The following is a 228049-nucleotide window of genomic DNA, read 5'->3' as shown; positions in this document are numbered from 1 at the left end:
AAATAGGACAAAAAGGTGGAGCGGATCTCGTTCAACGTCTTCATAGGTCAGGCCTTCCGGGGCAAAAATCTTCCTTTTCAAATAGCCGCGCAAGAGAGGGCTGTCCACAGGGCCGCCCATGAAAAAAGGGCGCAACTCAATGCTGCGCCCTTCTTGCAAATTATGATGCACGGTCCGGCCCGCGCTTTGCCTCAAGCTTCGAGGATATCGTCGTTTTCGGAGCCCTCGAAATCCAGCCCATGGGCGGCGCGGATTTTATCCTCGATCTCGCGGGCCATTGCCTCATTTTCCTTGAGGAAGGTCTTGGCGTTTTCGCGGCCCTGCCCGATCCGTTCATCCCCGTAAGAGAACCACGAGCCGGATTTATCGACCACGCCTGCCTTAACGCCCAGATCCAGCAGTTCGCCCATCTTGGAGATGCCTTCGCCATACATGATGTCGAATTCGACCTGTTTGAACGGCGGTGCAACCTTGTTTTTCACGACCTTGACGCGGGTGGCGTTGCCGACAACCTCGTCGCGGTCTTTCAATGCGCCAATGCGGCGGATGTCCAGACGGACGGAGGAATAGAACTTCAGCGCGTTGCCACCTGTCGTGGTTTCGGGAGAGCCGAACATCACGCCGATCTTCATCCGGATCTGGTTGATGAAGATCACCATGCAGTTGGAGCGCGAGATAGAACCGGTCAGTTTACGCATGGCCTGGCTCATCAAGCGAGCCTGCACACCAACAGAGCTGTCGCCCATGTCACCCTCAAGTTCGGATTTTGGGGTCAGGGCGGCGACGGAATCCACCACAACCATGTTCACCGCACCGGAGCGCACCAGCGTATCAGTGATCTCAAGCGCCTGTTCACCGGTGTCGGGCTGCGAAATCAACAGCTCGTCAATGTCGACGCCCAGCTTGCGGGCGTATTGCGGATCCAGCGCGTGTTCCGCATCCACAAAAGCACAGACGCCGCCGTTCTTTTGCTGCTCTGCCACGCAGTGCAGGGTCAATGTCGTTTTACCGGAGCTTTCCGGCCCGTAAATTTCAATGATCCGCCCCATCGGCAGACCGCCAATGCCGAGCGCGATGTCGAGACCAAGCGAGCCGGTGGAGCTGGCTGTGATGTCCTGAACGGCGCCCTCAGCGCCCAATTTCATGATTGAGCCTTTGCCAAATTGCCGCTCAATCTGTGCCAGGGCGCTGTCCAGCGCCTTTTGCTTTTCCGCTGATTTCTTATTGTCCATTGTCAAAAGATCTGCCGTTGCCATTTGCCTAGCCCCTTAGTGTCATAGTGGTCTGCCTGCCGCAATCGCTGACCGGCCATCCTGTTTTGTTCTGCTAATGTTCCATATGGGACCAAAAAGAGAACATTTCAATCAATTTCTTTGCTTTGCTATCTTTTCCGACTTTGGTTAAGGAGTAGTTTACATCTGATTGAATGATCTGATTTGCGAAGTGGAGAGCCGAAAGTGCTTGTTTTTGTTAAAGAACGTCTGGCGTTTTTGTCTGTTCCCAAAACCGGGACAACGGCCTATCAGGCGGCTTTGGCGGATCGGGCGGATATGGTGGTCTCGGACCCGCCGATGCTGAAGCATGCGCCGGTTTATCGCTACAACCGGTTCTTTCGGCCGATGTTTGAAAAGGTGTGCGGGGTCGAGCTTGAATTGATGGCGGTCATGCGGGAGCCGGTGTCGTGGCTGGGCAGTTGGTACCGTTATCGCCAGCGTCCCTTTATGGCGGGCAAGCCCAACAGCACGGCGGGAATCAGTTTTGATGACTTCGTTCTGGGCTATCTCAAGGGCAAAAAGCCGGGGTTTGCCGATGTTGGAAGTCAAGCTAACTTTTTGAAATCACAGCCGAATGGCACCGGGATCAGCCATTTGTTCCGCTATGAGGATCAAGACCGGTTGCAGGCCTTTCTGCAAGATCGGCTTGAGGTGCGTATTGATCTGCAGCAGCTCAATGTCTCTCCTCCGATGCAGTTACATCTGTCCACATCGGTCGAAGACCGGCTGCGCCGCAAATGTGCGGAGGAATTTCTGCTTTACGATTCGATATCGTGATTTCTAGCCCTTGGCGTCAGTGCAGTTGCTGCCCCACCGTGTCTGTCAGCTCGCTCAGTGAAAAGGGTTTGGGGAGGAACACGGAGTTGGGGATTTTTGTCTGCGCCTCCGCTAGGCTGTCCTCGGCATAGCCTGACACAAAGACCACCCGCACGTCTGGCCGCACTTTCAACGCTTCGCGCACCCAGCTTGGCCCGTCCATGCCCGGCATCACCACGTCTGTCACAAAGACATCAATGCTCAGGTTCGCATCTTCGAGGGTTTTAAGCGCGGCCTCGGCACAATCGGCCTCAAGCACGGTATAGCCACGCAAACGCAAGGCGCGGCTGGCAAAGGCCCGCACCGGCGCCTCGTCTTCGACCAGCAAGATAACGCCATCTTCGGTCTGGGCCCGCGGAGGCAGAGATTTGGCTGCGGCTGCGGGCTGCACCGTGGCGGGCAGATCCAGAACCGGGAAATAGAGCGCAAAGGTTGTGCCTTTGCCGACAATGGAATCGACAAAGATGAAGCCGCCCGATTGTTTGACGATGCCGTAAGCCGTGGACAGGCCAAGGCCCGTTCCCTCGCCCGTGCGTTTGGTTGTGAAGAACGGTTGAAACACCTTGTCACGTTTGTCGGGCGCAATGCCTGATCCCTCGTCGATGACTTTGACGGTGACATATTGGCCCGGCGGCACGGAAACCTGATCGCGGAGCAGCGGATCTTTGAGGGTGATGGATTCGGTAACAATCCGAATTTCTCCGCCTTCGGGCATGGCATCACGGGCATTGACCACAAGGTTCATAAGCACCTGTTCCAACTGCCTTTTGTCCGCCCGAATGGGTTGCAGAACCGGATCATGGCTGAGCGTGAGCGTGACCTTTTCGCCCACCAGTCGGTTCAACAGATGGGTCAGATCGGCCAAAGTATCGCGCATATCCAACGTCTCGGGTCGCAGGGTCTGTTTGCGCGAGAAGGCCAGCAATTGCCCGACCAATGCGGCGGCACGATTGGCGTTCTGGCTGATCTGGACAAGATCACCATAATCACTGTCGCCCTGATCATGGCGCAACAGCAGCAGGTCACAATGGCCAGAGATCGCGGTCAGAAGGTTATTGAAGTCATGCGCAACGCCGCCCGCAAGTTGTCCGATCGCTTGCATTTTCTGACTTTGTACAAACTTCGCCTCCAATGATTTCAGCTCAGTCGCGTCATGCATGACCGCGATCAATGCGGGGTTGCCGTCTTCGTTGATCGGGTTCAGCACGACTTGCACAAAAACCTCCTTGTCCTCGCGCCGAAGCCGCAAAAATTCGGACTTCTGCACCTTGCGACCGGCCAAAGTGTCGTTCAGCCAATCGGTGATGGAGCGGCCTAACCCTTCCATCAAATCAGACAGATGCACGGTTTCGGACAGATTCACACCGACCAGTGTCTTGGCCATTTTGTTGAAAGATTGGACGGCCCCGTCCGGGGCGACCTTGATCATCGGAACGGGCAGATCGTGGAAAGCCTGCCATCCCTGTTCGCCGGTTTGCAGCACATCGGGCGGCGGCAAAAGATAGATCGCCCGTCGGCCTGCCCCGGCCTGGATCTCAGCAACAAGCGCCTTTTGCGGACCGTCTGCGGTGGTAATCTCGGCCTGTGTGCCGGGCAGCAAAGGCAGCCGCGTGAACATCCGGTCAAGCGATTTGACACGCCCGCCCACCAGCCGCCGCGCGGCATCGTTCATGAACAGGATTGCATCGGTGCGTCCCACCATAACCATCGGCAATTGCTGGCCTTCTTGGGGTTGGCGTGGCGGTGTGCGGTCCGGTATCTGATCAATGCGCCAGACCAGACCGCCCTGCCCGATATCATGGACGCCGATGCGCATATGGCCGGTTTTGGTTACAATATCCTCATGGGCGGTTCCGGTGACGGTTGCACGCGATTGTAGGCGGTACAAAATGGCCTGCGGGCTGGCAAAAGTGCCGGACAAGATATTGGCAAGCGTGACATTATCGTCGTTCTTGAACATGCGCGTTGCGGCAGCGTTTTGGAGCGTGACAGTTCCATCCCGTGTGGTGACAAGACTGGCCACCGTGTCATTGGCGATAAAATCAGCCACGATATTGACCTTGCCAACGTCCTTTTTCATCCGGCGGGCATCCCGATAGGCACGCAGGCAGGCAAAGGCCAATATCGTCGTTGCAGCCGTGAGCAAACACAATGTCGCGATGCGGTGCGGCGCGATCACGGCCAATACAGCCAGCAACACGGACAGCACAACAAACATCCTGATCCGGCCCGCCGTGGGCGGCGGTTCCGTTGGATCCAATTGCGGTTTAGCGGTATTCAAGCCAGTCCCCCCAAACGAGTTCCGCTCGCATTAGGGGCACGAAGAGTTAATCGACGATTAACTATCGCTCATTATGCACCCCTGAGTTGCATGCCGTGTCAGTTAATCTTGCGTCAAGTGTGCTGTGTAGAATCCATCGCCGTCTGGACCAAGGTCAAACCGGCGGGAATAGGTCATGGACCAGCGCGGATGCCGTGCCAAGAACGCCTCGACCCGGTCTTCGTTTTCGGCCCGCAAGACCGAACAGGTGGCATAGGCCAACAGGCCGCCGGAGGATGTCAATGCCGCCGCCTTGTCCAGAATATCGTCCTGGGTTTGGTTGAGCCTCGCCAGTTGGTCCGCCGAAAGGGTCCATTTGCCTTCTGCCGCCCGCCGCCATGCGCCGGAGCCCGAGCAAGGCGCGTCGCACAGGACCACGTCGAACTTTTCGGATTGAACAGTTTGTTCGGTGCTTAAAGTCTTGATTTCAGCGCCCGCACGATCCGCCCGCCCCGGCAAATCGGCCATACGGCGCGGGTCAATATCATGGGCAAAAATCTTGCGATCCGGGTCTGCTGCCATCGCCAGGGCCTTGCCGCCGCCCCCTGCGCAATAATCGAGAACGCGGCCACCTGCGGGAAGTGCTGCCACAACCGCCTGACTGGCGGCGTCTTGCAGTTCGACATGTCCTTGCAGGTAGGCATTGGAATTGCGGATCTTGCGCGCGCCGTCGATGACAGTCAGGGCCGTGTCGCACAGGGGGTTATCAGCGGTATCAACACCTTCAGCGGCCAATGATTCCCGTGCCTGCTCACGGCTGGTCCTGAGGCTGTTCACCCGAAGGAAAACCGGTGCACGGTCTTGCAGGGCAACGGCCACCTGATCTGCCGTTTCGCCAAGCGAGGATACAAAAGCAGGTATCAGCCAATCGGGCAGGTTCCATGCCACAGCCTGATCCGTCGGGGGATCCGGGAACATCCGTTCGTGGTCCGACAGCGGCGCAGCCGCATGGCCATCGCCGGTAAAAAGATCATCCAGTTTTGCACCCTGTTGATGCAGGACGCCGATCATCAAGGCCCGAGGGGTATCGCCTTGGCCGTAGTGCGCCGCAGTGCGCCGGCAGCGCAGCACATCAAACACGTGATCGCGGATCGCGGCACGGTCTTTTGACCCGGCAAAACGGCTGCGCCGTGCCCAGCGGGTCAGCGCCTGTTCGGCCGCCAGCCCATCGGCCATATCCCCCAGTATTTCGATCGCAGCAGCAACCCGTGCACCCGGTGTCATGGCGCAATCACTACCTTTAGTTTGCGTGATAAGCTGCTGTTCATAAGTGTTTATCCAATCCGGTAGTTCGGACTCTCTCGGGTGATCTGAACGTCATGGACATGGCTTTCTTTCAGGCCGGCGCCGGTGATCCGAACAAAGCTGCAATCCTTGCGCATCTCCGCCACGGTCGCACAACCTGTGTAACCCATCGCCGCGCGAAGGCCGCCAACCAACTGGTGCACAACCGCGCCCGCGCTGCCCTTGTAAGGCACCTGCCCTTCGATGCCTTCGGGCACCAGTTTGTCGCTGGCGGCGTCTTTCTGGAAATAACGATCCGCAGATCCACGCGCCATGGCGCCAAGTGATCCCATGCCGCGATAGCTTTTGAAGCTGCGGCCCTGGTAAAGGATCACCTCTCCGGGGCTTTCATCGGTGCCCGCGATCATCGAACCGACCATGGCACAGGACGCGCCCGCCGCAATCGCCTTGGCAAAATCGCCGGAGAACTTGATGCCGCCATCGGCGATCACCGGAATGTCGCCAGCCGCCGCGGCGCAATCCATGATCGCGGTCAACTGGGGCACACCCACACCGGCCACCATACGGGTGGTACAGATCGAGCCGGGCCCGATGCCGACCTTGATCGCATCCGCGCCCGCATCAATCAGCGCCCGTGTTGCGGCACCCGTGGCCACATTGCCCGCCACCACCTGCACTTCGTTGCTCAGGGCCTTGGCGCGGGTCACGGCATGGGCCACCCCTTCGGAATGGCCATGTGCGGTGTCGATCACGATCATATCCACACCCGCCTCGACCAGCGCCTGCGAGCGTTCAAAGCCTGCATCGCCAACAGTGGTTGCCGCCGCCACGCGCAGACGGCCCAGATTGTCCTTGCACGCGGTTGGGTTCAGGACCGCCTGTTCGGTGTCTTTCAAGGTCAGCAAACCGGTGAGCTTGCCATCTTTGTCCGTCACCAACAGTTTTTCGATGCGGCGCGATTTCATCAGGCTGATGGCCTCTTCACGGTCCGCCGGTTCGTGCAAAATGGCAAGGTTGTCCGTGGACATCATGACGCTGACCGGGGTCTTGTCATCGGAGGCAAAGCGCATGTCACGGTTGGTCACGATCCCGACAACCCGGCCAGAGCCATCCACCACCGGAAAACCGGTGACGTTGTAGCGTTCCTGCAAGGCTTTGGCGTCGGCCAATGTCTGATCGGGGGTCAAGGTAATCGGGTTGTAGACGATCCCGCTTTCGAAGCGTTTCACACGGCGCACCTCGCGTGCCTGCTGTTCGATATCGAGATTGCGGTGCAACACGCCCATGCCCCCGGCCTGCGCCATGGCAATGGCCATCCGGCTTTCGGTCACGGTGTCCATCGCGGAGCTGAGCAGCGGGATGTTCAGCGCAATGGATTTGGTCACAAATGTGCGTGTATCCGCCGTGGAAGGCAGAACGGAGGACGCCCCCGGAACAAGCAGCACATCATCAAAGGTCAGGGCCTCACGAATCTCCATCATACACCTCGGGTCATGGGTTCATTTGGCGGTTTGCTATTTCACGGATGGCCACAATTGGAAAGGGGCAATTGCGCCCTTGATCACGTGCAAGGTGCTTGCGTGGTTGGGCGTGCTGGTCAATGATCCGGGCAAAGGGGGCAATATGGCAGAACACGGATATGATGCGGGCAGGTTGAACCTGCCATTTGTGGGCATTTCGACCTTTGGCAAGCGCCCATATGAGCCTGATTGGGACGCGCTGGATGCGGATGTGGCCGTGCTGGGTGCGCCGTTTGATGCGGGCACGCAGTGGCGTTCAGGGGCGCGGTTTGGTCCGCGCGGGGTGCGTGAGGCTTCGACCCTGTTCAGCTTTGGCCATGCCGGCGCCTATGACCATGAGGACGACGTGACCTATCTGCCCGGCGATGTGAACATCGTCGATATCGGTGATGCAGATATCGTGCACACCGACACCGAGGCCAGCCACCGGAACATCGAAATTGGCGTGCGGGCGATATTGGCGGCGGGCGCCCTGCCCGTGGTCATCGGCGGTGATCATTCGGTGAACATCCCCTGTATCCGTGCCTTTGACGATCAGGGAGACATCCACATCCTGCAAATCGATGCGCATCTGGACTTTGTCGATGTGCGCCACGGGGTGCGGCATGGACACGGCAACCCGATGCGGCGGGCAGCGGAAAAGGATTATGTGACGGGTTTGACGCAGGTGGGCATTCGCAATGTCAGTTCCACCTCGAAAGAAGGCTATGACGACGCCCGCGCCATGGGGTCCGATATCATCTCGGTGCGGCAGGCCCGCGAGTTGGGGCCGCGCGGGGTGCTTGGACATGTGCCCGCAGGGGCGCGGCTTTATGTGACCATCGATATTGACGCCTTCTGCCCCTCTATCGCGCCGGGCACGGGCACGCCATCCCACGGTGGGTTTCTATACTATGAGGTACTTGAGCTGCTGCAGGCGGCAGCTCAAAGGCATGAGATTGTCGGCATTGATCTGGTCGAGGTGGCGCCGGATTATGACCAATCGGGCAGCACCACGATCCTCGCGGCGCAGATTTTGCTGAATTTTCTGGGCTTTATCTTTCATGAGCGGAGCCAGTTTTAGCTACTTCCCAAAGCCCCGCCCTTTCGAGATCAGCTTTGATCGGCGCCTATGACCTGATGCACCTCGACCTCAAAACCTTCCTCTGGCCGGGGCGGCTCAAAGAACTTGGCAAACTGATGAAACTGCGCCTCGGTCGCGGCAAAGGCATGATCGCCTTGCGCATTGCGTTTGCGCAGCCTTTTGAGGCACACCGCATCGGGCGGGTCCAACAGGTGCATAACATGAGCTGCGCCAGAGGTCCGGATTATTTCGCGCATCCACGCGCGGGTGCGCACCATATTGGCCGGATAATCCAGCACGACGGACACCCCCGCACTCAGCAGCCCGGTCACATGCGGCCCCATGATGGTTCGCAGATGGCGGCTATGGGCGATGTAATCATCCAACGTGTTGAGCTGACCGGGAAATAACGCCGCCAGCCATTCATCCTCCGAGATCAGAACGGTGCGGGGCGCTTGGCCCAACTGGTTGGCCAGTGTCGATTTGCCAGCGGCGATCTTGCCGCAAAGCATGTGCAGCGTTGGTATATGTGTCATGGTGAGAAAAACCTTGTGGTAGCGCAGCTTGCGCGTTGAAACATCAAAAACAGGAACCGACCCGGCCCGGCAAATCAGGCCGGGATGGTAATTCGCGCCGCACAGCGGGCGCATGGTTTTTGATGCAAGGTTTTCATAGGGCGTGTGATGGCGCATTGGTGGTGAAATGTCCAGATCAGGATCAATCGGAGCAAAACCCAAGCTGACTTGCCATCACACGCAAAACATGTTTTTTGCTAGGTAGTTCGCGTTTTTAGGGAGGGCTTGGCATGGGCTTTCGCATTTGTTTTCTGGGAGCGAAGGCCAGCCCTGCGCAGGTCTTGAATGCCTTCGGATTATCGGCTGAACAGCTGTGCAGCGAAATGCCACAGGAAGAATGGTGGGTGGCTCAGATCAAGTCCTCTGGCTGGACGGTTTTGTGGAGCGAAGAGGAAACTTTCGGTCAAACCAAACTTGCAGAGATTGAGGCTTTTTCCGAAGATCACGACATCTGTCTGTGCGAGATCAACGAGACAACGATGTGGAGTTCGGCCACTTTCTGGAGGGGTGGGACAGAGCTTTGGCGGGTCACGCATGCCGGCGACGGGGACGACATTTTCCAGATCGAAGCGACCGGCGATTTACCTGATACATATGAAATGAGAAGATCTGCTTTGTTCAACGAACAACGCGGAGACACAGGTGTCGATTTTGTTTTTGAGATTCCTGTTGAATTGATCGAAGAGCTAATCGGCTTCCGCTATGATAGTTACTTGGAGGCGAGCGAAGTCGATCAGTTCCATTGCTTGAATGCACCGGTCAAACAAAGTTTGTTGAGGAGACTCTTTGGTTGAATAAATGTTGATGGCCGCGGTACTGCGGGATGCACCCTTGGTTTCGGATTTCTTGGATGACATGTGATGGCGGCCCAAAGATTGTTCTGCATAGTCCGGTATCAGATTCCCTTGTTCTTTCGCGCATGGTAGAGCAGTGGCTTTCGCAGCGGGCCAGCCTCATCGCGATATTTGGCGAAGGATGTGAAGCGCTTGAAGACCATGTGGATGCGTTGATCCTTGGGAGTGGGACCGCGCAAGATCGATTTATTGTGACGTCAAGTCACAAAGACGAAGCCCTTATCGACGTTCTGGAATTCGTGGCGTGTTTCAACGGGCGCGATCAGGGCGAGATCATTCAAGTAAAGATCTAAAATCCCTCTCTAAATGACGGGTCTGGCCTGCTTTTTGCCGCAGGCTGGCTTTCCCTTCCGGTCTGCCTCGCTATGCTGCCCGCAAAGGCAGTCAAAGGTGCAGGCAATGAGCAGTGATCCTCTGGTGATTTTCACCCCATCCGGCAAGCGCGGGCATTTTCCGGTTGGCACCCCCATTCTGACCGCCGCGCGGCAGTTGGGGGTTGATCTCGATTCCGTCTGCGGCGGGCGCGGGATTTGTTCCAAATGCCAGATCACGCCAAGCTATGGCGAGTTTTCCAAACATAAAGTCACAGTGCGCGATGATGCCTTGTCCGAATGGAATGCCGTCGAACAGCGCTACAAGGACAAGCGCGGGCTGATTGACGGGCGGCGGCTGGGCTGTCAGGCGGCGGTTCAGGGCGATGTGGTGATCGACGTGCCCCCCGAAAGCCAGGTGCACAAACAGGTGGTGCGCAAACGCGCCGAGGCGCGGGACATCGTCATCAACCCCACCACCAAGCTTTATTATGTCGAGGTGCAGGAGCCTGACATGCACGACCCTTCCGGCGATCTGGAGCGGCTGCGGGCCGCGCTGAAAGATCAATGGCAGCTGGAGGATGTGACCGCCGATCTGCATATCCTGCAGGTGATGCAACCGGTGCTGCGCAAGGGCAACTGGAAAGTGACCGTTGCCGTGCATCTTGGGGATGCCGAAAACGCCCCACGCATCATGGCGATCTGGCCAGGCTATTACGAAGGCACGGTTTACGGTCTTGCGGTCGATCTTGGCTCCACCACCATTGCGGCGCATCTGTGCGATCTGGCCACAGGCGAGGTGATTGCCTCCTCCGGTGTGATGAACCCGCAGATCCGCTTTGGCGAAGATTTGATGAGCCGGGTCAGCTATTCGATGATGAATGCCTCTGGCGCGGATGAAATGACCCGCGCAGTGCGCGAGGGCATGAATGGTCTGTTTAGCCAGATCGCCACCGAAGGCGGGATCGACAAGGAATTGATCGTCGACGCGGTGTTCGTCTGCAATCCGGTCATGCATCACCTGTTCCTTGGGATTGATCCGTTTGAACTGGGTCAGGCCCCCTTCGCCCTGGCCACCTCTGATGCGATCCGGTTGCGGGCGGCGGATCTGGGGCTGAACATTCACCGATCTGCGCGGGTGTACTTGCTGCCTTGCATTGCAGGCCATGTGGGCGCCGATGCCGCCGCCGTGGCGCTGAGCGAGGCGCCGGATAAATCTGAAGATCTGGTGTTGGTGGTGGATGTGGGCACCAACGCCGAGATCCTGCTGGGCAACAAGGAAAAGGTGCTTGCCTGTTCCTCGCCCACTGGCCCTGCATTTGAGGGGGCGCAGATCTCGTCTGGTCAGCGGGCCGCACCCGGCGCGATTGAACGGGTTGAGATTGACCCCGCCACCAAGGTTGCGCGGTTCAAGGTCATCGGCTGCGATCTATGGTCCGACGAAGCGGGCTTTGACGCGGCCATTGCCACCACGGGTGTCACCGGCATCTGCGGCTCCGGTATCATTGAAATGGTGGCCGAAATGCGCATCCATGGTATCGTCGATGCGCCCGGTCTGATTGGCACGGCTGAACAGACGGGATCCCCGATGGTTTTCGCCGACGGGCGCACCAATTCCTACCTTGTTTATGACGGCACGGCCCAGGGCGGCCCCAAGATCACCGTGACCAACCGCGACATCCGCGAGATCCAGATGGCCAAGGCGGCGCTTTACTCCGGTGCGCGCTTGCTGATGGACAAATTTGGCGTTCAGAATGTGGATCGCATTGTGCTGGCCGGGGCCTTTGGCGCCCATATCAGCACCAAACATGCGATGGTTCTGGGCATGATCCCTGATGCGCCGCTGGACAAGGTGACATCGGCGGGCAACGCGGCGGGCACCGGGGCACGGATTGCCCTGCTGAATCGCGAGGCACGGGCCGAGATCGAACAAACCGTGCGGGCCATTCACAAGATCGAAACCGCAATTGAACCCCGCTTTCAGGAGCATTTTGTGAATGCCTCCGCCATCCCCAATGCGGTGGAGCCCTTCCCGATCCTGAACAGCATCGTCACTCTGCCAAGCGAGACCTTTAACACCGGCGGCGGCGATGGCGGAGAGGCTGGCGGCGGCCGCAGACGGCGGCGGCGCGGATGAAATGAAGCGGCTGGAAATATCGGGCAGGCTGCTGGTCTGCCCTTGACGCCCCTGCCCGCCACGCATATTTCAAACCTGAGCGCGGGTATGGTGAAAAGGTATCACGGCAGCTTCCCAAGCTTTAGTTACGAGTTCGATTCTCGTTACCCGCTCCAAACCCTTCTCAAATTGCGCGATCTGTTCCAGTTGCGATGGCGCAACCGGTTTGTCACGTTCCTGATCATCGATAACACTTGGCGGGCTCAGCCGATTTGCTGAACCATCCACCTGTGAAACACCACGGCTTTTGACCAGACAGCTCGGCTCCGTCAAAAATATTGATATATCCTAGTATCTTATCCCAATGCCTGACCTTAGTCAGACAGGCCGTGCAGGATGTGATATGCTCTTGAGATACGAGGCAGCCATACATCCAAGAGCCGTGCAAAAAGGAGGACGGATGGATGATCATGCGCATATTTCAGGTATTGACCAAACCTGGCAAGGAGGAGGAGTTCGGACGCTTCTTCCACGAAACGGCAATCCCATTGATGAAAGGCACCAAGGGGATCGTGCAGGTGCTCCCCGGTGCGCCCCGGCCTGACTCCCCCAGAGAGTTCAGTTTCGTCATGGTGTGGGAAAGTCTGGACGCCTTGAAGGCATTTGTGGGCGATGATTACCAAAGCCCTCACATCGATCCGGCAGAGGCCGAATTGGTCCAAGCACGAACGATCAAGCATTACGATCTGGTGGAAGGCTGATGGGCCGTTCTCTCAGGTATCCCGATGCCCTTGTCACGACCGGATGGCTCGCGGACCATTTGCATGATCCCGATCTCAGAATATTTGACTGCTCGACTGTTTTGCAGTTCGAGGAAGGCGGAAAACGGCCCTATCGCGTGCTCAATTGCGCGGATGAGCATCGCGCCGGTCACATCCCCGGCGCGCATTATTTCGACCTTCAGCGGGACTTTTCCGAGGATGACAGTCCGTTTGGGATGACCTTGGCTGCCCCCGAAACCGTGGCCGCTGCATTCGAGAGCGCCGGCATAGGCGATGGCACGCGCGTTATTCTTTACAGTCGCAGCAGCCCATCATGGGCAACCCGTTTCTGGTGGATGTTAAGGTGGTTGGGATTTGATAATGCATCCGTGCTTGATGGCGGCTTTGAAAAGTGGGTCGCGGAGGATCGCCCGCAATCCACTGACGCCAGCACTTACCCAAGAGGCAATCTTTCCGTCCGGCTAAGACCGGAGGTTTTTGTCGGCAAAGATGAGGTGCGTGCCTCAATCGGGAACCCGGCGACATGCCTGGTGAACGCGCTTGGGCGCGATGTCTTTTCAGGGGAAAATCCACGTTATGGAAGGCCGGGGCGCATTCCGGGAAGCATAAATGTCCCGCAGGCCGAGCTGGTGGACCCGAAGACCCATGCCTTTTTGCCCCCCGAGGAAATATCGCATGCTTTCGAACGCGCTGCGGGTCATGGGGCGGATCGGTATATCACCTATTGCGGCGGCGGTATTTTCGCCACTGTCGATGCGTTCTGGCTTCATCAATTTGGATATGACGATGTTGCGGTCTATGAAAATTCAATGAGCGAATGGGGCCCGGACGAAAGCCTGCCCATAGAGGCGGATCAAGCGACGGTCTAGCAACCTGAAAAACAGTCTTTCGCGTTGAACACTGCCTTTTTGCCGGGGGCGACCCACGCTATGATCCCCTCACCCAGGACCGCCAATAGAAAGCCCGTGATGCAAGACCTTACAACAGCACCCGTGTTGACCACGGCGCGGCTGATCCTGCGTGGACCGGACCGGGCGGATTTGCAAGCATTCACCCGCTTCATGACCAGCGCCCCGTCTATGGTCGCGCAGGGCGAAACCGGCACTCCGCAGCAGGCTTGGTTCGGTTTCTTGGCCGGTGTTGGCCACTGGCATTGGCACGGCTTTGGCTTTTTCATGGTGGTCGAACAGAAAACAGGGCAGCCCGTTGGCCGCGTGGGATTGATCAAGCATTCCGATTGGCCAGAGATTGAGCTGGCCTGGCATCTGTTTGAAGGTGCTGAGGGCAAAGGTTACGCCACCGAAGCTGCTGTGGCCGTCAAATCATGGGCCCGCGAAAATCTGGGGTTAACGCAGCTTTTCAGCTATATAGACTGCGACAATACAAAGTCGCAGGCGGTGGCGAAAAGACTGGGCGCGCAGACGGACGGAACGCGGGCGCCCCATGAACCAGAGGCCGAGATCTGGGTTCACGCGAGGGAATGACTCTGCTGGCCGGCATGGCATCTCAGCCGATCTTGTCCTATCCTGCGGCAGCAAGTTTCAATGGATCTCGGCAGATGAAACAGATTACCGGCGGATGTGCCTGCGCAAAGGTCAAGTTTGAGGCGGCGGGACCGCCAGTGCGCGTGGGTCTGTGTCACTGTGTGGATTGCCGCAAGCATCACGGGGCGCTGTTTTATGCGGCAGCGGTTTTTCCTGTGACCTCTGTTCAGATCGAGGGGGAGACCCGCGACTACAACGGACGGCATTTTTGTCCTGTGTGCGGCTCGTCCGTTTTTGCCCGCAGCGGTGATGAGGTTGAGCTGCACCTGGGCGCGATGGATGCACCGGATCAGTTCACGCCAACCTATGAGTTGTGGTGCAAGCGCCGCGCGGCGTGGTTGCCGCCCTTTGAACAGATGCAGCAGTTTGCCACGGGCCGTGAAGACGCAGGTTCTTGATCACTCCTTGGCGCGGCTTGTCATTTCATCCAGACCATCTTGCGGCGCGCGGTCCAGTGCGGCTTTGGTCTGTTCGAGCATTTGCAAGAACCGTGCGCCCGCCTCTTGCCGGCTTCGCACTTCGGCAATCTTGGTCTCCAGAAACCCCTGCCCGGCCTCGGTCTCCGGAGCTTGGGCCAGAAACTGCGCCAGAAACATGCTGATGTCGGCAATACTCAACCCTGCGGCCTGGGCATCGCGGATGACATCCAAGGTCAGCACCGCGTCTTCGGGGTAAATCCGGTAGCTGTTGCCAGCCTCCGGGTCGACGTCTGAGCGGATCAAACCGTGGCGTTCATAAAACCGGATCGTATCTCGAGACACTTTTGCCCGTTTGGCCAGTTCACCGATGCGCATTTTTCCCTCAAAACCATTGACAGTGGTCCATGGTTTATAGAATGGTCCCAGCAGTGACGCAAGAGAAGAAGGGAGAAAACCATGTCAGGGAGTTGTCAAAGCTGCGGAATGCCGCTGTCCAAGGATCCGCAGGGCGGCGGATTGGAGGCCGACGGCAGCAAAAGCCAGACATATTGTTCCATTTGCTATGATCAGGGCGCCTTTCGGCACCCCGATGCAACAGTAAAGGAATTTCAGCAGCACTGCGTCGAAGCGCTGATGCGGTCAGGCATGCCGAAAGTGATGGCGTGGATGTTCACGCGCGGCATTCCCCGTCTGGAGCGCTGGAAAGCCTGATCAACCCAGCAGGATCTTGCCAAATTCATCGCGCAGGTTGCGTTTGAGCACCTTGCCCGTGGCGTTGCGCGGCAGAACATCGGTAAAGACAACGCGGTCCGGCACCTGCCATTTGGCAATCTTGCCATCAAAGAACGCCAGAACATCGGCCTCTGCCGGGTCGGCCCCTTCGGCCTTGACGGCGATCAGGATCGGGCGTTCGTCCCATTTTTCATGGGTCGCGCCAATCACCGCCGCATCGGCCAGATCAGGATGGGCAATTGCGATGTTTTCCAGCTCGACCGAGCTGATCCATTCACCGCCCGATTTGATGATGTCCTTGGACCGGTCGCGGATCGTCACATAGCCGTCTGCATCCATCGTCGCCACATCGCCGGTGTGAAACCAGCCGTTCTCAAGTGTTTCTTCGGTGCTGGAACGGAAGTAGCTGTCCACAATCCAATACCCGCGCGTGACCAAATCGCCTTGGGTGACGCCATCATGAGGCAGCGGCGCACCGTTCTCGTCGAGGATCTCCAGCTCCACCCCGTACACAGGACGGCCCTGATTTTCGCGCAGCTTGTGCTGCTCTTCCATTGGCAGATCGCCATGTTTGGCCAGCGGGCGGTTCACCGACCCGACGGGTGACATCTCTGTCATGCCCCAAGCGTGAATGGTGTCGACATTATATTCCTCGCGGAAGGCGGTGATCAGCGATGGCGGACAGGCCGACCCCCCCACAACAGTGCGTTGCAAACTGGCCATCTTGGCGCCGGATTTCTTGGCCTCCCCATAAAGGCCCAGCCAGATCGTCGGCACGCCCAAAGCCACGGTCACTTTGAGATCTTCAATAAGCCCCAAAAGCGAGGGCCCATCCAAACCCGGCCCCGGCATCACCATCCGCGCGCCAACCTGCGCACAGGCATAGGGCGCGCCCCATGCGTTGACATGGAACATCGGCACCACAGGAAGTACGATGTCAGCGGCAGAGAAGGAAATGCTGTCGGCGAAATTCACCGCAAAACTGTGCAAGACGGTGGAGCGGTGGGAATAAAGAACGCCCTTGGGATTTCCCGTTGTTCCCGAAGTATAACAAAGGCTTGAGGCGATGTTTTCATCAAGTTCCGGCCAGGAAAACTCCGGATCGCCAGAGGCCACGAGATCATCATAGAACTTCAGCCCCGGCAGCGTCTTTTCGGCTTCGGCGTCATGGCCTTCCATCAGAACGATGTGGTCAAGATGCTCCAGCTTGTCGCGGATTGCAGCCACCAGAGGCACAAAGGTTTTGTCGATGAACAACACTTTGTCCTCAGCATGGTTGAGGATGTAGACAAGTTGTTCGGGGAACAGGCGCGGATTGATCGTGTGGCAGACAAAGCCGCCGCCCGAGACACCAAAATACAGCTCAAGATGGCGGCGGTTGTTCCATGCGATGGTGCCGCAACGGGCTTGCGGCTCCAACCCCAATGCGGTCAGTGCCGATGCCATGGCGCGGGCGTTTCGAGCCACCTGTCCCCAGCTGGTTTCCTCGATGCCGCCACCGGTGTTGACCGAATGGATTTCCGCTTCGCCGTGATAACGTTCGGCGTGTTCGATCAGGCTGGAAATCAGCAGGGGTTTGGACATCATTTGACCAAGCATTCGGGTTCTCCTCCGTGAACATTCGCGTCAGATTGGACAATCTGCCCCGGTCTTGCAAGCGCGGTCACTCTGCCGGGGGGGAAATGACGTTATGTCGTAAGGCGTTATCGGCTGGCGATCTGCGGGGCATCGGGGGGCAGGTGATGTTGCCCTGAACGTGCATCTGTGTAGAGGTAGCGCAAACCCCTGCCCCCACTGCAACCAAAGGAAATGCCATGAGTGTAACCATTCGCCCCGTAACCGCCCAAGACCGCGCTGATTGGGATCGCCTTTATGCCGGATATGCGAAATTTTATAAGGTGGAGCAAACCGCAGAGATGCGCGATCGCGTGTTCGGCTGGCTGATGGATGATGCCCATGAGGTGAACGGGCTGCTGGCGGTGGATCAGCAGGGCGCGGCCATCGGACTGACCCATTATCGCCCCTTCGCCAGCCCTTTGAGCGCCGCTGTGAAGTGTTTTCTGGATGATTTGTTCGTGGATCCGGCCGCACGCGGCAGCGGTGCGGCGCAGGCCTTGATCAAAGGCGTAGGCGAGATCGCGCAGCAAAACGGCTGGACCGTGGTGCGCTGGATCACGGCGGATGACAATTACCGCGGGCGCGGCGTTTATGATCAACTGGCGACGCGCACCATGTGGATCACATATGACATGGCCACGGGCGCATGAATGTCCTGCAAGTCACCTCGTTGTTGATTGTTCTGGCGGGGTGTTTCGGGGCGATCAATTACCTCTATCTCAAACTGCCTGCGGCGATCGGGATTTTGGTGGTCTCTCTTTTGGCGTCCTTTGGATTGCTGGGCCTTGATTTGATCTGGCCCGCCCTTGGCATCGCGGACACTGTGCGCGGCTTTGTCACCGGCATCGACTTTTCCGAAGCGCTGCTGGAGGGGATGCTGGGTCTGCTGCTGTTTGCCGGGGCGCTGCATGTGAAGCTGAGCGATCTGCGCCGCGAATGGGTGACGGTGTTTTTGATGGCGACACTGGGTGTGGCGCTGTCCACGTTGGTGGTGGGCTTTGCCTTTTCATGGCTGACCGGCATGCCGATCCTGATTGCGCTGGTCTTTGGCTCACTGATCTCTCCCACTGATCCTGTGGCGGTCCTTGGGGTGCTGCGTGAGGCGGATCTGCCCAAGACGCTGGAGACCAAGATCGCCGGAGAAAGCCTTTTTAATGATGGGGTTGGCTATGTTGTGTTCCTGGTGCTGGTGGGGCTGGCATTTCCATCAGGCGCACACCACGGCAGTGACGGCAGCCCCCTGAACGCGGCGGTCTTGCTGTTTGTGCAGGAGGCCTTTGGCGGCGCGGTGCTGGGGCTTGTGCTGGGCTGGATCACCTTTCGGGTGATGCGGCGGATTGATGATTACTCGCTTGAGGTGCTGCTGACGCTTGGGCTGGCCTTTGGCGGCTATGAACTGGCTGTGGCGCTGCATGTCTCGGCGCCGATTATGGCAGTCTGTGCCGGTTTGCTGATCGGTGATGTCGGCGCGGCACGGGGCATGTCCGAGGAAACCCGTCGGTATGTTGATGCCTTCTGGAAGCTGATCGACGAGATCTTGAACGCGGTTCTGTTCCTTTTGATCGGCTTCGAGGTTTTTGCCATCGCTTTTTCCGGCGATATGTTGCTGACCGGCGTGGCCACGATCTTTATCGCGCTTTTGGCGCGTCTGGCTGCTGTGGCCGTGCCGATCAGTATGTTGAAGCCGTTTCGCACGTTCAGTCAGGGCGTGACCCCGATCATGACCTGGGGTGGCCTGAAAGGCGGGATATCAGTGGCGCTGGCCCTGTCCCTGCCGGATGGGGAATGGAAGCCGCTTATCCTGACCTGCACCTATATCGTCGTGGTGTTTTCCATTATTGTGCAGGGGCTTACGGTGGGCAAACTGGCCAACCGCGTCGGCCGCGCCCCGGATCTGATGTAGCAAAAGGCGCGGCTGCGCCGCATTTGATCTATTTGGGAATGAGGGGCGCTGCCCCTCAAACACCCCGGAGGTTTTCCGGCCAAATGAAGAAGGTTAACTGCGCCGGTTGAGGATATAATCCAGCAGCGCGGCGGTTGATCCGTCTTTGCCGGTCGCGGGCGCGCTGCCTTCGACAAGCGGTTGCAGCGAGGTGGCCAGTTCCTTGCCCAGTTCAACGCCCCATTGGTCAAAGGAGTTGATGCCGAGGATCACCCCCTCGACAAAGACGCGGTGTTCATAAAGCGCGATGATCTGGCCAAGGATGAAGGGGTCAAGCCGGTCATAGACCAGCGTTGTGGAGGGGCGATTGCCCGGAAAGACGCGGTGGCGGGCCTGGCGTTCCAGCTCATCCCCTTCATGGCCCTTGGCCTGCATCAATTTGCGCGCCTCCGTCAGGGACCGGCCGCGCATCAGCGCTTCGGATTGGGCAAGGCAATTGGCGATCAGCAGTTGATGGTGGTGGGCCAGATCCGGCTCATGCCCATTGGCGGCGACCATGAATTCGCAAGGAATGACGCGGGTGCCCTGGTGGATCAGCTGGTAAAAGGCGTGTTGGCCATTGGTGCCTGCCGCGCCCCAAACCACGGGGCCACTGTGGCGCCGGGGATCCGAGCCGTCGAGCAAGGTAGATTTGCCGTTTGATTCCATCTCAAGCTGTTGCAGGTAGCTGGGCAGCAATGCCAGTCGTTGATCATAAGGCAGCACTGCGCGGGTTGCATAGCCGCAGATCTGGTTGTGCCAAATGCCGACCAGCGCCAGCATGATCGGCATGTTTTCCAACGGTTCTGCCGCCCGGAAGTGCCGGTCCATCGCCTGTGCACCGCGCAGGAAACTGTCAAACGCTTTGGGACCAATGGCGATCATCAGTGAAAGCCCGATCGGCCCCCAGACGGAATAACGCCCGCCGACCCAGTCCTCAAAACCAAAGACCTGTTTGGGGTCGATACCAAAAGCGCTGGTTTTTTCTTCTGCCGTGCTGAGCGCGGCGAATTGGGTTTTGGGATCGCCGCCATGATCCTGCATCCAGGCCCGTGCGGTGCGGGCGTTGGTCATGGTTTCAATCGTGGTGAAGGTTTTGGAGGCGACAATCACCAGCGTGGTTTTGGCGTCGAGCCCCGCCAGCGTATCGGCGATATGGGCGGCATCGACGTTTGAAACAAAGTGGCAGCGCGGGCCATCGTGATAGGGTTTGAGCGCGGCCGTCGCCATCGCGGGACCAAGGTCAGAACCGCCAATGCCGATATTGACAACATCGGTGATATCGCTGCTGCGGATCTCATTTGCGAAGGCGCGCATCCGGGCCAAAGTGGCATGGATGCCCGGCATCACATCCTGCCCCTCCACATAGACCGGCCCACCATCCAGATTGCGCAGGGCGGTGTGCAATACGGCACGGTTTTCGGTGCTGTTGATCGCCGCGCCGCTAAACATTGCGTCCCGTTTGCCCGGCACATCCGCGGCCTCGGTCAGGGCGATCAGATCGGCGCGGGTGTCCGCATCGATGTTGGTTTTTGCATAATCAAACCGCATGTGTTCGGTTTGCACGGCGTAATGTGCGGCGCGGCCTTCCTCTTCGAAGAGCGCCAGAAGCGGGCGATCCCTGGTGGCGTCAAAGCGGCTTTTCAGGCGGGTCCAATTGTCCATCATGCGGCCCAATGTACAGTTGCATTGCCCAGAACTGCGGCAATGGGCGCGTCTTTCGGGGCGAGATGCTGTGCCTTTTCCAGTGCGTTGCGCTTGAGGGCGCCAAAGATCACCACATGCGTGGACAAGGCCCCTTTGAGGGCATGGGCCGGCAGGGTCACGCGGTCAATGTCCTGATCGGGCGGCGATATCGGGCAGAGCAAGGGGGCGTGGCCATCCAAAGCGGCCTCAAGCCCCGGTGCGCCGGGAAACAGCGATGCGGTGTGCATGTCATCGCCCATCCCCAGCACCAGAACCGAAAGCGGCATATGAGGCGTCAGCGTCTCCGCCACTTCCGGACAGGCGTCTGCCGCCGTCTGACCCGCGCGGTAGAACGGCAGGAAGGTCGCGGCAGCGGCAGGACCGGTCAACAGCCGGTCGCGCACCAGCCGTGTGTTGGACAGATCGTGATCTTCGGGCACCCAGCGTTCATCAGTGAGCATCACATTGACCTTGTCCCACCCCAGATCGGTGCCGCTGAGCATGTCAAAGATCGGCCCCGGTGTGGTGCCGCCGGGCACGGCAAAAGACACGCTGTCATGGGTGAAAAGCGCATTTTCGATTTCGCCTGCCAGTTCGTCAGCAACCCGCATGGTCAAAAGCTCACGGTCTGGATATTCGATAAATTTCATGGTGTTACCTTTCGCCATTCACGTCCGTCGCGGCGCATCATCTCGGTTGAATCGGTGGGCCCGTCGGACCCGATGTCATAGGGTTTCGGAACGTCGTTGCGGGCCTCCCAGCCTTCGATGATCGGATCGGTCCAAGCCCAGGCGGCCTCGACCTCATCGCCGCGCATGAACAGGGTCTGGTTGCCCCGGATCACATCCGTAATCAGCCGTTCATAGGCATCTACGTGGTCAGAGCCATCGACGCCCAGGGTTTCGGCAAAGGTCATGTCCAGCGGCACGTCGATCAAACGCATGCCGCCCGGCCCCGGTTCCTTGATTGTCACACCCAGCGTGATGCCTTCGTTCGGTTGCAGGCGGATGGACAATACATTGCGGTGGCGTCCGGCGTCTTCGGCAAAGATCGAATGCGGGGTGTCCTTGAAAATCACTGTGATCTCGGAGGATCGTGCCGCCATGCGTTTGCCGGTACGCAGATAGAACGGCGTGCCAGCCCACCGCCAATTGCTGATGTGGGTTTTCAGCGCGATAAAGCTTTCGGTGCGGCTGCGCGGATGATCGACCGCCTCGCGATAGCTGGGCATCTCGGCCTCATTGCCGGGCATGGCATCATATTGGCCCCGCGCAATGTGATGCGGAAGCACCGGATCGAGGGAACGGATCACCTTGAGCTTTTCGTCACGCACCGCGTCCGGGTCAAACCGCGCGGGCGGCTCCATCGCGATCAGGCAGAGCAGTTGCATCAGGTGGTTTTGCACCATATCGCGCATCGCACCGGCCTTGTCGTAATATTCGCCGCGCCCACCAACGCCGACGGTTTCGGCCACGGTGATTTGCACATGATCGACGTATTGCGCGTTCCACAAAGGTTCAAACAGCATGTTGCCAAAGCGCACAGCCATCAGGTTTTGCACGGTCTCTTTACCCAGATAGTGATCAATCCGGTAGATCTGCTTTTCGTCAAAATAACGGGCCAGCGTCGCATTCAATGCCTTGGCAGAGGCCAGATCGTGCCCGAAGGGTTTTTCAACCACAATCCGGCTGTCCTCATCGGCCATCCCCCAGTGTTGCAGCCGTTCGGCCAGATCGCCAAACAAGGCCGGAGAAACTGAGAAATAGAAGGCTTCCACCCTGCCCTTGCCGACCATCAGTTCGGCCAGCTCGGCCCATCCGGTCTCGCCGCGGGCATCGATGGCAAGGTATTGGATCATATCAAGAAAACCGCTGAGCGTGCCTTCATCGCAAGCAATGTCACGGCCAAATTCTGCAAGCGCTTCGCGGACCATCTGGCGATAGCCGTCACTGTCCAGTTCGGTACGGGCGGCGCCGACAATACGGGCATCGCCGGGGACCTGACCGGCACAGAAACGGCGGAACAGACCCGGCAAGATTTTGCGCCGCGCCAGATCACCGGTGCCGCCAAAAATCACGAGATCAAAGGGATCCACGGGAATCACTCTCGAAACCATCGCTGTGACCTTTCTTGTTTCAAACGTGCCTGCACCAGGAATGTTATCGCTAACATGCATATTCTACGCGGCATCACAAGGTTGTGCATCACCTCATGCTAGGACTTTCGCGCACTGCCGCTATACCTTAGCAGATAATGGACATCACAACCCATCGCACAAGGACCAAACATGAAAGATCTTGCCGGGGCAAATCTCGACAAATTCAAAGATCCCGCTGTCACGGCCAAGGGCGAGGCGCGTGCGCGGGTGGCGCTGACCCATCCTGAGACGCTTTGGTTCAACACCGGCACCCTGTGCAATATCGAATGTGTGAACTGTTATATTGCCTCAAGCCCCAGCAATGATGCGTTGGTCTATATCACGGCGGACGAGGTGCGTGACTATCTGGACCAGATCAAAGCCCGCGACTGGCCGGTGCGCGAAATCGCCTTTACCGGTGGTGAGCCGTTTATGAACCCCCAAATGATCGAGATGACCGAGGCCGCGCTGGCGGCGGGTTATGAGGTTTTGATTCTGACCAATGCGATGCGTCCGATGATGCGCAAGACCATGCAGGCGGGTTTGTTGCGGCTGAACAAGACCTATCCGGGCAAGCTGACCTTGCGAATCTCCGTCGATCACTACCGCGCGGATCTGCATGACGCAGAGCGCGGTGAAGGGGCGTTTGACAAGACGTTGACCGGCATGAAATGGCTGCGTGACAACGGGTTCCAGATGGCGGTTGCGGGCCGTTCGGTCTTTGCCGACAGCGATGAAGACAGCCGCGCGGGCTATGGCCGGTTCTTTGCCGAGCATGGATTTAAGATCGACGCGCAAGACCCTGCCAAAACAGTACTTTTCCCCGAGATGGACGAAAGCGTCGAAGTGCCTGAAATCACCACGGCCTGCTGGGGCATTTTGGACAAATCACCCGACGCGGTGATGTGTTCGTCCTCGCGCATGGTGGTCAAACGCAAGGGTGCTGCGGCCCCGGCAGTTCTGGCCTGTACCCTGTTGCCCTATGATCCCGAATTCGAGCTGGGCACGACCTTGCAAGAGGCAGAGCGCGACGTGGCGCTGAACCATCCGCATTGTGCAAAGTTCTGCGTGTTGGGCGGGGCAAGCTGTTCGGCCTGAGGGCATTGCGCCCTGCCCGCCCCTGAGATCACAGCCGGATGATATGGCCATCGCGGGGATTGGCACTGCCATCCGCGAGCGATTTGTAAACCGGATCCGAGGCGGCGATGCCGTCATGCACCACCACGTTCATCCAGCCGGATGCATCCGCCGCGATGCGTTTCCAAGCCTGAGTGATCTGCTGTTCAATCTTGCCTGGCCCCCAATCCTCACGGCGTTTGGCGACTTGCGCGGGGGCGAAGAAAAACACCGGCTTCGGCCCGGCAAGCTCTTGCTTTTGCTCAAACTTGTCCCAATGGCTGAGGCCCACGGCGGCGGAATGGCGCAGTTGCTCGGCCAGATGGCTGTGCAGCGCTGCCTTGACCTCAGTGTTGCCGGCCATATCCACATAAACCGACGGCACCTGCGCCAGATCGCCCACTTCATCATAGCTGAGTACTTGATCACAGGCGCCCAAACCTTCGACAAAGGCGCGATTGCGCTCTGACGTGAGGCCGACAATCTTGTAAGGGCGCTGTTCCGGCTCAGCGAGGTATTTGCACAGGCCCAGCCCGGTCTTTGAGGACGCGCTGCCGATGATGATCTGTTCTGCGCCAAACCAATCGTTGTCCAGCAGCCAGTCAAACAGCAGATAGGAGGTTGCCAAAAGCGGCTGTAGAATCGCCCGCAGGTGGTCTTGCTCTGCGGTGCCGCCATGAACGGGCACATATTGGTTGTAGATCAGCGGCAGGTCTTTGCGGTGCGGCGCGGCGTCCAGAATGCTGCCATGGGCGTCGGCCTTGGGGGTGATCACCAGTTCCTCCGCCATGGGGTAATAGCCATAGAGCCGGGTGCCAACCGCCAGATCCTCGCTGGTGCTTTCGGTCACTTCGGCCACGCCCCAGACCGGCACCAAACCCTGTCCGTCCTCGCCCGTCGGGAAGAACTTCCAATATCCGATGGCAAAGCCGGAGGCGGCATAGGTGACATTGTTGGCCGTCAGGGCAAAGCTTTCCAGCTTGAGCCGGGCCTGACCATCATACAGTGGCGCAGGGTCCACGGCTTCCAGCTTGGTCTGCGTGATATTACGGTGGTCCACCAGAAGTCTGTGCATGTCGGCCCTCAAGTTGCTGTTTGTCACAGCCTAGGGCAGCCGCTTTCGCTGTCGCCAGCGATTTTTCCGCGACGTTGCGTGAGAAAATCAATGCAGGGTGAATTCACCCACCTGATTTTGCCATTCACCGGGGCCGATCAGCTTGCGATGGGTAAAGCGCAAGGAATGCAGCTTGCCCTCGATCTCCGATTGCCAAAACTCGACAAATCCAAACAGTTTCTCGTGATCTGGTGCCAGATCGTAATCCTGCCAGATGTAACTGTTCAGCACATGGGTGTAATCGGGCATCCGGTAAAAGATTTCAGCAGTGGTTAATCCATAGCCCTTGAGCATCAATTCGGTTTCGCTCGGGGTCATTTTTCCCTCCTTTTTGGCCTGTTGCCGGACCAGTTTGACCGGAACGAATTACTTTTCAATGAAAACAGTGTGTTGGCACTCAAAGTGGGATGCTGCCAGTGCGTTTGGGCCACAGGCATTGCACCTGATCTTCCGCTTCTGCTATAAATCACCGCAAGATATAGAGCGCCCCAACAGCTGAGCAGTGAACGTGAGCGATACGCCAGAAACCCCTGAAAACGAAGACGAAAATACGCCACAGCGCCCCGTTTATGACGGCCCGTCTGTGACCATCGAAGAAGAGATGCGCAATTCGTATCTCGACTATGCGATGAGCGTGATCGTCAGCCGTGCGATTCCCGACCTGCGGGATGGTCTGAAACCTGTGCACCGGCGCATTCTTTATGCCATGCACGAGACCAACAACACCCACGACAAACCCTACCGCAAGTCCTCGCGGCCGGTGGCCGAGGCGATGGGTAAATACCACCCGCATGGTGACAGCGCGATCTATGATGCGCTGGTCCGGATGGCGCAGGATTTCTCGATGTCGCTGGTGCTTCTGGATGGTCAGGGCAACTTTGGCTCCATGGATGGGGACAAGGCAGCCGCCTACCGTTACACCGAAGTGCGGATGGAAAAAGCCGCGCAATATCTGTTGGAGGATATCGACCGCGACACTGTCGATTTCCAGGACAACTATGACGGCAAGGATAAGGAACCCACGGTTCTGCCCGCCCGCTTCCCCAATATGCTGGTCAATGGCGCTGGCGGTATTGCGGTTGGTATGGCCACCAATATTCCGCCCCACAACCTTGGTGAAGTGATCGATGCCACGCTGGCCCTGATTGAAGAGCCTGACCTGACCTCCGAGCAATTGATCGATTACGTGCCCGGACCCGACTTTCCCACGGGCGGCATCCTCTTGGGCCGCTCCGGTGCGCGCAAAGCCTATCTTGAAGGGCGCGGCAGTGTCATCATCCGCGCCAAAACCCGTGTGGAAGAGATCCGCAAGGACCGCTGGGCCATTATCATCGAAGAGATCCCCTATCAGGTGAACAAATCGGTGATGATCGAGAAAATCGCCGAGCAGGTACGCGAGAAAAAGATCGAAGGCATCGCCCATGTGCAGGACGAATCCGATCGCAACGGCGTGCGGGTTGTGGTGGAGCTAAAGCGTGACGCCACGGCCGAAGTGGTGATGAACCAGCTGTACCGCTTTACCCCGATGCAGACCTATTTCGGTTGCAATATGCTGGCACTCAATGGTGGCCGGCCAGAGACCCTGACACTGCGCAGGTTCCTGACATCCTTCATTGATTTCCGCGAAGATGTTGTTGCACGGCGCACCGCCTATCTGCTGCGCAAGGCCCGTGAGCGGTCTCATGTGTTGTGTGGTCTGGCCGTGGCTGTGACCAACATTGACGAGGTGGTACAGACCATCCGGTCTTCTGCCGATGCCGCAGAGGCGCGTGAAAAACTGATGACGCGCCGTTGGCCTGCCGCCAGCATTCTGGACTATATCAAGCTGATCGATGATCCGACCCATACGGCCAACGAAGACGGCACCTATAATCTGTCCGAGACCCAGGCCCGCGCCATTCTGGAACTGCGGTTGCAGCGTTTGACCCAGATCGGCGTCAAGGAAGTCACCGACGAGTTGGAAGAACTGGCCGCCAAGATCAAGGAATACCTTGAGATTCTCAGCAGCCGGGAGCGGATCATGGGCATAATCGCCGATGAGCTGCGCGAAGTACGCGATCTGTTCGCCGTGCCGCGCCGCACCGAGATTGTCGACTGGTCCGGCGACATGGACGACGAAGACCTGATTGCGCGTGAGGACATGGTCGTGACCGTCACATCGGGCGGCTATATCAAACGGACCCCTCTGATCGATTTCCGCAGCCAACGGCGCGGCGGAAAAGGTGTATCGGGGATGCAAACCAAAGAAGAGGATGTCGTGACGACCCTCTTTGTGGCCAACACCCATACGCAGCTGTTGTTCTTCACCACCGATGGCATGGTTTACAAGCTCAAGACATGGCGTTTGCCGCAGGGCGGACGTACCTCCAAGGGCAAGGCGATTGTGAATATCCTGCCGATCCCAGTGGGCGTTTCCATTGCTGCGATCATGCCGGTCGACCGCGATGAGAAGGAATGGGACGATCTGCAGGTGGTCTTTGCGACCTCCGCAGGCACAGTCCGCCGCAACAAGTTGTCTGATTTCACAAATGTGAAGTCGAACGGCAAGATCGCAATGAAGTTCGAGGATGAACACGCCGAGACCACGCTGATCAACGCGCGGATTGCCTCCAATGATGACGATGTGATGCTGACCACCAATTCAGGCCGGGCAATCCGGTTCCCGGCGACCGATGTGCGGGTGTTCAACAGCCGCGCCTCGGTCGGGGTGCGCGGGATCAAGCTCAGCGGATCTGACAAAGTGGTCTCGATGTCGATCATTCGTCACTTTGATGCGGGCGCAGATGAACGTGCCGCTTATCTGAAAATGCGCCGTGCGGTTGCGGGCTTGGCGGATGATGTTGATGTGTCCGATGAAGACGCGGTCGATGCCAATGCCACCATCAGCCAGGAACGCTATGCGGAAATGTCCGCCCATGAAAACCTGATCCTGACCATCACCGCCAAAGGGTCTGGCAAGCTTAGCTCAAGCCATGATTACCCGGTGCGCGGGCGCGGCGGCATGGGTGTGACAGCCATGGACAAGGCGATGCGCGGCGGTGACATTGTTGCCTCCTTCCCGGTTGAAATGGACGATCAGATCATGCTGGCCACCTCCAAGGGGCAGTCAATCCGCGTGCCTGTTGAGGGCATTTCTTTCCGGTCGCGCTCTGCGGGCGGGGTCAAAGTCTTTGACACCGGCAAGGGCGAGGAAGTTGTCAGTGTCGCGTGGATTGCCGATCAGGGCGACGAAGACGCCGAAGACGGCTCCGGCGGTGAAGAGGCGTAATTCTAAGACCGATCAGATTTCTTGGACTGATCCATCAAAGCGGCCATTTCTCCATCGGGGATGGCCGCTTTTGCGTAGGTAAAGGTGCCCTTGGTCATCACTTCCTCGGCGGCGCGGCGCAATGCGCCCAAAGCGGCACGGGCAAATGACCCACCCACCGAGATCCGGCTGACACCGGCAGCGGAAAGCTGCTCCACGGTATAAGCCGGTCCTGATAGCCCCATCACCACGTTCACCGGCTTATCCACCTCGGCGCAAACTGTTTTTATTGCGTCTAGATCGGGCAATCCGGGCGCGTAAAGCACATCTGCACCTGCCTCTGAATAGGCCTGTAAACGCTTGATCGTGTCAGCCAGATCCGGGCGTCCTGAGATAAAGTTTTCGGCCCGTCCGGTCAGCAGGAAACCCCGGTCCTTTGCCGTTTCCGCCGCCGCCCTGATCCGGTCTGCGGCAAGGTCCATGGGCAAAACAGGCGCGTCCGGATCGCCCGTTGCATCCTCGATGGAGCCGCCCACCAGCCCGATGTCTATGGCCAATGCGATGGTTTCGGCGCAAGTCGCAGGATCTCGGCCAAACCCATCCTCCAGATCGGCCGAAACCGGCAGGTCCGTGGCGTCCACTATGGCCTTCGCATTGATCAGGATTTCATCGCGGGTCAGACTTGAGAAGCTGTCCCGCTTGCCAGCGGCAAAGGCATAGCCCGCGCTGGTGGTGGCAAGCGCGTCGAACCCCGCATGGGTCAGCAGGCGCGCCGTGCCTGCGTCCCATGGGTTTGGCATGACAAAGGCCCGCCCCTGATGGTGCAGGCCTTTGAACCGTTTGTATTTTTCCGCTCTGTTGTCCATCTGATCTCTCCCGTTTTGTGAAGATTATCAGATTTGGAACAAAATGCGAACAAATGTTCGCGCTTCCCCTGTCGGGTCTTAGCCCAACCCGTAAAGGTCCGAGAATTTGGCTTTGAGGTAGCTGACCAAAGGTGCCTCGCTTGGCGCTTTTCCGCAGGCCCGTGTGATGACTTCTTTGGGCTCAAAAAGCCCGCCATGCACCTGCACATTGTCCCTGAGCCAGCTTGTCGCTGCGGTGGTATCCCCTTTGGCCAATTGATCGTCCAGATCCGGCACGGCACTGCGCATCGCTTCGTTCAAACAGCCGGCATAGACATTGCCAAGGCTGTAGGTCGGGAAATATCCGATGAGGCCAACCGACCAATGCACATCCTGCAAAACCCCGTTTGAGGCCTTGTCGACGGCAAAGCCAAAGTCGGCCTCAAAACGGTCATTCCAGGCCGCTTCAAGGTCCGGCACCTGCAGATCATGGCTCACCAGCGCCCGTTCCATGTCAAAGCGCATCAGCACATGCAGATTATATTGCAGCTCGTCCGCTTCGGTGCGGATGAAGCCGTCAGAAACCCTGTTCACGATCTTGTAGAATGTTTCTTCATCCGCCACGCCAAAATCGCCAAAGGCGTCTTTCATCTGGCCGAAGAGATACCCGGTAAATGCGCGGCTGCGGCCCAGCTGGTTTTCATAGATCCGGCTTTGGCTTTCATGCACCCCCATCGACACGCCGCGCCCCAGTGGGGTCAACAGGTAATCGCGGTTGATGTTTTGCTCATAGGCGCCATGACCAGTCTCGTGAATTGTTGAGTAAAAACAATTAAACGGATCGGTGTCATTGGTCCGCGTTGTGATCCGCACATCAAGGCCAGAGCCGGAGGCAAAGGGATGCACCGCCTTGTCAACGCGCCCATGGCTCATGTCGTAACCAAAGCAGCGCGCAAGGTGGCGGGTCAGTTTCATCTGTGCGCCCTCGTCGAATGTGCCTTCCAGTTTCGGCGGCGCCTTGGCATCACGCACCGCGCTGCGCAATTCGGTCAGTTCGGGGCGAAGTGCGCCAAACATCGCCTCAAGTTCCGCACCCGTGGTACCTTGTTCATAATCGGCCAGCATCGCGTCATAGACATCGGCATTGCCGCCAGAGGCCAGCGCCTGCCCTTCCTCGCGTTTCAGGGCGACGACCTCGGTCAGGGTTGGCACGAAAGCTTTGAAATCGTCGTTGGCGCGGGCTTCTGCCCAGGTGCCCTGCGCCTCCGATGTGACGCGGGCGATGCGGGCGGCCAATGCGCCGGGCACCTTGCTGGCTCGCTCATAACTCCGGCGGATGTGGCGCAGATTGGCGCGGCCGACGTCGTCCAGTCTGGTCTCGTCAATGGAGTCCAGCCAGTCCGCCATGCGCGGATCGGTGCGGCGGGCGTGCAGCACCCCTTCCATGGCTGCCATTTCCTCGCCCCTTTGGGGCGCTGCGCCGCGCGGCATCATGGTTTCCTGATCCCAGCCAAGGCGGCCTGCCACTTGCGACAGTGCCTCCGTGTCGCGCTGGAACGCCATCAATTCATCATAGGCAGACATGCTCAATTTCCTCTCAGGGATGTTGCAACGGGATAGGCGGCCAGAAAACGGGCGCGCAGGATCAAGACCCAGAGGATCACGGCAAGTGCCTGATGGACAAGGGCAATATGCACAGGCGCGGCATAAACAACCGTGGTGATGCCAACTGCGATTTGCAGCGCCAGGGCCGCCATCACCGCATTAAAGGCAAAGCGGGTGTTGGGATGCGCCGATTGCCGCCCGCGCAGCCAGACCACAATCCCGAAAACCAACAGCAGATACCCCGCAATCCGGTGCATAAACTGCACCAAACCGGGGTTCTCAAAGAAATTCCGCCATGCGGGCGTGATGTCAAAGGCGTCAGGCGGAAAGAACTGCCCCTGCATCAGCGGCCAATCAACAAAATAGCGACCCGCATCAATGCCCGCGACCAAGGCACCAAGCAGGATTTGCAGGAATGCAAAATGCAGCAGACCCGTTGCCAGCCCAAATTGTTTGCCCTCCTTGGCGCGGCGGGCCTGCATCAGGTCGCGTTCGCTGCGCCCGAGCAACAGCACATACCAGGTGATGAACCCAAGAATCACAAAGGCCAGCCCCAGATGCGTGGCAAGGCGGTAGCTGGCCACATCCGTGATGCCCTCGCCGCTGGTCACGCCGGAGGCAACCATCCACCAGCCGATCGCGCCCTGCACACCACCAAGCGCACCGATGAACACCAATCGTCCGGTCCAGCCGGTTGGAATTTGCCGCCGCACAAGGAACCAGAGAAAGCCGATGCCCCAGACAAGGCCAATCACCCGGCCCAATTGGCGATGCCCCCATTCCCACCAGTATATTGTTTTGAAATCAGATAGTTGCATCCAGGCGTTCTGAACCTTGAATTCGTCGATCTCTTGATACTTGGCAAATTCGCTTTGCCAGTCTGCCTCGCTCAGCGGTGGGATTGCGCCGGTCAGGGGGCGCCATTCGGTGATCGACAATCCGCTGTCGGTCAAACGGGTCAGACCGCCCACAGCGATCATCACAAAAACCAGTGCAAAGAGGATCATGAGCCAGATGCGGATGGCGCCGCGTGCGCCGCCCCTGCCCCGGTCAATCACTCCGGTTTGTGCCACGGGGCGTTCGGCTTCTGCCGCGCCCACCTCTTCGAACAACTTGCGTTTTTCCGCCATGCTGCGCCTCACTTTTCATCTTGCGCAAATAGGTAGGGCAGCGGGCGCGAAAGGTCTAGTCGCGCTCTTTCCAGCGTACCATTTGACGCATCATACCATGCAGCATTTGCACATCCGCCCGCGTCAGCGGCATGCGCGACCACATGTTGCGCAGGTTGATCTTCATCGATTGGGCCTTGTGTTCAGGGAAAAAGAACCCGGCCTCCTCCAGACGGTCCTCAAAATGGCCTGCCAGATGTTCGATGTCCTGACCCTTGGCCCAGTCGGTGCCGGCCATTTCGACGGTCAGATCCGTCACCTCGGCACTGGCACGCATCCATTCATAGCCCATCAGCAACACACATTGCGCGAGGTTGAGCGAGGCAAATTCCGGATTCACCGGCACGGTTACGATGGCATTTGCGCGGGCCACGTCATCGTTTTCCAAGCCCGCCCGTTCCGGCCCGAACAGAACCGCAACACGTTGTCCGTCCCCGATCCGGGCGGCGGCGTCGCGCATCGCGGCTTCGGGGCTGAACACCGGTTTGGTCAGATCACGGCCCCGCGCCGTGGTGGCATAGACATAGTCACAATCGGACAGGGCATCGGGCAGATCAGGGCAAAGTTGCGCCGCATCCAGAACCCGGCCCGCGCCAGAGGCCATCGCAACAGCGGCCGGATTGGGCCAACCGTCACGGGGCGCAACAATGCGCATGTGATCAAGGGTGAAATTCAACATCGCCCGCGCCGCCGCGCCGATGTTTTCACCCATTTGCGGGCGCACCAGCACCACGGCTGGCATCTTCAACTTACCAATTTCATCGCTCATGCCCGCCTCTTACGCGCCGCCGCAGAGCACCGCAAGATGGCGGATACACGGGTGAAAACGTCCATGGCCCCAGATAGGGTTTTGCATTTGCCGCCCCATCCGATAATCAGGCGCTCAAGACTATGAAAAGGACGCGACATGGACCAGCCAGAACAGCCGCAAATCTATCTGATCACGCCGCCAGAAATTGAACTGAGCAGCTTTCCCGATGTTTTGGCCGGTGTTCTGGATACCCATCCCATCGCCTGTGTGCGCCTTGCCCTGTCCACCCGTGACGAGGACCGCCTGTCACGCGCCGCAGATGCCCTGCGCGAAGTGACCCATGCCCGTGATGTAGCCTTGGTGATTTCCGATCACTTGTTGCTGGTTGAACGTCTGGGGCTGGATGGTGTGCATCTGTCAGATGCGGCGCGGTCGGTGCGATACACCCGTAAGGAGCTGGGCGAGGATGCAATCGTCGGCAGTTTCTGCGGCATCTCGCGCCATGATGGTATGGCGGCTGGTGAGGCGGGCGCCGATTACATCAGCTTTGGGCCGGTGCAGGCCTCGCCCTTGGACGACGGCAGCTTTGCCGAGTTGGACGTGTTTCAGTGGTGGTCCGAGATGATCGAAGTGCCGGTTGTTGCCGAAGGCGCGTTGGACGCGGCGATGGTCCGCACGTTGACGCCCTATACCGATTTCTTTGGGGTGGGTGATGAGATCTGGCAGCAGGAAAATCCCGCTGCCGCGCTTGGTGACTTGATCAAGGCAATGGGCTAACCAACGGCCCCTATTACAAAAATACCCGTTCTACGAACCAATAGGCCCCGACGGCTGCGATCACGCAGGAGGCAGGCACCGCTATGCGGCTGCGGTACCATGCGTGATTAGCCGCCCATCCCACGGCGGCAAAGGCCAGTGCGATCACTGTCAACTGTCCCAATTCAACGCCAACGTTAAAGCCGATCAATGCGGGAATAAACTGCGCTTCCGGCAAGCCAAATTCGCCCAGCACGGAGGCAAAGCCAAGCCCGTGTAGCAAACCAAATCCAAAGATCACCAATGGACGCCAGGCATTCAGCTTGGAGGCAAAGACGTTCTCAATCGCCACATAGACAATCGAGGCAGCGATCAGCGGCTCGACAATTTCACCTGGAACGGACACCCATCCCAGCGCCCCCAGTGCCAGGGTCACGGTATGCGCCAGCGTAAAGGCCGAGACCTGCCAGATCAGCGGGCGCAGACGGGTGGAGAGGAAAAACAGCCCCAGAACGAACAGGATATGATCCAGACCCTTGGGCAGAATATGGTCAAAACCAACGGGAATATAGCTCATGAAGGCCTGCATCGGGGTTTGCGCCCCGCCGCCCGCCAGCGCAATTGTGCCAGAGCTTTCGCCGCCACTGAGATATCCCGTAAAGGGCGCCTCCACCCCTTGTTGGCGCAGCACCATCGCGCCAGCGCCGTCAGGCCAGTTCACTATAATACTGCGGGCATCGGCGGGCAGATCGGCGGTGAAAGTCCAAGTGGACAATCGCGGCAGTTCCAAGTCGACACCTTCAGGCACCTGCAAATCGCGTGTTTCAAGCGGCAGTGCCTGGTCCCCCGACATCAGGACCGGCAAAGCGTTCCAACCGGGCAGCAAGACAGGCGCGCGTTCGGCAACCTCAGCCGCGCTCAGCCCGCGCCATGTGTCATAATCGGCCGCGTTCGGCGCATTGTTGGTATCGTCCAGTTCATCGAGATCAATCCCGGCCAGAAAGGCCTCAAGATTGATCTGCAGGGTCAATTCCAACTGGCCGTCCGTCACCGTGAAATCACCGATGGTCGGCTGCACCTCATGGGCGCGGGCGGCGTCTGCGATCCAAAGCAGCAGACTTGACATTAACGCCACCAGCGTCAGCTTGAGTTTGGTCCCATCAAAGGTATGCCACATGTTTCTGTCTCGCCTTCTGCCCTTGCCGTTTCTTGTTGCGCTTGCTGCGCCGGTTGCGTCCCATGAATTCTGGATCGAACCGGATCAATATCAAGTGCCAATTGGCGGCACGCTACAGGCGGATTTTAAGAACGGCCAGAATTTTCGTGGCACAACGCTGGGGTTTTTTGATCGGCGCTCTGAAACCTATGCCTTGATCGCAAATGACAAGCGCACTGAGTTGATGCCGCGTGCCGGGGATCGGCCTGCGCTCAATGTGCCGGCCCCTCTGGCGGATACTTTGGCGGTGGTGATCCACGAAACCGCTCCGTCAACTCTGACCTACAAGGAATGGGCCAAGTTCCTGAAATTTGCAGAGCACAAGGATTTTCAGTCTGCAGCGACGGACCATGCGGCGGCAGGTTGGCCCATGGAAGGTTTCAAGGAACGCTACACCCGGCACGCCAAGTCCTTGATCGCGGTTGGGTCCGGTGAGGGTGCGGACGCAAGCACCGGAATGCAAACGGAATTTGTCGCGCTCAGCAATCCTTACGCGCCGGATTTTGATGGCCAGATGCGGGTCCGGGTTCTTTATCAGGGCGCCGTACGTCCAGATGCGCAGGTCGAGGTGTTCGACCGCGCGCGCAGCGGTGATGTGACTGTCACCCTGTACCGGACCAATGCGCAAGGCGAGGCGGTGATCCCTGTTAGTTCCGGACACAGCTATATCTTTGATGCGGTGGTTCTGCGCCCGGCAGCTGACATGGTGGACCCCAAGACCGATCCGGTCTGGGAAACCCTTTGGGCAGCGCTGACCTTTGCGGTGCCGTAGGGGCAACGGCAATTTACGTTCACAGCTGCCTTGCCCTTAAGTGGCAACAGCGGCTACATCCGGCCCATGTCTGACACAAATTCCAAAACCCCCGATATTCTGTGCATCGGTTCCGTTCTATGGGACGTGATTGGCCGGTCAGAGACCGCGATGCGCCAAGGCTCTGATATGCCGGGGCGGATCACCCGACTGCCCGGCGGTGTGGCGCTGAACATCGGGATGGCGCTGGCGCGGTTCGGCCTAAAGCCGGCCTTGCTGAGCGCCGTGGGCCGCGACATTGAAGGCGATGAACTGATCCGCGCCTGCGCCCTGCGCGGGCTGAACACAGAGCACATCTACCGCTCGGATGATCTGCCAACAGATCAATATATGGCTGTCGAAGGATCAAACGGTCTGATTGCCGCGATTGCCGATGCCCATTCGCTTGAGGCGGCAGGAGACAAGATCTTGCGCCCGTTGTCGGACGGCAGTCTCGCTGCGCCCTATTGCGGGGCGGTCGCGCTGGATGGCAATCTGACGCTGGATTTGCTGGCGCAGGTGGCGCAGAGCCCGTTGTTGGCGCAGGCCGATCTGCGGGTTGCACCCGCCTCCCCCGGCAAGGCGTTGCGGCTCAGCCCGTTTGTGCAATCGGGGCGCGGCACACTTTATGTAAACCTCGAAGAGGCCGGGCTGCTGTGTGAAGCGCCGTTTGAAAACTCTGCCGATGCGGCGGCTGGCCTGCTGGCACGTGGCGCGGCGCGGGCGGTTGTGACCGACGGCGGCAATCCTGCGACCGTAGGGCAATCGGATGCCCTGATCACCATGACGCCGCCGCAGGTGCATGTGGCCCGTGTGACCGGTGCTGGCGATACCTTTATGGCGGCCCATGTCGCTGCAGAATTACGCGGCCGCGATCCGCAATCGGCCTTGTCCGATGCGCTTGAAGCCGCCGCCCTTTATGTGTCCGGAGAGACCAAGATATGACCACCCTGCCCCTGACCTACAGCGCCGAAGTGGCCAAAGCCCGCACATCTGGTGCCCCGATTGTTGCGCTGGAAAGTACGATCATCACCCACGGCATGCCCTATCCGCAAAACCTTGAGGTGGCGCGGCAGGTTGAGGACGACATTCGCGCCGCCGGTGCGGTGCCTGCCACGATTGCGGTGATAGAAGGAACCCTCCACATCGGGCTGGATCCTGAGCAATTGACCAGCTTGGCGCAGGCCAAGGGCGTGGCCAAGCTCAGCCGCGCGGACATGGCCGTTTGCATCGCCACGGGCGGCACGGGTGCCACGACGGTGGCCGCCACGATGATCGCGGCACATCTCGCGGGGATCGGGGTCTTTGCCACGGGCGGCATTGGCGGTGTACACAAAGGCGCCGAAGACAGCTTTGACATCTCGGCGGACCTAATGGAGCTGGCCCAAACTCCCGTGACCGTGGTGGCCGCCGGGGCCAAGGCGATTTTGGACGTGCCAAAAACCCTTGAAGTGCTGGAAACCCAGGGTGTGCCGGTCATTGCCGTCGGCCAGGACAGCTTTCCTGCGTTCTGGAGCGCGACGTCACCCCTGCCCGCGCCCCTGCGGATGGATGAGGCCGCACAGATCGCCCGCGCCCACCGGATGCGCGGCGCGATGGGCCTGCCCGGCGGGCAATTGATCGCCAACCCCATCCCCGCCGCAGATGAAATCCCTGCCGCCGAACTGGTCCCGGTGATCGCGCAGGCACAGGCTGATGCAGATGCCCACGGGATCGCTGGCAAAGGGGTCACGCCCTATCTGCTTCAACGGATTTTCGAGCTGACAGAGGGGCGGTCTTTGATCGCCAATATCGCGCTGGTGCGCAACAATGCCCGTCTGGCGGCAGATATTGCCCGTGAATTGACCGAACTGCCCGTTTGACCTCATAAAAATCAGGTGATCCTCCGCCATTTTCAGGTGCAGCCATTGTCGGACCCCGGCAAAGGAACTAGCTATAGCCAGATCGATTTTGGAACCCTTGAGACATGAACACGCCATTTGACATTGAACCCACGCCCAAGCGCGGCGTGTTGGCCCGTTTGCGGGCCTCGTTCCTGACCGGATTGGTGGTGATCGCGCCCGTTGGGCTGACGATGTGGCTGATCTGGACGGTTGTGGGCTGGATCGACGGATTTGTTCTGCCGCTGGTGCCAGAGGTCTATCACCCCGACCGGATGTTGCAGGACTACCTCGGCCTCGATCCGTCGGTGCAGATCAACGTGCGCGGCCTTGGTGTGGTTATTTTCCTGCTGTTCACGATCATTGTCGGTTGGATGGCCAAGGGGATCATGGGCCGGTCCCTGATCCGCTTTGCCGAAGGTTTGGTGGAACGCACACCGGTTGTGCGGTCGATCTATTCGGGGATCAAACAGATTTCAGAAACCATCTTTGCCCAATCCGAGCGCAGCTTTGAGACGGCCTGTCTGATCGAATATCCGCGCCGGGGCATCTGGGCCTTGGGCTTTATCTCGACCATGGCCAAGGGCGAGGTCGCCGCCAAGACCGATCCATCGGATGACATGGTCTCGGTCTTTCTGCCGACAACGCCGAACCCGACCTCGGGTTTCCTGCTGTTTTTCCCGCGGAAAGACGTGATTGAGCTGGATATGAGCGTCGAGGACGCTGCCAAACTGGTGATCTCGGCAGGGCTGGTTTACCCCTCCGACCGCTCCGAGGGGCAGACAGGCGCGGGCGGATTGACGGATTTGTTGGACAAGATCCCGGCCAAGGACTGATCTCAGCCAAACATCGCTGGCAGATCGACCGAACTGCGTTGGCCCAGATCATCCTTATGATTGGCCAGAAATTGATCGGCGGCGTTGTGCCCCGCATCGTGCAGGGTTTTGATCACGGCTGCATTGGGCACCAGTTTGGTGGCCACCGACAGTTGCGCCATCAATTCATCATCACCAATCATATGCACCCGTACACGGCTCATATGCCCTTCGGACACCGCCCCGTCATCCAGCAAACGTTGTACAAATTCGATGGCGCGCAACTCGCGAAACAGACTAGAATTAAAGCTGATCTCGTTGATCCGGTTCTGGATCTGTTTGGGAGTGACCGGCAGCTCGTCCCGCTCCAACGGGTTGATGTTGATGATCACGATGTCATCAGGCAGATCCCGTTGAAACAGCGGGAACAGCGCTGGATTGCCGGTATAGCCGCCATCCCAAAACGCCTCATCCCGTCCGGTTTCGGGATCGAAAAGCTCCACCGCCTTGAAAATCGTTGGCAGACAGGCCGAGGCCATCAAAGCGTCAGGGCCGATCTCGTCGCCTTCAAAAATCTTGATCTTGCCGTTGCGCACCCGTGTGGCGCAGATGAACAACAGCGGCGCGACGTGATTGCAGACCCTGTCATAGTCGAACCGCTGCACAATATCGGACAGTGGATTGCGATAGAACGGGCCATAGGCGTAGGGCGAGATTTGGCCAGAAACGGCATCTGACAGCGTCACAGGCCAGCTGTATTCAATCGCCTGGCTGAGCGCCCCTATGCCGAAAGGGGCCATCCAATGGGCCAGACGCATGTCGGTGACACCCGCAACCTGTCCCCAAAGCCATGTCAGATTTTCCCGTGCGCCCGCCTTGCCGCCCTGCACCATCCCTGCCTTGAGCGCAGCGCCGTTGAGCGCCCCTGCCGAGGTGCCGGAGATGCCGCAAATCTCGACTTCGTCGTCCTTGAGCAAACGGTCAAGGGCACCCCAGGTGAAGGCGCCATGAGCCCCGCCGCCCTGAAGCGCCAGATTGATGCGTTTCTTTGCCATGAATTACAGCGCGGTCCAGCCGCCATCGACGCTGATGGTGGTGCCGGTGATCTGTGCCGCCGCAGAGGAACACAGAAACGTCGCCGTGCCGCCCATCTGTTCAACAGTGGCAAATTCCTTGCTGGGCTGGCGGGTGAGCATGACGTTCTCGATGACCTCTTCGCGGGTCATGTCGTATTCTTTCATGGTGTCGGGGATCTGCTTTTCCACAATCGGGGTCAGCACGTAACCGGGGCAAATGGCGTTGCAGGTGATGTCTTCCTTGGCGGTTTCCAGCGCGGTGGTCTTGGTCAGGCCGACCACCCCGTGTTTGGCTGCGATATAGGCCGCCTTGTAGGGCGACGCCGTCAACCCATGTGCCGAGGCGATGTTGATCACCCGGCCCCAACCTGCCTTGCGCATCATCGGCAGGGCCACGGCGGTGGTGTGAAAGGCAGATGACATGTTGATCGCGATGATCGCATCCCATTTCTCGACCGGAAAATCGGGAATTGCGGCGACATGTTGAATACCGGCATTGTTAACCAGAATATCGCAGCGCCCTGCCTTGGTGATCAGATCACGGCATTGATCGCCCTTGGACATATCGGCCTGAATGTAGCGTGCGCTTACTCCGGCCTCGTCCGCGATGCTTTGCGCCAGCGCGTGATCTTCGTCATTGTCGGTAAAGGAATTGAGGACAATATCCGCCCCCGCGCGGGCCAGTTCCCAAGCAATCCCCAGGCCAATGCCCGAGTTCGAGCCGGTGATGACGGCGGTTTTGCCGGACAGGTCAATCGTGAATGCCATGGGATGTCTCCTTGAGTATGCTGCGCACGCATCTTGCCGTGCTGCGACTGCAAAGGAAACGCCCTATTTCTGATTTGGTTCCGCCCTGCTTTGTGCAGGGTCCAAACCAGTTTCTGCCAAAAAAAACGCCCGCACGAAGCGGGCGTTAAGTTATTGAGGCAGGTTTCATACAGGCAAGAAACCTATCGAGCAGTGACACCTTTATAAGCAATTCGATGCCTCAGGCCAAGCTAAAAGTTGCAACTCCCCGTTAACCCCCGCTATTCATGGCCTCAATAAAACAAGGGCAGAGCGGGATTGTTGCAGAAATGGCAATGGATTTTTTCCAAAAATTGCGGGGCGTTGCGGGGGCTTCTTCACTGATTCTCTTCGCGGCGATGGCACAGGCTGCGCCAAAACACGGGATATCTATGTATGGAGAACCCGCGCTGCCACCTGATTTTGTGTCGCTGCCTTATGTGAACGCAGATGCGCCCAAGGGCGGGCAGATCACTCTGGGCGACAACGGCGGTTTCGACAGTCTCAATCCGTTTGTCCGAAAGGGCAACAAACCTTGGCAGCTGCCATTTTTGACCCACGAAAGCCTGATGGGGCGCTCTTGGGATGAGCCATTTACGCTTTATGGGCTGCTCGCCGAATCGATTGAAACCCCGGATGACCGCTCCTGGGTCGAGTTTACCCTGCGGCCAGAGGCGCGATTCTCCGATGGCTCGCCTGTCACTGTGGAGGATGTGATCTTCTCCTATGACCTGCTCGGGACCGAAGGGCATCCCAAATATCACGGGCTGCGCAGCCAGATCGAAACGATTAAGGCCACCGGCCCGCTCAAAGTCCGGATGACTTTCAACACCGACAACCGGGAACTGGCCCTGTTGGCCGGGATGCGCCCGATCCTGTCCAAGGCGCAGTGGGAAGGCAAAGACTTTGCCAATGCCCCTTTGCAGGACATCCCGCTGGGCAGCGGTCCCTATGTTGTCACTGATTACAAGGCCGGCGCGCAGGTGGTTCTGACACGCAACCCCGATTACTGGGGCGCGGATGTTCCCGTGGTGCGCGGCACCAACAACTTTGATCAGATTAAGATCGACTTTTACGGCGATGCCAATGTGTTGTTCGAGGCCTTCAAAGGCGGTGAAATTTCCGCGGTGCGTGAGTTCAACGCCGAAACCTGGGCCACACAATACGATTTCCCCGCCATCGATCGGGGTGAGGTGCTAAAATCCACCTTTGCCCATCAAAAACCATCGGGCATGACGGGATTTGTGATGAACACCCGCCGCCCGCCGTTTGACGATTGGCGTCTGCGCGAGGCGATGATCGCGGCGTTTAACTTTGAATATATAAATGATGCCTTAACGGGCGGATCGTTGCCGCGGATTTCCTCCTATTTCTCCAACTCCGAACTGGCGATGCAGCCCGGTCCCGCCAAGGGCGCGGTTCTGGCGGCATTGGCACCCTACTCCGATCACCTGCTGCCCGGCACATTGGAAGGCTATACCCTGCCCGTTGCCGATGGCACGGCCCGCAACCGCAAGGGCATTCGCGCCGCGATGAAACTGTTTGAGGCCGCCGGTTACAGCCCGCAGGATGGCCAGATGCGTGATGCCGACGGCAAACCGCTCAGCTTTCGCATTCTGCTGTCCAAGAACAACGCCGAGCACACCAAGATTGCCGAGCTCTACATTCAGGCGCTCAAGCGTTTGGGCGTGGAGGCCTCAGTCGAGGTTGTCGACAATGCCCAACTGGTGGCACGAACCTCCGAATTCGATTTCGATATGGCTCATTTCCGTCGCGCCCTGTCGCTGAGCCCCGGCAACGAACAGCGCTATTACTGGGGAAGTGCAGCGGCAGATCAGCCGGGATCGCGCAACCTGATGGGGGCCAGGAACCCCGCGATTGACGGATTGATTGACCAGATGCTGTCAGCCCGCGACCGCGAAGGGTTTACCGCTGCCACCCGCGCACTGGACCGGGTGTTAACCGCAGGGCGCTATGTCATCCCGTTCTGGCAATTTAACGAGGGTTTGATCGCCCATGATGCGCGGATGGTCTATCCCGAAACGCTGCCGCTTTATGGGGATGGGTCTTATTACATGCCGCAGGTCTGGTGGTGGCAGGACGCGGGCAACTGACCTGTCTTTGTCATAAAACCGAAACATCGCTCTTGTAGGCGAGGCTCATGAATATACTTGTTTTATGCACCGGCAACTCCGCCCGCTCGATCTTGCTGGAATCGATCCTCAACAATCTGGGCAAAGGCCGCGTGCGGGCCTATTCCGCCGGAAGCCAGCCTGCCGGTCAGGTGCACCCGCAATCCATTGTCCTGCTTGGCGAAAAAGGCATGGATGTTTCTGATGCCCGCTCCAAAAGCTGGGATGAATTTGCCCTGCCGGACGCGCCGGTTATGGATGCAGTGATCACGGTCTGCGGATCGGCGGCAGGCGAGACCTGCCCGATGTGGCCGGGTGCGCCCATCCGCGCCCATTGGGGTGTCGAAGATCCAGCCGCCGCGCAGGGAAAGGCCGTTCCCGGCGCTTTTTCCCAAGCCTATGACATTTTGTACAGGCGCGCCGCTGCCTTCCTTGCCGAACCCGTGGAAAAGATGGACGCCGCAGCGTTGCGGACGCATTTGAACGCCTGCGCCCTGATCCTTTGACCTCAGGCCAGCGACGTCACCCATAGGATCATCGCGTCATCCGCGCTGGTGGAAATGATGTTATGGCCCATGGTCGCGTCATAATAGGCGCTGTCACCCCGGCGCAGTTCAACAGGTTCATAAAACTCTGTGTAAAGCTGCACAACACCGGTCAGCACATAGAGAAACTCTTCGCCGTCATGGCGCACCCAACCGTCAAATTCATCCATGCTGCGGGCGCGGATGCGGGCGCGGTAGGGCAGCATTTGTTTCTTGCGCAAGGTATCGCCCAGCAGCTCATGCTCATAGGTGGTGGTCGCCTTGGCCGCCCCCTCGCCCGATTTGGTCACCGCCATACGGCCATTGATCTTGTCCGCAGCGGGCGGCGTGAACAATTGCGGGACCGAAATTTCCAGCCCCACGGCCAGCTTTTTCAACGCGTCATAGGTCGGAGACATCTGCCCGTTTTCGATCTTGGACAGGGTCGATCGGGCCAGCCCGGCCTGCTTGGCCGCCTGCTCCAATGTCCAACTGCGCCCCTTGCGCAGCTCGCGCACCCGCGCCCCCAGATCGACAGGCGGGGTTTCATCGCTTTCGCCGCTGGCGCGGGCGATCTGGATCAGGCTGACAGGGGCATCTTTGGTCATGGCCATGCTATATCGGCAGGCTGGCCACCTTGCAACGGCGGCGCGGACGCGGTAGCGCGGATATATGGACCTTACAGCCGAAAACGACCGTTTCCCACCCTGCCCCGCGCCCTTTAACATGGCCGAATATGTGCTGACCTCCGGCGATGCTGAGGCAGATAAAACCGCCCTGATGATTGTCTCCGGCACGGACGTGGAGGAATGGAGCTATGGCCGGTTGCGCAGCGCAGTGCGCGGCACGGCGACAGGATTGCTGCAACTGGGGTTGGTGCCCGGGGATCGCGTTCTGATGCGTCTTGGCAATACGCCGGATTTCCCGCTGGCCTATCTGGGCGCACTGGCCGCAGGTCTGGTGCCGGTGCCGACCGCGGCGGCATTGACCGAGGCAGAGGTGGCGAAGATGTTGCCGATGCTCAAGCCCGCCGCGGTTCTGCGCGACCCGGATGTGGCCAGCGCCCCGGCCCCTCTTGAGGTCTCGTTGGAACGCTTGCGGGCCATGCGCGACCTGCCGCCTGCCGCATGGCATCGGGGCGATCCCAACCGGCTGGGATATATCATCTATACCTCTGGCACCTCCGGCAAACCTTCAGCGGTGATGCATGCACACCGGGCGATCTGGGCGCGGCGGATGATGTTCGATGGCTGGTACGGTCTGCGGGCGCAGGACCGGCTGCTGCACGCGGGCGCGTTCAACTGGACCTATACCCTTGGCACCGGGTTGATGGACCCATGGACCTGCGGCGCAACCGCATTGATCCCGGAGGCCGGAACTGCGCCATCCGCGCTGTGGCAGTTATTGCAAGACCACGATGCGACAATTTTTGCAGCCGCTCCGGGGGTTTATCGGCAGATGCTCAAGTCGGACCATGCGCCCGTCCTTCCCCATCTCCGCCATGGTCTCAGCGCCGGTGAGAAGATGGCCGATGGGGTGCGTGGGCATTGGAACGCCGCCACCGGCACCGCGATTTATGAGGCCTTTGGCATGTCGGAATGTTCCACATTCATTTCGGGCTGTCCGGACCATCCGGCAAGCCCCGGCGCTTTGGGCAGGGCGCAACCGGGGCGGCGCGTCTGCCTGATGGGCGATGACGGACCCGTCGAAGCTGGTCAGTCCGGCATTATCGCCATTCACAACACGGACCCCGGATTGATGCTGGGATACCTGGATGCGCCGGACCAAACAGCCTCGCGCTATCGCGGCGATTGGTTCCTGACCGGCGATCAGGCGCAAATGGATGCGAACGGGCAGATCACCTATCTGGGGCGCAATGACGATATGATGAACGCGGGCGGCTTTCGTGTTTCGCCACTTGAGGTTGAGGCCGCGCTGGCCGCTGCGCCGGGGATCACCGGTATTGGTGTGGTCGAGGTGACCATAAAGGAGGGCGTTTCCGTGATCGCCGCCTTCTACACCGCGCCTGCCCCACTGGACCATCAGGCGCTGGACCAGTATGCCAAGGACAATCTGGCGCGGTACAAACAGCCGCGTCTTTATCTACATGTGCCGGAGCTGCCGATGGGCGCGAATGGCAAACTGCTGCGCCGGGCGTTGCGGGCCGATTATGAGGGCAAGAACAATGCGTGATCCGATCAAGCTGGACATTATGTCAGACCCGATTTGCCCGTGGTGCTATATCGGCAAGGCGCATCTGGACAAGGCGCTGGCACAGCGGCCAGACCATCCTTTCGTGATCGAATGGCATCCGTTTCAGCTCAACCCCGACATGCCTGCAGGCGGAATGGACCGGCGCGACTATCTTGAGGGCAAGTTCGGCGGCAAGGAAGCGGCGGTGCGGGCCTATGCCCCGGTGGTGGAACATGCTGAGAAAGCGGGCCTGAACATCAATTTCGAGGCGATGCAGCGCACGCCCAATACGCTCAATGCCCATCGGCTGATCCATTGGTCGGGCATCGAGGGGCGGCAGACTGCGGCGGTTTCGGCCCTGTTCAAAGCCTATTTTGTCGATGCGCGGGACATTGGCGATGCCGAAGTTCTGGCAGATATTGCTGACAGCATCGAAATGGACGCCGCGGTGGTCGCCAAACTGCTTCTGACCGACGAAGACACACAGGCCATCCGTGACCGCGATGCGCACAGCCGCCAGATGGGGATCAGCTCCGTTCCGACGTTCATTGTTGGCAACCAGCATGCCGTGCCGGGCGCACAACCACCTGCGCTTTGGCTCAAGGTGATTGACGAGTTGACCGGCGCTGATCCGTCCTGACTGTGGCGTTTGGGGTACAGTTGCACAGCCCAGCGGCCCGCGCCCTTTTGCCTATCCGCACAAGCTGACGTAGAGTTCTGTTCATAAGGGGCGTTAGACCCCATCGAGAGAGCGGGTAAAATGGCAGACAAACAGGCAAATGTGCCTGCCCCGAACACAGTGGAAGTGTTTGGCAGAGCAGGGCTAATATTCACATCACTGACCACGGTCGATACCAGCGGCATCAAGGCGATCTGGCGCAATGAAAGCGTTGCAGCCTCCGCCCCGCAACTGGAGCGGCCAGCATGATGAAACTGCGCCCTGCCCGCTATCGCTCTGTGCTGACCTATGGCGCATTTGACCTATTTGGCCCCGATCAGATCCGGTTTTTGCAGGAATTAACCCGTTTGGGCAGCGATGTGATTGTCGGCTGCCGCACCGATGGGTTCAGCGCTCTATGCGGCCTGCCTTGCAACAACAGCTTTGGACAACGGCGCAACATGTTGGAGAGGTGCCGGTTTGTGTCAAAGGTGATCACCCAGGATAGCTTTGCCCAAATACGAACCGACATCGTGAACCATGACATCTGCGCCCTTATCGCGGCGCCAAACTGCGCCGGCCCCTTCGATGGGGTGCAGGATATTGCACAAATACTGCACCATGAGGGCGCGGAGATGTCGTATTCCGACAATTCTATGTCGCTGATAGCTTAAACCCCCACCGACCCTTGCACAATCCGGAATACCGATTGCCGCTATTGCAACCTTGAGTTATGCCTTGTGCACATTGAGGGAGCATTTCGTGACAGAGCAATCAGACCGGTTTGCCATGGGCCGCGCCGAATTTGTTGCGCTCATCGCGATGATGTTCGCAACGATCGCCTTTTCGATCGATGCAATGCTGCCGGCCCTGCCGGTTATGGGGGCCGAACTTGCCCCGGATGCCCCTCAAAACGCCGCCCTGATCCTGACCAGTTTTGTGCTCGGCATGGGGCTTGGCACCTTTATAAGCGGTCCGCTGTCTGATGCCTTTGGACGGCGGCGGATTATCTTTATCGGTGCGGGCCTCTATATTGTCTCGGCGGCGGTGGCCTGGGCCAGTTCCACACTTGAGGTGATGCTGGTCGCGCGGCTGTTTCAAGGGCTTGGTGCATCCGGTCCGCGGATTGTTGCGGTGGCCGTTGTGCGTGATCTTTATGCGGGCCGCGAAATGGCGCGGATCGTGTCAATCGTCATGCTGATTTTCACCCTGATCCCTGCCTTTGCCCCGGCCATGGGCGCTGTGATTATCGCCGGTGTTGGATGGCGCGGTATCTTTGTCGCCTTTATTCTTTTCTCAATTATATCCGTGGTTTGGATGGGCCTGCGCCTACCGGAAACGCTGCCTGTGGAAAACCGCAGGCCGCTCAAATTTCATCTGATGCGCAGCGCGGTTAGGGAAATGTTCGCCCACCCCGGCGTGCGGATCTCGATCTTTGTGCAATCGCTTGCCATGGGGATCTTGTTCCTGACCTTGATGCGCGTGCAGTCAATCTATGACGTGACCTATGGCCGTGCCGAAAGCTTTCCCTATTGGTTTGGTGCGATTGCCCTTGTCGCGGGCAGTTCCAGCCTGCTGAATGCCAAGCTTGTGATGCGCTTTGGGATGCGGCGGATGGTGACGATGACCCTTGGCGCACAGATCATCATCTCGGCCGCGCTGCTGGTCAGCGGGGTTGCGGATATGGCAGAACCTTACGGGTTTGCCGCCTTTCTCTTCTGGCAGACCTGTTGTTTCTTTCAGGCCGGGCTGACCTTGGGCAATCTCAATGCCATCGCGATGGAGCCGATGGGCCATATCGCGGGCATGGCCGCCTCTGTTATCGGGTCATTTTCGACCGTGATTGCCGCTGTTGTGGCCTCGCTGATCGACATCTACTTTGATGGCGGGGTGCAGCTTTTGTTTGCGGCCGTGATGGCCATGGCGGTGATCGGCTTTGCCCTGATGCTGCAATTGGGGCGCATAGAGACACAGATGCAGGCGGCGGAGTAAGCCGCCCGCAGCTCAGGCCTTGACCTTTTTGCGCTGTTTTTCCTTGGCAATCACATGTTCGGCCAGATCGCGGGCGATGGCAAAGGCGCCTTTGATCTTATCGCTGTCCTTCTTCCAGTCGCGGCGCACAACGATCTTGTTGTCGCGCACCTTGGCCAACCCACGCTGATCCTCGATGAATTTCACCAGACCTTCGGGCGATGCGTATTTGTCGTTGTGGAACTGGATCGTGGCCCCCTTTGGCCCGCCGTCCAGCTTGGCAATGCCAGCCCGTTTGCACATGGCCTTGATCCGCACGACAAGCATCAGCGTGTTTACCTCACGTGGCAATTTGCCAAAGCGGTCAATGAGTTCGGCGGCAAACCCTTCCAACTCCACCTTGGTGCTAAGGCCCGACAGGCGCCGATAAAGTCCCAGACGCACGTCCAGATCCGGCACATAAGCCTCGGGAATCAGGACAGGCACGCCCAGATTGATTTGGGGCGCCCATTGGTCATCAGCCTCAGAAAGCCCTTCCATCTCACCGGCTTTGATCTTGGCAATCGCCTCTTCCAGCATGGATTGGTAAAGCTCAAAGCCGACATCTCGCATCTGGCCGGATTGCTCTTCGCCCAGCAGGTTCCCTGCCCCGCGAATGTCCAGATCCTGAGAGGCCAGCGTAAAGCCCGCGCCAAGCGTGTCGAGCGATCCAAGCACGCGCAGACGCTTCTCTGCCGTGGCGGTCAGCCGCGCACGCGGTTTGGTGGTCAGATAGGCATAGGCGCGGGTTTTGGACCGGCCGACCCGGCCGCGGATCTGGTAAAGCTGTGCCAGACCAAACATATCGGCGCGGTGCACGATCATGGTATTTGCGGTTGGGATATCGAGACCGGATTCCACGATTGTCGTGGCCAGCAGAATGTCAAATTTGCCATCGTAAAAGGCATTCATCCGGTCATCGAGTTCCCCCGCTGCCATTTGCCCGTGTGCAATCACATAGGTCAGCTCAGGCAGCTGGTTTTTGAGGAATTCTTCGATTTCCGGCAGATCGCTGATGCGCGGCACCACGTAAAAGCTTTGTCCGCCCCGATAATGTTCGCGCAGCAGCGCCTCGCGCAGGGTCACGGCGTCAAATTCGCTGACGTAGGTGCGGATCGCCAGACGATCTACTGGCGGCGTGCCGATGATGCTCAGATCGCGCACGCCAGTGAGGGACAATTGCAAGGTGCGCGGGATGGGTGTCGCGGTCAGGGTCAGAACATGTATGTCAGAGCGCAGCTGCTTGAGCCGCTCTTTGTGACCAACGCCAAAATGCTGCTCTTCGTCAATTACGAGCAGGCCAAGATTTTGAAATCTAATGTTTTTCGCCAAAAGCGCATGGGTGCCGATCACAATGTCGACGGTGCCTTTGGTCATCCCGTCACGGGTCAATGCGGCGTCTTTTGCGGTGACAAAACGGCTGAGCTGCCGAACATTGATTGGAAAGCCGCGAAACCGTTCGGCAAAGCTTTTGTAGTGTTGGCGGGCCAGCAAAGTGGTCGGCGCAATCACTGCCACCTGCGCACCTGACATCGCCGCAACAAAAGCCGCGCGCATCGCCACTTCGGTCTTGCCAAAGCCGACATCGCCGCAGACCAAACGGTCCATCGGGTTTCCAGAGGTCAGATCGTCGATCACATCGCCGATGGCCCGCAATTGATCATCGGTTTCGGTATAGGGAAAACGGGCCGAGAATGCGTCCCACATGCCCGCGGGCGGCTCCAGCACCGGCGCTTTGCGCAGGGCGCGTTCGGCGGCAATCCGGATCAGCTTGTCCGCCATCTCGCGGATGCGTTCCTTGAGCTTGGCCTTCTTGGACTGCCACGCGCCGCCGCCCAGACGGTCCAGCAGCCCTTCTTCATGGCCGTAGCGCGACAGCAGTTCGATGTTCTCGACAGGCAGGTACAGCTTGGCCTGTTCGGCGTATTCCAGCACCAGACATTCATGGGCGGCCCCGGCGGCGGTGACCACCTCCATGCCCAGATAACGCCCTATGCCGTGATCGACATGCACCACCAGATCACCGGGGCTGAGGCTTTGGGCTTCGGTCAGGAAGTTCTCGGCGCGGCGCTTGCGCTTGGGCGCGCGGATCAACCGGTCCCCCAGCACGTCTTGCTCTGAAATCACCGTGAGGCCGGGGGCTTCGAAACCGTGTTCCAGCGCCCAAACGGCCAGATGCAACCCGCGTTTACCGATCCGCGTGGCGTTGGGCACCGGGATCGCCTCGGCCAGACCTTCGTCTTCGATCAGACCGGTGAGCCGCTCGCGTGCGCCTTCGGAATAGCTGGCAATCAACACCGGCCCGTCTTGAAGTTTTGCTTTCACATGGGACGCCAAGGCACCAAAAAGGCTGATAGATTCCTGTTGGCGTTCGGGTGCAAAGTTGCGGCCAATCCGTGCGCCTGCGTCCAGAACATTTGGGCCTGTCGGCTGCGGCAACGGATTGAACTGGATCATCCGGTGTTCCTGCGTGGCCAAAAGCCAAGCCTCATCCGTCAGGTAAAGCCCCTCTGGCGGACTGGGCTTATAGACGCTGTCCATGCGGCTGCGGTTGGCCATGGCCAAACGGCGGGTTTCATATTGATCCGCAATGCTGTCCCAACGGGCGATGCGTGTGGGCGTGACCTGATCATCCAGCGTGATCGTGGCCTGCGGCAGATAGTCAAACAGGGTCTCCAAGCCATCGTGAAAGAACGGCAGCCAATGTTCCGCCCCTTGATGCTTGCGGCCCGCACTGATCGCCTCATACAGCGGATCATCGGTCCCGGCGGCACCAAATTCGATCCGATAGTTTTGCCGAAACCGGGTGATGGCAGGTTCATCGAGAATGACCTCGCTGACCGGGGCAAGTTCCACCAGATCAAGCTTTTCGGTGGTCCGCTGGGTGGCCGCGTCAAACCGGCGCGCGCCGTCCAGCACATCCCCAAAAAGATCAAGCCGCACCGGCCCCAGATCACCGGGCGGGAAGATGTCGATGATCCCGCCGCGCACCGCGTAATCGCCCGGCTCCATCACCGTGGGACTTTGGACAAAACCCATGCGCACCAGAAAATTGCGCAGCGCGGCCTCGTCGATCCGGTCCCCCACACGGGCAGTGAACGCTGCATCGCGCAGGATGGCGCGGGCCGGCACCCGCTGTGTCGCGGCGTTCAGGGTGGTCAGCAGGATAAATTTCTCCGGCATGCCATGCACCAAGGCGGCCAGTGTCGCCATCCGCTGCGCCGAAATATCAGCATTGGGCGACACCCGATCATAGGGCAGGCAATCCCAGCCGGGAAAAGTGACGACGGGCATGTCAGGTGCAAAAAAACTGAGCGCGGCCTTGATCGCGGCCATGCGTTTGTCGTCCCGCGCGACGTGCAATACCGGCGCATCGCTTTTGCCGATTTCGGTCAGGATCGCCTGGGCGTCAAATCCTTCGGGAACCCCGGACAGGGTGAGTTTGCTCTTTTGTGCCATACCGTCTCACTTGGCGCGGGCGGGCGCGCAGTCAACCGCCAAGTGCGCCAATGGTCATGTTCTGATACATGCCCCAAAGCGCGGTCACGAAAATCGAGATCATGCCGATAATTTGCGTGTAAAGCCGGTGCCGCATCAGCCGCTTGTGCAACAGATCGCCAGCGGCCTCTTCCATCTGGATCAAACGGGCTGTCGACAGGCTCAACATCCCGATCAAGGACAGCGGAAAGCCCAGCAGAAACACCGCTTGGGCAAATTCCATGCCGTAGACAAACCCCATCAGAACCAGCATCGTCAAAAAGAAGCAGCCAAAGCCCAGCAGCCAAAGTCCGGACACCCGTCCGATATAGAGCAACCGATTGACGTTGATCCGCACCATATCTTCGAGGTCCACCTCGGCCTGTCCGGCATGGCGCCGCGCCCGCAGAACCATGTCATAAGGCACGCCCAGCACCCAATGGCTGGCCGTGGACCAGACCACTGCAAGCACTATCCAGAACCACAGGTTCGAGAAAGAGCGCATGTCAATCAATTCAAAAAGAGTTTGATACCAGTCCAAGGTCGTCATCCACTTTGGCAGAATGCGCAGGACATACCCAAGCCGCCCGGCAATTCCTAGCCTTGAGGAGGCAGATTTTTCGTGGCAAGCCTTGGGGAAGACAAATTGAGGTATTTTTGCATGCACCCTGTCCACGCCCCCTTCCCCGCTACACGCCTGCGCCGGAGCCGTGTTTCCCCTGCCATGCGGGCCTTGGTGCGGGAAAATGCGCTTGAGGTCGGTGATCTGATTTGGCCGATTTTTGTGCGTGCCGGAAATGACATTGTGGAACCTGTGCCCTCCATGCCCGGTGTGATGCGCCGCAGTGTGGACAAGGTGGTGGAGGCCGCAGCCGAGGCCGATGCACTGGGGATCGGTGCGATTTGCGTGTTTCCCTATACCGGACTTGAGAACCGGACCGAGGATTGCGCCGGTGCCTGGGATCCGCAAAACCCGGCCAACCGCGCCATCGCGGCCATCAAGCAAGCCTATCCCCATATCGTCGTGATGAGCGATGTGGCGCTTGATACCTATAACATCAACGGCCACGACGGGTTTGTGGAGGATGGTATCATCGTCAACGATCGCACCGTTGAGGCTTTGGTCAAGATGGCCCTGAGCCAGGCAGAAGCCGGCGCGGATATCATTGGCCCTTCGGATATGATGGATGGCCGGATTGGCGCGATCCGGTCCGCGCTTGAGGGCGCGGGTCATTCCTCCGTTGCGATCCTTAGCTATGCAGCCAAATATGCCTCTGCCTTTTACGGTCCCTTCCGCGATGCGGTTGGCGCTTCGGGTGCGCTCACGGGCGACAAAAAGACCTATCAGATGGACCCTGCCAATTCGGACGAGGCGCTGCGTCTGGTGGCGCGGGATCTGGCAGAGGGTGCGGATATGGTCATGGTCAAGCCGGGCCAGCCTTATTTGGACATCTGCCGCCGGGTCAAAGACCAGTTTGGCGCGCCCACATTCGCCTATCAGGTGTCTGGCGAATACAGCATGATCAAGGCTGCCGCCCAAAACGGCTGGATCGATGAGGAACGGGTGATGATGGAAAGCCTGATGGCGTTCAAGCGGGCCGGATGTGACGGGGTTTTGACCTATTTCGCCCCTGCAGCGGCACGGATCCTGAACGGAGGGTGAGCGGGCCGCAGGGGGAAGCATAGAGATGGCGACCCTCTTCGCCGCGATTTGATCGGTCGCCCAGCGGCACCATTTCGCCCATGGGTCTAAAGCGCATGACAAGGGGCGAAAACCCGCCTATGATTGCGCTCAATTCGGAAAAACCGGCATCAGGCAACAAACAGGCAAATCAAATGAGCAATCCGATTTATTCACGGCGTGCGTTTACCCTCGGCGCAATGGCGTCTGTCGGGGCCGTCGCGGCCTGCGGCAACGGTATTGGCGGGCGCGGACCGCAGACCATTGACGCGCGGGTCGATGCGACGATCAACGAAATGTACCGCAGCTTTCCCAACACGCAGCAACTGGCGGCCAAGGCCAACGGGATGCTGGTGATGCCGCTGGTCACGGAGGCCGGTTTGGGCCTTGGCGGTGCCTACGGGCGCGGTGCCTTGCGCGTCAATGACATCACCGTGGACTATTATTCGGTCGCCAAAGCCTCTGGCGGGTTGCAGATCGGCGCACAGCAATATGCGCATGTTCTGTTCTTCATGACCGAAGAAGCGCTTGGCGATTTCCGCCGTGCGCCCGGTTGGGCGGCGGGGGCCGATCTGGAATATGTGATCTCTGACAAGGGTGACAGCGTCGCGGCAGAGACCACAACCGCACTTGCGCCGGTTTTGGCAGCGGTCTTTGGCCGGGCAGGTCTGCGGATCGGTGCCACCCTTGAGGGCACGAAATACACGCGCATTATCCCCTGATTACAGATCACCGGCGGAAGGCGCTATGCGGCCTTCTGCCGGGATTGCGTCAACCGTTCCGCCGCCTCAAGTATCTGCTGCACAGCACCGTCCATCTTGCTCAGCAGGTCATCGAGATCGGTCTGCGCCTTGCCCAACTGCTGGACGATTTCATCAAGCCCATCAACCCGTTCCGCGATGCGCGAGCGTTCGATCTTGCACATCACCCGTGTCATTTCCAAACCCGCTTTCAAGCGTCTGACATCATTGCAAATCTTTGAAAACGCGCATACCCTGTCGGACACTTCCACCACTGCCTTATGCGCCTTGCAGATGAAATCCGACTGCTGGCCCGACAACAAGGCCATTTCGTGGGGTTTGTCCTGCCCTTCGATCACAGGCTCAACAGCAAAGTGTTGCAGCAGATCATGTTGCACCCGCGAGACCCCGTGCAAAAATTCGGCCTGCAACAGATAGTCATTTCCGAGCAATGATTTCTCACTGAATGTCGCAACCGCATCGGCCAAGGATTGCGTCATTTGGCGGTGGTTGTTTGAAATCACACTGATCGGCCCGTCTGTTCCCTCCAGCCGGCCTGCCTGAAGGCGCATATTATAGGGGATCTGGTTGGTCTGTTTGAAGATCCGCACCACGTCACCGGCATGATCTTCGATTTCCTTCACGCCTTCCTTGATGGAGAGGATTGACCTGAGCCGCCAGTCCACTGGCCGTTGCAAGGCGATGTCGCGCTGTCTGGTTTCCTCGGTCAAGGCTTGGGTCATGAAACTGTCGTAATCGCCGTGACCTGCCGATTGGACAGCGGTCAAGAAAGCGGCACTGCTGGCCTCGGGCGAAAGACCCTCGTTGCGCTCACGATGGCACAGATCGATGTACATCTGCTGCGCCTGGCGAAACATCTTGCTGCCTGGTTTGATCCGAACAGAGACAAACCCCTCCTCCAACGGACAAGCCACGGCAAGCACCCAATAGTGACTGCCGTCTTCGGCCTTGTTCTTGATATAGCCGCAGAACGGTTTCCCATCTGCCAGCATCGACCACATGAGATGAAAGACACCGCGCGGCATATCGGGGTGGCGGATCACATTGTGAGGTGCGCCGATCAGATCGGCCCAATCGTAGACCGACACCCGTTGAAACACCGCATTTGCCGCCAGAATGATCCCCCGGCGATCGGTCCGCGAATAAAAGATATCGTCGATGCCGAAATGCCGGGATTCAAACCCACTTGGGTCTTGGGCAGCGTGAGAGGGGGCAGCGGTCATGGAAAATCTCCCGAAACTGCCCCCCTGATGTCAAAGAAACCTTTGCAAAGGGTTAAGTGTCATGGGTTCCGTCCAGGGCCCGCAACCGCTGGATCAGGCTGGAGGTGTCCCAGCGCCCGCCGCCGATTTTCTGCACGTCTTTGTAGAACTGATCCACCAGCGCGGTGATCGGCAGGCTGGCTCCGGTTTCATCGGCTGTGTCCAGACAAATCCCCAGATCCTTACGCATCCAATCCACCGCAAAGCCGTGGTCAAATTCGTTGTCCAGCATGGTCTCATAGCGATTGGCCATCTGCCATGATCCAGCCGCGCCTTGGCTGATCACTTCGACAACGGCACGTCCGTCCAGCCCGGCCTTCTCGGCAAAATGCAGCGCCTCGGACAGGCCTTGCACCACACCGGCGATGGCAATCTGGTTGCACATCTTGGTCATCTGGCCCGCGCCACTGTCGCCGATGCGGCGGCAAATCTTGGAATAAACCTCCATCACCGGCAACGCGCGATCAAACGCGCCCTGATCACCGCCGCACATGATGGACAGCTGGGCATTTTCCGCACCCGCCTGCCCGCCGGAAATCGGTGCATCCACAAATGAGATTTGCGCCGCATCCGCCGCTGCATAAAGCTCTCGTGTGACAGCGGCCGAAACGGTGGTGTGGTCGACAAAGATGGCCCCCGCGTCCATTCCGGCAAACGCCCCATCGTCGCCGACGCAGACGGACCGCAGATCATCATCATTGCCCACACAGGCCATCACACATTCGGCGCCTTGCGCAGCCTCGCGCGGGGTCGCCGCTGCCTGCCCGCCATAGGTCTTGGCCCAATCTTCGGCCTTGGACGCGGTGCGGTTGTAAACCGTGACCTCATGCCCGGCCTTTTGCAGATGCCCTGCCATGGGCGCGCCCATTACTCCAAGTCCCAAAAATGCGAGCTTTGCCATCTGCTTTTCCTTGTCTGCCAGTTGCGCTATTGCGATTAGATACCTAACACCTCGTGCGCCTTGGTCAATCGGTGCCGCCTTATCGGAGCGTTCAATGGCCCTCATCTTTCGCTGGCTGGTCCGGCTTGCTGTCTTGTTGATCGTGTTGAGCGTGCTGAGCGTGACCTTGATCTATTGGATCGCCGCACGGTCCCTGCCCGATTACGATGACGAGGTGGCGGTGCGCGGGCTGGGCGCAGAGGTCGAAATCGTCCGCGACAACGCCAATGTGCCGCATATCTTCGGCCAGTCCGATGCAGACGTCTTTTTTGGTCTCGGTTTTGCCCATGCGCAGGACCGCATGTGGCAGATGATCAATCTGCGCCGCACCGCGCAAGGACGGCTGAGCGAGGTCTACGGCAGTGCCACGCTGAACATTGACAAGCTGCTGCGACGCTTTGATATCTATACGCTTTCTGTGCAATCGGTTGAGGCTCTGGCGCCCGAAACCCGCTCCGCGCTTGAGGCCTATTCCGCAGGCGTAAACGCCCGCCTGACACAGATCAATACCGAAGCCCTGGGGCGCGGTGCGCCTGAAATGCTGCTGTTCAACGCGCCCATGGCGCCTTGGCGGCCGGCAGATTCCGTGGCCATCGGTAAGCTGATGGGCTTGCAGCTTTCGGGCCATCTGGAGGCCGAGGTGATCCGCGCGCGCAGCTCTCTGGCCCTGCCGGATGCGGACCGGCTGTCCGATATCCTGCCCGATGCGCCCGGAACCGGCGTGGCAGCCCTGCCGGAATACGCCGCCCTTGTGCCCGGCACCAGACAATTTTCAGCCAACATCCCGCTGGATCCGCACCCGCTGTCGCCTTTCAAACATATGGCTTTTGCGGGCGCATCAAACGCCTGGGCGGCAGCCCCCTCGCGCTCGGCCTCCGGCGGCACCTTGCTGGCCAATGATCCGCATCTTGGCTTCACCGCACCGGCCATCTGGTATCTGGCCCGGCTTGAGCTGCAATCGGGCGGCGTGATCGGCGGCACAATCCCCGGCATGCCCGCCGTGATGACCGGGCGCAGCGCCGATTTGGGCTGGGGGCTGACCTCGGCCTATGTCGATGATCAGGACGTCTATATCGAAGAACTGAACCCCGAAAACCCGCAGGAATACCGCACGCCAACAGGGTTCAAACAATTCCGCACACGCTCTTCCATCATCACGGTCAAGGATGCAGATCCCGTTACCCTGACCCTGCGCTGGACCGATAATGGCCCACTGCTGCCGGGCAGTCACTACAATCTGGCCGCGGTCACCCCGCCGGGCCACGTGGCCTCGGTCAACTGGACAGTGCTGAGCGGGCGGGACACCACGCTGGACGCCGCGATGGGTGTGATGGAGGCCAAAACTGTTGAGCAAGCGATTGAAGCCGCCCAAAGCTATATCGCACCGGCGCAGAACCTGACGCTGGTGGACCGAAGCAAGATTGCGATGAAAACCATCGGCGCGATGCCACGCCGCGATGCGGATCATCAAAGCCAGGGGCGCATGCCCTCACCGGGCTGGATCGCGGCAAACCGTTGGCAAGGCATGCTGCCCTATACCGCCAACCCCGAATTTGTCGCGCCCGCAGGGGGCATTCTGGGCAATACCAATAACAAGACCGTGGACCGTCCGTTCCCCAACCATGTTTCCTTTGTCTGGGGTGATACGCAGCGGGTGCAACGCTGGAACCGGTTGATGCAAACTCGGCAGGTCCACACCCGCGACAGCTTTATCGAGGCGCAGCTGGACACGGTCAGCTTCACCGCGCGGTCCCTGCTGCCCCTGATCGGCGCAGAGCTGTGGTTCACCGGTGAGGCCGCAGCAGAAGGCACAGCCGAACGCCAGCGCCAGCGGGCGCTGATCCTGCTTGCGGCATGGTCCGGCGAGATGAACGAACACCTGCCGGAACCGCTGATCTACATGGCATGGCTGCGGGCGCTTCAGGACCGGCTCATCCAGGACGAACTGGGCCCATTGGCAGCGGAGTTTGATCACGTTGAGCCGCTCTTTATCGAAAGGGTGTTCCGCGATGTGAACGGCGCGGCGGCATGGTGCGACGTGCTGCAATCGGCCCAGACCGAAAGCTGCCCGGAAATGGCCCGCCTCGCCCTCGACGACGCCCTGTTGTGGATCAGCGAAACCTGGGGCGGAGAACTGGAAAGCCTGCGCTGGGGCGATGCGCATCAGGCCACCCACGACCATCAGGTGCTGGGCGATGTGCCGGTGCTGCGCTATTTCATGAACATCCGCCAGTCCACTTCAGGCGGCGATAACACCCTGCTGCGCGGCCGTACCAAAGGCAGCGATCCAGACCCGTTTCACAATGTGCATGGCGCGGGCTATCGCGGGGTTTATGACTTTGCCGACCCAGACAGCTCGGTGTTTGTCACCTCCACCGGGCAGTCGGGGCATTTCCTGTCGCGCCACTATGACGATCTGGCACAGCTTTGGCGGCGCGGTGAATATATCCCGATGTCGCTGGACGCTGATCTGGCCCGGGCTGCCTCGGTTGGCATCACGATCCTGACGCCGGAGACCCCATGAACCGCGTGATCCTTTTCAACAAGCCTTTTGGCGTGCTGTCGCAATTCACCGACAAAGGCACCGAGGGCAGTGCACGTCCCACCCTTTCGGGGTTCATTGACGAGCCGGGCTTCTACCCTGCTGGACGCCTCGACAAAGACAGCGAAGGTCTGCTGGTGCTCACCGACAACGGCGCCCTGCAGGCCCGCATCGCCCATCCAAAATACAAACGCCCAAAAACCTATCTGGTCCAGGTCGAAGGCACACCGGACGCGGCCGCCTTGGACGCTCTGCGCAAAGGCGTGACGCTCAAGGATGGCAAGACCGCCCCGGCCACCATCACCCAGATCGATCCGCCCGCAGACCTGTGGGAGCGCGATCCACCCGTGCGCTTTCGCAAATCCGTGCCGGACGCCTGGCTGCAAATCACTATCCGCGAGGGCCGTAACAGACAGGTGCGCCGCATGACCGCCCATGTCGGCCTGCCGACATTGCGGCTGATCCGCAGCCAGATCGGCGCTTGGCACCTGAATGCACTGCGCCCCGGCACATGGCGTTGGGCCAGCGAAACCGGCGCCTGACCTCCGTTCCCTTTTTGGCCCAAAATATTCCGGGGGAGTCCGCAGGACGGGGGCTGGCCCCCTAGCCCGCTCTCACAATAAAATGACAGAAAATCTCAAGGGGCCGGAAAATTTCAATTTTTCCGAACAAGAATTTTCAAAATTCTTGGCTTACAAACGCTGAAACTGCGCCTCTTGTTGGGCTGACCAGCGCACGGTCATCTCGAACCCGTCCTCGGTCTGGCGCTCTTCTTGCACCACGTCCTGCGCAAAGAGCCACGCACGTTTCTTGCCTTCAGAAAAACCCAGCGTCAGGTCTGCATCGCGCACGGCCCCCTGCAATGCCTCGGCGATCACGGCCTGCAACGCGTCCAGCCCCTCGCCGGTGATGGCAGAGATCGCCAGAACGTTCTCATCCCGCTCGGCCCGCTGGCGCATGGCGTCGGCGGCCTCTGGCGTCAGTTGATCAATTTTGTTCCAGATCTCGAAGGTCCGCGTCTCCTCCGGCACCCCAAGAGAGGTCAGGATTTCAAGCACGTCGCGGGCCTGTTCCTCGGTCTCATCATGGGAAATATCGCGCACATGACAGATGATATCTGCGGCAAGCACCTCTTCAAGCGTCGCGCGGAAGGCCGCGACCAATTCGGTCGGCAGATCGCTGATGAAACCAACCGTGTCGCTGAGGATAATTTCCGGCCCGTCCGGCAGCACCAGAGACCGCATCGTGGGGTCCAGCGTGGCAAACAGCATGTCTTTCGCCATCACATCTGCGCCGGTCAACCGGTTGAAAAGCGTCGATTTTCCTGCGTTGGTATAGCCGACCAGCGCCACGATCGGATAAGGTACCTTGGCCCGTGCTGCGCGATGCAGCGCGCGGGTTTTCACGACCTTTTCAAGCTGGCGGCGCAGACGCACCAGTTGTTCGTCGATGGCGCGGCGGTCTGCCTCGATCTGGGTCTCACCGGGACCGCCCACAAAGCCCAGCCCGCCACGTTGGCGTTCCAGGTGGGTCCAGGCCCGCACCAGCCGCGTGCGCTGATAGTTCAGCGCGGCCATTTCGACCTGCAATACACCCTCGCGAGTCGCGGCGCGGTCGCTGAAAATCTCCAGAATGAGGCCGGTCCGGTCCAGCAGTTTCACACCCCAGGCCTTTTCCAGATTGCGCTGTTGCACCGGGCTGACCGGGCCGTCCACCAGCACCAGTTCAACCTCAGCAGCCTCAAGCTGGTCATGGACCTCCTTGATTTTGCCCGACCCAAACAGCATGCCAGCGCTGACCGTACGCAGCGGCACCACGTCGGCGCCCACCACCTCAAGTTGCGGCAAGGCACGCGCCAGCGACACCGCCTCTTCCAAGGCGGGTTTGGGATCACGGCGATCGGGATTGGACCGGATGTCCGGGTGCAGCACCCAAGCGCGGGTCACCCGCGGGCCATCCGTGTCGTCAATTTGAAATTGTGCGCGGCTCAAGACGCGTCTTCGCCCTCATAAAGGCTGATCGGCTGGCTCGGCATGATGGTCGAAATCGCATGTTTGTAGACAAGCTGGGACTGGCCATCGCGGCGCAGCAACACACAGAAATTGTCAAACCATGTGATGACGCCTTGCAGTTTCACACCGTTGATCAGGAAAATTGTAACCGGTACTTTGGTCTTGCGTACGTGGTTCAGGAACGCGTCCTGAAGGTTCTGTCTGTCTGACGCCATGGTTATTCTCGCTTTTTTTCTTGCTGGCGTCCACGCATGGACCCCCCCATTCGGAGCAGTATGAAGTGCGCCATGCGGAGATTCCAGCCCCATATCAGGGATTTTTGCCTATCTCGCGCCCTGCCGTGTCACGTGCGCCACAGGTGCAACGTCAGGTGCGCCACAAATCCGGTGTCAGAAGTGCAATTATCGCAAGGGTTTCCAGCCGCCCCAGAACCATCGCACCGCAGAGTACGGCCTTGGCTGTTAGGCTGAGTTCAATCAGGTGGATGGGCGTGTCCGTGGCATATTGCACCAGCGGGCCCGTGGTCGAAAGGCTGGCCACGGACAGCACCAAAGCGGCTTCAAACTTTGTGCCTGCCAAGGTCAAAAGCAGCGTGACCGCGGCCAGCGACAGGGCAAAGAGCATGAAAAAGATCCAGGCAATGAACGCGCCGTTGCTTTGCAGCCTGCGGCCTGACAGGCCTGCCCCGCTCACCGATGAGGGGTGCACAAGACGCTCCATCTCGCGGGTGCCGTTGCGGTAAAGGGCAAAGACCCGCAGCAGCTTGACGCCGCCTGCGGTCGTCGCCACGCCGCCGCCAATCAGGGCAAGCCCCATCAGGATCAGCCCCGGGGTGGCCAGCCCGGACCAGCTTTTGGCCTCCCCCCAGTGTTCAGAGACAAAGCCCGTGGTGGTCAGGAAGGACATCACCGTAAAGACCGCGCCCCAAAGCGCGTAGCCGGCTTGGGTCAGGTTTTCCATCGCCGCCACATCAAAGGCCCCCAGAAAATGTCGCCCGAACAGGATCAATGGCACTGCGATCACCACAAAGATGCCGATGCGGAATTCCGGATCAGTCAGCAATCCGCCCTGGGTTGCCGTCACCGTGTCTTTGGAGAAAGTCAGCCGCGACAGGGCAAACAGCATGAACAGCACCATAACCACCTCGCCCGTGAGGCCGGTCTGGGCCTGCTCCACACCGCCCACCGGCGAAATGCCCGAGGTCGCCATCACAGACATCGCATGGCAAAGCGCTGTCAACGGGGCGGCGCCTCCGGCCAGAAGCAGCAACCACAGCAGCAGCGTCAGACCGGCATAGATCGGCAGCAACGCCCGCGAGACCCTGAGCAGCCGCTCGCGCGGGTCAATCGGGGCCATGCGGCCGCTGGCTTCGGGGTCAATATGGCCCGGCTCGGCCTGTGCCGTGACCTCAAAACCGCCCAAATGCAGCGGCGCCAAAATCGCAGATGCGGCCACCCACATCAGCAAACCGCCCATCCAGCCAACCTGCGCCCGCCAAAGATGCAACGTCCCGCTGAGGCGGCCCGGATCGTCAAACATCGTCGCCCCGGTGGTGGTGATGGCGCTGACCATCTCAAAATAAGCATGCAGAAACCGCGTGGTGGGCAAGGCTTCGATAAAGGGCACGGCAAGCACCAGCGGTAGAAACACAAAGGCCGAGAACAGCGAGATCAGCGGCCCCAAGGCAGTGGAGCGCGCAGGCCGCCCGGACAAGGCCACTGCCAGCAGAACAAAGACCACCGTGCCCAGCAGCCCTGCGTAAAAGAATGCCCGAGAGGCTGCGTGATCATTGACCACCAGCCCATGCAGGGCCGGCACAATCATCGAAACCGAGGCCGCCCCGAACAACAACAGGAACAGCGGCAGTTTCACGAGTTCAGCACGGATGTAGCTTTGACGGCGCAAGGGCGTTCTGTCCTTTTGCGGTTAGAAAAAGTCGATGGAAACCTGCATCAGCTGCTCGACCTGTGGCACGTCCTTGGCCAATGTAAACAGGACAATCACATCCCCCTCGTCGATGCGGGTGCTGCCTTTGGGGCGGATCACCTCGTCGCCCTTGCGGACCATGCCCATCAGAACACCTTCGGGAAAATCAATCTCACTGACCAGCTGGCCCGCCATGGGCGATGTGGACAACACTTCGGCCTCGATCACCTCTGCTTCGGCATCGCCAATGGAATAGACCGCCCGCACCCGGCCATGTCGGATGTGGCGCAGGATCGAACTGACCGTCGTGGCGCGGGGGTTGATATAGGCGTCAATACCCAGTGGCGTCATCAGCGGCACCAGCGTCGGATCGTTGATCAGGGCAATCACGTAATGGCACCCCTCCGCCTTGGCCCGCACACAGGCCAGCATGTTGGTTTTGTCGTCATCTGTGACCGCCAGCATGGCGTCGGCACGGGCAATCCCCGCCTCGGCCAACAGGGCCGCATCCAGACCATCACCATTCAGAACAATGGTGCGCTCCAAAGCTTCGGCGGCCTTTTCAGCGCAGCGGCGGCTTTTCTCGATGATCTTGGTGCGAATACGCCGCGCGTCGGATTCCAGGTGCTGCGCCACGGTCAGGCCCACGTTGCCACCGCCCACCAGAACAACCCGTTCCTGCTTGGAGGTTTTTTTACCAAAGATTTCCATCGTGCGCGGAATGTCGTCGCGGTGGCAGAAAAGATAACAATCGTCCCCGACAAAAAGCTGGTCCTTGGATTCAGGGGCAAAGAGCGTGCCATCGCGGCGCACACCGACCACAACGGCCCGCAGGGTTGAAAAAAGGTCCGTCAACTGACGCAGAGGCGTGTTCACCACCGGGCAATCGGCATCCAGAGTGATGCCCAGCAGATGCGCCTTGCCGTCCATGAACACCTCTGTGTCAAAGGCAGCCGGGGCCGAAAGGCGCAACAGCGCGGCATTGGCAACTTCTTTTTCGGGGCTGATCACCACATCGATGGGCATATGATCGCGTCGGTAGAGATCGGAATAGATCGCATCCAGATAGGATTGGCTGCGCAGGCGGGCAATCTTGCGGTTGATCCCAAAAACCGAGTGGGCCACCTGACAGGTCACCATGTTGACCTCATCGGAATGGGTGGCGGCGATGATCATCTCGGCGTCGCGGGCGCCGGCCCGGTCAAGCACATCGGGATAGCTTGCAAAACCTGCAATGCCCTGCACATCGAGCGTATCCGTGGCGCGGCGCACCAGATCGGCGTTGTTGTCGACAACGGTCACATCATTGCGCTCGCCGCTCAGATGGCGGGCGATTTGCCAGCCCACCTGCCCTGCACCACAAATGATCACTTTCATGATGGCGTCCTCACGCTGTTTGTGCGGCCCAAAGGCTGCACGGTCTGATGTCGGTTAGAGGGCATGACAGCGCCCAAAGCAAGGGTCAAGCGATTGTCATGACGCGCGGTCCGGTGCAAACTGATGCCATGCAACAGAAAATCACCCTTCTTGTGATTGCGCTGGCCACCGTGACCGCCTGTGCGCCGCTGAACACCTATTACCGCACCGGCGTCAGCGTTGACCGGCTCAACCGCGACACCACGGCCTGTGAGGTAAAGGCGCTGCGCGATGTGCCGGCATCGGTTCAGGTGCGGCGCACCCCCCCGGAGTTTGTACCAGCCTACAAACGCTGCGATTCTGCGGGGAATTGCACCATTGTGCCCGGGTATGTGATTCCCGGTGAAACCATCACATTTGATCCCAATGACGGGCTGCGCAAGCGGGTGGAGGGGCAATGTATGGCCGACAAGGGCTATGCGCCCGTTTCGATCCCGCCCTGTCCGGACCATGTGGCCAAGGCCGCGACTGTGGGCAAAACGCGCACCTTGCCGACGCTGACGCCAAAGTCCTGTGTGATCCGCAACCGCGATGGAAGTTTTCAGATTGTTGCACGCGGGTAAGCGACCAGAAACCTAAGCGCTTGGGGCGGATCGGCGGGGGGCCAGCCCCCCGCACCCCCGGAGTATTCAGGGCCAGAAAGGGAGAAGAATCAGCCCTCTGCCTCGCTTTCCTCATCCACATGGGCCACGCGCACGCCGGATTTGGCGGAGGTGACCACCCCGAGCGATTTGAGTTTGCGGTGCAAGGCGGAGCGCTCCATGCCGACAAAATTGGCCGTCCGCGAAATATTGCCGCCAAACCGGTTGATCTGTGTCAGAAGATATTCGCGTTCGAACGCCTCGCGGGCCTCGCGCAGCGGCAGGGTTGCCAGAGCGCCGGAGAGCACAACGCGGCCGTCATCCTCGCCCTTGTCCTCTTCTCCGGGCAGTTCGCGGGCCTCGATCGGTCCGGTGCCGTCGCCAAGGATCAACACCCGTTCCACAAGGTTTTTCAACTGGCGCACGTTGCCCGGCCAGACCATCGTTTGCATCAGGGCAATGGCGTCATCGGACAGACTGCGCAAAGGAAGACCTTGGGTGGCGTTGCATTCGGCAATGAAATGATCTGCCAGAAGCGGGATGTCCTCGCGGCGCTCTTCGAGGGATGGCACGGCAATCGGCACCACGTTGAGGCGGTGATAAAGCTCCTCGCGGAAGGTTTCATCGCGGATGGCGGCGGTCAGATCGCGGTTGGTGCTGGAGATCACCCGCAGATCCACCCGCAATTTGTCATTCCCGCCAACGCGGGTAAATTGCTGGTCCACCAGGACCCGCAGAATTTTCGACTGGGTGCCCAGCGGCATATCCGCGACCTCGTCAAAATAGATCACGCCGCCATGGGCCTGTTCGAGCAACCCCGGCTCGATCCCGCGATCACCACCTTCTCGGCCAAAAAGCATTTCTTCCATCCGGTCAGGCTCGACGCCCGCGCAATTGACAGTGACAAACGGTGCCGAGGCGCGGTTGGAATGGGCATGGATATAGCGCGCGGCAATCTCCTTGCCCGACCCGGCGGGGCCGGTCAGCATGACCCGGCCGTTGGATTTGGTCACTTTATCAAGCTGACCGATCAACGCGCGATAAGCCGCTGAGTTGCCAAGCATTTCCGCGCTGGAGACATCGCGCTTCTTGAGCGTGAGATTCTCGCGGCGCAGGCGTGAGGTTTCCATGGCACGGCGGATCACGACCAGCAACTGATCGATATTGAACGGCTTTTCGATAAAGTCGTAAGCGCCCTGTTTGATCGCCGCGACCGCGATCTCGATATTGCCATGGCCGGAGATGATCACCACCGGCACATCGGGGTAATCCCGTTTCACCGCCTTGAGGATGTCAATGCCGTCCATCTGGCTGTCCTTGAGCCAGATATCGAGGATCATCAGCGCCGGTGGCTCTGATGTGATCTCCTTCATCGCATCGTCGGAATTCCCGGCCAGGCGGGTGGCAAACCCTTCGTCAATCAGGATGTCCGAGATCAATTCGCGGATATCGCGTTCGTCGTCTACAATCAGAATGTCACTCATGCGTTGTCTCCATTCTATTCTCATTACTGTCACTTGATGGCGCGATGGGCAGGGAAATGACCGCCATTGCGCCAAAATGGGTTTGCCCGTCAAATACTGGCGCGTTTTCGAGGGTTAATGTGCCGCCGTGTTCTTCAATAATTTTTTTAACGATGGGCAGGCCAAGGCCGGTGCCTTCACTGCGGGTGGTCACGTAGGGTTCAAACAGGCGGGCGCGATCTTCGGGCAGGCCGATCCCGTTGTCCGCAATGGTCAGGCGAGCGGTGTTGTCGGTGCAGGTCAAGGTCACTTCGATTCTTGGGGCAAGATCATCCTGCGTGCCTTTTTTGGATAAGGATTCAATGGCTTCTCCGGCATTCTTAATCAGGTTGGTCAGGGCTTGTGAGATCATCGTCGCATCGATCTGCGCCACCACCGGCCTATCAGGCAGGTCTGAGACGATCTTGACTTCCGGCTGGCCAGCCTGCTGCAAGAACACCGCGTCGCGCACCAGTTGCGTCAGATCCTGATCGGAGGTTTCCGGCTCGGGCATGCGGGCGAATTTGCTGAACTCATCCACGATCCGGCGCAGATCGCCGGTCTGGCGGATGATCACCCCTGTCATCTGTTCCAATGTGTCGCTGTCCTCGCCCAGTTTGGGGGCAAACTTGCGCCGGATGCGTTCGGCGCTGAGCTGGATCGGGGTCAGCGGGTTCTTGATCTCATGGGCAATGCGCCGCGCGACATCGCCCCAGGCGGCCATCCGCTGGGCGCTGACCAGATCGGTCACATCGTCAAAGGCCACCACATAGCCCTCCAGACGCCCATCATCAGACCGTCGCGGGGCCATGCGCACCAACAGGTTTTCCTGCGTCCCCTGCCGCGAGACCTTGACCTCGCCCTGAACGGCGGTCCCGCCGCCAGAGGTAAGGGTCTCGAACAACGGGCCGAATTCAGGGACAGCAACGGCCAACGCCAGCGATTGCTGATCCTCATGCCAATCCAGAAGCCGCTTGGCGGAACGGTTCACAAAGGCCACGCGCCCTTCGGGATCAAGGCCCACGACACCGGAAGTGACAGAACTGAGCACGGAATCAAACAACCGGCGGCGGCGTTCAATCTGGCGTGTGTTGTCGAGCAGGGTTTCACGCTGACCGCTGAGCTGGCGGGTCATCTGGTTGAAATACCGCCCCAGCATCGCGATTTCGTCATCGCCTTCTTCTTCGCGCACCTGAACGGACAGATCGCCAGCGCCGACCTGCTGCGCCGCCCCCGTGAGCCGCCCGACAGGTCCAGACAGACGCTCGGCAAACCACAGGCCAAGCCAGACCGCCGCCAGGATCAGAATCACCGCAAAGCCCAGATAAACAAGGGCAAACTCAAACAACAGCCGCCCGCGATCCGCTTCGAGTTGTTGATAGAGGCGGACGGTTTCCTTGGTTTCATCAAGCAGCGACAGGATCTCGCCATCAACTTCGCGGCTGACGTAGAGATAGCGATCGACAAAGCTTTCCATTGGCACGAGCGCGCGAAATTCGTTGTTCGTCCAATCCTCAATGATCAGCACACCATCGGCGCTGGCGGTCTCTATCTGGGCGAGGTCTGGTTGTTCATAATCAAACAGATAGGACCGGTTGCCACGGGCGCGAATTTGGGCTGTTCCATCAATAAGATAGGCTTCGCGCAGACCTCTTTGAATTTGCCGCTGGCCTTCGCCCAGAAGGGCGCTGTCGCTGAGGTTGATGCCTTTCTTGCGGGCGTTGTCGATGCTGCGGGCGAGCGTGCGGGCATCCGCGATCAGGTCTTCGCGTTGTTCGGTTTCATAGGCCTGCGCGGCGGCCAGCGAATTGCCAACCACACTGCGCACCCGGTCCGAAAACCATCCCTCGAGTCCCACATTCACCGTCAGACCAGCAAAGACCGCGACACTGACCGTGGGGATCAGGGCCATCAGGGCAAACACCCCGGTGAGGCGCAGGTGCAAACGCGATCCGGCGGATTTGGCCCGCCGCGCCGCGATCAGACGGGCGACTTGTGACAGAACCAGCGCGGCGACCAGCAGGACATACACCAGATCGGTCAGCAGGATGAGGCGCAGCCCAAAGGTATTGGCGCCCTGCCCCAATGGACCCAACGCCAGATAGGTTGCCATCGCCAGAACCGGGCCCAACACAACCAAGGACAAGGTTGCAAGGTTGCGCACACGGCGCATCCGCCGGAATCGCCCCAGCCTGTCCAATGTGAAACTGCGTGACCGGGTTGCCACCCGTTGCCCTCACTCATGATGTGGTGCGCATCGGCACCAACCGCCATATTTTGTGGTCCTGATCCGGCGTGATACCCGATGGCCACGGTTATGTGGCGGTTTTACATCATTTTGCGGCCCCGTGTCACCTCTATATCGAGGTCGGTGATTTTCTTGCGCAATGTATTTCGGTTGATGCCCAGCAGATCGGCGCATTTTGCCTGATTTCCGGCGGTCGCACCAAGGGCAATTTCGATCAACGGTGCTTCAACTTCGCGCAGGATCCGCGCATAGAGGCCGGGCGGCGGCAACATATTTCCGTGTTGATCGAAATAGCGGCGCAGATGCCGTTCCACGCTGGCGCCCAGTCGTTCGGTGCTGGCATGGGCCCGTAAGGGCTCGCTTGTGGGCTGGGCGCCAAGCACTTGTTCAGCCTCCGTCTGGCTGACCTCACTGGCGCGGCTGGTCAGGGCAAGCTGCCGCATCGCATGTTCCAGTTGACGCACATTGCCGGGCCAGGCGTAGTTGGACAACACCTTAGCGGCGGCATCGGACAATTGGCGCAGAACCCCCAGACCGCTGTCTTCGGCCTGTTTCAGGAAATGGTCGGCCAAGAGCGGGATGTCTTCGACGCGGTCGCGCAGGGTTGGCACGTGCAAGGTCGCACCGGACAGGCGATAATAAAGATCGCGGCGCAATTTGCCCTCTTTCATCGCGGCGGCCAGATCCGATTGGCTGGTGGCCAGAAACCGCGGGCTGTATTCGCCCGGCGCATCCATCATCCGCGAAATACGCGCCTGCACCTCGGGTGGGATATCGGCGATCTCGTCAATCAACAACGTGCCGCCGCGCACCTTGGCCAGCAGCCGTGCAGGAGCGTCAATATCCACCAACTCGGTGCCCGTGACCGTGACAAAGGGCAAGTTGCGACGATCAGAGAAGTCATGGATAGCCTTTCCGATCAAAGACTTACCCGTGCCGCTTTCCCCCCAGATCAGAACCGGCAAATCGGTGTTCATCACCCGCGCCACCAGCCGGTAAAGCGCCTGCATCACCGGGGTTCGGCCAATCAGCGGCAGATCATCACGGTCTTCTTCCGGCGCTTTGCTGGCGGTTGCCCGTGGGGCTGCGCCGCCTTTCTCCAGCGCCCGCGCCGTGCGCTTCATCAGATCAGGCAGATCAAAGGGTTTGGGCAGGTAGTCAAACGCCTCGGCCTCTGCGGCCTTGATCGCGGTCATGATGGTGTTTTGCGCCGAGATCACGATCACCGGCAATCCGGGCCTGTCCGCCGATATTTTGGGCAGCATTTCCAAACCGTTGCCATCCGGCATCGCCACATCCGTGATCACCACATCGCCTTTGCCCTCTCCGACCCAGCGCATCAGCGTGGTCAGGCTTGAGGTGGCATGAACCTTGCAACCCGCCCGCGTCAGGGCTTGCGTCAAGACCGTGCGGATTGTGCGATCGTCATCGGCGACCAATACCGTGCCATCCATGGTTATTCCTCTTCTTTCTGTGCGGCTGCGCGGGGCAGTGAGATGCGGAATACCGTCTGCCCGGGCACCGAAGTTACCGAAATCCAGCCGTCATGTTCGGAAATGATCTTGCTGACCAAAGCAAGGCCCAGCCCGGTGCCGTTTTCACGGCCCGAGACAAAGGGATCAAAGACATCGCCCTTGATGTGATCCGGAAGGCCCGGACCGTCATCGATGATCTCGATTTGCAGCGGCAGCGCCTGACCGGTGCCATCGGCGCGGCGCAGACGGAATGAATGTTCGAAGTAGCTGCGCAGACGGATGGTGCCGCCGCCCTCTCCGGCGGCTTCGGAGGCGTTTTTGAGAAGGTTCAGAACCACTTGCAGCAGTTGGTCCTTATCGCCAAGTGCCATGGGCAATGAAGGGTCGTAGTCTTCGATGATTTTCATCTGGGCGCCAAAGCCCAGCAAGGCAGAGCGCCGCGCGCGGTCCAGCACGTCATGCAGGTTCACCGCCTGCCGTTGCGGCGGGTTGAGGTTTCCGAACTGTTCAACCTGTTCCAGCAATTTTACGATCCGGCGGCTTTCCGCGACGATCAGATCGGTCAGCTCCAGCTCATCTGCGGGCAGGTTCATTGACAGAAGCTGCGCTGCGCCGGTGATCCCGGCCAGCGGGTTCTTGATCTCATGGGCCAGCATTTCGGCCATGCCAATCGCCGATTTGGCGGCGGATTTCACAGAGTGGTTCTGGGTCATCCGCCCGGCCAGTTCACGCGGCGAGATCATCATCAGCATATGCCCCTCCGCCCCGCTGAGCGGTGCGATCTGCAGGGCCGATTGCAAAGGCGCCCGCTGGCCGGACCCCACATCGACGTCATTGACAAACAGTGGCGTGCCACTGGCGCGTGCGCGGTCAAAGGCATCCTCCAGCGGGTCATTGACCGCGATAATGTCCCACACCGGCACGCCGATCACCGATTTTGCCGAAAGGTTCAAAAAACCCTCGGCGGCGGGATTGATATCTTCGATGCTGTCGTCTGGCTCAATCAGAATGGCCGGAACGGGCAATGATACCCAGATGTTGCGATCATGGCTCATGCCGCCTGTGCCCCCGCGCCAAGTTGCATGGCCTGACGGATCAAACCTTTGGTTTGTTTCGGGTCTTTCCTGGTTAACACGTCGCGGCGCAGGGCGTTCGGCGTGGCGCAGGTGTCCATATACCAGCCCAGGTGTTTGCGGGCGACGCGCCCACCCAGATCAGCACCATAAAACCGAAGCATCTCATCGTAGTGTTCTTCTACCATCGCGGCAAAGGCATCACCCAAGGGAATGTCAGGCGCCGGCGTGCCAAAAAGCGCATGACTGATCTCGGCCAACACCCAAGGCCGCCCCTGCGCACCGCGTCCGATCATCACCCCATCCGCACCGGATTGATCCAACGCCTGTTTTGCCGCATTGGCGCTGGTGATGTCGCCATTGGCCACCACCGGAATATCAACCGCCTCGCGCACCGCGCGGATCGCCTGCCAATCGGCGCTGCCTTTGTAAAACTGGCACCGGGTGCGCCCGTGAATGGTGATCATCTTAATGCCCGCACTCTCGGCGCGGCGGGCAATATCCGGGGCATTGAGCATCTGATCATCCCAACCCAGACGGGTTTTCAGGGTGACAGGCACATTGACGGCCTCCACCACCGCCTCAATCAGGCGCAGCGCGTGATCTGGTGTTTTCATCAGGGCCGAACCGGAGGCGCCTTGCGTTACCTTTTTCGCAGGGCATCCCATGTTGATATCGATCAGCCGCGCGCCCTGTGCTTCGATCATGCGGGCGGCCTCCGCCATGGGCGCAGCCTCGCGGCCGGCGATCTGGACAGATGTGCCTTCGACCCCCAGCCCCAGTTCCGCCTTTTCACGGGTGCCGGGGCGGCGCGACAGCAGTTCCTGGCTGGCGACCATTTCTGACACAACAAGACCCGCGCCAAAGCGTGCCACCAAGGTCCGGTAGGGCAAATCGGTGATTCCAGCCATCGGAGCGAGGAAAACCGGCGGGTTGAGATCTATGGGCCAGACCGGCGGGCGCATGTGCTTAATCCTTGTGCAGTTGTGACGGGTTTAGCGGTAACCCCACGGTTACTCAATTAAAACAGATAGATTTTCGTTGGGTCACGCGCCTATTTGCCTAAATTTTGTGCAACAAGGTGAATGATTGCCTGTACCGCTGCCATTGCCTAGACAGGAGCATGAAACAGCGGACATGCCTATGACCATCACTGCTCTTATCGTTGCCGCAGGTCGCGGCACCCGCGTTGGCGGGGCGCTGCCAAAGCAGTGGCAGCCGCTTGGCGCCGCGCGGGTGATCGACCACACGATCGCGGCCTTCGCCCGCCATCCGAAGATTGACCAGATTGCCGTTGTGCTGCATCCCGATGATCTGCATCTGGCGCAGAGTTTTGACGTGCCGGGGCTGATCGTGGGCGCGGGAGGCGCGGACCGGGCGGCATCGGTGCGCAATGGATTGGCGATGCTGCCCGAAGCCGGTCAGGTGCTGATCCATGATGCCGCAAGACCCTGTGTTTCAGCACAGGTGATTGATGATGTGCTTTCCGCCTTGACCGAGACCCGCGCCGCCGCACCCGGTCTGGCCGTCACAGATGCCCTGTGGCGCGGCACGGATCATCATGTAACCGGCCCGCAGGACCGCGCCGGCCTTTTTGCCGCGCAGACACCACAAGGGTTTGATCTGGCGGTGATCAAACAGGCCCATGCCGCCTATCAGGGCCCTGCCGCCGATGATGTGGAGGTCGCCCGCGCCTATGGTATTCCCGTGCGGATCACACCCGGCGATCCCGACAACATCAAGATCACAACCGCAGGCGATTTTGCCCGTGCGGGGCGCATATTGGAGAACGCGATGGACATTCGTACCGGCAACGGCTTTGACGTGCATGCCTTTGGACCCGGCAATAATGTAATGCTATGCGGGGTGAAAATCCCGCATGATCATGGGCTTGTGGGGCATTCTGATGCGGATGTCGGACTGCATACAGTGACCGATGCGATCTATGGCGCCTTGGCGATGGGCGACATTGGCCAACATTTTCCGCCCTCAGATCCACAGTGGAAAGGCGCAGAAAGCCATGTGTTCCTGCGCCATGCGGCCGGATTGGCCCGCGAGATGGGCTTTGTGCTGACCCATGTGGATTGTACGCTGATTTGCGAACATCCGAAAGTCGGGCCGCACGCGGCAGAGATGCGTAAAGTCATGGCAGATATCCTTGAAATTGACGTGAGCCGCGTGTCAGTCAAAGCCACCACGTCAGAACGCCTTGGCTTTACCGGTCGGGGCGAAGGGGTCGCGTGCATGGCCACAGCAACATTGGTGAAATCATGACACTTGCAAAACTGATTGGCACATTCATGGGGGTCGGATACATCCGCCCTGCCCCCGGCACATGGGGATCGCTGGCCGCACTGCCCTATGGTTGGCTTTTGCACGTTATTGGCGGCTTGCCCTTGCTGCTGATCGGGATCGCCGTTGGCTTTCTCAAGGGGTGGTGGGCCACGGCGCAGATGACCAAGGGCAGCGATGATCATGACCCTTCCGAGATTGTCGTGGACGAGGTCATCGGCCAATGGATCGCGCTGATCCCGCTGAGCTACGCGGCGGGCTCTTTGGGGATCAGCATTCTGAACATGTGGCCGGGCTGGATTGCAGCCTTTGCGCTGTTCCGGCTGTTTGATATCACCAAGCCTTGGATCATCGGCTGGGCGGACCGGCGCGGTGATGCCTTAGGGGTGATGCTGGATGATGTGATCGCGGGCGTTTTCGCGGCCATCGGTGTGATGGTGCTGGCGGCTCTGTTTCATGGCGTGATGTAAATGAGTATCGCCGCTGAACTCCTTGTATTATCATCAAAAAAGCAGGTCATGCTCAGCTGCGCAGAAAGCTGTACGGGGGGCATGGTCGCGGCCGCGCTAACCGATCTGCCGGGGTCATCGGCGATGTTTGACCGGGGCTTTGTCACCTATACCAATCAAGCCAAAATGGATCTGCTGGGTGTGCCGGAACAGGTGCTGGCTGATTTTGGAGCGGTCTCCGAACCCGTGGCCGCCGCCATGGCAGAGGGCGCGTTAAACGGCTCTGAGGCTGCGCTGGCGGTGTCAATCACCGGCATTGCCGGCCCTGGTGGATCAGAGCACAAGCCAGAAGGCCGTGTGTGTTTTGGCGTGGCGCATCAGGGTGGCACCCGGACCCAAACCGTTGAATTCGGCGCCCTTGGCCGTCATGCCGTAAGGATGGCTGCACGGGATCATGCCTTGGCGCTATTTCTTGAAGAACTTCAAAAACTGCCCGAATAATGGGCAAAAGGCCAGACGGGGCGCCCAAATGCGCGTCATCTTGCAGAACTGCCCCTAAAATCGGCGGCGAACGCTGTTCTGCGCGGCAGGGCTGCGCAATCTGCGGGCAGAGCTGAAATTTCTGTTGGAGAGCCCGATGAACGCCGCTGATTCTGCGTGGATCATGACCGCCACCGCCCTCGTTTTGTTTATGACCCTGCCGGGGCTGGCCCTGTTTTATGGCGGGCTTGTCCGATCCCGCAATGTGCTAAGCGTGTTTATGCATTGTTATGCCATTGCCTGTCTGATGTCGGTGCTTTGGTTTTTTGTCGGCTATTCCATTGCCTTTGGCCCGGGTGAAAGCGGGCTTTGGGGCGGTCTGGCCAAGGTGGGTCTGGCCGGTATCACCGCAGACAGCCTTTCTGGCACCCTGCCCGAGATCTTGTTCTTTGCCTTTCAGATGACCTTTGCCATCATCACACCGGCGCTGATTGTGGGCGCCTATGTCGAACGTATCGGTTTTGGCTTTATGCTTTTGTTTTCCGCGCTTTGGATGCTGATCTGCTATGCGCCTGTGGTGCATTGGGTATGGGGCGGCGGCATGCTGGCCGATGGCGGCATCTTTGGCGAGACCGGGGTCAAGGACTTTGCTGGCGGGATTGTGGTTCATGAAACCGCAGGTCTGGCCGCATTGATCCTTGCCGTGGTGCTGGGGCCACGGAAAAACCAGACAACACCGCCGCACAATCCTGGCATGGTGATGATTGGCGCGGCGATGCTTTGGGTCGGGTGGTTCGGTTTCAACGGTGGTTCGCAACTGGCCGCAGATGGCGGCGCGGCGATGGCGATCACAGTCACGCATATCTCCGCGGCAACGGCCTCCCTGTCCTGGGCGCTGTGGGAGCGGATCAAGTTCGGCAAAGCCTCCTTGGTCGGCATTGTCACAGGCACCATCGCGGGCCTTGCCTCAATCACACCGGCGTCCGGGTTTGTCGGGCCATGGGCGGCGCTGCTGATCGGTGCAGTGGCCGGGATTCTATGCCAAGAAGCAGTTGTCCTGATCCGCAACCGCGTGAAAATTGACGACACATTGGATGTCTTTGCCGTGCACGGCGTTGGCGGGATCTTTGGGACGATCATGATTGCTGCCTTGGGGGCGGGCTCTTGGGCGGCGCAGCTGGGATCTCTGGTGATTGTCGGGGTGTTCACCACAGTTGTGACGCTGGTGCTGATCTATGTCTGCAAGGCGGTCCTGCCGATCCGTGTTGACTTGGAAACTGAAACCAATGGTCTGGATCTCAGTGTTCATGGCGAACGCGCCTACGACATCACAAGTTGATCACTGAGCGCGCGCAGGTCATCGCCCTGCGCCGCCTCCCACAAAGAAGCGCCGCGGTCCTGCCCGAGCAGGTCCGCGGTTTTTCGTTGCAGCTTCGCGCTGCGGTCCTCAAAGGACATCGGCGCCATCAGATCATGGCGCAGCCGCCGCATGCCGCCGCCGACCAGGCTGACGGAAATCTCTGTTTGGGTCTCGCTCAGACGGTCTTCTTCGCTGACCTTTATTTTGGACCTAAGATCAACCACTTGCGGTTCTTTGGTGATCTCGTCCGTAAAATTTGAAATAGCGCCAGTGGCATGGCCTATCAGCGCCATCGCGGCAGTCTGGGCATAGCTGAACTTGGCCGCGAGACCCGTCGTCGGTTCCGCGATGTTGCACACCGACATCCAGCGCGGATGGGTGCGGATATGCACCGATGCGATTTGATCGGGGTCAATCTCAGCGGTGCTGAGCGCCTCAAGCATCGCATGAAGCCCGTGACAGCAAGCGTGAAATTTGTGGCTTATACTGAGCAGGTGCCAAGTGCCTTTGCCCGGCTTGATCTCTGCCGCCTCGCCGTGATGGGTGGCACCAAAACCAAGCGGTCCGGCCAATCCGTCCTGCGCGGCGGTCATACCCCCCTGCGCCCAAAGTGCGGCCTCAACCCCGCTGCGGGCCGCCAATCCGGCGTTGAGCGGTTTGGCCATGGTGCCGAACTGCGCCTTAATCCCGGAGGCCATGCTCGCACAAAGGCCAAGCGCATGGCGCAGCTCTTCTTTGTCCAGCCCAAGCAGCCGTGCAGCCCCCATGGTGGCCCCGAAAGCACCCGCCGTTGCGGTCTGGTGGTAGCCGATCTGGTAATGAGCGCGGCCCAGCCAAATCCCTGTTAAGATAGAGCTTTCCACCCCAACTGCCGCGGCATCCACCGCCACGTCCAGCGGTGCACCAACGTCCTCAGCCAGGGCAATGACCGCAGGCAAAACCGCCACGGAGGGATGGCCGATATGGGCAAAATGTGTGTCGTCGTAATCCAGCGCATGGCTGAGCGTGCCGTTGATCAATGCAGCAGTGGCCGCAGGCGCGTGACCCCCGCCAAGAACCGTACTTTGACCTGTGGCCATCCGTTTTTGCATCTTCACAAAATCGGCGAACTCAGGCTCCCGCGCACCGGCAATCCCGCAGGCGGCCCAATCAAACAGCGACAGACGCATCATGGCCACTGCATCTTCTGGCACGGCCGCTTTTCTAAACTTCAACAATTGATCCGTGATGGTTTTGTCCATCAGCCTTGCGCCCCGTAAAGCGCCTCTGCCCGTTGTTCAAACGCCCGCACAACCCGTTGCATTGCCTCGTTAAACACCACGCCAATGATCTTTTGCAGGATCGCATTGCGAAACTCGAAATCAACGTGAAACTGCACCGCACAACCGCCCGGCACATCCTCGAATTTCCAATTGGAATGCATGTGCTTGAACGGTCCATCCAGATATTCCGTGTCAATTCTATGCTGGTCAGGCCACAGCACGACACGGCTGGTGAATCGCTCACGGAACACTTTGAAGCTGATCACCAGATCGGCGTCCATCACCCAATGATCGCCTCGATCCTCGTTGGACCGGATCCGTGCAGCGGCGGTCCAGGGCAGGAATTCGGGATATTTCGCCACATCTGCCACCAGATTGTACATCTGCTGGGCGCTGTAGGGCAATTGGCGGGTTTCAGAATGGGTTGGCATTGCTATCCGGGTCTTGTCACGTTAGCCCTATGTCTCTGCTTGAGGCTGTAAATTCAAGGGCGAAGCCATGACAGATCGTCGCTATGTGATTGATGAAATGATCTCTGCCAAATCCATCGCGGCGCGGATTGAGGATTTGTGCAAGGAAATCCAGCAAGAGTTTAAAGGCACCGACAAACTGGTGGTTGTAGGGCTGCTGCGCGGATCTTTTGTGTTTATCGCCGATTTGGTGCGTGAACTGGATCTGCCGATCGAGGTCGATTTTCTGGAAGCCTCCAGCTATGGTGACGGCATGGAAAGCAGCAGAGAAGTGCGCATTCTCAAAGACTTGCGCGGCGCAATTGAAGGGCGCGATGTGCTTGTCGTTGAAGATATTGTTGACACCGGTCACACGCTTCATCACGTCACTGCCCTGCTGAAATCGCGTGAGCCGGGGCGGCTGAAGTCGATTGCCCTGCTCGACAAACCCAGCCGCCGCGAGGTCGATCTCAAGGCGGATTGGACCGGCTTTGAAATTCCGGATGAATTTGTTGTCGGCTACGGCATTGATTTTGCCCAACGCAACAGGAACCTGCCGTTCATCGGCAAAGTGCGGTTCGTGTGAACCCAAATTGGCTGTTTCGCATGTCCAGGTGGGCACGCAATCCGCCCTCGGCCAAGCGGGTCAAACTGGTATTCGGCATTATCGCCCTGGCCTTTGTGATCTGGGGCATTGAATGGCTGGGCTACTGGCCGGATTGGGCGACGGCAGAGCGTATTCCACGGAAGTTCTAGAAAAATACATCTGATCACAAAAACTTTAGACACGCCAGACGGGTGCTGTGTTAGGCTCATAGCGTATTAGGGAGGACACCATGAAATCGCTTAAGAAACAAACACTTGTTCTGACTTTGAGCGGCGCATTGATCGCCACCGCAGGATATGCTGCCAGCCATGCGGCCACATCCAGCAACAAGGCGGTTGCCGCACGGCACGCCCAGATGCAGATGATCGGCTATCACACTGGCGTTCTGGGCGCGATTGCCAAGGGTGAGGCCGAATTTGATGCTGCCACGGTTAAGGCCGCCGCCGGTAATCTTCATGCCTTGGCCAAGATGGATGGCTCCACGCTTTGGCTGGAAGGTACCGCGCAGGGCGAAGTGGACGGCTCGCGCGCCAAGGCGGAAATCTGGACAGATGCGGCAGGGTTTGCGGCGAAGTTTGCTGATCTAGAAAAGGCCAGCATGGACATGATGAACGCAGGTGATGCCGCTGCGGTTGGCGCTGGCATGGGGGCAATTGGCGGCGCATGCAAGGCGTGCCACGAGACCTATCGCGGCCCGAAAAACTGATCCTTGGGCGTTTTGGTCAAAATCCTAGGGGCCTGCGCCGTGATCGGCGCGGGTCTGGGCTGGTTCCTCACCGCGCCTGATCCGCTTGACCCCGCGTTTGGCGCAGGTTTGACGGCCGATCCCGAGGCCGGCGCCTTGGTGTTTGCAGCAGGCGGTTGTGTCTCTTGCCATGCGGCGCCGGGCGCAGAAGGTGATGAGAAACAAGTGCTTGCTGGCGGTTTGCCCTTTGCCAGCGATTTTGGCACCTTCTATGCCCCCAATATTTCGCCCGATCCGAATGCCGGCATTGGCGCGTGGTCCCTGCCCGGTTTTGCCCGCGCTGTGATGCGTGGCGTATCTCCCGAGGGACAGCATTATTATCCTGCCTTTCCCTACGCGGCCTACCAGCACATGCAGGATCAGGACGTTGTGAACCTTTTTGCCTATATGCAAACGCTGCCTGCCGATCCGACGCCCAGCAAGGCGCATGATGTGGGCTTTCCGTTCAGCATCCGGCGGTCTTTGGGCGGATGGAAGTTGTTGTTTATGAAAGAGGATTTCGTGCTATCTGGGAATCACTCACCAGAGGTCATGCGCGGGCGTTACCTGGCAGAAGGCTTGGCTCATTGCGCCGAATGCCACACGCCACGCAACGCCTTGGGCGGTTTGGACCGGTCGCAATGGCTGGCGGGCGCGCCCAATCCCTCGGGCAAGGGTCGCATTCCCAACATCACACCGGGCAAGCTTGACTGGTCCGAAAGTGATCTGGTCGCCTATTTCACAACCGGTTTCACCCCGGATTATGACAGCGCGGGCGGCGAGATGGCCGAAGTGGTCAGCAATCTGGCGCAATTGCCGCAGAGCGACCGCGAAGCGATCGCGGCCTATCTCAAAGCCGTACCAGCGATCCCTTAAGCTTTGGCCAGCTTTGCATTCCGGGCATCGCGCAGCTTCGCAAAATCGTCACCTGCGTGATAGCTTGACCGCGTGAGCGGCGTGGCTGACACCATCAGGAAGCCCTTGCCATAGGCCGCTTTTTCATAGGCGGCAAATTCATCGGGATGGACAAAACGATCCACGCGGTGATGTTTGGGGGTCGGCTGCAAATATTGACCGATGGTCAGAAAATCAATGTCGGCGGCGCGCATGTCTTCCATCACCTGAATGACTGACTGGCGGTCTTCCCCAAGGCCCACCATGATGCCCGATTTGGTGAACATCGAAGGGTCCATTTCCTTGACCCGCTGCAATAGGCGCAGCGAATGGAAGTACCGTGCGCCGGGGCGCACTTCGGGATAGAGGCCCGGCACGGTTTCAAGGTTGTGATTGAACACGTCGGGGCGTGCCTCGACCACCTGTTCCAGCACTTTGGGATCGCAGCGGATAAAATCCGGTGTGAGGATCTCGATTGTGGTGCCGGGGCTGCGATGGCGCACCGCGCGGATGGTCTGGGCGAAGTGTTCGGCGCCGCCATCCTCGATATCGTCCCGGTCCACGGAGGTGATCACCACGTGATTGAGGCCCAGTTTCGCCACGGCATCGGCCACCCGTCCGGGCTCAAAGCTATCCAGCGCCTCGGGCGGCTTACCGGTCGCGATGTTGCAGAAGGTACAGGCGCGTGTGCACACTTCGCCCATGATCATCATCGTGGCGTGACCTTGCGACCAGCATTCACCTACGTTCGGGCAACCTGCCTCTTCGCAGACCGTCACCAGCTTGTTGTCGCGCATGATCTTTGCGGTGTCGGCATATCCCTTGCCGCCCGGTGCCTTGACCCTGATCCAGGCCGGCTTCTTGGGCTGGGCATTGTCAGGCTTGCGCGCTTTTTCGGGGTGGCGCTGTTCAGGTATCTTCAGATCACGCATGATGTCCTCCGGGCATTTTGCTTTATGTAACAGAAAATCTGGCGTGCAAAACCCCACCCGCTGCAAGGCAGCCATGCATCCGGCGCGTCATCATCGCCCAGCTATTGCCACCAACGCGGCCCCACTCGGCGGCGCAGCCAGCCGCCAGCAGACCAATGATCGCGGGCAATCATCAGCAAAAGCGCAATGAACGCGCCCATCACAGCCAGATCAATCACCTGATTGCGGTGGATCGGAAATCCCTTGTCGTTGAGGGCAAAAGGATCAAAGAACCCCTCCCAACGGCGGGTGATGGTGTAGAAATGCATCACGGCCAATGCACCATAGCTGGCAAAACGAAAGATCCCGAGCGCTGCAAGAAGGCACAGAAGAATTTGCACTGATCCGGCCAGATAGATCTGGCTGATCTCCACCGTCACGCCGTCAAAATGTTTGGCAAGCTGTTGATATTGCTTGGGGGTGATCAGTTTATGCGCAGCCCAAAGAAACATGAACCACGCCAGCCCAAGGCGCAGAACCAACAGTGCGGCGGCGTCGCGCCGGTCTTGAGATGTCATGATCGTTGCCCCGCCCGATTATGGTTGCGGCCCCTACCCTACAAAGCTGCACAGATTTGGGAAATCACAATAGGTAATGTCGCGCCATATAGGCCCGATTTCACGGTGCCAGGGCCGATCCTGAGGGGTGGGCCGAGAACAGTCCTTTGACCCTGAACCGCCGTGCCCTACCCGATCATCGGCCCTCGCGCGCCAATCGTTTCATCGTAGTGACGCCGCAGCCGGATAAGGGCGATCCGCAACACCACTTTGCCAGATCGCGCCGACCATCCCAAGCGTTTCTCGGTGGTCTCCAACCCCTCAAGATAACAACAGCAGCGCAAGACCACGTCGGACAGTCCCGGCCCCAGATGAGCAAGCGCCGCCGCCACACGGGCCCGGGCCGCCTGCGGTGCACTGTCACCGGTTTGGGCTCCGTTCCGGCCGGTGGATGTCCCCGCGGTCAGAAATCCTTCCCAGTTCTGCGTGACCTTGCTGTCCATCTGTGCCAGTTCAAAATCCTCGCGCAGCCGTTCACCGGCCTGCACCAATGGCTCGCTCAAGAACGGTTTGCCGTCCTTGTCCTTGCGCCGCGACAGCGCGGAAAGCGGGCTTTCGGCGAGACAATACCGCATACGCTGGCGCCGTGGCGCATCTGTTTCAGGATCGTGGCTGTCTTGCCATCCGGTGCCGGTGTTCTCGAACCCGCTTTGCGCTTCGGCAAAACCATTGGCCGCGCGTGGAGGATGTTTGAGCATCGCCGTCAATTTGGCCCGCCCGGCACGGGTGATCTGATACCGTGTCACACGGCCGGTGCTGATCGATGTGATCCAGTTCTTGAGTGCCATAGCCTGTGCCACACCGCTGTCCACCACAGCCGTGCGGGTGCTGCCGCCGCCCGCGATATCACGCACAACAACAGCCTTTTCCATTTCCGGTGCGACCGCCAGCACGGCCCCCGTTTCCGCCAATCGCCGCAAGACCCGCAAGGCCTCGCGCTGCAATGTTGATTGATCGGGAATTGCGGTCATCTCCGGTTGCGCCATTGCGATTGTATCCTTTTGTCTGGGTCTGGTCGTTGGGCGCTTGGCACGCACCGCACCAAGCCTGCAAAGAGCGGCATCAATCAGGGGGTCATCACGGCACATCTCGATCTTGCGGATGCGCCGCAGAATGGTCGAAGCATGGCAGCCCGCCTCCCGCGCCAGAACGCGGATCGGCGCACCTTCTTCGGTATGGGCCAGATAATTGCGTGCGCCGATTGGCACCCATTCCGGCAGTTTTTGTGAAACCCGCAGATTGCCCATCTCGTTTGATGCACTCATGCCATCCCCTCCATGATGTCTGGCAGCAGATATCCACAGCGTTATCCACACAACTTAGAAGTGTATTGGTTACACGATCGTTAAAATCTGCTGGTTTGTTAAGGATTGTCTCCAAATCGTAAACAATTGGAAACGCCCCGTCCGGCGCTGGTCAAACCCGCGCAACACATGGGTTTTGCGATCAATATGCGCCCCGCGGAGGGCCGATTGTCGGCTCTGCCCCATTTGGAGGACATGCAGAATGAGAGATCCCCTTTCCATATTGGCCAGGTTGCACCGCCCGGCCCTATTGATGCGGGCGGCACGGATCGGCGCACAAGAGTACAAACGCCAGATCCACCTGCCGCGCCTTCTGGGCTACGGGGCGTTGCCGCGCCATGGGGCGGCTCTTTTCAAACTGATTGAGCTGGAAGCGGACTTGGATGATCAACGCAAGACATCCGACGCGGCCTATCATTTGCTACGCCATATCGACGTGCTGATTGCCGTGGTGGGTGAGGCGCAAATCTTGCGCGCCTCACTCGATCGTTCAGCGGCCCAAAAGCCGGGCGCGGATCACATAAAGCTGTCAGGCTCCGCCGCTTTCTTTTCCGCGACATAGGCCTCAAGGGATTCGCGGATCGCAGGGTCAAGCGCTGGCTGCTGATAATCTGCCAGCATCTTTTCAACCCGCAGGCTGGCAAGGACTTGCGTGTCCCGCGCACCTTCGTCTTCCCATGTTTCAAACGGTTTGTAATCCAGCAGATCGGATTTCCAGAACGCGCTTTTGAAGTTGTTCTGGGTGTGGTCACAGCCAAGGTAATGCCCGCCCGGACCCACTTCGCGAATGGCGTCCATGGCTTGTGCATTCTCGTCCACCGACACACCCTTGGCCAAATGGTGCAGAGTGCCAAGCTGATCGGCATCCATGACAAACTTCTCGAAGGAGCTGACAAGCCCGCCTTCGAGCCAGCCACATGAGTGCAGCATGAAGTTCACGCCCGACAGCAGCCCCATATTCAGACTGTTCGCGGTTTCATATGCCGCCTGCGCATCCGGCAGTTTGGAGCCGCAGAACGACCCCGCAGAACGGTAAGGCAGCCCCAGACGCCGCGCCAACTGGCCCGCGCCATAGGTGATATGCGCGGCTTCCGGTGTGCCAAAGGTCGGTGCACCTGAGTTCATATCAATCGAGGTCACAAAGGCCCCCATGATCACTGGCGCGCCGGGGCGGATCAGCTGGCTATAGGCGATACCGGCCAATGTTTCGGCCAGAACCTGCGTGAGGGTGCCCGCCACAGAGACAGGTGCCATCGCGCCGCCCACGATAAAGGGCGAAATGATGCAGGCCTGATTGTTCTGCGCATAAACCTCCAGCGCACCCATCATCACATCATCGAACGTCATCGGAGAGTTGATGTTGATGAGCGAGGTCATCACGGTGTTGTCTTGGACAAAATCCTTGCCAAACAGCAGCCCGGCCATATCGACCGAATCCTGTGCGCGGCTTGGCTCTGTTACCGAACCCATGAACGGCTTGTCGCTCAGCGTCATATGAGCGAACAGCATATCAAGATGGCGCTTGTTCACCGGCACATCCGTTGGCTCACACACCGTGCCGCCAGAATGGTGCAGCCATTTGGACATATAGGCCAGTTTTACGAACTTGTTGAAATCCGCCATCGTGGCATAACGGCGACCGCCAGCGGCATCACGCACGAATGGCGGGCCATAGACCGGGGCCAGCACCAGGTTGCGCCCGCCGACGACCACGGAACGTTCCGGGTTCCGGGCATGCTGGGTATACTGCGCCGGCGCTGTCGCGCAGAGTTTCCGGGCCAGGCCGCGCGGGATGCGCACGCGCTCCCCGTCGACATCCGCACCCGCATCACGCCAGCGCTGCAAGGCCGCCGGATTGTCGAGAAAGTTCACGCCGACTTCTTCCAGAATGGTATCGGCATTCTGTTCGATGATCTCAAGCGCCTCTTCGGTCAGCACCTCGAAATTGGGGATGTTGCGTTCAATATAGCGTGCAGTCTCAAAAGAAACCGCGCTGCGCTCTGCCCGCCGTGCTGCGCCGCCGCCCCCGCGTGTCCGTCCGCGCCGTGCTTGTTCCGCCATTGATTTTATCCTTCACAACGATTGTTGAAACAGTGCCTACCGGATTCCCGACTGGACCCTCACGCGGATTACGTCCCGCTAGGGCAAAAAACGACATCTGCCTGTCTCCCTGCGCCCCTTTTTGGCTTAAAATATTCCGGGGGTTTGGGGGCTGGCCCCCATCCGCCCTTGCCACGCAGATCAACCGCGCCTAATCAGACGCTATGACAGAGATCGTATCCCCCACCGACCATGACCGCCTGCTGATCATTGATTTTGGCAGCCAGGTGACCCAGCTGATCGCCCGCCGCCTGCGCGAGCTGAACGTGTTTTGCGAAATTCACCCGTTCAACAGCGTTGATGACGCCTTTCTGGCGGAGTTCGATCCCAAGGCCGTGATCCTTTCGGGAGGACCGTCTTCGGTGATTGACGCCGGATCGCCCCGCCCTCCGGCAAAGGTGTTTGAACTGGATGTTCCGATCCTTGGCATTTGTTACGGCCAGCAGGTGATGATGGAGGTTCTGGGCGGCAAGGTGGAACGCGGTCATGGCACCGCCGAATTTGGCCGGGCCTATGTGACACCGGGCGCCGAAAAACTGGCACTGCTTGACGGTTGGTTCGAAAATGACCGCGAACAGGTCTGGATGAGCCATGGCGATCACGTCAGCAAGATCGCACCAGGATTTGAGGTCTTTGGCACCTCGCCCAACGCGCCTTTTGCAATCACGGCCGACACCAGCCGCAATTTCTATGCGGTGCAATTCCATCCCGAGGTGCATCACACCCCAAATGGCGCGAAACTTTACGAAAACTTCGTGAAGTTGGCCGGATTTGAGGGCGACTGGACCATGCGTGCCTACCGCGAAGAAGCCGTGGCTGCGATCCGCGAACAGGTGGGCGACAAAAAGGTGATCTGCGGCCTGTCTGGCGGCGTTGATTCTTCCGTGGCCGCTGCGCTGCTGCATGAGGCTATCGGCGATCAGCTCACCTGTGTGTTTGTCGATCACGGGCTCTTGCGCAAGAACGAGGTCCAAGAGGTCGTCACCATGTTCCGCGATCACATGAACCTGCATGTGATTCACGCCGATGAGGTCGAGCTGTTCCTGGGCGAATTGGAAGGTCAGTCCGATCCGGAAACCAAGCGCAAGATCATTGGCCGTCTGTTCATTGATGTGTTCCAGAAATACGCCAACGACATCGAAGGGGCAGAGTTCCTTGCCCAAGGCACGCTTTACCCTGATGTCATTGAATCGGTGTCCTTTTCCGGCGGTCCTTCAGTCACAATCAAAAGTCACCACAATGTTGGTGGCCTGCCGGAAAAGATGGGTCTGAAACTGGTCGAGCCCCTGCGCGAGCTGTTCAAGGACGAGGTCCGCGCATTGGGCCGTGAACTGGGCCTGCCCGACAGCTTTATTGGCCGGCATCCTTTCCCCGGTCCGGGTCTGGCAATCCGTTGCCCCGGTGAGATCACCCGCGAAAAGCTTGAGATCCTGCGCGAGGCGGATGCGGTCTATATCGACCAGATTCGCAAGCATGGTCTTTATGACGAGATCTGGCAGGCGTTTGTGGCAATCCTGCCCGTGCGCACCGTTGGCGTGATGGGCGATGGCCGTACCTATGATTTTGCCTGCGCGCTGCGTGCCGTGACATCGGTCGATGGGATGACGGCGGATTATTACCCCTTTAGCCATGAGTTTTTGGGCGAAACCGCAACCCGGATCATCAACGAAGTGCCGGGCATCAACCGCGTCACCTATGATATCACGTCCAAACCTCCGGGCACCATCGAATGGGAATAACCGCCCCGTGACCACTGCTGCATCTGCCAATCCAACCCGCGTTTTGGGGGCGGCTTTGTGGATGCTGGGCGCTATTGGATCGTTCTCCGCAATGGCGGTTGCGGGCCGCGAATTGGGTCCGATCCTCGATACCTTTGAAATCATGATGTATCGCTCGTTTTTCGGGGTGATTATCGTGGTGGCGCTCGCCTTTGGCAGCGGCACATGGCGCGAGATCAAGACGGACGCGCTTGGCCTGCATTTCATCCGGAATATCGCGCATTTTGCGGGGCAAAATCTGTGGTTCTACGCGGTCACAGTAATCCCCATGGCACAGCTATTTGCGCTCGAATTTACCAGCCCACTTTGGGTGATTGTGTTGGCGCCTTTCATCTTGGGTGAGCGGATGACGCGGGTGCGTGTGACCGCCGCCGTTATGGGCTTTGTCGGGATCTTGATCGTCGCGCGGCCCGATATGGGCGGGCTGAACAGCGGGATGATCGCCGCCGCCAGTTGCGCCATTTTCTTTGCCCTTGTGGCAATGTTCACCAAACGTCTGACCCGCAGCCAGTCCATCACCTGCATCCTGTTCTATCTTACTGTTATGCAATTGGTTTTTGGAATCATTTGCGCGGGCTACGACGGCGATATCGCCCTGCCCGGCTGGTCCAACATGCCACTTTTGGTGTTGATCGGCATCTGCGGTCTGGTCGCGCATTTCTGTATCACCAAGGCGCTGACCATCGCACCTGCGACCGTCGTGGTGCCAATTGATTTTGCCCGCCTGCCGATCATCGCGATTGTCGCGATGCTGTTTTATGGCGAGGCCTTGGATATCTGGGTCTTTGTCGGCGCGGTGATCATTTTTGCCGGCAATTATTTCAACATCTGGCACGAGACCCGCAAAACCGCCTGACAATGCGCAGGTTTCGGGTCGATGGCAGGAAAACGCGCGGGCTAGATGACGGTCATGAGTGAACAAAAAACAGTCTCTTCCCGCGCATGGGTGGAAATGCTTTTGCTGGCCGCCATCTGGGGTGCGTCCTTTGTCTCTATCCGCATCGCGCTGGATGAAGTTGGGCCGCTGACATCAGTTGCGCACCGTGTAGGCTGGGCCGCATTGGCCCTTTGGGGGGCCGTGCTCGTGATGGGGCTGAAGATCCCCCGTGATCCACGTGTTTGGGGTGCGTTTCTGGTGATGGGGCTTTTGAACAATGTGATTCCCTTTGGCCTGATGGCCTGGGGGCAGTTGCACATCGAAAGCGGTTTGACCTCGATCCTGAATGCAGCCACAGCGATCTTTGGGGTTCTGGCGGCGGCAATGTTTTTTGCCGATGAACGGCTCAGCCTGCGCAAGGTGATCGGCGTCGGTCTTGGCTTTGCCGGTGTGGCCACGGCCATCGGTCTGGACAATCTGCGCAGTTTTGATCTGCGCTCATTGGGGCAGCTGGCGGTGATTGGCGGCACGATCTCCTATGCGCTGGCCAGTGTTTGGGCCCGCAAACGACTTGCCGGGCATCCGCCGCAGGTGGCGGCGGCGGGCATGGTCACGGGCAGCACCTTGATCATCCTGCCCGTAGCGTGGTGCGTTGAGGGGCCAATCACCCTCGCGCTTGAGCCGCGCACCATGGCGGCGATCGGCTATTACGCCCTGATCGCGACGGCACTTGCCTATCTGCTGTATTACCGGGTTCTTGCCATGGCGGGCAGCGGCAATCTGATGCTGGTGACACTGCTGATCCCGCCCTTCGCCATTGTCCTTGGGGCGGTTTTGCTGGGCGAATCCCTGCGCCCTGCGGCCTATGGCGGATTTGCCCTTTTGGCGATTGGTTTGCTGGTATTGGACGGGCGCATCTGGCGTTATTTAAAAGGCTCCGCTAGGTAAAGAAAAACACTGAACCACGGACCCGAATTTATGCTGTACCCCACCGCCCAAGCATGGCGTGATGCCCCCCACCGAAAGGTGCTTATCTTTGGCATGTCCGGTCTGGGCAAAACCCATCTGTCCGGCTTGCTGCGCGGCTCTGGAGATTGGTTCCACTATTCCATCGATTACCGTATCGGCACCCGCTATCTGGGGGAGCTGATTGCCGACAACGCCAAAGCCGAAGCGATGAAAGTGCCTTTTCTGCGCGATCTGCTGCTGAGTGACAGCATTTATATCGGCTCCAACATCACATTCGAAAACCTCAGCCCGGTTGCAACATGGCTGGGCAAACCCGGTGATCCCGACAAGGGCGGGCTGCCCATGGCCGACTATGCCAAACGCCAGGAAGCGTTCCGTCAGGCCGAGATTGCGGCCCTCGAAGACACCGCACATTTCGCCGCCAGGGCGCAGGAACTTTACGGGTATGACCATTTTATCTGCGACACGGGCGGATCGATCTGTGAATGGGTCGATCCCGAAGATCCGAACGATCCGCTGCTGACCAAACTGTCGGAGGAATGTCTGCTGGTCTGGATCAGGGGCGATGAGGCACATACTCAGGAATTGATCCGGCGCTTTGACCGGGCGCCCAAACCAATGGCCTATCAGCCGGAATTTCTGGCAGAGGCATGGGCGCGTTATCTGAAAGAAAACAACATGGTAGAAGGCGACGTTGATCCAGATGCCTTCATCCGCTGGACCTATGCACAGGCTCTGTCACACCGCCAGCCACGCTATGAGGCGATGTCAAACTGGGGTGTGACCATCACGGCGGATGATATCGGGCAACTGCGCATGCAGGATGATTTTGTTGACCTGATCGCGGGCCGCCTGCCGGCCTAGCCTTGGCCTCCGATCACGGCCCCGCGACCGCCCCCTTGGCACTCTGCCTTGGGCGGTCTATCTAATCGTCTCTGACCTACGGAAGTTGAGCCATGCCTATCAAGATCCCCGCCACCCTGCCCGCCTATGACGTGCTGACGCGCGAAGGTGTTATGGTGCTGGATGAGGAACTGGCCGCGCGGCAGGACATTCGCCCGCTGAAAATTGCGCTGCTCAACCTGATGCCGAAAAAGATCCAGACGGAGAACCAGTTTGCCCGTCTGATCGGTGCAACCCCCCTGCAGATTGAATTTAGCCTGCTGCGCATGTCCGAACACCGGACCCGCAACACCGCCGCAGAACATATGGAGAGCTTCTACCGCCCCTTCGAAGAGGTCGGCGACGAAAAGTTTGACGGATTGATCATCACCGGCGCCCCTATCGAACATATGCCCTTTGAAGAGGTCACTTATTGGGAAGAGCTGGAGCGGGTCATGAACTGGACCCAAACCAATGTGCATTCCACCTTTGGTGTCTGCTGGGGCGGCATGGCGATGATCAAACATTTCCATGGCGTGAATAAGCATATGCTGGAGCACAAGGCTTTTGGCTGTTTCCGGCACAAGAACATGGCGCCCGCATCGCCCTATCTGCGCGGGTTTTCCGATGAATGTGTGGTGCCTGTGTCCCGCTGGACCGAGGTCAAACAGGACGAGGTTGATGCGGTGCCGGCGCTCAACACCTTGTTGGTCAGTGACGAGGTTGGCCCCTGTCTGATCGAAGACCCCGATCACCGTGCGCTTTATGTATTCAACCATTTTGAATACGACAGCGACACCCTGAAGCAGGAATATGACCGCGATGTGGCTGCCGGAACGCCGATCAATGTGCCATGCAATTACTACCCTCAAGATAATCCCAATGTGATGCCCACCAACCGCTGGCGCAGCCATGCGCATCTCCTATATGGCAATTGGATCAACGAGATATATCAAACGACACATTTCGATATGGACCAAATTGGCCGGTAAGATTGCCCTCCTCCTGATCCTGATCGCAGGGATCGTAGCGCTGACCCAGTGGCGGGCTGGGGTGCAGGAACGTCGTGCTGTGGTTGCACATCCGCCAACCGGCCAGATTGCCGATGTGAATGGCGTAGCCGTGCATTACCAGATCATGGGCACTGGCCCTGATCTGGTAATGATCCACGGGGCCAGCGGCAATCTGCGTGATTTCACCCTCGGTTTTGCAGACCGCCTGTCGGACAGATACCGCGTGATTCTCTTTGACCGCCCCGGTCTGGGTTGGACTGGCCGTTTGCCGGACGCAAAAGGCGCCTGGAACACCCGCGCCGAAAGCCCGCAGGAACAGGCCGCGCTGTTGCAGGGCGCCGCAGATCAGATCGGTGTCACCAAGCCCATTGTATTGGGCCATTCCTTTGGTGGCGCTGTGGCTCTGGCCTGGGGGCTTTCACGCCCGGACGAAACTGCTGCGCTGGTGCTGGTCTCGGCGGTGTCCGAACCCTGGCCAGGTGATCTGGGCTGGACCTACAAGGTCACCGGATCGTCGATCGGAGGCGGATTGGCTGTGCCCCTGATCACGGCCTTTGTGCCGGAACCCTATATCGCCAGCAGCATCGAAAGCATTTTTGCACCACAATCGCCCCCACCGGGCTATGCCAGCCATCTGGGCGTGGACCTCAGCCTGCGCCGCAGCACCCTGCGCGCCAATGCCCAACAGGTCATGTCGCTGCGCCCCCATGTTGTTGAAATGCGAAAAGAATATCACACGCTGACCATGCCGATCGAGATCATCCATGGCGATGCCGATACAATCGTTCCCGCGGTGGTACATGCCAAGGTGCTGATCAATGATGTCCCAAACGGCAACCTGACCATTCTGCCGGGCGAAGGGCATATGCCACAACACACACAGCCGGAGGCCGTGATCGCCGCAATTGACCGCGCGGCAGCCTCTGCGGGTTTGCGTTAAGCCTGTTAACATCCCATATTAAGATCAACAGTGATCAGGAGGCCCCATGGACCTGCCCTTTGACGGCGCGATCAGCGCCTATTTCGAGAATGATGCGCCCGAGGCCATCCGCAACGCGATCCGGCGCGCCGACAAAGACGACATTATCACCGCCAGCTATCCGCACCCTGAACGCATGGCCCGCAAGGTCTATGACCGGCAGATGGAGCGGTTACAGATCGAGCTGGTGAAACTGCAAGCCTGGACAAGGTCCAGCGGCACCCGCATCGCCTGTCTCTTTGAAGGGCGCGATGCGGCTGGCAAGGGCGGCACAATTGGCCGCTTTCGCCAGCATCTCAACCCGCGTTCAGCCCATGTGATCGCGCTATCAAAACCCACCGAAACCGAACAGGGTGAGTGGTATTTCCAGCGCTATATCAAACATTTGCCCACAACTGGCGAAATGGTGTTCTTTGACCGGTCCTGGTACAACCGCGGCGTGGTCGAACCGGTCTTCGGCTTTTGCACCCCCGCGCAAAACGCGCATTTTTTCCGGCAGGTGAATCCCTTTGAAGCACAGCTTGTGGACGACGGAATCCATCTGTTCAAATTCTGGCTGAACGTTGGACGCGGCGAACAGTTGCGCCGCATGTTGTCACGCGAATCTGACCCGCTGAAGCAATGGAAGCTCAGCATGATTGACGTCAAAGGTTTGGCGAAATGGGACGACTATACCAGTGCCATCGAAGACACCCTCGCCCGCAGCCACACCGACAACGCCCCCTGGACCATCGTGCGCTCTGATGACAAACGCCGGGCGCGGTTGAACGCAATTCGCACCGTGCTGCATGCCTTTGAGTATGACCGCAAGGACAGCAAGGCCATCGGCAAGATCGACGATGCGATCTGCGGCGGTCCGGACCTTTGGGATGCCTAAAAAGGGCTATCATCACGGCAATCTGCGTCAGGCTCTGATAGACGCCGCGCTCAAGCTGATTGAGCTGCGCGGACCTATGGGATTCACCCTGTCAGAGGCCGCCAAACAGGCCGGCGTGACCCCTGCGGCGGTCTATCGGCATTTCGACGGGCGCGAAGATCTGATCGCCGAAGCTGCACGCCAAGGGTATGAAATCTTTGCCGATTTGATGGATTTTGCCTATCAGTCCGGGCAACCTTCGGCGCTCAAGGCGTTTGAGGCCACGGGCCGGGCCTATCTGGCTTTTGCCCGCAAGCATCCGGGCCATTACATCGCCATGTTCGAAAGCGGCATATCGGTGAACCGCACGCCCGAACTGGCCAGTGCCGCCAACCGCGCCAACGCTGTGCTGGAAAAGGCCGCCGAAGATCTCAGCCAGCACATCCCAGCGGACAAACGCCCGCCTGCCACGATGTTTTCTGCCCATATCTGGGCGATGAGCCACGGCGTGGTCGAATTGTTTGCCCGAAATTCACCGGGCCGCGCCTCACCGTTTCCACCCGATGATCTTTTGGAAACCGGGATCGGCATCTACCTGCGCGGCCTCGGACTGGTGGATGGCGACATCTAGGCCAGACTGTCCAGCGCCTCCGCCGCCATGGCAAAGCTTTTCACCCGCGCGGCGTGATCATGGATCTGCCCGGTCAGGATCACTTCGTCCGGCGCATAGCGTTCGATCCACTCCGCCAATTGCCGCTTGATCGTATCAGCAGATCCAACCGCCGACACCCGCAAGGCCTGATCCACGGCCCGGCGCATACCCGCCCCGATCACCGCGTCAACATCTTCAACCGGACGCGGCAACTTGCCCCTCTGCCCTGTGCGCAGCCGCGCAAAAGCCTGCTGCATGGTGCTGCGAAGATAAGCCCCTTCCGCATCGCTATCCGCCCCGAACACATTGATCGCCAACATGAATCTTGGCGCGTCCAAGTGTACCGATGGCTTGAAATACCGACGGTAGATCTCCGCTGCCTGATCCAGCGCATCAGGTGCGAAATGCGAGGCAAAGGCGTAAGGCAACCCCATCTGCGCCGCCAATTGCGCCCCGTAAAGCGAAGACCCAAGGATCCAGACCGGTACATGGGTGCCTTCACCGGGCAAGGCCCGCACTGGCGCATCGGGGCGCGGATCGCCAAGGTAGCCGATCAACTCCGTCACATCTCCGGCAAAATCGTCGCTGCCCACACGCCGCAACGCATGATAGACCGCCGGATCGCCGCCCGGCGCCCGGCCCAGTCCCAGATCAATCCGGTCCCCGTAAAGACTGGCCAGGGTGCCAAATTGCTCCGCCACCGTCAAAGGCGCGTGATTGGGCAACATGATCCCACCGGCCCCCACCCTAATGTGCTTGGTTTGCCCCGCCACATGACCGATCAGAACCGCAGTCGCGGCTGAGGCAATCCCGGGCATGTTGTGATGCTCCGCCATCCAATAGCGGTGATAGCCCAATGCCTCGGCCCGTTGCGCCAAATCGCCTGTGTTCTTCATCGCCTGAACGGCATCCGTTCCTTCCGGCACCGGTGCTAAATCCAAAACCGAATATTCCATCACATGCTCCTGCTTTGCCTCAATCTAAGCACCATGGCGGACAGGTGAAACCGCCGCTCCCCTTTTTGGCTCAAAATACTCCGGTGGGGGTCCGGGGGAGGCTGGCCTCCCCCGGTGGGTCGCGGCGCAAATGCGCCGGGAAAAATGAAAAAGGCCGCACCCTGCGGCACGGCCTTTCCCAACATCGTTCCGATAAACTTAACGCTTGGAGAACTGGAAGCTCTTACGCGCTTTGGCTTTACCGTATTTCTTACGCTCAACCACTCGGCTGTCGCGGGTCAGGAAGCCTGCCGCTTTCAATGCGCCGCGCAGGGAGGGATCATAAAGCTGCAGCGCTTTGGAAATCCCGTGCTTGACCGCACCGGCCTGACCAGACAGACCGCCACCTTTCACGGTGGCATAAACGTCAAACTGACCTTCGGTGTTGGTGATGCCAAACGGCTGCGCCAGGATCATCTGCAAAACGGGACGTGCAAAATATGTGTTCTGCTCTTTGCCGTTCACCATGACCTTGCCGGAGCCAGGCTTGATCCAAACGCGGGCAACCGCGTCTTTACGTTTGCCAGTGGCATATGACCGGCCCAGCTCATCGCGGACGGGCTCACGTGGGGTCATCTCAACTTCTGGCGCCGCTTCGATACCGGCAACCTGTGCGAGATCTTCGAGTGTGTTGATTTCGTCAGCCATGCTCATGCACTCCGCGTGTTTTTGCTGTTCATGGACTTCACGTCCAGAACTTCGGGGCTTTGCGCCTCGTGTGGATGTTCAGAACCGGCATAGACGCGCAGGTTGGTCATGATCTGACGGCTCAGACGGTTGCCAGGCAGCATACGCTTGACCGCGAGGGTCAGAACACGCTCTGGGTGCGCGCCTTCAAGGATCTGTTCCTTGGTCCGCTCCTTGATGCCGCCGGGGTGACCGGTGTGCCAATAGAACTTTTCTTCGCGCTTCTTGCCAGTCATCTGGATCTTTTCAGCATTGATGATGATGACATTGTCACCACAATCCATGTGAGGCGTGTAAGAAGGCTTGTGCTTGCCGCGCAGGCGCATGGCAACGATCGAAGCAAGACGGCCCAAAACAACGCCTTCAGCGTCGATGATGATCCATTTCTTGTCGATGTCTGCCGGTGTTGCAGAGAAGGTTTTCATCGGAAATTCCCGTTTGGTGGTGATCGGCCCCGCGCAAATGCACGACACCTGTCAGTGATGGGCGGGTTATAAACATCCCCAATGGCACGTCAAGCGGTGCAAGTCATATATATTTGTTCAAAAACAATGGCTTGCTAATTAGGTATTATATTACCCCAATCTCAGACGCCAATTTGCTCCGGCGGATTGTCAAGCAGCCCGACCAGGCGCACCATTGCCGCCTCGAATGTTTCAAGATCAATGCCTGCATTGATTGAAATCCGTACGGCATGGGGGCTGTGGGCGTCTCGGCAGGCAAATTCCTCTGCCGCCCTGATCTGCACCCCCTGTTTCTCTGCCGCCTGGCAAAAGGCCGTTGCGCGCCAGCCCTGCGGCAGGGCCAGCCATAAAAATGGTACATCTTCGCGCCATTGCAGATCATAACCGCCCAGAACATTCACGGCGGTCTGCACATAATGGCCCAAAACCTTCAAAACCGCGTCGGTAATGGGCGGCAATGCAGGATGTACCAATAATTTGGCCACCAGATCGGTAATTGGCGTCGCCAGGCCAAAATAGCTGTGCTCTGCCGTCCGGTGCAGCGCGTTTTCCATGCCGCGCGGCGCAACCGCACAGCCCACCCTCAGCGCCGGTGTGATGGATTTGGACAGCGAGCTGAGATACCAGCCGCGCTCAGGCGCCAATTGCCGATACCCTGCCCCCTCGGCCCGGCCCATGCGATAACAGTCATCTTCCATGATCTGCAAATCATGGGCCCGGCACACCTCCACCAGCGCGCGCCTGCGCGACATCGGGGTAAAGCTGCAGGTTGGGCTGTGCACTTCGGGTGATGTGCAAAACACCTGCCCCTCCGGATGGCGTGTTGCAGCGGCTGCAAGGGCTTCGGGGATCACCCCGTCTTTGTCCATGGCGATTGGCACGACCTCGGCCCGCAACAGCTCCGCGGTGCGCCGGAAGCCCGGATAGGCGAGTTCCTCGATAAAGACGACTGGACGGCGACCGCGCAGAATGGTCTGCAAAATCAGCATGATGGCGCTTTGCCCGCCATGGGACAGCACCACATCGCGGGCATCCACCGGCCCGATAGGCGTGCCCTTAAGCCACTCCGCCATCGCCGCGCGGGCCGGTTCGGAACTGTTACGGGTTGGGTAATGCATCACGCCCGATGGCGGGTCAGCGGCAATTTCTCCCATCAGTTTTCGGATCAATCCTGCCTGCCCCACGGTTGGCAAATGCGGCGAATACAGGTTCACATATCCGCTTGTGTCAGGGGTGTTGTGGCGCACCACGTCCACTTCGATCGGCCCGAGCGGCGCTTCCCCCTGACGGGGGGCTGCGACAAACGTCCCGCGGCCCACCTCGGCCCGCAATGTGCCGTCATCAGTCAGGATCGTATAGGCCCGCGCCACTGTGCCCGGGGTGATCTTGAGCTGCCAGGCCAGATCCCGCACCGGGGGCAGTTTGGTCCCCTCCGGCATTGTACCTGATACAATTTGCGCCCGAATGGCATCCACGACTGCTTTGTACTTAGGCCCGGGGCCTTGCAGCACCTCGGGAGACCAAATTGTACCCATTACAATAAACCTCTGGCAGCTTTGTATCATTATTTGTATCACATCAATTGTAGCAATTGGCTGCATTGTGTCAATACAATTTTTGAAGGAGATTCCCATGGCACACGCATTGACCCACACTCACGAAGTGATGAAGCACCTGAACCAGCGCGGCATGCCGATTGTCGCAATTCTGGCGGTGAAATTTGCGGTCTGCGTGACGGATTGGGCCACTCGCTATCGCACACGACAAGCGCTCAAACAGCTTGAACCGTGGCAGCTGCGCGATGTGGGACTGACACCGGACCAGGCTTTGAGCGAGGCCTCCCGCGTGTTCTGGAAGCTGTAACATCCCCGTGACAGGTTCCAGACCTCTTCACTTGGGCCGGGTCACCCCGGCCCTTTTTTGCTTTTATCCCATCGCCTTGGGTGGAATGGCGTAGGTCAACGTGGCCCGTGCCACCGGCTTGTCCATACCTTCAGAATATATCATCACATCACTGACCGACAGTTGTTTGCCCAATTTGAGCAGCTTTGCATGGGCGACAAGCGGCACATCGGCCACCGGTTTGCGCATGAAATCAATCGAACAATTTGTCGTCACCGCCAGCGCCTTCGGTCCGATCATCGACAGTGTGACCACATAGGCCGCCACATCCGCCAGCGCGAACATTGACGGGCCGGACACTGTTCCGCCGGGGCGCAGATGTTTTTTCTGCGTCAGAAGCCGCATGGTGACTTCGCCGTCACCCACGTGATCTACTGAAAAATCATCCGCGACCTGTTCAAACACAAGGCGCAGAAATTCAGTAAGTTCCTGTGCGGTCATGACAGCGGCCATACTTGTTCTCTCCTTAACGCTTGGCCTAGAGTTGGCGTGGAAAGCGGCGGAGGGCAAGATGACAATTTTGACAGTGGAACAAAGGGGCGCCGTTGCACATCTGACGATGAATGCGCCAGAACGGCTCAATGCCCTGTCGGATGAGATGTTGGCAGCTTTGCAAACGACTCTGGACGATTTTGCAAATGACCCGAAAACCCGTGTCATCACGCTCGCGGGGACAGGCAAGGCGTTTTGTGCCGGTCACGATCTGCGCCAGATGACCGCGATGCGCCAAGCCCCCGATGGTGGCGCGGCAGCGTTCAAGGATCTGTTTGATCGCTGCACGGCCCTGATGACCCGCATCCAATCCCTGCCCCAGCCGGTGATCGCGCAGGTGCATGGGCTGGCCACTGCCGCAGGGTGCCAGTTGGTTGCGACATGTGATCTGGCGGTTGCAACTGACTCCTGCCGGTTTGGGGTGAATGGCGTCAACATCGGGTTGTTCTGCTCCACGCCAATGGTGGCATTGACCCGGAATATCCCCAGAAAACAAGCATTTGAGATGCTGACCACTGGTGAATTTATCAGCGCAGACCGCGCCATTGATCTGGGCCTGATCAACAAAGCCGTGCCAGAGGCAGAGCTTGAGGATACCACTGCCGCCCTTGCCGAACGGATCGCAGGGAAACTTGGCCCCGCTGTGAGAATAGGGAAAGAGGCGTTTTATCAACAGCTTGAGATGAGTACTGCACAAGCCTACGCCTTTGCTGGCGATGTCATGGTGCAAAATATGCTGCGCGGTGACACAAAGGAAGGCATCGATGCCTTTCTCGAAAAACGCCCGCCTGACTGGTCGCAGGACTGAGTCTGCCTCTGAATTTCGATTGTTTCCCATTTGAAACAGAGTGTTGAATTTTTAGCGCTTTCAAATGGGGCACGATTAGGGCATGTTTGGGGCAAGACGAACACGTCTATGATGATTTTGGGTCGCCGCCGGCGGAAGGTCCCTCCAGGTCAGCCTCTCACTGACCGACCATTCCCGCAGCGGCGCCCCCAAAACACAACACTCCTCAAAATCAGATGAGATCCCCAGGGCAAAGGTCCAGCGTGTATTGCCTCTTGCCGCGCCCTCCCCTACATCGCAGGCATGACAGAGACACTTCATATCATTGGCGGCGGCATGGCCGGATCAGAGGCCGCCTGGCAGGCTGCCAATGCGGGCGTTCCCGTGGTTTTGCACGAAATGCGGCCCAAAGTGGGTACATTTGCGCATCAAACCGGGCTTTTGGGGGAAATGGTCTGTTCCAATTCCTTCCGTTCCGACGACAGCGAGCAAAACGCCGTCGGGCTGTTGCATTGGGAAATGCGCGCCGCAAATGGGTTGATCATGGCCAGCGCGGACAAGCACAAACTGCCCGCAGGTGGCGCATTGGCCGTGGACCGTGATCCCTTTGCCCAATCGGTGACAGATGCGCTTTTGGCGCACCCCAATGTCACCGTCGAATATGGCGAGATCACCGAGCTGCCGACAGAAGGACAGTGGATCATTGCCACCGGGCCGCTGACCTCAGGGGCATTGGCAGAGGCGATTGCAACTGAAACAGGTGCCGAGGCTTTGGCGTTTTTTGATGCCATCGCGCCGATTGTCTATGCCGAGAGCATCGACATGGACAAGGCGTGGATGCAGTCACGTTATGACAAGGGCGAGACAGAGGAAGAGCGCACAGCCTACCTCAATTGCCCGATGGACAAAGACCAGTACGAGGCGTTCATTGATGCGCTTTTGGCGGCCGACAAGACCGAGTTTCGCGAAGGTGAAACCGCGGGATATTTTGATGGATGTCTCCCCATTGAAGTGATGGCTGAACGTGGGCGCGAGACCCTGCGCTTTGGCCCGATGAAACCTGTCGGGCTGACCAACCCGCATCAGCCGGATGTCAAAGCCTATGCGGTTGTGCAGCTCCGGCGCGACAACAAGCTTGGTACTCTTTACAACATTGTCGGGTTCCAGACCAAGATGAAGTACGGTGCGCAAACCGATGTTTTCAAAATGATTCCCGGATTGGAGAATGCCAGCTTTGCCCGTTTGGGCGGTATCCACCGCAACTCGTTTATCAATTCTCCGACCCTTCTGGACGATCAGATGCGCCTGAAATCGCGCCCCAATGTGCGCTTTGCCGGTCAGATCACAGGTGTGGAAGGCTACGTCGAAAGTGCCGCGATGGGTCTGCTGGCCGGGCGTTTGGCCAGTGCAGAGATCCTCGGCCGATCCGCCAGCGCGCCGCCTGACACCACGGCCACGGGGGCCCTGATCACTCACATCACGGGCGGGGCCGAGGCCAAGACATTCCAACCGATGAATGTGAATTTTGGACTGTTCCCGCCGGTTGAAGGGCTGAAGTCCGGGCGCCGGGGGCGCAAGGACAGATACAAGGCCTATACCGACCGCGCCAAGGTTGACTGGCAAGACTGGCTGGCCGGTTAACGTTGACCCGCTGGCACAGGCCACCTACCCTTGTGGCATGAGTGAAAGTTTTCTGGACAAGGCCTATGGCGCGCGGGATGCCGAAGAAACCCGCAAATTATATGATGATTGGGCGGCCAGCTATGAGGCCGAATTGGGCGAACATGGCTATGCCACGCCGGGTCGCTGCGCGGCGGCATTGGCGCAATACGCGGCTGACAAGTCCCGTCCGGTCCTCGATTTTGGGTGCGGTACGGGCCTGTCCGGTCTGGCGTTGCGGTTGGCCGGGTTCGAGACCATTGATGGCCTTGATGTTTCTGCGGATATGTTGGCGCAGGCGAAGGGCAAATCGGTCTACCGCGACCTGAGACAGATCGAACCCGGTCAGGATCTGGGCCATAGGCCCGGTGACTATGCAGCGATTGCCGCGATTGGTGTTATCGGTGCCGGAGCTGCGCCAATTTCGGTGTTTGACACCATAATGCGGGGGTTGGCAAAATCGGGGCTGTTTGTGTTTTCCTTCAATGATCATGCGCTGCAAGAGCCGCAATACGAGGCCCGTGTGATGGAATGGACAGATTGCGGCGCGGCGCGGCTCTTGTTTGTGAAACACGGCGATCATATTCCCGGCATTGGCCTTAAGGCCAAGGTATATGTACTTGAAAAGAATTGATGTTTCGCACCAGATTTGCGCCGTCACCAACCGGCCCGCTGCACCTTGGACATGCTTTTTCTGCTCTGCTCGCCCATGACATGGCGGTGCAGCATGGGGGGGAATTCCTGCTGCGGATCGAGGATATTGATCGGTCCCGCGCAAGGCCGGAATGGGAAAACCAGATCTATGAGGATCTGACCTGGTTGGGGCTAAGCTGGTCAAAACCGGTCATGCGGCAATCGGAACGTTTGCAAATTTACAAACACACTTTGCAAACTCTTTGGGATCGCAAACTGATCTATGCGTGTCATTGCAGCCGCAAAGACATCGCTGCGGCGGTTGCGGCACCGCAAGAAGGTGCCGACCCTTTGATCGGGCCGGACGGCCTTGTCTATCCGGGCACCTGCCGCCCGGACAATTCGGAAGACCGGCCCGATACGATACCTACAGATGCGGCGCTGCGTCTTGATATGGCCCGCGCTGTTGCGGGCCAAGAGGCCTTTATGTTTGAGGAAACCGGCAATGGTCCGTCGGGAGCGCATGGGCGTATCACCTTCACCGCCGATCAAATGATCCACGAGATTGGCGATATCGTCTTGGCGCGGCGCGATATGGGGACCTCTTATCACCTGTCCGTCGTGCTTGATGATGCGGCGCAAGAGATCACTCACGTTGTGCGCGGGCAGGATCTGTTCGATGCAACCAAGATCCATGTGGTCCTGCAACATCTTTTGAACCTGCCACAGCCAATCTATCATCATCATGATCTCGTCAGGGATGAACACGGCAAGCGGTTGGCAAAACGGGATGATGCGCGGGCAATTTCGCTGTATCGGTCAGAAGGGCTTTCCCGTCAGGAAATTCGTTCTTTGGCAATGCCTTAAAAGACGAAATTGACCTTGCAGATTGCTTTACAGCGGCTTTGACAACTCAACCTCTGCACCATCACGGACGGCCGTGTAGAAACAGCTGCGCCGTCCGGTGTGACAGGCCGGGCCGGTTTGCCGGACCAGAGCCAGGATGCAGTCGCGGTCACAATCATAACGCAGATCGATCAATTCCTGATGATGGCCACTGGTCGCGCCCTTGACCCAATATTCCTGCCGCGACCGGCTCCAATAGGTGACGTTTCCACTGTCCAGAGTGCGCTGAATGCTCTGCGCGTTCATCCAGGCCAGCATCAGGACCTCAAGGCTGTCGGCGTCCTGCGCAATCACCGGCAGCAATCCAGCCTCGTTGAATTTCAAAGTCTCGGGATCAAAGGTCATTTGCGGCCTCTTCAAAAGTTTTGCATCTTTGTCTCAAGAGCTTATGTAGGCAATAAGCGACAAAGGAAACAGCCATGTCCGGCGAGACCGATCTGATCAAATTGTACTCCGCGCGTATTCTGGCGCTGGCCGCAGAGATCCCGCATCTGGGCCGATTGGAGGATGCCGATGCGACGGTCAAACGCCGCTCGCCCTTGTGCGGATCGACGGTAACGGTGGATGTTGTGGTGAAGGACGGCGTGCTCACATCCCTCGGACAGGATGTGAAGGCCTGTGCACTGGGTCAGGCAGCCGCTGCTGTGACGGGGGCGGCTGCGCCCGGTCAAACGCTTGGTGTGATCGAAAAGGGCCGTGACCAGCTGCATGCGATGCTCAAAGGGTCCGGTCGTGTACCGGATGCGCCCTTTGACGGGTTTGAGGTGCTGATCCCCGCTGTGGATTACAAGAACCGCCATGCTTCGATCATGTTGGCGATTGAAGCCATCGCCGAGGCCATGCGCAAAGCCGATGGCGTGGAAAAAATTAGCAAATTGTAAGTCAATTCCTGCGAAGCCTTGCCTGATGGAAGATCAGGAGGGCATATGACCGCGCAAATCCCCATTGATGCCACCGGGCGGATGGACAAGCTGGCCAAGGCCGCGGCGGCGCTTGGCTTTGAGATTGTCGATATCGCGGGATTTCTGGATCTTGCGGACAATCATGCCAAACACCAACGGTCGGCCCTTGATGCCCTGGGGGCCAGCGCCAAAGAAGTGACCAGCGTCAATGACGAAATGGGCACCTTGGTGGACGCGCTGACTGTCACATCGGATCAGGCGTTGAGCGACGTAAAGACCTCCGTCACCTTGGTACGCGATGTCGGGGACCGCACCCGCAACGTGGCCGGTTGGGTCAAATCCGTGCGGGATCGCACCGGGTCTGTGGGCGACACCCTGAACGCGGTCAAGGCCAATAACAGCGAGATTGCCGTGATTGCCGCGCAGGTCAACACATTGGCGATCAACGCAAAGATCGAGGCAGCGCGGGCCGGCGACGCCGGGCGCGGATTTGCCGTGGTGGCCGATGCGATCAACGATCTGTCACAAAAAACCAGCGTCGCCGCGACCCAGATTTCGCAAAACATCGAGAATCTGACAAGCTGGATCTCAGACCTTGGCAGGGAAGCCAAAAATGCCGCGGACAATGCCACCGATGTGCTGGGCAAATCCGAAGAAACCGACACTGCGCTCCGCCGGATGGAAGCCACCATCGAAAGCGAACATGCCCAGACCCAGAAGATTTCGTCGCGCACACAGAGGGTCAAGGACGCCATGCAACGGCTCAGCCCGGCGGTGCGCGAGATTGACAGCACCGTGCGCGAGGCGACCACCGGCATTGCCAAGACCAACACCCGTATGCTGAACCTGATTGAAACGTCAGAGCAGATTGTCCAGCATTCTGCCGCGCTTGGCGGTGCGTCGATTGATGCGCCCTTCATCAGCTTTGTTCAAAAAACCGCCCGCGAGGTGTCGCTGGCCTTTGATCAAGCCTTGTCCGACGGCACAATCGCCATGGAACAATTGTTTGACCGGAACTACAGGTCCATACCCAATACAAATCCCGAACAGGTCTTAACCCAGGCCACTGATTTTCTGGATCAATTGCTGCCGGATTTTCAGGAGCCCGCTTTCAAATTCGATCGTAGGGTCGTGTTTTGCGCCGCCGTTGACACCAACGGCTATCTGCCCACGCACAACCTGAAATTCTCGCACCCGCAGGGCGACGATCCGGTGTGGAATACCGCCAATTGCCGGAACCGGCGGATCTTTGATGATCGTGTGGGCCTAAAGGCCGGCCGCAACACCGAGAATTTCCTTTTGCAGGTGTACCGCCGTGACATGGGCGGCGGGGAATTCAAATTGATGAAAGACCTGTCCGCGCCGATCTATGCCGCGGGGCGTCATTGGGGCGGTCTGCGATTGGCCTATGGCTATTGATCCGACCCGCAGACCAAAAAAACGCCGCACATCCCGGCAGGGGATGGCGGCGCAAGGAAAGCGTTTCTCATGTGGGACCCGCTGCGCTGTATGGAAAACCAGATCCAACAAGACAGGCAGTGACCGTTGGTGCATCAAATTGGGACGGATGCGACAGCAACAGCGGCAAGAGACCGCAGGCAGAAATCAAACAAAAGCAGGCAGATGCAGGCCAACCACAAACATGACAATCAAAGCAGCGGCACCAATGGAATCCTGCAACAATGTTGCATGAGACCGTGATGCGATCATCTTGAGTGTTTTGAGTGTGATCATGTGAACCTCCTGTTCTGTTGCCTCTTTGTTCTCATTTTCTTAGGCCCCTGTAAAGAACTTTATGAGAACATTTGCGAACAAAATGGAACGTCAGAGGTTAACCAACTGAAATCAAACGAATAGCTTCATCCTGCCGCATGAGCCATAAAAGCATCCGGACCGCTTTGCCACGTTCCGTCTCCAGTGCGGGATCATCGTTCAGCAATTTTCGGGCATCTGATTGCGCGGTTGCCATCAAGCCCGCCTGCCTTTCAAGGTCTGCGACCTTGAACCGTGGCACCCCGGATTGCGCCGTCCCGATCAAATCGCCTGTGCCCCGCATTTGCAGATCAGTCTCGGCAATCACAAAGCCGTCTTCAGTATCGCGCAGCACTTCAAGCCGGCGCTGACCGGTCTCGGACAGGGGGTGTTGATACATCAAAAGGCAGGTCGATGCCGCCTGCCCGCGCCCCACCCGACCGCGCAACTGATGCAATTGCGCAAGGCCAAATATTTCGGCCCGTTCCACCACCATGATGGTCGCGTTTGGCACATCGACCCCCACCTCGATGACGGTGGTGGCCACCAGAACCTTGGTCTTTCCCTCTTGAAAAGCCCGCATCGCCGCGTCTTTCTCGGCGGCGGGCATTTGACCATGGACCAACCCCGCCACCCCTTCGCCCAAGGCCGCACGCAGGCGTTTGAAACGCTCTTCAGCGGCGATGAGATCGCTGGCCTCGCTCTCTTCAACCAATGGACAAACCCAATAGCATTGTCGCCCGTCCGCAATCGCGGCACGCAGGCGGTCAATCACCTGATCAAGCTTTTCCGTGCTGATCAAAGCGGTCTTGATCGGCTGGCGGCCCGGCGGTTTTTCGTCCAGCACCGAAACATCCATATCGCCATATTGCGCCAGCGCCAGACTGCGGGGGATCGGCGTCGCCGTCATCACCAGAATATCCGCCCTGTCCCCCTTCTGGCCAAGCTCTAACCGCTGCCGAACGCCAAACCGGTGCTGTTCGTCCACCACGGCCAACCGCAGATCGCGAAAATGCACATCGGCCTGAAACACCGCATGGGTGCCAACCAAAACCTGAATATCCCCGCGCTGCAGCGCGTCGATTTTGGCTTTTCTTTCCGCTCCCTTGTCGCGCCCAGTGAGAATTTCGAGAACCACACCGGCCTCTTCGGCCATAGGCCGCAGGCCTTGCAAATGTTGGCGGGCCAGAATCTCGGTTGGCGCCATCAAAACGCCCTGCCCGCCTGCCTCAACCGCGCGTAACAAAGCCAAGAACGCAACCAGCGTCTTGCCCGCACCCACATCCCCTTGCAACAACCGGTTCATCCGTTGGGCACTGGCCATGTCGGTTGTGATTTCCTCGACGGCACGGCTTTGCGCCCCCGTCGGCTTGTAGGGCAGTGACGCCAGAACCCGCGCTTGCAACCGGCCATCTCCATGGGTTTCGCGCCCCGATTTGCGCCGCTCCCGTTGGCGTGCGAGGGCCAGCGTAATCTGGTGGGCGAAAAGCTCATCATAGGCCAGCCGTTCACGCGGGGGCGCGGTTGCGGCCAGATCAGATAGTTTTTCCGGATCATGCGCCGCACGGACAGCATTCGCGAAGCCCGACCAACCTGCCGCCTTTTTCTGTTCTGAATCAACCCACTCCGCCATTTCCGGTATCCGGCTGATCGCGGCGCGGGTGGCCTTGTACATCAGTTTTTGCGTGATCCCGCTGGTCAGCGGATAGACCGGCTCAAACGCTGGAATGTCGCTTAGGTCATCTTCCGGCACAGCAAAATCCGGATGGACCATTTGGGCGACACCGTCGAACAGTTCCACCCGGCCTGACACGATCCGCCGAGACCCCTCCGGCAGTTGCCGTGCCAAATAATCACCCCGCGCATGAAAATACACCAATTGGAAACTGGTTTGTGCATCCTCTACGTGAATCCGGTAAGCACCATTGCGATTGCGTGACGGACGATGGGCCCCAACGGTGATCGCAACCGTCAGAGTTGCCGGCAAAAGGGCATCTTTGACGGTGACGGAAAGGGCGCGATCGATGCCTGAATAGGGCAATGTAAACAACAGGTCACGGGGTGCAGCGACACCAAGTTGTGCAAAATGCTGCGCAGTCTTCGGCCCGACCCCGTCAAGGGTTTCAAGGCCGGCAAAAAGCGGGAAAAGTGGCTCCGGCCGGGTGCTCATGCGCCCTCGATCAGGGACAGCCAGCCGTCCTCGTCCAAGGTTTCTATCCCAAGTTCCGCCGCCTTTTTGGCTTTGGATCCTGCGCCCGGGCCCGCGACAAGGATATCTGTCTTGGCACTGACGGATCCGGACACCTTAGCACCAAGCCGTTCGGCACGGGCTTTGGCCTCAGCGCGGGTCATTTTTTCCAGTGTTCCGGTGAAAACCACAGTTTTTCCGGCAACCGGGCTGCCGCTGGTGTCGGCCCGCTGCGCCGGTTTGACCGAAAGATGCGCCACAAGCCGATCAATGGACGCGCGTTCGGCCTCTTGGGCAAAGGCGCTGACCAACGATCCGGCCATGACGGTGCCCACGCCATCCACGCCGATGAGGTCGGCCCAGGCATTGCTGTCCGGATCCGCCGCAGCCACCACAGCGCTTTCGAAGGCCTCCCAGGTGCCGTAATGCAGCGCGAAGAGGTTCGAGGCTGCCTCTCCGACATGGCGAATGCCAAGGGCAAAGATTAACCGTCCCAGCGGGATATTTCGTTTGTCGTCAATCGCGTCAAAGAGATTGGCAGCGGATTTTTCTCCCCAACCTTCACGGTTTTTGAGCTGTTGCAGCCCCTCGCCGAAGCGCTTTCTCAGTGTGAATATATCCGCAGGTTCCGCGATCCAGCCATCGGCGTAGAATTGTTCGATCTGTTTTGCACCAAGACCGTCGATGTCGAAGGCACCGCGTGATACAAAATGTTTCAATTTTTCAACAGCTTGCGCCGGGCAAATCAATCCACCTGTACAGCGGCGCACAGCATCTCCCGGCTCCCTGACGGCTTCTGATCCACATTCGGGGCAGATGTGCGGGAACGCATAGGGTGCGGCGTCCGCCTCCCGTTTGCTCAGATCTACATCGGCAACTTTCGGGATCACATCGCCCGCACGGTAAACCTGTACCCAATCGCCTACCCGGATGTCCTTGCCCTGGCGAATTTCTGCGCCCTTGCTGTCAAACCCTTTGATGTAGTCCTCGTTGTGCAGGGTCGCGTTTGACACAACAGCGCCGCCCACTGTCACCGGATGCAAGCGCGCGACGGGCGACAATGCACCTGTGCGGCCAACTTGAATATCGATACCGTCCAGGCGGGTCCAGGCCAGCTCTGCCGGGAATTTATGCGCAATGGCCCAACGCGGCGTGGTTGAGCGAAATCCAAGCCTGCCCTGAAGCGCCAGATCGTTCACTTTATAAACGACACCATCAATGTCATAGCCAAGCGTTGCGCGCTGGGTCTCGATCTTGGCATAGTGGTCCAGCATCTGTTGCGGCCCATCGCACAAAGTGGTGAGCGGGTTTGTCGAAAACCCAAATTCACTCAACCGTTCAATCGCCCCCATTTGCGTATCGGCCAGAGGATGAGACAAAGCGCCCCAAGCATAGGCAAAAAACCTCAATGGGCGCGATCTGGTGATTTCGGTGTCCAATTGCCGCAGCGATCCGGCCGCGGCGTTTCGGGGGTTGGCAAAGGTCTTGTCGCCTTTGTCTTGTTGTCTGTGGTTGAGGGCATCAAAATCGGCATGGCTCATATAAACCTCGCCGCGCACCTCAAGAACCGACAGATCGGTCTCGATCTGGTGTGGCACATCGGCAATGGTTTTTGCGTTTGCAGTGACGTTTTCACCCGTTTCGCCATCACCGCGGGTGGCCGCCTGCACCAAAACGCCGTTCTCATAGCGCAAGGAAAGGGACAGACCATCAATTTTGGGCTCTGCCGTGTAACGCAAAGGCGCATCCGCCGCCAGGCCGAGGTACTTGCGAATACGTCCATCAAATTCGCGCACGTCTTCCGCATCAAAAGCGTTGGACAAGGACAGCATCGCCACTTCATGGGCAACTTTGGAAAACCCTGCGGCGGGCGCGGCCCCCACTTGTTCGGTTGGGCTGTCATCCCGTTTCAACTCGGGGAAACGAAGCTCAATTGCAGAGTTGCGGCGCTTGAGCCTGTCATATTCTGCATCCGAAATGTCAGGGTCATCTGCGCCATGGTAGGCATTATTCGCAGCCAACAGGATCTGCGCCAGACGGGCCAGCTCCGCCTCAGCCTGGGTTTTGCTTAGCGCATCAACCGCTATTTCGGATGTCACGGCCCTGCCCCTTTTTGCCTGTTCCAGTCACCCCTTAGATAGGTGGCAGGGCACAGCAGGTCTAGCAGTTTCCGCCTCGGTCTTGGCCGGTTATCCGGTGGCAGCAATGTCCATGCTTGCCGGTTCCGGATCGCGCAGGACATAGCCGCGCCCCCAAACCGTTTCGATGTAATTTTCGCCACCCGTCGCCAAGCTGAGCTTTTTGCGCAGTTTGCAGATGAAAACATCAATGATCTTCAGCTCAGGCTCATCCATCCCGCCATAAAGGTGGTTCAGGAACATCTCTTTGGTCAGCGTCGTGCCTTTGCGCAAGGATAACAGTTCGAGCATTTGATATTCTTTTCCGGTCAGGTGCACCGTGGCGTCATCCACGCTCACCGTCTTGGCATCCAGATTGACGGCAATCTGCCCGGTTTTGATCACCGATTGCGAATGCCCTTTGGACCGGCGAATGATCGCATGGATACGGGCAACAAGCTCTTCGCGGTGGAAGGGTTTTGTCAGATAATCGTCTGCCCCAAAACCGAAACCCTTGATCTTGCTTTCCGTATCGTCGGACCCTGACAGAATCAGAATGGGCGTCTCAATCCGGCTGAGCCGAAGCTGGCGCAGCACCTCATGGCCGTTCATATCCGGCAAATCGAGATCCAGTAAGATCAAATCATAATCATACAGCTTGGCCAGATCGATGCCTTCCTCCCCCAGATCGGTCGCATAGACATTCAGGTTTGCATGGGTCAGCATCAATTCAATGCTTCGAGAGGTCGTTGGATCATCTTCAACAAGCAATACGCGCATTTGGTTCCTCCGCACGGTCATTACGACATTGGACTGGATCGTGAACAAAAAAGGTTAACCACCCGTTACCCATGTGGATAACATTACGTTAACAACTTAAAGTTGTCTATATTTTTGTACCGTAGTCGCCTTGAGCGCCGCCTCACCATGATCTGTAACCGCGCGCACCCATTCAACAAATTCCTCTTCACTGATCTGATAACGGCGCAACGCTTCGGCTTGCGTGATCAAACCATACAAAACCCCGCGCACCACCGCCGCCTTGCGTGATGCCACCCAGCGCCGGGTCTGCGCCGGCGGAAGATCCGCCTGGCTCATCACCGTGCCATCCGCAAGGGTCACGGATCTGGGCCCATCCACTTTCTTGAGAAACATCTCCCACTCCAAATTGCCGCGGCTTAGGGATGCACCCAGCCTCCTTAACGGCAGGTGAAGCCCCCCCTTGTGAGTGCATAGGATTTTCCTATATTCCCCACTAACGCCTCCCGGAGACTTGCAATGCCCCTTGACCAGACCCCGCCGCTCAATTCCTTGGGCTTTGCCAAAGCGCCCGCCGACACGCGGGTGGTTGTCGCAATGTCCGGCGGTGTGGACAGCTCCGTTGTGGCCGCGATGCTGGCCGAAGAAGGCTATGACGTGGTTGGCGTGACCCTGCAGCTTTATGACCACGGCGCGGCATTGGCCAAGAAAGGCGCCTGTTGCGCCGGGATCGACATTCACGACGCCCGCCGCGTGGCCGAAGACATGGGTTTTCCCCATTATGTGCTGGATTACGAAAACATCTTTCAGGATGCCGTGATCGACGAATTTGCCGACAGCTATCTTGCCGGGGCAACCCCTGTGCCCTGCATCCGTTGCAACGAGCGGGTCAAATTCAAAGATCTGCTGGAAACCGCCAAAGACCTCGAAGCGGACTGTATGGCGACGGGCCACTACATCCAGCGCAAGATGGGCCCGGACGGGCCGGAGCTGCACAGCGCTGCTGATGCCAGCCGCGATCAAAGCTATTTTCTGTTCTCCACCACCCCGGAGCAGCTCGACTTCCTGCGCTTCCCGCTGGGCCATCTGCCGTCCAAGGACGACACCCGCGCCCTGGCCGCCAAATACGGGCTCAGCGTGGCGATGAAACCGGACAGCCAGGACATCTGCTTTGTGCCCAATGGCGATTACGCCTCGGTGATCCGCAAACTGCGCCCCGAAGCGGCCGATCCGGGCAATATCGTTGATCTGGACGGCAATGTGCTGGCAAAGCACGAGGGTGTGATCCACTACACAATCGGCCAGCGCCGCGGGCTTGGCATCGGCGGACTGGCCGATCCGCTTTATGTGGTCAAACTGGACGCCGACCGCAAGGAAGTGGTGGTTGGCCCCAAATCCATGCTCGCCACACGCCGCGTGCCGGTGCGCGAGATCAACTGGCTGGGCGACATGCCCCTGACCTCCCAGAAAGAATGGCCCATCGCGGTCCGGGTGCGATCCACCCGCCCGCCACGCGACGCAATCCTGCGCCCGATCACAGACACCACCGCGGAGGTGGAACTGCTCAGCGCCGAGGAAGGCATCTCTCCCGGTCAGGCTTGTGTGTTCTATGACCCGAACAGCAGCCGCATCTTTGGTGGGGGCTGGATCCACAAAGGCTAGCCCAGGCCCCACCTGCGCCCTTTTTGGCCCCAAATACTCCAGGGGGTCTGGGGGACAGCGTCCCCCATCCGTAAAACAGATAGAATCGCGCCGACAGGCGCGGCCATTACGGCAACCGGTCTAAAACAGCCTGCGCCGCGCGCAGTCCTGGCGCTGCACCGCCCTGCCCCAAACGCTGCATCGTCAGGGCCATCGCATCCAGTTGCATTTGCGGGTCATCCAAAACCTTCAACGCTGCCTCGGCAATGGGTCCGGGTCGGCAATTTGCGCCAATAAACTCCGGCACCGCACGGGTTTCCGACACCAGATTGACCAGTGTCACCGTGTCGATCTTGACCATCCGGCCAATGATCTGGCGGCTGAGCCAATTCATGTCATAGGCGATCACCATGGGTGTGGTCGCCGCCGCCAGTTCCAGCGAAACGGTGCCAGAGGCCGCGACCGCCACATCGGCGGCGGCAAAGGCGGCCCGTTTTTGCGCCTGCGCTGCGCTGAGTTCCATCTCCGTGGGGTCCAGAACGATCGGTCGCCCTTCCCAGGTGCGCATGGCCCGGCGCACATCTGAAGCAACCGGCCCGGCTGCGGGCACCACGATGCGCAGATCCGGCCGCGCCCGCACCAATCGGGCGGCAACCTGTTGGAAGATCGGCAGCAAACGGCTCACCTCGCTGCGCCGCGATCCGGGCAGGATCAGTGCAAGCGGCGCATCCGCCAGATCCATCGATGCCCGAAACGCAGCAATTTCATCGGACTGGGCCACAGGTTCCGCAACCACCGGATGTCCGACAAAATCACAGGCCATGCCTGCCGCTTCCATGAAGGGGGGCTCAAAGGGCAAAAGCGCTAAAACATGATCGACCCAACGGGCCATTTTCTCTGCCCGTCCCGGACGCCACGCCCAAACCGATGGCGCCACGTAATGCACTGTTCTGATGCTGCTTTTGGCCTTAACCCGACGCGCCACCCGCAGCGAGAAATCGGGGCTGTCGATAGTGATCAAAACATCGGGTGCGGTGTCGATCACCGCCTGCGCGGTCTCGTTTATCCGCGCCATCAAAGCCCGGTACTTCGGCAGGATCTCTGCCAGCCCCATGACGCTCAATTCGGTCATATCGAAACGACTGACCAACCCCTGGGCCATCATCTCCGGCCCGCCGATCCCGTCGAACTGCACGTCCGGGCGCAGCTCCTTTAACCCTGCCATCAAGGCCCCGCCCAGCTTGTCGCCAGACGGCTCCCCGGCAAGGATAAAGACCTTCACCCTTCGCCCCCGCGCCGCACCCATAGCACGAGACCCAGCTCATCGGCCAAGGCGGCGCAACGGTCCTGATCGAGGATGATCACATCGCCTGCATCCACCACCACACCGGCCAGACCGGCGGCATGGGCAGCGGTCAAGGTGTTTGGCCCGATGGTGGGCATGTCGATCTCACGTATCTGGCCCTCTTTGGGTCCTTTGCACAGGATCGCATCGGCGCCTTTCGCCTCGGGCGGTAATGTGGACAGCAGATGATCTGTGCCGCCAATGGTTTCGACCCCCAGCACCTGTTCGCGGCCAATCACGCAGGCTTGCCCGATGTCGAGCGGGGCCAAACCGGCCAGAACTGCCTCACCCTTGGCAGCATCCTTGCGCATTTGCGCATTGGGCCATTTTTCAGACAAGACCCCTTGCTGCGCGACCAGGTCGGGCAGCAATTCATCCGCGCCAACCACGTCAAACCCGGTTTGTTCAAAGATTTCCATCAGGATCTGCAACGCGCCATTGTCGCCTGCGGCCAGAGCCTTTTGAAACAGCGGCACCAGCGGTAGCGTTTCTGCGTCCAGCTTGGACGGGTCAAGCGCGGGCCGGTCGATTGCTCCGCAAAAGCAAACCCTTGTGATGCCGCGCTCGCCCAGTTGCACCAGCAATGTGCCAAGGGTTTCAAGACGGAAAGTCAGATCAGCGGACACGCTGTCGGGCAACATGCCTTCATAGCCGCAGATCAATGGCGCCTGATCCTGCGCGGCGGCGACTTTGGCGGGCAGATCGCCGCGCCCTGCGATCAAGGCCAGCGTCATTTCGGGGTCAGGAAATTGCGGCTGCTGTCGGCGGCCACAAAATCAACAAGCTGGCGCACGTAGTCGCTTTCGGTTTCTTCACCAAGACGGCGGGCGCGGTCATGAAATGTGCCTTCGCCCTGGGCGAGCATCTGAAAGGCGGCGCGCAAGGCAGTGATATCACTGCGGGCCACGCCGCGGCGTTTGAGCCCGACAAGGTTAAGCCCATCCAGATCGCCGCGCGGGGCCTGCACCAGCCCATAGGGGATCACATCGTTGGTCACCATCGTCACGGCCCCCACGATGGCACCCTGCCCGATGCGGACAAACTGGTGAATGCCCGACAGGCCACCGATGATTACGTCATCTTCCAGCACGCAATGGCCGGCCACCGCGGCGCTGTTCACAACAATCACCCGGTCGCCGATGATCGCGTCATGGGCAATATGACAGCCAGCCATGAACAAGCCGTCGTCGCCAACCTTGGTCAAACCGCCGCCGCCCTCGGTGCCGCAGTTCATGGTGACATGTTCGCGGATGCGGTTGCGCTTGCCGATCACAAGGCGGCTGGCCTCGCCCTTGAACTTCAGATCCTGGGGGATTTCGCCAATCACCGCGAATGAAAATATTTCGGTGCCTTCGCCAACTTCGGTCTGGCCGGTGACCACTACATGGCTTTTCAGTACCACGCCTGCATGCAAGACGACCTGGGCACCAACCACGCAAAATGGCCCCACCAGGGCGGAGGGGTCAATCTGCGCCCCGTCTTCGATCACCGCTGAGGGGTGGATGTTGCTCATGCGTCCTCTTTCGGCAGATCCAGCATCGCCATAAACTCCGCCTCGGCGGCCATTTCGCCCTCGACGGTGGCCACACCGGCAAATCGCCAGACCTTGCCGCCCGGTTTGCCCCGCACAGTCTTCAGGTCCATGCGCAACACATCGCCCGGCACAACCTTGCGGCGGAATTTGCATTTGTCGATGGACATGAAATAGATCAACATTTCCTTGTCCATCTGTTCCAGCGCCACACCAACCATCACGCCTGCGGTCTGCGCCATCGCCTCGACAATGGTAACGCCCGGCATGATCGGCGTGCCGGGGAAATGCCCCTGAAAATGCGGCTCGTTCATGGTGACGTTCTTGTAGCCCACTGCAGAGGATGTGCCGTCGATCTCTTCGACTTTATCGACCAGCAAAAACGGATAACGGTGCGGCAGGATGCGCTGAATCATTTGAATGTCGGCGCGCAATTTCTCTTGGCTCATGGAATGTCCTTTGATTGCAAGGGCGTATAACAGGGCTATCAACTCAGGCCCATTGGGGCAAGCATCAGATCGGCGCTACTTCGGCTCGATCCCGCTGCCCAATGTTTCATCCAGTAACGCGATGGCGGCGTCCGTGATGTCGATCGCGTTGGCACTGTAGAAAACCGACCGTCGCTCAAGGATCACCACGGCGCCGCTCCGGCGCATCAGTTGTTCCATGACCGGTGCCGCGGCCCCCAAAAACACTTCCCGTTCTTTGTCGAGCAGTTGGTTCAGATCGCGTTCCTTGGCAGCCTGTTCCTGCCGGATGGTTTGCACCTTCTGATCAAACTGGTCCGCCAACGCGCGAAATTCTTCTGCCGGCAAGGTCGGGCGCAGATCGGTCAATTCACGCTCTTCTGCCTCGAGCTCTGCCTCGATCTGGCGAAAATCAGCGGCCAATTCTGCTGCCTTGCTTTCCACCTCACCCGCCACGCGGCGGCCAAAGGCACTTTCGAGAAAGACCCGGTCCGAATCCAAAGTCAGCAAAGGGCTTGAGATGGACCCGAGATTGAGACTGCTGCCACCTTGTTGCTGTGCATATGTGGGTGTGGCCCCAAGCAGGGCCAGCACCGCAATGACGCAGGCAAAAGGCAATTTCATCGCCCTAGAACTCGGTGCGCAGCGTGACCTCAAAGCTTTGTTCCTTGTCAAAGGTCTCGCTTTTCAGGGCCTTGGAGACATTGAACTGCAGCGGACCGACAGGGGTTTGCCAGAACACAGACAGGCCGACCACATGGCGGAAGGAACCGCTTTCGCCAACGACGGTGCCGCCGTTGTAGTTCACATCACTGAGATCCCACAGGTTGCCAACGTCGTAGAATACGCCGCCGGTGATCCCGTATTCTTCGGGCAGACCAAGCGGGAATTCCGCCTCGAACCGCGCCGCGACGTAAAGGTTGCCGCCCAATGGGTCATTGGCTGTGCCGCTCACGTCACGCGGGCCAATGCCGCCCGGCTCAAAACCGCGAATGATCGACGGGGTCAGGATAAAGCGGTCCACGATGCGGTTGGTGCCTTCGGACCACGCCAATGCGCCGCCCTCAAGGGTCGCCCGCAAAGTGACCTCTTCGTTAAAGATCTTCTTTTCCCCAACAACCTTCGCCGTGGTGCGAATGAATTTGCTGTCGCCGCCAAGTCCGGCGAAATCCTGGCTGAATTTGAACAACACGCCCGAGGTTGGGTCGAGACCGGTGCGCCGGGTGTCAAAGGTGTATTCATAGCCGATGGAAGACGACAGTTGCGCGCCGGCTGCGATGTCGCCCGCCGCCGTAAGGCCATGAACCGGCACCTCACGTGCCACTGTTTCGATCTCTTCTGCGGTGTAGCGCAGTTGCAGACGGCCATTTTCACTGACCGGGAAGGTCAGGCTGGGTCTGAACACGAAATTGTTGGTGTCGTAAGAGAAATATTGCGAATCTGTTTCGGCATAATCCAGCTCAAGACCAAATGCCAAATCACGGCCCAACAGGCGTGGTTCGGTGAATTTAATCCCGTACCGCTTTGCATCTGACGCTGTGGAAAGCGACAGGCCAAGCCGTTGTCCGCGCCCGAGGAAGTTGTTCTCGGCAAAGCTGATCACAACACCAAAGCCGTCGTTGTTGGAGAAAGTCCCGCCAAAGTTCAAAGACCCGGTTGGTTTTTCCTCGACATCCACATCCACAACAACCTGTTCGCCGCTGCTGCCTTCGCGGGCGTTCACCTGAGCGGTTTCAAAGAACCCAAGTGCGCGAATGCGTTCGGCGGCCTGCCGGATTTCACGCGGGTTGAAGGGATCGCCTTCAACGCTGTCAAATTCACGGCGGATGACGCGGTCAAGCGTGGTGGTGTTGCCCTCAATATCGATCCGTTCCACGAACACGCGCGGGCCACGGCTGAGGACATAGGTCACATTCAGCGTCAGATCGCGGTCATTGCGCTCGATCCGTGGCTCAACGCGCATGAAGTCCACCCCATCGCGGATCGCCTGACGTTCCAGACGGGCGATGTCCGCCTCAACCACGGTGGGTGAATAGATCTTGCCCGATCGCACCTTGATGATCTTGCGATAGACGTCGGCATCCACATTCGGCATCTCGGAGACAACATTCACTTCGCCAAAGCTGAACTGCTGGCCCTCGGTGATGTTGTAGGACACGAAGAACCCGTCGCGCTCTTCGGTCAATTCGCCGTTCACCGCGGTGGTGCGCATATCGACGTAGCCGCGAGACAGGTAGAAATCGCGCAGCATCTGTTTGTCAGCCTCAACACGGCTTTCAACAAAGGTATCCCGGCGCACCAGACGGCGGAACAGGCCCGCCTGTTTGGTGCCAAGCACCCGGCGCAGACGGCGGTCAGAATAGACGCGGTTGCCGGAGAAGCTGAGCCGTTCAATCTCGACGTTGTCGCCTTCGAAAATTTCAAACACCAGATCCACACGGTTCTGGCTGCGGCGGATGATGCGGGGCTGCACACGTGCGGCGATCCGGCCATCGTTGGCATAGGCCTCGACAATTGCGGCTGCGTCCGCCTCGGCCTGGGCCGGGTTAAACACCCGCCGCTCGGTCGAGGAGATCACCCCTTGCAGGTTGTCATCCTTGATCCGCTTGTTGCCCTCAAAGCGCACGCGGTTCAGGGTCGGCAGTTCGGTAACCGTGATCACCAATGTGCCGCCACGCGGCTCAATCGCGACCGTTTCGAACAATCCGGAGTTTTGCAGGTTCTGGTAGGCGTCATTCAGCTGACCGCCTGACACAACCGCCCCGCGCCTGATTCCGGCCCGCGAAAGGATCGCGCTGTCGCCGATCCGTTCGTTTCCGTTGATCACAACCGAGTTAAACCGGTACTCCTGCGCCACCGCCTCGGCGGCTGGAATCAGCCAAGCCACTGACAACAAAGCGCAAACAGAAGCGCCCCGAATTGCGTTAGCGAAATCTTTCTTTCGCGCCTGTTTCACAGGCACACCGCCCCAGGTATTCAGCCTCATGGTTCAAACCCAATTTTGCGACATCCATTGCCAACCTGAGTACGCAGGTTAACGCGGATTGTCAAAACCCGGACAAGCAAAAAAGCACTACATTATGCAGTGCTTTTCAAAGTCGAAACATCATGAGGTAGTGTGGGAAACGGATCAGAGCGATCCGATAAACGCCCCGGCAGCCAATGCCGCGCCAATCGCACCGATATACAAAAGACGATCCATGTTGATATCCGCCAACAGGCTGAGGCCGCGATAGGATTGCTGTAATGTGTGCATGGGTCTGCTCCGATTTAACTACTTGCGTTTCTATCGGGGCAATGCGGCACGATTTTGATGAATTGTGGCGATTTTGGGGCAATGTGGTGAGAGCAGGCCATTTTGGGTCGATTTGCGATCAAAGCCTGGGTCGTGACAGCTGGGCAATATCGGCTTGCCAAGACCTGATGAAATCTGAATTTAGGTCGGTCTTCGCTGACGAGTTTAATCGCCCGAGCTAAAATAATCTTCTGAGCGCGGCGGAAGGTCCATCAGTCCCATACCATGGCGATAGTATAATGTTGGTTGCGTAGATTTTCCGGGATAGGGTTTGAACAGATCCTTTGGGATGCCCCATGGCTCACGACCTATCATATGCCTCACCTTTTCCCGTTGCTTCAAAAAGGCCGGCTCACAAGCTTCAAAATCCCAATCTGTGAAGTCCAGTGTTTCTGTCTTATAGAAACCGTCATTCCAGCGTTCAATAACGGCCGCAAACGTATCGGCAAACTGCGTATTGTTTTTCTTGCTTTCTCTTGCAATTCGCGAGGCAACATATCCTTGCGCAATATACCTGTTCACGAATGCCGCGACCGTAGCACTGTCACAATCGGGCTGGGCCAATATCCAGAAAAGTGCATCTTCATCTACCTTAGATCCACGTTCTACATCACAAGCGACCACATGCCATAGATCCCGATCATTTGTCTTCGCATCGCGAAGCAACCCTACGAAATCTTCTTCTTCGTGGTACCTTGGGTTGTTTCCATGGTGTTCCCAGTCGGACAATGCGTCTTGATAAGCCCTTTTCTGAGCTTCAAAGGCATCGACATTTCTCTGGTGCATTTCGGCACGGGATCTCAGGGCCCGCGCTGCATTTGTATCCTTGAACAGCGCAACCACATTCTCTGCATCAGTCTTTGGCGACAGGATCAGACGATAAATTGCGGCACGCTCTGCCAACTGGTCGACGCTCATTCCTTTGCCTTTGACAACCGGTTGAACAGATCCGATCTCTCTGGATATCTCACCTAGAAATTCCGCCATACTGGGCCCGCGCGGTATCTGGGAACCGGCTTTCTTGCGTGCGCTTTCAGAGTAGGCCCAAGAGGTCATGAGGGCGGAGCCACCGCTTATCGTATTTCGGAGTTGTTCAACAGGCGGGAGCTGCTTGCGACGTATCATTTTCTCTGCCGGCGCCCGAAGGGCAAGATACGGTTTATGTTTTGGTTTTCTGAGCAAATTGAGGAGCATTCCGACCGCCTCTGTCGTTCCAATTGGATCAACTACCAACAAAAAAATGTGTCAATTTTTGGGCTCTTCGTGCGAAAGTCGGCGCTCGATAGATTTGCAGCAATCAATTTGTCCGCAATGTCGATCAAGATTCGGCTTCTCACAAGAAAATCACCGTTCGAACCTGCACTGGATATTGCTACACTCACCCCCTTGAAAGGATCCTCCCATGTCGAAACGCGCCATCATCCCTGCCGCCGTGTCCGACGCCGCAGAGGCGCTCAATATGTCGCCCGGCATTGTCTCGGGCGATCATTTGTATCTGACCGGGACAACCGGATCAGGGCCGGATGGCGCAATGCCCGGCGATCCCACTGCCCAGTTTGAACAGGCCTTTGCCAAGATCGGCATGGTTCTGGCCGAGGCCGGTCTGGGCATGGATGCGATTGTCGAGATGACCAGCTATCACGTGGGTCTGCGGGATCATTTTGATGATTTCGACGCGGTGCGCCTGTCAGTCTTTAACCCGCCCTACCCGGCCTGGACCGCCGTTGAGGTGGCCGGTATTCGCCGGGAAGGGGCTGTGGTTGAAATCAGGGTGATCGCGTCCATGCGCCCCTAGGGGCAGAACAGATCATTGCCAAGCGCGAAGATCATCAGGGATAGCACCAGCGTCAGACCGATCGTCATCAGCACCCGCAGTGCCTTGTCGCTCGGCGGTTTGCCCGCAACGGCCTCATAGGCGTAGAACACCAGATGCCCGCCATCCAGCGCCGGGATCGGAAAGAGGTTAAGCAATCCTACAGCCGTGCTGAGCACTGCGATAAAATAGATGAAGGATTGCGCCCCCTGGCTGGCCATGGCGCCGGAGGTCTGGGCGATGCCGACCGGCCCGGACAGGTTGCAGGTGCTGATATTGCCGATAATCATTTGCTTGAGCCCCGAGATGGAGCCGGTGATGATCCGCCAGGTGTTTGCCACGCCGGTTGTTGCCGCCGCGCCCAATCCGGGCGTTTCGGTGGCCGTTTCAAAGGCCATGCCGCCCGCGATCCCGATCCGCACAGAGCGTTTGAAGGTGCCATCTTCCTGCGGTTCATCCACCACCTTGGGTGTCATGGTGAACGGCAGGTTTTGGCCCTCGCGCCAGACGGTCAGCTCCAGCGCCGCCCCTTCGGAGGCTTCGACCACCTCTTTGAGCTGGGCAAAGGCAAAGATCTCTCGACCATTGATCGCCGTGATCACATCCCCCGGTTCCAGACCGGCGGCATAGGCGGCCGATTGTGGCAGGACCTGCAACACGAGCGGCGGCATGACATAGGGACCGGTTACCGCTTGTTTCCGGCCGTTGCGCTCCACCTCATAGGTCAGCACAGGTTCTTGGGGGACTGTGCCCAGGAAGGATCCATAGGCCGGATCTTCGATGGATGGCACCTTGAGACCGTTGATCGCAAGGATCTCGTCACCTGCTTGCAACTCGATGCCCTGCTGGGGCAGATCGCGCAATTCGCCTACTGTCAAAGGGTCTTTTGTCACGCCAGCGGTATAAGCGATCGCCCCGAAAATCAGGATCGACATCACAAAGTTGAAGACAGGGCCGGCCGCCACCGTGGCCGCACGGGCCCAAAGCGGGGCGCCATGCATAGTGTGGCGCAGTTTGTCTGGATCGTCTGCCACGGCGGCCATCGCCGCCTCGTCCTTGCCTGACGCGGCATTGGCATCGCCCGCGAATTTCACATAACCGCCCAAAGGCAGCGCAGCGATTTGCCAGCGGGTGCCGCGTTTGTCATGACCGGACCAGAGGATCGGCCCAAAGCCAAGGCTGAACACATCGGCATGAATGCCGGACCAGCGGCCCACGATGTAATGGCCGTATTCATGCACCGCAACAATCACCGACAGTGCAACAACAAAGGCCACGATGGTCCAGATCAAGCTGCCAAATTGCGGAAGAAGTCCAAGAATGTCCAAAACGCTACCCTGCTCTTTTGTTGATCGCGGCTTGGGCCGCCTTACGTGCCAAATGGTCTACTTGGAGGACGTTATCAAGTGTCATGGTGTCATGAATGAGGCTGCTGTGCCCTTCCATCTGGTCCAAAGTCTGATCGACAACCTCGGCCATCTGCACAAAATTGATCTGGCCGGCAATAAATCCGTCCAGCGCCGTTTCCTTGGCCGCGTTGAACACGGCGCCGGTCATGCCGCCTGCGGCCATGGTTTGCCGTGCCAGCGACAAGGCCGGCCAACGGCGGTCGTCGGGGTTGCGAAATTCGAATTGGCCGATAGCGGCAAGGTCCAGCCGCTGCACCGGCAATTTCGCCCGATTGGGGTGGTGTAGCGCAAAGCCGATGGCATGGCGCATGTCGGGCGGGCCAACATGGGCCATCAAGGCCCCATCCACGAAACCGACCAGTGCGTGGATCATGGATTGCGGATGCACCAGGACTTCGATCTGGTCGGCGCGAACGTCAAAGAATTCTTTTGTCTCAATGACTTCCATCGCCTTATTAAACATAGAGGCGCTGTCGATTGTGATCCTCTGGCCCATATCCCAATTGGGATGGCTTGAGGCCTGATCAAGCGTTGCCTCCGCCAGTTTTTCAATCGGCCAATCCCGGAACGCGCCGCCACTGGCAGTGATGATCACCCGCTCCACAGCGGCAACGTCTTCGCCGATCAGCGCTTGGAAAATTGCGGAATGTTCACTGTCGACGGGCAGAATTTCCGCACCGCTGTCCGCTACGGTTTGCAGCATCAGCGCGCCTGCACAGACCAGCGATTCCTTGTTGGCCAGCGCCAATGTGCCGCCCTGTTCCGCCGCTGCAAGCCCTGGTGCGAGACCCGCCGCGCCGACGATGGCAGACATGGTCCAATCCGCAGGACGGGAAGCGCATTCGGTGATTGCCTGCGCCCCTGCCGCCGCGGCAACTTGCGTTCCGGCCAAAGCATCGCGCAGATCATGCAGAAGATGATCATGGGCCGTGACCGCAATGTCTGCATTCAGTGCAATCGCATCTGCCGCCAATTGCCCGATATTGCCCGCGCCGGTCAGGGCAACAACATCATAGGCGTCCAGATCACGGCGGATCAGATCAATCGTGTTCTGCCCGATGGAGCCGGTCGCCCCCAGGATCGAAACCTTGCGCGGCATGCGGGCCTACCCAAGCCCCGGAGGGAAACCAATAAACTGGCCAATGATCAGCAGGAACACCGACGCGCCCAGCATGCCATCAAACCGGTCCAGCAATCCGCCATGACCGGGGATCAGGTTTGAGCTGTCCTTGACGCCCATGCGCCGTTTCATCCCGGATTCGGCGATGTCGCCTATCTGCGATGCCATTGAAACCGCAATGGAAATCCCGATCAGTTGCAGGCTCACCTCGGTGTTGATCGAAAACAACAGGCCCACAACCGCAGCGCCAATCCAGCCAGCGCCGGTGCCTGACCATGTTTTCTTGGGGCTGACCTTTGGCCAGAACTTCGGACCGCCAAAGGTTCGTCCGGCAAAATAACCAACCACATCCGTGACCACAACAACCAGCACCAGCCACAGCATCCAGCCAAAGCCCAGATCGTCGCGCACCTGCATCATGCCATAACCGGACAGCAGGATCATGACCGAAAAAGCCATATAAATCGTGCGGTTATGACTGAGTTGACCAAAACCGATCAGGGCCGGTGCCAGCAACACCGGCAGGGCAAAGCCAACCGGCAGATAGATCGCCAGAAACACCGCCGCGCCGGTTAATGCACCCATTTGCAATTGCACGTGCCGCGCACCGGGGCGCAGCATGCCAACCAGTTCCCAGACCATCAGCCCGCAAATGATCGCGACCAGCACGTGAAAGACATGGCCGCCAAACCAGATGCCAAGCAGGCCAACCACCACCATTGCCGCGCCGGAAAACATCCGCGCAGAGAGATCAGACCATTGTTCAGGGTTTTTGGCCATTGTCTTTTCCTCAGATTTTCACTGCGCCAAAGCGCCGATCCCGTCCGCCGAATGAGGCGCAAAGACTGCCAAATTCCTCGCGGGTGAAATCGGGCCAAAGCGTGTCAATAAATTCATATTCCGCATAGGCCGATTGCCATAGCAGAAAGTTAGATATCCGCGCCTCGCCGCTGGTGCGGATCACCAGGTCTGGGTCCGGTAAAACGTAAGTATCCAAATATCTTGGCAGAGTTTCTTCATCCACCGACTCTGGGTCTAGCCGCCCTGCCGCAACATCCTGCGCCAGCCGTTTGGTGGCGCGGGCCACCTCGTCACGGCCACCATAGTTGATCGCGATGGTGAGATTAACCTTGTCGTTATGGGCGGTCGCAGCCTCAAGGTCGTTCATCAGCTTGATCAGCTTGTCATCAAGGCGCAGCCGGTCGCCGATGAAACGGACGCGCACACCATCTTCGCTGAGGGCGCGGGTTTCCTTGGTGATGTAGCGTCGGAACAGGCTCATCAGACCGGCCACTTCGACCTGCGTGCGCTTCCAGTTCTCTGTCGAAAAAGCAAATATTGTCAGATACTTAACGCCAAAATCCGGGCAAGATTGGACGATCTCCCGCACCCGGCGCGCACCTGCATGGTGGCCAAACAGGCGCGGGCGACCACGCTGTGTGGCCCAACGGCCGTTGCCATCCATGATGATCGCAACATGGCGTGGACCGCCCGGTGTGATATCGGGCTCCGGGGTCTGGTCCGCCTCTTGGGGGATGTTCATGGCGTGCGGTGCTCCGCTTGAGGGGGCGTGGGCGCAGTGCCACGGCTGTTGTCCCAGAAAAAAGGCCGCCCTTGGGACGGCCCTGTAGCAGGGTCAGACCTGCATGATCTCGGCTTGTTTGGATTCGAGTTGTTCGTCGATCATCGCGATGAACTTATCCGTCAAATCCTGCATTTCGGTTTCCCAGAACTTCTGATCGTCCTCGGACATGCCATCGGCCTTTGCCTTTTTGATCTGGTCCATTCCGTCACGGCGCAGGTTGCGGATCGAAACGCGGGCATGTTCGGCATATTGCCCCGCCACTTTGGTCAGATCGCGGCGGCGTTCTTCGTTCAGCTCGGGAATGGGCAGCATGATGATGGTGCCGTTGAGCTGTGGATTGATGCCAAGGCCGCTTTCGCGGATTGCCTTTTCAACCTTTCCAACCAGACCTTTGTCCCAAACATTGATGGTGACCATGCGCGGCTCTGGCACGTTGACGGTGCCGACCTGATTGATCGGGGTCATGGACCCGTAAGCATCAACCATCACGGGCTCAAGCATCGACGCAGACGCGCGGCCCGTGCGCAGGGACGAAAATTCAGTGCGCAATGCGCTGATCGCCCCGTTCATGCGGCGCTCAAGGTCGTCGGTGTCCAGAATAAATTCATCTGCCATGGGGTTTTCTTATCCTCAATTCGGGCTCAATTCAGGCGCGGACCGGCCATTTGGCCCTCGGTACACGCGTTGGTACAAGTATAAATCAACAGTTGGGACAATGACCAGTGGGCATTCGCCCGGCCCTAGCCGTGCACGCGGGTGTAGGTGCCCTCGCCCGCCAGAATGCCCCGGAAGCCGCCCGGCTCATCCAGCGAAAAGACAATAATCGGCAGGTTGTTGTCACGGGCCAGTGCGATGGCCGATGCGTCCATAACGCCCAGCCGTTTGGCCAGCACATCATCATAAGACACATTGTCATAGCGCTTGGCATCGTCGAATTTGTTCGGATCCTTGTCGTAGACGCCGTCAACCTTGGTGCCCTTGAAAATCGCCTCGCAGGACATCTCGTTGGCCCGCAGGGTCGCGGCGGTATCGGTGGTGAAATAGGGGTTGCCGGTACCGGCGGCAAAGATGCAAACCCGTTTCTTTTCAAGGTGCCGCACGGCGCGGCGGCGGATATAGGGCTCGGCCACTTCGTTCATGGTAATGGCCGAAATGACCCGTGTGTGAATGCCCAGACCTTCCAGCGCCGATTGCATCGCCAGCGCGTTCATCACCGTGGCCAGCATGCCCATGTAGTCCGCCGTTGTCCGCTCCATCCCCTGCGCGCTGCCTTGCAAGCCGCGAAAGATATTGCCGCCCCCGATGACCATGCAGATCTCGACGCCCATCTCATGCACGCTTTGCACTTCGCGGGCGATGCGTTCAACAGTGGGCGGGTGCAAGCCAAAGCCCAGATCCCCCATCAGCGCCTCCCCTGAAATCTTCAGCATCACGCGGTTGAAACTGGTCTGCGGGGTGTCTTGGGGCATGGTGGCACCTTTCGGAGGGCTCTGGGGTTTTCATTTGGGCGCAAAATGTCGCAAATGGCGGCAAGGTTCAATGTAAAGCATCAGGTCTGCCCAAAGAAATGCCGCATCAGACGTCTTCTCAATTCGAAACCCTGCTGGATCGGCTGTCACCGGAGCAACCTGTTCTGATTGCGGGGCCGACGGCATCGGGCAAATCGGCGCTGGCGCTTGAAATCGCGGCGGCGCAGGGCGGCGTGGTTGTGAATGCGGATGCCAGTCAGGTTTACGACTGTTGGCGGGTGATCACCGCGCGGCCCTCAAAGGAAGAAGAGGCGCAGGCGCCACATCTGCTTTATGGGCATATACCGGCCACGGCGCCTTATTCGACAGGGCATTGGCTGCGCGAGGTGGTGCCCTTGCTGGCGCAGGGGCCACGCCCGATCATTGTAGGCGGCACCGGATTGTATTTTTCTGCGCTGACGCAAGGCCTTGCCGAGATCCCCGCCACCCCGCCGGAGGTGCGTGCACAGGCCGATGACCTGCCGCTTGAGGTGCTTTTGCAAGGGGTGGATGCTGCGACACTGGGCAAGATCGATGTCCAGAACCGGGCGCGTGTGCAACGCGCATGGGAGGTGCAGCAAGCCACAGGCAAACCCTTGGTAGAGTGGCAAAAACAGACCGGTCCGGCCCCGTTGCCCTTGGATCACTGCGTTCCTGTAGTCTTTGACGTGGACAAGGATTGGCTCAACGACCGGATCGCGCGGCGCTTTGATTTGATGATCGAGCAAGGCGCATTGGAAGAGGCAGAGGCCGTGCGCGGTGTCTATGATCCTGCCCTGCCCGCCCACCGCGCCATCGGTGTACCCGAGCTGATGCAGTATCTGAACGGAGATCTGACGCTGGATCAGGCCAAACGAAACGCGGTGATCGCGACCCGCCAGTTTGCCAAACGGCAGCGGACCTGGATGCGCTCGAAAATGGCCAACTGGCACAAGATCACCCGAGGGTAGCGGCTTTGCCTGCAGCATTAACTTGCATTTTACACACAATTGCTCCTTTATTCCTTCAAGAAATTCCATTCGAATTTCAATAAAGCGATAATTGCATGATCCCGATGACAACCGACATCCAGGTTCTGACCCTTGCCCAGCTCAGCGGCGGGCAGGATTGGCAGGTGCAACTGGCCCATGACCGGAGCCATCATCTGTTGGTCTGGATCACCCGTGGTCAAGGGCGTGCGCTCTTGGATGGGCTGCGGCGCGGTATCGGGGCGCATAATGCCCTTTGGGTACCTGCGGGGGCATTGTTTTCTTTGGATATGGGGCGGCAAAGCATGGGACAGGCGGTGCTGATCCCGCAAGGCACCCCGCTGCGCTTGCCGGAGATGCCCCGGCATCTGCGCATTCGGGATGTCACGACCCAATCGGAACTGACCGCATTGATCGAGGCCGCACATCGCGAGCAATCGCAGCGACGGCCGCTGCGCCAGGATGCGCTTGAGGCCCACGCCGCGCTGATCTCGGTCTGGTTGCGGCGGCAGATCATGCAGGATGAACATGTCCCTGACCGGCGCAATGCTGCCGGACGGCTGAGCCAACGCTATTGCAACCTGTTGTCTGCGGGTTATCAAACCGGGGCAAGCATGGCGGCCTATGCGGATGAATTGGGTGTGACCTCGACCCATCTGACCCGCGCCGTGAAATCGGCAACCGGAAAAACCGCGGCGGATCTGTTGACCGAACGGGTGCTGCATGCCGGACGCAGCCTGTTGGGTGAGACCACAGAGCCGGCCAAAGACATCGCACGACATCTCGGATTTGGCTCAGCCGCGTATTTTACCCGCTTTATTCAGCACCATACAGGAATGCCGCCCAGCAAGTTGCGGCAAGGCTCCCAATAAATCTGCGGCAAATGTCACATTTTCAAAAATCGAAAATGTCGTTTTTAGAATGATGTGATGTCGTAAAATTCTAATTTTTTGCCGGAACCTGACATTGACCTGACGCAAGCGATGGTGCCTCATGGGCCCGATGGGAGAGCTACGAGGCGCGGTCTGCGCCTCGTGGAAGCGGTATTGTACGCACGATACCGCAGATCAAAATGGCCACAGGCCAATCAATTCCAGCGGGACGAACCCGCTGCGCCACCAACAGGGGCACGACATGGGACTATTTATTCTGCGCCGCCTGGGCGTGATGATACTGACGGCACTTTGCCTGACGTTCATCGTGTTCTGGCTTACAAATCTTTATCCAAACCTCGAAAAACTGGCCAAGACACAAGGCAACTTCCGGATGTCGGACGAAGCTGTGTCGTCTTATCTGGGTGACCGCGGCTATCTACAGCCGATGCCGGTCAAATTTGGTCAATGGCTGGGCGTGATGCCCGGCTGGGTGACTGAGAAGGACGAAGGCAAAACCTTCGGGCGCTGCTTTTCAGAAGGCACACCAGAGGCCGAGCGGCCCACCCGCTGCGGAATTCTGCAAGGCGACTGGGGGTTTTCTACCGTTTTCAAAGATGAGGTCGGATCGACCCTGATGACCCGGCTGGCGTTGACGGGCAAATTGATGTTCTGGGTTTTGATGTTGATGGTGCCATCGGCGCTGATTGTCGGGGTTCTGGCAGGGATGCGCGAGGGGTCCAAGCTGGACCGCTCGCTTTCGACCTTCTCGATCGCGACGACGGCCACGCCTGAATATGTATCCGGCGTTATCTTTATCGCGGTTCTGGCGTCATCGAAATTCGGCGTGTCGCCGATCCTGGCTGAATGGGGCTGGATCGACGGCAAGACGCTGTTCTTTGGCTCTGCCACCAAGGCGATGGACGATGCCAATTTCTGGAACTTTTTCCTGCCGGTGCTGACCATTTCGCTTTACGGGATGGGCTATATCGCGCGGATGACGCGGGCTTCGATGACCGAGGTGATGACAGCGCAATATATCCGGACCGCGCGCCTTAAGGGTGTGAAGTTCTCCGATATCGTACTCAAACACGCGCTGCGCAACGCGCTGATCGCCCCGTTCACGGTGATCATGTTGCAAATCCCGTGGCTGCTGAACGGTGTGGTCATCGTTGAGACCCTGTTCAACTACAAGGGTTTTGGCTGGCTTCTGGTGCAGGCGGCATCGAACAACGACATTGAATTGCTTTTGGCGGTCTCTGTTGTTTCTGTTGTGGTGGTTCTGGTGACCCAGCTGATTTCCGATATCGGCTATGTTTACCTCAACCCACGCATTCGCATTTCTTAAGGGAGCAAGGACATGGAACCTTTGACATGGACGGGCTCTTTGAGTGGGCTGAATATCATCTTTACTGCGGTGCTGGTCCTGCTGGTGCTGGGAATCGTCGGGCAAATCCTGATTTCCTTTGTGCCGCAATCTGACACCCGCGCCGTGGCCGGTGACGGCACTTTGGCCAGCAATCAGGGCGCCAGCGGCTTTATCAACATGGTCGTGAACTACCTGTTCTATGCCACCGTGGGGCTGGCGTTGATCTATCTGGTGCTAGGCATCGTGATGGGCACCGGCGCAGGTATCATCGGCGGCATGGCCCGGCAGCTTTTGCCGGTCTGGACCGCCCTGATCGTAACCTTCGTGTTGTCGATCACCTTCAAACGGAACCTCGGCCTTTATGGCAAGCTGTTTGACAGCACCGTAGGCATGATCGGGTTTGCGATCGTGATGTTCTGGGTGTTCACCGGCATTATGGGCGGTGTGTTTGACCTTCTGGTGACGCATGACAGCCTGAGCCAGGTGTCGGGCATGAAGAACAAATTGCCCGGAACGCCCCTGCGCGGCGCAGAAGAGGGTGACTACCAGTGGTTCCTGCTGGGCGGTGACAACCTTGCACGGGATGTCTTTAGCCGCCTGATCAAGGGCTCGTGGGTGGTTGTGAAAATCGCGCCCTTTGCGACGCTCTTTGCCTTTATGGTCGGGATCACACTGGGCCTGCCTGCCGGATACTATGGCGGCCGCCTGGACACGATCCTGAGCTTTCTGGCCAACCTGATCCTCGCGTTCCCGGTGATCTTGCTGTTCTACCTGCTGGTGACACCCGAGATCGTGCTGACCGGTATCCCGAACTATATGGCGCTGTTCCTGTTCATCTTCCCACTGGTGTTCCTGGCGATCTTGCTGAACTCGCGGTTCTACACGCAGCCAAGTTTCCGCACACCGCTTCTGATTGTGGTGTTGGGGGGTGGCGCGTGGCTCTACCTGTCGATGGTGTCCAGCAATGGCACGATTGTGGAGACACCCAACTATTCCATCCCCGGTATTCCGGCGGCGCTGGACTTGTTTGACATCGGATCTGGTATCCTCGTGGTGTTTGTGTCGGTGGTGTTTGTGAACTCGCCCACCGTGTTTCGTATCGTGCGCGGTCTCGCGCTGGATATCAAAACCCGTGACTATGTGGCGGCGGCGCAAACCCGTGGTGAAGGACCATGGTATATCATGCTGTGGGAGATCCTGCCCAACGCACGTGGGCCGCTGATCGTCGATTTCTGTCTGCGGATTGGCTATACCACCATCCTGCTTGGCACCCTGGGCTTCTTTGGTCTGGGTCTGGAATCGGAAAGCCCGGATTGGGGCAGCACGATCAACTCAGGCCGGCGTCTGTTGTCGCTGTATCCGCACGCGGCCATCGCGCCCGCGCTTTCGCTGCTCAGCCTCGTCCTGGGTCTGAACCTGTTGGCGGATGGTCTGCGCGAAGAAAGCCTGCGCGACTGATTGAAAGAGTTGGACCGGGGGCCAGCCCCCGGACCCCCGGAATATTTACGGCCAAAAAGGCAAAGGGGATATTCCCCGCAGATTTTGGCCCCTCCCGAAGGAGAGTAGAATGGTAAAAGATGCATATGACGGTCCAATTCTGGAGATCGACAAGCTTTCGATTTCGTTTTTCACAAGGCTGCGGGAAATCCCTGCGGTGATGGATTTTTCCGCGACGGTTCAGCCCGGTGAGGCGCTGGGACTTGTGGGCGAATCCGGCTGCGGCAAATCCACAGTGGCGCTGGGCGTGATGCAGGATCTGGGCAAGAACGGCCGCATTGTCGGCGGTTCGATCAAGTTCAAGGGCCGCGATCTGGGCGAGATGAGCGATGACGAGTTGCGCGACATTCGCGGCTCCGAGATCGCGATGATCTATCAAGAACCGATGGCGAGCCTCAATCCGGCAATGAAGATCGGCAAGCAGTTGATGGAAGTGCCGATGATCCACGCCGGCATGAACGAGAAGGACGCCTATGACCGCGCCTTGCAGGTGGTTACGGATGTGAAACTGCCCGATCCGAAACGGATCCTGAATGCCTATCCGCACCAGCTGTCGGGTGGCCAGCAGCAGCGGATCGTGATCGCGATGGCGTTGATGTCAGAACCGTCCCTATTGATCCTGGACGAGCCGACGACGGCGCTTGACGTGACGGTTGAGGCAGCTGTCGTGGAGCTGGTCAAGGAACTGGGCACAAAGTACGGCACATCGATGCTGTTTATCAGTCACAACCTTGGTCTGGTGCTTGAGACCTGTGACCGGATCTGCGTGATGTATTCCGGCGAGGCGGTCGAACGGGGCTCTATCGAGGATGTGTTCGACGAGATGCAGCACCCCTATACGCAGGCGCTGTTCCGGTCGATTCCGCTGCCCGGTGCGGACAAGAATGCCCGTCCCCTTGTGGCCATTCCCGGTAACTTTCCCCTGCCCCATGAACGCCCGCCAGGATGTAACTTTGGCCCGCGCTGCGATTATTTCGAGGCGGGGCGTTGTGATCAGGGCTACATCCCGATGCAGAATGTCGCGGGCAATGATCGTCATTCCACGCGCTGTTTGAAATTCGAGGAGATCGACTGGAAAGCGCCATTGGAACTGGCAGAGGTCAAAACCAAAGGTGATGTCGGCAAGGTTGTCCTGAAGATGGACAAGCTGAAAAAATATTACCAGGTGGCAGCCAATGCGATGTTTGGCGGCGGTGACACCAAGGTGGTCAAGGCCAACGAAGAGTTGAGTTTTGAGGCGCGCGAATCCGAAACGCTGGCGATTGTGGGCGAATCCGGTTGCGGCAAGTCCACCTTTGCAAAGGTTCTGATGGGTCTTGAGACCGCCACCGAGGGCCAGATCTTGCTGGATGGCGTGAATATTGGCGATGTGCCTATCGAGGACCGCACCACCAAGAATGTCGCCGATGTCCAGATGGTGTTCCAGAACCCGTTTGACACGCTCAACCCGTCGATGACCGTGGGCCGGCAGATCATCCGCGCGCTGGAGATCTTCAAGGTTGGCAAGAACGAAGCCGAGCGGCGCCAGCGGATGCTGGAACTGCTCGATCTGGTGAAACTGCCGCGCGAGTTTGCCGATCGGATGCCACGGCAGCTGTCCGGTGGTCAAAAGCAACGTGTGGGTATCGCCCGCGCCTTTGCCGGGGATGCGCGGATTGTTGTGGCGGATGAGCCGGTGTCGGCGCTTGACGTGTCCGTGCAGGCCGCGGTGACAGATCTGTTGATGGAGATCCAGCGCGAGCAAAAGACCACCTTGCTGTTTATCAGCCACGACTTGTCAATTGTGCGCTATCTCAGCGACCGGGTCATGGTGATGTATCTGGGCCATGTGGTTGAGCTGGGCAGCACCGATCAGGTGTTCTCGCCGCCCTATCACCCCTATACCGAGGCTTTGCTGTCTGCGGTGCCGATTGCCGATACCTCAGTCAAGAAAAAGCACATCGTGCTTGAGGGCGACATTCCATCCGCAATGAACCCGCCACCGGGTTGCCCGTTCCAGACGCGGTGCCGCTGGAAATCGGAGGTGCCGGACGGGCTTTGTGAACGCGAGGTTCCGCCCATTCGGGAGATGGCTGACGGGCATCAGGTCAAGTGCCACCTGAGCGATCAAAAGTTCTCAGAGATGGAGCCGGTAATCGAAGTGGGAGTCGCGGCAGAATAAAGCAAAGCGCGGATGGTTTCCCATCCGCGCTTTTTCTTAGTTTATAAAAGTATTTAGCGGGTGATTGCGTCACCGGATGTGTTCACCCGAGCCAGCTCTTCCGCCACGGTCTTGGCAAAACCATAAACCATCGCCGTGTAGAAATCTTCGGTTGATGGCGGCACCAGGAAGTAGCCCTCAGGCGCAACAGTGTCGGCGGTCGCGGCCACGATATTGACCGGGAATGTCACATCGCCAACGCTGCCATCACGGCCTTCGATGGCAACCACACCTTCGATCTGGTTGAATTCCGCGCTGTCCGGCAGATATGTATCACCGTCCAAGGCGATTTTGCGGATATCGATCCGGATTGTCGGGTCCGCTGCATCGTCGCTGGTTGGCACCATCTCGGCCACCGCTTTGTTGATGTCGGTCTGCAGCTCCGGGTAGAGCGCCGCCGCGTTGCTGTCTTGCGCGGCGTCATAAGAGGCGTCGACGCTGATCTGCGAGATTTTAGGCAGCTCGGCCGCAGTTGCAGATGTGAGGGCCAACAGGCTGACGCCAGCGGCGAATGTAAAACTTTTGATCGTTGTGAACATGATATGCTCCTTACTCTTTCTGGCGCCAAGATCCGGAGAATTCCGGTTGCGGCGCTCTGGGTAAAGAACGGGCGGAAAGTGAATTGGTTCCGGCTGGTGTTCAGGGAACGGGCGAAAACACGCCGACCCATGCAGTAAGGCGTTGTTCGAAAACGAAAACAGGAAGGGGTCAGCTCCCCGCAATAATCCGGACATAGTTGCGCGTTTCCTTGTAGGGCGGCACGCCGCCATACTTCTTCACCGCGCCCGGACCGGCGTTATAGGCTGCCAGCGCAAGCCGCCATGTGCCAAACCGTTTGAATTGTTGTTTGAGGTAACGTGCCCCACCTTCGAGGTTCTGGGCCGGATCCGTGGGATCGACCCGCAGCTTGCGGGCTGTGCCGGGCATCAACTGTGCCAGTCCCATCGCGCCTTTGTGGGACTTAGCGTTGGGGTTCCAACCGCTTTCTTGCTGCACCAATCGCAGGAACAGATCCACCGGCACGCCGTGGCGGGCTGCGGCGTCTTTTGCGACCTGCAAGTAAACGCCTTTGTATTTGCCTTTGTATTTCGGCGTGTTGCCCCATTTCGTCGGGGTGATGACAGTTGGCGGTTTGAGCCGCACAGAGGCCGAATACTGCTTGGATGCCCGATTATCGAGGATCTTTTTCTGGGACTTGAACAATCCGCTGCGGCTTTTGCTTGAGAAAATATCCGCGCTGGCCGGTGCCCCAGCCAAAGCCATGGCAACAGCCACTGCCCAGGTCAGTGATTTTTTTGAATTGCGCATCCTGCCCGACGCCCCCAACGTTGATTGGGCGAACTATATCAAAACCTGACCTTCGTGCCAGCCCAAGTTTCCCTGCGGTGGCAGAGAATTGCCATGAAACCGTTTGTTAACCATGGTTCAGCCAAGCTCACCCCGATATAACGGCTTAAACCGGGGCGGCGCGGATTCGCAGCACGGGAATGAATTGATAGATCAGGGGGCAATATGGCCGGTTCAGTTAACAAAGTGATCCTTATCGGCAATCTGGGGCGTGATCCCGAGGTACGGTCGTTTCAAAATGGCGGCAAGGTTTGCAATCTGCGCATCGCCACCTCCGAGACATGGAAAGACCGCAACACCGGTGAACGCAAAGAGAAAACGGAATGGCATTCTGTGGCCATCTTTCAAGAAGGTCTTGTGCGGATTGCCGAACAATACCTCAAGAAAGGCTCCAAAGTTTACATTGAGGGACAGCTGCAAACCCGAAAATGGCAGGATCAGTCGGGCAATGACCGGTATAGCACCGAAGTTGTGCTGCAAGGCTATGGTGGCACGCTGACCATGCTGGATGGCCGCGATGGTGGCTCCGGCGGCGGTGGTGGCGGCTATGGCGGCGGTTCCGGTGGCGGCGATTACGGCGGCGGCGGTTATGACAGCGGCAATGGCGGCGGCGGTTACGACAGTGGCCCGTCGGGTGGCGGCGGCGGCGGTTCCCGCGATCTGGACGACGAAATCCCGTTCTGATCAGCGAAAGACAAACGCAGAAACGGTCCGATTTTCGGGCCGTTTTTTTTGGCGAGGCTTAAGGGAAACTTCAGGAAGCGCTCGGATACTCCGCCCCATTATTCCATCGAGGGGCCAGACTTGTTTTCCCAATTCAAGAATATGCCGATCCGGCTGAAGCTACCTGTCATAACCGCCCTGATGATCGTGCTCGCCGTTCTGGCGATGGGCGCGGTGTCCTTTCAAATGGCGCGGGCCGCAGCCATAAAACAGGCCGAACATACGCTTCATGCAGTCGCTCAGGGGATGAACAGGTCCGTCATCGGATATCTAAACGCCATCGCCACCCATATTACGCTGGAGGCTGGAAATCCGCATGTCCATGATGCCTTAAAAGCACTTTCTGAGGGTTACGAGGCTTTGAACAATGCCGGACCGGCCCTGAGCAAAGCCTATATCAAAGATAATCCGCACCCTGAGGGCAAAAAGGACCAGCTTTATAACAGCGGCCAAAACACCGCCTATGATCAGGCGCATGAACGATATCATCCGTTCTTTCACGCCCTCCAGAAGAAGCTTGGATATTACGATATTTTTCTGTTCGATACCAAGGGAACATTGGTCTATTCGGTTTTCAAGGAAAGCGATTTTGCCACCAATCTGCTAAGCGGCAAATGGAAAGACAGCGGCCTGGGACAGGCCTACCGCGCGGCTACAAGACTTGCACCGGATGCCGCGCCGGCTTTTGTTGATTTCAGCCCCTATGGACCCAGCGCCGATGCACCTGCCGCCTTTCTTGCGCGTCCGATTTTTTCCCGTGATGGCAAACAGTTGGGGGTTCTGGCCTTTCAGATGCCGGTGGACCGGATTAACGAAGTGACCCGCGGCGTTGTCGGACTGGGCAGGTCCGGTGATGCGTTCATTGTCGGAGACGACAACGTTCTGCGCAGCGATTCCATCCAGACGGAGCAAACCGACATTTTGACCACCTCCTTTCGTTCCAGTCCCGGCGAAGGGTCACATCACAGCACGGCCGAAGTTGGCCTGACCGGTGATCCAGCCGCGATCCATCGCGTCCCCCTGCCCTTCCTGGGCACGAATTGGACTTTGGCAATTACGCAATCCATGGAGGAGATCCTCGCGCCAACCGTGCGTTTGCGGAACATCTTTGCCTTGATCGGCGCTTTGATCATTGGGGTGGGATTACTCTTTGCCGCAATCTTTGCGCGCTCAATCTCAAACCCGCTCCGTGCGGTTGATCGTGCCATGCGTGAGGTCGCCGCGGCGCATTATGATCTGGAGGTGCCGCACATCACGCGCAAAGATGAAATTGGCGGCATTGCCAATGCCTTGGAAGGGTTTCGGATGTCCCTGATCGCCGCCGGCCGGCTGCAAGAAGAAGCTGCCTACAAGGGTGCCGGATTTGCCGCGTCATCTTCGGCCATGATGCTGATCGGGACAGATGGCCAGGTGGTCTGGACCAACCATGCATTGGATCGCTTGTTTTCAGATGCAGCGGCAGAGCTTCGCCAGATCAGGGCAACGTTCGACCCAAAGGCCGTCACCGGCACGGATTTCCATCAATTGCATCCGCTTTCTGATCTGAAACCTGCGATGTCTCGCTCGGCGATGGACGCGCCGATCCAACGCTATTTCCGCGCCGGGCGGCTGATCCTGGGTCTGGCCATTGCCGCCGTCCACAACAAGGACGGTGATCCGATTGGTCATGTGGTTGAATGGAAGGATCAAACAGGCGATCTGCGCAATGCCGTCATCATGGCGTCTCTGGATCAGGCCAACGCGCAGCTGGAGATTTCGGCGACAGGCATCATCGTGTCCGCAAATGATACCTTCTCGGAGTTGCTGCAGACCAACGGCGCATCTCTCGAAGGGACGCAGGTAGATCAGATCATCACCCTGCCCGGTTCCTCAAGCGCATTTGACCAGATCCTCGAAGCAGAAGAGCCGCTGTTTGGTGTTTTCGAGATTTCGACTGCCGGTGGCCCGAAATATCTGGATGGCAGCCTCACGCCGATGGCCGATCACACCGGCTTGTCCAAGGGCATGATCCTGATCGGGCGCGACATCACAGAAACGCATCTGTCTCAACAGGCCCACAAAGCCCAACATCGTGCCATGACGCAGGCACAGGAGCAGGTTGTGGACACGCTGCGTGTCGCCTTGCACCGGGTCTCTCAAAAAGATCTGACCACTCAAATCGACAAAGCATTTCCTCAGGAATACAGCGCCTTGCGCGATGATTTTAACCTTGCAATCTCAACCCTGCTCACTGTCATAGAGACCGTTGGCGCCAATGCCAGCAACATCGACAGCGAGACCAGCGAAATCACCAGCGCTGCCGACGATCTGGCGCAGCGCACTGAAACCCAGGCCGCAACGCTGGAGGAAACCGCCGCCGCGTTGGATGAGATCACCGGCTCGGTCAGAACCGCAGCAGACAGCACCCGGCGTGCCGCACAATTGGTTGAAAACGCACATCAAATGGCGATGCAAAGCGAAGGAGTGGTCGATGATACCGAAACGGCCATGCACGGGATCGCCAAATCCTCCTCCGAAATTACAAATATCATCAGCGTCATTGACAATATTGCCTTCCAAACCAACCTGTTGGCCCTGAACGCAGGCGTGGAAGCCGCCCGCGCAGGTGAAGCCGGACGGGGCTTTGCCGTGGTTGCATCGGAAGTGCGGGCGCTGGCATTGCAATCGGCCAATGCGGCGCAGGAGATTACATCGCTGATTTCGGCAAGCCGGTCACAGGTCGACAACGGCGTTGCGTTGGTGGGGCGTACAGGAACGTCCCTAAAGGCCATCGTCGCGGCGGTGGCCGAAGTTGCAGAGCTTGTTGCCACCCTGTCCACCTCATCGGCGGATCAAGCCGCGGTTCTGCAAGAGATCAACGCATCTGTCGCCAAGCTGGATTCTGTGACACAGCGAAACGCCGCAATGTTCGAGGAAACCACCGCGGCCAGCCATGCATTGCGTGGTCAAGCCCATGGATTGTTTCAGAAAATATCAGAATTCAACATTGGTCAGCGTCCCGTCAATCCACCGCAACCGCAGCAGATTGCGTCGTGATCAAGCAGCTTAGCGCCGCGCTGCCAAAGCGTCAGACAAGGTTTCTGATACAACATGTAAAGGCACGTCAGAGGTGACAAAAGCCGTACCGATGCTGTGGGCGAGGATAAAGTTCAGCTGGCCTTTGACCACCTTTTTGTCCTGACCCATCAGATCTATCAACCCTTGCGCATCCGGCAATTCACCCTCGATGTCAGACAAATCTGTTTTCATTCCCATCGCCTTGAGATGGGCGCGCACGCGGCTGGGGTCTTCTTGAGCGCAAAGGCCAATGCGGGCCGACAGCTCAAACGCCAAAGCGCAGCCAATAGACACGCCTTCGCCATGCAATAACCGATCCGAATACCCCGTTGCCGCTTCCAAAGCGTGACCAAAGGTGTGGCCCAGGTTCAACAAGGCCCGGTCGCCCTGTTCGGTCTCATCGCGGATCACAATGTCAGCCTTCATCTGAACGGACCTGCGCACCGCCTCCACGCGAGCGGTCATATCACCTGCGGCCAATGCTGGCCCTTGCACTTCCAACCAGTCAAAAAAATCAGCGGCACCCAAGAGCCCGTATTTGACCACCTCGCCATAACCGGCGAGAAAGTCCCGCGCGTTCATCGTCCCCAGAACCGCGGTATCGGCCAGCACCAGGGACGGTTGATGAAACGCGCCGATCAGGTTCTTGCCCTGCGGTGCGTTGATGCCGGTTTTGCCGCCGACGGAGCTGTCGACTTGCGCCAGCAGCGAGGTAGGGATTTGGACAAACCGCACGCCGCGCCGCAGGATCGCGGCGGCAAAGCCAACCAAATCGCCGATAACGCCGCCACCAAACGCGATCACGATGTCGCCGCGTTCCACTTTCTGGTCGAGAAGCCATTCGACGGTTTGCGTCAAATAGGGCCAGGATTTGGTCGCCTCTCCCGGTGGCAGCTCCAGCACCTCCATATCAATGTCTGCCGCACTCAAACCATTGCGCAAGGTTTCAAGGTGCAGCGCCGCAACGTTGCGGTCAGTGACAACACAAACCTTCTTGCGGCCGCCAAGGGGCGCAATCCGCGTGCCGGCTTCTTGCAGCAAACCGGGCCCGATATGCACATCATAGGCACGTCCGGGCAGGTCAACATGAACGGTTTCAAGCATCTGTTTTCTCCAGCACATCTGGCCGCGTCAGCAAGACATCAATCACCCGCTCCGCCATTTGCTCTATGGTGAGGTTCGGCATGCAAGCCACTGACAAATCGGCCTTTTGATAGATCGGAACCCGCGCGTTAAACAGCGAAGTGAGCGTGGCTCTGGGATCGGCCGTGCGGAGCAAGGGCCGCGTGTCCTTGTGCCGTACCCTGTTCCAAAGCAACTCGATGTCCGCATTCAACCAAACCGAAACGCCCCGCGCCGAAATGTTGGACCGGTTCTGCTCGGCCAGGAACGCGCCGCCACCCGTGGAGAGGATGCCGCGTTCACTGTCGAGCAAGCGGGAAATCACTTCGGCCTCGCGTTTGCGGAAAAACGCCTCGCCGTCACGTTCAAATATTTCGGGTACGGTCAGATTGGCCGCGCGTTCGATCTCTGCGTCGCTGTCCAGAAAAGGCACATCCAGTTTGGACGCCAGGGCCCGCCCCACCGCCGTCTTGCCCGCACCCATCATACCCACCATCACAGCGGTCTTTTTCAGGTGGTAACGCGGGGCTGACGCGTGGTCATCGGCCATGGTTTGCTCAATTTTGCTCATTTTCATCTGAATGACGTGATCTTGGCCAAAAGGCCATATATAGATTGAGGAACAAAGCAAAAAACAAACGGGCAAATCATGGGCAAATTGATCAAACTGCTGATATATCTCCTGATCATCGGGTGTATTGGGTTGATCGGCTATGCCTATATCGGGCCGTTTTTTGGTGCTGATTTCAACCCCGCGCAGGTCGAAACCCATGTTCCGGTCACATTGATCGCGGAATGATCTGATGCCGCTTCGCAGCCATTTTTTAATCTTGCGCCTCACCGCAGCAGCCGTTGGTGTTTTGGCCGCCCTGCCCTTGGCGTCACAAGAGACGGTGCCCGCCGCGCCGCTTTCAGTCATTGACTGGCTTGGCACACAATCGGCCACTGTTCCCGGATCACAGCCACGCAGCCTGATCATCGACGAGGTTCCAGTGGCCAAAACCGGCAGCGTGCCGGAGGTGTCGGTTGTCCCGCTTGGCGATGGGGCACCCCGCGAAATTGGTCTGGTGCCGTCCGCAATCACCGGACTGCCGCCTGGCCTTTGGGCGGGCAGTGACGCGACCCGATTGAAAACATTGATCGAAACATTGCCTGACTTGCGCCTGCCGGCGGCGCAATCGCTGCTTTTCACCGTCCTCTTGGCAGAGGCGCAAGCCCCCAAGGGCGGCAGCGCAGCGGGGGATGCCTTGGCGCTTTTGCGGGTTGAAAAACTTCTGAAAGAGGGCGCCCTGGATCCGGCGCTTTCCTTGATCGAACAGGCCAATGTGACAACCAGTGCGGCGCATTTTGATCTGTGGATGCAGATCAGCTTGCTCAGCGGCACAGAAGATCGCGCGTGCAACATGCTGTCGCGGTCGGCGCATTTGACCCGAGACTATGGCACCCGCATTTTCTGCGCAGCACGAGAACAGAAATGGGACAATGCATCGCTGACCTTTGGGTCGGCGCAGGCCTTGGGATTGATGAGCGCCGAGAAGCTGGAACTTGCTGACAGGTTTTTGCATCCCGATGCTTTTGAAGAGGCGGCCGCCCTGCCCGCGCCGCGCCAGATGGATCCGCTGAGCTTCCGGCTTTTCGAAGCGATCGGGGAGCCGCAACCAACGCGAAACCTGCCCCGCGCCTTTGCCGTTGCTGATCTGCGTGATCTGGCCGGATGGAAGGCCCAGTTGGAAGCGGCGGAGCGGCTGACCCGCGCAGGCGCATTGCCGGACAACCGTCTGCTGGGCCTCTATACGGATCGCTCCCCCGCTGCGTCGGGCGGCATTTGGGATCGCGTGGCGGCCCTGCAGCGGTTCGAAACAGCCCTGTCCACTGGCAGTGCCGAAGCGGTCGCCAAAACCCTTCCTGCGGTCTGGTCGGCCATGGGCAGCGCCGGATTGGAAGTGACATTTGCAAGCCTGTTTCACGAAAAACTGGCGGAATTTGATCTGGATGGGACGGCAGCCGGTATCGCAAAGAAAATCATGTTGCTGTCGCCCAAGTATGAAAGCGCCGCCGCGCCGGATGGCGGTTTTGTTGATCTGATCGCCAAGGGCGAAGTGCCAGACCGGCGGCCCGATGCGCCGCTTGCAGGTGCCATTTATGATGCCTTTTCAGAGGCCACCCCCCGCTCCGACCTGATTGCGAACGTGGCACAGGATCGGTTGGGGGAAAGCATTCTTGTACTGCTGGGCCTGCTGCAACAGGGCGCAAACGGCGATGCCGCAGCTTTGCGCGATGCGCTGGCAACACTGCGGGCGCTTGGCCTTGAAGACACGGCACGCCGTTCGGCCTTGCAAGTGCTGTTGCTGGAGCCCTGATGCATGCAAACCGCCACGTTTCATTGGATTTCATCTTTTCTTGAGGCACAGGCCGCTGAACTGGGCGCCGCGACCAACACGCAACTGGCCTATGGCCGTGATCTGAAGGATTTTGATCTGTTTCTGGCCCGCCGCAGCCGCGATTTTCAGGATGCGGCCCGTGCGGATGTGGAGGATTATCTGGTGCATTGCGACGCGCAGGGGTTGGCCAAATCCACCCGTGCACGCCGCTTGTCCGCGATCAAACAACTTTACCGCTTTGCCTTTGAAGAAGGGCTGCGCAGTGACAACCCCGCGATCCAGATCGCCGGTCCGGGCCAGGACAAACGCCTGCCCAAGATCCTGAGCGAGACCGAAGTGGATGCCCTCTTGGACGCCGCCCGCAATTCCGGGCGCAGCAAATCCGACCAGATCCGCAACACCTGCCTGATGGAACTGCTTTATGCCACCGGCATGCGGGTAAGCGAGCTGGTCAGCCTGCCTGTGAGCGCCACGCGCGGTGATCCGCGGCTGCTGCTGATCATGGGCAAAGGAGGCAAGGAACGTATGGTTCCGTTGTCACCTCCGTCGCGTGAGGCGTTGTCCGAATGGCTGATCGAGCGTGACGCACAGGATGCAGCGGCTGAAAAATTGCGCAAGCCCGTGTCGCGATTCTTGTTCCCTTCGCGCGGTGCATCGGGCCATCTGACGCGGCATCGGTTCTATCTGTTGATCAAGGAATTTGCCGTTGCGGGCGGCGTCGATCCATCCAAGGTCACGCCCCATACCCTGCGCCACGCCTTTGCCACGCATCTGTTGGCCCATGGCGCCGATCTGCGGGCAATCCAGACGATGCTTGGCCATGCCGATGTGGCCACAACCGAGATTTACACCCATGTTTTGCAAGAACGGTTGTCAGAGCTGGTGCTGGATCATCACCCCCTGGCCGATGCACCAAAGCGTAAACCGGCAGGCAAGACATCCTCGGACGGCCAATAACCGGTGCGCAGTGCGGTCTTGTAGTCCTCTGGCAGCCCTGCGGCTGTCATATCGGCCTGTGCAGCTTCCACATCATAGCTGAGCCGGTGAAACTGCACCTCGCCGCCATCGAGCAGGGCAAACCGCGTTTGTTGCCGCCCGTCATGGGGCGGCATGCCGATCACACCGGCGTTGATCCACCGGCCCCTTGGCGTGGTCTTCAGAAACGGCAGCCCGCAATGGCCCGCGATGATGTGATCCACCGGCCCGATCCGGCGTTCCAATGCGTCCCATTCCTCTGCGAAAACACTCTCTGGCGAGGTCTCCCAGATAAAGCGTGCCACATCCTGAACACCGCCGTGAATCACCCCGTAACGGCTGCCTTGATGGTGAAAGCTGATCACATCTGGCCGCGCCGCCATCCACATTTTGTCCCCATCGCTCAGCGCTTGGGCGGCAAATCCGTACCACCGGGCGCTCAACACGTCACAGACGGTGCCATCGTCAAAGCCGCAACCGCAATCTGCCGCGTCGCTGCCCAACTGGATCTCGCAGTTGCCCGCCACCACGGCACATCTCATCGCCCGGATCATCGCTGTGGTCCGCTGCGGCGCGCCGCAATAGGCCACAACGTCACCGGTACAGATCATCTGATGCGGGGCAATCCTGCGATCTTGAGACGCAGCAAAGAGCGCGCCCAAGGCCTGTGCATTTGAATAGGGGCCGCCAAACAACAGGACCGGATCATCCAAAACACCCAAATCAACATGCCGCATTACGTCTGTCCTTCCTGCACACCCTTGAATGACATGCCCATGATGCCCATAACCACTGCTACAATGAAACAAACGGATAACAACACCCATGGAACCCAGCGCACCTATTCTTGATGGCGCTTTTTGGATCAGCAGCAGCATCATCTTGTTTCTGCTTGTCCTCTCCGGCTTCTTCTCCGGCTCCGAGACGGCCCTGACCGCGGCCTCGCGGGGGAAATTGCGTGCGCAGGCTGACAAGGGCTCGCGCGGGGCAACGCGGGCGCTCAAGATCACCGAAGACAACGAACGTCTGATCGGCTCGGTCCTGCTGGGCAACAACCTTGTGAACATCCTTGCCGCCTCTCTTGCCACGGCGATGTTCACCCGGCTTTTTGGCGAATCCGGTGTGGCGCTGGCGACGCTGGTGATGACCCTTTTGGTGCTGATCTTTGCGGAGGTGCTGCCAAAAACCTATGCAATTACCAATGCCGAACGCGCCGCCGCGCTGGTCTCGCGCCCGATCGCGCTGGTGGTGCTGGTCTTTGCCCCGGTGGTCAGCGCCGTACGCCTGTTTGTCCGTGCCGTTCTCCGGATTTTTGGCGTGACCATTGATCCCGACAGCAACATCCTCGCGGTGCGCGAAGAAATCGCTGGCGCATTGCAGCTGGGCCATTCCGAAGGGGTGGTGGAAAAAGAGGACCGCGACCGGATTTTGGGCGCCCTTGATCTGCGTGAACGGGTGGTGGAGGAAATCATGCTGCACCGTTCCGGCATTGAGATGATCGATGCCCAGGCAGAGCCCTCTGATATTCTTGAACAATGTCTGCAGTCCAACCACACCCGCCTGCCGGTCTATCGCGATGACCCTGAAAACATCATCGGCGTGGTGCATGCCAAAGATCTGCTGAGGGCGATGTACAAGCTGATCGGTGGCCCCGATGGCGAAGCGGCGGAACTGAAGAACTTCAACGTGGTCAGCGTGGCCATGAAACCCTATTTCGTGCCCGAGACCTCGACCCTTGATGAACAGATGCGCCAGTTCCTGCGCCGCCGCACCCATTTTGCGCTGGTGGTGGATGAATACGGGTCGCTGCAAGGTCTGATCACGCTGGAAGACATCCTTGAGGAAATCGTGGGCGAGATTACCGATGAATTTGACCCCGATGCCGATCATCACGTGACCCCGGCGGAGGACGGTCATCATTACGTCGATGGCGCGATGACGATCCGCGATCTGAACCGCGCTACCGATTGGTCCCTGCCCGATGATGAGGCCAACACCGTTGCCGGTCTGGTGATCCACGAGGCGCAGATGATCCCGACCCCCGGTCAGGTTTTCAGCTTCCATGGCTTCCGGTTCGAAGTGATGGCCAAGGACGGCAACCGCATCGCGCAGTTGAAGATCCGCCCTCTCTAGCGGAAACCCTGCCCTTTTTGGCCCAAAATACTCTGCGGGGGTCCGGGGGTGCAAAACCCCCGGCGCTTTCATCCAGACACTGCGCCCCGTCAGGCGCGCAGCTTTTCTCCCTTGGGATCAAACGGCGGTTCGGCCAGGATCACCGCCTTGTGCGGCTGGCCCAGAACCATCACTTCGACCTCATCCCCCGGCCCTGCGTCTTTGACAAAACCCAAGGCCAGTGATTGGCCAACGGTATAGCCATAGGCGCCCGAGGTGACGCGCCCGATGCCTTTGCCATCCTTGAAAATCGGCTCGCCCCCTGTGGCATCCGCGTTAGAAGCCGTTGTCGCATCGGTATCCAAGGCGAGAATGACCAGATGTTCGCGCGGGGATTTGGCCAAGGTCTCCGCCACGGCCGCCTTGTTCAGGAACACCTTGTCCATCTTGCAAAGCCGGTCCAGCCCGACCTCTTGCGGCCAGTATTCGGGTGAATATTCGCGGCTCCAGGACCCGTAGCCTTTCTCGACCCGCAGCGACATCAATGCGCGGCTGCCCACGGGCCCTGCGCCAAAATCTGCGCCCGCTTCGATCAGTGCTGCAAAAAGCTGTGCCTGATCCTCAACGGCGCAATGCAGCTCCCAGCCGAGATCGCCGGTGAAGGACACCCGCAAGGCCAGAACGCGAATGCCGGCCAATTCGATCCATTTGGACCGCATAAACGGGGAATCTGCGGTGGCAAGCGAGGTATTGGTCAACCGCCCCAGCAATTCGCGTGATTTTGGACCCGCGACATTGAAACCGCAAACCGCCTCGGTCTTGCTTTCGAACGTGGTGCCTTCGGGAAGCGGCACCTCTTTGAAGAACCGCGCGTGATAGCGTTCGGCCATGCCAGACCCGATGATCCAGAATTCCTCTTCTGCGATGCGGGTCACTGTGAAATCTCCAGCGATGCCACCGCGCACGCCAATCAACGGCGTCAGGCAGGACCGGCCCACCGCCCGTGGCATGTTGTTGGCAAAGACGGCATTCAGCCAGTCCTCCGCCCCCGGTCCCTTGCAGACGTATTTGGCAAAGTTGGAGATGTCGATGATCCCGGCCTTGTCCCGCAGCATCTTGCATTCGCGGCCAACCTGATCCCACCAACCCTGACGGGTGAAGCCTTCGGTCTCGTCCTCCGCACCAACGGGGAATCCGTAATACAGCGGATGTTCCCAGCCATAGTTGAGGCCAAAGACCGCCCCCATTTCGCGCTGCGTGTCATAAGCGGGGCGTTTGCGCATCGGGCGTCCGGCGCTGCGTTCCTCATTCGGGAAGTGAATTTTGAAGCGGTTGGCGTATTGGTCGCCCACCCGCGCCTTGGTAAAGGCCGCATCGGCCCAATCGCCAAACCGCGCCACATCCCATGCGAACATGTCATAGCGGCTTTCGCCGGTGACAATCCAATCGGCGGCCAGCAAACCCATGCCGCCCGATTGGGAAAAGCCGGGAATGATGCCGTTGCAGCAGAAGTAATTCGACAATTCCGGCACCGGACCAAACAGCACATTGCTGTCCGGCGACCAGATCATCGGCCCGTTGATCACCCGTTTGATGCCCGCCTCGCCCACAGCAGGCACACGGTCGATCGCCCGCATCATGTTGTCCTCGATCCGTTCCAGATCGTCGGCAAACAATTCATGACCAAAGCCTTGCGGCGTGCCATCCTCGGCCCAGAACCGCATGTCTTTTTCGTAAGCCCCGACCAGCAGCCCCTTGCCCTCCTGGCGCAGATAATATTCGCCATCGCGGTCCGCGACAGAAGGCAAGCGCCGGTCGAGCGCGTCAATCTCGGCAATGGTTTCGGTGACGAAATATTGGTGCTCTGTGGGTTGCAGCGGCAGTTTGATCCCCGCCAACGCCGCAACCTCGCGCCCCCAAAGGCCAGCGGCATTCACCACCCATTGGGTTTTGATATCGCCCTTTTCCGTGCGCACGATCCATGTGCCGTCAGGCTGTTGCTCCGTCCCGGTGACAGGGCAAAAGCGGATGATCTCGGCACCGTTTTGCCGTGCACCCACCGCATAGGCGTTTGTCACGCCTGACGGGTCCACGTTGCCGCCCGAGGGTTCAAACATGATGCAGCGGATGCCGTCGTAATTGACCAGCGGATGCAGCGCCTCGGCTTCGGCGCGGCTGACCTCGTGAAAGTTCAACCCGTAGTACTTGGCCTTGGCCGCTTGCAATCGCAACTGATGCTCGCGGGCTTCGGTCTGGGCCAGATACAGCGATCCGGGCTGGAACACACCGCAGCTTTGACCGGTTTCGGCTTCAAGCGCATTGTACAGGTCCATCGTATAGTTCTGGATACGGGTGATGTTGTTGTTGTCATGCAATCCGTGAATATTGGCCGCCGCGTGCCAGGTGGATCCTGAGGTCAATTCGTCCCGCTCCAGCAGGACAACATCTGTCCACCCCAATTTGGTCAGGTGGTACAGAATAGAACAGCCGATAACGCCGCCTCCGATAACGACAGCTTGGGCCTGGGTGCGCATGATTTTGCTTTCCAATTGGTTTCACTGCCTCAGAACTTGACCCTTGCACATTCACTCAGATTGCCGGAACCCGACATGGCCTGTCGCCAAATGGAAAGTTTCCGGCATTGTTTGGGGGTCTTTGGTCTGCAGGCCGGGTAACCGACAGCAGTCGATCCCGGCAACAACACATATCAACGCCTCAATTCATGCGGCAAAATCGACATGTTTTGTCGGGAACCCACATGAATCGGTCGGTCGCCCTGTGCAACCTCCGACCAAATTGAATGGAGAATTATATGAAGACCTCAACCCGTGTCGTAATTATTGGTGGCGGCGTCGTCGGCGCATCGGTTTTGTATCACCTGACAAAACTCGGCTGGTCCGATGTGATGCTGCTGGAGCGTTCCGAGCTGACCTCGGGTTCGACCTGGCATGCCGCGGGCGGCTTTCACACCTTGAACGGCGATACCAATATGGCTGCGCTGCAAGGCTATACGATTCGCCTTTACAAGGAGCTGGAAGAGCTTACCGGCATGTCCTGCGGGTTGCACCATGTGGGCGGCGTGACACTGGCCGACAATCAGGACCGGTTTGACATGCTTTTGGCGGAGCGGGCCAAACACCGCTTCATGGGCCTGGAGACAGAGATTGTCACACCCGAAGAGATCAAGAAAATCGCACCTGTGACCTCTGTCGAGGGGATTATTGGCGGGCTTTACGATCCCCTTGACGGGCACCTCGACCCCTCCGGCACCACCCACGCCTATGCCAAGGCAGCCCGGATGGGCGGCGCGACGATTGAGACACATTGCATGGTCCAAGAGACCAACCAGCGCCCCGATGGCACCTGGGATGTGGTCACTGACAAAGGCACCATTCATGCCGAACATGTGGTCAACGCCGGTGGCCTTTGGGCGCGTGAGGTTGGCGCGATGGCCGGGGTCTATTTCCCGCTGCATCCGATGGAGCACCAATACCTTGTCACAGAAGAAGTGCCTCTGATCGCCGAAATGATGGCCGACGGCAAAGAGCATCCGCATGTGATGGACCCGGCTGGCGAAAGCTATCTGCGGCAAGAGGGCAAAGGTCTGTGTATCGGATTTTATGAGCAAACCTGCCGCCCATGGGCCGTTGATGGCACCTCCTGGAGCTTTGGTCAGGATCTGTTGCCAGACGATTTCGACAAGATCGAAGACAGCATCGCCTTTGCCTACAAACGCTTCCCCGATCTGGAGAAAGCGGGCGTCAAGAACGTTATTCACGGGCCGTTCACCTTTGCTCCGGATGGCAACCCGCTGGTGGGTCCGGTGCCGGGCATGCGCAACTATTGGTCTGCTTGCGGCGTTATGGCCGGGTTCAGCCAAGGCGGCGGCGTTGGCCTGATGCTGGCGCAATGGATGGTCGAAGGCGAGCCGGAGCGCGACGTTATGGCGATGGACGTGGCGCGTTTTGGCGATTGGATCACGCCGGGCTACACCCTTCCCAAGGTCATCGAGAACTATCAAAAACGCTTTTCTGTTGCCTATCCAAACGAAGAGCTGCCCGCCGCGCGTCCACACCGGACCACGCCGATGTATGACATCTTTACGGAAATGGGCGCAGTCTGGGGCCAACAGTTTGGCCTTGAAGTGCCAAACTACTTCGCCCAAGGCGACGAGCCAACCTATGAAACCCCCAGCTTCCGCCGCTCGGACGCCTTTGACGCAACCGCCCGTGAAGTGGCTGGCGTGCGCAACGCAGTGGGCATCAACGAGGTGCAGAACTTTGGTAAGTTCCTGATCAAAGGACCAAAGGCGCGTGCATGGCTGGACCGGATCATGGCGGGCCGCGTTCCGCAAAAGGGCCGTTTGTCCCTGACGCCAATGCTGTCAGAAAAGGGCAAGTTGTTTGGTGATTTCACCATTTCCTGTCTGGCAGAAGACCTGTTCCAGCTTACGGCCTCCTATGGCTCGCAGGCCTATCACCATCGCTGGTTCCTGAGCCATCTTGAGGATGGCGTTGAGGTCGAAAAGATCTCTGATCGCCGCAACGGCTTCCAGATTGCTGGCCCCAAGGCCCGCGATGTGCTGCAGGCCTGCACGCGCACTGATGTCTCGACCATGAAGTTCCTCGATGTGTGGGAAATGACCATTGGTCAGGTCGCCTGTATCGTGCAGCGGGTCAGCTACACAGGTGATCTGGGCTTTGAGATCTACTGTGATCCGATGGACCAACGTGCGTTGTGGAACGCGCTTTGGGGCGCGGGTCAGGATCACGGCATGGTGCCCTTTGGTATGCGTGCGATGATGTCCCTGCGTCTGGACAAGTTCTTTGGCTCGTGGTTGTCGGAGTTCTCGCCCGATTACACTGCTGCCGAAACCGGGCTGGACCGCTTTATCAGCTTCAAAAAGAACACCGATTTCATTGGCCGCGCAGCCGCCGAAGCAGAACGGGCCACGCCCCCTGCCCGCAAGTTGATGGCCTTTGAGGTCGATGCGGATGACGCGGATGTGCATGGCTATGAGCCGATCTGGCTGGACGGCGCTGTGGTTGGGTTCTGCACCTCGGGCGGCTATTCGCACCATGCGCAGAAATCCATCGCCATGGGCTTTGTGCCAACAGAACGCGCGGAGGAAGGCCTGGCAGTCGAGATCGAAATTCTGGGCAAGATGCGTCCGGCCAAGTTGATCACAACACCGCTGTTTGATCCCGAAGGGGCGCGGATGCGCGGCTGACAACCCTGTTGTCCGGGCCTAGACTGCCCGGATGACCGCTGTGTTCGACTTTCCCATAATCGTGCTTGCGGCGGGGCAATCCCGCCGCATGCAGGGCCGTGACAAGCTGCTGGAGGATGTGGACGGTGCGCCGCTGATCCGAAGGCAGGTCAAGACGGCCCGATCCGCCACGACCGGCGCTGTCATGGTTGCGCTGCCCCCGCGTCCGCATCCACGTTATCAGGCGCTTGATGGTCTGGATGTAACCCTGTTGTCAGTGCCCGACGCCGACACCGGAATGAACGCCAGCCTGCGCCACAGCTTTGCCGCGCTCCCCAGGAATGCCCCCTGCGCCATGGTGTTGCTCGGCGATTTGCCAGATTTGGAAGTATCGGACCTTTGCCAGGTCGCCGCGGCGGTGGATTTGACCAGCGGCACCCAGATCTGGCGCGGCGCAACGGCTCAAGGTGGAGCGGGCCATCCCATCATTTTTCACAACAGTTTGTTTGATGCATTTGCCACGCTCCATGGCGACAGCGGCGGGCGCGAGGTGGTGGCAAAAGCCGAAGGCCGGGTCGAGCTGGTTCCGCTGAAAGGCGCTCGTGCCCGTGCCGATCTCGACACGCCCGAAGACTGGGCCGCATGGCGACGGGCGCGTGGCTAGCGCCCGAAAACAAGTCCACGGAGCCAGCCTTGAGGATCACAGGAGCTGCGCCTCGTGTTTGCGCAACGACCGCCGTGCCGCGCCATAGGCCATGACACCTTCCTGGGTCGCCAACTCGGGGAACAGCCTAAATATTTCATTGCGTTGCTCCTGTTCGACACCGGCAAGGGAATTGTCACCGGGTTGAAAGCTCTCGCTCCAGGCGCCATCAGACAGGATCACCTCATGGTGGTCGAACATCAGATGGACATAGGTCAGATCACTGGCCTCAACTGTATCAATCCCCGCCCGGCAGGTCAGATGCTTGGCCGCGACCAACACTTCGCGGTCCTCGAAATAAAACGCGCTTTGATCGCTGACGATCAGAATCCTGTGGTTCGGTGAAACGAGCAAATCGCGTTCCGGCATGCCCTTGCCAAGCGCCCCTTGCCTGATCAGAACCGGCCTCAGATCGGTATCGCGGGCCAGCTCGGCCCCCGAAAGTCGCCGCTCCCCGACCCAGCGGATCGGCTGCAAGCCGTTGTCGCGGGTGATCACGAAATCGCCCACCTGCAATGTCTCGACCCGCCGCTGGCCCTGCGGCGTTGCGATCAATGTGCCGGGGGTGAAACAGGGCACCACCGCTTCGATCTCGTCGAACCGCAATGATCCTGTTGCCATCCCATCGGCGTCAAAATACTGGACCTCGCCTGATTGCTGATCCTCGGTCAGATAGTTGATCTCAAACCGGCCGCCCTCAACAGTTGATCCACGCAGATCCAACGTGTCGAAATCCACCGGCCCGCTGCCTCCGTCGATCACATCACCAACGGTTACGCCGGAGAAGAGATCCATGCCTTCGCCGCCCGACATCGTATCATTGCCCGCGCCGCCGATAAGGATGTCATCCCCCATAGCACCAAGCAGAAGATCATCGCCATCGCCGCCCGCCAACATGTCGTCGTCGCCGCCGCCATCCAGCAGGTCATCGCCGCTGCCGCCGTCCAGTATGTCGCTGTCTTCATTACCAAAAAGGCTGTCTTGGCCCTGCCCCCCAAACAAGGTGTCGGCGCCTGTTCCGCCGCTGAGGTGATCGTCGTCAATCTGCCCGTCCAACAGATCGTCCCCTGCACCGCCAAGCAGCAGATCATCATCATCTGCGCCATAGATTACGTCATTGCCGTCGCCGCCGCTGACCGTATCGCGGCCATTGAAAGGGTTTCGGTCCGGGGCATAGGGGGGCTCATCGTCGGGGTCATCCGGGATGCTCAGCACGTCGAGACCAAGTGCCGGATCAAGCCCGGCATAGATCGTGTCATCGCCGCTGCCGCCAAAGATATTGTCATTGCCTTCGCCGCCGATGATCAGGTCTGCCTCGCTGTCGCCGCTGATCACATCGTCGTCGATACCGCCGTCGATCAAGTCCGCGCCCGCGCCGCCGGTGATGGTGTCCCGATCGTCACCCGTGCGGATCACATCGTCGCCTGCCCCTCCATCAACAGCGTCGCGGTCGTCTTCGGGATCGGTGTCCGGCGCAAAGGTCAGATCATCGCTCACGTCGGCGGGATAACCCAGATCGGGCGCTGCCACCCCTTCGCGAGAGGTGTCGATGACATCATTGCCTGCACCGCCTGTCACGGTTTCCCGACCTGCGCCATCGGTGATCAGATCATCGCCCGCGCCGCCTTCGATTACGTCGTCGCCCGCACCGGCCAGAATTGTGTCGTCACCCGCGCCCGCACGAATGAAGTCGTCATCCGGTCCACTGCCATAAAGCAGGGCATCCCCGCCATCGACAAGATCTCCATCCGGATCACCGACGTAATTTTCATCAATGAGTTCAGAGCCTTCCCCCCCATCGACAAAGCCGTCACTGGCGCTCGGAGGGGCCACCGTGATCGTCAGCATCCCCTGATCTGTTGCCGCCTCTGGATCATCCGCGGGGCGGTCGCTGACGGTATAGAGAACGGTGGCCGCGCCGCTGAACCCCGGATTGGGTGTGAAGTTGACCGTATTGTCCGGGTTGATTTCAACCGTGCCTTCCTCGCTATGGGCGGTTGTGAGGGTCAATGTGTCCTCCGCATCCGGATCCGTGTCATTGGTCAAGACCGGGTGGCCAAGGATCGGCGTTTCGTAAGGGGTTTCTGCGCTGTCCTCCTCGGCGCTAGGCGCGTCATTGACAGGCAGGACGTCCAGCTTGACCGTGCTGCTTGCGGTGCCGCCTTTGCCGTCCGAAATGCTGTAGCTCACCGTGGTTTCGCCGTGGAAATGCGCCGCTGGGGTGAACAGCACCTGCCCGTCTTGCAGCGTGACACCGCCGTCGGGGCTGCTTGCCTCAATCAAGGTCAGGGGATCGCCATCGGGGTCACTGTCATTTGCCAGAACGTCGATCACCACCGCCGTGTCCTCGTCGGTCTCGATGCTGTCTTCCTCGGCCACCGGGGGTGCATTGCCGTCGCCCACTGCGACCACCGCCTCGCCCGTGTCCTTTGCCCCGTCGGGATCGACAACTGCATAGGTGATCAGCGCCTCGCCGGTGAATCCGTCATCGGGGGTGAAGGTGACCGTGCCATCGCCGTTGTCCGTCACGCTGCCGCCTTCGCTGGTCAAATCGGTTATGCCAAGCGATTCTGGTGCGTTATCGACATCCGTGTCGTTCGCCAGAAGGTCGATGACCACTGCCTCGCCGTAGGGCGTGCTGGCCATATCATCCTGCGCCACCGGTGCATCGTTGACCGGATTTACCGTCAGCGCGACCAACCCATCATCCGTCCCGCCATGCCCGTCTTCGATGGTATAGCTGACTTGTGCATCGCCGGAAAAATCGGGGTCCGGTGTGAAGGTCACCGTGCCGTCGTCGTTGATGATGACCTCACCCTGTTCACTGTTTGCCGCGGTCAGGGTGAGTGCATCACCGTCAACATCCAGATCATTGTCCAAAACTTGCAGGACAATGCTGCCGTCTTCGTCCAGTTCTGCGGTGTCATCTTTGGCATTGGGGTCATGATTAACGGGATGCGGGTTTTTATCTTCGAACACCAGATTGTCGACCGCCCCTCCTTTGGGCAGAACCACCTCAACACGGGCGGTGCCCGGCACGGAAAGTTCGACACGCCGCTCGCCTCCATCTTCGGTTGGATCGACCCAATGGTTTTCCATGACCTCCCCATCCGCATCATAAAAAATCAGCCGGGTCGCGCTGCCGGGCACCGCTTCGATGTCTTTGAAGGTCAGGGATTTGATCCGCACCGGCCCTTCGAAATCAAAGAACAGGCTGCCAGCGGCATCGCTGCCGGTCTCGTCCTCTGGATCATCGGGTGCGGCAATGATCAACGCGCCGCCAAGCTTTGCAGAGGCAAGATCGGCATCTTGTCCAGTGGCTGCCGCGGTGTCGATCACCCGCGCCTGCCCCGCGCCGCCTGTTGCCGAGATGTGAACCCCTTGCGCCGCATAGGCATCTGCAACCGCCGTTCCTGCGGCCAAAGCATTGAAATCAATCGTTTTGATCATAGCGGATTCTCCTAAGCAATGATGCATCCGGCGCGTTTTGCACCGTTGATGACCGGCAAGCATGTCGCGATGGCCCGAAACGATCCTTTTCGAAACCAAACGCTTTGCGCGGCAGGCGGACCCTGCCCAACAAATCTCAACAGAGGGTGGAGAGCGGCCCGCTGGACAGGCGAATAATGCGGTGCATTTTATTCAAGATGTTTTGGGCGACGAGGGCAGATCGCAATACCTGATTGGCCCACCGGCCTGCGCACGACCATGCCAAAAAAACGACACAGCCCCCAAAGCCGCGCTTGACACTGACGTTAGTGTCATACCGCTAAGGCTGCCTCCTCATCATGGATGAGACATCATTTCAGACAGGAGAACACAAGAAATGACACAGACGCGAGATTGGCACGGTAAGGTTGCCATCGTGACCGGCGGCAGCTCTGGCATTGGCAAGGCGACAGCGCTGGCGCTTGTTGCACGCGGGGCGCATGTTTTGATCACAGGGCGCAATGCAGATCGTCTGGCGCAGGTGACGTCCGCGCAGCCCGCGATCAGGTCGCTGCAGGCAGACAGCGCAGATGCGGGCAGCGGCAAACAAATCGTTGATGCGGCGCTGGACAACTGGGGGCGGATTGACCTGATCGTAAACAATTCCGGTGCCGGCCAGCCCCTGCCGATGGAGGGCTATGACGCCGGCATTATCGCGACAATGGCCACGATGAACATCACCGCGCCGTCCCAGCTTGTCGCCGCAGCCCACGCCGCCCTGAAAGACAGCAAGGGGGCCATCGTCAACATCAGCACCGCCGTGACCCGAAATGCCGTACCGATGCTGGCACATTACGCTGCAACCAAAGCGGCGCTGGAGCATTTGACCAAATCATGGGCGATGGAGCTTGCCGGGGATGGGATCCGCGTCAATGCCATTGCCCCCGGTCCGGTTAAGAGCGGTGCGTTGACGGGAATGATGGGGTTGCCCGATGAGATGGCGCAGCAGATCGAAGCGCAAGAAGCGGCGCAGGTCCCATTGGGACGGCGGGGCGTGCCCGGTGACATCGTGCCTTGGATCCTGCGACTGGGCGGTTCGGATAATGAATGGCTCACCGGTCAGATCTTGACCATCGACGGCGGATGGACCTTGCGAACCTGAACCAGGATTTCGGATGGGCAGGTGACATCATCTGCCCATTGCGACTTGATCCACCAATGCAACCCCACCACATCTGTCAGGGCTGCCGACAAGGAGACAGAAATGCAGGCGAAAGAAGCGGCCGAAAGGCTAGAGATCACACCCCGCATGTTGCGCCATTACGAAAAAGAAGGGCTGCTGACGGTGGATCGTACCCTCAACGGTTATCGCCACTACAACGCGGCCGATCTGCGCCGCGCCGGGCGAATCCGTGATCTCATCGCATCGGGGTTTTCCACGCGCGAGATCAGAGGGATGAGCGCATGTCTGTCCGACGATGGTTCTGGTCCCTGCGAAGGTGGTGTCGAGATGTTGAAGCAAAAACTTGCGAATATTGATCGGCTTCGGGATGATTTGACCCGGCGTCGGGCTACAGTTCTGGATCGCCTTGAGGTCTTGGAACAGAGCCTTGCAAGAAAGGCGGCATTGGCGGAGCGGATAACAGAAGACAGCCAGGTTTGAGCCAACCACCGCACTCAGAACCGAAGTCCCGAAAAGGGAAACACCCCCGGCAATCAGATTGCCGGGGGTGTTTTTTCGTCCGGTTCGGGCCTTTTCGATTACAGGCCGCCATCCGCTTCAAACGGGTTTTCGGCCACGCCGACCAGTTGCAAAAGCATCTCGCCGCTGTCTGCCGCCATGGCTTCGGCAAAATCCACATCGACACGGTCCACCGCGGCCTGTTTGGATGCCGTATCATCGCGCAAATACAGGGCCATTGCGGCACTGGCATCTGCGGTATCTGACATGCCTTTGATCACCGCGAAATAGGTGCCGATATCGGTCTTATCCAGCAAGAACGCCTGATCACCGCGTTGCAGGTCTATAAAATCCTGCGTTGCATCTACTGGCGGATCGCTTTTGGCACCTTCCAACACGCGCAGAATGAAAGTGCCGCGCGTCACGTTGCCCTGATCCAGCTGCCCCACCCAGAAGTCCAGGCCCGCCTGGTCCGGTGTCCGGCCCAGCACGTTGGAATAGACCTGCGTGGCAAAGTCCAGATTGGTCGCATCTTCGGGATATGTGGCGCGGGTTTCATCCTGATCCAGAAACAGCGCCGCCATTTCATCCAAAGACGTGCCATTGGCAAAGGCCGAGCCCCAGAAGTAAAGGCCAAGCGCATCTGGCGCACGGTTGAAATATGCGATGTAGAGCTCAATAAAGGTATCGATCTGCGCCTGGTCCAGACCGGTGATGCCCTGTACGATCGACAGATCAAAACTGCCCTGATCGAAGATGGACCAACCGCTGGAAAAGGATAGCGTTTCGATACCGGTCAGCGTGTCGGTGCCATCCCCGTCTGCCTGCCGGTCTTCGATGACAATCCCGCCATCTGCGGACATCTGCAGGGTATAGCGCCCCATCGCGCCGCTGAACCCGGCGGTATCTTCGCCATCACCGCCATTGATGCCGTCATTGGCCGCGCCGCCCGTCAGATGATCGTCATCCGCGCCGCCAAACAAGACGTCCTCGTCCGCGCCGCCGGTCAGCGTGTCATTGCCTTCCATCCCGAACAGAACATCGGTGCCCAGTCCGCCATCAAAGCTGTCGGCGTTCTTGGACAGATAGAACCAATCGCCATGTTCCGACCCCTCCACATTGCCATCCAGACTGACGACAAAGCTTGGATCGGAATTGCGCGAGCCGAGAATCAGAGTGTTGAGCGAGGCCGAAATCCCCGGCAAAGCATTGACCAGCGCATCGATCAGGGCCTGCACCTGACCTGCGGCCTGTTCTTGCAATTGTTCCGCATCACCGCCAGCCTGTTCGGTCAGCAAAGCGCCGATGCCCTGCAGTGCCTCAAAGGCCTGCGCTGTGGCAATTTCGGCCGCGTTGGTGGCGGCGTTGAATGCCGCGTTGTTCGCGCCCTGCCCCAGCAGTTCGCCGATCACACTGTCGTTGGAGCCGATGAAGGCCATGATCGCATTGCCGGCGGCCTCGCCCAGCAGGCTGTAGAATTCGCCCAGCGTGCTGCCGCCATAGCCGTTGGCCGGATCGCCAAAGACCGACCAGATGCCGGTGGCGGGGTCAATGTCAAAGATAGGCGAATTGAAGATCCCGTCCTGTTGGCCCCAAAGCAGCTCTGCCGCGCGCGCTTGCGCGGCATTGAACAATTGCTCAATCTCATCGGTTGTGCCGCCCGAAGGGTCCAGATTGTCGATGGCATCGCGCAAGGACATGTCGCGCGGGAAATCGGCCATTGCGGCGCGAACCTGATCCAGCGGACCGGTGATGCCAGAATAATCGCCCTGCGCCCAAGCTTCGATAAATGCGCGGGCCTCTGGGGGAAGTTGCACATTGGGATTGTTCAGCAGTTGCTGAAAGATGAACGGGCTGATCGATTCCAGCGCCGTTTGCGCGGCATCAAGCAGATCCAGATATTGCCCGACGCTCATCCCCAGAATATCATCCACCGACCCCGGCGGGGAAAAACCGCCGCTGTAGGCGCCGATGGTGCCAAATGAGTCAAAGGATTGGTTAAATGCGTTCGTAAACGCTTCGTAATCTATGTCCATGGAACAGCCCACTCGTTGAATCAAAATATGGCGATACTAAACACGGTATTTTGCGTTCTGAAAACTGGGATTTTAGGTGAATTTAATGGTTTTTCAGGGCCGTACCCCCACGTTTCGGGGGGATTAAGGTGCAAAAGCAGCAATTTGCGGGTAGCGCCGCGGGCTGACATATCCTGATAGTTGTATGGGCTGCGACATGCCAGGGCGCGGCGACTTTCAGATCTCGGCACCCGTGCGATGCCCGCAATCAGACCCACGCCAGCGTGAGCACCGCCAAAACCAGATATCGCGTGCCTTTCGCAATGGTCACAAGCACCAGGAATGGTCCAAGCGGCTCCCGCATCAGCCCCGCCGCCACGGTCAGCGGATCCCCGACGATCGGCAGCCAACTGCCCAACAGCGACCAACGTCCATAGCGCCTGTACCAGCTTTGCGCACGGGCCAGTTGGGCCTCTGTACATGGAAACCAGCGCCGGTCCCGAAACCGCAGCAGGTATCGCCCCAGACACCAGTTGATCACCGCACCCAACACGTTGCCGACGGTCGCCACCACCAGCAAGATCATCGCCGGATGAGCCTCACCAAGGAGCAACCCAACCAGAACTGCCTCTGACTGCATCGGCAGGATCGTCGCGGCGATCAACGCGGACAGGAATAGACCAATATAGGCGATCATGGGCGGGCATAGTCCAGTTGGTCAGAAAAAGATGCGATCTGCGTAGGCTGGACAGATCATCCTTGCCGGTAGCTATCCCAGCGCTGCGGCCCCTGCAATCTTGCGCATTTGTGTTTCACATCAGAAAAGTCCAGCCAGCCGCGCAAACCGCTGCGCTTCCGCTTTCCCGACGCTCCTGGGGCCGCCTCTCTCAACTATTCCTGATAGTAATCCAGGATAGAGGACTCATTCCTGTCAACGACAAAGGTCGATTTCCATCCCACAATCACCACGTCTTCATTCTGTATTGGAGAAAAAACCACCCGGAAACTCTGGTTACAATTCAAGAAATGCATATCGTAACCATCCAGATGCTTTGCCAGATCATAGTCAGGATCGCTGGACGCCTCTATTCGTTTGGCTTTTGGCCACACAAGCGATATCAGGCGGTTTTTTTGGTCTACAGTGACGTTCTCGCTGCATTGATCACTGGCTTTCTGCGCTTGGCAGGCCGCCAGAACGAACAATACCGGGCAGATCGGCGCCCACAGTCTCATGCGCCATACTCCTTTTGCGCTCTCGGATCTTTACCAGTCGGGAAGATCTACTGAATTGGTCAAATGTCGGCTGTGAGCCCTTGTTTACATCAATCGCCAGTCACAACATATTTGATACACACCTAACCCGCCTTGTAATGACCGTATTCAAAAGGAAAGTCAGTGTCTGTTTCGACATATTCATACTTGATCGGTGATACGGTGACATTGTTGAATGAAGATGAGTGGGAGGTTATCGAGCCTTTTGCGATGAACCGTCTTGAGCGCATTAAAAAAATATCGGGAGGCGCATAGTTGTGGTCTCAAGGAAGCCCTTGAGAAAGAAGACGTTGGACAAGAGGCGCTTGATAAGTATGAGCAGTTAACCGGTGTCCGGTTAAGCCATCCAGATCAAATTTGGCCTGTTCGGATGGCTTTGTACGGCTCGCTTTGTCCAAAGTGCAAACACCCTTTCAGATCACCAAAGGCCAAGCTATGTGCCAGTTGTGGCCATCAGCTCCCTGACGGTAAATTGGCGGGTCCATTAACGGCACAAACGACTTGATGGAACAGTCGCTCCGTCCACACATCCGACGCTAGAACTGAAAATGAAGTCTGACCGATCCGTCACCTCGCAACATTATTGGAAACCGCAATTCGGACGATGGTCAGCGGCCCTTCGGGTTCGGCACACCACTGTCAGATCGACCTTTTCAGACTATTTTGCGGAGCCATCTCCCCGCAAGTTCAAGACTTGCAAGAGAATGTGGTACCCAAGGCCGGACTCGAACCGGCACGCCTCGCGGCGGGGGATTTTGAATCCCCTGCGTCTACCATTCCGCCACTTGGGCACAGCGCCGATTTAGCCTGCATCATCGGTGCGGGCAAGGGTAATTCTTGGGATAATTTGCCCAGCCCTTGACCGCGCCCGTCTGCCGTGGTGTTGCAGGGGCAACGAAGGGATGCACAACCGATGATCAAACGTCTTTATCAATGGACCCTGAGCCTTGCGGAACATCCTCATGCGCTTTGGGCGTTGTTTGTGGTCGCCTTTGTCGAAAGTTCGTTTTTCCCGATCCCGCCGGACATTCTGATGATCCCGATGATCATCGCGCGGCCGCGGCGGGCCTGGTTGATTGCTTCGGTGGCGCTGTTTGCCTCTGTCTTGGGCGGTTTGCTGGGCTATGCGATCGGGGCTCTGGCGTTTGAGACATTGGGCCAGCCGATCCTGAGCGCGCTGGGCAAGGCCGACGCGATGGCCGAATTCTCCGAGCGGTTCAACGATCTTGGGTTCTGGGCGGTGCTCACGGCGGGTGTGACGCCCTTCCCTTACAAGGTCATCACCATCATGTCCGGCTGGACGGGGATGCCGCTGGCGACCTTTATCGTCACCTCGATCCTGGCACGGGGCCTGCGGTTTTTCATAGTCGCCGGATTGCTGTGGCAGTTTGGCGCACCGATCCGTGATTTCATTGAACGGCGGCTGGGTCTGATGTTCACTCTGGCCGTGGCCCTGTTGTTGGCCGGTTTCTTTGCGGTGCGGTATCTATGACACGTAATGGTTTGATTTTACTGGCCACGCTGGGCTCTGCCGGCCTGCTTCTCGGGGCCTTTGGCTTTCAACATATTGGCGGGCTGGCGCCCTGCAAACTGTGCCTGTGGCAGCGTTGGCCCCATGCGGCGGCGGTGCTGATCGGGGTGATCTTGCTGCTTGGCGGACCACGCTTTCTGGCTTGGCTTGGTGCCTTGGCGGCGCTGACCACCGGCTTGATCGGGGCCTATCACGCGGGTGTCGAATGGGGCTTCTGGCCTGGACCATCCAGCTGTACGGGTGGCGGCATGGACATGGGCGGCATGGACGGATCGGCGCTGCTGTCGCTGGATGCGCCTTTGGGCATGGTGATGTGTGATGAGGTGGTTTGGTCGCTGTTTGGTTTGTCGATGGCGGGCTGGAACGCTTTGATTGCCTTTGCCCTGACCGCGATCTGGGTCAAGGCCGCCCGCACCGTTTGACCGTCAACCGGATTTTTTGGTCTTGAGCAGCAGGCTTGTTTCGCTGGCCACAACGCCATCAAGTTTGCGAATCCGCGACAGCACACCGTCGAACCCTTCCAGCGTTTCGGTGCCAATCTCGACAATTACATCCCAGCGGCCATTGGTGGAATGCACCGCCCGCAGCTCTGGCATGGAGGACAGCTGACGGGTGATCCGTTCGGCACCGCGCCCTTCGATTTCGATCATCATCAGGCCGCGCACCGGGTCATGCATCACATCGGCCCGCGTCACCACGGAAAAACCGACAATCTCGCCGCGTTCCTTGAGCCGTGCAATGCGGGCCCGCACCGTGGCCCGCGACAGATCCAGAATCGCCGCCAGATCAGACAATGATCTGCGGGCGTCATGCCGCAACGCGGCGATCAGGCGATGATCCACTTCGTCCATACTTACCTTCCAAAACGAACAATCACCCCTCAATACGGCCAGTTTGATCAATTGTCGATGCATCCTTTTGGTAGATATGAATAGACAAACACAGATTGAGGATCTTCCCATGACACAACAACATTGCATTTTGGTCGGCGCCCCGATGGACAGCGGCAAGCGGCGCAAGGGTTGCCTGATGGGACCGGACGCCTACCGCACGGCGGGTCTGGCCGAAGCGCTGCGTGATCTGGGTCACGAGGTCAGCGACCGGGGCAACGTGGCCCCTGCCCCCTATGTGGCCAAAGAACATCCCAAACTGGTTGCCCTCGAAGAAACCATCGCATGGACCGAAGCCTTGGCCGATGCGGCGGAAGCCACCATGAAAGACGGCTTGCCGATCTTTATGGGCGGCGATCACGCGCTGGCACTGGGCACGGTTTTGGGCGTGATGCGCCATGCCAAAACTGTGGATCGTCCGCAATTTGTGCTGTGGCTGGATGCGCATAGCGATTTTCACACGCCCCACACCACCGACAGCGGCAATTTGCACGGAACGCCACTGGGCTATGTCACCGGGCGCGAAGGGTTTGATGGCTTTCCCGTGATCGACCTCCCACTGCCACAGGAAAACGTGGCCATCATCGGGTTGCGGTCTGTGGATGCGGCGGAACGGGCTGCCCTGCAAGATACGTCGATTATCCATGTCGACATGCGTGAGATTGACGAAAGCGGGATCGCGCGCCCTCTGGCCGCGTTTCTGGACAAGGTTGCCGCGGCCAATGGGCTGCTGCATGTCTCGCTGGACGTGGATTTTCTTGACCCTTCCGTGGCACCGGCGGTTGGCACCACGGTTCCGGGCGGCGCAACCGTCCGTGAGGGGCATCTGGTCATGGAAATGCTGCATGACAGCGGCTTGATGACCTCGCTTGACCTGGTGGAATTGAACCCGTTTCTGGATGAACGCGGGCGCACCGCGTCCCTGATGGTGGATCTGGCCGCATCGGCCCTTGGGCGCCGTGTCTTTGACCGTCCGACACGCGCGTTCTGAGATGTTTGTCCAAGCCCCCAAGTCGGTGGTGATGATCCGTCCGCATCATTTCCGGTCCAACCCGGAAACACGGGGGGATAATGCCTATCAAAGTGACAGTGCGGGCGATGTGGCCGCATTGGCCCGCGGCGAATTTGACCATGTGGTCGGCACTCTACGGGGGCAAGGCATCGCTGTGCATGATTTCGACGACACCGGCACAGACACACCGGACAGCGTTTTTCCGAACAACTGGTTCTCGAGCCATGCAGGCGGCCATGTAGCGGTTTATCCGATGTATGCGGCCAACCGCCGCCGCGAGCGGCGCTGGGACGTGATCGAAATGCTCAAATCCGAATACCGGGTGCAGGACATCATTGATTATTCGGGTCTTGAGTATGACAATCTGGCGCTTGAAGGCACCGGTGCGATGGTTCTGGATCACATCGGGCGTGTGGCTTACGTCGCCCGGTCCAAACGCGCCGATCCGGTGCTGCTGGAACGGTTCTGCACCAACTTCAACTTTGAGCCGATCGCCTTTGACGCCGCTGATGCGAAAGGCACGGCGGTCTATCATACCAATGTGCTGATGGCAGTGGGAACGCGCGTGGCGCTTGTCGGCCTTGAGATGATCACCGATCCGCACCGCCGCGCCATGGTGAAAGACAGGCTGACCGAGACCGGACGTGACGTGATTGCCCTGAGCGAGGCGCAGATCGCCGCCTTTGCCGGCAATGCGATCGAGCTGGAAGGCAAGGACGGTTTGATCCTTGCCCTTTCGGCGCGCGCCTTTGCCGCGCTGGAGCCAGATCAGGTCGCCCGTATCACAGAATCCGCGCGGATTGTGCCCTTGAACATACCTACAATTGAAACCGCAGGCGGGTCCGTGCGGTGCATGATCGCCGGTCTGCACCTGTCCCGCCGCACCCAATAAAATAAGAGGTTTACCCATGACAACGCTAGAACCCTCCGAAAAGGCCCTGGTGCCTTTCGTATCTGTCGATCACATGATGAAGCTGATCCACCACATCGGTGTCGAGCAGATGATGACCGGCATTTCCGACTATATTGAATCCGATTTCAAACGGTGGGAGTTGTTCGACAAAACCCCGCGCGTGGCCAGCCATTCTGAAAAGGGTGTGATTGAGCTGATGCCGACCTCCGATGGCGATGTCTATGGCTTCAAATACGTGAACGGGCATCCGTCCAACACCAAGGACGGGTTGCAGACCGTGACGGCCTTTGGCCTCTTGGCGGATGTGGCGACCGGCTATCCTGTGTTGCTCACCGAGATGACCATTTTGACAGCGCTTCGCACGGCGGCGACGTCGGCGCTGGTGGCGCGGTTATTGGCACCCAAGGGTGCGCATGTGATGGCGATGATCGGCAATGGCGCGCAATCGGAGTTTCAAAGCCTTGCCATGAAGGCCATCGCTGGCATCGACGAAGTGCGCCTTTATGACATCGACAAGGCCGCGACCGCCAAATGCGCCGCCAACCTTGCCGGGTCCGGCCTCAAGGTTGTGGCATGTGAGACCGCCGAAGAGGCGATGCTGGGCGCACAGATCATCACCACCTGCACCGCGGACAAGCAATATGCGACCATCCTGACCGATAACATGATCGGCAGCGGTGTGCATATCAACGCCATCGGCGGCGATTGCCCCGGCAAGACAGAACTGGCACCGGCGATCCTGCATCGGTCTGAAATCTTTGTGGAATATCCCGAACAGACCCGGATTGAAGGCGAGATCCAGCAGCTTGGACCTGATCACGCGGTCACGGAGATCTGGCAGGTTCTGACCGGTCAGGCCAAGGGCCGCAGCGACGACAAACAGATCACCCTCTTTGACAGCGTCGGCTTTGCCATCGAGGATTTTTCGGCGTTGCGCTATGTGCGCGACCAGATTGAAGAAACCGGGCTGTTCCACCCCCTGGATCTTCTTGCAGACCCGGATGATCCGCGCGACCTGTTCGGGATGTTGCAGCGGGCAAAATAGGCCCGCCGCCGCCCCTTCAGGCGTCTTTGGTCACGTCATAGCCGTAGAGCCAATCATAGGCCCCGATCATCCGTGACGGGGCCAATTTGCTGCCCAGTTGCAGCCCAAGATGGGCCAAACCGCGCATTGGGCCGGGCTTGAGGTGATAGCGCCATGCGTTGCTGTTGGCTGCCTCGATCACCTTTTTCACCCGCGCCATCCGGCGGTTTTGATAGGCCGCCATCCAGTTGCCACCCTTGATTGCCGCATCGGTCAGCACCCATGCATCTTCCAGCGCCATATTGGCCCCTTGCGCCAAGAACGGCAGGGTGGGATGTGCGGCATCACCCAACATCGCAACGTTCTGTGCGTACCATTTCTGCGCCACCGGGTGTCTGTGCAGCCCCCAGAGGTTGACCTGCGTGACCGCCGCCAGCATCTCTGGCACGCGGCCCGCAAAGCCATCAAAGGCGCGGCGGAGGTTGGCCGGATCGTCAGGATGGTGCCAGCCCTCTTCGGCCCAATCGTCGCGCTCTTCGACCGCAACCAGATTGATCAATCTGCCATCGCGCATCGGATAGCTGACCAGATGCCGCCCCTCGCCCATATGCACATGCGCCTCATCGGGGTGATTGCAGTGGTTGGGCACAACCGCGCGCCAGGCCACCTGCCCGGTGAAAAACGCCTGATCCTCACCATTCAGCAGGGGCCGTGCTACGGAATGGATGCCGTCCGCGGCTACCAATGTACCGGCCCGCCGGGTGCTGCCATCGACCATCTGCACGGTCGGGGTCTCGCCGGGGCGGATCGAGGCGACCTGAGCGCCCAGTTCGAACGTCACATTGGCGCGTTTGGCAGCTTCGGCCAGCACATCCACCAGATCGGCGCGGTGCAGGAACATATACTCCTGCCCCTTTTTCAGGCGGGTCAGGTCCAGCCGCGCCACCTGTGCGCCGGCCTCGTTGTGCAACACCACCGCCCGGCCTTTGACCGCACCGCGGCGGCGCAAGCCGGGTTCAAGCCCCAGGGCGCGCAGAACGGCCATGCCATTGGGGCTGATCTGCAGTCCTGCGCCCACTTCGGTAATCTGCGGGGCCTGTTCGAGCAGCGTCACCGCCACCCCGCGCCGGGCAAAACCCGCAGCCGCGGCAAGCCCACCAATGCCGCCGCCGATCACAATCGCATTTGTGTGCTTCACATCGTTCTCCAAAACAAAACGCCGAAGCGTTCCCGCCCCGGCGCTTGCTATTTCAGACCCTGATTAGGGGATCAATCGTATCAATCGTCGCGGTGCACTTTTTCGCGGCGCTCGTGTTTTTCCTGCGCTTCAAGGCTCATCGTCGCGATGGGCCGTGCGTCCAGACGCTTGAGCGAGATTTGATCGCCCGTCACAGAGCAATAGCCAAATTCACCCTCATCAATGCGGCGCAAAGCAGCGTCGATCTTGCCGACCAGTTTGCGTGCGCGGTCCCGTGTGCGCAATTCCAGCGCCCGGTCTGTTTCTTCCGATGCACGATCTGCCACATCTGGAATGTTGCGTGTGCCGTCCTGAAGCCCTTCGATGGTGTCGCGGCTGCCAGCCAGCAGCTCCGATTTCCAGGTCAGCAGCTTGCGCCGAAAATACTCAAGCTGCCTGTCATTCATGAACGGTTCGTCCTCAGCCGGAGAATAGTCATCCGGCAGGAAAACTTCCTGCTTCATCGTATGTCCCTCAACAGTTTTTAGTCCTGGCATATAAGACTCTCTCTCCCCGAGATCTCGTCCTGCCGCAGCGTCTACCTGAGCAACCAGCGATTGTCACTACACAATCCCTTGGAATTTTGGTTAAAGGCATGGGCAGTTTTTGCGCAAGACAGAGGGTTGAAAAGCAATATGAAATTTCAGGGCACCGCCGATTACGTCGCGACAGATGACCTCAAGATTGCCGTGAACGCGGCCGTGACGCTTGAGCGTCCCCTCTTGGTCAAGGGCGAGCCGGGCACCGGCAAAACCGAACTGGCACGGCAGGTCTCATCTGCCTTGGGCCTGCGGATGATCGAATGGAACGTCAAATCCACCACACGCGCCCAGCAGGGTCTTTATGAATATGACGCCGTCTCGCGCCTGCGCGACAGCCAGTTGGGCGATGAGCGTGTGCATGACGTCAAGAATTACATCCGTAAGGGCAAGCTTTGGGAGGCCTTCGAGGCGGGCGAAAAAGTGGTGCTTTTGATCGACGAGATCGACAAGGCCGACATCGAATTTCCCAACGATCTGCTGCAGGAACTCGATAAGATGGAGTTCTTTGTTTATGAAACGGGCGAAACCATCAAGGCGGTCAACCGGCCGATTGTGATCATCACGTCAAACAACGAAAAAGAGCTGCCCAACGCGTTTCTGCGGCGCTGTTTCTTCCACTACATCCAGTTTCCTGACGTCGAGACCCTCAAGAAGATTGTCGAAGTACATCATCCGGGCATCAAGGAAAGCCTGCTGACCACCGCGCTCACCCAGTTCTATGAAGTGCGCGATCAGCAAGGCCTGAAGAAAAAGCCGTCTACCTCCGAAGTGCTGGATTGGCTCAAGCTGTTGTTGGCCGAGGATATGGATGCAGAGGATTTGAAATCTGACGGCAAAAGCGCCTTGCCCAAGCTGCATGGGGCCTTGCTCAAGAACGAACAGGATGTGCATCTGTTTGAACGGCTGGCCTTTATGGCGCGGGCGCAACGGTAATTTCCACGCTTTCCTGGACCCAAATAGCAGGCTCCTTCGGGAGCCTGTTTCTGTTTCTGCCCCAATTGCCCAAGATTTGCCTTATTTGCCCTCTACCAAGGAGGAAAGATCAGGCACGGACCTGACACTCAAGGCTCAGCATAGGGCAGCAGGCAGAGATGACAGTCCCATTCGCAGCACCCAACTGCGCGTTCTTTTCCCGTTTTCTGCGGCCCGTTTGGGCGCTTTCTTGCGCGGCTGCGGGGCATCGCCTGTGACCCCGCGTTTTGCCCTGCCACTTGTGATGTTGCTGAGCGCCTGCGTGCCCGCAGCGCAGAGCGACATGCCAACACGGGCGCAATTTGCCCAAAGCACCCTGCCCCCGATGAAGACCTTTGCCGCCACCCGTCCGGCCGCGCCGATACGGTCAAACCGCGATCTGGCAATTGATTTCATTGAGCTGTCCTTCCAGATGGAAAGTGGACGGCAACTGCCGGTTCTGACCCGTTTCGAAACCCCGATCACCCTGCGCGTCACCGGCAAGCCGCCTGCAACCCTTGGCCCTGATCTCAAGCAATTGATGGCGCGGCTGCGCAATGAGGCGGGGATCGACATTTCTTATACCACACGCAGCGATGCCAATATCACCATCGAGGCCGTGAGCCGCGCCGATATTCACCGGATCTTGCCGCAAGCGGCCTGTTTTGTGGCGCCCAACGTGCGATCTCTCAGTGAATACCGCGGCGCCCGCCGCAAGGCCAAAACCGATTGGACCGCGCTGCAAAGTCGCGAAAAGCTTGCAATTTTCTTGCCCAATGACGTCAGCCCGCAAGAGGTGCGCGATTGCCTGCACGAGGAACTGGCGCAGGCGCTTGGCCCACTGAATGATCTTTATCGTCTGCCCGACAGCGTTTTCAACGATGACAATGTGCATACGGTTCTGACCGGTTTTGATATGCTGATCCTGCGGACCTATTATGATCCGGCATTGCGGTCTGGCATGACACGCGGGCAAGTGGCCCGCGCCCTGCCCGCCATTCTGGCCCGCAACAACCCACAGGGCGCGGCCCTGCCGGCCCGTTATGCCACACGCACACCGCAAGGCTGGAGCAAGGCGATCCAAACGGCATTGGGGCGCGGCACCCCAGCGGCCCGCCGCAATGCGGCCGCCCGTGAGGCCGTGCGCATCGCCACGGCGATGGGGTGGCAGGATCATCGCCGCGCTTTTGCGCATTATGCCATGGGCCGGGTGTTACAATCCACAGAACCGGATCGGGCGCACCATCAATACCTGATCGCAGACGGATATTATGCCGCCAGCCCCGGCACCACGCTGCACCGCGCCTATGTCGCAACGCAGCTGGCCGCCTATGCCATCGCACAGGGGCGCGGCACCGAGGCTTTGCGGATCATCGCACCACACATCGAGGTCGCCCGCCAAAGTGAAAATGCCGCACTGCTGGCCACCTGCCTGTTGCTCAAGGCCGAAGCGCTTGAACTGGAGGGCCGCCCTGGCGAAGCGCGCAGCGTCAGGCTGGACAGCATCGGCTGGGCGCGATACGGCTTTGGCCCAGATTGGGCAGTGCGGGCCAAGCTGCGCGAGATTGCATCGCTGAGCCCGCTCAAAGGTTAAACGCGGGGCGCAAGCAGTTATGATCTTTTTGGTTTTTGGCATCCTGGGTGCCATCTATGGCGGTTTGACGGCCAAGAAACGCGGCGGAAACCGCAAGGATATCGCACAATATGCCGCCAGTGCGGGCATCGCCTTTGCTTTGATCGGATTGGTTCTGACGGTCCTGGTAGACCGTTGGATCTTCTGAGGCAAACCCGATGTTCTTGCCCTTTTTCGACCAATTGCGCCGCCACAAGGTGCCGGTGTCCATGCGTGAGTTTCTGGCGTTTCTGGATGGGATGTCTGCGGGGTTGGCAACCTATGATGTTGAGGCGTTCTACTACCTCGCACGCATTTCCATGGTCAAAGACGAACGCAACATCGACAAATTCGATCAGGCCTTCGCCGCTGCGTTCAAAGGGCTGGAGAGCATCAGCTTCGACGATGTACTGGAGGCCGTTGATATCCCACGCGAGTGGCTTGAAAAGATGGCGGAAAAGCATCTGAGCCCCGAGGAAATGGCCGAAATCGAAGCCATGGGCGGCTTTGACAAGTTGATGGAGACCCTCAAACAGCGGCTGGAAGAGCAAAAAGGCCGTCATCAGGGCGGCAACAAATGGGTTGGCACCGCTGGCACCTCGCCGTTTGGTGCCTATGGCTACAATCCCGAAGGGGTGCGGATCGGACAGAAGGAATCCCGCCACCAAAAAGCGGTCAAGGTTTGGGACAAACGCGAGTTTCGCAATCTCGATGACACGGTTGAACTGGGCACCCGCAACATCAAAGTGGCCCTGAAACGACTGCGCCGCTGGGCAAGGGACGGCGCGGATGAGGAACTTGATCTGAACGGTACGATCCGCTCTACCGCCGAACATGGATACCTTGACGTGAAAACCCGCCCGGAACGGCGCAATGCGGTCAAGGTGCTGCTGTTTCTCGATGTGGGCGGCTCCATGGATCCGCATATCCGGGTTGTGGAAGAGTTGTTCTCGGCGGCCAAGGCCGAGTTCAAACATCTTGAACATTTCTATTTTCACAATTGTCTTTACGAAGGTGTGTGGCGCGACAACCGTCGCCGCTGGGATGCCCAGGAAAGCACGATGGACATCCTCCACACTTACGGGCCTGATTATAAATGTATATTTGTCGGTGACGCATCGATGTCGCCCTATGAAATCGCCTATCCCGGCGGCGCCAATGAGCATTGGAATGCCGAGGCAGGCTCGGTCTGGCTCAACCGCGTGCGCGAGCAGTGGAAAAGCAGCCTTTGGATCAATCCGGTGCCCGAAAAATACTGGCAATACACCCAGTCGATCATGATGATCCAAGAGATTTTCGGACCTGACGCTATGGTGCCCATGACCCTTGAGGGGCTGTCACGCGGGATCAAGGAATTGACCCGCTAGGGGCTTTTTAAGCGTATACTGCCCCTTGGCCCCCCTGCTGTTGCACACTAGGCTTGGCCCATGTCCAATGCCCCCGTCACCCATATCGACCCCGCCGCGTTTACCGCTGATCCCTATCCGGTGCTGGCGCAGATGCGGGCCAAAACGCCGATCACCTTTGTACCTGAACTGGGCGCGACCCTGCTGACCCGGCGCGACGACATTCACCGCGAGGAAAAGCGGATCGAGGTGTTTTCATCGGTTCAACCGGGCGGGTTGATGGAACAGATCATGGGCCTGAACATGATGCGCCGTGATGGCGAGCCGCATGGGCAGGAACGCCGTGCGTTGTTTCCCGCGCTCAGCCCGCGCACCGTGGCAGATCACTGGGCGCCACAGTTTGAACAGATCGTGACTGCGCGGCTGGACCAATTGGCCCCTCTGGGCGGCTGCGATCTGGTTCGCGATTTTGCCATGCCGGTGTCCGGTGCCGCGCTGTGCGCCATGACTGGGCTGACCTGCATGACCCCGGAGGAGATGGACAGCGCCAGCCAGCAAATGATTGATGCCATTGCCAATTATGCGGCCAACCCGCAAATCGAGGCGACCGGTCTTGCTGCCTCAACCCGTGTGGATGACGCGATTGCGGAATGTTTGCCGCAGGTCCGCGCTGTGCCTGATCCCTCGATCCTGAGTGTACTCGACCGGGCTGAAATGCCCCTGCCCTCCATCGCGGCCAATATCAAGGTGATCATTGGCGGCGGCCAGAATGAGCCGCGTGATGCCATTGCGGGCCTGCTATGGGCTTTGCTTGCCCATCCGGATCAACGCGCCCTGATCACATCCGGCGATGCCACACTGTCGGATGCGTTTTCCGAATATGCGCGGCTTGTTGCGCCCATCCAGATGGCCCCGCGCATGGTGGCGCGGCGCGACACTGTTGCGGGCGTGACGTTTGAGCCAGGTGACCGGGTGTTCTTGATGTTTGGCTCGGCTTGCCGGGACGAAGACCATTTTGCCAATGCGGATCAATTTGATCTGTCCCGTGATACCTCTGCCGCTATCCCGTTCGGCGCTGGCCCGCATTTCTGCGCCGGTGCTGCGGCCTCGCGCAGCTTGGTGGCTCATTACGCCGTGCCAATGATCCTTGAGCGGTTTCCACAATTGCGGCTTGCCGGACCCGTACCCTTTGCCGGCTGGGCGTTTCGCGGGCCAACCTCGGTGCCGGTAACGTGGTAGCGGCCCAGACGCCCTTGCCCGTCGCGCCGCGCACCCCATATTGATGCTATGATCCGCGTTTTACCCATCCTTCTGGCCGTGGCCTATGCCCTTGCGATGTATCGCTTTTCCGCTTGGCGCACCGCGCGGGAACTCGACGCACGCTCCACCCCTTTGGTTGATCCTGCGCTCAAGGACATGTCGGACCGGATGGCAAAAGCGCTCGATCTGCCGCGGATCAAGGTGCACATCTACGAGATTGATCCGGTGAACGGTCTGGCCGCGCCGGATGGCCGGATTTTCATTACACGCGGCTTCTACAACAGGTTCCGTGCAGGAGAGGTGACAGCCGAAGAACTGGCCAGTGTGATCGCTCACGAGCTGGGGCATGTGGCACTTGGCCATTCGCGCCGCCGCATGATTGATTTTTCCGGGCAAAACGCCATGCGCACGGTTTTGGCGATGGTTCTGGGCCGGTTTATCCCGTTTGCAGGGGTTTGGATTGCCAATATGTTAACCACGCTTCTGGCGGCGCGGTTATCGCGCGGCGACGAATACGAGGCGGACGCCTATGCCGCCGCGCTTTTGACGAAGGCGGGGATCGGTGTTGGTCCGCAGATTTCCCTGTTTGAAAAGCTGGAAGGATTGACCCAATCCAATCACGGCACGGCGCCGGCCTGGCTTTTGAGCCATCCCAAAACCGCCGAGCGTATCGCGGCCCTGCGCAAGCTTGAAGCACGTTGGGACAAGGCGGATCGGTAATTCGCATACTGTCTCTAAGTGGTCAGGGCCTTGCCCAATCGCGGCAGCCTGGCTTTTTTCATCAGCCCGCGCATATCCCAGTCCTGGCCAGACATATGCTGCGCGGCTTGCAGTATGCGCTCTGAAACCACGCGGATGGCGGCATCATGTTCGGGCCAGAGCTGCATCAGGTAGCTGTCGGGATCGACCCGATCAATGCCCTCTTCGGCCAAGGTGCCGCGCGGAAAATCCTTGGCGTTCAAAGTCATGATCATATCGGCACCGGCATCCACCGCGACTGCCAAAACATGAATGTCGTCCGCATCCGGCAACCATAACCGGGCTACGAGGCCGGGGGCTGCGGGGCGTTCGGCCTTTGGCCAGGCGGCGCGGATCAGGGCAATCTCCGCGCGGGCCTGCGCCTCGCCTTCGGGGCCGAGCTTGATCGCGGCGCGGGCCCATTCTTCCAGGATACGCGCTGACCAGATCGGTTCAAACACGCCTGATGCCGCCACCCCAAGCACCACCTCGCGCATCACCGTGGGGTAAAGCACGCAGGTGTCGATCAGGATGCGCGGGGCGCTCACAGGCGGAAGAACAACGATTTCAGATAGCCGCTTTCGGCCAGTTGCGGCAGCTGCGGGTGGTCCGGTCCGGCAAAACCGGTGTGCAGCATGATCGCCCGCCGTCCGGCACGGCCAATGCCGCGCACTGATGCATTCCGGAACTGCGCCAGATCCGCCGCATGCGAACAGGAACACAGGGCCAGAACGCCGTTCTCAGCCACCAATGGCGCGGCCAGACGCGCGATCTTTTCATAGGCCCGCAATCCGGCCTCAAGCGCATTGCGCGATGGGGCAAAGGCGGGCGGATCACAGATCACCACATCAAACTGTGCCCCTTCGCTGCGCAGGGCGGCCAGGGTGTCAAAGGCATCGCCCTGGCGGATGCTGAATTTGTCCTGCACGCCCATGGCTTTGGCACCAGCCTCGGCCAGCGCAAGCGCGGGCGCGGATCCATCGACCGCCAGTGCAGAAGCCGCACCATTGGCCAAAGCGGCCAGAGAAAATCCTCCAACATGGGAAAAAACGTCCAGAACCCGCGCGTCTTTGCTGAGGTTGGCGGCAAAAGCATGGTTGGGCCGCTGGTCGTAAAACAGGCCGGTTTTCTGGCCACCGGTCAGGTCCGCCATATAGGTGGCGCCATTCATCGGCACCGGCAGCGCCGCCTCGGGTGCTGCGCCAGTCAAAACCGCAGAGACATCGTCCAGCCCCTCAAGGGTGCGCGTGCGCCCGCCTGCGTTTTTCAAGATGTTGGTGATGCCGGTTACGGATGTCAGCGCCGCACAAAGCGGTTCCAGCAGGGCATCGGCCCATGCGGCATTGGGCTGCACCACACATGTGTCGCCAAACCGGTCGATGATCACACCGGGCAACCCGTCAGCCTCGGCATGGATCAAGCGATAATACGGGGCATCAAAGAGTTGCGAACGCAGGGCCAGCGCACGGGCGATATGCGCCTCAAACCATGGCTGATCAATCACCGCATCCGGGTTTTGGTCCAGCATCCGCGCAATGATCTTTGACGTCGGATTGACCGAAACCAGCCCCATAGGCTGGCGGGCGTCATCTTCGAGACGGGCCAGTGTGCCAGGGTCAAGTTTCTTGGTCCGGCGGTCCAACACCATTTCATTGGCATAGACCCAAGGGAAGCCGTGGCGGATGGCACGGGCGTTGGCCTTTGGCAAAAGGCGGACGACCGGCAGTGAGGCGGATGAAGAAAGGGGCGCTGTCATAGCGCCCCCTCTAGTGGGTTCTGGCCTTTAACGAAAGCGCCGATTTTGTTGTGGTCCCGCATTGCCCCCAATGCGCAGCCAATCAGACGCTTGGTTTGGCCAGCTCCTCCTGGATCACCTGGGCAAGATAGCCGGTGACCCGAACCTTTTGTGTGTGCCCTGCCCGGTCCGCCTCAATCGCGGCCTGCCCGCCAAATGCATGCAGGTTCGCTGAGACTTTGCGCGGCGGCGCCAGTGCGATGCCGGTATCGGCGCTGCGCACAGTTAGGATAAACTCCATATTGTGCACGCCGCTGGCGAAATAGCGGGTCTTCTCGCTGACGGAATGGAACCGTGCGATTTCCACGTCCAGCACCACCGGAACAGCGCCGTTCATGTTTGCCGTGCCTCTGGCAAAAGCCTCTTCAAAGATGGCTTCGATCTGCTCATAGCGGTCGCCAATCGGATCACCGCGCCAAACGATGTCACCGCGTGGATAATAGACGTTGGCCTCGGAGACTTTGAGGCTGCGCGGGGCGCGGACGTTGATCTCTGTCACATTCATCGAATAGGGCAACTGCTTTTGCGCCACCGATTCTGCTACAAGGGGCGATGATCCCAGCAAGGGTTCGGTTGCCTCAAACGGTGCGTTCCGGCTGGTTACATCCGGCAGTTGGGCGCAGGCGGCGGTCATCGCGCCCAGGGCCAGTGCCCCGATCAGTTTCAGTGTTTTCATGTCATCCTCGCTTGGGCGCATCGCCGCAGGCTGTTTCACTTCACATTGAAACAAATGCCCGGCAATGAGGGCGAGAATTGGGCGTAATCTGTGAAAGAGCGGGGCGTTCCGATGTCCGCCGGGTGGCCCGCTGCCTCAATGGTGCTTGTTCGGCACGACCCACAGGAACGCAGGCGAAGGATCAGTTCCGTGTCCGGCTGCGCCAACCGCCGCGGCGGCGCGGGGCGGTCATGGTGGTGCGCCCATCCGTCAGGATCTGCGTCATCGGGTGATCGGGAAAGTCATCCCCATAGCGGCCCAAAAGCACCCCGAGACTGTTCAGCGTATCCTGCCCTGATGGCAAGGACAGCGCCCAGTCAAGAAAGATCGTCCGGCATTCCGCCGCCGAGATGCCATCCATCCGGTACGCTTCGAAAATCAGTCCTTTCGGATCCATTTCATCACCTTTTTTCATGTCGCCTCGTTGGCTTGGGTTGTCGGCGGCGCCGGCAGGGCCGCGTCGATCATTTCGGCCGCGCGGGCATAGGTCTGGGTCATTTGCGCCTCAAGATCGGCGAAAGTGTCGCATCCCAACGTTCTGGCGAGGAATTTTTCGCCCGCCTGCCCCAATTTGTCCGATCGTACCGGATTTGCGGACAAGAGCCGACCGGCGCATTGCAAGGTCCAACATTGGTCATAGGCCTGTTGCAGCGCGGTACGTTGGCTTTCCGAGATCACCTGTGATGCCTCTGCCGCGCTAAGACCGTCGGAAATGTCGTGGGCCGCGCGACCCGCCATCAAGGCTCCGGCTTGGGCAAACAATTCGATGTCCTGCAAGCGCCCTGCCCCGATCTTGGCGTCAAAGGGGCCATCGGGGGCTTTGGCAGCGGCGATGCGCAGGCGCATCTGGGCGACCTCGGGCAGGATCTGATCGCTTGGACGTCCGGTCTTGAGAATGTCCGCGCAAAGGGCAGCAACATCTGCGGCCAATCCCGGCGGTCCGGCCACCACATCGGCCCGTGTCAGCGCCAGATGTTCCCAGACCCAGGCCTCCTCCTTTTGATAGCTTTCAAAACTGGACAGGCTGGTGGCCACCGGCCCTTGATTGCCCGACGGTCGCAGCCGCATATCAACTTCGTACAAGCGCCCCTGCGCCATCGGGGCGGTCATGGCGGTGATCATCGCCTGGGTCAGCCGCGCATAATAGAGCCTTGAGGCCAGCGGGCGCTTACCTTCAGAGCTGTCCTGCCCGTCCGGATCATAGATCACCAACATGTCCAGATCGGAGGTCGCGGTCAGACGCCCGGCCCCAAGCGAGCCCATGCCCAGCAGCACCGCACCGCGCCCCGGCGGCGGACCATGGCGCAGGGCAAATTGTGCCGTGACCACAGGCCAAAGCGCGGTGAGAACCGCGCGGGCCAGTTCCGCATATTGCCGGCCTGCGGTCGCTGCATCAATGAGACCACGCAACAGATGGACCCCGATCCGAAAATGCCATTCACGGGCCCAACGGCGGGTGCCGTCCAGCTGCGCCTCATAGTCCGGCTCTGCCGCCAGTGTTTCAGCGAGCATCTCGGTCAGTCCCGCCTGCCCCGGCCAATCGCTGAAGAAATCGCCGCCAATGACCGCATCAAACACGCCGGCGTTGCGCGACAGGTGCACCGCCAGGGCCGGTGAGGTGCTGACGATGTCAATCAACAGATCGGCCAATTGCGGGTTTGCCTTGAGCAGTGAGAACAATTGCACCCCAGCGGGCAATCCGGCGAGAAAGCCATCAAAGGCCAGCAACGCCTCGTCCGGTTTTGCCGCCCGTGCCAACCGCGCCAGAAGATCCGGTTTCAGACGCTCAAAGATCTCCAGCCCGCGTTCAGAGCGGAGCGCCGGATAGCTTTGCCAGCGATCCAACACCTGATGATCAAACACATGATCGGCGGCGGCCTCCTTGGCCGCGTCGGGCGCAGGGGCGCGGGAGGCGGCAAAGAACCCTTCGGTCAGCTCATGTACCGCACTGAGCCGCGCGTGCAGTTCTGCCTCAAGCTCCGGCACGTCTTTGTCCATCATCGCGGCAAGCCGCGCAAAACCTTCGGGCGATTGCGGCAGATTGTGGGTCTGGGCATCGCGCACCATCTGAACCCGGTGTTCCACCGTGCGGTGATAGCGATAGTTATCGGCCAGAACCTGCGCAACATCCGGCGGCACCCAGCCCTTGTCCGCCAAGACAGACAAGCCCTCACAGGTGCCGCGCAACCTCAGATCCGGATCGCGCCCGCCTGCAATCAACTGGCGGGTCTGAGTGAAAAACTCGATCTCGCGAATGCCGCCGCGCCCCAGTTTCATATTGTGCCCCGGCAAGGTGATCGGCCCGCCCAGCCCCTTGTGCTCACGGATCGCCAGTCGCATGTCATGGGCGTCCTGAATGGCCGCAAAATCCAGATGCCGCCGCCAGACAAAGGGCCGCAGAGCCTTGAGGAATCTGTCACCCGCCACCAGGTCGCCTGCCGCTGGCCGCGCCTTGATATAGGCTGCGCGTTCCCATGTCCGGCCCAGCGACTCATAATAACGTTCCGCCGCCTCCATCGCCATACAGACCGGGGTGACCGCCGGATCGGGGCGCAGGCGCAAATCGGTGCGAAACACATATCCTTCGCTGGTCAGATCACTCAGCGTCCCGCTCATCGCGCGGGTTGCACGGACAAACCCGGTGCGGGCCTCGTGAAAATCATCCGGGTCAAAGCGGGTTTCGTCAAACAGGCAAATCAGATCAATGTCGGAGGAATAATTCAGCTCATGCGCGCCCATCTTGCCCATGGCAAGCACCACCATGCCGCCTGCGTCGTGCAGATCGTTTTCGGTCAGCCCCGGCATCTTGCCGCGCCGGATCTGCGCCGCCAATCCGCCGCGCAGGGCCGCACCGCAGGCCGCATCGGCATAATCGGTCAAGGCGCCGGTCACCTGTTCGAGCGACCAAGCGCCGCCCAGATCCGCCAGCGCCGCCATCAGGGCCACCCGCCGTTTCCCCCGACGCAGCCCATCGGCCAGATCAGACGCCGCAAGCTCCGCCACGCCTGCAATCACCTGATCCACCGCAGTGTCAGGATCTTCCACCGCGCCGCGCAACCAATCGGCCTCGCGTTCCAGCAGGCCCATGAGATAGGGCGCGGTCGAAACAGCCCCTTTGATCAGCGCCGCAACCGAAGGGTCAAACCCGTCAATCAGAGGGCCGGCATCGGCGGCGCGGCCCTCATCAAAAATGCGGGGTGTACGGGTGATCTGGCTGGAAAGATGGGATGTTGTCATGCCACTAGCTTTGCGTCAGTGTCGCGCCATGAGCAAGAGCCTGAAACGCGTTCGCGCCGCATTGGATGCGGCAAATGTCACCGCAGATATCCGTGAAACCGCACTGGCACGGACCGCAGCCGACGCCGCTGCGGCACTCGGCTGCACAGTGGATCAAATCGCCAAATCCATCGTGCTGCGCGGCGAGACCAGCGGCGAGGCTGTTCTGTTTGTGACCGCGGGCGGGCAACAGGTGGATCTGACCGCTGCTGCCGCCCTCGCCGGAGAGCCGTTGGGCAAGGCCGACGCCGCCCTGATCCGCGCGCAAACCGGCTTTGCCATCGGCGGGGTTTCCCCTGTTGGCCACATCAATCCGGCGCGGGCGTGGTTTGACCGGACTTTGCTGGAGTTTGACATGATCTGGGCCGCCGCCGGCACCCCGCATCATGTGTTCGGCTTGGCGCCAAAGGAGATGCTGCGCATTTCGGGCGCGCAACTGGCTAATTTTAAGGTGATTTAGAAGACATACCCTTTCCCGCACAGAAAAGGAAAACACGCGGATTATTTGGGTGGACGGCCAAGCGAAGCCCTCGGATGCGGGGTATAAGCTCAAAGATACCCTAGGAGATGAAGCCGAATTGCCAAATCACCGATTTGGCCGCGCCCGAACCGCCCCGTTTTGCCAAAGGCAAACCTACGGTTTGACGGGGCGGGCGCTTTGCTTCCTGTCCCTCGGTTCGGGCGCGGTGGTTCTTTAAGGGCAGCTTTGTCCGCATAGCCGACATTCGCCTGCCGCTCCTTTATGTCGTGCCCCACCCTACCAGTCGGCAAAGCCTACCGAAACTGTCAGATGTAGGCTATGAGCCCATAGCAGACCCATCGCTGTCCTAAAAAGCCAACGCCTCTCAAACTTAATGTTTCTCAGGTGCAGAATAGCGAGAAAGAAATGTAACTGCATCAGTTAGACTTCACCAAATCAATGAGCTGGTGTTTTTGCGATTTGAGCCCCAATCAGGCTAGAAACTGTCACCACAAGCAGGCCTACACCAGCGATCTCAAATGTAAGGCTTTCGATCTCTGACGATGAAATTGCTAAGAAAAAGAAGGCGTGGGCGGTGTATGCGATCATCATCATCTTTACATGGTCAAAAGCATCAGGCCGCCTCCTCACTAACCCAAAATACACGCAGGAAAAAATGTAACCAGACATCACGTAAAATAGAGCAGGAAAGAGAGCGAACTTGCTCGATGTTTCCACGATTTCGAACAGCTCAAATCTGGTTGGCTCGGAAAACTTTGCATGAATGAACGCAGTTACAAGCACAACTTCAAGGGAACGCTCGACTACCCAACTTAAAAAAACACGCATGTCACAGCCTTTTCAGAGCGCGCAGACAAATTTACACCTTTGATCCTCTGCCACAAAAGAAACTATCAGCGGTTGGACCGTTAAGATTTGGAGGTAATGATTGCAAGGTGGTCAACAGTGTCACTTTGTCCGCAGGACCAACATTGGCTCCTTTTTGTTGCTTCCCAGCTACCATCTACCTGCGACGGATGCAGAAGGTTACCACATCAAGAAGCAAAGCTACCGGTCCGCCAAAATAAAGCCCTCCAACAATGGCCCGATCCACACTTCGGACGCCAAAACCCTCTGGGAACGATAGGTGAAGGCATAAGAATACAAGCCAGAAACCAACAATGATCTTAAAATCAATACTTCTGGCAGTCAGGTACTTTCGAAGCAACTTGCGGCCTCCCTTTTGTCGTGCCCACAGCCTACCAGTTGGCAAGTCAGACCGAAACTGTCAGATGTCGGCTGTGAGGCCAAAGTCCCCAGTTTTGAGCCATTGCTCGTTGCCACATTGGTGGCGGTCATTCATGTTACAAAAATGAGCGAAAAACTCCCAAGACTTGAACTTATAAGGCTAAGAGAAATTGGATGGTCTCTGTGGGACCCAATCGGTTTGGATGGAAATTCGGGTATCTGGAGGGAAGAAACCTTTGCAGATGAATATGACGCCTATCTGATCAAAGCAGCAGTAATGCTGCGAAATCAATGCGCTCTAGCGGAGGTTGTCGAGTATCTATTCTTTATTGAGACCGATTGCATGGGGTTGGGTGTTGAAACAAGCGAGAGTGAGATTCGCAAAAATCTTCTGAAGGTCGCACAGGCAATAAATGATGACCCGCTCATTTGGAGTGACGGCATTTCCGCCGAAACCTCTTTGTAGTTTCTGAACGCCAGCTCCGTCCAGCATAGCCGACATTAACGGCACTTTGTCATGCCGATGTAGTGTGACACCAAGTATTGCAGTAAGCGGAAGACCCCGGATGAGGGCGGAAAAAGCCGGATGGGCCCTATAAAAAAGGGCCTCAAACAAGCGCAGGTAAAAATGGCTGAATTGCAGGAAGTCTTGCAAATGAGCCCAAATCAGCCCTCTGCAACGTATCCTGTAAATCTATGACAAATATTCCTGCAAAGCCCCTGCCCGCCCTCAAACCCCATTTAAATAGGGCTTTGAACGGCATTCGAAGGGTACATAAGTGGCCTTATGGGTGGAATTTAGCGCTGTGAACTGGGAAATGGGCTTCCCAGTTCGGCATTCTCTTCCCAGAAAGAGATTACAGCCGTAATAACAGAGCCTTAGCAAAATTGAAGCGCCAAATCAAGCGTCTGGAACTGGGAAGAGAATTTGGGACTTTGCAGGCGGATGGCCTACCAAAATTATCAGATGTCGGCCTTGACCTCAAAACCTTCATGATGTTGCAAGGTGAACGAGCGGCAGCTATTGCGCTTGGGCTGGCTACAAATTTGCCTACATTAGGGTGTTCTAAGTGAATGACTTCATCTGAATTGTTCTACGCGCGCGACCTTGCGGCCATACATGCAAAGCATCATGAAGCCTTGGCTCGTGCTGCTGCTGAAGTACTTTTGTCGCTGATGCCAACTGCCGGGCGCGTCCTGGACCTTGGCTGTGGTGCCGGACCGCTTTCTTTCCTGCTCACGGCTGATGGACATGAGGTCTACGGTATCGACCTTTCGGCTGAACTGTTGTCTATCGCCCGGCAACGTGTGCCCACCGGGCGCTTTGAACAATGCGATATACTTTCCACAGACTTTGGCGCCGTCGATGCGATTGCTGCAATTGGCGAGGTTGTGAACTATGCTACAGCCTCTGGAGGACCCGGCGCTCTAGAGAACCTATTTCGTCGTGCTCGCGAAAGCCTACCAGTGCGAGGTCAGTTCCTTTTCGATTGCGCTGGCCCCAAACGCCATAGGAAGGGCGAATACGTCTGGTCTGAACAAGCAGATAGCTTTGTTGCCATGCAGGCCATTGCGAAAGACGACATTATCACCCGAAAAATCGTTACGTTTACTCAGCGCGACAATGCTTGGGAGAAATCCAACGAAGTTCACCGCTTGCATACCTACGAGCCTACCCAGATATGCAGAATGCTGGAAAAAGCAGGCTTTGAAGTGCAGCATTTGTCAGGGTACGGCGAGTTCGAATTGCCTGACGGTCTGCATCCCTATCTTGCAACAGCCCTCTAACTTGATCGGTGGCATAAGGAACGCTGTGACCAGCCAGAGGGAGGCTCTCCAAAACCGACGTTGGACCGCACTTCTTAAACGACAACTCTGTCCCGCATAGCAGACATCAACGGCATTTTGTCAGGTCGAGCCCCCTAACCGTCCACAGAAATCAGCTTCAAGCAGTATTCGAAGGGTACATAAGGGGCCTTACAGGCGACGATGGGACCGGTTCATGCATTTCACCCACAGCAACGGATCACTATTTTCACATTGCAAGCATCTGAAATTAATACACTTTATAAATAAATGTAAAAACCATTCACATAAGCCCTTGCAAGAGACCCGATAAATGCCAATCTATGTAATGTGAAAGGCATTCACATAGCCCTTTCGCAGACGGGCCGCACCGGCGGCCTTCACCCCGAACTGAAAGGCATATTTGATGACCACGATCACTTCCGAACAAACCTACGCCCCGCGGCAAAGCTGGTTCGCCCGCTCCGAAGCCTGGCTGGATGACAAAGGCAAAGGCGCCTGGATCGCCGCCATGGTCCTTGGTTTTATCTTCTTCTGGCCCGTTGGCCTTGCCCTTTTGATGTACATGATCTGGAGTAAACGCATGTTTTCTGGAAAATCCTGCGCCCGCCGTGGCAGCCGCCACATGATGTCCACCCGTAGCACCGGCAACAGCGCCTTTGACGCCTACAAGGCCGACACCCTGCGCCGCCTCGAAGAAGAGCAGAACAACTTCGAAGCCTTTCTGGAACGTCTGCGCGAAGCCAAGGACAAGGCCGAATTCGACCAGTTCATGAACGACCGCGCAAAATCCAAGGACGACACGGCAGACGCCTGATCTGCACAAGCCTCCCCACGCCTCCCGGTCCTGCCGGGGGGCATTTTCCCAAGGAACCAAACAGATGACCCCAGACCCAGATCTGCATCCCCAATTTTACGAAGGCATCCCGGCCAAGCGGTTGTTTGCATGGCTCATTGACGCAGCCCTGATCTTTGTCCTGTGCCTGGTGATCGTGCCGTTCACCGCCTTTACCGGCCTGTTTTTCTTTCCGCTGCTGATGCTGGTCACGGGCTTTGCTTATCGGGTGATCACCCTCGCCAATGGCTCTGCCACTTGGGGGATGCGGCTGATGTCGATGGAAATCCGGACCCGCGATGATGAGGCCCTGGATCTTGGCACCGCCTTTCTGCATACGCTGGGCTATAGTATCTCCATCGCCTTTGCGCCGTTGCAACTGATCTCGATCGTGCTGATCTGCACCACGGCCCGCGCACAGGGCCTCACCGATATGGTGCTGGGCACCGTGCCGATGAACCGGCGCCGCTGATTGATCGCATTTTATTAAAACGTGTCTTGGCGCATGGAGGACCGGTTGTTATCATCCTTTCGCAACAATCGGATGTCTCATGCGCCACTCTTTGCCGCTCACTCCGCAGTTCTATGTAACTGCGCCGCAACCCTGTCCCTATCTTGAGGACCGGATGGAGAGAAAGCTGTTCACCGCCCTGCAGGGCGAAGCGGCGACCGAGCTGAACGACAGCCTGTCTGCGCAAGGGTTCCGCCGGTCACAAAATGTGCTCTACCGCCCGTCCTGCGCCGATTGCGCCTCCTGCCTGTCTGCACGGATCGACGTCTCCGCCTTCAGCCCAAGCAAAAGCCAAAAACGTATCATTAAGCGCAACAAGGCGCTGATGCGCCGGGCCACCTCGCCCTGGGCGACCGAAGACCAATATGACCTTTTCCGCCGGTATCTCGACAGCCGCCATGCGGATGGCGGAATGGCAGATATGGATGTGTTCGAATTTGCCGCCATGATCGAGGAAACCCCGATCCGCAGCCGCGTGATTGAATATGTGGATCAAGACACGGGCGATCTGGTGGGCGTCTGCCTGACCGATGTGTTGGGCGACGGGGTCAGCATGGTCTATTCCTTCTACACGCCCGACCGCCCCCGCGACGGGCTGGGCAACCACATCATCCTCGACCATATCGAGATCGCCCGCACCGCAGGCCTGCCCTACGTCTACTTGGGCTATTGGGTGCCGGGCAGCCCCAAGATGGGCTATAAGGCCAAGTTCTCCGGGCTTGAGGTCTACATTGGCGGACGCTGGCAAAAGATGCGCGATCCCGACACCTTCATGCCAGAACAGCACCCGCTCAGTACGGACCCTATTGCGGAACAAGTTGCCAATATCGCCCTGCCTGACATGGCCCGCAGCCGCCGCTGATCTTTCCCCCTTTTTGGCTCTTAAATATTCCGGGGGAGTCCGCAGGACGGGGGCTGGCCCCCACTTACATCTTGAATCAAATGAGGGCGCCTATGGCGCCCTCTCTTTTTGTTTCAACCGTGGATCAAACCATCCCAGATCAATTCGGGATCAGATCCGGCACAATGGTCACAATCGACGGGAAGAACCACAAGATCGCCAGACCCGCCACCTGGATCAACACAAACGGGATGATACCGCGGTAGATATGCGCTGTGGTCACGCTCGCCGGGGCCACCCCGCGCAGATAGAACAGGGCAAAACCGAAAGGCGGTGTCAGGAACGAGGTTTGCAGGTTGACCGCGATCATGATGGTCACCCATTTGGGATCAAATGTACCGCCATAGATAACCGGCCCGACAATCGGGATCACGATGTAGATGATCTCAAGGAAATCCAGCACGAAGCCCAGAACAAACAGCACCAGCATCACGATCAGGAACACCGTCAGCTCATTGTCAAACGACTTAAGGAATTGCTGGATGTAATGCTCACCGCCAAAGCTGATGACGACGAGGTTCAGCAGCTGCGACCCGATGAGGATGGTAAACACCATTGAGGTCACTTTGGCGGTTTCGCGCACCACCGGCGTCAGAACACCGGAGGTGTAAAGGATCCAGCAGGAGAACAGCAGACCAAAGACCGCATAGAGATAGGCGCCATAGGCCACAAAGAAGGCAAACCAGCTTTCAAAACTCACACCCTCTTGGTTGATCCGCAGGTCAAAGTTCACCCCGACAAGGATACAGACGATGATCGCCAGCGTGGACCAGATGATCACCTTGGGTGAACGGTCCTGGTCCCGCAGCTTGCGATAAGCGGCCAGCATGATGGCCCCGCCCGCACCCAGCGCCGCAGCCGGTGTCGGGTTGGTGATGCCGCCAAGGATCGACCCCAGAACTGCCACGATCAGAACCAGCGGCGGGAACACCACGCGGATCAATTCGTTCCTGGCACACAGCCCCGTCGCATAGACCACGCCGTACATGATCAACGCAAATGGGATCAGCATCAGCACAACCGTGGTTCCCGGCGAGGTCAGCGGCGAGATCAATACAATGTCCACCAGCACCGCCAGCACCACACCGATGCCGCCGATGATCAGCGGACGGGTCTCCGATGATGGCGAAACGCCGCGGCCCGTGGTCAGGAACAGCGACAGCAGGATCAGAAGGATCGCAACACCTGTCCCGATGGGGGCTGCGGCTGCCACCTTCGCGGCCTGCTTTTCGGCAAAGGCCTCTTCGGAGAGTTTTTCACTGGCTTTGATGCCGCCGGATGCATCGATATCAACCTGCTGCTGGATTGCGGCATCCCATGCCTCTTGACCATGCAGTTCAATCATCGCGGCCTTGCATTCATCGCCGACATTCGTGCGCAGGCTTGCCGCGTCACCGATTTCGGAGAAGGACGACACCGTGGTGTTCTGGCTGCCCACAATACCCATGTTGCCCAGGAAGATGGTCCCGACGATCAACAGAACAGGTGCGCCAACAAACCATGTAAAGGCTTCGCCACGTGTGACAGGCTCCGAATTGGTTGCGCCCATGGGCACGGCCGGGGCTTTGTCCGGGTTCAGCAGCGCGTAGCCAAAGGCATAAAGCGCATAAAGCAGGGCCAGCATGATCCCCGGCAGCAATGCCGCCTGGAACAGGGTGCCAACGGAGACCACCGCAGGCTCGCCCAGATAGGTCAAGGCATCGGTACAGCCGACCGAAGTTGCACGCGCCTCTTGTGCGGCGGAATACAGATCCCCCGCCAGCGTGCCCAGCAGAACGATCACAATTGAGGGCGGAATGATCTGCCCCAAGGTGCCGGAGGCCGCGATCACGCCAGTGGCGATCTCTGGCGAATAATTGTTGCGCAACATGGTTGGCAGGGCCAGCAGGCCCATGGTCACAACCGTTGCCCCCACGATCCCGGTGGAGGCGGCAAGGAAGGCGCCCACAACCACGATCGACACGGCCAGACCGCCGGGCAGCGGGCCAAACACCCGCGCCATCGTGGTCAGCAGATCATTGGCGATCTTGGAGCGTTCCAGCGTGATCCCCATCAGCACGAACATCAGAACCGCCAGCAGCGTCTCAATCGACTGGCCCGCCAGAACCCGTTCGTTCATCCGGTTCACGATGAAAGACACGTTCCGGTCCAGCGCGGTTTCCCAACCGGCCGGGAACACCGATTCCGCCACGCGCGGCAGATCGGGATACCTGAACAGCGATATCGCATCATCCTTGACGCCGGAATTGACCAGATCGCGGTAGGCTTGCGAGGATGTGTCAATCGCCTGATGGATCATCAGACCCGCACTGTCGAGCGCGGCAATGATCCCGAAGGAGATGATGCCGGCCCCGCCGATGGCAAAGGCCACCGGAAAGCCGGACAGGATGCCCCCGAAGAGACACACAAAAACAATGATCAGGCCAATTTCGACCCCGTCGAGACCAAATAGCATCAGGTCTACTCCCTTAGATTAATGTGTGCCTTCGTAGGCTTCTTCACCCTCGCCCAGCGTATCGCGGTCGAGGTATTTGTTTTCGGATTCAGGCCCTTCGCGGAACTCGCACCAGCTGCGGTAAAACACCGCCAGGGCTTGCAGCAGAACCATCACACAGAAGGCGCAAAGCAGAACCTTGAACAGGAAATAACCGTTGAAACCATTGGGCGAGAAACCGATGGTTTCCACATTCCATTTCAGCAAACGCGATTTGCGCAACAGCAGATCAAGCCGGTCCGAGGCGGATGGGTTTGGTGTCACCAGATGCCGCCACATGAAGAACCAGCCGTAAAGCCATGTCACCGTTACAAACGGGATCATAAAGAAGATCGCGCCAAACATATCGACGATCTTCTTGGTGCGGAACTTGGCCCCGGCATAGAACAGGTCAACCCGGACATGCCCGCCCTGCACAAAGGTATAAGCCACACAAAGAGTGACCACCAAGGCATTGAAAAGTTTCAGCTCTTCGGCAAACCAGGAGATATCGAATTGCAGCGGGATACCGAAACCGATGGAGATATCGGGCCGGGTAAAGATCCGTTGCAGGAAAACGATGATGATCTGTTGCAGCACCATCAGCAGACCGGCCCATGCAAACAGACGGCCCACCGAGTTGTTGAACCATTCCAGCCCGCGCACGTAAGACCACATGATCTCGCGCTTCCACATGCCGACGATGGTCAACAGGATGAGGAACGTCGTCAAAACAAAGAACAGCTCAACCGATGCCCCGTAATAGATGAACCGCATCAGGGCTTCTTTGTTGGACCAGTCCAGCCACATGCCCGGATTGAGCAAGGCGGCAAAGAAGTTATAAAAGGACTCCAGTATGTTGCCCGTCACAAATTGGACGAAACCACCGTCTTGGAATTTGTCGAGACAGCTGAGTTTTGCACCCTCCGCCGCCCGGAAAAACCCCGAACACATCACTTCATCGGCCATATGATCCCCCTCGCATTGCGCGGCGCCCCTCTTTGGCCCCATGCACAAGCACCTGTGTTTCGGCCTTTTGGCCGTTAAACGCGTTTTGGTGTCAGCATCCGGGGGCCGCAGATCATGCAGCCCCCGAAAAAATCAGTATCGGCACTTAGCCTGCGTTACGTACGCGCTCACGCTGCTCTACGTAGAATGCGTCAGACTTCGACAGCCATTCGGCAGAAGACGTCAGCGACGCTTCGAAGCTTTCGCGTGTTCTTGCAAACAGCTCGTCGCCCATGTTCTCGTCCATGACCTCTTTTGAAGCCGCGCCGAATGCATCCCAAACGTCGTCTGTGAACTGCATGGTTTTCACACCCTGCTGCTGCAGACGCGCCAGTGCGGCACCGTTGTTGGCCAGCGTTTCGGCCAGCTGCACGTGGGTTGTCGCCATTGTGGAATATTCGATGATCTTCTGGTGCGCTGGTGACAGCTCGTTGAACACGTCCAGGTTCACAGCGCATGCAAGACCGGAGCCTGGCTCGTGGAAGCCCGCAGTGTAGTACACTTTGGCAACTTCCTGGAAACCGGCGCGTTCGTCGGCGAACGGGCCAACCCACTCCAGACCGTCAAGAGCACCCGAAGACAGAGCTTGATAGAGTTCGCCGCCCGGGATGTTCTGAACGGATGCGCCCAGTTTGCCCAGAACCTTGCCACCGAGGCCAGGCATACGGAATTTCAGACCGTTGAAGTCCGCTGCGGAGCTGATTTCCTTGCGGAACCAACCGCCGGACTGGGAACCGGAGTTACCAGCAAGGAAGGACTTCAGGTTGAAGATCTCGCCCAGCTCGTTGTGCAGCTCATGGCCGCCGCCGTGGTGGTACCAGTTTGTCAGCTCTTGCGCTGTGCCGCCGAATGGAACGGCTGTATAGTAAGCATAGGCTGGGTGCTGGCCGATATAATAGTAATCGGCGGAGTGGTACATGTCGGCCTGACCGGAGGATACCGCGTCAAACACTTCGAAAGCGCCAACCAGTTCGCCCGGTGCTTTCTTGTCGATGGTCAGAGTGCCGTCAGACATCTCGTTGACCATGTTGTTCAGGTATGTGGCCGCATCGTCCAGAACGGCGAAACCGCGTGGCCAAGATGTTACCATTGTCAGTGTGCGCTTGCCTTGTGCATACGCAGGTGCTGCCAGCGTTGTGGCTGCGGCGGCTGTCCCGCCAAGTGCAGATGTCTTCAGAAATGAACGACGATCCATTGGATACTCCTCCCAAATTACCGCGCCCGACGCGCATTTCCGCACGCACAGGTCGCTTCAAGTGACGCTACAGTAACGGGCGCTGCTGTTTTTGAAATACCTACTACTACGTATAGGGAGGCTCGGAATCGTAGATTCGGTAAAGTTTTTTGACCGAAAACCGGGAATTTGAGCGATTGGCACCCCCGCCAAAGGGGGATCACAACCTCTCGGGGCTTTGATTCGGCGCAGATTCGGCGTATCGAATCAATATGCGTCGCCCGCTTTCCTTTCTCTCCCCCAGCTATGCGCAAAAGCTCACTCTGCTGGCCACGGTCCCGCTGATTGCGGCGGTGGCGGCGATCGCGATGATCGTTGCTTTGCAGGCACGGGCATTGGCAGAGCGTGAGATCACCACCCTTGAGACCCAGTTGATCGAGGCCAAGAAGGCCGAGCTGCACAATTACGTCACGCAGGCGCGCAACGGGTTCTACTTTGTCTATGGCCGCGCCGCGCCCGACGATGATGCGGCCAAGGCGCAGGTGACACAGATTCTGTCCGCGATGATCTATGGCGATGACGGGCAATTCTTTGTCTACGATTATGACGGCAACGCGATCGTGAGCCCGCGCCAGACAGAAAGGATCAACCAGAACTGGACCGGGCTGACCGACAGCGAGGGCACGCCGGTGGTGGATGAATTGATCCGCATTGCCCGTTCCGGTGCAGGCTATCACAGTTATCTCTGGCCCAAGCCATCGACCGGCAAAGAGGCGCGGATGATCACCTATGTAACCTCCTTTCCCTCCTGGCAGTGGGCCGTTGGCACAGGCGTGTTCATTGATGACGTTCTGGCCTCGGTTGCCAACGCCCGCGCCGATGTCGAGGCCCGCGTGCAACGGACCTTTGTTTATATTGGCGGGATTACCCTGCTGGCGCTTCTGGTGGTTTTTGCCACGGGGATGTTCGTTAACCTGCATGAACGGCGGCTGGCGGATGCCAAGCTCAAGAAACTGACCTTGCGGGTGTTTGACGCGCAAGAAGAGGAACGCGGACGGGTGGCGCGGGAATTGCATGACGGGATCAGCCAGATCCTCGTCGGCGTGCGCTATGCGCTGGACAACGCGCGACGGCGCTTGGAACGGGGTGATCCGGCCGCGGAAGAGCCGCTCAACAAGGGGATCACCACCCTCGCCGATGCGATTTCCGAAGTGCGCCGGATCAGCCGCGATCTGCGTCCCGGTGCCCTTGACGATCTGGGCCTTGGCCCGGCCATCAAGACCCTGACCGAGGAATTCGAGGCCCGCACCGGGATCATCTGCACCTTTGAAACCGTGGTGTTCCGCAACCGGCTGGACAATGACGCCAAGATCGCGCTCTACCGCATTGCCCAAGAAGCCCTGACAAACGTGGAGCGGCATTCGGGGGCAACACGGGTCGAAATTGATCTGCGCGGCCACCGGCGGGGCGGTACGCTGCGGATCACCGACAACGGCAAGGGGCTGACCACGGGCCGCAGCGCCGGATCTTCCGGATTGGGCCTGCGCAACATGCAAGAACGCATGGACCAGTTGGGCGGGACACTGCGACTGATTGAAGCAAAAGGCGGCGGAACGACGATTGAGGCCACCGTGCCATTGACGCATCTGTTGCCGCCTGAAAAGACAGAGGCCAAACCAACAAAGGTTGCCGCGGAATGACCGAGAAAACCAAAGTTCTGATTGTCGACGACCATCCAATGGTTGCCGAGGGCATTCAATCGATCCTCGAAAGCTATGACGATGTGGCCGTGGTCGGGACCGCATCCAATGGACGCAACCTGATGGACCGTCTGGATACGTTGGCTCCCGATGTGATCTTGATGGATCTGAACATGCCCGAGATCGGCGGGCTGACCGCCACCGAAATGGTGCTGGAGCGTCGCCCCGGCACTCGGGTCGTGATCCTGACCATGCATGACAGCCCTGAATATATCTCCTCGGCCCTGAGCCATGGTGCCAAAGGCTATCTTCTCAAGGACGTGCCGACCGATGAGATCAAGCTGGCGATTGATACGGTAATGCAGGGCAAGCAATATCTTTGCACCGGCGCGCAGGGCTCTATCGCGCCCAAAGACGGCGAGCCGCGCGAGGCGTTGACCGAACGGGAGCAGACGATTTTGCTGCAACTGGCGGCGGGCAAATCCAACAAGGAGGTGGCTGTGGCGCTTGAGATTTCCGTGCGCACAGTTGAAACCCACCGCAAGAACATCAAACGCAAACTGGGCATTTCCAGCACCGCCGGGCTGACACGCTATGCGCTGGAACATGGTGTTTTGCAGGGCACCGGTGTGCGGCTTTAACGGGCTGACCTACCGAAACGACCGTTTTTGACTGGTAGGATTTGGCAGGAGGGGCCGGTACGCGAGACTTAGCTGCCCTAAAGCCACCATCGCGCCCGAACCGAGGGGCGGACGCAAAGCGCCCGCCCCGTCAAACCATAGGTCTGCCTTCGGCAAACGGGCCGGTTCGGGCGTTGCCAAATCCGAGATTTGGCAATTCGGCTTCATCTCCTGAGGTATCAATGGGCTCATACCCGACATCTGACAGTTTCGATCGGCATTGCCAACTTGTAGGGTGGTGCAAGACACAAAGAAGGCCGAATGGCGGCTGTGCGGGACAAAGCGACATCTTTTGCGAGCTGGTGACATTGGACTGACCAACAGCTAAATTGGCAAAACCACGATCCTGTAGGTCAACAAAATCATGCTCAAAACTGTCTTGACCTCGGAACTTAAGAAACACTTCCCAAACAAAAATATTCAGTTTGGCGGGGGGGATGATGTCATCGCAACCATTCCGCCAATCCATCACTCGTGGAAACCGATTGTTATCTGCTACGATGAAGATGAGGTGACTGTTTTCTATGGTGATTTTACCCATAAGCACTTTGGCTATTATGGTGAAAGCATTGAAGTAGAAGTTCAGGCACAGTCTATTGCGACTGACGTGATCGAAGCGATGACACCCGTCTTTGAGGATCGACTTGAATTCTACAAACGGTTGGGAAGCGGAGGGTTCCGCGTCAGAGGTTCACAAGGACAGCTTTCCAAATTCCTATTTGGTGAAAATGGAGTTGTTTGGTCAGGGAACTAAGGGCTCCTTCCAGACGTTCGCCGCGCCGCAGGATGTGCCAGAACTCAACCGTTTTTTTCACCGGCCGAAACGACGGATTCTGCGGCTTAAACGTCAGATAACCTGTCCAAAATTTTGGAAAATTACCCCCGCAGGCCATCGGGTGAAACAAAATGTCGCATTTTTCACCCCCAGAGACATAAATTCTGCCGGATTGAGTGTTGACGCCCCCTGCCCGCGATTCTAATGTCGCGCCACGTTTAAGGAGCCTTTGAAATTATGACTACCCTAGTCGTCATTGTAGGACACACGCGCATGGGCCGGTAACGGTAAACCATAATCCTTCCCATGCGCCCCCGAAAATCGGGGGCTTTTTTATGCGCAACACAAATATTGCCTTACGGAGCAAGACCATGACACGCCAGATGACCGGAGCCAAAATGATCGTACAAACCCTGATTGATCAGGGTGTCGATACCGTCTTTGGATATCCAGGGGGGGCGGTGCTACCGATTTATGACGAGGTGTTCCAGCAAAACAGCATCAAGCATATTCTGGTGCGCCACGAACAGGGTGCGGTCCATGCCGCCGAAGGCTATGCACGCTCAACCGGGAAACCCGGTGTTGTTCTTGTGACCTCCGGCCCCGGTGCCACCAATGCCGTGACCGGCCTCACCGATGCGTTGCTCGATTCCATTCCGATTGTGGTTTTGACCGGACAGGTGCCCACCTTCATGATCGGCTCTGACGCCTTTCAGGAGGCCGATACCGTCGGCATCACCCGCCCCTGCACCAAGCACAACTGGCTGGTGAAAGAGACCGACCAATTGTCTGGTGTTTTGCACGAGGCGTTTCATGTTGCCACGTCAGGCCGTCCGGGCCCGGTTTTGGTGGACATTCCCAAGGACGTGCAGTTTGCCACCGGCACCTACACCCCCAAGGCGCCCTCAACCTCGCATTACCAGCCCAAGGTCAAAGGCGACCTTGAGGAGATCACCGAACTGGTGGCAGCGATGGAAAAGGCCAAGCGTCCGATCTTTTATACCGGCGGCGGGGTGATCAACTCCGGCCCCGGCGCAAGCCAGCTTTTGCGTGAATTGGTTGAGGCCACCGGCTTTCCGATCACCTCTACGCTGATGGGGTTGGGTGCCTATCCGGCCTCGGGTAAAAAGTGGCTTGGTATGCTGGGCATGCACGGCCTTTATGAGGCCAACATGGCGATGCACGGCTGCGATCTGATGATCAACATCGGTGCCCGGTTTGACGACCGGATCACCGGTGTTGTCGACAGCTTTAGCCCCAAGTCGAAGAAGGCACATATCGACATTGATCCCTCCTCGATCAACAAGGTGATCCGCATCGACATTCCGATTGTCGGCGATGTGGGCCATGTGCTTGAGGATCTGCTCAAGGTCTGGAAATCACGCGGCCGCAAGACCAACTCCGAAGCGGTTGCCAAATGGTGGCAGCAGATCGAGGAATGGCGCAGCGTTGATTGCCTGAAGTTCCGTCAGGAAGGCAAGACCATCAAACCGCAATATGCCCTTGCCCGTCTTGAAGAGCTGACCAAGAAACATGACCGCTACATCTGTACCGAAGTGGGCCAGCACCAAATGTGGGCCGCGCAATATCTTGGCTTTGAAGATCCAAACCGCTGGATGACATCGGGCGGCCTGGGCACGATGGGTTATGGCTTTCCGGCGTCGATCGGCGTGCAAATGGCCCATCCCGAAAGCCTTGTGATCAACGTGGCGGGTGAAGCGTCCTGGCTGATGAACATGCAGGAAATGGGCACTGCGATCCAATACAACCTGCCTGTGAAACAGTTCATCCTGAACAACGAACGCCTTGGCATGGTGCGCCAGTGGCAAGAATTGCTGCATGGAGAACGCTATTCCCAAAGCTGGTCAGAGGCCCTGCCCGACTTTGTGAAACTGGCCGAAGCCTTTGGTGCCAAAGGAATTATCTGTTCAGATCCTGCGGATCTGGACGATGCGATCATGGAGATGCTGAACTATGATGGTCCGGTGATCTTTGATTGTCTGGTGGAAAAGCACGAAAATTGCTTCCCGATGATCCCGTCCGGCAAGGCACACAACGAGATGCTGTTGGGCGATGCGCAGACCCAAGGCGTGATTGACGCAAAGGGATCCGTGCTGGTCTAGATCGTTTTCTTTGAAAGAAAACGGACGGAAACTTTAAAAGTTTCCGATGCAAAAGAACGAAGGAAACGAAAATGTCAGCCCTAAAGATCAAAAAAGGCGCCACCTCGCACTCCGCCTATAACCTGCGTCCCAACTTTTCGGACGTCATCGAACGCCACACGCTGGCGGTGCTGGTCGAAAACGAACCGGGGGTTCTGGCCCGTGTGATCGGCCTGTTTTCGGGGCGCGGTTACAACATCGACAGCCTGACCGTGGCCGAGGTGGATCACACCGGCCATCTGTCGCGCATCACCATCGTAACGTCAGGTACGCCGCAGGTCATCGAACAGATCAAGGCACAGTTGGGCCGGATCGTTTCGGTGCATGACGTGCATGATTTGACGGTCGAAGGCGCCAGTGTTGAGCGCGAATTGGCGATGTTCAAAGTGTCCGGCAAAGGCGATCACCGTGTCGAAGCGCTGCGCCTTGCAGATATTTTCCGCGCCAATGTGGTGGACAGCACGCTGGAGAGTTTTGTGTTCGAGATCACCGGCGCGCCTGAAAAAATTGACGCATTTGCCGATCTGATGCGCCCGCTGGGCCTTGTCGAAGTGGCCCGTACCGGCGTGGCCGCCCTGTCGCGCGGCGATTGAATGACAGGCCTGTTCTAGGCCTCCATCGCGGCGGGCTCTTTGAGTTTCGCCGTGCGTTCTGCTTCAAATGGCAGGATTTTTGCGCTGCCTGCGCGTGTCCTGCCGGTTTTCATTTGCCCCGCAGTCGCCCTGAGCTGGTTGGGCAAATCTGAGCTTCCATAGCCCGAAATCAGTTTCGGGTTGGAGGCCCGGCGCATGTTTTCATCTGTCCAAACGTCAAAACAGACCATGTCGCCGGCGGTAAGGGCCGAGGCGGCGTCGTTTGTCGGATCGCTTGAGCGAAAATAGGCCAAATCCCCCTGATCCTCGCACCAGAACACAGCTTTGGCGACCGTAGGATCACTCCACAAGACAATTCCTATCATAAATAAGCCCCCGAAAATTATGACTAACATTCAGTTAGCAACAAGCTAGGGGCTTTTTGTAGCGTCTAAGTTGAAACGTATACTGGCATTTTGTGTCTGATTACCCCATAAGGTGGTACGGTATAGCGTCACCAGTGACGCCAAGTAGCATCAGATCCGCAGTGGGATCTTCGATTAGCCAGGGGAGTCGTGTTTTGCAAAAACAATCAGAAGATGCATCCCCACGTCAAGGTGAAAAGCGATCCCCAGCAGAAGTGCGCACCATTTTTGGGCGGAACCTGCGCCATCTGGCAGAAAACTTTCCGTCAATCGCCGATCTGACCCGGCAGCTTGGCATCAACCGCACCCAGTTCAACCGCTATCTGGCGGGCGAAAGTTTTCCACGCCCTGACGTTCTGGACCGAATCTGCCGGTTTTTCGAGATCGACGCACGCATCCTGCTGGAACCTGTTGAAGAGATCCGCCTGTCACAAGAGCGCAGCGCCAATGGCGTTTTGACCGATTTTCTGGGGCTGCAATCCTCAACTGTATCGGAAGACCTGTTTCCATCGGGTTTCTACCGCTTTGCCCGGCGCAGCTTCATCAACCCGGATGACTTTGTAACCGGCCTGCTGCACATCTCCCGTCAGGGCTCCCAGACCAGCCTGAGGGGCTATGAGACAACAGCGGCGATGCGAACGCAGGATTTGCCAACCCATCCGCGAACGCGGGTCTTTGGCGGGTTGGTATTCCGTCAGGAAAACGGCATCGCGATCTTTGCCGCGCGGCGCAATGCCATGACATCCTCTTTCAACTATCTCACGCGGGTCGCGTCATTCGAGAACAACTTTTGGGTCGGCTATGTCACCCGCACGGTGGGCGAGGACGCTATCGGCACGCGCGCGACGCGGCTGGTCTATGACTACCTCGGGACCGAGTTCCGAAACGGCCTCAAAGCCCGCCGTGAGGCAGGCTTTTGCAAGGTCGAAGATCTGAGCCCGTTCCAACGCCGTCTGCTCCGCCCCGACGAACCCTTTTCCTAAACCGACATATGTCGCCAGAGAACAACTCGGGTCGTTTGTGAATTTTAGCGGCGATTGGCGCCGTGGTACTCTTGTGTCCAACAGGAGGAAGCATCATGGACCATCCGACCACCGATCTGAGTAATGTGCGCCGTCCCATTGAAACGGCCAATGGCCTGCCCAATGGCCACTATATCGATGCCGGTATCTTTGCAGAAGAAAAGCAGGCTGTGCTCTTCGACAATTGGGCAGGTCTTGCGGTCGCCGCCGATGTGCCCGAGGTCGGCGATGCCCTGCCCGTCACCTTCCTGAACATGCCTTTGCTGGTTGTACGCGACAAACAGGGCCATGTGCGCGTGTTCCAGAACACCTGTCGCCATCGGGGCATGATCCTTGTGGAAGAGCCGCGCAAGATCGAAGGGGCCATCCGCTGCCCCTATCACAGTTGGTGCTATTCCACCGATGGCCGTCTGGTCAGCACCCCGCATGTGGGTGGACCGGGGCAAAATACCCACGACGGTATTGATCGCGCCCTGCTGGGCCTGATCGAGATCCGCAGTCACATCTGGATGGATGTCATTTTCATCAATGTCTCCGGCACCGCCCCGGCGTTTGAGAATGCCCACAGCGATCTGCTGGCGCGGTGGTCGGAATTTGACAAGCCGCTCTTTCATGGCGGCGCAGACAGCGCGTTTCAACTTGAGGTCAACTGCAACTGGAAACTGGCCGTCGAAAACTACTGTGAAAGCTATCACCTGCCTTGGGTGCATCCGGGGCTCAACAGCTATTCCCGGCTTGAAGATCATTACCACATCGAGGCGCAGGGGCGGTTTTCTGGTCAGGGCACCCTGGTCTATCGCCAGTTGACGGGCGAGGACGGAAAAACCTTCCCCGACTTTGAAAATCTGTCAGATAAATGGGACACGGCCGCAGAATACATCACCGTCTACCCAAACGTGCTGCTGGGCGTCCACCGAGACCATACCTTTGCTATCGTGCTGGTGCCCGAGGGGCCTGAAAAAACGGTCGAGAACATTCATCTTTACTACTCTGCCGCCCAGACCGACCCCGATTTGCGGGCCCGCAACACCGAGCAATGGAAACAGGTCTTTGCCGAGGATGTCTTTGTCGTTGAAGGCATGCAACGCGGGCGGCACGGGCCCGGCTTTGATGGTGGGCGGTTCTCTCCGGCAATGGACGGCCCGACCCATATGTTCCACGATTGGGTCGCCAGCCAGCTTGAGCGGCACCGCGCCGCGCCGCAAGCGGCGGAATGACGGATCTGGATCGTGATCTGCTGGCGGCGCATGCCGCTGGCGATAATTCGGCTTTGGTTGCGTTGTATGCGCAGGCTGCCGAAGTGGCGAACAACACAGAGCAGGCCGCTTTTTACCTGACCCATGCGCATGTTTTTGCGATGGAAATCGGGCATCCTGACACGGACGCATTGCGCCAGCGCCTGATCGATATGGGCCGCGAAAGCCCCCTGCCCGCGCCCAATCCGCCGCTTAGATAGCGGGCGGGCGTTGCTGTGGCCAACGGGTTGCCTCATGCCACTGCTGCGCCAGCTGCAAAAGCCTTGCGTCGCTCCCCCTTGGCCCGATCAGTTGCAGCCCGGCTGGCAAGCCATTCTGTCCAAATCCGGCAGGAATATTGACCACAGGCAGGCCCAGCAAGCTGGCCGGGATCACCACCTGCATCCAGCGGTGGTAAGTGTCCATCGTGATGCCTGCGATCTCTCTGGGGTAGTCCAGCGTCACGTCAAACGGCCAGATTTGCGCCGAGGGCAGGACCAGCACATCGAAACTGTCAAAAAGCGCGACTGCTGCGCGGAACCAGTCAGATCGCAGCTCACTGGCCTGTTGCACCTGCATCGCGCTCAGGCCCATTCCGCGCTCGATCTCCCAGATTGCGGCGGGTTTGAGCATGGCGCGGGTGTCGGGGTTTTCATGAAGCGCCCGCGCCCCGCCTGCCACCGCAAAGGACCGCAGGGTGATCCAGCTGTCCCAGATCGCATTGGCGTTGAACGGCGCGGCCAGTGGCGTGATCTCGTGGCCCAGATTGCCCAGCTGTGCCACTGCTTCTGCACTGAGGTCCAGGAGTCCGTCCTCGAAGGGCAGCGCCCCGTCCCAATCGCCAAGCCATGCAATCCGCTGCGGCGGCAGGGCTTCGGCCATCTGTGGCAGGGTCGCGGCCTGATCCTGGCTCAGCGGCAGGCGGGGATCAGCCCCCGCCATCGTGTCCAGCAAGGCCGCGAGATCCGCAGGGCTGCGCGCCATTGGTCCTGCGGTCGCCAACTGGTGCAGGAAAACATCGCCCGCCGGCTCCCCCGGCACACTGCCCCAACCGGGGCGCATGCCATATACGTTGTTCCACCCCGCCGGATTGCGCAGCGATCCCATCATGTCTGACCCATCCGCAACGGCCAACGTGCGGGTGGCCAGTGCCGCCGCCGCACCGCCCGACGATCCGCCAGAGGACCGCGCCGGATCATAAGGGTTGGTGGTGGCGCCATGCACCGGATTGTAGGTGTGCGAGCCAAGACCGAACTCGGGCGTGTTGGTTTTACCAATCACAATCGCACCTGCCGCCCTGATCCGCGCCACCGGAAGATCATCCTGCACGGCCATCTGCCCGGCAAAAATGGGCGAACCCTGCGAGGTCGGAAATCCCGCCGCATTGGCCAGATCCTTGATTGCAATCGGCATACCATGCATCCAGCCGCCCCGCGGCGCAGCATCCGCCGCTTCTGCCTCCGCCAGCAGCTGATCAGAATCGCGCAGCGATACGATGGCATTCACCGTCCCGTTCACAGCCGCAATACGATCAAGCGTGGCCTGCATCACCTCACGCGCCGATACATCACGCCGCTCAAGCGCAGAAGACAGCTCCAGCGCACCCAGTTCCAAAATATCCATGGAGTGATGAGACCAAGACTGCGGCCGCTGCGCAATCCCATTTCTTTCTGGCTCAAAATATTCTGGGGGAATCGCGGCCTGCCGCGATGGGGGCAAAGCCCCCGAAACCGCTCAGTCGCCCTGCGCTTCGGCCCGGCTTTTGCCGCTTACGGCCAGTGCCAGTGTCGCCCCCATCAGCCCGTCCAGATCACCGTCCAACACCCCCTTTGTGTCGGAGGTCTCGTAGTTGGTGCGCAGGTCTTTGACCATTTGATAGGGCTGCAACACGTAAGACCGGATCTGATTGCCCCAGCCCGCATCGCCCTTGTTTTCATGCATCTCGTTCACCGCGGCATTCCGGCGGTCCAGCTCCATCTGATAGAGGCGGCTTTTCAGTGCTTTCATCGCGATATCGCGGTTCTGGTGCTGGGACTTTTCCGAGGAAGTTACCACGATACCGGTGGGCGCGTGGGTGATCCGCACGGCGGAATCAGTGGTGTTCACGTGCTGGCCGCCCGCACCCGACGACCGGTAGGTATCAATGCGGATGTCTGCGGGGTTTACTTCGATCTCGATGTTGTCATCGACCACCGGATAAACCCCGACAGAGGTAAAGGAGGTGTGACGTTTGGCAGCGGAGTCAAACGGGCTGATCCGTACCAACCGGTGTACCCCGCTTTCGGACTTCAGCCAGCCATAGGCGTTCGGTCCGCTGATCTTGTAGGTCGCGGATTTGATCCCCGCCTCTTCGCCCGCGCTTTCGGACTGCAGCTCAACCTTATAACCCTTTTTCTCGGCCCAGCGGACATACATCCGCGCCAGCATGCTGGCCCAGTCACAGCTTTCGGTGCCGCCCGCGCCGGAGTTGATTTCAAGGAAAGTATCATTGCCGTCGGCCTCGCCGTCCAGCAAGGCTTCAAGCTCTTTCTGGGCGGCCTTTTCGGCCAGCGCCTTCAGTGCCGCTTCGGCATCGGCGACAACCTCGTCATCCTCTTCCATCTCGCCCAGTTCGATCAGCTCGATGTTATCGGCCAGCTCTTGCTTGATGCCCTCATAGGTGTCGATGGCATCCACCAGCATCTGCCTGTCACGCATCAGTTTTTGCGCCGCATCCGGATCGTCCCACAGGTTCGGATCCTCGACGCGTGCGTTAAATTCCTCCAGCCGGTGCTGGGCGGTTTCAACGTTCAAACGCTGCGCCAGCAGTTCCAGGGATTTCCCGATCTGATCTGCCGTATTCTGTGCTTCTGCGCGCATGGGTGCCTGCCTTCATCTGGGTTCAAGACGAGATAAACCAGCCCGCGCGGCGCAGCAAGCCGCAGGGCGGTTTTCCCTGACCTGTTTGGTTAATAAAGACCGCCCGAGGACAATGTCCCAAAGGTGGCCTTGGGGCCGACCACGGCCTTCTTGCCGGTTGAGGTGGTCACCTGACGCCCGCCGCCGCCCAGTTCCTCGACCAATGGCAAATCACCGCCCATGGCAAAGCCACCATCGAAGGTGATGCCAAAGATCGGCTCTTCGCCATCGCGGAAACATTCAGAGACAACATTGTTCCCCGATGCCCCATCGCTGAGCCGTGCACCGGTAAAGCGGTCGATGTTGATGAACACACAGTTTTCGGGGACTTTGAAATCGCCGCCGCCGTATTTCTTGATGGCCTGAGACATAAAGCGTTGGAACACCGGCGCGCAAAGCGCCCCGCCCCCGGACCCGCGGCCCATGGCACGCGGCGTGTCAAAGCCGATGTAACATCCCGCCACGATGTTGGAGGAAAAGCCGACAAACCAGGCGTCCTTTTCATCATTGGTTGTGCCGGTCTTGCCTGCGATGGGCACTGGCAGGTTGATCGCCTTGCGTGCGGTGCCCCGTTCGACAACGCCGCGCATCATCGAGGTCAGCTGATAGGCTGTCACCGGGTCCATCACCCGTTCGCGGTTTGAGATCACCCTCGGTGCCTGCCCCGGTGCCAGACTGACCTGTTTGCAATCGTTACACAGGCGTTGGTCATGCTGGTAGACAGTGCGCCCGTAGCGGTCCTGAACCCGGTCCACCAGCGTGGGCTGCACCCGTTCGCCGCCATTGGCAAACATCGCATAGGCCGAGACCATCTGGAATAGCGTGGTTTCCTGCGATCCCAGCGCATTGGCCAGCACCGGCGAGAGGTCATCATAGACGCCAAATCGTTCGGCATAGCTGCCCACCACATCCATGCCGACCTCCTGGGCCAGTCGGATGGTCATCAGGTTCCGCGATTGTTCGATGCCGGTGCGCAGGGGCGTTGGTCCGTAAAATTTATGCGAGGCGTTCTTGGGCCGCCAAACCCCCTGTGGGGTGTCAATCTCAATCGGCGCATCCACAACGATGGTGGCCGGGCTATAGCCACTGTCGAGCGCGGAGGCATAGACAAAGGGTTTGAAGCTTGAGCCGGGCTGGCGGCGGGCTTGCGTGGCCCGGTTGAACACCGAAGACTGATAGGAAAAGCCGCCCTGCATTGCGATCACGCGCCCGGTGTCCGCGTCCATGGCGACAAAACCGCCCTGCACCTGTGGCACCTGACGCAGCGTCCAGCGGATAAAGCTGCCATCGTCATCCGCGGTCATCCGGCGCACCAGAACCACGTCTCCAACGCTCAGCAAATCACCGGCAACACGGGCCTTTTTCGCCAATGTGCCATCATCGAGCCGTTTGCGGGCCCATTGGACATCCTTGGCGGGAATCCAATGGCCATCTGTGTCATCTTCAACGCCTTCGATGCCAATGCGGGCGTCATTTTCGCCAATCTCAAGGACAACGGCAGGATACCATTGATCTTCCAGATCGATATCGCGGGGCACGCGCAGCTCGGCCAATGCGGCACGCCACTTTTCTTCGGTTTCAAGTGCCTCGGCCGGAAGGGTTTCGCCCGTCCCGCGCCAGATGCCGCGGCCACGGTCGTATTGTTCCAACTGCAGGCGCAAGGCGTTGGCCGCGATCGGCTGCATCTCGTTGTCGATGGTCGCACGCACGGTCAGACCACCGGTGAAAAATTCACCTTCGCCAAAGTTCTCAGACAGCTGGCGGCGAATTTCATCGGTGAAATAGTCGCGGGGCGGCAGTTCAGCCTTGAAGCTTTCGAAGTCACCATTTTGGACGGACCGCAGCGGCAAGGCTTTTTCGGCTTCATATTCGGCCTTAGAAATATATCCGTTCTCGAACATCTCCCGCAGCACAAAGTTACGGCGCGACAGCAGGCGCTCTTTACGACGGACGGGGTGAAAATCCGACGGTGCCTTGGGCAAGGAGGCGAGAAACGCCGCCTCATGGGGGGCCAGTTCGCCCAATGTCTTGTTGAAATAGGTCTGGCTGGCCGCGGCCACACCATAGGAGTTCTGCCCCAGAAAAATCTCGTTCAGGTAAAGCTCAAGGATCTTTTCCTTGGGCAGGGTTTCTTCCAGACGGGCGGCAAGGATGATTTCCTTGATCTTGCGCTCCGCTCGGCGATCGCCGGACAACAGGAAGTTTTTCATCACCTGTTGGGTGATAGTCGAGGCCCCGCGCACATCGCGCCCGCGCGAGCGCACCGCATCAATCGCCGCCGCCGCAATACCGCGCAGATCGTAGCCTTCGTGCTGGTAAAAATTCTTGTCCTCGGCCGAGATAAACGCCTGTTTGATCAGGTCCGGGATGGTGTCGGCCGGGGCAAACAGCCGCCGTTCCTTGGCAAATTCGTCAATCAAACGCCCCTGCCCCGAATAGATCCGGCTGATCGTTGGCGGGGTATATTGTGCAAGGCTTTCGTGGCTGGGCAGATCACGCCCGTACATCCAGAACACCGCCCCGATGGACAGCGCAACCATAGCAAGGCTCATGGTGATCGCGGTAAAAATACCGCCAAAGAAAGACAGGATGAAACGGAACACGAATGAACAACCTTTTCAGGGCAACGAGGTAGGGTCCGGTATACGCGGACAGGCGGCAATGGTCAAAACACGAAACGCATCTGGTTCGGCCAATCTTTGCCCATCTTGCGCCGGGCAGAACTGCCGCCTGCGGGATATTTCTTATTGCCGTATCAGAGGCTTGCGGGCTTCGTCCTGATCGCGCCACGCCAATATCGCATCTGCCATCGCATTGACCATGACCGCACGCCAGATCGGATCACGCAGATTGTTGAGATCCCGCTTGGAACTGAGAAAGCCGATCTCGACCAGAACCGACGGAATATCTGCGGATTTGAGCACTGAAAAACCGGCGTTGCGCAGCGGGCGGCGGTTCATCGGGCCGCCGGCCTGCGCCATGCCTTCAGCCAGGATTCTTGCCAATGCGGCAGAGCGCGGCTCTGTCTCCTGCCGCGCCAGATCCAGCAGAATACCCGCCACCTGATCGTCTGATCCGGTCAGATCAACGCCTGCAATGATATCAGACCGGTTGTGCCGTGCGGCAAGATGGGCGGTCGCCGCATCGCTGGCCTCTTCCGACAGGGTATAGATCGTCGCGCCCTTGGCCCCGCCCTGGGTCAGGCTGTCCGCGTGCAGCGAAATAAACAAGTCAGCCTGTGCCTGATGGGCAATCGCCACGCGGGTTTCCAGCGCCACGAATACATCTTCGGACCGGGTCAACACCACGTCCACTCCGCTGCGCTGCAACACTTCGCTCAGCGACAGGGCAAAACGCAGCATGAGGTCTTTTTCGTCCACCCCGTCCGTTTGTGCGCCCGGATCAATGCCGCCGTGACCGGGGTCCAGCGCCACAACAAAACGGCCATCATCGCGTTTTGTTATCGGCTTTTTGGGGGACAGCGACATCGTCCAGGATGGATCAATCGGCACCCCTGCGGCCTCGGCAAAGGCGTCTGGGGTTACGTCTTTCAGAACGATTTCAAGCTGCGCGGTGCCGCTGTTCTCGTCTACCGGCATGCCGATCTGATCGGGGATCATCGGCTCGGCCAGATCAGCCACAAGCCTCGACCAGCCGGGTTGAAACGTTCCAAAGCGGATCTCCGAAATTGCCCCCGGTTCGGGAAGCAGACTATCGGCGTTCAGGCCGGTCCAATCGACCTCACGAAAATCGACAACAAGCCGCGCCGGATCATTCAGAAGAAACACCCGAAACGGCACACCTTGGCTGAGGCCGAGGGTCAGCGTGGTCTTGCCAAACCAGCCCTCTTCAACCTTGCTTTGCTCTGGATTGACCCGTGCCAATGCAGACAGGTCTTGGGCCAAAGCCCCCTGTGCTGTGACCAAGATCACTGCCAATAGCTTGAGTATCGCCTGCATCCGCTCCACCGTTGTTTTCGGCTTGTTGTTCGGGCCAAGCTAGCAGCTTTTGCCAATACAGGCCAGTCGCCGAAGCTATGTGCGCCCTTGCATAAATGCTTTGAGCCGCGCCAGACCCTCGCGGATGTCCCCGGTGCTGCGGGCGTAGGAAAACCGCAGGGTTGTTGCACCGCGGAGTGGGTCAAAATCCAGCCCCGGTGTCACCGCCACACCCGCCTGATCCAGAATTTCCGCCGCAAAGGCGCGGCTGTCCTGCGTCAGGTCGGAAACATCGGCATAGACGTAGAATGCACCATCAGGCGGGGCAAACTTGGTGAAACCAGCGTCCTTCAATCCGTCCAGCATCAAGGCACGATTGGCGCGGTAGACGTCCATATTGGCCTGCAACTCGTCATCACAATCCATCGCCGCCAGTGCTGCGATCTGGCTGGCGTGCGGGGCGCAAATAAACATGTTCTGGGCGATCCGTTCCACCACCCGCACATGATCCTCTGGCACCACCATCCAGCCGATGCGCCAGCCGGTCATGGAGAAATACTTGGAGAACGAATTGATCACGTAGCAATCATCCGTCAGTTCCAGCGCGGTGACGGCCTTTTTCTCGTATTCCACACCATGATAAATCTCGTCCGAGATGAATGATGCGTTCTGCGCGGCGCAGGCGTCGATCAAGGCGCCCATCGCGGGCCTGTCGAGCATGGTGCCGGTTGGGTTGGCAGGGGATGCCACCAGCAGACCGGCAAGGTCCATATCGGCAAAATCGGCTGGCACCGGTTGATAGCGGTTTTCAAGTTGTGCAGGCAAATCAACGGGATCGAGATCCAGCGCCCGCAAAATCTGGCGATAGCTTGGATAGCCCGGTGCGCCGATGCCAACCTTGTCATGGGTGTCAAATAGTGCGGTAAAGGCCAGAATGAACCCACCCGAAGACCCCGGTGTGATCACCACCCGCGACGGATCAAGGTCAACGTTATACCATTCGCCATACATCCGCGCGATCCGCGCCCGCAAAGCCGGCAGGCCAAGCGCCACGGTATAGCCCAGCGGCCCGTCATCCATCGCCTTTGCAAGGGCTGCGGTTGCGCCTTTGGGCGCCCCGGTGCCCGGCTGGCCGACTTCCATGTGGATAATGTGGCGCCCTGCGGCCTCGGCCGCGCTGGCGGCTTGCATCACGTCCATCACAATAAAGGGATCGACGGCGGACCGGGTTGATATGCGCATGGGCTTGCTCCTAGTGTTGCGATGTGTTTTCACCGGGTCTTGCGCATGCCGTCAACCCACATGCGACGAATGAAAGGTTTCCAATCATGATGCACCGCCTGATCGCGCCGATTTTTGCAGCCACGCTGGCTTTGCCCGCCGCTGCGATGGATTTGACAGAGCTGACGGACGCCGAACGCGCCCAGTTCCGCGCGGAGGTGCGTGCCTATTTGCTGGACAATCCCGAAGTGATCATGGAAGCGGTCACATTGCTGCAAACCCGCGAGGCCGAGGCGCAGGCCCGCGCCGATGACAATCTGGTCAGCGACAATGCCGACGCGATATTTGACGACGGATATTCCTGGGTTGGCGGCAACCCGGACGGCGACATTACACTGGTTGAGTTCCTCGATTACCGCTGTGGCTATTGCAAACGCGCACATGGCGAGGTGGCCAAGCTTTTAGAAACAGACGGAAACATCCGTTTGATTGTGAAAGAGCTGCCAATTTTGGGTGATCAATCGGTGCTGGCGTCACGCTTTGCCATTGCGACCAAGCAGATTGCTGGCGATGACAGTTACAAGGCGGTCAATGACGCGTTGATGGCCTATAACGGTGATGTGACCCTGCCGGCCCTGCGCCGATTGGGGAGCACCTTTGGTCTGGACATGGAAGCGGTTGAAACCCGCATGGACAGCGACGAGGTGACCATGGAGATCGCCCAGACCCGCGCCCTCGCACAACAGCTCAATATCTCGGGCACACCTACATTTGTGATGCACGACGAATTGCTGCGCGGCTATCTGCCCTTTGATCAGATGATGGCCCTGGTCGAAGAAAAGCGCGGCTGAAACCGCGCGGCGCCGGAATATGGGCGGACCGCCGCCGGGCAATCGCCGGACGACTTCAAGGTTGCAATCCGTCTATTCCGCAGCTTGCGCCTCTTGGGCGTCGATCTCGGCGGCTTTCTTTTCGACCTGTTCGACGATGTGTTCGATCATGCTGGCGTTGTCCTGTTTGTGGCTTTGCTTGCCTGCCAGATAGACCATACCGGACCCTGCCCCGCCACCGGTGAACCCCACATCGGTCATCAAGGCCTCTCCCGGTCCGTTGACCACGCAGCCGATGATCGACAGGCTCATCGGAGTCTTGATGTGCTCCAGCCGCTTTTCCAGCGCCTCAACGGTTTTGATCACGTCAAACCCCTGCCGTGCACAGGAAGGGCAGGAAATGATGTTCACGCCGCGATGGCGCAGGCCCAGTGATTTCAAGATCTCATAGCCGACCTTGACCTCTTCAACCGGATCGGCAGACAGCGACACACGGATCGTGTCGCCGATACCCATCCAAAGCAGATTGCCCAGACCAATGGCAGATTTGATGGTGCCGGACATCAGCCCGCCTGCCTCGGTGATGCCAAGGTGAATGGGGGCATCCGTGGCTTCGGCCAGCTTTTGATAGGCAGCAGCGGCCATGAAGACATCAGAGGCTTTGCAGCTGATCTTGAACTCGTGAAAATCGTTGTCCTGCAAGATCTTGATATGGTCCAGACCACTTTCCACCATCGCGTCGGGGCATGGCTCTCCGTATTTGTCCAGCAGGTGTTTCTCCAGCGAGCCGGCGTTCACACCGATGCGGATCGAACAATTGTGATCCCGCGCCGCTTTGATCACCTCTTTGACCCGCGTCTCGTCACCGATGTTGCCCGGATTGATCCGCAGGCAAGCCGCCCCGGCCTCTGCGGCCTCAATCCCGCGTTTGTAGTGGAAATGGATGTCGGCGACGATGGGCACGCTGACCTCCGGTACGATCTCCTTGAGCGCCTTGGAGGAGGCCTCATCCGGCACAGAGACCCGGACGATATCCGCCCCTGCATCCGTCGCCGCCTGGATTTGCGCGATGGTGCCTGCCACATCGGTTGTCAATGTGTTGGTCATGGTCTGCACGGTGATCGGGGCATCGCCGCCCACAGGCACATTGCCCACCATGATCTGACGCGAGGTGCGGCGGTAAATGTCCCGCCAAGGGCGGATGTGGTTCAGCGACATGGGATCACCTCGGTCTGGGGGCGTTGTTGTCCCTCAGTACCTAGTCAAGCCGGCCCTCTGGTGCAATGGGCGCTTAGTTTGTTTGGCAGGGCATCGCGGCCAAAACGGCCGGATCAATATCGGAGGTTTCCAGATCGGCAAACATCCGTGACAGCGAGGTGTCCTGGGTTGGATCAACCGGCGCGTAAAGTTCGGCCAGCGCTTGTTGGTGCAGTGGCAGGTTCGATGTGATCGCACCACGTGCACCCGCCGGGCCAAAACAGCCATCCGCCATCGCGAAATAGATGGCGCCGGATTCGCCGGTGCGCAGGGTTGGTGGCTCTTCCGTGATGGGCACATCCCATGTGTCGCCCTTGTTCATCACCCCTTCAAAGATGACGGTGCCATCGGCGGAGCGAACCCGCACCCATGAGGGATAAGCGGCAACCATGCGCACGCCCTCTTTCGCAGCGCCAACAACCACCGGCACATTCGGCAGAGTGCCCAAAGCCTCGGCAACAGCCAGATCTGTGGCCGATTGTGTGCCGCCAAACCCGGCAGTCTGAACACCGATCTGTGGCAACTGATCCGCCGCGGTGGCAAAGCTGCCGACGGAACGAGGATCAATTGTTGCAATGGGCGCATCACGTGCCACCAGCACCGGCACATCCAGTGCCTGAGGCCGGTAAAGCCGGTCCAAAGCGGCGGTGCGCGGTGCAGGCATCTGCGGCGCGGCCGTGGTGTTTTCACTGTCCGGCGCAGTGATCAGCGCACCATCCAGCGGATCCAGGTCGGACAAGACAACCGGTGTCTGGTCAACAGGTGCAACCTGCACGCGCTGCACTTCTTTCAAAACAGTCCAGCCGCCAAATCCAATAGCACCGATCAGCGCAACCAGCACCAGCATGGAGCCCACCGCGCCCGGTTCGACACGGCTGAGCAGGCTGTCGCCCATTGGTGCCATGGCGGGATTGGAGCGCGCAAAAATATCGCCGCCCGTGGGGCGGGGCTGACGGTCTTCGATGTTGGTTTTCTTGATAACAGAGGCATCGGCAGACATGCCGTGCGCAACCGAGAAACCGGATTCTGCACAGAAGGCAGCAAAGGCCTTGTCCGGGTCCATCGACAGATAGCGCGCATAGGACCGCACATAGCCAGCAATAAATCCGGGAGTGTCAAAAGCGTCAGGGTCGGCGTTTTCGATGGCGGCGATATAGGCCGCTTTGATCCGAAGTTCGCGCTGCACATCCAAAAGCGATTTGCCCATGGTGGCGCGTTCACCGCGCATAAGGTCTCCAAGCCTCAGTTCAAAGGCGTCAAACCCCTTAGGTTCAACCTCTTCGTCCGTTGCGATCTTGGAGGACCATCGCCTGATCATAGTACCGTCCCGTCGTTAACCTGCCTGAAACCTTAAGCCTTGATCATCCATCCCAACGATTCGGCTTTGGCCTTTTCTTCACTGAGCTATAGCACAAGGCAACGGGAAATACGAATTTTCCCTGTTTAACCCGCAGCTTCGGCACGATTCAGCGCACAATGGGACCACAAACCATCCATTGCGCGTACCAATGCGTCCATTTCTCTTGGTCCGTGTACCGGCGACGGGGTAAAGCGCAACCGCTCTGTTCCGCGTGGCACGGTCGGGAAATTGATCGGCTGGGCGTAAATGCCGTGATCCTCAAGCAGCATATCGGACAGCATTTTGGTGTGCACAGGGTTGCCCACCATCACCGGCACGATATGGCTTCCGTGATCGATGATCGGCAGGCCCAGCCCCTTCAGCCGCAGTTTCAGTGCCTTGGCCTGTGCCTGATGCCTTTCGCGCAGCTCGGGTGCGCGTTTGAGATAGGCCACCGATGCCGCCGCGCCCGCCGCAATGGCGGGAGGCAAAGAGGTAGTAAAGATAAACCCCGGCGCATAGGACCGGATCGCATCACACATCTTGGCGCTGGCCGCGATATAGCCACCCATCACGCCGTAGGCCTTGGCCAAGGTGCCGTTGATGATGTCCAGACGGTGCATCAGGCGGTCGCGTTCCGCCACCCCTGCCCCGCGCGGCCCATAAAGGCCCACGGCATGCACTTCGTCGATATAGGTCAAAGCGCCAAATTCATCGGCCAGATCACAGATCGCCTCGATCGGGCCAAAATCACCGTCCATCGAATAGATCGATTCAAAGGCAATCAGCTTGGGCGCGGCAGGATCGTCGGCCTCAAGCAATTCGCGCAGGTGCGCGACGTCATTGTGCCGGAAGATCCGCTTGGCCCCGCCATTGCGGCGTACGCCCTCGATCATCGAAGCGTGGTTCAGCGCATCGGAATAGATGATCAAACCCGGAAACAGTTTTGGCAGTGTCGACAGTGTCGCGTCATTGGCAATGTAGGCGGAGGTGAACAGCAGCGCCGCCTCTTTGCCATGCAGATCGGCCAGTTCGGCCTCTAGCCGTTTGTGATAGACCGTTGTGCCGGAGATGTTGCGCGTCCCGCCGGAGCCTGCACCAGTGGCATGCAGCGCCTCTTCCATGGCTTGCAGAACAACCGGGTTCTGCCCCATGCCGAGATAGTCATTGCCGCACCAGACGGTGATGTCCTGCTCGGTGCCATCGGGACGTGTCCAGACCGCGTGCGGGAACTGGCCATTGCGCCGCTCAATATCGATAAAGGTCCGGTAACGGCCCTCTTCATGCAGACGCGCAATCGCCTCATCGAGCTTGTCGGTATAGTCCATGCGCCTCTCCATCTGGCAGTCCGGGCAGTCAGCAAGGCGCCTGACGCCCGTAAGGGGTATTTAGAACGAATACAGAAACGTATTCAGCTATTCAATGCTTTATAGAAGCACCCGATGTCGCAGCCTTGATCTGGATCAACATGCGTCGTTGACGTGGCGTGGGGTGTCGATTGTGGTTGTTGCGGGTCTGTAATTGGGCGAAAGGACGGACATGAACACTGTGCCCTCCCGCCCCGAATTTATTGTCCTGACCGCTTTGATGATCTCGCTCGTGGCGATGACAACGGATGTGATGCTGCCTGCATTGTCGCTGATTCCCCTTGAATTGGGTCAGGATGATCCTGGTAAGGGGCATCTGGTCATTTCGGTTCTCTTTGCCGGTTTTGCACTGGGACAACTGGTTGTTGGTCCCCTGTCAGACAGCTATGGCCGCCACCCTGTGATCCATGGCGGGTATCTGATGTTCTGTCTTGGCACTCTGCTTTGTCTTTTTGCAGGCTCGTTCGAGATGCTGTTGCTGGGCCGTTTGCTGCAAGGGCTGGGCATGGCAGGACCGCGCATTGTGGCGGTGGCGGTTGTGCGCGACGGCTATGAAGGGCGCGCGATGGCGCGGATCATGTCCTTTGTAATGGCGGTCTTTATCATTGTGCCCGCGATTGCCCCCGCCATTGGCCAGTTGCTGATTTCGCTGTCGGGATGGCGGGCCACTTTTGCCATGTTGCTCGCAATGGCGGGGATCACATGGGTCTGGTTTTCATTGCGCCAGCCCGAAACCCTGATGCCTGAAGACCGGCGGGTTCTGTCGCTGCGTAACATTGCAGGCGGCATCGCCGAAATCATCCGCACCCCAGCGGCCATCGGGTTTACCCTTTGCAGCGGCATCATCTTTGGACCGTTTCTGGCCTACCTGAGCCTTGCGCAGCAGATCTTTCAAAACAGCTATGACAAGGGAGAGGCCTTTGCCCTTTGGTTTGGCGCTGCCGCTCTGGCCATCGGGGCGGCTTCGATCCTGAACTCGGCCTTGGTGGAGCGCTGGGGCATGCGGTTTTTGTCCAATATCGCGCTTTGTGTGGTTGTGGCGTCGGCCTCTGCCTTTGCGGCGTTTATCTTGGCGCAGGGGGGGTTGCCACCTTTCGCCTTGTTCATGGCGTGGCTGATGGTCACCTTTTTCTGCATGGGGCTGCTGTTTGGCAATCTCAATGCCCTGGCGATGGAGCCACTTGGCCATATGGCAGGCCTCGGCGCAGCGGTCATTGGTGCATTGTCCACCGCCATCGCGATCCCGGTCGGCTTTGTGATCAGCGAAATCTACACCGGCAATGTCACTCCTCTGGTGCTTGGGTTTGCCGGCGCGGCGCTTGCTGTCTTTCTGGTGGCGCAATGGTCCAGCCGCGCGGCAAAACGCCAAGGCGCCTGATCCCGCGCCCTGCCTCTGGACACTGGGCAGCGGCCTGATACGGTCCGGCAAAACCAAACAAAACTGGAGTGACCGATGTCCCTTGATGATGTCCTTGCGCGTATTGACGCCGACCTGCCCGAAGCCACCGACCGGCTGCTGGATCTGTTGCGCATTCCGTCGATTTCCACCGATCCGGCGTTCAAGGCCGATTGCGACCGCGCCGCCGATTGGCTGGTGGCGGACCTGCAAGGGCTGGGCATTGATGCCTCCAAACGCCCGACACCGGGCCATCCGATGGTGGTGGGCCATGTGGGCGACAGCGGCCCGCATCTGCTGTTTTACGGCCACTATGATGTGCAGCCGGTAGATCCGCTGGATCTGTGGGACAATGACCCGTTTGACCCGCAGATTGAGGACACCGCCAAGGGCCGGGTGATCCGCGGGCGCGGATCGTCCGATGACAAGGGCCAGTTGATGACCTTTGTCGAAGCCTTGCGCGCATGGAAAGCGGTCAAGGGTGACTGGCCTTGCCGGATCACCTTTTTCCTTGAGGGCGAAGAGGAATCCGGCTCGCCCTCCCTTGTGCCCTTCATGAAAGAGAACGCAGAAGAGCTGAAGACAGATATCGCCCTGATCTGTGACACCGGTCTGTTCGAATCCAAGACCCCCGCCATCGTCACCATGCTGCGCGGGCTTCTGGGTGAGGAACTGACCCTGACCGGCCCCACGATGGACCTGCATTCGGGCATGTACGGCGGCATCGCGATGAACCCCATCCGGGTGCTGAGCGGGATCATTGCATCCCTGCATGATGACACCGGCCGCATCACCGTGCCGGGGTTTTATGATGGCGTGCCGGAATTGTCCGACGAGTTGGAAGCGCAATGGCAGGGCCTCGCCTTTGATCATGAAACCTTCCTTGGTGATGTTGGCCTGTCACAGCCCGCAGGCGAGCAGGACCGCACCCCGCTTGAGATGATCTGGTCGCGGCCCACCTGTGACGTGAACGGGATCTGGGGCGGCTATACCGGTGACGGGTTCAAGACCGTGCTGCCATCCAAGGCCCATGCCAAGATCAGTTTCCGCCTTGTGGGCGATCAGGATCCGCTGGCGATCCGCGAAAGCTTCCGGCAAATGGTGCGCGATGCCCTGCCCGCCGACTATGAGGTCGAATTCAACGGTCACGGCGCCAGCCAGGCATCGGGCGCGGACACATCTGGCGATATGTTCGAAGCGGCGCGCAAGGCGCTGTCAGACGAATGGCAAATCCCGGCCGCCTATATCGGCTGCGGCGGGTCGATCCCGATTGCCGGTCACTTCCAACAGATCCTTGGCACCGAACCGATGCTGGTGGGCTTTGGCAAAGACGACGACGCGATCCATTCCCCGAATGAGAAATACGACATGGAGAGCTTTCACAAAGGGATCCGGTCCTGGGCGCGTATTCTGGACGCATTGAGCTGATGCGAGGGGGGCGGTGAAACTGCCCCCCTGCTCGGGCGCGGTGGCATATTAGGGGCAACTCGGGCCGCACAGCCAACCTTCGCCTCCTAAGCCCGCCGTGTCGGTGGCTTGCGGCCCTCTCGCACAAACACATAGACCCCGGACCCGATCACCACCGCCGCCCCGAGGAACACGCTGTTTTCCGGCCATTCGCCAAACACCATCCAGCCCCAGAACAGCGAAAAGATCAGCAGGATATATTCAAATGGCGCAACGGCCGAGGCGCGGCTGAGGCGGTAGGCTTGGGTCATCAGGTACCCCACCACCGCGGACAGGCATCCCAACCCTGTGATGGGCAACAGATCCGCCGTTTCCGGCCAGATCCACTCCCGCAGCAGGAACCGCATGCTATCATTGGTGTTTTCATCGACAAAGCGCCCGTCGCCCACGGCAAAAAACATCACCAGACTGACACAGACAAAGGCAAATTGCATCTGGATCGCCAACGCCGAGGCGCGGCTGGTCTGGCCCAGTTTGCGGGTCAGCACCGACATGCTGGCGTATCCCGCCGCCGCCAGAACCGGCAGCACCACAAGCCAGCCCAGACCGCCCTCCCCCCTGGCGATCTGCGGGGCCATCATCAGCAAGACACCGCCAAACCCGATTGCCACGGCCGTCATCCGCCGTGCGCCAACCTGTTCGCCCAGCACCGGAATGGACAGCAAGGTCACAAACAGCGGCGCAACGAAATACAGCGCATTGGCCATTGCCAGCGGCATCGCGACAATCGCCGCGTAAAGGGCCGAATTGGCAAAAACCACCAACAGCGCCCGCAGCAGATGCAGGCCATAACGCCCGGTGCGCAGCAATTTCACCCCGCCTTCGATCTGCAACAGCACAAAGCTGAACCCGATCCCAACCGCCGAGCGCAGCAAAACCAGCTCGTGCAGGGGGTATCCTCCGGACAGTGATTTGATCAGCATGTCATTGATAGAAATAAAGAACATCCCCGCCACCATGCAAAGAATGCCCAGTCTTGCGGGATGTGTCACGGCGCTGGTCATGCCCCCTCTTACACCTGCGCGATTTGGTTTGTAAGCTGTGAAAGTCCAACAGGGAAAGGCCGCATAGATGACCATTATTCAAGGGTTCGAAAGCCAGACCGTGACCGCCAACGGGCAGCTGGTTCATTATGCACGGGGCGGTGACGGGCCGCCGCTGTTGCTGCTGCATGGTTTTCCGCAGACCCATGCCATGTGGCACGCGGTGGCCCCTGCATTGGCGGCGCGGTTCACAGTGATTGCCCCCGATCTGCGCGGCTATGGCCAAAGCGGCAAGCCGCAGGGCACCGAAAACTACAGCTTTCGCCATATGGCCGCCGATCCCCTGGCGCTGATGCGCGATCTGGGGTTTGATCGGTTTCACCTTGTCGGTCATGATCGTGGCGGGCGCACGGCGCACCGGATGGCACTGGATGCCCCTGACGCGGTGCAAAGCCTGACGGTGATGGATATCGTGCCGACCCATCTGCTGCTTGATCAACTGTCGCAGCAGGTGGCACGCGCTTATTATCACTGGTTTTTTCTCGCTCAGCCCGCGCCGTTTCCCGAAACCATGATCGGCAATGACCCTGACGCCTATTTCGAGAGCTGCCTGAAGGGATGGGGTGCAACCAAGCTGTCCGATTTCGACCCAGCCGCGCTGGACGCCTATCGCGACGCATGGCGCGACCCCGAGGCGATCCGGGGCATGTGCGCCGACTACCGCGCCGCGCTGGATCATGATTTTGCCCTCGACGCGGCGGATCTGGACCGGCAGGTCACCTGCCCCGCGCTGGTGATGTATGGCGCGGATGGCGCGATGGGCAAAGCTTATGACGTACCTGCCACATGGAAGGGCCGTTTGCGCAATATCACCGCCGCGCCGGTGCCGGGCGGGCATTTCTTTGTTGATGAATATCCACAGGAAACCACCCAGGCGCTGTTGGCATTCCTCACCGCTGCAACACCCTGACCTGAAACGAAAAAAGGGCCCTCTGGCGAGGACCCTATTTCAGGATAGTGGCGCGGTTGACGGGGCTCGAACCCGCGACCTCCGGCGTGACAGGCCGGCACTCTAACCAGCTGAGCTACAACCGCGTGAGGAGCGACATAAGAGAGTTGCGCAGGGCCGTCAAGCGCGTTTGCACGGAAATTTGTCAAAGAAATCAGCCAAGAAAAAAGGGCCCTCAAAGAGGACCCTTTTTCAAGCAGCAATGGCGCGGTTGACGGGGCTCGAACCCGCGACCTCCGGCGTGACAGGCCGGCACTCTAACCAACTGAGCTACAACCGCCCGCTGCTGCGACCTCAGGTTCCCCCGAAGCGCTTGGTGGTTCTATGGCTGCATGGGCACAGGGTCAAGCCGCAAAAATGCAGATTTATGAAGAAAGTTTGACCAGGCGGTGCGACGTTGTAAATGACCCTCCTTGTGGGGGCAGGTATCGCCAAAGATCAACATTCCACACCGCTTTGCGGCAAGCCCTGAACCGAAGGGTGGTCTGGTCCTATGCCGATCAATCCCATTTCATCCATTCTTTCCGCAAAGGGACAGGATGCACACCGCAGTTTTGCGCCAGAAAGTCCAATAACTGAAATCTAGGATTTGGGCCTGACTGCGGTTGTTCGATCATACTCATACCGACATTTGAAAGGGATGAGAGATGACGATTGCCCGCATTCAGGTTTGCGCGGGTAAAGCGAAGAAGCGGAAGCCAATGTCGGCTTTGTGGACGAAGCTGCCCATAAAGTGCCGTCGCGCCCGAACCGAGGGGCAGGCAGCAAAGCGCCCGCCCCGTCAAACCGTAGGTTTGCCTTTGGCAAAACGGGGCGGTTCGGGCGCTGCCAAATCTCCGATTTGGCAATTCATGCGCTATATCTGACAGTATCTTTGGACCCAGAACCATCATCCTAAAAAACCCCACGCACCCAGCGTTGGGCGTGACCCTCATTTTATCTTATCAACGTCTCCTATGGGCTCATACCCGACATCTGACAAGTTCGGTCAGCTTTGCTAACTGAATGAATAAGACACGACAAAAGAAGAGGGAAAATGGTGGGTCGTGAGAGGCTCGAACTCCCGACATCTTCGGTGTAAACGAAGCGCTCTACCAACTGAGCTAACGACCCGCCGTGCGCTCTCTTAGCGCAAGGTCGAAGGGGGGTTCAAGCCCCTAAATCCAACCTTTTTTGTTTTCCGTTCTCAAGGTAAAAAACAACGCCCTGCCCGCCCGCCATATCGCGCAGATCTCTGATCGGGCGGCCCGTCAGGATCAGCCGCAGCATACGCGATGTGATGCCATGGGTGATCAACACAGCTGGGCCGGTCAGGCCGCTTAGAAAGCGGTGGCAGCGGGCATGCAGGGCGGCAAACCCTTCGCCGTTGGGGGCCAGTTCGTAAAGGTCAAAACCATCACTCGCGCCGGAGCTTTGGATCAGATCTGCGCGGATGCCGCCCGCCCAATCGCCGAGGCTGATTTCGCTCAACGCGGGGTCGGTTGCAATGGGATCGATGAGGCCCGCGCAGGCAATGCGAGCGGTTTGCACCGCGCGGCCCTGCGGGCTGCTGATGGCGGAAAAACCGGTCAGATCATTGGCTTGCAGGATCTCTCTTTGCGCCTCGGCTTGTGCACGCCCGGCCTTGGTCAAGGGCGAATCAAACCGCCCCTGCAACCGGCCCGTTGCATTCCATTCTGTCTCGCCGTGGCGCAGAATATAGAGCGGCGGCGCAGAGTTCACTCCGGCGCCTCAAGCACCGTTTCCTGACCGTTTTCAAGGAGATAGACGCAGCCTTGCAAGTTCGACAGATTGCCCGCCTGATCGATGGGCAACCCGCAAACCTCCGCCCGCAGCACCTGCCCCAACAGACCATGGGCCACAATCACGCTTGGTCCGGTAAGATCGTTCAGAAAATCGACAATCCGGGCATGAAAGGCGGCCAGCCCCTCCCCCCCGTCGGCCGCCTCGTAGATCTCAAGCGGCGTGGGCGATTGCGCGGCCCATTCGGGACGGTCAGCCAGAATTTCGGTGCGAGTCATCCCCTGCCATTTGCCCGCGTGAATTTCCATCAACCGCGCATCTTCCTGCCGCGGCACATCGCCTAATGCGATCTGCGCCGTTTGGCGGACCCGCCCGAGGGGCGAGGCATAGATGGCCGGGTTCTGGGCCAAAATTTCCGGCATGATCCTGGCCTGCCGCGCCGCTTCGGCTTGGCCTTGTTGGGTCAGCGGCGAATCCAACTGCCCCTGCAGGCGGAATTCGCGATTCCACTCTGTCTGCCCGTGGCGCAGGAACCAGATTTTCGGATAGTTTTTTGTCATGACATATGCCGTTAAGAATTGATGCCCGTTTGATGCATCAGAAACGGCGGGAAGGGAATGGTGGGTGATAAGAGATTTGAACTCCGGACCCAGACTGGCCGCGTAGCGGACGGACGTCGGTCAGGCCAACAGCCTTGTAAGGCTTATCTAGAAAAGACAACCAAGGAAAGATGGTGGGTGATAAGAGATTTGAACTCCTGACATCTTCGATGTGAACGAAGCGCTCTACCACTGAGCTAATCACCCTTGCGCGGCGGAGTAGCCAATTGGGCCCGGCCTTGCAAGGGCCGAGTTGGAAAAATTGGCCGCGCGGGATCTATTCAGAGGTGTCAGGCGTTTTTTTGGTCGTGCTGCCAAGGGGTTGACGGATCTTGGTGATCATCACACGGCCGTTGGGCAGCATCTTTTCCTTACGCACCTTGATACGGCCCAGGTCCGGCAGATTGATCTCGCGATGCTCAGTGAGCGCCTCGCCAAGCACTGCAAGCATGGCCTCAATCACCGGCTTTGCGTCTTTCTTTTTGATGCCGGCCCGGTCGACAACTTTTTCGATCAGCTCTTTTTTGCGCAACATCGGACCAAGCACCACAGGTTGCGGCGCGTCTACGATCGCTGGCGTGGCGGTTTTGGCTGAAATGGGCGTTTTTCCGGCAACCGCTGATATCGGCGGCGCGGCTTTTGCCAGGGTTTTCTTGACGGCCGGTTTCGCCGCGCTTGCGGCGGATTTTGTCACTGCTTTCGCAGGCTTGGATGATGTCATGCTCAGTTTGCCCCGTTGATAGGTTGTTATCGTTGTGTTTACCGATACCAGATATTGATGAATTAAGCCAGTATCCCTTGCTCGGCGCGGCATTGTCGGTAACATGGGGCGGTGTTTCAGACTTGGGGAAAAATGATGAAGAAAAGCACAATTTGCGCGGTTGCCCTGGCGGCGGCCACATTTACATCTGCGGCACAGGCCGGATCGCTTGCCGATCCCGTTGTCGAAGAGCCAGTGGTTGTTACCGATGCAGAGGGCAGCAGCAGCGGCACCGCCATGGTTGCCATGCTGGCAGTTCTGCTGGCCATTCCGGCACTTGGCGACTGATCTTTAGGATCAAACCACCAGCAAAAGAAAAGCGCCCTGGTGTCACAGGGCGCTTTTTTCGTTTACTTGGAACACATCGGGATCAATGCGCGGTCGCGCTGTCCCCTGCTCCGGATTTGGGGGCCACCGCAGCCGCTGCGGCGGCATCTTCGGCCTCTTGATCCCATTCAATCGCCTCAGGCTTTGACACCAAGGCTTGCTCCAGCACCTCGGAGACATGGCTGACCGGAATGATGGTCAGCCCCTCTTTGACGTTGTCGGGGATATCCGGCAGGTCTTTTTCATTCTCGGTCGGGATCAGAACCGTGGTGATCCCGCCGCGCAGGGCCGCAAGCAGTTTCTCCTTGAGCCCGCCAATGGGCATCGCATTTCCGCGCAGGGACACTTCACCCGTCATGGCGATATCTTTGCGCACAGGGATCTGCGTCAGGACTGAAACAATGGAGGTGACCATGGCGAGACCCGCCGATGGGCCATCCTTTGGCGTTGCCCCATCGGGCACGTGCACGTGGATGTCCAGCGCGTCGAACTTCGGCGGCTTGACCCCGATCTGCGGCGAGATGGAGCGCACATAGGAACTGGCCGCGTCGATGCTTTCTTTCATCACATCGCCCAGCTTACCCGTGGTTTTCATCCGGCCCTTGCCCGGCAGGCGCAATGCTTCGATCTGGAGAAGCTCACCGCCCACCGACGTGTAGGCCAGACCGGTCACAACGCCCACTTGGTCTTCTTTTTCAGCCAGACCATAGCGGTGTTTACGTACACCAAGGAATTCATCAAGATTGTCGGCAGAAACCACCACAGCGTCTGCCTCTTTCTTAATGATTTTGGTCAGCGACTTACGCGCCACCTTGGCGATTTCACGCTCCAGATTCCGCACGCCCGCCTCGCGGGTGTAATAGCGGATGATGTCGGTCAGCGCGGAATCCTCGATCTGGAATTCCTTGGCCTTAAGACCGTGGTTCTTGATCTGCTTTTGCACCAGATGCTGTTTGGCGATCTCGCGCTTTTCGTCCTCGGTGTAGCCGGACAGCGGGATAATCTCCATCCGGTCCAGCAATGGGCCAGGCATGTTGTAGCTGTTGGAGGTGGTCAGGAACATCACGTTCGAGAGGTCATACTCGACCTCCATATAGTGATCCACAAAGGTGGAGTTCTGTTCCGGATCAAGCACTTCGAGCATGGCCGAGGCCGGATCGCCACGGAAGTCCTGCCCCATCTTGTCGATCTCGTCCAAGAGGATAAGCGGGTTGGTGGTCTTGGCTTTTTTCAGCGCCTGGATGATCTTGCCGGGCATCGAGCCGATGTAGGTCCGGCGGTGACCGCGGATCTCGCTTTCATCGCGCACGCCGCCCAGGCTGATGCGGATAAACTCACGCCCCGTCGCTTTGGCCACAGATTTGCCCAGCGATGTTTTACCAACACCCGGAGGGCCGACAAGGCACATGATCGGGCCTTTCATCTTGGAGGAGCGCTGCTGCACCGCGAGATATTCGACGATCCGTTCCTTGACCTTTTCCAGACCATAATGATCATCGTCCAGCACGGTTTGAGCGCGGCCAAGATCCTTTTTCACACGGGATTTGACGCCCCATGGGATCGACAACATCCAGTCCAGATAGTTGCGCACAACCGTTGCCTCGGCGGACATCGGGCTCATGTTCTTAAGCTTTTTCAGCTCGGCTTCAGCCTTCTCCTTGGCCTCTTTGCTGAGCTTGGTCTCGGCGATCTTGGCTTCGAGTTCGGCAACTTCGTTTTTGCCGTCTTCGCCATCCCCCAGCTCTTGCTGGATCGCCTTCATCTGTTCGTTCAGATAGTACTCGCGCTGGGTCCGCTCCATCTGGGATTTCACGCGGGTTTTGATCTTTTTCTCAACCTGCAGGACGGACATTTCGCCCTGCATCAGACCGTAAACTTTCTCAAGCCGCTCGGACACGGACAGCGTTTCCAGCAGATCCTGCTTTTGTTCCACTTCGATGCCCAGATGGCCCGCCACAAGGTCGGCCAGGCGTGCAGGCTCTGCCGTTTCGCCCACGGCGGCAAGCGCCTCATCGGGCACGTTTTTCTTGACCTTGGCGTAACGCTCAAACTCATCCGCGACCGACCGCAGCAAGGCTTCGGTGGTGGCCGCATCGCCCGGCATTTCCGTCAGATATTCGGCGCGGGCTTCGAAAAAGTCATCATTTTCAAGGTATTCTGTGATACGCACACGCGCCTGACCTTCGACCAGTACCTTGACCGTGCCATCGGGCAGTTTCAGCAGTTGCAGCACATTGGCCAACACGCCAGCCTTGAAGATACCATCGGTATCAGGATCATCATCACCGGGATCGATCTGGCTGGACAGCAGGATTTGTTTGTCGTCTGCCATCACCTCTTCGAGGGCGCGTACAGATTTCTCGCGGCCCACAAACAGCGGCACAATCATATGGGGGAACACCACAATATCGCGCAGCGGCAAAACGGGGTAGGACGCGTTCAAAGGCTCTAACATGCTCTTTCCTTATTCTAGCAAGACGGTGCAGGTTCCTCAGTAGGCAACCTCTGCCGTCTCCTGTTCAGAACCAGATATGTATACCTGATCCGCCTGTTTCAATCCCTTAACGGGGCTTTGGCGCATCATCACCTGCTGTGCGGGCAGTGGCAACCACGGTTTTGCGCAAATTGATCACTAAATAAAACGGCCAGCGCACGGCAGATGGCGCGAACATGCCAAATTTTGTCGGTCGTCACGGGTGACAGGGAATTTCCCGTATGGTTGGTTTGCGGCGAAAAAAGGAGAATTTTCCAATGATCAAAAAATTCGGAGCAGACACCGCCTTGCTGCTGATCGACGTTCAAAAGGGCGTGCACACCCTAAGCCATTGGGGCGGGCCAACGGGCCGGATGAACAACCCTGATTGTCAGGAGAAACTGGTTCAATTGCTGCGCAGTTTCCGCACCGCCGGACGCCGCTGCGCCTTTACCCGCCACGATTCCATTGAGCCGGACAGCCCGCTCAAGTTTTCGCTGCCGGGCGGCGCACAGCTTGATGGCCTTGAAACCGCCGAAGGCGATATCATCGTCAACAAGGACGTGAACTCGGGCTTTATCGGCACCTCGCTGGAGGTTGATCTGCGCCGGGCCGGTATTCAGCGCCTGGTCGTGGCCGGTTACTTTACCAACTTCTGTGTAGAGACCACCGTACGCATGGCCGGAAACATGGGGTTTGACGTCTATCTCGCCCATGACGCCTGCGCGACCTGCAACCGAATTGATCGGAACGGCAAGGACCACGATCCGGAACTGGTGCATGATATGGCTGTCGCTTCCATGCACGGGGAATTCTGCACGGCCCTGACCACGGACGAGCTGGTTGGCCTGTTGTCCTCTGACGCCGCCGATCTGGACCGTGCACAGGGCAACGAGGACACCTCTGCAAAGCCGGAATTGCGTCTGGCCTGACCGGCACTCAGAAATGCGTCACAGGGGGTCAATGTCTCCCTGGGCGCGACCGGCATGGAAATCCGCCTGCCATGCGGCAAAAGTTCCGCCCGCGATCGCCTCGCGCATACCTGCCATAATATCCTGATAGTAATGTAGATTGTGCCATGTCAGCAGCATGGAGCTGATGATTTCCTGACTGCGGAACACGTGGTGCAGATAGGCCCGTGAATAGTTCCGGCAGGCCGGGCAGCTGCAGTTTTCATCGAGGGGGCGCGGATCATCCTGATGCCGCGCGTTCTTGATGTTCAGCACGCCGTGACGCGTGAACACCTGCCCCGTACGCCCGGACCGGGACGGCAGCACGCAATCCATCATGTCGATGCCGCGCGCCACCGCGCCGACGATGTCATCGGGCTTTCCCACCCCCATCAGGTAACGCGGCTTGTCTTCTGGCAATTGATCGGGCGCGAAATCAAGGCAACCAAACATCGCCTCCTGCCCCTCGCCCACGGCCAATCCACCAACCGCGTAACCGTCAAATTCGATTTCACGCAGCGCCTGCGCACTTTGGGCCCGCAGGTCTTCTTCCAATCCGCCTTGCTGAATTCCAAAGAGCGCATGACCGGGACGGTCGCCAAAGGCATCCTTGGATCGCCGCGCCCACCGCATCGACAATTCCATGCTGGAGGCAATCCGGTCCCGATCCGCAGGCAATGCGGGGCATTCGTCAAAACACATCACGATGTCGCTGCCCAAAAGCGCCTGAATTTCCATCGAACGTTCCGGCGTGATCTCGTGCTTGGACCCGTCGATGTGGCTTTTGAAGGTCACGCCCTTTTCCGTCAGCTTGCGCAGGCCTGCAAGGCTCATCACCTGAAACCCGCCGCTGTCGGTCAGGATCGGGCCGGACCAATTCATGAATTTGTGCAAACCGCCCAAGGCCGCCACCCGCTCTGCCGTGGGGCGCAGCATCAGGTGATAGGTGTTGCCCAGCAGGATATCGGCCCCCGTTGCCGCCACGCTTTCGGGCATCATCGCCTTGACCGTTGCGGCGGTGCCAACAGGCATGAACGCCGGGGTCTGGATGTCGCCCCTTGTGGTGCGGATCACCCCGCGCCGCGCCTTGCCATCCTGCGCTTGTTTTTCAAAAGTGATACGGGTCATCGCGGCCATCCTTGTGATCTGATTGCTGGCGATACACCCAGCCTGCAAAACTTGCAATCAGGACGCAAAATGCACAAATAGAAGGGTAAGTTTCAACCAAAAGGGTATGCTAAGTGGATATTGAACAACTGTTGATCAACGCCTTGGAGACCAATCTCGCGTGGCTTCTGCTGGCCGCATTGGTCGTCATTCTGATCGTCAAGGCTGTCAAGATTGTTCCGCAGTCCGAACAACACGTTGTCGAACGCTTTGGCCGGTTGCGCTCTGTGCTTGGGCCGGGGATCAACATGATCGTGCCTTTCATTGACAAGATTGCCCATAAAATCTCGATCCTTGAGCGTCAATTGCCCACTGCCAGTCAGGACGCGATCACCCGCGACAACGTGCTGGTTCAGGTGGACACCTCGGTGTTCTACCGGATCACCGAGCCGGAAAAGACGGTCTACCGGATCCGCGATGTGGACAGTGCGATCTCCACCACTGTGGCCGGTATCGTGCGGGCCGAGATCGGCAAGATGGATCTGGACGAGGTGCAGGCCAACCGCAGCCAATTGATCACCACCATCAAATCCAGTGTCGAGGACGCCGTAGACGATTGGGGCATCGAAGTGACCCGCGCCGAAATTCTGGACGTGAACCTTGATGCCGCCACCCGCGCCGCGATGATGCAACAGCTGAACGCCGAACGTGCCCGCCGTGCGCAGGTGACCGAGGCCGAAGGGTCCAAACGCGCGGTTGAACTGGCCGCCGACGCCGAACTTTATGCCTCCGAACAGACAGCCAAGGCACGCCGGGTATTGGCCGAGGCCGAGGCCTACGCCACCCAGGTTGTTGCCACCGCGATCAACGAGAACGGGTTGGAGGCGGCGCAGTACCAGATCGCGCTTAAACAGGTCGAAGCAATGAGCATTCTAGGTAAGAGCGATGGCAACCAGACGGTCTTTGTGCCCGCGCAGGCGCTGGAAGCCTTCGGTGATGCGTTCAAACTGCTGAAAGGACGCGGATAATGGCGGACTATCTGTCGCTTTGGTGGGTCTGGATCTGCATCGCGCTGGCCCTTGGCGTGGTTGAACTGCTGGCGCCGGGGTTCATATTTCTGGGTTTCGGACTGGGCGCCTTGGCGATGGTTGGGGTGGTTCTGTTGGCACCGGGCATCAACGTTCCGGCCCTGCTCGCCCTCTTTGCGGTGTTGTCGCTGATTGGCTGGATCGTCCTGCGCCTGGGCTTTCGCAAACAATCAAGCGGCGCACGTATAGTCACCAAGGACGTCAACGACAACTGAGTTGATCAACAGGCTGCTTGTGCGCGCTGGGGCGGCCTGATACCTCTGCGTATTCAATAAAACAAAAGGATACGTTGATGGAAGAATTGGTCTTTGGGTGGGAAGAATGGGTTGCACTGCCGGATTTGGGGCTGCCTGCCATCAAGGCCAAAGTGGACACGGGTGCGCGCACCTCTGCCCTGCATGCCCATGACATCGAGGTGTTTGGCCCCGCTGCCAAACCCAAGGTGCGCTTTAACGTGCATCCCATTGCCGGACGCGAAGACATTGTCATCACCTGCTCTGCCCCTTTGGTGGACCGGCGCGAGGTCACATCTTCCAACGGCGAATCCGAGCAACGCTACGTAATTTCCAGCACCCTGACAGTGGCCGATCAGCAATGGCCGATCGAGATCACCCTGACCAACCGCGCCGGTATGACCAGCCGGATGCTCCTGGGCCGTCAGGCGCTGGCCGATCACATCTCCATTTCCGCCACAGAACGGCGTTTGCAGCCAGAGTTGAGCTATGACGCCTATCACGATGCCACCGTGCGCCGCACCGCCCCGCAACGGGCGCTGCGCATTGCCGTGCTGAGCCGTGAGAACAACTATTCTACCCGCCGCCTTGTCGAGGTTGGCGAAGCGCGGGGTCATGTGGTTGAGGTGATCGACACGACCCGCTGTTACATGGCGATCAATGCAATGGCCCCCGAGGTGCATTATGATGGCAAACGCCTGCCGCGCTATGACGCCGTGATCCCGCGCATCGGGGCCTCCATCACGCCTTATGGCACCGCTGTCATCCGCCAGTTTGAGACCATCGGAACCTATTGTGTGAACGGCAGCGCCGGCATCACCGCCAGCCGCGACAAGCTGCACGCGCATCAGGTCTTGGCCTCCAAGAAAATCGGCATGCCGACCACCGCCTTTGCCGCCTCGCCCAAGGACACATCCAACCTGATGGGGCTGGTGGGCACTGCGCCGCTGATCGTGAAACTGCTGGAATCCACCCAAGGCAAGGGCGTGGTGCTGGCCGAAACCAAAAAGGCCGCCGAATCCGTGATCGACGCCTTTCGCGGGCTCAAGGCTAACTTTTTGGTTCAGGATTTTGTCAAAGAGGCCGCAGGTGAGGATATCCGCTGTCTGGTGATCGCGGGCAAGGTCGTGGCCGCGATGAAACGCACCGGGGCCGAGGGGGATTTCCGGTCGAACCTGCATCGGGGCGGATCGGCCAAGGTGGTGCGCATCTCCAAGGAAGAACGCGAAACCGCCGTGCGGGCGGCGCGGGCCTTTGGGCTGGGCAAGGCTGGCGTTGATCTGCTGCGCTCGGAAAGCGGGCCAAAGGTGCTTGAGGTAAACTCCTCCCCCGGTTTTGAGGGGATCGAGACGGCAACGGGCAAAGACATCGTCGGCAAGCTTTATGACGAGATCGAAGCGCGCGTGAAACCGCAGCCCGTGCGCCGCCGCAAGTCAGGCTGAGGCGCTGCCCTGCTCCAGCCAGCGCTGTTCTTGCGGGGACAGGATACCAGCGATCCGGGCGCGATAGGCGGCCAGATCCTTGTCTGATAGTACCCCTTCCCACTTGTTGGATGACGCTGTGTCGAAAAACCCGGCGTCGTCATGCCAGAACCCAACGCCAGCGCCCGGTGCAAACCGCACGGCGTTGGCTTTCATATTGGCAAAGGATGCGGCTTCAACTAACCGTGCCATGAGTGCGGCCGGATGCGTGATGCCGATGTGATCGGCGATGCGACTGATCGCTTCTTCGGGGTCACGGCACATATCCGCATAATGCAGGCGCAGCAGGTTGCCGGTGCCCTCCTCTTCCAAAGCCAATGCGCTGCGGTAATGATCCACAATCATCTGCAAACTGGCCGCATCAAAACGGTCTGCGTCCAAAAATTCATAAAAACTCTCAACCGGATCGTCAGGAAAGCTGACACCAGTGCCGGAATGCGCCAGATTGGCGACATGGCGGCGAAACGAGAAATGCACGTCAATCGGATGCCGGTAGACACAGATATAGCGCAGCGCCTCCCAGATCGGCAGCCCGTCAAAAGGTGTGTGTGACTTCACCTGCCGCCGCCCTGTCTGGGCTTCCAGCCGCTCCATCACTTCGGCAATGTCGCGGGCGCTCATGTCGATCCAGGGCGCATTCAGGCTGGGTTTTGCGTCTACTTCGGGATCACCGGAGATCAGCAGCGCCAAAATCGCCTGGATCCAGGTCGTTCCGGATTTGGGCGGCGTAGACAGCACAATGTCGCCATCGCGGGGCTCAAATGCCTGCCAACGGGTGGAATCGGTGATGGTGTCCCCATAGACCTTTGCCGGAGGCCGCTGCGTCATGCTCATTTTCTCGTTCCGTCCCCATTTGTCGCAGTTCTTGCCGCTTGCCCCTATGGACGCCTGCCCGCTTAAACCCTATATAAACACTCAGGAACCAGAACCGAGGCAGATATGACCGACCAGTCCCAACCCCTTGAAGGTACGCCGCTGATTGCGCCGTCCAGCACCGATCATCCTTTGTATGAACAGGTGGTTGAGGCCTGCCGCTCGGTCTATGACCCTGAAATTCCTGTCAACATCTATGAATTGGGTTTGATCTATACCATCGACATCAATGACCAAAACGAGGTCGATATCAAGATGTCTTTGACAGCGCCCGGTTGCCCTGTCGCCGGTGAAATGCCCGGTTGGGTGGCCGATGCGGTGGAACCCCTGCCCGGTGTGAAGCAGGTCAATGTGGAACTGGTCTGGGAGCCGCCATGGGGCATGGACATGATGTCTGACGAGGCGCGTCTCGAACTGGGCTTTATGTAACAGGCGCAAAGCTTTGCCCCGCGCCGCTTGAGATATTGCATCGGGCCTCCTATCTTGAGGCCAAGCAGGAGATCACACCATGTTCGGCATTCCCGGCAAGCAAGCCGTTACCATCACACCCAAGGCCGCAGCGCAAATCACCAAGCTGATGAAATCGGCGGGCCATGCAGGCCTGCGGATCGGCGTCAAAAAGGGTGGCTGTGCGGGCATGGAATACACCATGGAATACGTCGATACGGCCGATCCCAACGATGAGGTTGTCACCCAGGACGGTGCCTGCGTGATGATCGCACCGATGGCGCAGATGTTCTTGTTCGGCACCGAGATCGACTATGAAACCACGCTGTTGGAATCCGGATTCAAGTTCAACAACCCCAATGTTTCAGAGGCATGCGGTTGCGGCGAGTCGATCAAGTTCGACGAAACCCTGTTCGCCAAGTGAGCCTGAGCGCGGGTGATATCGCCTTTGCCACCGAACTGTTTGAAGAGCTGCCGGATCTGACCACCCGCCGGATGTTTGGCGGCATGGGGATCTATTCAGAAGGGGTGATCTTTGCCCTTCTGCATTCGGATGGCCAGATCATGATCAAATCGACCGGCGGTGCCTTCTCAGATGAACTCGAAGCGATGGGTGCGGTCAAATGGACCTACACCCGCAAGGATGGCGCGGCCTCTTCGATGCCTTACTATTCCCTGCCGGATGCCGCTCTGGAGGACAGTGAGTTGGCGCTTGATCTGGGCCGTCGGGCGCTGGCGGCGTTGAACTAGGCTGGCGACACTTCCGTCGCAAGTCTGCGCTGAAACTTCTTCATAAATTCAATACGATCTGCCGCGATTGCGCGGGCCGTTTTGGTATGAAGCTGCGCGGCGACCTTGAACAATTTCACCTCAAAATGATCCAACGCAAATGCGGTGTCGTCCAAAGGGCGATCCCTTGCCAAAGGGTCCGCCCCGTCGAACAGATCACGCCCGATCTGGCCTGAAACGTTGAAACACCGGGCAATCCCGATGGCGCCCAATGCTTCCAACCGGTCCGCATCCTGCAAGATCTGCGCCTCCAGTGTGGTGGCGGGTACCTTGGCGGAGAAACTATGCGCAAGGATCGCGTGATGGATGGCATCCAATGCGGTTTCGTCGAAGTCCTGAGCCAGAAATTGCACCGCGTGATCGGCAGACAAGCGTGCGGCCTGCCCGCGGTTTGGGTGGTCTTTTGGCAGGTTGATCACATCATGGAAAATCGCCGCGGCCAGCAGCACATCCCGGTTCGCACCGCGCTGCTCCTCGGCGATCCGCTGGCACAGCGTCCAGACCCGCCGCAAATGCCATAGATCATGCGCCCCGTCCTGCGCATCCCCCCAGACACGCAGCACTTCCGCCTCATATCGGGCCTGTGCTGTCACTTTTTCTGCAGATGCACGTAGGTTTCGTTGTAACGCTTTGTCAGGTGATCGCCTGCCATGATCACCTGATCACTGGCCTCAGGGGCGACATTGGTGTCATGGGTGGGGTTAAAGAACATCGGCACCGATATGCGTTCGTTGCTGCCGCCCACAACGCGGTGCGGGGTCGCTTTGACGGTTCCGCCGCTCCAAAACTCCATCATCTCGCCAAAGTTGATAACAAATTCGCCCGGCGGCGCGGCAACCGGTATCCAGCCGCCTCCGCGTTTGCGCACCTCAAGCCCCGGTGATCCATCTGCCGCCAGCAGGGTCAGGCAGCCATAATCGGTATGGGTGGCAATGCCAAAATCCTTGGCACCTGCATCCGCAGGACGGGTCGGATAAAAATTGCCGCGCAGCAGGGCCATGGGTTTTTCAAAGGCATCGTCAAAGCTGTCGCGTGGCTTGCCAATAGACGCAGCCACCCCGCGCAGAACATCCATCGCGACCACGCAAGCGGCCTCATAATAGCCGCCCACAACGGCCTGAAACGCCGCCGGTTGATCCGGCCAGCGGTTTGGCGCGTAGAACGGATTGTCCAACAGGGGATCGTCCGCGGGCAGTGTCAGACCGCAATCGAACACCTGTTTGAAATCGGGGTTGGCATCCGGGTCCACCTGTTCAGAGGCCGCAGCGCCCCAGCCGCGATTGGATCCGGTCTTGGCCATGTCGTAGGCAGCCTTTTGCGCATCAGGCAGCTTGAAAAAGGCGCGGTAGGTTTCGATCACCTCTGACACCTTTGCCTCGGTCAGCGCGGTGTTGTACACGGTGGCAAAGCCGACATCCGTCGCGGCACCCTGCATCGCCTCAAGCGCGGCGTTGTCTCCTGCCGTCAATGCGGCCAGATCAATCTTTGGTATCATCACACATCCCCCCCTCGCCCATGAGCATCGAGGCACACAGCCCTGTCAAGGGATGCCTTGCGTTGCCTCGCATCGGGCCGGGTGGTAACAACGGGCAAAACAACAAATGAGGGATGTATGCGCCGCAAAATTGCCGCCGGAAACTGGAAGATGAACGGCACCGCTGCCGCGCTGAGCGAACTGGACGCGTTGGCCAATGCCATGCCAGCAGCCGCGCCTGAAGTGGTGATTTGTCCGCCTGCCCCCTTGTTGTTCCGTGCCGTGGAAGCTGCGCCAAAAGGCATCTCCATCGGGGCGCAGGATTGTCACATGCAGGCCAAGGGCGCCTTCACCGGCGATATCTCTGCGGAGATGATCGCGGATACCGGCGCAGGCTTTGTCATTGTCGGCCATTCCGAACGCCGCGACGCCCATGAAGAGACCAACAGCGACATCCGCGCCAAGACCCGCTGTGCCTGGGGCGCTGGTCTTACGGCCATCGTGTGCATCGGCGAAAGCGGCGAGGATCGCGCCGCCAACAACACGCTGGATATCATTGGCGGGCAATTGGCCGGATCACTGCCGGACGGCGCTGATGGCGCGAACACCGTGATCGCCTATGAACCGATCTGGGCCATCGGCACGGGCAAGGTACCAACGCTTGAGCAGATCATCGAGGTGCATGACTTCATCCGCGCCCGCCTGATCACCCGCTTTGGCGCAGAGGTTGGCGATGCCATTGCGCTCTTGTACGGCGGATCGGTCAAACCGGATAATGCCGAGGTGATCTTTCGGGCCGAGAATGTAGACGGGGCATTGGTTGGCGGAGCGTCGCTTAAGGCGTCGGATTTTGCGCCGATCATTGCGGCGCTGGCCAATTCCTGAGCGGCCCCGATGGACAAGACATTCCGCGCAAAAGCCGCCGCCATCTGTGACGACAAGATCGCGAAAAAGGGCGAAGGGGTCGGCCTGTCCTTCTATGCCTTTTTTGCCAACCGCAACGACACCCCCGAATTACTGTTTGAGGTGGCCGAGTGGTGGATCAAGACGCACCGGCTGGATCATTTTGAGAAGGCGGTGAAGATCCGCGACATGCTGCGTTCAGGCGTTTGAATGCGGCCGCGCGAATAAGCCAAGGGCGACGCATCTGGTGATGCACCGCCCTTTTGCTTGTCTCACGCACCCGCCTAGTTGGTGATGATCTCCGGCCCCATCATCATGGTCGGCAACCATGTGCTGAGGATCGGGATGTAGGTCACCATAATCAGGAAGACGAACAGCACCGCAAGGAACGGCAGTGCCGCACGCACCACGGA

General features: G+C 58.8%; 217 protein-coding genes and 6 tRNA genes (2 of these 223 only partly in view). 112 read left to right on the top strand and 111 right to left on the bottom strand.

What is annotated here, in order from left to right; genetic code table 11:
• Nucleotides 1-44 carry the start of an alanine--tRNA ligase gene (alaS, locus tag JNX03_RS04380; RefSeq protein ID WP_203211216.1) on the bottom strand. Its footprint begins 2614 nt before the window's first position, so the window shows 44 of its 2658 coding nt (coding positions 1-44); the start codon lies at nt 42-44; the stop codon falls past the left edge of the window.
• Between the two features lie 147 nt (nt 45-191).
• Entirely contained in the window at nt 192-1256 is a 1065-nt protein-coding gene (gene recA, locus JNX03_RS04375) for a recombinase RecA (protein ID WP_203211215.1), read from the bottom strand.
• Nucleotides 1257-1457: 201 nt separating this feature from the next.
• Here recA and JNX03_RS04370 point away from each other — a divergent pair, with 201 nt between their 5' ends.
• Entirely contained in the window at nt 1458-2051 is a 594-nt protein-coding gene (locus tag JNX03_RS04370) for a gamma-glutamyl kinase (RefSeq protein ID WP_203211214.1), read from the top strand.
• Between the two features lie 16 nt (nt 2052-2067).
• On the opposite strand, the gene JNX03_RS04365 is transcribed toward JNX03_RS04370, so the two are convergent.
• The 3 genes from JNX03_RS04365 to guaB form a co-directional block, all read right to left on the bottom strand.
• A complete protein-coding gene (locus tag JNX03_RS04365; protein WP_203212132.1) occupies nt 2068-4308 on the bottom strand; it encodes an ATP-binding protein in 2241 nt (746 codons plus the stop codon).
• 165 nt (nt 4309-4473) lie between these two features.
• Nucleotides 4474-5634: an RsmB/NOP family class I SAM-dependent RNA methyltransferase gene (locus JNX03_RS04360; RefSeq protein ID WP_203211213.1), complete on the bottom strand. Its 1161-nt coding sequence runs from the start codon at nt 5632-5634 to the stop codon at nt 4474-4476.
• Between the two features lie 50 nt (nt 5635-5684).
• The gene (guaB, locus tag JNX03_RS04355) at nt 5685-7133 is read right to left on the bottom strand and encodes an IMP dehydrogenase (protein ID WP_203212131.1); all 1449 of its coding nucleotides are present in this window, start codon (nt 7131-7133) and stop codon (nt 5685-5687) included.
• A 145-nt stretch (nt 7134-7278) separates the two neighbouring features.
• Between guaB and speB the strand changes: the two genes are divergently transcribed.
• Nucleotides 7279-8238 carry an agmatinase gene (gene speB / locus JNX03_RS04350; RefSeq protein ID WP_203212130.1) on the top strand — a complete coding sequence of 320 codons (960 nt, stop codon included), beginning with the start codon at nt 7279-7281 and terminating at the stop codon, nt 8236-8238.
• 29 nt (nt 8239-8267) lie between these two features.
• Here the strand turns inward: speB and JNX03_RS04345 are convergent, their stop codons facing one another.
• The gene (locus tag JNX03_RS04345; protein WP_203211212.1) at nt 8268-8774 is read right to left on the bottom strand and encodes an AAA family ATPase; all 507 of its coding nucleotides are present in this window, start codon (nt 8772-8774) and stop codon (nt 8268-8270) included.
• Between the two features lie 269 nt (nt 8775-9043).
• Between JNX03_RS04345 and JNX03_RS04340 the strand changes: the two genes are divergently transcribed.
• The 8 genes from JNX03_RS04340 (at nt 9044) to JNX03_RS04305 (ending at nt 14818) form a co-directional block, all read left to right on the top strand.
• Nucleotides 9044-9607 carry a hypothetical protein gene (locus tag JNX03_RS04340; protein WP_203211211.1) on the top strand — a complete coding sequence of 188 codons (564 nt, stop codon included), beginning with the start codon at nt 9044-9046 and terminating at the stop codon, nt 9605-9607.
• A 56-nt stretch (nt 9608-9663) separates the two neighbouring features.
• Nucleotides 9664-9960: a hypothetical protein gene (locus tag JNX03_RS04335; RefSeq protein WP_203240781.1), complete on the top strand. Its 297-nt coding sequence runs from the start codon at nt 9664-9666 to the stop codon at nt 9958-9960.
• A gap of 106 nt (nt 9961-10066) precedes the next feature.
• Nucleotides 10067-12115, top strand: coding sequence for an ASKHA domain-containing protein (locus tag JNX03_RS04330; RefSeq protein WP_203211209.1), 2049 nt, complete (start codon nt 10067-10069; stop codon nt 12113-12115).
• A gap of 81 nt (nt 12116-12196) precedes the next feature.
• Nucleotides 12197-12270, top strand: a tRNA-Gly gene (locus JNX03_RS04325).
• Between the two features lie 288 nt (nt 12271-12558).
• The gene (locus tag JNX03_RS04320) at nt 12559-12855 is read left to right on the top strand and encodes an antibiotic biosynthesis monooxygenase family protein (RefSeq protein WP_203211208.1); all 297 of its coding nucleotides are present in this window, start codon (nt 12559-12561) and stop codon (nt 12853-12855) included.
• Complete coding sequence (locus tag JNX03_RS04315) at nt 12855-13745, top strand: sulfurtransferase (RefSeq protein ID WP_203211207.1); 891 nt, start codon at nt 12855-12857, stop codon at nt 13743-13745. The genes JNX03_RS04320 and JNX03_RS04315 overlap by 1 nt, the downstream gene beginning before the upstream one ends.
• A 99-nt stretch (nt 13746-13844) precedes the next feature.
• A complete protein-coding gene (locus JNX03_RS04310; RefSeq protein ID WP_203211206.1) occupies nt 13845-14360 on the top strand; it encodes a GNAT family N-acetyltransferase in 516 nt (171 codons plus the stop codon).
• Nucleotides 14361-14434: 74 nt separating this feature from the next.
• The gene (locus JNX03_RS04305) at nt 14435-14818 is read left to right on the top strand and encodes a GFA family protein (RefSeq protein ID WP_203211205.1); all 384 of its coding nucleotides are present in this window, start codon (nt 14435-14437) and stop codon (nt 14816-14818) included.
• Here JNX03_RS04305 and JNX03_RS04300 read toward each other — a convergent pair whose 3' ends face one another.
• Complete coding sequence (locus JNX03_RS04300) at nt 14819-15214, bottom strand: MerR family transcriptional regulator (RefSeq protein ID WP_203211204.1); 396 nt, start codon at nt 15212-15214, stop codon at nt 14819-14821.
• Nucleotides 15215-15295: 81 nt separating this feature from the next.
• On the opposite strand from JNX03_RS04300, the gene JNX03_RS04295 reads away from it, so the two are divergent.
• Complete coding sequence (locus JNX03_RS04295; RefSeq protein WP_203211203.1) at nt 15296-15550, top strand: zinc ribbon domain-containing protein; 255 nt, start codon at nt 15296-15298, stop codon at nt 15548-15550.
• On the opposite strand, the gene JNX03_RS04290 is transcribed toward JNX03_RS04295, so the two are convergent.
• The gene (locus tag JNX03_RS04290) at nt 15551-17170 is read right to left on the bottom strand and encodes a long-chain-fatty-acid--CoA ligase (protein WP_203211202.1); all 1620 of its coding nucleotides are present in this window, start codon (nt 17168-17170) and stop codon (nt 15551-15553) included.
• A gap of 215 nt (nt 17171-17385) precedes the next feature.
• On the opposite strand from JNX03_RS04290, the gene JNX03_RS04285 reads away from it, so the two are divergent.
• Both JNX03_RS04285 and JNX03_RS04280 read left to right on the top strand, forming a co-directional pair.
• Nucleotides 17386-17838 carry a GNAT family N-acetyltransferase gene (locus tag JNX03_RS04285; protein WP_203211201.1) on the top strand — a complete coding sequence of 151 codons (453 nt, stop codon included), beginning with the start codon at nt 17386-17388 and terminating at the stop codon, nt 17836-17838.
• The gene (locus tag JNX03_RS04280; protein ID WP_203211200.1) at nt 17835-19091 is read left to right on the top strand and encodes a cation:proton antiporter; all 1257 of its coding nucleotides are present in this window, start codon (nt 17835-17837) and stop codon (nt 19089-19091) included. Before JNX03_RS04285 ends, JNX03_RS04280 begins: the two co-directional genes overlap by 4 nt.
• Before the next feature lie 93 nt (nt 19092-19184).
• On the opposite strand, the gene pgi is transcribed toward JNX03_RS04280, so the two are convergent.
• Genes pgi through zwf form a run of 3 tightly spaced genes read right to left on the bottom strand, consistent with a single transcriptional unit; the run spans nt 19185 to nt 22911 of the window.
• Nucleotides 19185-20777: a glucose-6-phosphate isomerase gene (gene pgi / locus JNX03_RS04275; RefSeq protein ID WP_203211199.1), complete on the bottom strand. Its 1593-nt coding sequence runs from the start codon at nt 20775-20777 to the stop codon at nt 19185-19187.
• Nucleotides 20774-21445 (bottom strand): 6-phosphogluconolactonase, encoded by a 672-nt coding sequence (pgl, locus tag JNX03_RS04270; protein ID WP_203211198.1) that lies wholly within the window; start codon nt 21443-21445, stop codon nt 20774-20776. Before pgl ends, pgi begins: the two co-directional genes overlap by 4 nt.
• Nucleotides 21442-22911: a glucose-6-phosphate dehydrogenase gene (gene zwf, locus JNX03_RS04265; protein WP_203211197.1), complete on the bottom strand. Its 1470-nt coding sequence runs from the start codon at nt 22909-22911 to the stop codon at nt 21442-21444. Before zwf ends, pgl begins: the two co-directional genes overlap by 4 nt.
• Nucleotides 22912-23082: 171 nt before the next feature.
• On the opposite strand from zwf, the gene JNX03_RS04260 reads away from it, so the two are divergent.
• Nucleotides 23083-24030: a radical SAM protein gene (locus tag JNX03_RS04260; RefSeq protein WP_203211196.1), complete on the top strand. Its 948-nt coding sequence runs from the start codon at nt 23083-23085 to the stop codon at nt 24028-24030.
• 28 nt (nt 24031-24058) lie between these two features.
• Here the strand turns inward: JNX03_RS04260 and JNX03_RS04255 are convergent, their stop codons facing one another.
• Complete coding sequence (locus JNX03_RS04255; RefSeq protein ID WP_203211195.1) at nt 24059-25123, bottom strand: DUF2855 family protein; 1065 nt, start codon at nt 25121-25123, stop codon at nt 24059-24061.
• A gap of 87 nt (nt 25124-25210) precedes the next feature.
• Nucleotides 25211-25480, bottom strand: a complete 270-nt coding sequence (locus JNX03_RS04250) for an usg protein (RefSeq protein ID WP_037907216.1) — start codon at nt 25478-25480, stop codon at nt 25211-25213.
• 190 nt (nt 25481-25670) lie between these two features.
• Here JNX03_RS04250 and gyrA point away from each other — a divergent pair, with 190 nt between their 5' ends.
• Nucleotides 25671-28430, top strand: a complete 2760-nt coding sequence (gene gyrA, locus JNX03_RS04245; RefSeq protein ID WP_203211194.1) for a DNA gyrase subunit A — start codon at nt 25671-25673, stop codon at nt 28428-28430.
• Between the two features lie 2 nt (nt 28431-28432).
• Here the strand turns inward: gyrA and JNX03_RS04240 are convergent, their stop codons facing one another.
• From JNX03_RS04240 to JNX03_RS04225, 4 genes are all read right to left on the bottom strand, one after another.
• On the bottom strand, nt 28433-29275 hold the full coding sequence (locus JNX03_RS04240) for an isocitrate lyase/PEP mutase family protein (protein WP_203211193.1): 843 nt from the start codon (nt 29273-29275) through the stop codon (nt 28433-28435).
• 78 nt (nt 29276-29353) lie between these two features.
• Nucleotides 29354-30838, bottom strand: coding sequence for a carboxypeptidase M32 (locus tag JNX03_RS04235; RefSeq protein WP_203211192.1), 1485 nt, complete (start codon nt 30836-30838; stop codon nt 29354-29356).
• A gap of 2 nt (nt 30839-30840) precedes the next feature.
• A complete protein-coding gene (ctaA, locus tag JNX03_RS04230) occupies nt 30841-31989 on the bottom strand; it encodes a heme A synthase (RefSeq protein ID WP_203211191.1) in 1149 nt (382 codons plus the stop codon).
• A 55-nt stretch (nt 31990-32044) separates the two neighbouring features.
• Nucleotides 32045-32797 (bottom strand): RNA methyltransferase, encoded by a 753-nt coding sequence (locus JNX03_RS04225; protein ID WP_203211190.1) that lies wholly within the window; start codon nt 32795-32797, stop codon nt 32045-32047.
• A 138-nt stretch (nt 32798-32935) separates the two neighbouring features.
• Between JNX03_RS04225 and JNX03_RS04220 the strand changes: the two genes are divergently transcribed.
• A complete protein-coding gene (locus tag JNX03_RS04220) occupies nt 32936-33556 on the top strand; it encodes a thiamine phosphate synthase (RefSeq protein ID WP_203211189.1) in 621 nt (206 codons plus the stop codon).
• Between the two features lie 13 nt (nt 33557-33569).
• Here the strand turns inward: JNX03_RS04220 and JNX03_RS04215 are convergent, their stop codons facing one another.
• The gene (locus JNX03_RS04215) at nt 33570-34712 is read right to left on the bottom strand and encodes a HupE/UreJ family protein (protein ID WP_203211188.1); all 1143 of its coding nucleotides are present in this window, start codon (nt 34710-34712) and stop codon (nt 33570-33572) included.
• On the opposite strand from JNX03_RS04215, the gene JNX03_RS04210 reads away from it, so the two are divergent.
• The 4 genes from JNX03_RS04210 to JNX03_RS04195 all read left to right on the top strand — a co-directional run bounded on the left by JNX03_RS04210 (nt 34711) and on the right by JNX03_RS04195 (nt 38257).
• Nucleotides 34711-35523, top strand: a complete 813-nt coding sequence (locus tag JNX03_RS04210) for a DUF4198 domain-containing protein (protein WP_203211187.1) — start codon at nt 34711-34713, stop codon at nt 35521-35523. The two genes, JNX03_RS04215 and JNX03_RS04210, sit on opposite strands and share 2 nt — an antisense overlap.
• A 66-nt stretch (nt 35524-35589) precedes the next feature.
• Nucleotides 35590-36486: a PfkB family carbohydrate kinase gene (locus JNX03_RS04205; RefSeq protein ID WP_203211186.1), complete on the top strand. Its 897-nt coding sequence runs from the start codon at nt 35590-35592 to the stop codon at nt 36484-36486.
• Nucleotides 36483-37403, top strand: a complete 921-nt coding sequence (locus tag JNX03_RS04200) for a pseudouridine-5'-phosphate glycosidase (protein WP_203211185.1) — start codon at nt 36483-36485, stop codon at nt 37401-37403. The genes JNX03_RS04205 and JNX03_RS04200 overlap by 4 nt, the downstream gene beginning before the upstream one ends.
• 104 nt (nt 37404-37507) lie before the next feature.
• Complete coding sequence (locus JNX03_RS04195) at nt 37508-38257, top strand: DUF502 domain-containing protein (RefSeq protein WP_203211184.1); 750 nt, start codon at nt 37508-37510, stop codon at nt 38255-38257.
• A gap of 2 nt (nt 38258-38259) precedes the next feature.
• Here JNX03_RS04195 and JNX03_RS04190 read toward each other — a convergent pair whose 3' ends face one another.
• Nucleotides 38260-39291: a patatin-like phospholipase family protein gene (locus JNX03_RS04190; RefSeq protein ID WP_203211183.1), complete on the bottom strand. Its 1032-nt coding sequence runs from the start codon at nt 39289-39291 to the stop codon at nt 38260-38262.
• A gap of 3 nt (nt 39292-39294) precedes the next feature.
• Nucleotides 39295-40080: a 3-hydroxybutyrate dehydrogenase gene (locus JNX03_RS04185; RefSeq protein WP_238936639.1), complete on the bottom strand. Its 786-nt coding sequence runs from the start codon at nt 40078-40080 to the stop codon at nt 39295-39297.
• Between the two features lie 410 nt (nt 40081-40490).
• Between JNX03_RS04185 and JNX03_RS04180 the strand changes: the two genes are divergently transcribed.
• Together JNX03_RS04180 and JNX03_RS04175 are read left to right on the top strand one after the other, a co-directional pair.
• Nucleotides 40491-42212 carry an extracellular solute-binding protein gene (locus JNX03_RS04180; protein ID WP_203211182.1) on the top strand — a complete coding sequence of 574 codons (1722 nt, stop codon included), beginning with the start codon at nt 40491-40493 and terminating at the stop codon, nt 42210-42212.
• A gap of 47 nt (nt 42213-42259) precedes the next feature.
• Nucleotides 42260-42736 (top strand): arsenate reductase ArsC, encoded by a 477-nt coding sequence (locus JNX03_RS04175; RefSeq protein WP_203211181.1) that lies wholly within the window; start codon nt 42260-42262, stop codon nt 42734-42736.
• Nucleotides 42737-42738: 2 nt separating this feature from the next.
• Here JNX03_RS04175 and JNX03_RS04170 read toward each other — a convergent pair whose 3' ends face one another.
• Nucleotides 42739-43362: a helix-turn-helix domain-containing protein gene (locus JNX03_RS04170; protein WP_203211180.1), complete on the bottom strand. Its 624-nt coding sequence runs from the start codon at nt 43360-43362 to the stop codon at nt 42739-42741.
• A gap of 64 nt (nt 43363-43426) precedes the next feature.
• Here JNX03_RS04170 and JNX03_RS04165 point away from each other — a divergent pair, with 64 nt between their 5' ends.
• The 5 genes from JNX03_RS04165 to JNX03_RS04145 all read left to right on the top strand — a co-directional run bounded on the left by JNX03_RS04165 (nt 43427) and on the right by JNX03_RS04145 (nt 47597).
• Nucleotides 43427-44947 carry a class I adenylate-forming enzyme family protein gene (locus tag JNX03_RS04165; RefSeq protein WP_203211179.1) on the top strand — a complete coding sequence of 507 codons (1521 nt, stop codon included), beginning with the start codon at nt 43427-43429 and terminating at the stop codon, nt 44945-44947.
• Complete coding sequence (locus JNX03_RS04160) at nt 44940-45587, top strand: DsbA family oxidoreductase (RefSeq protein ID WP_203211178.1); 648 nt, start codon at nt 44940-44942, stop codon at nt 45585-45587. The genes JNX03_RS04165 and JNX03_RS04160 overlap by 8 nt, the downstream gene beginning before the upstream one ends.
• A 120-nt stretch (nt 45588-45707) precedes the next feature.
• Nucleotides 45708-45875, top strand: coding sequence for a hypothetical protein (locus JNX03_RS04155; protein ID WP_203211177.1), 168 nt, complete (start codon nt 45708-45710; stop codon nt 45873-45875).
• Entirely contained in the window at nt 45872-46279 is a 408-nt protein-coding gene (locus JNX03_RS04150) for a hypothetical protein (RefSeq protein ID WP_203211176.1), read from the top strand. The genes JNX03_RS04155 and JNX03_RS04150 overlap by 4 nt, the downstream gene beginning before the upstream one ends.
• A gap of 88 nt (nt 46280-46367) precedes the next feature.
• The gene (locus JNX03_RS04145; protein ID WP_419584924.1) at nt 46368-47597 is read left to right on the top strand and encodes a multidrug effflux MFS transporter; all 1230 of its coding nucleotides are present in this window, start codon (nt 46368-46370) and stop codon (nt 47595-47597) included.
• A 12-nt stretch (nt 47598-47609) separates the two neighbouring features.
• Here JNX03_RS04145 and mfd read toward each other — a convergent pair whose 3' ends face one another.
• Together mfd and JNX03_RS04135 are read right to left on the bottom strand one after the other, a co-directional pair.
• Nucleotides 47610-51074 carry a transcription-repair coupling factor gene (gene mfd / locus JNX03_RS04140; RefSeq protein WP_203211175.1) on the bottom strand — a complete coding sequence of 1155 codons (3465 nt, stop codon included), beginning with the start codon at nt 51072-51074 and terminating at the stop codon, nt 47610-47612.
• 31 nt (nt 51075-51105) lie between these two features.
• On the bottom strand, nt 51106-51633 hold the full coding sequence (locus JNX03_RS04135) for a component of SufBCD complex (protein WP_203212127.1): 528 nt from the start codon (nt 51631-51633) through the stop codon (nt 51106-51108).
• A gap of 120 nt (nt 51634-51753) precedes the next feature.
• On the opposite strand from JNX03_RS04135, the gene hemB reads away from it, so the two are divergent.
• Nucleotides 51754-52755 (top strand): porphobilinogen synthase, encoded by a 1002-nt coding sequence (gene hemB, locus JNX03_RS04130; protein WP_203211174.1) that lies wholly within the window; start codon nt 51754-51756, stop codon nt 52753-52755.
• 173 nt (nt 52756-52928) lie between these two features.
• A complete protein-coding gene (locus JNX03_RS04125; protein ID WP_203211173.1) occupies nt 52929-53495 on the top strand; it encodes a YSC84-related protein in 567 nt (188 codons plus the stop codon).
• Between the two features lie 23 nt (nt 53496-53518).
• Here the strand turns inward: JNX03_RS04125 and JNX03_RS04120 are convergent, their stop codons facing one another.
• Entirely contained in the window at nt 53519-54757 is a 1239-nt protein-coding gene (locus JNX03_RS04120) for a PAS domain-containing protein (protein ID WP_203211172.1), read from the bottom strand.
• A gap of 52 nt (nt 54758-54809) precedes the next feature.
• Nucleotides 54810-55838, bottom strand: a complete 1029-nt coding sequence (locus JNX03_RS04115) for an NAD(P)-dependent oxidoreductase (protein WP_280526499.1) — start codon at nt 55836-55838, stop codon at nt 54810-54812.
• Between JNX03_RS04115 and JNX03_RS04110 the strand changes: the two genes are divergently transcribed.
• The gene (locus JNX03_RS04110; RefSeq protein ID WP_203211170.1) at nt 55792-58260 is read left to right on the top strand and encodes a penicillin acylase family protein; all 2469 of its coding nucleotides are present in this window, start codon (nt 55792-55794) and stop codon (nt 58258-58260) included. The two genes, JNX03_RS04115 and JNX03_RS04110, sit on opposite strands and share 47 nt — an antisense overlap.
• A complete protein-coding gene (locus tag JNX03_RS04105; protein ID WP_203211169.1) occupies nt 58257-58820 on the top strand; it encodes a pseudouridine synthase in 564 nt (187 codons plus the stop codon). Before JNX03_RS04110 ends, JNX03_RS04105 begins: the two co-directional genes overlap by 4 nt.
• A gap of 150 nt (nt 58821-58970) precedes the next feature.
• Here JNX03_RS04105 and hflX read toward each other — a convergent pair whose 3' ends face one another.
• The 4 genes from hflX to trkA all read right to left on the bottom strand — a co-directional run bounded on the left by hflX (nt 58971) and on the right by trkA (nt 63593).
• Nucleotides 58971-60269 carry a GTPase HflX gene (gene hflX / locus JNX03_RS04100; protein WP_231024139.1) on the bottom strand — a complete coding sequence of 433 codons (1299 nt, stop codon included), beginning with the start codon at nt 60267-60269 and terminating at the stop codon, nt 58971-58973.
• Nucleotides 60266-60505, bottom strand: coding sequence for an RNA chaperone Hfq (gene hfq / locus JNX03_RS04095; protein WP_007119530.1), 240 nt, complete (start codon nt 60503-60505; stop codon nt 60266-60268). Before hfq ends, hflX begins: the two co-directional genes overlap by 4 nt.
• Before the next feature lie 151 nt (nt 60506-60656).
• On the bottom strand, nt 60657-62195 hold the full coding sequence (locus tag JNX03_RS04090) for a TrkH family potassium uptake protein (RefSeq protein WP_231024138.1): 1539 nt from the start codon (nt 62193-62195) through the stop codon (nt 60657-60659).
• Nucleotides 62196-62216: 21 nt separating this feature from the next.
• On the bottom strand, nt 62217-63593 hold the full coding sequence (gene trkA, locus JNX03_RS04085; protein WP_203211168.1) for a Trk system potassium transporter TrkA: 1377 nt from the start codon (nt 63591-63593) through the stop codon (nt 62217-62219).
• Between the two features lie 98 nt (nt 63594-63691).
• Here trkA and JNX03_RS04080 point away from each other — a divergent pair, with 98 nt between their 5' ends.
• Nucleotides 63692-64195: a hypothetical protein gene (locus JNX03_RS04080; RefSeq protein WP_231024137.1), complete on the top strand. Its 504-nt coding sequence runs from the start codon at nt 63692-63694 to the stop codon at nt 64193-64195.
• A gap of 89 nt (nt 64196-64284) precedes the next feature.
• Here JNX03_RS04080 and JNX03_RS04075 read toward each other — a convergent pair whose 3' ends face one another.
• From JNX03_RS04075 to dusB, 5 genes are all read right to left on the bottom strand, one after another.
• A complete protein-coding gene (locus tag JNX03_RS04075; RefSeq protein ID WP_203211166.1) occupies nt 64285-65697 on the bottom strand; it encodes a sigma-54-dependent transcriptional regulator in 1413 nt (470 codons plus the stop codon).
• Nucleotides 65690-67888, bottom strand: coding sequence for a sensor histidine kinase NtrY-like (locus JNX03_RS04070; RefSeq protein ID WP_203212124.1), 2199 nt, complete (start codon nt 67886-67888; stop codon nt 65690-65692). Before JNX03_RS04070 ends, JNX03_RS04075 begins: the two co-directional genes overlap by 8 nt.
• Nucleotides 67889-68043: 155 nt before the next feature.
• The gene (locus tag JNX03_RS04065) at nt 68044-69417 is read right to left on the bottom strand and encodes a response regulator (protein WP_203211165.1); all 1374 of its coding nucleotides are present in this window, start codon (nt 69415-69417) and stop codon (nt 68044-68046) included.
• 2 nt (nt 69418-69419) lie between these two features.
• A complete protein-coding gene (locus JNX03_RS04060; protein WP_203211164.1) occupies nt 69420-70493 on the bottom strand; it encodes a two-component system sensor histidine kinase NtrB in 1074 nt (357 codons plus the stop codon).
• Nucleotides 70490-71476 (bottom strand): tRNA dihydrouridine synthase DusB, encoded by a 987-nt coding sequence (gene dusB, locus JNX03_RS04055; protein WP_203211163.1) that lies wholly within the window; start codon nt 71474-71476, stop codon nt 70490-70492. Before dusB ends, JNX03_RS04060 begins: the two co-directional genes overlap by 4 nt.
• Nucleotides 71477-71654: 178 nt before the next feature.
• Between dusB and JNX03_RS04050 the strand changes: the two genes are divergently transcribed.
• From JNX03_RS04050 to JNX03_RS04035, 4 genes are all read left to right on the top strand, one after another.
• Complete coding sequence (locus tag JNX03_RS04050; RefSeq protein WP_203211162.1) at nt 71655-72785, top strand: bifunctional 2-C-methyl-D-erythritol 4-phosphate cytidylyltransferase/2-C-methyl-D-erythritol 2,4-cyclodiphosphate synthase; 1131 nt, start codon at nt 71655-71657, stop codon at nt 72783-72785.
• A complete protein-coding gene (locus JNX03_RS04045) occupies nt 72782-73273 on the top strand; it encodes a phosphatidylglycerophosphatase A family protein (protein WP_203211161.1) in 492 nt (163 codons plus the stop codon). The genes JNX03_RS04050 and JNX03_RS04045 overlap by 4 nt, the downstream gene beginning before the upstream one ends.
• Nucleotides 73274-73753 (top strand): CinA family protein, encoded by a 480-nt coding sequence (locus tag JNX03_RS04040; protein ID WP_203211160.1) that lies wholly within the window; start codon nt 73274-73276, stop codon nt 73751-73753.
• Nucleotides 73754-73889: 136 nt separating this feature from the next.
• Entirely contained in the window at nt 73890-75071 is a 1182-nt protein-coding gene (locus JNX03_RS04035) for an ammonium transporter (RefSeq protein WP_203211159.1), read from the top strand.
• Here the strand turns inward: JNX03_RS04035 and JNX03_RS04030 are convergent.
• Nucleotides 75053-76333, bottom strand: a complete 1281-nt coding sequence (locus JNX03_RS04030) for an MmgE/PrpD family protein (protein ID WP_203211158.1) — start codon at nt 76331-76333, stop codon at nt 75053-75055. The genes JNX03_RS04035 and JNX03_RS04030 overlap by 19 nt on opposite strands.
• The gene (locus JNX03_RS04025; protein WP_203211157.1) at nt 76333-76785 is read right to left on the bottom strand and encodes a type II toxin-antitoxin system RatA family toxin; all 453 of its coding nucleotides are present in this window, start codon (nt 76783-76785) and stop codon (nt 76333-76335) included. Before JNX03_RS04025 ends, JNX03_RS04030 begins: the two co-directional genes overlap by 1 nt.
• A 67-nt stretch (nt 76786-76852) precedes the next feature.
• Here JNX03_RS04025 and hpt point away from each other — a divergent pair, with 67 nt between their 5' ends.
• From hpt to JNX03_RS04005, 4 genes are all read left to right on the top strand, one after another.
• Nucleotides 76853-77389 (top strand): hypoxanthine phosphoribosyltransferase, encoded by a 537-nt coding sequence (gene hpt, locus JNX03_RS04020; protein WP_203211156.1) that lies wholly within the window; start codon nt 76853-76855, stop codon nt 77387-77389.
• A 20-nt stretch (nt 77390-77409) separates the two neighbouring features.
• Nucleotides 77410-77559 (top strand): hypothetical protein, encoded by a 150-nt coding sequence (locus tag JNX03_RS04015; RefSeq protein WP_037907582.1) that lies wholly within the window; start codon nt 77410-77412, stop codon nt 77557-77559.
• A gap of 80 nt (nt 77560-77639) precedes the next feature.
• Complete coding sequence (locus tag JNX03_RS04010) at nt 77640-78116, top strand: c-type cytochrome (protein ID WP_203211155.1); 477 nt, start codon at nt 77640-77642, stop codon at nt 78114-78116.
• Nucleotides 78117-78128: 12 nt separating this feature from the next.
• Nucleotides 78129-79010 (top strand): c-type cytochrome, encoded by an 882-nt coding sequence (locus JNX03_RS04005; protein WP_430466377.1) that lies wholly within the window; start codon nt 78129-78131, stop codon nt 79008-79010.
• Here the strand turns inward: JNX03_RS04005 and lipA are convergent.
• The 3 genes from lipA to JNX03_RS03990 all read right to left on the bottom strand — a co-directional run bounded on the left by lipA (nt 79007) and on the right by JNX03_RS03990 (nt 81821).
• A complete protein-coding gene (lipA, locus tag JNX03_RS04000) occupies nt 79007-79960 on the bottom strand; it encodes a lipoyl synthase (protein WP_203211153.1) in 954 nt (317 codons plus the stop codon). The two genes, JNX03_RS04005 and lipA, sit on opposite strands and share 4 nt — an antisense overlap.
• 101 nt (nt 79961-80061) lie before the next feature.
• Nucleotides 80062-80517 carry a hypothetical protein gene (locus JNX03_RS03995; RefSeq protein ID WP_203211152.1) on the bottom strand — a complete coding sequence of 152 codons (456 nt, stop codon included), beginning with the start codon at nt 80515-80517 and terminating at the stop codon, nt 80062-80064.
• Between the two features lie 167 nt (nt 80518-80684).
• On the bottom strand, nt 80685-81821 hold the full coding sequence (locus JNX03_RS03990) for a DUF6456 domain-containing protein (RefSeq protein WP_231024136.1): 1137 nt from the start codon (nt 81819-81821) through the stop codon (nt 80685-80687).
• Between the two features lie 241 nt (nt 81822-82062).
• Between JNX03_RS03990 and JNX03_RS03985 the strand changes: the two genes are divergently transcribed.
• The gene (locus tag JNX03_RS03985) at nt 82063-82422 is read left to right on the top strand and encodes a DUF6477 family protein (RefSeq protein ID WP_203211151.1); all 360 of its coding nucleotides are present in this window, start codon (nt 82063-82065) and stop codon (nt 82420-82422) included.
• Here JNX03_RS03985 and JNX03_RS03980 read toward each other — a convergent pair.
• Entirely contained in the window at nt 82377-83921 is a 1545-nt protein-coding gene (locus JNX03_RS03980) for a trimethylamine methyltransferase family protein (RefSeq protein ID WP_203211150.1), read from the bottom strand. The two genes, JNX03_RS03985 and JNX03_RS03980, sit on opposite strands and share 46 nt — an antisense overlap.
• Before the next feature lie 203 nt (nt 83922-84124).
• Between JNX03_RS03980 and guaA the strand changes: the two genes are divergently transcribed.
• The 8 genes from guaA to JNX03_RS03940 all read left to right on the top strand — a co-directional run bounded on the left by guaA (nt 84125) and on the right by JNX03_RS03940 (nt 91945).
• A complete protein-coding gene (gene guaA / locus JNX03_RS03975; RefSeq protein WP_203211149.1) occupies nt 84125-85699 on the top strand; it encodes a glutamine-hydrolyzing GMP synthase in 1575 nt (524 codons plus the stop codon).
• Nucleotides 85700-85760: 61 nt separating this feature from the next.
• Complete coding sequence (locus JNX03_RS03970; RefSeq protein ID WP_203212122.1) at nt 85761-86594, top strand: DMT family transporter; 834 nt, start codon at nt 85761-85763, stop codon at nt 86592-86594.
• Between the two features lie 54 nt (nt 86595-86648).
• Nucleotides 86649-87563: a DMT family transporter gene (locus tag JNX03_RS03965; protein WP_203211148.1), complete on the top strand. Its 915-nt coding sequence runs from the start codon at nt 86649-86651 to the stop codon at nt 87561-87563.
• Between the two features lie 30 nt (nt 87564-87593).
• Nucleotides 87594-88448 carry an ATPase gene (locus JNX03_RS03960; protein ID WP_203211147.1) on the top strand — a complete coding sequence of 285 codons (855 nt, stop codon included), beginning with the start codon at nt 87594-87596 and terminating at the stop codon, nt 88446-88448.
• A gap of 92 nt (nt 88449-88540) precedes the next feature.
• Nucleotides 88541-89458 carry a homoserine O-acetyltransferase MetA gene (gene metA / locus JNX03_RS03955; protein WP_203211146.1) on the top strand — a complete coding sequence of 306 codons (918 nt, stop codon included), beginning with the start codon at nt 88541-88543 and terminating at the stop codon, nt 89456-89458.
• The gene (locus JNX03_RS03950; protein WP_231024135.1) at nt 89448-90419 is read left to right on the top strand and encodes an alpha/beta fold hydrolase; all 972 of its coding nucleotides are present in this window, start codon (nt 89448-89450) and stop codon (nt 90417-90419) included. Before metA ends, JNX03_RS03950 begins: the two co-directional genes overlap by 11 nt.
• A 46-nt stretch (nt 90420-90465) precedes the next feature.
• Nucleotides 90466-91335 (top strand): polyphosphate kinase 2, encoded by an 870-nt coding sequence (gene ppk2 / locus JNX03_RS03945; RefSeq protein ID WP_203211145.1) that lies wholly within the window; start codon nt 90466-90468, stop codon nt 91333-91335.
• A complete protein-coding gene (locus JNX03_RS03940) occupies nt 91328-91945 on the top strand; it encodes a TetR/AcrR family transcriptional regulator (RefSeq protein ID WP_203211144.1) in 618 nt (205 codons plus the stop codon). The genes ppk2 and JNX03_RS03940 overlap by 8 nt, the downstream gene beginning before the upstream one ends.
• Here JNX03_RS03940 and JNX03_RS03935 read toward each other — a convergent pair.
• The 4 genes from JNX03_RS03935 to JNX03_RS03920 all read right to left on the bottom strand — a co-directional run bounded on the left by JNX03_RS03935 (nt 91942) and on the right by JNX03_RS03920 (nt 95647).
• Nucleotides 91942-92922: an LLM class flavin-dependent oxidoreductase gene (locus tag JNX03_RS03935; protein ID WP_203211143.1), complete on the bottom strand. Its 981-nt coding sequence runs from the start codon at nt 92920-92922 to the stop codon at nt 91942-91944. The two genes, JNX03_RS03940 and JNX03_RS03935, sit on opposite strands and share 4 nt — an antisense overlap.
• A gap of 198 nt (nt 92923-93120) precedes the next feature.
• A complete protein-coding gene (rpsI, locus tag JNX03_RS03930; protein WP_203211142.1) occupies nt 93121-93609 on the bottom strand; it encodes a 30S ribosomal protein S9 in 489 nt (162 codons plus the stop codon).
• A 2-nt stretch (nt 93610-93611) separates the two neighbouring features.
• Nucleotides 93612-94073, bottom strand: coding sequence for a 50S ribosomal protein L13 (gene rplM / locus JNX03_RS03925; RefSeq protein ID WP_203211141.1), 462 nt, complete (start codon nt 94071-94073; stop codon nt 93612-93614).
• Nucleotides 94074-94234: 161 nt separating this feature from the next.
• Nucleotides 94235-95647: a PLP-dependent aminotransferase family protein gene (locus JNX03_RS03920; RefSeq protein ID WP_203211140.1), complete on the bottom strand. Its 1413-nt coding sequence runs from the start codon at nt 95645-95647 to the stop codon at nt 94235-94237.
• 97 nt (nt 95648-95744) lie between these two features.
• On the opposite strand from JNX03_RS03920, the gene JNX03_RS03915 reads away from it, so the two are divergent.
• Complete coding sequence (locus JNX03_RS03915; RefSeq protein ID WP_203211139.1) at nt 95745-95975, top strand: DUF1127 domain-containing protein; 231 nt, start codon at nt 95745-95747, stop codon at nt 95973-95975.
• A gap of 63 nt (nt 95976-96038) precedes the next feature.
• On the opposite strand, the gene JNX03_RS03910 is transcribed toward JNX03_RS03915, so the two are convergent.
• Nucleotides 96039-96467: a PaaI family thioesterase gene (locus tag JNX03_RS03910; protein WP_203211138.1), complete on the bottom strand. Its 429-nt coding sequence runs from the start codon at nt 96465-96467 to the stop codon at nt 96039-96041.
• 58 nt (nt 96468-96525) lie between these two features.
• On the opposite strand from JNX03_RS03910, the gene JNX03_RS03905 reads away from it, so the two are divergent.
• The 4 genes from JNX03_RS03905 (at nt 96526) to gluQRS (ending at nt 100452) form a co-directional block, all read left to right on the top strand.
• Entirely contained in the window at nt 96526-97314 is a 789-nt protein-coding gene (locus JNX03_RS03905; protein WP_203211137.1) for an enoyl-CoA hydratase, read from the top strand.
• A 282-nt stretch (nt 97315-97596) separates the two neighbouring features.
• Nucleotides 97597-98934 carry a methylenetetrahydrofolate--tRNA-(uracil(54)-C(5))-methyltransferase (FADH(2)-oxidizing) TrmFO gene (trmFO, locus tag JNX03_RS03900; protein ID WP_203211136.1) on the top strand — a complete coding sequence of 446 codons (1338 nt, stop codon included), beginning with the start codon at nt 97597-97599 and terminating at the stop codon, nt 98932-98934.
• Between the two features lie 37 nt (nt 98935-98971).
• The gene (locus JNX03_RS03895; protein ID WP_203211135.1) at nt 98972-99586 is read left to right on the top strand and encodes a class I SAM-dependent DNA methyltransferase; all 615 of its coding nucleotides are present in this window, start codon (nt 98972-98974) and stop codon (nt 99584-99586) included.
• Entirely contained in the window at nt 99586-100452 is an 867-nt protein-coding gene (gene gluQRS, locus JNX03_RS03890) for a tRNA glutamyl-Q(34) synthetase GluQRS (RefSeq protein ID WP_203211134.1), read from the top strand. Before JNX03_RS03895 ends, gluQRS begins: the two co-directional genes overlap by 1 nt.
• 27 nt (nt 100453-100479) lie before the next feature.
• Here the strand turns inward: gluQRS and hisI are convergent, their stop codons facing one another.
• Nucleotides 100480-100836: a phosphoribosyl-AMP cyclohydrolase gene (gene hisI / locus JNX03_RS03885; RefSeq protein ID WP_203211133.1), complete on the bottom strand. Its 357-nt coding sequence runs from the start codon at nt 100834-100836 to the stop codon at nt 100480-100482.
• Nucleotides 100837-100910: 74 nt separating this feature from the next.
• On the opposite strand from hisI, the gene JNX03_RS03880 reads away from it, so the two are divergent.
• Nucleotides 100911-101372 (top strand): iron-sulfur cluster assembly scaffold protein, encoded by a 462-nt coding sequence (locus JNX03_RS03880; RefSeq protein ID WP_203211132.1) that lies wholly within the window; start codon nt 100911-100913, stop codon nt 101370-101372.
• Nucleotides 101373-101417: 45 nt separating this feature from the next.
• Nucleotides 101418-102812 (top strand): methyl-accepting chemotaxis protein, encoded by a 1395-nt coding sequence (locus tag JNX03_RS03875; RefSeq protein ID WP_203211131.1) that lies wholly within the window; start codon nt 101418-101420, stop codon nt 102810-102812.
• A 186-nt stretch (nt 102813-102998) separates the two neighbouring features.
• Here the strand turns inward: JNX03_RS03875 and JNX03_RS20670 are convergent, their stop codons facing one another.
• The 5 genes from JNX03_RS20670 to JNX03_RS03855 form a co-directional block, all read right to left on the bottom strand.
• Nucleotides 102999-103127: a hypothetical protein gene (locus JNX03_RS20670; protein WP_259943427.1), complete on the bottom strand. Its 129-nt coding sequence runs from the start codon at nt 103125-103127 to the stop codon at nt 102999-103001.
• A gap of 97 nt (nt 103128-103224) precedes the next feature.
• Nucleotides 103225-105315, bottom strand: coding sequence for an ATP-dependent DNA helicase RecG (gene recG, locus JNX03_RS03870; protein WP_203211130.1), 2091 nt, complete (start codon nt 105313-105315; stop codon nt 103225-103227).
• Entirely contained in the window at nt 105312-107432 is a 2121-nt protein-coding gene (gene ligA, locus JNX03_RS03865) for an NAD-dependent DNA ligase LigA (protein WP_203211129.1), read from the bottom strand. The genes recG and ligA overlap by 4 nt, the downstream gene beginning before the upstream one ends.
• Before the next feature lie 90 nt (nt 107433-107522).
• Nucleotides 107523-108230 (bottom strand): response regulator transcription factor CtrA, encoded by a 708-nt coding sequence (ctrA, locus tag JNX03_RS03860; protein ID WP_203211128.1) that lies wholly within the window; start codon nt 108228-108230, stop codon nt 107523-107525.
• Between the two features lie 96 nt (nt 108231-108326).
• Entirely contained in the window at nt 108327-108605 is a 279-nt protein-coding gene (locus tag JNX03_RS03855) for a DUF1153 domain-containing protein (protein WP_203211127.1), read from the bottom strand.
• A gap of 123 nt (nt 108606-108728) precedes the next feature.
• On the opposite strand from JNX03_RS03855, the gene mnmA reads away from it, so the two are divergent.
• The gene (gene mnmA / locus JNX03_RS03850; RefSeq protein ID WP_203211126.1) at nt 108729-109871 is read left to right on the top strand and encodes a tRNA 2-thiouridine(34) synthase MnmA; all 1143 of its coding nucleotides are present in this window, start codon (nt 108729-108731) and stop codon (nt 109869-109871) included.
• 106 nt (nt 109872-109977) lie between these two features.
• Here mnmA and lpxB read toward each other — a convergent pair whose 3' ends face one another.
• The 8 genes from lpxB to JNX03_RS03815 form a co-directional block, all read right to left on the bottom strand.
• The gene (lpxB, locus tag JNX03_RS03845) at nt 109978-111132 is read right to left on the bottom strand and encodes a lipid-A-disaccharide synthase (RefSeq protein WP_231024134.1); all 1155 of its coding nucleotides are present in this window, start codon (nt 111130-111132) and stop codon (nt 109978-109980) included.
• The gene (locus JNX03_RS03840; protein ID WP_203211124.1) at nt 111129-111929 is read right to left on the bottom strand and encodes an LpxI family protein; all 801 of its coding nucleotides are present in this window, start codon (nt 111927-111929) and stop codon (nt 111129-111131) included. Before JNX03_RS03840 ends, lpxB begins: the two co-directional genes overlap by 4 nt.
• Complete coding sequence (lpxA, locus tag JNX03_RS03835) at nt 111926-112708, bottom strand: acyl-ACP--UDP-N-acetylglucosamine O-acyltransferase (RefSeq protein WP_203211123.1); 783 nt, start codon at nt 112706-112708, stop codon at nt 111926-111928. The genes JNX03_RS03840 and lpxA overlap by 4 nt, the downstream gene beginning before the upstream one ends.
• The gene (fabZ, locus tag JNX03_RS03830) at nt 112705-113175 is read right to left on the bottom strand and encodes a 3-hydroxyacyl-ACP dehydratase FabZ (protein WP_203211122.1); all 471 of its coding nucleotides are present in this window, start codon (nt 113173-113175) and stop codon (nt 112705-112707) included. Before fabZ ends, lpxA begins: the two co-directional genes overlap by 4 nt.
• A gap of 75 nt (nt 113176-113250) precedes the next feature.
• Nucleotides 113251-113817 carry an OmpH family outer membrane protein gene (locus JNX03_RS03825; RefSeq protein WP_203211121.1) on the bottom strand — a complete coding sequence of 189 codons (567 nt, stop codon included), beginning with the start codon at nt 113815-113817 and terminating at the stop codon, nt 113251-113253.
• A 4-nt stretch (nt 113818-113821) separates the two neighbouring features.
• Nucleotides 113822-116179, bottom strand: coding sequence for an outer membrane protein assembly factor BamA (bamA, locus tag JNX03_RS03820; RefSeq protein ID WP_203211120.1), 2358 nt, complete (start codon nt 116177-116179; stop codon nt 113822-113824).
• Between the two features lie 144 nt (nt 116180-116323).
• Nucleotides 116324-116449, bottom strand: a complete 126-nt coding sequence (locus JNX03_RS20665; protein WP_259274286.1) for a hypothetical protein — start codon at nt 116447-116449, stop codon at nt 116324-116326.
• Between the two features lie 204 nt (nt 116450-116653).
• A complete protein-coding gene (locus JNX03_RS03815) occupies nt 116654-117682 on the bottom strand; it encodes a hypothetical protein (protein ID WP_203211119.1) in 1029 nt (342 codons plus the stop codon).
• 208 nt (nt 117683-117890) lie between these two features.
• On the opposite strand from JNX03_RS03815, the gene JNX03_RS03810 reads away from it, so the two are divergent.
• A complete protein-coding gene (locus JNX03_RS03810) occupies nt 117891-118283 on the top strand; it encodes a RidA family protein (protein ID WP_203211118.1) in 393 nt (130 codons plus the stop codon).
• Here JNX03_RS03810 and rseP read toward each other — a convergent pair.
• From rseP to pyrH, 6 genes are all read right to left on the bottom strand, one after another.
• The gene (gene rseP / locus JNX03_RS03805) at nt 118280-119629 is read right to left on the bottom strand and encodes an RIP metalloprotease RseP (protein ID WP_203211117.1); all 1350 of its coding nucleotides are present in this window, start codon (nt 119627-119629) and stop codon (nt 118280-118282) included. The genes JNX03_RS03810 and rseP overlap by 4 nt on opposite strands.
• Nucleotides 119630-119633: 4 nt before the next feature.
• Nucleotides 119634-120809 (bottom strand): 1-deoxy-D-xylulose-5-phosphate reductoisomerase, encoded by a 1176-nt coding sequence (dxr, locus tag JNX03_RS03800; protein ID WP_203211116.1) that lies wholly within the window; start codon nt 120807-120809, stop codon nt 119634-119636.
• Nucleotides 120810-120815: 6 nt separating this feature from the next.
• Nucleotides 120816-121610 (bottom strand): phosphatidate cytidylyltransferase, encoded by a 795-nt coding sequence (locus JNX03_RS03795; protein WP_203211115.1) that lies wholly within the window; start codon nt 121608-121610, stop codon nt 120816-120818.
• A 10-nt stretch (nt 121611-121620) separates the two neighbouring features.
• Nucleotides 121621-122373, bottom strand: a complete 753-nt coding sequence (gene uppS, locus JNX03_RS03790; protein ID WP_203211114.1) for a polyprenyl diphosphate synthase — start codon at nt 122371-122373, stop codon at nt 121621-121623.
• A gap of 93 nt (nt 122374-122466) precedes the next feature.
• Nucleotides 122467-123030, bottom strand: coding sequence for a ribosome recycling factor (gene frr / locus JNX03_RS03785; RefSeq protein WP_203211113.1), 564 nt, complete (start codon nt 123028-123030; stop codon nt 122467-122469).
• A 125-nt stretch (nt 123031-123155) separates the two neighbouring features.
• On the bottom strand, nt 123156-123884 hold the full coding sequence (gene pyrH, locus JNX03_RS03780) for a UMP kinase (RefSeq protein ID WP_203211112.1): 729 nt from the start codon (nt 123882-123884) through the stop codon (nt 123156-123158).
• 98 nt (nt 123885-123982) lie between these two features.
• Here pyrH and miaA point away from each other — a divergent pair, with 98 nt between their 5' ends.
• From miaA to JNX03_RS03755, 5 genes are all read left to right on the top strand, one after another.
• The gene (miaA, locus tag JNX03_RS03775) at nt 123983-124873 is read left to right on the top strand and encodes a tRNA (adenosine(37)-N6)-dimethylallyltransferase MiaA (protein WP_203211111.1); all 891 of its coding nucleotides are present in this window, start codon (nt 123983-123985) and stop codon (nt 124871-124873) included.
• Nucleotides 124874-124977: 104 nt separating this feature from the next.
• Complete coding sequence (locus JNX03_RS03770; protein ID WP_203212120.1) at nt 124978-125763, top strand: helix-turn-helix domain-containing protein; 786 nt, start codon at nt 124978-124980, stop codon at nt 125761-125763.
• Nucleotides 125764-126025: 262 nt separating this feature from the next.
• Entirely contained in the window at nt 126026-127111 is a 1086-nt protein-coding gene (locus JNX03_RS03765; RefSeq protein ID WP_203211110.1) for an ABC transporter permease, read from the top strand.
• Nucleotides 127112-127123: 12 nt separating this feature from the next.
• Nucleotides 127124-128590 carry an ABC transporter permease gene (locus JNX03_RS03760; RefSeq protein WP_203211109.1) on the top strand — a complete coding sequence of 489 codons (1467 nt, stop codon included), beginning with the start codon at nt 127124-127126 and terminating at the stop codon, nt 128588-128590.
• A 109-nt stretch (nt 128591-128699) separates the two neighbouring features.
• Nucleotides 128700-130790, top strand: a complete 2091-nt coding sequence (locus JNX03_RS03755) for a dipeptide ABC transporter ATP-binding protein (protein ID WP_203211108.1) — start codon at nt 128700-128702, stop codon at nt 130788-130790.
• Between the two features lie 53 nt (nt 130791-130843).
• Here the strand turns inward: JNX03_RS03755 and JNX03_RS03750 are convergent, their stop codons facing one another.
• The gene (locus JNX03_RS03750) at nt 130844-131368 is read right to left on the bottom strand and encodes a hypothetical protein (protein WP_203211107.1); all 525 of its coding nucleotides are present in this window, start codon (nt 131366-131368) and stop codon (nt 130844-130846) included.
• A 169-nt stretch (nt 131369-131537) separates the two neighbouring features.
• Nucleotides 131538-132137 carry a lytic transglycosylase domain-containing protein gene (locus tag JNX03_RS03745; RefSeq protein ID WP_203211106.1) on the bottom strand — a complete coding sequence of 200 codons (600 nt, stop codon included), beginning with the start codon at nt 132135-132137 and terminating at the stop codon, nt 131538-131540.
• A gap of 204 nt (nt 132138-132341) precedes the next feature.
• On the opposite strand from JNX03_RS03745, the gene JNX03_RS03740 reads away from it, so the two are divergent.
• Nucleotides 132342-132860 carry a single-stranded DNA-binding protein gene (locus JNX03_RS03740; protein WP_203211105.1) on the top strand — a complete coding sequence of 173 codons (519 nt, stop codon included), beginning with the start codon at nt 132342-132344 and terminating at the stop codon, nt 132858-132860.
• A 120-nt stretch (nt 132861-132980) separates the two neighbouring features.
• Complete coding sequence (locus tag JNX03_RS03735; RefSeq protein WP_203211104.1) at nt 132981-135935, top strand: methyl-accepting chemotaxis protein; 2955 nt, start codon at nt 132981-132983, stop codon at nt 135933-135935.
• Nucleotides 135936-135944: 9 nt separating this feature from the next.
• On the opposite strand, the gene aroB is transcribed toward JNX03_RS03735, so the two are convergent.
• Together aroB and JNX03_RS03725 are read right to left on the bottom strand one after the other, a co-directional pair.
• Complete coding sequence (gene aroB, locus JNX03_RS03730; RefSeq protein ID WP_203211103.1) at nt 135945-137060, bottom strand: 3-dehydroquinate synthase; 1116 nt, start codon at nt 137058-137060, stop codon at nt 135945-135947.
• Complete coding sequence (locus JNX03_RS03725) at nt 137053-137649, bottom strand: shikimate kinase (protein WP_203211102.1); 597 nt, start codon at nt 137647-137649, stop codon at nt 137053-137055. Before JNX03_RS03725 ends, aroB begins: the two co-directional genes overlap by 8 nt.
• A gap of 78 nt (nt 137650-137727) precedes the next feature.
• Here JNX03_RS03725 and JNX03_RS03720 point away from each other — a divergent pair, with 78 nt between their 5' ends.
• Genes JNX03_RS03720 through JNX03_RS03710 form a run of 3 tightly spaced genes read left to right on the top strand, consistent with a single transcriptional unit; the run spans nt 137728 to nt 140416 of the window.
• On the top strand, nt 137728-137877 hold the full coding sequence (locus JNX03_RS03720; RefSeq protein ID WP_203211101.1) for a hypothetical protein: 150 nt from the start codon (nt 137728-137730) through the stop codon (nt 137875-137877).
• A 4-nt stretch (nt 137878-137881) separates the two neighbouring features.
• Nucleotides 137882-139438 (top strand): hypothetical protein, encoded by a 1557-nt coding sequence (locus JNX03_RS03715; protein ID WP_231024133.1) that lies wholly within the window; start codon nt 137882-137884, stop codon nt 139436-139438.
• A 3-nt stretch (nt 139439-139441) separates the two neighbouring features.
• Nucleotides 139442-140416, top strand: coding sequence for a site-specific tyrosine recombinase XerD (locus JNX03_RS03710; protein WP_203211100.1), 975 nt, complete (start codon nt 139442-139444; stop codon nt 140414-140416).
• Here the strand turns inward: JNX03_RS03710 and JNX03_RS03705 are convergent.
• The gene (locus tag JNX03_RS03705; protein WP_203211099.1) at nt 140353-141171 is read right to left on the bottom strand and encodes a metallophosphoesterase family protein; all 819 of its coding nucleotides are present in this window, start codon (nt 141169-141171) and stop codon (nt 140353-140355) included. The two genes, JNX03_RS03710 and JNX03_RS03705, sit on opposite strands and share 64 nt — an antisense overlap.
• Before the next feature lie 88 nt (nt 141172-141259).
• On the opposite strand from JNX03_RS03705, the gene JNX03_RS03700 reads away from it, so the two are divergent.
• Nucleotides 141260-142567: an HlyC/CorC family transporter gene (locus tag JNX03_RS03700; RefSeq protein ID WP_203211098.1), complete on the top strand. Its 1308-nt coding sequence runs from the start codon at nt 141260-141262 to the stop codon at nt 142565-142567.
• 89 nt (nt 142568-142656) lie between these two features.
• Here the strand turns inward: JNX03_RS03700 and JNX03_RS03695 are convergent, their stop codons facing one another.
• The gene (locus tag JNX03_RS03695; RefSeq protein ID WP_203211097.1) at nt 142657-145080 is read right to left on the bottom strand and encodes a GcvT family protein; all 2424 of its coding nucleotides are present in this window, start codon (nt 145078-145080) and stop codon (nt 142657-142659) included.
• Nucleotides 145081-145358: 278 nt separating this feature from the next.
• On the opposite strand from JNX03_RS03695, the gene JNX03_RS03690 reads away from it, so the two are divergent.
• Nucleotides 145359-147776: a GcvT family protein gene (locus JNX03_RS03690; protein ID WP_203211096.1), complete on the top strand. Its 2418-nt coding sequence runs from the start codon at nt 145359-145361 to the stop codon at nt 147774-147776.
• 31 nt (nt 147777-147807) lie between these two features.
• Nucleotides 147808-148419, top strand: coding sequence for a nucleotidyltransferase family protein (locus JNX03_RS03685; RefSeq protein WP_203211095.1), 612 nt, complete (start codon nt 147808-147810; stop codon nt 148417-148419).
• A gap of 36 nt (nt 148420-148455) precedes the next feature.
• Here JNX03_RS03685 and JNX03_RS03680 read toward each other — a convergent pair whose 3' ends face one another.
• Complete coding sequence (locus JNX03_RS03680; RefSeq protein ID WP_203211094.1) at nt 148456-151908, bottom strand: Ig-like domain-containing protein; 3453 nt, start codon at nt 151906-151908, stop codon at nt 148456-148458.
• 376 nt (nt 151909-152284) lie between these two features.
• Between JNX03_RS03680 and JNX03_RS03675 the strand changes: the two genes are divergently transcribed.
• Together JNX03_RS03675 and JNX03_RS03670 are read left to right on the top strand one after the other, a co-directional pair.
• Complete coding sequence (locus tag JNX03_RS03675) at nt 152285-153049, top strand: SDR family NAD(P)-dependent oxidoreductase (RefSeq protein WP_203211093.1); 765 nt, start codon at nt 152285-152287, stop codon at nt 153047-153049.
• Between the two features lie 102 nt (nt 153050-153151).
• Nucleotides 153152-153550, top strand: coding sequence for a MerR family transcriptional regulator (locus JNX03_RS03670; protein WP_203211092.1), 399 nt, complete (start codon nt 153152-153154; stop codon nt 153548-153550).
• A gap of 98 nt (nt 153551-153648) precedes the next feature.
• Here JNX03_RS03670 and JNX03_RS03665 read toward each other — a convergent pair whose 3' ends face one another.
• The 4 genes from JNX03_RS03665 to JNX03_RS03650 all read right to left on the bottom strand — a co-directional run bounded on the left by JNX03_RS03665 (nt 153649) and on the right by JNX03_RS03650 (nt 157646).
• On the bottom strand, nt 153649-155604 hold the full coding sequence (locus tag JNX03_RS03665; protein ID WP_203211091.1) for a DUF4214 domain-containing protein: 1956 nt from the start codon (nt 155602-155604) through the stop codon (nt 153649-153651).
• A 247-nt stretch (nt 155605-155851) separates the two neighbouring features.
• On the bottom strand, nt 155852-156280 hold the full coding sequence (locus JNX03_RS03660) for a YqaA family protein (RefSeq protein ID WP_203211090.1): 429 nt from the start codon (nt 156278-156280) through the stop codon (nt 155852-155854).
• A 194-nt stretch (nt 156281-156474) separates the two neighbouring features.
• Nucleotides 156475-156816: a hypothetical protein gene (locus JNX03_RS03655; protein ID WP_203211089.1), complete on the bottom strand. Its 342-nt coding sequence runs from the start codon at nt 156814-156816 to the stop codon at nt 156475-156477.
• Nucleotides 156817-157562: 746 nt separating this feature from the next.
• Nucleotides 157563-157646 (bottom strand) — tRNA-Leu (locus JNX03_RS03650).
• Between the two features lie 122 nt (nt 157647-157768).
• Between JNX03_RS03650 and JNX03_RS03645 the strand changes: the two genes are divergently transcribed.
• Together JNX03_RS03645 and JNX03_RS03640 are read left to right on the top strand one after the other, a co-directional pair.
• Entirely contained in the window at nt 157769-158347 is a 579-nt protein-coding gene (locus JNX03_RS03645) for a YqaA family protein (protein ID WP_203211088.1), read from the top strand.
• Entirely contained in the window at nt 158344-158808 is a 465-nt protein-coding gene (locus JNX03_RS03640; protein ID WP_203211087.1) for a disulfide bond formation protein B, read from the top strand. Before JNX03_RS03645 ends, JNX03_RS03640 begins: the two co-directional genes overlap by 4 nt.
• Before the next feature lie 3 nt (nt 158809-158811).
• Here the strand turns inward: JNX03_RS03640 and JNX03_RS03635 are convergent, their stop codons facing one another.
• Nucleotides 158812-159237, bottom strand: a complete 426-nt coding sequence (locus JNX03_RS03635) for an Lrp/AsnC family transcriptional regulator (RefSeq protein WP_203211086.1) — start codon at nt 159235-159237, stop codon at nt 158812-158814.
• Nucleotides 159238-159346: 109 nt separating this feature from the next.
• Between JNX03_RS03635 and rocF the strand changes: the two genes are divergently transcribed.
• The 3 genes from rocF to JNX03_RS03620 are packed head-to-tail and all read left to right on the top strand — an operon-like array spanning nt 159347 to nt 162246.
• Nucleotides 159347-160267, top strand: coding sequence for an arginase (gene rocF, locus JNX03_RS03630; protein ID WP_203211085.1), 921 nt, complete (start codon nt 159347-159349; stop codon nt 160265-160267).
• 1 nt (nt 160268) lies between these two features.
• A complete protein-coding gene (gene ctlX, locus JNX03_RS03625) occupies nt 160269-161180 on the top strand; it encodes a citrulline utilization hydrolase CtlX (RefSeq protein ID WP_203211084.1) in 912 nt (303 codons plus the stop codon).
• Nucleotides 161181-161196: 16 nt separating this feature from the next.
• Nucleotides 161197-162246 (top strand): ornithine cyclodeaminase, encoded by a 1050-nt coding sequence (locus JNX03_RS03620; protein ID WP_203211083.1) that lies wholly within the window; start codon nt 161197-161199, stop codon nt 162244-162246.
• A gap of 16 nt (nt 162247-162262) precedes the next feature.
• Here JNX03_RS03620 and JNX03_RS03615 read toward each other — a convergent pair whose 3' ends face one another.
• Together JNX03_RS03615 and dksA are read right to left on the bottom strand one after the other, a co-directional pair.
• Nucleotides 162263-163423, bottom strand: a complete 1161-nt coding sequence (locus tag JNX03_RS03615) for an FAD-dependent monooxygenase (protein WP_203211082.1) — start codon at nt 163421-163423, stop codon at nt 162263-162265.
• A gap of 80 nt (nt 163424-163503) precedes the next feature.
• The gene (gene dksA, locus JNX03_RS03610) at nt 163504-163959 is read right to left on the bottom strand and encodes an RNA polymerase-binding protein DksA (RefSeq protein WP_203211081.1); all 456 of its coding nucleotides are present in this window, start codon (nt 163957-163959) and stop codon (nt 163504-163506) included.
• Between the two features lie 138 nt (nt 163960-164097).
• Between dksA and JNX03_RS03605 the strand changes: the two genes are divergently transcribed.
• The 6 genes from JNX03_RS03605 (at nt 164098) to JNX03_RS03580 (ending at nt 169893) form a co-directional block, all read left to right on the top strand.
• Entirely contained in the window at nt 164098-164937 is an 840-nt protein-coding gene (locus JNX03_RS03605) for an AAA family ATPase (protein ID WP_203211080.1), read from the top strand.
• A 283-nt stretch (nt 164938-165220) separates the two neighbouring features.
• Nucleotides 165221-166549, top strand: a complete 1329-nt coding sequence (locus JNX03_RS03600) for a DUF2927 domain-containing protein (RefSeq protein WP_203212118.1) — start codon at nt 165221-165223, stop codon at nt 166547-166549.
• Between the two features lie 19 nt (nt 166550-166568).
• Nucleotides 166569-166736 carry an apolipoprotein acyltransferase gene (locus tag JNX03_RS03595; RefSeq protein ID WP_203211079.1) on the top strand — a complete coding sequence of 56 codons (168 nt, stop codon included), beginning with the start codon at nt 166569-166571 and terminating at the stop codon, nt 166734-166736.
• A 10-nt stretch (nt 166737-166746) separates the two neighbouring features.
• The gene (locus JNX03_RS03590; protein WP_203211078.1) at nt 166747-167934 is read left to right on the top strand and encodes a vWA domain-containing protein; all 1188 of its coding nucleotides are present in this window, start codon (nt 166747-166749) and stop codon (nt 167932-167934) included.
• Between the two features lie 60 nt (nt 167935-167994).
• A complete protein-coding gene (locus JNX03_RS03585) occupies nt 167995-169152 on the top strand; it encodes a cytochrome P450 (RefSeq protein WP_203211077.1) in 1158 nt (385 codons plus the stop codon).
• A gap of 48 nt (nt 169153-169200) precedes the next feature.
• Nucleotides 169201-169893: a M48 family metalloprotease gene (locus JNX03_RS03580; protein ID WP_203211076.1), complete on the top strand. Its 693-nt coding sequence runs from the start codon at nt 169201-169203 to the stop codon at nt 169891-169893.
• Between the two features lie 14 nt (nt 169894-169907).
• On the opposite strand, the gene JNX03_RS03575 is transcribed toward JNX03_RS03580, so the two are convergent.
• The 5 genes from JNX03_RS03575 to JNX03_RS03555 all read right to left on the bottom strand — a co-directional run bounded on the left by JNX03_RS03575 (nt 169908) and on the right by JNX03_RS03555 (nt 175658).
• Nucleotides 169908-170408, bottom strand: a complete 501-nt coding sequence (locus JNX03_RS03575) for an RSP_2648 family PIN domain-containing protein (RefSeq protein WP_203212117.1) — start codon at nt 170406-170408, stop codon at nt 169908-169910.
• 47 nt (nt 170409-170455) lie between these two features.
• Nucleotides 170456-171667 carry an RSP_2647 family RNA methyltransferase gene (locus JNX03_RS03570; protein WP_203211075.1) on the bottom strand — a complete coding sequence of 404 codons (1212 nt, stop codon included), beginning with the start codon at nt 171665-171667 and terminating at the stop codon, nt 170456-170458.
• An 82-nt stretch (nt 171668-171749) separates the two neighbouring features.
• Complete coding sequence (locus JNX03_RS03565) at nt 171750-172382, bottom strand: DUF6778 family protein (protein ID WP_203211074.1); 633 nt, start codon at nt 172380-172382, stop codon at nt 171750-171752.
• A 181-nt stretch (nt 172383-172563) separates the two neighbouring features.
• Complete coding sequence (locus JNX03_RS03560) at nt 172564-172836, bottom strand: hypothetical protein (RefSeq protein ID WP_203211073.1); 273 nt, start codon at nt 172834-172836, stop codon at nt 172564-172566.
• Entirely contained in the window at nt 172833-175658 is a 2826-nt protein-coding gene (locus JNX03_RS03555; protein ID WP_203211072.1) for a bifunctional [glutamine synthetase] adenylyltransferase/[glutamine synthetase]-adenylyl-L-tyrosine phosphorylase, read from the bottom strand. Before JNX03_RS03555 ends, JNX03_RS03560 begins: the two co-directional genes overlap by 4 nt.
• Nucleotides 175659-175686: 28 nt before the next feature.
• Between JNX03_RS03555 and JNX03_RS03550 the strand changes: the two genes are divergently transcribed.
• A complete protein-coding gene (locus tag JNX03_RS03550; protein WP_203211071.1) occupies nt 175687-176157 on the top strand; it encodes a YbaK/EbsC family protein in 471 nt (156 codons plus the stop codon).
• 456 nt (nt 176158-176613) lie between these two features.
• Here JNX03_RS03550 and JNX03_RS03545 read toward each other — a convergent pair whose 3' ends face one another.
• A complete protein-coding gene (locus JNX03_RS03545) occupies nt 176614-177006 on the bottom strand; it encodes a hypothetical protein (protein ID WP_203211070.1) in 393 nt (130 codons plus the stop codon).
• A gap of 523 nt (nt 177007-177529) precedes the next feature.
• Between JNX03_RS03545 and JNX03_RS03540 the strand changes: the two genes are divergently transcribed.
• The 5 genes from JNX03_RS03540 (at nt 177530) to JNX03_RS03515 (ending at nt 181419) form a co-directional block, all read left to right on the top strand.
• Nucleotides 177530-177871 (top strand): hypothetical protein, encoded by a 342-nt coding sequence (locus tag JNX03_RS03540; protein WP_203211069.1) that lies wholly within the window; start codon nt 177530-177532, stop codon nt 177869-177871.
• Nucleotides 177872-178479: 608 nt separating this feature from the next.
• Nucleotides 178480-179193, top strand: a complete 714-nt coding sequence (locus JNX03_RS03530) for a class I SAM-dependent methyltransferase (protein ID WP_203211067.1) — start codon at nt 178480-178482, stop codon at nt 179191-179193.
• 424 nt (nt 179194-179617) lie between these two features.
• Nucleotides 179618-180028, top strand: coding sequence for a DUF2852 domain-containing protein (locus tag JNX03_RS03525; protein WP_203211066.1), 411 nt, complete (start codon nt 179618-179620; stop codon nt 180026-180028).
• 64 nt (nt 180029-180092) lie between these two features.
• Nucleotides 180093-180518: an RDD family protein gene (locus JNX03_RS03520; RefSeq protein WP_203211065.1), complete on the top strand. Its 426-nt coding sequence runs from the start codon at nt 180093-180095 to the stop codon at nt 180516-180518.
• 79 nt (nt 180519-180597) lie between these two features.
• On the top strand, nt 180598-181419 hold the full coding sequence (locus tag JNX03_RS03515; RefSeq protein WP_203211064.1) for an arginyltransferase: 822 nt from the start codon (nt 180598-180600) through the stop codon (nt 181417-181419).
• 139 nt (nt 181420-181558) lie between these two features.
• On the opposite strand, the gene JNX03_RS03510 is transcribed toward JNX03_RS03515, so the two are convergent.
• From JNX03_RS03510 to JNX03_RS03500, 3 genes are all read right to left on the bottom strand, one after another.
• Nucleotides 181559-183913, bottom strand: coding sequence for a TRAP transporter large permease (locus JNX03_RS03510; protein WP_203211063.1), 2355 nt, complete (start codon nt 183911-183913; stop codon nt 181559-181561).
• A gap of 18 nt (nt 183914-183931) precedes the next feature.
• On the bottom strand, nt 183932-184900 hold the full coding sequence (locus JNX03_RS03505) for a TRAP transporter small permease subunit (protein WP_203211062.1): 969 nt from the start codon (nt 184898-184900) through the stop codon (nt 183932-183934).
• A gap of 145 nt (nt 184901-185045) precedes the next feature.
• Nucleotides 185046-186134 carry a TRAP transporter substrate-binding protein gene (locus JNX03_RS03500; protein ID WP_203211061.1) on the bottom strand — a complete coding sequence of 363 codons (1089 nt, stop codon included), beginning with the start codon at nt 186132-186134 and terminating at the stop codon, nt 185046-185048.
• A 251-nt stretch (nt 186135-186385) separates the two neighbouring features.
• On the opposite strand from JNX03_RS03500, the gene JNX03_RS03495 reads away from it, so the two are divergent.
• From JNX03_RS03495 to ilvN, 5 genes are all read left to right on the top strand, one after another.
• Complete coding sequence (locus JNX03_RS03495; RefSeq protein WP_203211060.1) at nt 186386-187813, top strand: cache domain-containing protein; 1428 nt, start codon at nt 186386-186388, stop codon at nt 187811-187813.
• Complete coding sequence (locus JNX03_RS03490; RefSeq protein ID WP_203211059.1) at nt 187810-188454, top strand: response regulator transcription factor; 645 nt, start codon at nt 187810-187812, stop codon at nt 188452-188454. Before JNX03_RS03495 ends, JNX03_RS03490 begins: the two co-directional genes overlap by 4 nt.
• A gap of 403 nt (nt 188455-188857) precedes the next feature.
• Nucleotides 188858-189247: a hypothetical protein gene (locus JNX03_RS03485; protein ID WP_120503583.1), complete on the top strand. Its 390-nt coding sequence runs from the start codon at nt 188858-188860 to the stop codon at nt 189245-189247.
• A gap of 392 nt (nt 189248-189639) precedes the next feature.
• Complete coding sequence (locus JNX03_RS03480; RefSeq protein WP_203211058.1) at nt 189640-191391, top strand: acetolactate synthase 3 large subunit; 1752 nt, start codon at nt 189640-189642, stop codon at nt 191389-191391.
• A gap of 71 nt (nt 191392-191462) precedes the next feature.
• Nucleotides 191463-192023 (top strand): acetolactate synthase small subunit, encoded by a 561-nt coding sequence (ilvN, locus tag JNX03_RS03475; protein WP_025048223.1) that lies wholly within the window; start codon nt 191463-191465, stop codon nt 192021-192023.
• Nucleotides 192024-192037: 14 nt separating this feature from the next.
• Here the strand turns inward: ilvN and JNX03_RS03470 are convergent, their stop codons facing one another.
• On the bottom strand, nt 192038-192388 hold the full coding sequence (locus JNX03_RS03470; RefSeq protein WP_203211057.1) for a hypothetical protein: 351 nt from the start codon (nt 192386-192388) through the stop codon (nt 192038-192040).
• A 254-nt stretch (nt 192389-192642) separates the two neighbouring features.
• Here JNX03_RS03470 and JNX03_RS03465 point away from each other — a divergent pair, with 254 nt between their 5' ends.
• The 3 genes from JNX03_RS03465 (at nt 192643) to JNX03_RS03455 (ending at nt 194905) form a co-directional block, all read left to right on the top strand.
• Nucleotides 192643-193410 carry a helix-turn-helix domain-containing protein gene (locus tag JNX03_RS03465; RefSeq protein ID WP_331000457.1) on the top strand — a complete coding sequence of 256 codons (768 nt, stop codon included), beginning with the start codon at nt 192643-192645 and terminating at the stop codon, nt 193408-193410.
• 95 nt (nt 193411-193505) lie between these two features.
• Nucleotides 193506-194666: an aromatic ring-hydroxylating oxygenase subunit alpha gene (locus JNX03_RS03460; protein ID WP_203211056.1), complete on the top strand. Its 1161-nt coding sequence runs from the start codon at nt 193506-193508 to the stop codon at nt 194664-194666.
• A complete protein-coding gene (locus JNX03_RS03455) occupies nt 194663-194905 on the top strand; it encodes a hypothetical protein (protein ID WP_203211055.1) in 243 nt (80 codons plus the stop codon). The genes JNX03_RS03460 and JNX03_RS03455 overlap by 4 nt, the downstream gene beginning before the upstream one ends.
• Here the strand turns inward: JNX03_RS03455 and JNX03_RS03450 are convergent.
• From JNX03_RS03450 to JNX03_RS03430, 5 genes are all read right to left on the bottom strand, one after another.
• Nucleotides 194898-196307 carry an amidase gene (locus JNX03_RS03450; RefSeq protein ID WP_203211054.1) on the bottom strand — a complete coding sequence of 470 codons (1410 nt, stop codon included), beginning with the start codon at nt 196305-196307 and terminating at the stop codon, nt 194898-194900. The two genes, JNX03_RS03455 and JNX03_RS03450, sit on opposite strands and share 8 nt — an antisense overlap.
• Nucleotides 196308-196418: 111 nt before the next feature.
• A complete protein-coding gene (prfB, locus tag JNX03_RS03445) occupies nt 196419-197543 on the bottom strand; it encodes a peptide chain release factor 2 (RefSeq protein WP_203211053.1) in 1125 nt (374 codons plus the stop codon).
• Nucleotides 197544-197632: 89 nt separating this feature from the next.
• Nucleotides 197633-200185: a penicillin-binding protein 1A gene (locus tag JNX03_RS03440; RefSeq protein ID WP_203211052.1), complete on the bottom strand. Its 2553-nt coding sequence runs from the start codon at nt 200183-200185 to the stop codon at nt 197633-197635.
• 141 nt (nt 200186-200326) lie between these two features.
• Nucleotides 200327-201541, bottom strand: a complete 1215-nt coding sequence (locus JNX03_RS03435; protein ID WP_203211051.1) for an N-acetylmuramoyl-L-alanine amidase — start codon at nt 201539-201541, stop codon at nt 200327-200329.
• Nucleotides 201542-201616: 75 nt separating this feature from the next.
• Entirely contained in the window at nt 201617-202762 is a 1146-nt protein-coding gene (locus tag JNX03_RS03430) for a pyridoxal phosphate-dependent aminotransferase (protein WP_203211050.1), read from the bottom strand.
• An 86-nt stretch (nt 202763-202848) separates the two neighbouring features.
• On the opposite strand from JNX03_RS03430, the gene JNX03_RS03425 reads away from it, so the two are divergent.
• Nucleotides 202849-203592, top strand: coding sequence for a DsbA family protein (locus tag JNX03_RS03425; protein ID WP_203211049.1), 744 nt, complete (start codon nt 202849-202851; stop codon nt 203590-203592).
• A gap of 72 nt (nt 203593-203664) precedes the next feature.
• Here JNX03_RS03425 and ispG read toward each other — a convergent pair whose 3' ends face one another.
• From ispG to hemA, 3 genes are all read right to left on the bottom strand, one after another.
• Nucleotides 203665-204789, bottom strand: a complete 1125-nt coding sequence (gene ispG / locus JNX03_RS03420) for a flavodoxin-dependent (E)-4-hydroxy-3-methylbut-2-enyl-diphosphate synthase (RefSeq protein WP_203211048.1) — start codon at nt 204787-204789, stop codon at nt 203665-203667.
• Between the two features lie 73 nt (nt 204790-204862).
• Nucleotides 204863-206146, bottom strand: a complete 1284-nt coding sequence (locus tag JNX03_RS03415; protein ID WP_203211047.1) for a helix-turn-helix domain-containing protein — start codon at nt 206144-206146, stop codon at nt 204863-204865.
• A gap of 125 nt (nt 206147-206271) precedes the next feature.
• Nucleotides 206272-207495 (bottom strand): 5-aminolevulinate synthase, encoded by a 1224-nt coding sequence (gene hemA / locus JNX03_RS03410; RefSeq protein ID WP_203211046.1) that lies wholly within the window; start codon nt 207493-207495, stop codon nt 206272-206274.
• Between the two features lie 211 nt (nt 207496-207706).
• Here hemA and JNX03_RS03405 point away from each other — a divergent pair, with 211 nt between their 5' ends.
• The gene (locus tag JNX03_RS03405; RefSeq protein WP_203211045.1) at nt 207707-208912 is read left to right on the top strand and encodes a multidrug effflux MFS transporter; all 1206 of its coding nucleotides are present in this window, start codon (nt 207707-207709) and stop codon (nt 208910-208912) included.
• Nucleotides 208913-208987: 75 nt separating this feature from the next.
• Nucleotides 208988-210358: a M20/M25/M40 family metallo-hydrolase gene (locus JNX03_RS03400; RefSeq protein ID WP_203211044.1), complete on the top strand. Its 1371-nt coding sequence runs from the start codon at nt 208988-208990 to the stop codon at nt 210356-210358.
• A gap of 86 nt (nt 210359-210444) precedes the next feature.
• Here the strand turns inward: JNX03_RS03400 and JNX03_RS03395 are convergent, their stop codons facing one another.
• The gene (locus tag JNX03_RS03395) at nt 210445-211401 is read right to left on the bottom strand and encodes a DMT family transporter (RefSeq protein ID WP_203211043.1); all 957 of its coding nucleotides are present in this window, start codon (nt 211399-211401) and stop codon (nt 210445-210447) included.
• A 67-nt stretch (nt 211402-211468) separates the two neighbouring features.
• On the opposite strand from JNX03_RS03395, the gene JNX03_RS03390 reads away from it, so the two are divergent.
• Complete coding sequence (locus JNX03_RS03390; protein WP_203211042.1) at nt 211469-212350, top strand: alpha/beta fold hydrolase; 882 nt, start codon at nt 211469-211471, stop codon at nt 212348-212350.
• 48 nt (nt 212351-212398) lie between these two features.
• Here JNX03_RS03390 and JNX03_RS03385 read toward each other — a convergent pair.
• From JNX03_RS03385 to JNX03_RS03355, 7 genes are all read right to left on the bottom strand, one after another.
• A tRNA-Asp gene (locus JNX03_RS03385) sits at nt 212399-212475 on the bottom strand.
• A 117-nt stretch (nt 212476-212592) separates the two neighbouring features.
• Nucleotides 212593-212669, bottom strand: a tRNA-Asp gene (locus JNX03_RS03380).
• Between the two features lie 757 nt (nt 212670-213426).
• A tRNA-Val gene (locus JNX03_RS03375) sits at nt 213427-213502 on the bottom strand.
• 36 nt (nt 213503-213538) lie between these two features.
• Complete coding sequence (locus tag JNX03_RS03370) at nt 213539-214111, bottom strand: histidine phosphatase family protein (RefSeq protein ID WP_203211041.1); 573 nt, start codon at nt 214109-214111, stop codon at nt 213539-213541.
• Nucleotides 214108-214692, bottom strand: a complete 585-nt coding sequence (locus JNX03_RS03365; RefSeq protein WP_203211040.1) for a histidine phosphatase family protein — start codon at nt 214690-214692, stop codon at nt 214108-214110. Before JNX03_RS03365 ends, JNX03_RS03370 begins: the two co-directional genes overlap by 4 nt.
• 171 nt (nt 214693-214863) lie before the next feature.
• A tRNA-Val gene (locus JNX03_RS03360) sits at nt 214864-214938 on the bottom strand.
• A gap of 70 nt (nt 214939-215008) precedes the next feature.
• Complete coding sequence (locus tag JNX03_RS03355) at nt 215009-215452, bottom strand: HU family DNA-binding protein (RefSeq protein WP_203211039.1); 444 nt, start codon at nt 215450-215452, stop codon at nt 215009-215011.
• A 135-nt stretch (nt 215453-215587) separates the two neighbouring features.
• Here JNX03_RS03355 and JNX03_RS03350 point away from each other — a divergent pair, with 135 nt between their 5' ends.
• Nucleotides 215588-215779 carry a hypothetical protein gene (locus JNX03_RS03350; RefSeq protein WP_203211038.1) on the top strand — a complete coding sequence of 64 codons (192 nt, stop codon included), beginning with the start codon at nt 215588-215590 and terminating at the stop codon, nt 215777-215779.
• Nucleotides 215780-215861: 82 nt separating this feature from the next.
• Here the strand turns inward: JNX03_RS03350 and lon are convergent, their stop codons facing one another.
• Nucleotides 215862-218273 carry an endopeptidase La gene (gene lon / locus JNX03_RS03345; protein WP_203211037.1) on the bottom strand — a complete coding sequence of 804 codons (2412 nt, stop codon included), beginning with the start codon at nt 218271-218273 and terminating at the stop codon, nt 215862-215864.
• Nucleotides 218274-218569: 296 nt separating this feature from the next.
• Between lon and JNX03_RS03340 the strand changes: the two genes are divergently transcribed.
• Entirely contained in the window at nt 218570-219223 is a 654-nt protein-coding gene (locus JNX03_RS03340) for an isochorismatase family protein (protein WP_203211036.1), read from the top strand.
• A gap of 18 nt (nt 219224-219241) precedes the next feature.
• Here JNX03_RS03340 and tgt read toward each other — a convergent pair whose 3' ends face one another.
• Nucleotides 219242-220369: a tRNA guanosine(34) transglycosylase Tgt gene (tgt, locus tag JNX03_RS03335; RefSeq protein WP_203211035.1), complete on the bottom strand. Its 1128-nt coding sequence runs from the start codon at nt 220367-220369 to the stop codon at nt 219242-219244.
• A gap of 113 nt (nt 220370-220482) precedes the next feature.
• Here tgt and JNX03_RS03330 point away from each other — a divergent pair, with 113 nt between their 5' ends.
• The 3 genes from JNX03_RS03330 (at nt 220483) to rimK (ending at nt 223111) form a co-directional block, all read left to right on the top strand.
• A complete protein-coding gene (locus JNX03_RS03330) occupies nt 220483-221376 on the top strand; it encodes an SPFH domain-containing protein (protein ID WP_203211034.1) in 894 nt (297 codons plus the stop codon).
• A complete protein-coding gene (locus JNX03_RS03325) occupies nt 221376-221651 on the top strand; it encodes an NfeD family protein (protein WP_203211033.1) in 276 nt (91 codons plus the stop codon). The genes JNX03_RS03330 and JNX03_RS03325 overlap by 1 nt, the downstream gene beginning before the upstream one ends.
• 77 nt (nt 221652-221728) lie before the next feature.
• Nucleotides 221729-223111 (top strand): 30S ribosomal protein S6--L-glutamate ligase, encoded by a 1383-nt coding sequence (rimK, locus tag JNX03_RS03320; protein WP_203211032.1) that lies wholly within the window; start codon nt 221729-221731, stop codon nt 223109-223111.
• Here rimK and JNX03_RS03315 read toward each other — a convergent pair.
• Nucleotides 223103-223984: a sulfotransferase domain-containing protein gene (locus tag JNX03_RS03315; RefSeq protein ID WP_203211031.1), complete on the bottom strand. Its 882-nt coding sequence runs from the start codon at nt 223982-223984 to the stop codon at nt 223103-223105. The two genes, rimK and JNX03_RS03315, sit on opposite strands and share 9 nt — an antisense overlap.
• 105 nt (nt 223985-224089) lie before the next feature.
• Here JNX03_RS03315 and JNX03_RS03310 point away from each other — a divergent pair, with 105 nt between their 5' ends.
• The 3 genes from JNX03_RS03310 to JNX03_RS03300 all read left to right on the top strand — a co-directional run bounded on the left by JNX03_RS03310 (nt 224090) and on the right by JNX03_RS03300 (nt 225220).
• Nucleotides 224090-224452, top strand: a complete 363-nt coding sequence (locus JNX03_RS03310) for an SUF system Fe-S cluster assembly protein (RefSeq protein ID WP_025048257.1) — start codon at nt 224090-224092, stop codon at nt 224450-224452.
• A 79-nt stretch (nt 224453-224531) separates the two neighbouring features.
• Nucleotides 224532-224894, top strand: a complete 363-nt coding sequence (locus JNX03_RS03305) for a HesB/IscA family protein (RefSeq protein WP_203211030.1) — start codon at nt 224532-224534, stop codon at nt 224892-224894.
• The gene (locus JNX03_RS03300) at nt 224891-225220 is read left to right on the top strand and encodes a TfoX/Sxy family protein (protein WP_203211029.1); all 330 of its coding nucleotides are present in this window, start codon (nt 224891-224893) and stop codon (nt 225218-225220) included. Before JNX03_RS03305 ends, JNX03_RS03300 begins: the two co-directional genes overlap by 4 nt.
• Here the strand turns inward: JNX03_RS03300 and JNX03_RS03295 are convergent.
• Nucleotides 225217-225852, bottom strand: a complete 636-nt coding sequence (locus JNX03_RS03295; protein WP_203211028.1) for an HD domain-containing protein — start codon at nt 225850-225852, stop codon at nt 225217-225219. The genes JNX03_RS03300 and JNX03_RS03295 overlap by 4 nt on opposite strands.
• Nucleotides 225849-226754: an isopenicillin N synthase family dioxygenase gene (locus JNX03_RS03290; RefSeq protein WP_203211027.1), complete on the bottom strand. Its 906-nt coding sequence runs from the start codon at nt 226752-226754 to the stop codon at nt 225849-225851. The genes JNX03_RS03295 and JNX03_RS03290 overlap by 4 nt, the downstream gene beginning before the upstream one ends.
• A gap of 117 nt (nt 226755-226871) precedes the next feature.
• Here JNX03_RS03290 and tpiA point away from each other — a divergent pair, with 117 nt between their 5' ends.
• Together tpiA and JNX03_RS03280 are read left to right on the top strand one after the other, a co-directional pair.
• A complete protein-coding gene (gene tpiA / locus JNX03_RS03285; protein ID WP_203211026.1) occupies nt 226872-227618 on the top strand; it encodes a triose-phosphate isomerase in 747 nt (248 codons plus the stop codon).
• Nucleotides 227619-227627: 9 nt separating this feature from the next.
• On the top strand, nt 227628-227846 hold the full coding sequence (locus tag JNX03_RS03280) for a DUF6500 family protein (protein WP_203211025.1): 219 nt from the start codon (nt 227628-227630) through the stop codon (nt 227844-227846).
• A 74-nt stretch (nt 227847-227920) separates the two neighbouring features.
• Here the strand turns inward: JNX03_RS03280 and JNX03_RS03275 are convergent, their stop codons facing one another.
• Nucleotides 227921-228049, bottom strand: the 3' end of a protein-coding gene (locus tag JNX03_RS03275; RefSeq protein ID WP_203211024.1) for a TRAP transporter large permease. 1248 nt of this gene lie beyond the right edge of the window; 129 of the gene's 1377 nt are visible here — the last part of the coding sequence; its start codon lies beyond the right edge, outside the window; its stop codon occupies nt 227921-227923.

It is taken from the genome of Sulfitobacter mediterraneus, from assembly GCF_016801775.1.
In the GTDB taxonomy this organism is placed as follows: Bacteria; Pseudomonadota; Alphaproteobacteria; order Rhodobacterales; family Rhodobacteraceae; genus Sulfitobacter; species Sulfitobacter mediterraneus_A.
Note: the sequence above shows the minus strand (reverse complement) of the source record. Positions and strands in the feature narration are given on the sequence as shown.

Excerpts from the sequence above, each read along its gene's own strand:
- JNX03_RS03685 (WP_203211095.1), top strand. The coding sequence starts at position 147,808 with ATGACCGCTGTGTTCGACTTTCCCATAATCGTGCTTGCGGCGGGGCAA.
- pgl (WP_203211198.1), bottom strand. The coding sequence starts at position 21,445 with ATGAAATTTATCGAATATCCAGACCGTGAGCTTTTGACCATGCGGGTT.
- JNX03_RS04305 (WP_203211205.1), top strand. The coding sequence starts at position 14,435 with ATGAAACAGATTACCGGCGGATGTGCCTGCGCAAAGGTCAAGTTTGAG.
- ilvN (WP_025048223.1), top strand. The coding sequence starts at position 191,463 with ATGTCAGCCCTAAAGATCAAAAAAGGCGCCACCTCGCACTCCGCCTAT.
- JNX03_RS03485 (WP_120503583.1), top strand. The coding sequence starts at position 188,858 with ATGCTCAAAACTGTCTTGACCTCGGAACTTAAGAAACACTTCCCAAAC.
- JNX03_RS03425 (WP_203211049.1), top strand. The coding sequence starts at position 202,849 with ATGATGCACCGCCTGATCGCGCCGATTTTTGCAGCCACGCTGGCTTTG.
- JNX03_RS04205 (WP_203211186.1), top strand. The coding sequence starts at position 35,590 with ATGTCTGACACAAATTCCAAAACCCCCGATATTCTGTGCATCGGTTCC.
- JNX03_RS03460 (WP_203211056.1), top strand. The coding sequence starts at position 193,506 with ATGGACCATCCGACCACCGATCTGAGTAATGTGCGCCGTCCCATTGAA.
- JNX03_RS04260 (WP_203211196.1), top strand. The coding sequence starts at position 23,083 with ATGAAAGATCTTGCCGGGGCAAATCTCGACAAATTCAAAGATCCCGCT.
- JNX03_RS03570 (WP_203211075.1), bottom strand. The coding sequence starts at position 171,667 with ATGACAGCGCCCCTTTCTTCATCCGCCTCACTGCCGGTCGTCCGCCTT.
- JNX03_RS03580 (WP_203211076.1), top strand. The coding sequence starts at position 169,201 with ATGATCCGCGTTTTACCCATCCTTCTGGCCGTGGCCTATGCCCTTGCG.
- JNX03_RS03740 (WP_203211105.1), top strand. The coding sequence starts at position 132,342 with ATGGCCGGTTCAGTTAACAAAGTGATCCTTATCGGCAATCTGGGGCGT.
- JNX03_RS03970 (WP_203212122.1), top strand. The coding sequence starts at position 85,761 with ATGCTGGGCGCTATTGGATCGTTCTCCGCAATGGCGGTTGCGGGCCGC.
- aroB (WP_203211103.1), bottom strand. The coding sequence starts at position 137,060 with ATGCTTGAAACCGTTCATGTTGACCTGCCCGGACGTGCCTATGATGTG.
- bamA (WP_203211120.1), bottom strand. The coding sequence starts at position 116,179 with ATGAGGCTGAATACCTGGGGCGGTGTGCCTGTGAAACAGGCGCGAAAG.
- uppS (WP_203211114.1), bottom strand. The coding sequence starts at position 122,373 with ATGAACATCCCCCAAGAGGCGGACCAGACCCCGGAGCCCGATATCACA.
- gluQRS (WP_203211134.1), top strand. The coding sequence starts at position 99,586 with ATGTTTCGCACCAGATTTGCGCCGTCACCAACCGGCCCGCTGCACCTT.
- JNX03_RS03505 (WP_203211062.1), bottom strand. The coding sequence starts at position 184,900 with ATGGCCGATGAAGTGATGTGTTCGGGGTTTTTCCGGGCGGCGGAGGGT.
- JNX03_RS03600 (WP_203212118.1), top strand. The coding sequence starts at position 165,221 with ATGTTGCTGAGCGCCTGCGTGCCCGCAGCGCAGAGCGACATGCCAACA.
- ctaA (WP_203211191.1), bottom strand. The coding sequence starts at position 31,989 with ATGGCGGAAAAACGCAAGTTGTTCGAAGAGGTGGGCGCGGCAGAAGCC.
- JNX03_RS04255 (WP_203211195.1), bottom strand. The coding sequence starts at position 25,123 with ATGCACAGACTTCTGGTGGACCACCGTAATATCACGCAGACCAAGCTG.
- JNX03_RS03510 (WP_203211063.1), bottom strand. The coding sequence starts at position 183,913 with ATGCTATTTGGTCTCGACGGGGTCGAAATTGGCCTGATCATTGTTTTT.
- JNX03_RS04290 (WP_203211202.1), bottom strand. The coding sequence starts at position 17,170 with ATGCTTGGTCAAATGATGTCCAAACCCCTGCTGATTTCCAGCCTGATC.
- JNX03_RS03525 (WP_203211066.1), top strand. The coding sequence starts at position 179,618 with ATGACCACGATCACTTCCGAACAAACCTACGCCCCGCGGCAAAGCTGG.
- JNX03_RS03855 (WP_203211127.1), bottom strand. The coding sequence starts at position 108,605 with ATGTTTCTCAAGAAAGTGGATGGGCCCAGATCCGTGACCCTTGCGGAT.
- JNX03_RS03755 (WP_203211108.1), top strand. The coding sequence starts at position 128,700 with ATGGTAAAAGATGCATATGACGGTCCAATTCTGGAGATCGACAAGCTT.
- JNX03_RS03400 (WP_203211044.1), top strand. The coding sequence starts at position 208,988 with ATGTCCCTTGATGATGTCCTTGCGCGTATTGACGCCGACCTGCCCGAA.
- frr (WP_203211113.1), bottom strand. The coding sequence starts at position 123,030 with ATGGCAGATGAATTTATTCTGGACACCGACGACCTTGAGCGCCGCATG.
- JNX03_RS04155 (WP_203211177.1), top strand. The coding sequence starts at position 45,708 with ATGGCAGACAAACAGGCAAATGTGCCTGCCCCGAACACAGTGGAAGTG.
- JNX03_RS03965 (WP_203211148.1), top strand. The coding sequence starts at position 86,649 with ATGAGTGAACAAAAAACAGTCTCTTCCCGCGCATGGGTGGAAATGCTT.
- JNX03_RS03695 (WP_203211097.1), bottom strand. The coding sequence starts at position 145,080 with ATGCGCACCCAGGCCCAAGCTGTCGTTATCGGAGGCGGCGTTATCGGC.
- JNX03_RS03515 (WP_203211064.1), top strand. The coding sequence starts at position 180,598 with ATGCGCCACTCTTTGCCGCTCACTCCGCAGTTCTATGTAACTGCGCCG.
- JNX03_RS03450 (WP_203211054.1), bottom strand. The coding sequence starts at position 196,307 with ATGGATATTTTGGAACTGGGTGCGCTGGAGCTGTCTTCTGCGCTTGAG.
- JNX03_RS04040 (WP_203211160.1), top strand. The coding sequence starts at position 73,274 with ATGAGTATCGCCGCTGAACTCCTTGTATTATCATCAAAAAAGCAGGTC.
- JNX03_RS04150 (WP_203211176.1), top strand. The coding sequence starts at position 45,872 with ATGATGAAACTGCGCCCTGCCCGCTATCGCTCTGTGCTGACCTATGGC.
- JNX03_RS04335 (WP_203240781.1), top strand. The coding sequence starts at position 9,664 with ATGACATGTGATGGCGGCCCAAAGATTGTTCTGCATAGTCCGGTATCA.
- JNX03_RS03880 (WP_203211132.1), top strand. The coding sequence starts at position 100,911 with ATGTCCGGCGAGACCGATCTGATCAAATTGTACTCCGCGCGTATTCTG.
- guaB (WP_203212131.1), bottom strand. The coding sequence starts at position 7,133 with ATGGAGATTCGTGAGGCCCTGACCTTTGATGATGTGCTGCTTGTTCCG.
- JNX03_RS04365 (WP_203212132.1), bottom strand. The coding sequence starts at position 4,308 with ATGTTTGTTGTGCTGTCCGTGTTGCTGGCTGTATTGGCCGTGATCGCG.
- trkA (WP_203211168.1), bottom strand. The coding sequence starts at position 63,593 with ATGAAAGTGATCATTTGTGGTGCAGGGCAGGTGGGCTGGCAAATCGCC.
- JNX03_RS20670 (WP_259943427.1), bottom strand. The coding sequence starts at position 103,127 with ATGATCACACTCAAAACACTCAAGATGATCGCATCACGGTCTCATGCA.
- JNX03_RS03490 (WP_203211059.1), top strand. The coding sequence starts at position 187,810 with ATGACCGAGAAAACCAAAGTTCTGATTGTCGACGACCATCCAATGGTT.
- JNX03_RS03815 (WP_203211119.1), bottom strand. The coding sequence starts at position 117,682 with ATGCTCCTCAATTTGCTCAGAAAACCAAAACATAAACCGTATCTTGCC.
- JNX03_RS04165 (WP_203211179.1), top strand. The coding sequence starts at position 43,427 with ATGGACCTTACAGCCGAAAACGACCGTTTCCCACCCTGCCCCGCGCCC.
- JNX03_RS03500 (WP_203211061.1), bottom strand. The coding sequence starts at position 186,134 with ATGGATCGTCGTTCATTTCTGAAGACATCTGCACTTGGCGGGACAGCC.
- JNX03_RS03960 (WP_203211147.1), top strand. The coding sequence starts at position 87,594 with ATGCTGTACCCCACCGCCCAAGCATGGCGTGATGCCCCCCACCGAAAG.
- JNX03_RS04010 (WP_203211155.1), top strand. The coding sequence starts at position 77,640 with ATGAAATCGCTTAAGAAACAAACACTTGTTCTGACTTTGAGCGGCGCA.
- JNX03_RS04295 (WP_203211203.1), top strand. The coding sequence starts at position 15,296 with ATGTCAGGGAGTTGTCAAAGCTGCGGAATGCCGCTGTCCAAGGATCCG.
- JNX03_RS03550 (WP_203211071.1), top strand. The coding sequence starts at position 175,687 with ATGAGCAAGAGCCTGAAACGCGTTCGCGCCGCATTGGATGCGGCAAAT.
- hemB (WP_203211174.1), top strand. The coding sequence starts at position 51,754 with ATGCACCCTGTCCACGCCCCCTTCCCCGCTACACGCCTGCGCCGGAGC.
- JNX03_RS04280 (WP_203211200.1), top strand. The coding sequence starts at position 17,835 with ATGAATGTCCTGCAAGTCACCTCGTTGTTGATTGTTCTGGCGGGGTGT.
- lpxA (WP_203211123.1), bottom strand. The coding sequence starts at position 112,708 with ATGAGCAACATCCACCCCTCAGCGGTGATCGAAGACGGGGCGCAGATT.
- JNX03_RS04330 (WP_203211209.1), top strand. The coding sequence starts at position 10,067 with ATGAGCAGTGATCCTCTGGTGATTTTCACCCCATCCGGCAAGCGCGGG.
- JNX03_RS04310 (WP_203211206.1), top strand. The coding sequence starts at position 13,845 with ATGCAAGACCTTACAACAGCACCCGTGTTGACCACGGCGCGGCTGATC.
- rocF (WP_203211085.1), top strand. The coding sequence starts at position 159,347 with ATGACACAACAACATTGCATTTTGGTCGGCGCCCCGATGGACAGCGGC.
- JNX03_RS03315 (WP_203211031.1), bottom strand. The coding sequence starts at position 223,984 with ATGAGCATGACGCAGCGGCCTCCGGCAAAGGTCTATGGGGACACCATC.
- JNX03_RS03565 (WP_203211074.1), bottom strand. The coding sequence starts at position 172,382 with ATGAAAACACTGAAACTGATCGGGGCACTGGCCCTGGGCGCGATGACC.
- mnmA (WP_203211126.1), top strand. The coding sequence starts at position 108,729 with ATGCCCCTTGACCAGACCCCGCCGCTCAATTCCTTGGGCTTTGCCAAA.
- JNX03_RS03340 (WP_203211036.1), top strand. The coding sequence starts at position 218,570 with ATGATCAAAAAATTCGGAGCAGACACCGCCTTGCTGCTGATCGACGTT.
- JNX03_RS03590 (WP_203211078.1), top strand. The coding sequence starts at position 166,747 with ATGTTCTTGCCCTTTTTCGACCAATTGCGCCGCCACAAGGTGCCGGTG.
- rimK (WP_203211032.1), top strand. The coding sequence starts at position 221,729 with ATGGAAGAATTGGTCTTTGGGTGGGAAGAATGGGTTGCACTGCCGGAT.
- JNX03_RS03895 (WP_203211135.1), top strand. The coding sequence starts at position 98,972 with ATGAGTGAAAGTTTTCTGGACAAGGCCTATGGCGCGCGGGATGCCGAA.
- JNX03_RS03770 (WP_203212120.1), top strand. The coding sequence starts at position 124,978 with ATGACAACCGACATCCAGGTTCTGACCCTTGCCCAGCTCAGCGGCGGG.
- JNX03_RS04210 (WP_203211187.1), top strand. The coding sequence starts at position 34,711 with ATGTTTCTGTCTCGCCTTCTGCCCTTGCCGTTTCTTGTTGCGCTTGCT.
- JNX03_RS03430 (WP_203211050.1), bottom strand. The coding sequence starts at position 202,762 with ATGCGCATATCAACCCGGTCCGCCGTCGATCCCTTTATTGTGATGGAC.
- tgt (WP_203211035.1), bottom strand. The coding sequence starts at position 220,369 with ATGACCCGTATCACTTTTGAAAAACAAGCGCAGGATGGCAAGGCGCGG.
- zwf (WP_203211197.1), bottom strand. The coding sequence starts at position 22,911 with ATGGTTTCGAGAGTGATTCCCGTGGATCCCTTTGATCTCGTGATTTTT.
- JNX03_RS03395 (WP_203211043.1), bottom strand. The coding sequence starts at position 211,401 with ATGACCAGCGCCGTGACACATCCCGCAAGACTGGGCATTCTTTGCATG.
- JNX03_RS20665 (WP_259274286.1), bottom strand. The coding sequence starts at position 116,449 with ATGCACACATTACAGCAATCCTATCGCGGCCTCAGCCTGTTGGCGGAT.
- JNX03_RS04080 (WP_231024137.1), top strand. The coding sequence starts at position 63,692 with ATGACGCGCGGTCCGGTGCAAACTGATGCCATGCAACAGAAAATCACC.
- JNX03_RS03765 (WP_203211110.1), top strand. The coding sequence starts at position 126,026 with ATGGGACTATTTATTCTGCGCCGCCTGGGCGTGATGATACTGACGGCA.
- JNX03_RS03750 (WP_203211107.1), bottom strand. The coding sequence starts at position 131,368 with ATGTTCACAACGATCAAAAGTTTTACATTCGCCGCTGGCGTCAGCCTG.
- JNX03_RS03705 (WP_203211099.1), bottom strand. The coding sequence starts at position 141,171 with ATGCGGCATGTTGATTTGGGTGTTTTGGATGATCCGGTCCTGTTGTTT.
- JNX03_RS03585 (WP_203211077.1), top strand. The coding sequence starts at position 167,995 with ATGTCCAATGCCCCCGTCACCCATATCGACCCCGCCGCGTTTACCGCT.
- lon (WP_203211037.1), bottom strand. The coding sequence starts at position 218,273 with ATGTTAGAGCCTTTGAACGCGTCCTACCCCGTTTTGCCGCTGCGCGAT.
- JNX03_RS04035 (WP_203211159.1), top strand. The coding sequence starts at position 73,890 with ATGAACGCCGCTGATTCTGCGTGGATCATGACCGCCACCGCCCTCGTT.
- JNX03_RS03980 (WP_203211150.1), bottom strand. The coding sequence starts at position 83,921 with ATGGCGGAACAAGCACGGCGCGGACGGACACGCGGGGGCGGCGGCGCA.
- JNX03_RS03640 (WP_203211087.1), top strand. The coding sequence starts at position 158,344 with ATGACACGTAATGGTTTGATTTTACTGGCCACGCTGGGCTCTGCCGGC.
- pgi (WP_203211199.1), bottom strand. The coding sequence starts at position 20,777 with ATGATGGACAATTGGACCCGCCTGAAAAGCCGCTTTGACGCCACCAGG.
- JNX03_RS04030 (WP_203211158.1), bottom strand. The coding sequence starts at position 76,333 with ATGGACAAAACCATCACGGATCAATTGTTGAAGTTTAGAAAAGCGGCC.
- speB (WP_203212130.1), top strand. The coding sequence starts at position 7,279 with ATGGCAGAACACGGATATGATGCGGGCAGGTTGAACCTGCCATTTGTG.
- JNX03_RS03290 (WP_203211027.1), bottom strand. The coding sequence starts at position 226,754 with ATGATACCAAAGATTGATCTGGCCGCATTGACGGCAGGAGACAACGCC.
- mfd (WP_203211175.1), bottom strand. The coding sequence starts at position 51,074 with ATGGCACAAAAGAGCAAACTCACCCTGTCCGGGGTTCCCGAAGGATTT.
- JNX03_RS04170 (WP_203211180.1), bottom strand. The coding sequence starts at position 43,362 with ATGACCAAAGATGCCCCTGTCAGCCTGATCCAGATCGCCCGCGCCAGC.
- JNX03_RS03745 (WP_203211106.1), bottom strand. The coding sequence starts at position 132,137 with ATGCGCAATTCAAAAAAATCACTGACCTGGGCAGTGGCTGTTGCCATG.
- JNX03_RS04300 (WP_203211204.1), bottom strand. The coding sequence starts at position 15,214 with ATGCGCATCGGTGAACTGGCCAAACGGGCAAAAGTGTCTCGAGATACG.
- JNX03_RS04015 (WP_037907582.1), top strand. The coding sequence starts at position 77,410 with ATGTCCAGGTGGGCACGCAATCCGCCCTCGGCCAAGCGGGTCAAACTG.
- JNX03_RS04180 (WP_203211182.1), top strand. The coding sequence starts at position 40,491 with ATGTATGGAGAACCCGCGCTGCCACCTGATTTTGTGTCGCTGCCTTAT.
- JNX03_RS03710 (WP_203211100.1), top strand. The coding sequence starts at position 139,442 with ATGCAAACCGCCACGTTTCATTGGATTTCATCTTTTCTTGAGGCACAG.
- hisI (WP_203211133.1), bottom strand. The coding sequence starts at position 100,836 with ATGACCTTTGATCCCGAGACTTTGAAATTCAACGAGGCTGGATTGCTG.
- JNX03_RS03810 (WP_203211118.1), top strand. The coding sequence starts at position 117,891 with ATGTCGAAACGCGCCATCATCCCTGCCGCCGTGTCCGACGCCGCAGAG.
- JNX03_RS03715 (WP_231024133.1), top strand. The coding sequence starts at position 137,882 with ATGCCGCTTCGCAGCCATTTTTTAATCTTGCGCCTCACCGCAGCAGCC.
- JNX03_RS04185 (WP_238936639.1), bottom strand. The coding sequence starts at position 40,080 with ATGGCATTCACGATTGACCTGTCCGGCAAAACCGCCGTCATCACCGGC.
- JNX03_RS03310 (WP_025048257.1), top strand. The coding sequence starts at position 224,090 with ATGACCGACCAGTCCCAACCCCTTGAAGGTACGCCGCTGATTGCGCCG.
- JNX03_RS04215 (WP_203211188.1), bottom strand. The coding sequence starts at position 34,712 with ATGTGGCATACCTTTGATGGGACCAAACTCAAGCTGACGCTGGTGGCG.
- JNX03_RS03670 (WP_203211092.1), top strand. The coding sequence starts at position 153,152 with ATGCAGGCGAAAGAAGCGGCCGAAAGGCTAGAGATCACACCCCGCATG.
- JNX03_RS03795 (WP_203211115.1), bottom strand. The coding sequence starts at position 121,610 with ATGGCCAAAAACCCTGAACAATGGTCTGATCTCTCTGCGCGGATGTTT.
- JNX03_RS04200 (WP_203211185.1), top strand. The coding sequence starts at position 36,483 with ATGACCACCCTGCCCCTGACCTACAGCGCCGAAGTGGCCAAAGCCCGC.
- JNX03_RS03325 (WP_203211033.1), top strand. The coding sequence starts at position 221,376 with ATGGCGGACTATCTGTCGCTTTGGTGGGTCTGGATCTGCATCGCGCTG.
- JNX03_RS04110 (WP_203211170.1), top strand. The coding sequence starts at position 55,792 with ATGGCCCTCATCTTTCGCTGGCTGGTCCGGCTTGCTGTCTTGTTGATC.
- recA (WP_203211215.1), bottom strand. The coding sequence starts at position 1,256 with ATGGCAACGGCAGATCTTTTGACAATGGACAATAAGAAATCAGCGGAA.
- JNX03_RS03540 (WP_203211069.1), top strand. The coding sequence starts at position 177,530 with ATGAGCGAAAAACTCCCAAGACTTGAACTTATAAGGCTAAGAGAAATT.
- JNX03_RS04025 (WP_203211157.1), bottom strand. The coding sequence starts at position 76,785 with ATGCCAACCCATTCTGAAACCCGCCAATTGCCCTACAGCGCCCAGCAG.
- JNX03_RS03355 (WP_203211039.1), bottom strand. The coding sequence starts at position 215,452 with ATGACATCATCCAAGCCTGCGAAAGCAGTGACAAAATCCGCCGCAAGC.
- dksA (WP_203211081.1), bottom strand. The coding sequence starts at position 163,959 with ATGCCAGGACTAAAAACTGTTGAGGGACATACGATGAAGCAGGAAGTT.
- dusB (WP_203211163.1), bottom strand. The coding sequence starts at position 71,476 with ATGCGCCCGCCGGTCTGGCCCATAGATCTCAACCCGCCGGTTTTCCTC.
- JNX03_RS03875 (WP_203211131.1), top strand. The coding sequence starts at position 101,418 with ATGACCGCGCAAATCCCCATTGATGCCACCGGGCGGATGGACAAGCTG.
- JNX03_RS04320 (WP_203211208.1), top strand. The coding sequence starts at position 12,559 with ATGATCATGCGCATATTTCAGGTATTGACCAAACCTGGCAAGGAGGAG.
- JNX03_RS03470 (WP_203211057.1), bottom strand. The coding sequence starts at position 192,388 with ATGATAGGAATTGTCTTGTGGAGTGATCCTACGGTCGCCAAAGCTGTG.
- JNX03_RS04160 (WP_203211178.1), top strand. The coding sequence starts at position 44,940 with ATGCGTGATCCGATCAAGCTGGACATTATGTCAGACCCGATTTGCCCG.
- JNX03_RS03280 (WP_203211025.1), top strand. The coding sequence starts at position 227,628 with ATGGACAAGACATTCCGCGCAAAAGCCGCCGCCATCTGTGACGACAAG.
- hpt (WP_203211156.1), top strand. The coding sequence starts at position 76,853 with ATGACAGATCGTCGCTATGTGATTGATGAAATGATCTCTGCCAAATCC.
- ppk2 (WP_203211145.1), top strand. The coding sequence starts at position 90,466 with ATGGACCTGCCCTTTGACGGCGCGATCAGCGCCTATTTCGAGAATGAT.
- JNX03_RS04345 (WP_203211212.1), bottom strand. The coding sequence starts at position 8,774 with ATGACACATATACCAACGCTGCACATGCTTTGCGGCAAGATCGCCGCT.
- JNX03_RS03675 (WP_203211093.1), top strand. The coding sequence starts at position 152,285 with ATGACACAGACGCGAGATTGGCACGGTAAGGTTGCCATCGTGACCGGC.
- dxr (WP_203211116.1), bottom strand. The coding sequence starts at position 120,809 with ATGCCGCGCAAGGTTTCGATCCTGGGGGCGACCGGCTCCATCGGGCAG.
- JNX03_RS03915 (WP_203211139.1), top strand. The coding sequence starts at position 95,745 with ATGGCACACGCATTGACCCACACTCACGAAGTGATGAAGCACCTGAAC.
- JNX03_RS03935 (WP_203211143.1), bottom strand. The coding sequence starts at position 92,922 with ATGGAATATTCGGTTTTGGATTTAGCACCGGTGCCGGAAGGAACGGAT.
- JNX03_RS04195 (WP_203211184.1), top strand. The coding sequence starts at position 37,508 with ATGAACACGCCATTTGACATTGAACCCACGCCCAAGCGCGGCGTGTTG.
- JNX03_RS04120 (WP_203211172.1), bottom strand. The coding sequence starts at position 54,757 with ATGACCGCTGCCCCCTCTCACGCTGCCCAAGACCCAAGTGGGTTTGAA.
- JNX03_RS03940 (WP_203211144.1), top strand. The coding sequence starts at position 91,328 with ATGCCTAAAAAGGGCTATCATCACGGCAATCTGCGTCAGGCTCTGATA.
- JNX03_RS03840 (WP_203211124.1), bottom strand. The coding sequence starts at position 111,929 with ATGACGCTGGCCTTGATCGCAGGGCGCGGCGATCTGCCCGCCAAAGTC.
- JNX03_RS03910 (WP_203211138.1), bottom strand. The coding sequence starts at position 96,467 with ATGGCCGCTGTCATGACCGCACAGGAACTTACTGAATTTCTGCGCCTT.
- fabZ (WP_203211122.1), bottom strand. The coding sequence starts at position 113,175 with ATGAGCCAAGAGAAATTGCGCGCCGACATTCAAATGATTCAGCGCATC.
- guaA (WP_203211149.1), top strand. The coding sequence starts at position 84,125 with ATGACAGAGATCGTATCCCCCACCGACCATGACCGCCTGCTGATCATT.
- JNX03_RS04360 (WP_203211213.1), bottom strand. The coding sequence starts at position 5,634 with ATGACACCGGGTGCACGGGTTGCTGCTGCGATCGAAATACTGGGGGAT.
- JNX03_RS03520 (WP_203211065.1), top strand. The coding sequence starts at position 180,093 with ATGACCCCAGACCCAGATCTGCATCCCCAATTTTACGAAGGCATCCCG.
- trmFO (WP_203211136.1), top strand. The coding sequence starts at position 97,597 with ATGACAGAGACACTTCATATCATTGGCGGCGGCATGGCCGGATCAGAG.
- lipA (WP_203211153.1), bottom strand. The coding sequence starts at position 79,960 with ATGCGTGATCTGAAGATACCTGAACAGCGCCACCCCGAAAAAGCGCGC.
- JNX03_RS03655 (WP_203211089.1), bottom strand. The coding sequence starts at position 156,816 with ATGAGACTGTGGGCGCCGATCTGCCCGGTATTGTTCGTTCTGGCGGCC.
- JNX03_RS04315 (WP_203211207.1), top strand. The coding sequence starts at position 12,855 with ATGGGCCGTTCTCTCAGGTATCCCGATGCCCTTGTCACGACCGGATGG.
- JNX03_RS04190 (WP_203211183.1), bottom strand. The coding sequence starts at position 39,291 with ATGGCAAAGAAACGCATCAATCTGGCGCTTCAGGGCGGCGGGGCTCAT.
- JNX03_RS03405 (WP_203211045.1), top strand. The coding sequence starts at position 207,707 with ATGAACACTGTGCCCTCCCGCCCCGAATTTATTGTCCTGACCGCTTTG.
- ispG (WP_203211048.1), bottom strand. The coding sequence starts at position 204,789 with ATGTCGCTGAACCACATCCGCCCTTGGCGGGACATTTACCGCCGCACC.
- JNX03_RS04075 (WP_203211166.1), bottom strand. The coding sequence starts at position 65,697 with ATGAGTGACATTCTGATTGTAGACGACGAACGCGATATCCGCGAATTG.
- JNX03_RS04250 (WP_037907216.1), bottom strand. The coding sequence starts at position 25,480 with ATGACCCCGAGCGAAACCGAATTGATGCTCAAGGGCTATGGATTAACC.
- JNX03_RS04225 (WP_203211190.1), bottom strand. The coding sequence starts at position 32,797 with ATGAGCGATGAAATTGGTAAGTTGAAGATGCCAGCCGTGGTGCTGGTG.
- rplM (WP_203211141.1), bottom strand. The coding sequence starts at position 94,073 with ATGAAAACCTTCTCTGCAACACCGGCAGACATCGACAAGAAATGGATC.
- JNX03_RS03645 (WP_203211088.1), top strand. The coding sequence starts at position 157,769 with ATGATCAAACGTCTTTATCAATGGACCCTGAGCCTTGCGGAACATCCT.
- JNX03_RS03720 (WP_203211101.1), top strand. The coding sequence starts at position 137,728 with ATGGGCAAATTGATCAAACTGCTGATATATCTCCTGATCATCGGGTGT.
- JNX03_RS04060 (WP_203211164.1), bottom strand. The coding sequence starts at position 70,493 with ATGAGCCATGATCGCAACATCTGGGTATCATTGCCCGTTCCGGCCATT.
- JNX03_RS03605 (WP_203211080.1), top strand. The coding sequence starts at position 164,098 with ATGAAATTTCAGGGCACCGCCGATTACGTCGCGACAGATGACCTCAAG.
- hfq (WP_007119530.1), bottom strand. The coding sequence starts at position 60,505 with ATGGCGTCAGACAGACAGAACCTTCAGGACGCGTTCCTGAACCACGTA.
- JNX03_RS03665 (WP_203211091.1), bottom strand. The coding sequence starts at position 155,604 with ATGGACATAGATTACGAAGCGTTTACGAACGCATTTAACCAATCCTTT.
- JNX03_RS04065 (WP_203211165.1), bottom strand. The coding sequence starts at position 69,417 with ATGGATGGCACGGTATTGGTCGCCGATGACGATCGCACAATCCGCACG.
- JNX03_RS04050 (WP_203211162.1), top strand. The coding sequence starts at position 71,655 with ATGACCATCACTGCTCTTATCGTTGCCGCAGGTCGCGGCACCCGCGTT.
- JNX03_RS03350 (WP_203211038.1), top strand. The coding sequence starts at position 215,588 with ATGAAGAAAAGCACAATTTGCGCGGTTGCCCTGGCGGCGGCCACATTT.
- JNX03_RS04125 (WP_203211173.1), top strand. The coding sequence starts at position 52,929 with ATGAGCAATCCGATTTATTCACGGCGTGCGTTTACCCTCGGCGCAATG.
- JNX03_RS03920 (WP_203211140.1), bottom strand. The coding sequence starts at position 95,647 with ATGGGTACAATTTGGTCTCCCGAGGTGCTGCAAGGCCCCGGGCCTAAG.
- JNX03_RS03305 (WP_203211030.1), top strand. The coding sequence starts at position 224,532 with ATGTTCGGCATTCCCGGCAAGCAAGCCGTTACCATCACACCCAAGGCC.
- JNX03_RS03635 (WP_203211086.1), bottom strand. The coding sequence starts at position 159,237 with ATGGACGAAGTGGATCATCGCCTGATCGCCGCGTTGCGGCATGACGCC.
- JNX03_RS03660 (WP_203211090.1), bottom strand. The coding sequence starts at position 156,280 with ATGATCGCCTATATTGGTCTATTCCTGTCCGCGTTGATCGCCGCGACG.
- JNX03_RS03700 (WP_203211098.1), top strand. The coding sequence starts at position 141,260 with ATGGAACCCAGCGCACCTATTCTTGATGGCGCTTTTTGGATCAGCAGC.
- JNX03_RS03545 (WP_203211070.1), bottom strand. The coding sequence starts at position 177,006 with ATGCGTGTTTTTTTAAGTTGGGTAGTCGAGCGTTCCCTTGAAGTTGTG.
- JNX03_RS03560 (WP_203211073.1), bottom strand. The coding sequence starts at position 172,836 with ATGAAAAAAGGTGATGAAATGGATCCGAAAGGACTGATTTTCGAAGCG.
- JNX03_RS04175 (WP_203211181.1), top strand. The coding sequence starts at position 42,260 with ATGAATATACTTGTTTTATGCACCGGCAACTCCGCCCGCTCGATCTTG.
- miaA (WP_203211111.1), top strand. The coding sequence starts at position 123,983 with ATGCCGCATCAGACGTCTTCTCAATTCGAAACCCTGCTGGATCGGCTG.
- recG (WP_203211130.1), bottom strand. The coding sequence starts at position 105,315 with ATGAGCACCCGGCCGGAGCCACTTTTCCCGCTTTTTGCCGGCCTTGAA.
- tpiA (WP_203211026.1), top strand. The coding sequence starts at position 226,872 with ATGCGCCGCAAAATTGCCGCCGGAAACTGGAAGATGAACGGCACCGCT.
- JNX03_RS03415 (WP_203211047.1), bottom strand. The coding sequence starts at position 206,146 with ATGATCAGGCGATGGTCCTCCAAGATCGCAACGGACGAAGAGGTTGAA.
- JNX03_RS03620 (WP_203211083.1), top strand. The coding sequence starts at position 161,197 with ATGACAACGCTAGAACCCTCCGAAAAGGCCCTGGTGCCTTTCGTATCT.
- prfB (WP_203211053.1), bottom strand. The coding sequence starts at position 197,543 with ATGCGCGCAGAAGCACAGAATACGGCAGATCAGATCGGGAAATCCCTG.
- rpsI (WP_203211142.1), bottom strand. The coding sequence starts at position 93,609 with ATGGCTGACGAAATCAACACACTCGAAGATCTCGCACAGGTTGCCGGT.
- JNX03_RS04220 (WP_203211189.1), top strand. The coding sequence starts at position 32,936 with ATGGACCAGCCAGAACAGCCGCAAATCTATCTGATCACGCCGCCAGAA.
- JNX03_RS04240 (WP_203211193.1), bottom strand. The coding sequence starts at position 29,275 with ATGGACAACAGAGCGGAAAAATACAAACGGTTCAAAGGCCTGCACCAT.
- JNX03_RS04285 (WP_203211201.1), top strand. The coding sequence starts at position 17,386 with ATGAGTGTAACCATTCGCCCCGTAACCGCCCAAGACCGCGCTGATTGG.
- JNX03_RS03365 (WP_203211040.1), bottom strand. The coding sequence starts at position 214,692 with ATGACAAAAAACTATCCGAAAATCTGGTTCCTGCGCCACGGGCAGACA.
- JNX03_RS03825 (WP_203211121.1), bottom strand. The coding sequence starts at position 113,817 with ATGAAATTGCCTTTTGCCTGCGTCATTGCGGTGCTGGCCCTGCTTGGG.
- JNX03_RS04070 (WP_203212124.1), bottom strand. The coding sequence starts at position 67,888 with ATGCGCCGTGTGCGCAACCTTGCAACCTTGTCCTTGGTTGTGTTGGGC.
- JNX03_RS03390 (WP_203211042.1), top strand. The coding sequence starts at position 211,469 with ATGACCATTATTCAAGGGTTCGAAAGCCAGACCGTGACCGCCAACGGG.
- JNX03_RS03690 (WP_203211096.1), top strand. The coding sequence starts at position 145,359 with ATGAAGACCTCAACCCGTGTCGTAATTATTGGTGGCGGCGTCGTCGGC.
- JNX03_RS03530 (WP_203211067.1), top strand. The coding sequence starts at position 178,480 with ATGACTTCATCTGAATTGTTCTACGCGCGCGACCTTGCGGCCATACAT.
- JNX03_RS03680 (WP_203211094.1), bottom strand. The coding sequence starts at position 151,908 with ATGATCAAAACGATTGATTTCAATGCTTTGGCCGCAGGAACGGCGGTT.
- JNX03_RS03995 (WP_203211152.1), bottom strand. The coding sequence starts at position 80,517 with ATGACATCTCAAGACCGGCGCGACGCCGCCGCACTGTTGGTTCTGCGC.
- JNX03_RS03455 (WP_203211055.1), top strand. The coding sequence starts at position 194,663 with ATGACGGATCTGGATCGTGATCTGCTGGCGGCGCATGCCGCTGGCGAT.
- JNX03_RS03495 (WP_203211060.1), top strand. The coding sequence starts at position 186,386 with ATGCGTCGCCCGCTTTCCTTTCTCTCCCCCAGCTATGCGCAAAAGCTC.
- JNX03_RS03555 (WP_203211072.1), bottom strand. The coding sequence starts at position 175,658 with ATGACAACATCCCATCTTTCCAGCCAGATCACCCGTACACCCCGCATT.
- JNX03_RS03435 (WP_203211051.1), bottom strand. The coding sequence starts at position 201,541 with ATGCAGGCGATACTCAAGCTATTGGCAGTGATCTTGGTCACAGCACAG.
- JNX03_RS03760 (WP_203211109.1), top strand. The coding sequence starts at position 127,124 with ATGGAACCTTTGACATGGACGGGCTCTTTGAGTGGGCTGAATATCATC.
- JNX03_RS04235 (WP_203211192.1), bottom strand. The coding sequence starts at position 30,838 with ATGTCTGCCTATGATGAATTGATGGCGTTCCAGCGCGACACGGAGGCA.
- hemA (WP_203211046.1), bottom strand. The coding sequence starts at position 207,495 with ATGGACTATACCGACAAGCTCGATGAGGCGATTGCGCGTCTGCATGAA.
- JNX03_RS03480 (WP_203211058.1), top strand. The coding sequence starts at position 189,640 with ATGACACGCCAGATGACCGGAGCCAAAATGATCGTACAAACCCTGATT.
- JNX03_RS04105 (WP_203211169.1), top strand. The coding sequence starts at position 58,257 with ATGAACCGCGTGATCCTTTTCAACAAGCCTTTTGGCGTGCTGTCGCAA.
- JNX03_RS03725 (WP_203211102.1), bottom strand. The coding sequence starts at position 137,649 with ATGAGCAAAATTGAGCAAACCATGGCCGATGACCACGCGTCAGCCCCG.
- JNX03_RS03905 (WP_203211137.1), top strand. The coding sequence starts at position 96,526 with ATGACAATTTTGACAGTGGAACAAAGGGGCGCCGTTGCACATCTGACG.
- JNX03_RS03595 (WP_203211079.1), top strand. The coding sequence starts at position 166,569 with ATGATCTTTTTGGTTTTTGGCATCCTGGGTGCCATCTATGGCGGTTTG.
- JNX03_RS04045 (WP_203211161.1), top strand. The coding sequence starts at position 72,782 with ATGACACTTGCAAAACTGATTGGCACATTCATGGGGGTCGGATACATC.
- JNX03_RS03575 (WP_203212117.1), bottom strand. The coding sequence starts at position 170,408 with ATGCGCGAGGTGGTGCTTGGGGTGGCGGCATCAGGCGTGTTTGAACCG.
- ctrA (WP_203211128.1), bottom strand. The coding sequence starts at position 108,230 with ATGCGCGTATTGCTTGTTGAAGATGATCCAACGACCTCTCGAAGCATT.
- JNX03_RS04340 (WP_203211211.1), top strand. The coding sequence starts at position 9,044 with ATGGGCTTTCGCATTTGTTTTCTGGGAGCGAAGGCCAGCCCTGCGCAG.
- JNX03_RS03990 (WP_231024136.1), bottom strand. The coding sequence starts at position 81,821 with ATGAGTGCATCAAACGAGATGGGCAATCTGCGGGTTTCACAAAAACTG.
- metA (WP_203211146.1), top strand. The coding sequence starts at position 88,541 with ATGCCTATCAAGATCCCCGCCACCCTGCCCGCCTATGACGTGCTGACG.
- JNX03_RS03985 (WP_203211151.1), top strand. The coding sequence starts at position 82,063 with ATGAGAGATCCCCTTTCCATATTGGCCAGGTTGCACCGCCCGGCCCTA.
- ctlX (WP_203211084.1), top strand. The coding sequence starts at position 160,269 with ATGTTTGTCCAAGCCCCCAAGTCGGTGGTGATGATCCGTCCGCATCAT.
- pyrH (WP_203211112.1), bottom strand. The coding sequence starts at position 123,884 with ATGCCCCAAGACACCCCGCAGACCAGTTTCAACCGCGTGATGCTGAAG.